Annotated in this window: 201 protein-coding genes, 6 tRNA genes, 2 pseudogenes and 1 riboswitch (1 of these 210 cut by a window edge); of the genes and pseudogenes, 93 read left to right on the top strand and 116 right to left on the bottom strand. The window is 61.6% G+C overall.

Going from position 1 to position 230,686, the window contains the following annotated elements:
• The 3 genes from PG881_RS07175 to PG881_RS07165 form a co-directional block, all read right to left on the bottom strand.
• Positions 1-262, bottom strand: the 5' portion of a protein-coding gene (locus PG881_RS07175; RefSeq protein ID WP_264098690.1) for a hypothetical protein. It extends 113 nt beyond the left edge of the window; 262 of the gene's 375 nt are visible here — the first part of the coding sequence; the start codon lies at positions 260-262; its stop codon lies off the left edge, out of view.
• Between the two features lie 472 nt (positions 263-734).
• Entirely contained in the window at positions 735-1,325 is a 591-nt protein-coding gene (locus PG881_RS07170; RefSeq protein ID WP_044800289.1) for a HEPN domain-containing protein, read from the bottom strand.
• A 75-nt stretch (positions 1,326-1,400) separates the two neighbouring features.
• On the bottom strand, positions 1,401-1,763 hold the full coding sequence (locus tag PG881_RS07165) for a VOC family protein (RefSeq protein WP_264098689.1): 363 nt from the start codon (positions 1,761-1,763) through the stop codon (positions 1,401-1,403).
• 455 nt (positions 1,764-2,218) lie between these two features.
• Here PG881_RS07165 and PG881_RS07160 point away from each other — a divergent pair, with 455 nt between their 5' ends.
• On the top strand, positions 2,219-3,049 hold the full coding sequence (locus PG881_RS07160; protein ID WP_118880929.1) for a MetQ/NlpA family ABC transporter substrate-binding protein: 831 nt from the start codon (positions 2,219-2,221) through the stop codon (positions 3,047-3,049).
• A 71-nt stretch (positions 3,050-3,120) separates the two neighbouring features.
• Here the strand turns inward: PG881_RS07160 and PG881_RS07155 are convergent, their stop codons facing one another.
• The gene (locus tag PG881_RS07155; protein ID WP_041216570.1) at positions 3,121-3,843 is read right to left on the bottom strand and encodes a phosphatase PAP2 family protein; all 723 of its coding nucleotides are present in this window, start codon (positions 3,841-3,843) and stop codon (positions 3,121-3,123) included.
• 347 nt (positions 3,844-4,190) lie between these two features.
• Between PG881_RS07155 and PG881_RS07150 the strand changes: the two genes are divergently transcribed.
• From PG881_RS07150 to dedD, 7 genes are all read left to right on the top strand, one after another.
• Positions 4,191-5,321 carry a 4-phosphoerythronate dehydrogenase gene (locus PG881_RS07150; RefSeq protein WP_264098688.1) on the top strand — a complete coding sequence of 377 codons (1,131 nt, stop codon included), beginning with the start codon at positions 4,191-4,193 and terminating at the stop codon, positions 5,319-5,321.
• A 142-nt stretch (positions 5,322-5,463) separates the two neighbouring features.
• The gene (locus PG881_RS07145; RefSeq protein WP_017407978.1) at positions 5,464-6,480 is read left to right on the top strand and encodes an aspartate-semialdehyde dehydrogenase; all 1,017 of its coding nucleotides are present in this window, start codon (positions 5,464-5,466) and stop codon (positions 6,478-6,480) included.
• 275 nt (positions 6,481-6,755) lie between these two features.
• A complete protein-coding gene (locus tag PG881_RS07140) occupies positions 6,756-8,954 on the top strand; it encodes a FimV/HubP family polar landmark protein (RefSeq protein WP_118880931.1) in 2,199 nt (732 codons plus the stop codon).
• 178 nt (positions 8,955-9,132) lie between these two features.
• Positions 9,133-9,942 (top strand): tRNA pseudouridine(38-40) synthase TruA, encoded by an 810-nt coding sequence (gene truA, locus PG881_RS07135; RefSeq protein WP_029300144.1) that lies wholly within the window; start codon positions 9,133-9,135, stop codon positions 9,940-9,942.
• Positions 9,943-10,061: 119 nt separating this feature from the next.
• Positions 10,062-10,925: an acetyl-CoA carboxylase, carboxyltransferase subunit beta gene (accD, locus tag PG881_RS07130; protein ID WP_011706493.1), complete on the top strand. Its 864-nt coding sequence runs from the start codon at positions 10,062-10,064 to the stop codon at positions 10,923-10,925.
• 2 nt (positions 10,926-10,927) lie between these two features.
• Positions 10,928-12,187 (top strand): bifunctional tetrahydrofolate synthase/dihydrofolate synthase, encoded by a 1,260-nt coding sequence (folC, locus tag PG881_RS07125; RefSeq protein WP_162901885.1) that lies wholly within the window; start codon positions 10,928-10,930, stop codon positions 12,185-12,187.
• A 74-nt stretch (positions 12,188-12,261) separates the two neighbouring features.
• Positions 12,262-13,062 (top strand): cell division protein DedD, encoded by an 801-nt coding sequence (gene dedD, locus PG881_RS07120; RefSeq protein WP_118880932.1) that lies wholly within the window; start codon positions 12,262-12,264, stop codon positions 13,060-13,062.
• Between the two features lie 57 nt (positions 13,063-13,119).
• Here dedD and PG881_RS07115 read toward each other — a convergent pair whose 3' ends face one another.
• The 3 genes from PG881_RS07115 to PG881_RS07105 all read right to left on the bottom strand — a co-directional run bounded on the left by PG881_RS07115 (position 13,120) and on the right by PG881_RS07105 (position 16,458).
• Positions 13,120-13,464 carry a TusE/DsrC/DsvC family sulfur relay protein gene (locus PG881_RS07115; RefSeq protein ID WP_017407983.1) on the bottom strand — a complete coding sequence of 115 codons (345 nt, stop codon included), beginning with the start codon at positions 13,462-13,464 and terminating at the stop codon, positions 13,120-13,122.
• A 20-nt stretch (positions 13,465-13,484) separates the two neighbouring features.
• The gene (gene yccS, locus PG881_RS07110; RefSeq protein WP_118880933.1) at positions 13,485-15,638 is read right to left on the bottom strand and encodes a YccS family putative transporter; all 2,154 of its coding nucleotides are present in this window, start codon (positions 15,636-15,638) and stop codon (positions 13,485-13,487) included.
• A 163-nt stretch (positions 15,639-15,801) separates the two neighbouring features.
• Positions 15,802-16,458 carry a Bax inhibitor-1/YccA family protein gene (locus tag PG881_RS07105; protein ID WP_016351136.1) on the bottom strand — a complete coding sequence of 219 codons (657 nt, stop codon included), beginning with the start codon at positions 16,456-16,458 and terminating at the stop codon, positions 15,802-15,804.
• A gap of 182 nt (positions 16,459-16,640) precedes the next feature.
• Between PG881_RS07105 and PG881_RS07100 the strand changes: the two genes are divergently transcribed.
• Positions 16,641-16,728, top strand: a tRNA-Ser gene (locus PG881_RS07100).
• Positions 16,729-16,797: 69 nt separating this feature from the next.
• Here the strand turns inward: PG881_RS07100 and PG881_RS07095 are convergent.
• Positions 16,798-18,006, bottom strand: coding sequence for an MFS transporter (locus tag PG881_RS07095; protein WP_118880934.1), 1,209 nt, complete (start codon positions 18,004-18,006; stop codon positions 16,798-16,800).
• 85 nt (positions 18,007-18,091) lie between these two features.
• The gene (locus tag PG881_RS07090; RefSeq protein WP_264098762.1) at positions 18,092-18,865 is read right to left on the bottom strand and encodes a COG4705 family protein; all 774 of its coding nucleotides are present in this window, start codon (positions 18,863-18,865) and stop codon (positions 18,092-18,094) included.
• 380 nt (positions 18,866-19,245) lie between these two features.
• On the opposite strand from PG881_RS07090, the gene PG881_RS07085 reads away from it, so the two are divergent.
• The 5 genes from PG881_RS07085 to PG881_RS07065 all read left to right on the top strand — a co-directional run bounded on the left by PG881_RS07085 (position 19,246) and on the right by PG881_RS07065 (position 26,305).
• Positions 19,246-20,871 (top strand): MCR-3-related phosphoethanolamine--lipid A transferase, encoded by a 1,626-nt coding sequence (locus PG881_RS07085; RefSeq protein WP_264098761.1) that lies wholly within the window; start codon positions 19,246-19,248, stop codon positions 20,869-20,871.
• 123 nt (positions 20,872-20,994) lie between these two features.
• Positions 20,995-21,339 carry a hypothetical protein gene (locus tag PG881_RS07080; protein ID WP_270798935.1) on the top strand — a complete coding sequence of 115 codons (345 nt, stop codon included), beginning with the start codon at positions 20,995-20,997 and terminating at the stop codon, positions 21,337-21,339.
• Positions 21,340-21,348: 9 nt separating this feature from the next.
• Positions 21,349-23,898: a bifunctional lysylphosphatidylglycerol flippase/synthetase MprF gene (gene mprF, locus PG881_RS07075; protein WP_103828099.1), complete on the top strand. Its 2,550-nt coding sequence runs from the start codon at positions 21,349-21,351 to the stop codon at positions 23,896-23,898.
• A gap of 9 nt (positions 23,899-23,907) precedes the next feature.
• Positions 23,908-24,594, top strand: coding sequence for an AcvB/VirJ family lysyl-phosphatidylglycerol hydrolase (locus PG881_RS07070; protein WP_043162162.1), 687 nt, complete (start codon positions 23,908-23,910; stop codon positions 24,592-24,594).
• A 157-nt stretch (positions 24,595-24,751) separates the two neighbouring features.
• On the top strand, positions 24,752-26,305 hold the full coding sequence (locus PG881_RS07065; protein ID WP_017408049.1) for a methyl-accepting chemotaxis protein: 1,554 nt from the start codon (positions 24,752-24,754) through the stop codon (positions 26,303-26,305).
• A 65-nt stretch (positions 26,306-26,370) separates the two neighbouring features.
• Here PG881_RS07065 and PG881_RS07060 read toward each other — a convergent pair whose 3' ends face one another.
• On the bottom strand, positions 26,371-27,954 hold the full coding sequence (locus PG881_RS07060) for a GGDEF domain-containing protein (RefSeq protein WP_118880938.1): 1,584 nt from the start codon (positions 27,952-27,954) through the stop codon (positions 26,371-26,373).
• Positions 27,955-28,040: 86 nt separating this feature from the next.
• On the opposite strand from PG881_RS07060, the gene PG881_RS07055 reads away from it, so the two are divergent.
• From PG881_RS07055 to maiA, 6 genes are all read left to right on the top strand, one after another.
• Positions 28,041-28,700, top strand: a complete 660-nt coding sequence (locus tag PG881_RS07055; RefSeq protein ID WP_118880939.1) for a TIGR01621 family pseudouridine synthase — start codon at positions 28,041-28,043, stop codon at positions 28,698-28,700.
• Complete coding sequence (locus tag PG881_RS07050; protein WP_118880940.1) at positions 28,697-29,365, top strand: HAD family hydrolase; 669 nt, start codon at positions 28,697-28,699, stop codon at positions 29,363-29,365. Before PG881_RS07055 ends, PG881_RS07050 begins: the two co-directional genes overlap by 4 nt.
• A gap of 237 nt (positions 29,366-29,602) precedes the next feature.
• The gene (gene hppD / locus PG881_RS07045) at positions 29,603-30,700 is read left to right on the top strand and encodes a 4-hydroxyphenylpyruvate dioxygenase (RefSeq protein WP_118880941.1); all 1,098 of its coding nucleotides are present in this window, start codon (positions 29,603-29,605) and stop codon (positions 30,698-30,700) included.
• A gap of 47 nt (positions 30,701-30,747) precedes the next feature.
• A complete protein-coding gene (locus PG881_RS07040) occupies positions 30,748-31,908 on the top strand; it encodes a homogentisate 1,2-dioxygenase (RefSeq protein WP_011706477.1) in 1,161 nt (386 codons plus the stop codon).
• Between the two features lie 11 nt (positions 31,909-31,919).
• Positions 31,920-32,918 carry a fumarylacetoacetate hydrolase family protein gene (locus PG881_RS07035; RefSeq protein ID WP_029302746.1) on the top strand — a complete coding sequence of 333 codons (999 nt, stop codon included), beginning with the start codon at positions 31,920-31,922 and terminating at the stop codon, positions 32,916-32,918.
• 72 nt (positions 32,919-32,990) lie between these two features.
• Positions 32,991-33,629, top strand: a complete 639-nt coding sequence (maiA, locus tag PG881_RS07030) for a maleylacetoacetate isomerase (RefSeq protein ID WP_043119137.1) — start codon at positions 32,991-32,993, stop codon at positions 33,627-33,629.
• 78 nt (positions 33,630-33,707) lie between these two features.
• Here maiA and PG881_RS07025 read toward each other — a convergent pair whose 3' ends face one another.
• From PG881_RS07025 to PG881_RS07000, 6 genes are all read right to left on the bottom strand, one after another.
• Positions 33,708-34,331: a glutathione S-transferase family protein gene (locus PG881_RS07025; protein WP_264098546.1), complete on the bottom strand. Its 624-nt coding sequence runs from the start codon at positions 34,329-34,331 to the stop codon at positions 33,708-33,710.
• A gap of 121 nt (positions 34,332-34,452) precedes the next feature.
• Positions 34,453-34,953, bottom strand: a complete 501-nt coding sequence (locus tag PG881_RS07020; RefSeq protein ID WP_264098545.1) for a thioredoxin family protein — start codon at positions 34,951-34,953, stop codon at positions 34,453-34,455.
• 179 nt (positions 34,954-35,132) lie between these two features.
• Positions 35,133-36,797, bottom strand: a complete 1,665-nt coding sequence (asnB, locus tag PG881_RS07015) for an asparagine synthase B (RefSeq protein ID WP_270798924.1) — start codon at positions 36,795-36,797, stop codon at positions 35,133-35,135.
• Positions 36,798-36,990: 193 nt separating this feature from the next.
• A complete protein-coding gene (locus PG881_RS07010) occupies positions 36,991-37,359 on the bottom strand; it encodes a cupin domain-containing protein (protein WP_017784880.1) in 369 nt (122 codons plus the stop codon).
• Positions 37,360-37,487: 128 nt separating this feature from the next.
• Positions 37,488-39,062, bottom strand: coding sequence for a cation:proton antiporter family protein (locus tag PG881_RS07005; protein ID WP_264098543.1), 1,575 nt, complete (start codon positions 39,060-39,062; stop codon positions 37,488-37,490).
• 69 nt (positions 39,063-39,131) lie between these two features.
• Entirely contained in the window at positions 39,132-39,881 is a 750-nt protein-coding gene (locus tag PG881_RS07000) for an HAD-IIA family hydrolase (RefSeq protein WP_011706469.1), read from the bottom strand.
• 214 nt (positions 39,882-40,095) lie between these two features.
• On the opposite strand from PG881_RS07000, the gene PG881_RS06995 reads away from it, so the two are divergent.
• Positions 40,096-41,115 carry an adenosine deaminase gene (locus tag PG881_RS06995; protein WP_264098542.1) on the top strand — a complete coding sequence of 340 codons (1,020 nt, stop codon included), beginning with the start codon at positions 40,096-40,098 and terminating at the stop codon, positions 41,113-41,115.
• An 87-nt stretch (positions 41,116-41,202) separates the two neighbouring features.
• Here PG881_RS06995 and PG881_RS06990 read toward each other — a convergent pair whose 3' ends face one another.
• The 3 genes from PG881_RS06990 to PG881_RS06980 all read right to left on the bottom strand — a co-directional run bounded on the left by PG881_RS06990 (position 41,203) and on the right by PG881_RS06980 (position 45,289).
• On the bottom strand, positions 41,203-42,324 hold the full coding sequence (locus PG881_RS06990; protein WP_264098541.1) for an alkene reductase: 1,122 nt from the start codon (positions 42,322-42,324) through the stop codon (positions 41,203-41,205).
• Between the two features lie 189 nt (positions 42,325-42,513).
• Positions 42,514-44,049, bottom strand: coding sequence for a TerC family protein (locus PG881_RS06985; protein ID WP_011706466.1), 1,536 nt, complete (start codon positions 44,047-44,049; stop codon positions 42,514-42,516).
• Positions 44,050-44,362: 313 nt separating this feature from the next.
• Complete coding sequence (locus PG881_RS06980) at positions 44,363-45,289, bottom strand: cation diffusion facilitator family transporter (protein ID WP_011706465.1); 927 nt, start codon at positions 45,287-45,289, stop codon at positions 44,363-44,365.
• A 169-nt stretch (positions 45,290-45,458) separates the two neighbouring features.
• Here PG881_RS06980 and ydiJ point away from each other — a divergent pair, with 169 nt between their 5' ends.
• The 4 genes from ydiJ (at position 45,459) to PG881_RS06960 (ending at position 51,670) form a co-directional block, all read left to right on the top strand.
• Positions 45,459-48,518 (top strand): D-2-hydroxyglutarate dehydrogenase YdiJ, encoded by a 3,060-nt coding sequence (gene ydiJ / locus PG881_RS06975; protein WP_203133523.1) that lies wholly within the window; start codon positions 45,459-45,461, stop codon positions 48,516-48,518.
• Entirely contained in the window at positions 48,518-49,006 is a 489-nt protein-coding gene (locus tag PG881_RS06970; RefSeq protein WP_203133522.1) for a hypothetical protein, read from the top strand. The genes ydiJ and PG881_RS06970 overlap by 1 nt, the downstream gene beginning before the upstream one ends.
• 126 nt (positions 49,007-49,132) lie before the next feature.
• Complete coding sequence (locus PG881_RS06965) at positions 49,133-49,594, top strand: hotdog fold thioesterase (protein WP_118880949.1); 462 nt, start codon at positions 49,133-49,135, stop codon at positions 49,592-49,594.
• Positions 49,595-49,774: 180 nt separating this feature from the next.
• On the top strand, positions 49,775-51,670 hold the full coding sequence (locus PG881_RS06960) for a DEAD/DEAH box helicase (protein WP_016351112.1): 1,896 nt from the start codon (positions 49,775-49,777) through the stop codon (positions 51,668-51,670).
• Positions 51,671-52,033: 363 nt separating this feature from the next.
• Here the strand turns inward: PG881_RS06960 and PG881_RS06955 are convergent, their stop codons facing one another.
• Positions 52,034-53,356, bottom strand: a complete 1,323-nt coding sequence (locus tag PG881_RS06955; protein ID WP_024944876.1) for a Na+/H+ antiporter family protein — start codon at positions 53,354-53,356, stop codon at positions 52,034-52,036.
• Between the two features lie 259 nt (positions 53,357-53,615).
• Positions 53,616-54,275, bottom strand: coding sequence for a ribonuclease T (rnt, locus tag PG881_RS06950; RefSeq protein ID WP_270798909.1), 660 nt, complete (start codon positions 54,273-54,275; stop codon positions 53,616-53,618).
• A gap of 148 nt (positions 54,276-54,423) precedes the next feature.
• On the opposite strand from rnt, the gene PG881_RS06945 reads away from it, so the two are divergent.
• A complete protein-coding gene (locus PG881_RS06945; RefSeq protein WP_270798907.1) occupies positions 54,424-56,397 on the top strand; it encodes a methyl-accepting chemotaxis protein in 1,974 nt (657 codons plus the stop codon).
• A 68-nt stretch (positions 56,398-56,465) separates the two neighbouring features.
• Positions 56,466-57,341, top strand: coding sequence for a flagellar protein MotY (locus tag PG881_RS06940; protein ID WP_202010553.1), 876 nt, complete (start codon positions 56,466-56,468; stop codon positions 57,339-57,341).
• 65 nt (positions 57,342-57,406) lie between these two features.
• On the opposite strand, the gene gloA is transcribed toward PG881_RS06940, so the two are convergent.
• The 8 genes from gloA to rsxA form a co-directional block, all read right to left on the bottom strand.
• Positions 57,407-57,820: a lactoylglutathione lyase gene (gloA, locus tag PG881_RS06935; protein ID WP_202010551.1), complete on the bottom strand. Its 414-nt coding sequence runs from the start codon at positions 57,818-57,820 to the stop codon at positions 57,407-57,409.
• A gap of 132 nt (positions 57,821-57,952) precedes the next feature.
• Positions 57,953-58,594, bottom strand: a complete 642-nt coding sequence (nth, locus tag PG881_RS06930; RefSeq protein WP_017408071.1) for an endonuclease III — start codon at positions 58,592-58,594, stop codon at positions 57,953-57,955.
• A gap of 14 nt (positions 58,595-58,608) precedes the next feature.
• Positions 58,609-59,367, bottom strand: a complete 759-nt coding sequence (locus PG881_RS06925; RefSeq protein ID WP_024944880.1) for an electron transport complex subunit E — start codon at positions 59,365-59,367, stop codon at positions 58,609-58,611.
• A 16-nt stretch (positions 59,368-59,383) separates the two neighbouring features.
• A complete protein-coding gene (gene rsxG, locus PG881_RS06920) occupies positions 59,384-60,016 on the bottom strand; it encodes an electron transport complex subunit RsxG (protein WP_270798900.1) in 633 nt (210 codons plus the stop codon).
• A gap of 34 nt (positions 60,017-60,050) precedes the next feature.
• Positions 60,051-61,103 carry an electron transport complex subunit RsxD gene (rsxD, locus tag PG881_RS06915; protein WP_043162128.1) on the bottom strand — a complete coding sequence of 351 codons (1,053 nt, stop codon included), beginning with the start codon at positions 61,101-61,103 and terminating at the stop codon, positions 60,051-60,053.
• 3 nt (positions 61,104-61,106) lie between these two features.
• Positions 61,107-63,623 (bottom strand): electron transport complex subunit RsxC, encoded by a 2,517-nt coding sequence (rsxC, locus tag PG881_RS06910; protein WP_270798897.1) that lies wholly within the window; start codon positions 63,621-63,623, stop codon positions 61,107-61,109.
• A 6-nt stretch (positions 63,624-63,629) separates the two neighbouring features.
• Entirely contained in the window at positions 63,630-64,193 is a 564-nt protein-coding gene (rsxB, locus tag PG881_RS06905; protein ID WP_011706450.1) for an electron transport complex subunit RsxB, read from the bottom strand.
• A 4-nt stretch (positions 64,194-64,197) separates the two neighbouring features.
• A complete protein-coding gene (gene rsxA, locus PG881_RS06900) occupies positions 64,198-64,779 on the bottom strand; it encodes an electron transport complex subunit RsxA (RefSeq protein WP_005302262.1) in 582 nt (193 codons plus the stop codon).
• A 112-nt stretch (positions 64,780-64,891) separates the two neighbouring features.
• Between rsxA and PG881_RS06895 the strand changes: the two genes are divergently transcribed.
• On the top strand, positions 64,892-65,788 hold the full coding sequence (locus tag PG881_RS06895; protein ID WP_065477013.1) for a DMT family transporter: 897 nt from the start codon (positions 64,892-64,894) through the stop codon (positions 65,786-65,788).
• 50 nt (positions 65,789-65,838) lie between these two features.
• A complete protein-coding gene (locus PG881_RS06890) occupies positions 65,839-66,036 on the top strand; it encodes a hypothetical protein (RefSeq protein ID WP_264098531.1) in 198 nt (65 codons plus the stop codon).
• 61 nt (positions 66,037-66,097) lie between these two features.
• Here the strand turns inward: PG881_RS06890 and PG881_RS24025 are convergent, their stop codons facing one another.
• Both PG881_RS24025 and PG881_RS24020 read right to left on the bottom strand, forming a co-directional pair.
• Entirely contained in the window at positions 66,098-66,535 is a 438-nt protein-coding gene (locus PG881_RS24025; protein WP_442866399.1) for a methyl-accepting chemotaxis protein, read from the bottom strand.
• A gap of 108 nt (positions 66,536-66,643) precedes the next feature.
• A pseudogene (locus PG881_RS24020) lies at positions 66,644-67,402 on the bottom strand (PAS domain-containing protein); the annotation flags it as partial.
• A gap of 326 nt (positions 67,403-67,728) precedes the next feature.
• Between PG881_RS24020 and fabV the strand changes: the two are divergent.
• Together fabV and PG881_RS06875 are read left to right on the top strand one after the other, a co-directional pair.
• The gene (gene fabV, locus PG881_RS06880) at positions 67,729-68,922 is read left to right on the top strand and encodes an enoyl-ACP reductase FabV (RefSeq protein ID WP_017408076.1); all 1,194 of its coding nucleotides are present in this window, start codon (positions 67,729-67,731) and stop codon (positions 68,920-68,922) included.
• Between the two features lie 163 nt (positions 68,923-69,085).
• Positions 69,086-70,561, top strand: a complete 1,476-nt coding sequence (locus PG881_RS06875) for a YfcC family protein (RefSeq protein ID WP_264098529.1) — start codon at positions 69,086-69,088, stop codon at positions 70,559-70,561.
• A gap of 65 nt (positions 70,562-70,626) precedes the next feature.
• Here PG881_RS06875 and PG881_RS06870 read toward each other — a convergent pair whose 3' ends face one another.
• Positions 70,627-71,841 carry a pyridoxal phosphate-dependent aminotransferase gene (locus PG881_RS06870; RefSeq protein ID WP_011706443.1) on the bottom strand — a complete coding sequence of 405 codons (1,215 nt, stop codon included), beginning with the start codon at positions 71,839-71,841 and terminating at the stop codon, positions 70,627-70,629.
• A gap of 379 nt (positions 71,842-72,220) precedes the next feature.
• Here PG881_RS06870 and PG881_RS06865 point away from each other — a divergent pair, with 379 nt between their 5' ends.
• Positions 72,221-72,433: a DUF1653 domain-containing protein gene (locus PG881_RS06865; RefSeq protein ID WP_042064508.1), complete on the top strand. Its 213-nt coding sequence runs from the start codon at positions 72,221-72,223 to the stop codon at positions 72,431-72,433.
• A gap of 56 nt (positions 72,434-72,489) precedes the next feature.
• On the opposite strand, the gene PG881_RS06860 is transcribed toward PG881_RS06865, so the two are convergent.
• The 11 genes from PG881_RS06860 to PG881_RS06810 form a co-directional block, all read right to left on the bottom strand.
• Entirely contained in the window at positions 72,490-72,753 is a 264-nt protein-coding gene (locus PG881_RS06860) for a GrxA family glutaredoxin (protein WP_010633640.1), read from the bottom strand.
• 142 nt (positions 72,754-72,895) lie between these two features.
• Positions 72,896-74,332: a D-alanyl-D-alanine carboxypeptidase/D-alanyl-D-alanine endopeptidase gene (dacB, locus tag PG881_RS06855; protein ID WP_011706441.1), complete on the bottom strand. Its 1,437-nt coding sequence runs from the start codon at positions 74,330-74,332 to the stop codon at positions 72,896-72,898.
• Between the two features lie 132 nt (positions 74,333-74,464).
• Positions 74,465-76,225 (bottom strand): DEAD/DEAH box helicase, encoded by a 1,761-nt coding sequence (locus tag PG881_RS06850; protein WP_264098527.1) that lies wholly within the window; start codon positions 76,223-76,225, stop codon positions 74,465-74,467.
• A gap of 113 nt (positions 76,226-76,338) precedes the next feature.
• The gene (locus PG881_RS06845) at positions 76,339-77,376 is read right to left on the bottom strand and encodes an HlyD family secretion protein (RefSeq protein WP_264098525.1); all 1,038 of its coding nucleotides are present in this window, start codon (positions 77,374-77,376) and stop codon (positions 76,339-76,341) included.
• A gap of 3 nt (positions 77,377-77,379) precedes the next feature.
• Entirely contained in the window at positions 77,380-77,718 is a 339-nt protein-coding gene (locus PG881_RS06840; protein WP_017408083.1) for a DUF3302 domain-containing protein, read from the bottom strand.
• Positions 77,719-78,007: 289 nt separating this feature from the next.
• Positions 78,008-79,429 carry a carbon starvation CstA family protein gene (locus tag PG881_RS06835; protein WP_264098524.1) on the bottom strand — a complete coding sequence of 474 codons (1,422 nt, stop codon included), beginning with the start codon at positions 79,427-79,429 and terminating at the stop codon, positions 78,008-78,010.
• A gap of 140 nt (positions 79,430-79,569) precedes the next feature.
• On the bottom strand, positions 79,570-80,274 hold the full coding sequence (btsR, locus tag PG881_RS06830; protein ID WP_118880962.1) for a two-component system response regulator BtsR: 705 nt from the start codon (positions 80,272-80,274) through the stop codon (positions 79,570-79,572).
• Between the two features lie 57 nt (positions 80,275-80,331).
• Positions 80,332-82,002: a sensor histidine kinase gene (locus PG881_RS06825; protein WP_029300376.1), complete on the bottom strand. Its 1,671-nt coding sequence runs from the start codon at positions 82,000-82,002 to the stop codon at positions 80,332-80,334.
• Positions 82,003-82,355: 353 nt separating this feature from the next.
• A complete protein-coding gene (locus tag PG881_RS06820) occupies positions 82,356-83,591 on the bottom strand; it encodes an HD-GYP domain-containing protein (RefSeq protein WP_011706434.1) in 1,236 nt (411 codons plus the stop codon).
• A 109-nt stretch (positions 83,592-83,700) separates the two neighbouring features.
• Positions 83,701-86,364 carry a bifunctional acetaldehyde-CoA/alcohol dehydrogenase gene (adhE, locus tag PG881_RS06815; RefSeq protein WP_016351087.1) on the bottom strand — a complete coding sequence of 888 codons (2,664 nt, stop codon included), beginning with the start codon at positions 86,362-86,364 and terminating at the stop codon, positions 83,701-83,703.
• Between the two features lie 295 nt (positions 86,365-86,659).
• Positions 86,660-87,292, bottom strand: a complete 633-nt coding sequence (locus tag PG881_RS06810) for a 2OG-Fe dioxygenase family protein (protein WP_264098523.1) — start codon at positions 87,290-87,292, stop codon at positions 86,660-86,662.
• A 269-nt stretch (positions 87,293-87,561) separates the two neighbouring features.
• Between PG881_RS06810 and PG881_RS06805 the strand changes: the two genes are divergently transcribed.
• The 8 genes and pseudogenes from PG881_RS06805 to PG881_RS06770 all read left to right on the top strand — a co-directional run bounded on the left by PG881_RS06805 (position 87,562) and on the right by PG881_RS06770 (position 95,472).
• The gene (locus tag PG881_RS06805; RefSeq protein ID WP_016351085.1) at positions 87,562-88,197 is read left to right on the top strand and encodes a YchE family NAAT transporter; all 636 of its coding nucleotides are present in this window, start codon (positions 87,562-87,564) and stop codon (positions 88,195-88,197) included.
• A 279-nt stretch (positions 88,198-88,476) separates the two neighbouring features.
• Positions 88,477-90,096 (top strand): ABC transporter substrate-binding protein, encoded by a 1,620-nt coding sequence (locus tag PG881_RS06800; protein ID WP_011706430.1) that lies wholly within the window; start codon positions 88,477-88,479, stop codon positions 90,094-90,096.
• Between the two features lie 97 nt (positions 90,097-90,193).
• Positions 90,194-91,114 (top strand): oligopeptide ABC transporter permease OppB, encoded by a 921-nt coding sequence (gene oppB / locus PG881_RS06795; protein WP_011706429.1) that lies wholly within the window; start codon positions 90,194-90,196, stop codon positions 91,112-91,114.
• A gap of 14 nt (positions 91,115-91,128) precedes the next feature.
• Positions 91,129-92,040, top strand: a complete 912-nt coding sequence (gene oppC, locus PG881_RS06790; protein ID WP_011706428.1) for an oligopeptide ABC transporter permease OppC — start codon at positions 91,129-91,131, stop codon at positions 92,038-92,040.
• Positions 92,041-92,140: 100 nt separating this feature from the next.
• Complete coding sequence (locus PG881_RS06785) at positions 92,141-93,127, top strand: ABC transporter ATP-binding protein (protein ID WP_076360984.1); 987 nt, start codon at positions 92,141-92,143, stop codon at positions 93,125-93,127.
• Positions 93,128-93,132: 5 nt separating this feature from the next.
• Positions 93,133-93,237, top strand: a pseudogene (locus PG881_RS06780) (oligopeptide transporter ATP-binding component); the annotation flags it as partial.
• The gene (gene oppF / locus PG881_RS06775; protein ID WP_011706426.1) at positions 93,238-94,233 is read left to right on the top strand and encodes a murein tripeptide/oligopeptide ABC transporter ATP binding protein OppF; all 996 of its coding nucleotides are present in this window, start codon (positions 93,238-93,240) and stop codon (positions 94,231-94,233) included.
• A 294-nt stretch (positions 94,234-94,527) separates the two neighbouring features.
• Positions 94,528-95,472 (top strand): TerC family protein, encoded by a 945-nt coding sequence (locus PG881_RS06770; RefSeq protein WP_043119135.1) that lies wholly within the window; start codon positions 94,528-94,530, stop codon positions 95,470-95,472.
• A 69-nt stretch (positions 95,473-95,541) separates the two neighbouring features.
• On the opposite strand, the gene alr (PG881_RS06765) is transcribed toward PG881_RS06770, so the two are convergent.
• Positions 95,542-96,768: an alanine racemase gene (alr, locus tag PG881_RS06765; RefSeq protein ID WP_011706424.1), complete on the bottom strand. Its 1,227-nt coding sequence runs from the start codon at positions 96,766-96,768 to the stop codon at positions 95,542-95,544.
• Between the two features lie 190 nt (positions 96,769-96,958).
• On the opposite strand from alr (PG881_RS06765), the gene PG881_RS06760 reads away from it, so the two are divergent.
• Positions 96,959-97,414 (top strand): methyltransferase family protein, encoded by a 456-nt coding sequence (locus tag PG881_RS06760; RefSeq protein ID WP_118880966.1) that lies wholly within the window; start codon positions 96,959-96,961, stop codon positions 97,412-97,414.
• A 75-nt stretch (positions 97,415-97,489) separates the two neighbouring features.
• On the opposite strand, the gene PG881_RS06755 is transcribed toward PG881_RS06760, so the two are convergent.
• The 4 genes from PG881_RS06755 to PG881_RS06740 form a co-directional block, all read right to left on the bottom strand.
• Positions 97,490-98,749: a dicarboxylate/amino acid:cation symporter gene (locus PG881_RS06755; protein ID WP_024944897.1), complete on the bottom strand. Its 1,260-nt coding sequence runs from the start codon at positions 98,747-98,749 to the stop codon at positions 97,490-97,492.
• A 205-nt stretch (positions 98,750-98,954) separates the two neighbouring features.
• Positions 98,955-99,431, bottom strand: coding sequence for a CC0125/CC1285 family lipoprotein (locus tag PG881_RS06750; RefSeq protein ID WP_201999974.1), 477 nt, complete (start codon positions 99,429-99,431; stop codon positions 98,955-98,957).
• Between the two features lie 133 nt (positions 99,432-99,564).
• Positions 99,565-99,641, bottom strand: a tRNA-Pro gene (locus PG881_RS06745).
• Between the two features lie 232 nt (positions 99,642-99,873).
• Positions 99,874-101,217 carry a dihydroorotase gene (locus PG881_RS06740; protein ID WP_011706420.1) on the bottom strand — a complete coding sequence of 448 codons (1,344 nt, stop codon included), beginning with the start codon at positions 101,215-101,217 and terminating at the stop codon, positions 99,874-99,876.
• Between the two features lie 79 nt (positions 101,218-101,296).
• Here PG881_RS06740 and PG881_RS06735 point away from each other — a divergent pair, with 79 nt between their 5' ends.
• A complete protein-coding gene (locus PG881_RS06735) occupies positions 101,297-102,181 on the top strand; it encodes a 6-carboxytetrahydropterin synthase (RefSeq protein ID WP_264098520.1) in 885 nt (294 codons plus the stop codon).
• 76 nt (positions 102,182-102,257) lie between these two features.
• Here the strand turns inward: PG881_RS06735 and PG881_RS06730 are convergent, their stop codons facing one another.
• On the bottom strand, positions 102,258-104,258 hold the full coding sequence (locus PG881_RS06730) for a methyl-accepting chemotaxis protein (RefSeq protein ID WP_264098519.1): 2,001 nt from the start codon (positions 104,256-104,258) through the stop codon (positions 102,258-102,260).
• Positions 104,259-104,520: 262 nt separating this feature from the next.
• On the opposite strand from PG881_RS06730, the gene hinT reads away from it, so the two are divergent.
• The 9 genes from hinT (at position 104,521) to secF (ending at position 112,668) form a co-directional block, all read left to right on the top strand.
• Positions 104,521-104,871, top strand: a complete 351-nt coding sequence (gene hinT / locus PG881_RS06725) for a purine nucleoside phosphoramidase (protein WP_010633658.1) — start codon at positions 104,521-104,523, stop codon at positions 104,869-104,871.
• Positions 104,871-106,292 (top strand): COG3014 family protein, encoded by a 1,422-nt coding sequence (locus tag PG881_RS06720; protein WP_264098518.1) that lies wholly within the window; start codon positions 104,871-104,873, stop codon positions 106,290-106,292. Before hinT ends, PG881_RS06720 begins: the two co-directional genes overlap by 1 nt.
• Before the next feature lie 68 nt (positions 106,293-106,360).
• Positions 106,361-106,759 (top strand): YcfL family protein, encoded by a 399-nt coding sequence (locus PG881_RS06715; RefSeq protein ID WP_010633660.1) that lies wholly within the window; start codon positions 106,361-106,363, stop codon positions 106,757-106,759.
• Positions 106,759-107,355 carry a penicillin-binding protein activator LpoB gene (lpoB, locus tag PG881_RS06710; RefSeq protein WP_005302153.1) on the top strand — a complete coding sequence of 199 codons (597 nt, stop codon included), beginning with the start codon at positions 106,759-106,761 and terminating at the stop codon, positions 107,353-107,355. Before PG881_RS06715 ends, lpoB begins: the two co-directional genes overlap by 1 nt.
• Positions 107,345-108,199 carry a choline kinase family protein gene (locus tag PG881_RS06705; RefSeq protein WP_264098517.1) on the top strand — a complete coding sequence of 285 codons (855 nt, stop codon included), beginning with the start codon at positions 107,345-107,347 and terminating at the stop codon, positions 108,197-108,199. Before lpoB ends, PG881_RS06705 begins: the two co-directional genes overlap by 11 nt.
• A 61-nt stretch (positions 108,200-108,260) precedes the next feature.
• Positions 108,261-109,118: a DUF6279 family lipoprotein gene (locus tag PG881_RS06700; protein WP_043123699.1), complete on the top strand. Its 858-nt coding sequence runs from the start codon at positions 108,261-108,263 to the stop codon at positions 109,116-109,118.
• 66 nt (positions 109,119-109,184) lie between these two features.
• Positions 109,185-109,691: a hypothetical protein gene (locus tag PG881_RS06695; protein WP_080768875.1), complete on the top strand. Its 507-nt coding sequence runs from the start codon at positions 109,185-109,187 to the stop codon at positions 109,689-109,691.
• A gap of 147 nt (positions 109,692-109,838) precedes the next feature.
• Positions 109,839-111,641: a protein translocase subunit SecD gene (secD, locus tag PG881_RS06690; protein ID WP_024944905.1), complete on the top strand. Its 1,803-nt coding sequence runs from the start codon at positions 109,839-109,841 to the stop codon at positions 111,639-111,641.
• Positions 111,642-111,753: 112 nt separating this feature from the next.
• Positions 111,754-112,668, top strand: coding sequence for a protein translocase subunit SecF (gene secF, locus PG881_RS06685; RefSeq protein ID WP_024944906.1), 915 nt, complete (start codon positions 111,754-111,756; stop codon positions 112,666-112,668).
• Positions 112,669-112,732: 64 nt separating this feature from the next.
• On the opposite strand, the gene PG881_RS06680 is transcribed toward secF, so the two are convergent.
• On the bottom strand, positions 112,733-113,335 hold the full coding sequence (locus PG881_RS06680; RefSeq protein WP_118881018.1) for a DUF924 family protein: 603 nt from the start codon (positions 113,333-113,335) through the stop codon (positions 112,733-112,735).
• Positions 113,336-113,539: 204 nt separating this feature from the next.
• On the opposite strand from PG881_RS06680, the gene PG881_RS06675 reads away from it, so the two are divergent.
• The 4 genes from PG881_RS06675 to PG881_RS06660 all read left to right on the top strand — a co-directional run bounded on the left by PG881_RS06675 (position 113,540) and on the right by PG881_RS06660 (position 118,461).
• A complete protein-coding gene (locus PG881_RS06675) occupies positions 113,540-113,680 on the top strand; it encodes a hypothetical protein (protein ID WP_162901903.1) in 141 nt (46 codons plus the stop codon).
• 1 nt (position 113,681) lies between these two features.
• Entirely contained in the window at positions 113,682-114,599 is a 918-nt protein-coding gene (locus PG881_RS06670; RefSeq protein WP_118881019.1) for a DUF808 domain-containing protein, read from the top strand.
• Between the two features lie 181 nt (positions 114,600-114,780).
• Positions 114,781-116,559: a M3 family oligoendopeptidase gene (locus tag PG881_RS06665; protein ID WP_264098514.1), complete on the top strand. Its 1,779-nt coding sequence runs from the start codon at positions 114,781-114,783 to the stop codon at positions 116,557-116,559.
• A 93-nt stretch (positions 116,560-116,652) separates the two neighbouring features.
• Positions 116,653-118,461, top strand: a complete 1,809-nt coding sequence (locus tag PG881_RS06660; protein WP_118882261.1) for a M3 family oligoendopeptidase — start codon at positions 116,653-116,655, stop codon at positions 118,459-118,461.
• A gap of 51 nt (positions 118,462-118,512) precedes the next feature.
• On the opposite strand, the gene PG881_RS06655 is transcribed toward PG881_RS06660, so the two are convergent.
• Positions 118,513-119,928 (bottom strand): nucleobase:cation symporter-2 family protein, encoded by a 1,416-nt coding sequence (locus PG881_RS06655; protein ID WP_264098511.1) that lies wholly within the window; start codon positions 119,926-119,928, stop codon positions 118,513-118,515.
• Between the two features lie 469 nt (positions 119,929-120,397).
• Between PG881_RS06655 and ycfP the strand changes: the two genes are divergently transcribed.
• Both ycfP and PG881_RS06645 read left to right on the top strand, forming a co-directional pair.
• Positions 120,398-120,937 carry an alpha/beta hydrolase YcfP gene (ycfP, locus tag PG881_RS06650; protein WP_016351064.1) on the top strand — a complete coding sequence of 180 codons (540 nt, stop codon included), beginning with the start codon at positions 120,398-120,400 and terminating at the stop codon, positions 120,935-120,937.
• Between the two features lie 78 nt (positions 120,938-121,015).
• Positions 121,016-122,308, top strand: a complete 1,293-nt coding sequence (locus PG881_RS06645; RefSeq protein ID WP_264098509.1) for an NAD(P)/FAD-dependent oxidoreductase — start codon at positions 121,016-121,018, stop codon at positions 122,306-122,308.
• Between the two features lie 105 nt (positions 122,309-122,413).
• Here PG881_RS06645 and PG881_RS06640 read toward each other — a convergent pair whose 3' ends face one another.
• From PG881_RS06640 to PG881_RS06630, 3 genes are read right to left on the bottom strand one after another with little or no spacing between them, the layout of a single operon-like run.
• Positions 122,414-123,214 carry a hypothetical protein gene (locus PG881_RS06640; protein ID WP_118881022.1) on the bottom strand — a complete coding sequence of 267 codons (801 nt, stop codon included), beginning with the start codon at positions 123,212-123,214 and terminating at the stop codon, positions 122,414-122,416.
• A gap of 45 nt (positions 123,215-123,259) precedes the next feature.
• A complete protein-coding gene (locus PG881_RS06635; protein WP_270798865.1) occupies positions 123,260-124,339 on the bottom strand; it encodes an HBL/NHE enterotoxin family protein in 1,080 nt (359 codons plus the stop codon).
• 24 nt (positions 124,340-124,363) lie between these two features.
• Positions 124,364-125,482 carry a hypothetical protein gene (locus tag PG881_RS06630; protein ID WP_162901904.1) on the bottom strand — a complete coding sequence of 373 codons (1,119 nt, stop codon included), beginning with the start codon at positions 125,480-125,482 and terminating at the stop codon, positions 124,364-124,366.
• 437 nt (positions 125,483-125,919) lie between these two features.
• Between PG881_RS06630 and PG881_RS06625 the strand changes: the two genes are divergently transcribed.
• Positions 125,920-126,237 carry a heavy metal-binding domain-containing protein gene (locus PG881_RS06625; RefSeq protein WP_011706400.1) on the top strand — a complete coding sequence of 106 codons (318 nt, stop codon included), beginning with the start codon at positions 125,920-125,922 and terminating at the stop codon, positions 126,235-126,237.
• A gap of 85 nt (positions 126,238-126,322) precedes the next feature.
• Here the strand turns inward: PG881_RS06625 and PG881_RS06620 are convergent, their stop codons facing one another.
• A complete protein-coding gene (locus PG881_RS06620; RefSeq protein WP_164672833.1) occupies positions 126,323-126,475 on the bottom strand; it encodes a hypothetical protein in 153 nt (50 codons plus the stop codon).
• A gap of 33 nt (positions 126,476-126,508) precedes the next feature.
• On the opposite strand from PG881_RS06620, the gene PG881_RS06615 reads away from it, so the two are divergent.
• Positions 126,509-127,111, top strand: a complete 603-nt coding sequence (locus tag PG881_RS06615; protein WP_118881025.1) for a hypothetical protein — start codon at positions 126,509-126,511, stop codon at positions 127,109-127,111.
• An 87-nt stretch (positions 127,112-127,198) separates the two neighbouring features.
• Here PG881_RS06615 and cysG read toward each other — a convergent pair whose 3' ends face one another.
• The 5 genes from cysG to PG881_RS06590 form a co-directional block, all read right to left on the bottom strand.
• Complete coding sequence (cysG, locus tag PG881_RS06610; RefSeq protein ID WP_264098503.1) at positions 127,199-128,590, bottom strand: siroheme synthase CysG; 1,392 nt, start codon at positions 128,588-128,590, stop codon at positions 127,199-127,201.
• 172 nt (positions 128,591-128,762) lie between these two features.
• Entirely contained in the window at positions 128,763-129,773 is a 1,011-nt protein-coding gene (gene asrC / locus PG881_RS06605; RefSeq protein WP_118881027.1) for a sulfite reductase subunit C, read from the bottom strand.
• Positions 129,774-129,784: 11 nt separating this feature from the next.
• Positions 129,785-130,621: an anaerobic sulfite reductase subunit AsrB gene (asrB, locus tag PG881_RS06600; protein WP_318841810.1), complete on the bottom strand. Its 837-nt coding sequence runs from the start codon at positions 130,619-130,621 to the stop codon at positions 129,785-129,787.
• 1 nt (position 130,622) lies between these two features.
• Positions 130,623-131,681, bottom strand: coding sequence for an anaerobic sulfite reductase subunit AsrA (gene asrA / locus PG881_RS06595; RefSeq protein WP_118881029.1), 1,059 nt, complete (start codon positions 131,679-131,681; stop codon positions 130,623-130,625).
• Positions 131,682-131,881: 200 nt separating this feature from the next.
• The gene (locus PG881_RS06590; RefSeq protein WP_118881030.1) at positions 131,882-132,724 is read right to left on the bottom strand and encodes a patatin-like phospholipase family protein; all 843 of its coding nucleotides are present in this window, start codon (positions 132,722-132,724) and stop codon (positions 131,882-131,884) included.
• Positions 132,725-132,989: 265 nt separating this feature from the next.
• Between PG881_RS06590 and PG881_RS06585 the strand changes: the two genes are divergently transcribed.
• Positions 132,990-134,003 carry a S66 family peptidase gene (locus tag PG881_RS06585; protein WP_118881031.1) on the top strand — a complete coding sequence of 338 codons (1,014 nt, stop codon included), beginning with the start codon at positions 132,990-132,992 and terminating at the stop codon, positions 134,001-134,003.
• Between the two features lie 89 nt (positions 134,004-134,092).
• Here PG881_RS06585 and PG881_RS06580 read toward each other — a convergent pair whose 3' ends face one another.
• On the bottom strand, positions 134,093-136,354 hold the full coding sequence (locus tag PG881_RS06580) for an LTA synthase family protein (protein ID WP_270798847.1): 2,262 nt from the start codon (positions 136,352-136,354) through the stop codon (positions 134,093-134,095).
• Positions 136,355-136,608: 254 nt separating this feature from the next.
• Here PG881_RS06580 and PG881_RS06575 point away from each other — a divergent pair, with 254 nt between their 5' ends.
• Positions 136,609-137,697: a hypothetical protein gene (locus PG881_RS06575; protein WP_011706391.1), complete on the top strand. Its 1,089-nt coding sequence runs from the start codon at positions 136,609-136,611 to the stop codon at positions 137,695-137,697.
• Positions 137,698-137,789: 92 nt separating this feature from the next.
• Here PG881_RS06575 and lysC read toward each other — a convergent pair whose 3' ends face one another.
• Both lysC and argA read right to left on the bottom strand, forming a co-directional pair.
• Entirely contained in the window at positions 137,790-139,142 is a 1,353-nt protein-coding gene (gene lysC, locus PG881_RS06570; RefSeq protein WP_118881033.1) for a lysine-sensitive aspartokinase 3, read from the bottom strand.
• Positions 139,143-139,231: 89 nt separating this feature from the next.
• Positions 139,232-139,456, bottom strand: a riboswitch (Lysine riboswitch).
• Positions 139,457-139,563: 107 nt separating this feature from the next.
• Entirely contained in the window at positions 139,564-140,892 is a 1,329-nt protein-coding gene (argA, locus tag PG881_RS06565) for an amino-acid N-acetyltransferase (RefSeq protein WP_118881034.1), read from the bottom strand.
• Positions 140,893-141,151: 259 nt separating this feature from the next.
• On the opposite strand from argA, the gene msrA reads away from it, so the two are divergent.
• The gene (gene msrA / locus PG881_RS06560; RefSeq protein ID WP_024944924.1) at positions 141,152-141,784 is read left to right on the top strand and encodes a peptide-methionine (S)-S-oxide reductase MsrA; all 633 of its coding nucleotides are present in this window, start codon (positions 141,152-141,154) and stop codon (positions 141,782-141,784) included.
• Between the two features lie 339 nt (positions 141,785-142,123).
• Here the strand turns inward: msrA and PG881_RS06555 are convergent, their stop codons facing one another.
• From PG881_RS06555 to PG881_RS06545, 3 genes are read right to left on the bottom strand one after another with little or no spacing between them, the layout of a single operon-like run.
• Entirely contained in the window at positions 142,124-142,459 is a 336-nt protein-coding gene (locus tag PG881_RS06555; protein ID WP_024944925.1) for a DUF3802 family protein, read from the bottom strand.
• 55 nt (positions 142,460-142,514) lie between these two features.
• Positions 142,515-143,003 carry a GNAT family N-acetyltransferase gene (locus PG881_RS06550; protein WP_118881035.1) on the bottom strand — a complete coding sequence of 163 codons (489 nt, stop codon included), beginning with the start codon at positions 143,001-143,003 and terminating at the stop codon, positions 142,515-142,517.
• Positions 143,000-143,356: an MmcQ/YjbR family DNA-binding protein gene (locus tag PG881_RS06545; protein WP_016351046.1), complete on the bottom strand. Its 357-nt coding sequence runs from the start codon at positions 143,354-143,356 to the stop codon at positions 143,000-143,002. The genes PG881_RS06550 and PG881_RS06545 overlap by 4 nt, the downstream gene beginning before the upstream one ends.
• 106 nt (positions 143,357-143,462) lie before the next feature.
• On the opposite strand from PG881_RS06545, the gene PG881_RS06540 reads away from it, so the two are divergent.
• Positions 143,463-144,245 carry an alpha/beta fold hydrolase gene (locus PG881_RS06540; protein ID WP_005302068.1) on the top strand — a complete coding sequence of 261 codons (783 nt, stop codon included), beginning with the start codon at positions 143,463-143,465 and terminating at the stop codon, positions 144,243-144,245.
• A gap of 153 nt (positions 144,246-144,398) precedes the next feature.
• On the top strand, positions 144,399-144,794 hold the full coding sequence (locus PG881_RS06535; protein WP_118881037.1) for a VOC family protein: 396 nt from the start codon (positions 144,399-144,401) through the stop codon (positions 144,792-144,794).
• A gap of 76 nt (positions 144,795-144,870) precedes the next feature.
• Here the strand turns inward: PG881_RS06535 and PG881_RS06530 are convergent, their stop codons facing one another.
• Positions 144,871-145,185: a ribbon-helix-helix domain-containing protein gene (locus PG881_RS06530; protein ID WP_118881038.1), complete on the bottom strand. Its 315-nt coding sequence runs from the start codon at positions 145,183-145,185 to the stop codon at positions 144,871-144,873.
• Between the two features lie 66 nt (positions 145,186-145,251).
• Entirely contained in the window at positions 145,252-146,229 is a 978-nt protein-coding gene (locus PG881_RS06525) for a LysR family transcriptional regulator (protein ID WP_017408124.1), read from the bottom strand.
• A gap of 60 nt (positions 146,230-146,289) precedes the next feature.
• Between PG881_RS06525 and PG881_RS06520 the strand changes: the two genes are divergently transcribed.
• Genes PG881_RS06520 through PG881_RS06500 form a run of 5 tightly spaced genes read left to right on the top strand, consistent with a single transcriptional unit; the run spans position 146,290 to position 153,644 of the window.
• A complete protein-coding gene (locus PG881_RS06520; protein WP_264098499.1) occupies positions 146,290-147,987 on the top strand; it encodes an L-lactate permease in 1,698 nt (565 codons plus the stop codon).
• Positions 147,988-148,000: 13 nt separating this feature from the next.
• Entirely contained in the window at positions 148,001-148,777 is a 777-nt protein-coding gene (locus tag PG881_RS06515; RefSeq protein WP_264098548.1) for a (Fe-S)-binding protein, read from the top strand.
• Positions 148,770-150,206, top strand: coding sequence for a LutB/LldF family L-lactate oxidation iron-sulfur protein (locus tag PG881_RS06510; RefSeq protein ID WP_270798827.1), 1,437 nt, complete (start codon positions 148,770-148,772; stop codon positions 150,204-150,206). The genes PG881_RS06515 and PG881_RS06510 overlap by 8 nt, the downstream gene beginning before the upstream one ends.
• 1 nt (position 150,207) lies before the next feature.
• Positions 150,208-150,852, top strand: coding sequence for a LutC/YkgG family protein (locus PG881_RS06505; protein WP_270798825.1), 645 nt, complete (start codon positions 150,208-150,210; stop codon positions 150,850-150,852).
• Positions 150,852-153,644, top strand: coding sequence for an FAD-binding and (Fe-S)-binding domain-containing protein (locus PG881_RS06500; protein ID WP_270798823.1), 2,793 nt, complete (start codon positions 150,852-150,854; stop codon positions 153,642-153,644). Before PG881_RS06505 ends, PG881_RS06500 begins: the two co-directional genes overlap by 1 nt.
• A 199-nt stretch (positions 153,645-153,843) precedes the next feature.
• On the opposite strand, the gene PG881_RS06495 is transcribed toward PG881_RS06500, so the two are convergent.
• The 4 genes from PG881_RS06495 to PG881_RS06480 form a co-directional block, all read right to left on the bottom strand.
• Positions 153,844-154,209: a hypothetical protein gene (locus PG881_RS06495; protein ID WP_162901906.1), complete on the bottom strand. Its 366-nt coding sequence runs from the start codon at positions 154,207-154,209 to the stop codon at positions 153,844-153,846.
• A 2-nt stretch (positions 154,210-154,211) separates the two neighbouring features.
• The gene (locus PG881_RS06490) at positions 154,212-154,712 is read right to left on the bottom strand and encodes a hypothetical protein (protein ID WP_270798820.1); all 501 of its coding nucleotides are present in this window, start codon (positions 154,710-154,712) and stop codon (positions 154,212-154,214) included.
• Positions 154,713-155,229: 517 nt separating this feature from the next.
• On the bottom strand, positions 155,230-155,850 hold the full coding sequence (locus PG881_RS06485; RefSeq protein WP_270798817.1) for a hypothetical protein: 621 nt from the start codon (positions 155,848-155,850) through the stop codon (positions 155,230-155,232).
• A 466-nt stretch (positions 155,851-156,316) separates the two neighbouring features.
• Positions 156,317-156,724 carry a hypothetical protein gene (locus PG881_RS06480; RefSeq protein ID WP_118881044.1) on the bottom strand — a complete coding sequence of 136 codons (408 nt, stop codon included), beginning with the start codon at positions 156,722-156,724 and terminating at the stop codon, positions 156,317-156,319.
• 18 nt (positions 156,725-156,742) lie between these two features.
• On the opposite strand from PG881_RS06480, the gene PG881_RS06475 reads away from it, so the two are divergent.
• Positions 156,743-157,687 carry a hypothetical protein gene (locus PG881_RS06475; protein WP_333563420.1) on the top strand — a complete coding sequence of 315 codons (945 nt, stop codon included), beginning with the start codon at positions 156,743-156,745 and terminating at the stop codon, positions 157,685-157,687.
• Positions 157,688-157,788: 101 nt separating this feature from the next.
• On the opposite strand, the gene PG881_RS06470 is transcribed toward PG881_RS06475, so the two are convergent.
• From PG881_RS06470 to PG881_RS06460, 3 genes are read right to left on the bottom strand one after another with little or no spacing between them, the layout of a single operon-like run.
• Positions 157,789-158,856 (bottom strand): lipocalin-like domain-containing protein, encoded by a 1,068-nt coding sequence (locus PG881_RS06470; protein ID WP_270798807.1) that lies wholly within the window; start codon positions 158,854-158,856, stop codon positions 157,789-157,791.
• Positions 158,853-161,300 (bottom strand): ABC transporter permease, encoded by a 2,448-nt coding sequence (locus PG881_RS06465; RefSeq protein WP_270798805.1) that lies wholly within the window; start codon positions 161,298-161,300, stop codon positions 158,853-158,855. Before PG881_RS06465 ends, PG881_RS06470 begins: the two co-directional genes overlap by 4 nt.
• Positions 161,301-161,321: 21 nt before the next feature.
• Positions 161,322-162,002, bottom strand: a complete 681-nt coding sequence (locus tag PG881_RS06460) for an ABC transporter ATP-binding protein (RefSeq protein WP_252451699.1) — start codon at positions 162,000-162,002, stop codon at positions 161,322-161,324.
• 197 nt (positions 162,003-162,199) lie between these two features.
• Between PG881_RS06460 and PG881_RS06455 the strand changes: the two genes are divergently transcribed.
• Positions 162,200-162,667 (top strand): DUF4357 domain-containing protein, encoded by a 468-nt coding sequence (locus tag PG881_RS06455; protein ID WP_016351033.1) that lies wholly within the window; start codon positions 162,200-162,202, stop codon positions 162,665-162,667.
• A gap of 109 nt (positions 162,668-162,776) precedes the next feature.
• On the opposite strand, the gene PG881_RS06450 is transcribed toward PG881_RS06455, so the two are convergent.
• The 10 genes from PG881_RS06450 to PG881_RS06405 form a co-directional block, all read right to left on the bottom strand.
• Entirely contained in the window at positions 162,777-163,964 is a 1,188-nt protein-coding gene (locus PG881_RS06450) for a Bcr/CflA family multidrug efflux MFS transporter (RefSeq protein ID WP_016351032.1), read from the bottom strand.
• A 51-nt stretch (positions 163,965-164,015) separates the two neighbouring features.
• On the bottom strand, positions 164,016-165,299 hold the full coding sequence (locus tag PG881_RS06445) for a hypothetical protein (RefSeq protein WP_270798989.1): 1,284 nt from the start codon (positions 165,297-165,299) through the stop codon (positions 164,016-164,018).
• 200 nt (positions 165,300-165,499) lie between these two features.
• Complete coding sequence (locus PG881_RS06440; RefSeq protein ID WP_270798800.1) at positions 165,500-166,060, bottom strand: hypothetical protein; 561 nt, start codon at positions 166,058-166,060, stop codon at positions 165,500-165,502.
• A gap of 130 nt (positions 166,061-166,190) precedes the next feature.
• A complete protein-coding gene (locus tag PG881_RS06435) occupies positions 166,191-167,615 on the bottom strand; it encodes an FAD-dependent oxidoreductase (RefSeq protein ID WP_270798797.1) in 1,425 nt (474 codons plus the stop codon).
• Between the two features lie 96 nt (positions 167,616-167,711).
• Positions 167,712-168,536, bottom strand: coding sequence for an FTR1 family iron permease (locus tag PG881_RS06430; RefSeq protein WP_039213490.1), 825 nt, complete (start codon positions 168,534-168,536; stop codon positions 167,712-167,714).
• Positions 168,536-171,517, bottom strand: a complete 2,982-nt coding sequence (locus PG881_RS06425) for a YncE family protein (RefSeq protein WP_270798794.1) — start codon at positions 171,515-171,517, stop codon at positions 168,536-168,538. Before PG881_RS06425 ends, PG881_RS06430 begins: the two co-directional genes overlap by 1 nt.
• 4 nt (positions 171,518-171,521) lie before the next feature.
• Complete coding sequence (locus PG881_RS06420; protein ID WP_011706365.1) at positions 171,522-171,971, bottom strand: hypothetical protein; 450 nt, start codon at positions 171,969-171,971, stop codon at positions 171,522-171,524.
• Positions 171,972-172,088: 117 nt separating this feature from the next.
• Positions 172,089-172,574, bottom strand: coding sequence for a YqhA family protein (locus tag PG881_RS06415; RefSeq protein WP_011706364.1), 486 nt, complete (start codon positions 172,572-172,574; stop codon positions 172,089-172,091).
• 143 nt (positions 172,575-172,717) lie between these two features.
• Positions 172,718-172,793: transfer RNA gene (locus PG881_RS06410), tRNA-Asn, on the bottom strand.
• A 2-nt stretch (positions 172,794-172,795) separates the two neighbouring features.
• Positions 172,796-172,871 (bottom strand) — tRNA-Asn (locus tag PG881_RS06405).
• A gap of 492 nt (positions 172,872-173,363) precedes the next feature.
• On the opposite strand from PG881_RS06405, the gene dauA reads away from it, so the two are divergent.
• From dauA to PG881_RS06360, 9 genes are all read left to right on the top strand, one after another.
• Entirely contained in the window at positions 173,364-175,160 is a 1,797-nt protein-coding gene (dauA, locus tag PG881_RS06400) for a C4-dicarboxylic acid transporter DauA (RefSeq protein ID WP_175610140.1), read from the top strand.
• A gap of 183 nt (positions 175,161-175,343) precedes the next feature.
• Positions 175,344-175,431, top strand: a tRNA-Ser gene (locus tag PG881_RS06395).
• Positions 175,432-175,522: 91 nt separating this feature from the next.
• Entirely contained in the window at positions 175,523-176,920 is a 1,398-nt protein-coding gene (locus PG881_RS06390; protein ID WP_111912225.1) for a site-specific integrase, read from the top strand.
• A 244-nt stretch (positions 176,921-177,164) separates the two neighbouring features.
• Positions 177,165-178,337: a tyrosine-type recombinase/integrase gene (locus PG881_RS06385; protein ID WP_239497124.1), complete on the top strand. Its 1,173-nt coding sequence runs from the start codon at positions 177,165-177,167 to the stop codon at positions 178,335-178,337.
• Between the two features lie 198 nt (positions 178,338-178,535).
• Positions 178,536-179,501 carry a site-specific integrase gene (locus PG881_RS06380; protein WP_111912223.1) on the top strand — a complete coding sequence of 322 codons (966 nt, stop codon included), beginning with the start codon at positions 178,536-178,538 and terminating at the stop codon, positions 179,499-179,501.
• Between the two features lie 513 nt (positions 179,502-180,014).
• Complete coding sequence (locus tag PG881_RS06375) at positions 180,015-181,370, top strand: VapE domain-containing protein (protein ID WP_111912221.1); 1,356 nt, start codon at positions 180,015-180,017, stop codon at positions 181,368-181,370.
• 911 nt (positions 181,371-182,281) lie between these two features.
• Positions 182,282-182,539: a hypothetical protein gene (locus PG881_RS06370; protein ID WP_111912219.1), complete on the top strand. Its 258-nt coding sequence runs from the start codon at positions 182,282-182,284 to the stop codon at positions 182,537-182,539.
• A gap of 130 nt (positions 182,540-182,669) precedes the next feature.
• Entirely contained in the window at positions 182,670-182,930 is a 261-nt protein-coding gene (locus tag PG881_RS06365; RefSeq protein ID WP_162627322.1) for a hypothetical protein, read from the top strand.
• A gap of 55 nt (positions 182,931-182,985) precedes the next feature.
• Positions 182,986-183,654, top strand: a complete 669-nt coding sequence (locus tag PG881_RS06360) for a hypothetical protein (RefSeq protein WP_162627321.1) — start codon at positions 182,986-182,988, stop codon at positions 183,652-183,654.
• 438 nt (positions 183,655-184,092) lie between these two features.
• Here the strand turns inward: PG881_RS06360 and PG881_RS06355 are convergent, their stop codons facing one another.
• Positions 184,093-184,695 carry a helix-turn-helix domain-containing protein gene (locus PG881_RS06355; protein ID WP_270798775.1) on the bottom strand — a complete coding sequence of 201 codons (603 nt, stop codon included), beginning with the start codon at positions 184,693-184,695 and terminating at the stop codon, positions 184,093-184,095.
• A gap of 43 nt (positions 184,696-184,738) precedes the next feature.
• Here PG881_RS06355 and PG881_RS06350 point away from each other — a divergent pair, with 43 nt between their 5' ends.
• The gene (locus PG881_RS06350) at positions 184,739-185,434 is read left to right on the top strand and encodes a B3/B4 domain-containing protein (RefSeq protein ID WP_270798773.1); all 696 of its coding nucleotides are present in this window, start codon (positions 184,739-184,741) and stop codon (positions 185,432-185,434) included.
• A gap of 149 nt (positions 185,435-185,583) precedes the next feature.
• On the opposite strand, the gene alr (PG881_RS06345) is transcribed toward PG881_RS06350, so the two are convergent.
• From alr (PG881_RS06345) to PG881_RS06295, 11 genes are all read right to left on the bottom strand, one after another.
• Positions 185,584-186,696 (bottom strand): alanine racemase, encoded by a 1,113-nt coding sequence (gene alr, locus PG881_RS06345; RefSeq protein WP_270798769.1) that lies wholly within the window; start codon positions 186,694-186,696, stop codon positions 185,584-185,586.
• A 467-nt stretch (positions 186,697-187,163) separates the two neighbouring features.
• The gene (locus tag PG881_RS06340) at positions 187,164-188,795 is read right to left on the bottom strand and encodes a methyl-accepting chemotaxis protein (protein ID WP_029302814.1); all 1,632 of its coding nucleotides are present in this window, start codon (positions 188,793-188,795) and stop codon (positions 187,164-187,166) included.
• A 111-nt stretch (positions 188,796-188,906) separates the two neighbouring features.
• Positions 188,907-190,115 carry an EAL domain-containing response regulator gene (locus PG881_RS06335; protein WP_270798766.1) on the bottom strand — a complete coding sequence of 403 codons (1,209 nt, stop codon included), beginning with the start codon at positions 190,113-190,115 and terminating at the stop codon, positions 188,907-188,909.
• Positions 190,116-190,117: 2 nt separating this feature from the next.
• Positions 190,118-191,194, bottom strand: coding sequence for a protein-glutamate methylesterase/protein-glutamine glutaminase (locus PG881_RS06330; RefSeq protein WP_139393643.1), 1,077 nt, complete (start codon positions 191,192-191,194; stop codon positions 190,118-190,120).
• The gene (locus PG881_RS06325) at positions 191,191-192,054 is read right to left on the bottom strand and encodes a CheR family methyltransferase (protein ID WP_270798758.1); all 864 of its coding nucleotides are present in this window, start codon (positions 192,052-192,054) and stop codon (positions 191,191-191,193) included. Before PG881_RS06325 ends, PG881_RS06330 begins: the two co-directional genes overlap by 4 nt.
• A gap of 2 nt (positions 192,055-192,056) precedes the next feature.
• Positions 192,057-192,584: a chemotaxis protein CheW gene (locus PG881_RS06320; protein WP_011706355.1), complete on the bottom strand. Its 528-nt coding sequence runs from the start codon at positions 192,582-192,584 to the stop codon at positions 192,057-192,059.
• Between the two features lie 9 nt (positions 192,585-192,593).
• Complete coding sequence (locus tag PG881_RS06315; RefSeq protein WP_270798755.1) at positions 192,594-194,270, bottom strand: methyl-accepting chemotaxis protein; 1,677 nt, start codon at positions 194,268-194,270, stop codon at positions 192,594-192,596.
• Between the two features lie 43 nt (positions 194,271-194,313).
• On the bottom strand, positions 194,314-195,171 hold the full coding sequence (locus PG881_RS06310) for a chemotaxis protein CheA (RefSeq protein WP_270798987.1): 858 nt from the start codon (positions 195,169-195,171) through the stop codon (positions 194,314-194,316).
• Between the two features lie 11 nt (positions 195,172-195,182).
• On the bottom strand, positions 195,183-196,469 hold the full coding sequence (locus PG881_RS06305; protein ID WP_270798752.1) for an Hpt domain-containing protein: 1,287 nt from the start codon (positions 196,467-196,469) through the stop codon (positions 195,183-195,185).
• Positions 196,456-196,776 carry an STAS domain-containing protein gene (locus tag PG881_RS06300; protein WP_041217640.1) on the bottom strand — a complete coding sequence of 107 codons (321 nt, stop codon included), beginning with the start codon at positions 196,774-196,776 and terminating at the stop codon, positions 196,456-196,458. The genes PG881_RS06305 and PG881_RS06300 overlap by 14 nt, the downstream gene beginning before the upstream one ends.
• Positions 196,773-197,141, bottom strand: coding sequence for a response regulator (locus PG881_RS06295; RefSeq protein ID WP_024941904.1), 369 nt, complete (start codon positions 197,139-197,141; stop codon positions 196,773-196,775). The genes PG881_RS06300 and PG881_RS06295 overlap by 4 nt, the downstream gene beginning before the upstream one ends.
• A 731-nt stretch (positions 197,142-197,872) precedes the next feature.
• Here PG881_RS06295 and hybO point away from each other — a divergent pair.
• The 11 genes from hybO (at position 197,873) to PG881_RS06240 (ending at position 209,037) form a co-directional block, all read left to right on the top strand.
• Complete coding sequence (gene hybO, locus PG881_RS06290; protein WP_011706350.1) at positions 197,873-199,006, top strand: hydrogenase 2 small subunit; 1,134 nt, start codon at positions 197,873-197,875, stop codon at positions 199,004-199,006.
• 2 nt (positions 199,007-199,008) lie between these two features.
• Positions 199,009-200,034: a hydrogenase 2 operon protein HybA gene (gene hybA / locus PG881_RS06285; RefSeq protein ID WP_042015680.1), complete on the top strand. Its 1,026-nt coding sequence runs from the start codon at positions 199,009-199,011 to the stop codon at positions 200,032-200,034.
• Entirely contained in the window at positions 200,027-201,214 is a 1,188-nt protein-coding gene (gene hybB, locus PG881_RS06280) for a Ni/Fe-hydrogenase cytochrome b subunit (RefSeq protein ID WP_011706348.1), read from the top strand. The genes hybA and hybB overlap by 8 nt, the downstream gene beginning before the upstream one ends.
• The gene (gene hybC / locus PG881_RS06275; RefSeq protein ID WP_270798746.1) at positions 201,211-202,914 is read left to right on the top strand and encodes a hydrogenase 2 large subunit; all 1,704 of its coding nucleotides are present in this window, start codon (positions 201,211-201,213) and stop codon (positions 202,912-202,914) included. The genes hybB and hybC overlap by 4 nt, the downstream gene beginning before the upstream one ends.
• Positions 202,914-203,444 carry a HyaD/HybD family hydrogenase maturation endopeptidase gene (locus PG881_RS06270; RefSeq protein ID WP_270798743.1) on the top strand — a complete coding sequence of 177 codons (531 nt, stop codon included), beginning with the start codon at positions 202,914-202,916 and terminating at the stop codon, positions 203,442-203,444. Before hybC ends, PG881_RS06270 begins: the two co-directional genes overlap by 1 nt.
• Positions 203,426-203,974, top strand: a complete 549-nt coding sequence (gene hybE, locus PG881_RS06265; RefSeq protein WP_270798740.1) for a hydrogenase-2 assembly chaperone — start codon at positions 203,426-203,428, stop codon at positions 203,972-203,974. Before PG881_RS06270 ends, hybE begins: the two co-directional genes overlap by 19 nt.
• Before the next feature lie 107 nt (positions 203,975-204,081).
• Complete coding sequence (locus PG881_RS06260; protein WP_270798737.1) at positions 204,082-205,713, top strand: ABC transporter substrate-binding protein; 1,632 nt, start codon at positions 204,082-204,084, stop codon at positions 205,711-205,713.
• Positions 205,698-206,702, top strand: a complete 1,005-nt coding sequence (locus PG881_RS06255) for an ABC transporter permease (RefSeq protein ID WP_408770215.1) — start codon at positions 205,698-205,700, stop codon at positions 206,700-206,702. The genes PG881_RS06260 and PG881_RS06255 overlap by 16 nt, the downstream gene beginning before the upstream one ends.
• A complete protein-coding gene (locus PG881_RS06250) occupies positions 206,692-207,504 on the top strand; it encodes an ABC transporter permease (protein ID WP_024944964.1) in 813 nt (270 codons plus the stop codon). The genes PG881_RS06255 and PG881_RS06250 overlap by 11 nt, the downstream gene beginning before the upstream one ends.
• A 103-nt stretch (positions 207,505-207,607) precedes the next feature.
• On the top strand, positions 207,608-208,396 hold the full coding sequence (locus PG881_RS06245) for an ATP-binding cassette domain-containing protein (RefSeq protein WP_270798730.1): 789 nt from the start codon (positions 207,608-207,610) through the stop codon (positions 208,394-208,396).
• Complete coding sequence (locus tag PG881_RS06240) at positions 208,396-209,037, top strand: ATP-binding cassette domain-containing protein (protein WP_270798727.1); 642 nt, start codon at positions 208,396-208,398, stop codon at positions 209,035-209,037. Before PG881_RS06245 ends, PG881_RS06240 begins: the two co-directional genes overlap by 1 nt.
• 331 nt (positions 209,038-209,368) lie before the next feature.
• Here PG881_RS06240 and hypB read toward each other — a convergent pair whose 3' ends face one another.
• Positions 209,369-210,223 carry a hydrogenase nickel incorporation protein HypB gene (gene hypB, locus PG881_RS06235; protein WP_270798724.1) on the bottom strand — a complete coding sequence of 285 codons (855 nt, stop codon included), beginning with the start codon at positions 210,221-210,223 and terminating at the stop codon, positions 209,369-209,371.
• On the opposite strand from hypB, the gene PG881_RS06230 reads away from it, so the two are divergent.
• Positions 210,110-210,484 (top strand): hypothetical protein, encoded by a 375-nt coding sequence (locus tag PG881_RS06230; protein ID WP_270798722.1) that lies wholly within the window; start codon positions 210,110-210,112, stop codon positions 210,482-210,484. The two genes, hypB and PG881_RS06230, sit on opposite strands and share 114 nt — an antisense overlap.
• Here the strand turns inward: PG881_RS06230 and hypA are convergent.
• The 18 genes from hypA to PG881_RS06140 all read right to left on the bottom strand — a co-directional run bounded on the left by hypA (position 210,462) and on the right by PG881_RS06140 (position 230,585).
• Positions 210,462-210,803, bottom strand: a complete 342-nt coding sequence (gene hypA / locus PG881_RS06225; RefSeq protein WP_005333346.1) for a hydrogenase maturation nickel metallochaperone HypA — start codon at positions 210,801-210,803, stop codon at positions 210,462-210,464. The two genes, PG881_RS06230 and hypA, sit on opposite strands and share 23 nt — an antisense overlap.
• Before the next feature lie 69 nt (positions 210,804-210,872).
• Positions 210,873-211,877: a hydrogenase expression/formation protein HypE gene (hypE, locus tag PG881_RS06220; protein WP_270798985.1), complete on the bottom strand. Its 1,005-nt coding sequence runs from the start codon at positions 211,875-211,877 to the stop codon at positions 210,873-210,875.
• 85 nt (positions 211,878-211,962) lie between these two features.
• On the bottom strand, positions 211,963-213,075 hold the full coding sequence (gene hypD, locus PG881_RS06215; protein ID WP_270798719.1) for a hydrogenase formation protein HypD: 1,113 nt from the start codon (positions 213,073-213,075) through the stop codon (positions 211,963-211,965).
• On the bottom strand, positions 213,069-213,320 hold the full coding sequence (locus PG881_RS06210) for a HypC/HybG/HupF family hydrogenase formation chaperone (RefSeq protein ID WP_124253047.1): 252 nt from the start codon (positions 213,318-213,320) through the stop codon (positions 213,069-213,071). Before PG881_RS06210 ends, hypD begins: the two co-directional genes overlap by 7 nt.
• A 5-nt stretch (positions 213,321-213,325) precedes the next feature.
• Entirely contained in the window at positions 213,326-215,764 is a 2,439-nt protein-coding gene (hypF, locus tag PG881_RS06205; RefSeq protein WP_270798716.1) for a carbamoyltransferase HypF, read from the bottom strand.
• Positions 215,761-217,644, bottom strand: a complete 1,884-nt coding sequence (selB, locus tag PG881_RS06200) for a selenocysteine-specific translation elongation factor (protein WP_270798713.1) — start codon at positions 217,642-217,644, stop codon at positions 215,761-215,763. The genes hypF and selB overlap by 4 nt, the downstream gene beginning before the upstream one ends.
• Positions 217,645-217,648: 4 nt before the next feature.
• A complete protein-coding gene (selA, locus tag PG881_RS06195) occupies positions 217,649-219,085 on the bottom strand; it encodes an L-seryl-tRNA(Sec) selenium transferase (RefSeq protein ID WP_270798711.1) in 1,437 nt (478 codons plus the stop codon).
• Positions 219,086-219,354: 269 nt separating this feature from the next.
• Positions 219,355-219,446, bottom strand: a tRNA-Sec gene (locus PG881_RS06190).
• A 193-nt stretch (positions 219,447-219,639) separates the two neighbouring features.
• Positions 219,640-220,149, bottom strand: a complete 510-nt coding sequence (hycI, locus tag PG881_RS06185) for a hydrogenase maturation peptidase HycI (protein WP_124253044.1) — start codon at positions 220,147-220,149, stop codon at positions 219,640-219,642.
• The gene (locus PG881_RS06180; RefSeq protein ID WP_270798708.1) at positions 220,149-220,583 is read right to left on the bottom strand and encodes a formate hydrogenlyase maturation HycH family protein; all 435 of its coding nucleotides are present in this window, start codon (positions 220,581-220,583) and stop codon (positions 220,149-220,151) included. Before PG881_RS06180 ends, hycI begins: the two co-directional genes overlap by 1 nt.
• Positions 220,576-221,391, bottom strand: a complete 816-nt coding sequence (locus PG881_RS06175) for an NADH-quinone oxidoreductase subunit B family protein (protein ID WP_005301886.1) — start codon at positions 221,389-221,391, stop codon at positions 220,576-220,578. Before PG881_RS06175 ends, PG881_RS06180 begins: the two co-directional genes overlap by 8 nt.
• Entirely contained in the window at positions 221,391-221,948 is a 558-nt protein-coding gene (locus PG881_RS06170) for a formate hydrogenlyase complex iron-sulfur subunit (protein ID WP_270798706.1), read from the bottom strand. The genes PG881_RS06175 and PG881_RS06170 overlap by 1 nt, the downstream gene beginning before the upstream one ends.
• Positions 221,949-221,957: 9 nt before the next feature.
• A complete protein-coding gene (locus PG881_RS06165; RefSeq protein WP_270798704.1) occupies positions 221,958-223,676 on the bottom strand; it encodes a hydrogenase large subunit in 1,719 nt (572 codons plus the stop codon).
• Between the two features lie 80 nt (positions 223,677-223,756).
• Positions 223,757-224,710, bottom strand: coding sequence for a respiratory chain complex I subunit 1 family protein (locus PG881_RS06160; protein WP_270798701.1), 954 nt, complete (start codon positions 224,708-224,710; stop codon positions 223,757-223,759).
• A 1-nt stretch (position 224,711) separates the two neighbouring features.
• A complete protein-coding gene (gene hyfB, locus PG881_RS06155) occupies positions 224,712-226,583 on the bottom strand; it encodes a hydrogenase 4 subunit B (RefSeq protein ID WP_270798698.1) in 1,872 nt (623 codons plus the stop codon).
• Positions 226,583-227,248: a 4Fe-4S dicluster domain-containing protein gene (locus tag PG881_RS06150; RefSeq protein WP_270798697.1), complete on the bottom strand. Its 666-nt coding sequence runs from the start codon at positions 227,246-227,248 to the stop codon at positions 226,583-226,585. Before PG881_RS06150 ends, hyfB begins: the two co-directional genes overlap by 1 nt.
• Before the next feature lie 505 nt (positions 227,249-227,753).
• Positions 227,754-229,622: a low affinity potassium transporter Kup gene (gene kup, locus PG881_RS06145; RefSeq protein ID WP_270798694.1), complete on the bottom strand. Its 1,869-nt coding sequence runs from the start codon at positions 229,620-229,622 to the stop codon at positions 227,754-227,756.
• A gap of 522 nt (positions 229,623-230,144) precedes the next feature.
• The gene (locus PG881_RS06140) at positions 230,145-230,585 is read right to left on the bottom strand and encodes a hypothetical protein (protein WP_270798690.1); all 441 of its coding nucleotides are present in this window, start codon (positions 230,583-230,585) and stop codon (positions 230,145-230,147) included.
• Positions 230,586-230,686 lie beyond the last annotated feature (101 nt).

Here is a 230,686-nt window from a genome sequence, read left to right as displayed (position 1 = left end):
GGGCGACGAAGCACCAGAAGACCACCTTGAAGGCCGTCACCTGTTCGGTGAGCCCGCGGTAGGCCACATAGTTGAAGGCGAGCACAAACAGGGCGATGGCTGTTGCCAGGCCAAGGCTGAGACTCTGCGATGGTGCCAGGTCAGCCGGATGGAGCGGGCTGACCGTGACGACGGCCCAGGCAACGAACGCAATCATGGCGAGGGAGAGCATGGTCGCAACGACAAAGATGGCCTTGGCGAGCAGATGTTGTTTGGGGGTCATGAATACTCCTTGAATATGGCGTGGTCTTGCTCCCTGCTGGTGATTTAGCGAACTCTCCATGTCGTTCGCGACTGACAAGGTGACGCATAAAACATGAGTCACAGTGCTCTGTCGATAGGGTCTAAACCTACCGGCGATACCGGCACTGGTCAAAAATAAAGTAATTCAAATTGTAAATGTTGTGACAGTTAAACCCGCTGGGCCACCAGTTGAAATACTCAACATCGGCCCGTTAACCGGAGGCGGAACATTAACCAAAGCGACGGTTAAACGCCTCTTTGCTAACTTTCCGCTCCATCTGTGAATTGCATTTAGGGCAAAGAGTTTGCTTTTTTCCACTGATAGTCCATTTATAATATGTCTTTTTTATAGACTGACCACAGATACTGCAAGATGATGGCTTTCCAAAAATGGCACCTATCACGACAAAAATAATTAATGCAACTAGCCACTCCATTCATTGGCTCCTCAATCAGGTTGATAGCTGGTTTTGGCGTTCAAAAACTGCAGCGTGGTGCAGATCAATTTTTTCATTTATATAACAGTCGGTAGATTTAACCAGGTCTCTGATAAATCGGATAACTTTTTCCAACTCGTCGCGTTTTATAAGATGGGGAGCTAGTACGCCAGTGCTGATAGGCTTTGAACGATGCGCAGCTTCACCACGTTTTTTAATCCATTGATTGAGTGTTGAGCGCGCTTTATCTGGCTCGTAGTTCGACCAGCGCCACCCCTCTGTGACATCAAATCCAAGATAATCCATAAATATTTTTTTCGTTTTATCTGAGGTTGGATTATGAAATGACTTTAAATCTGCATGCAGTTTCTTCAGGATAAAATCACCCAAGTAACTGCCCTGTACTATGGCTAATTTTTTATGCATTTCCTCAACCAGCCGATCTTCCACATAGGTTTCCCAAGCAGTGAGCGCCATTACCAGACCTGCGCGTTTTAAAACTTCACTGCTGGGTGGTGGGGGATTGGCATTAATACCATCGAAATGGGCTAGCAGCTCTTCGGCATCTTTAATTGAATACTCAAATCCTTGAATCGCTTTTGACATATTCCTTGTCCCTATTTATAACGTTATCTTCTGGTTAAGCTACTTAGGTCTGCGCAACATCGACATTTATAATAATTAAATATGTACCACGGCCTCTACATTGTTCCCATCTGGGTCAAGCAAAAATGCGGCGTAATAATCAGGGGAATAGTGAACGCGAGGTCCCGGTTGTCCGTTACAGCGAAAGCCCGCTTGAATACCTGCCAAGTGAAAAGCATCGACTTGTGCTGATGTCGTGGCGCTGAAGGCAAGATGGCAGGGGGGGGGTCGGTCGAATTTCTCGATCAAAAAGCTCACCTTGTCACGACCGATCAGGCCAAAACCGGCAGCGGTGTCATCTGCCCACTTGAGTTCCATATGCAGTGGGTGGAGCACGGTTTGGTAGAAGTGCTTGCAGTCGTCAAAATGCATTGTCTTGATTTCAACGTGATCGATCACGGCAACTCCTTGGCTGGCTGAATAAAACTATCTCCTTTGTTCTCCTCTGTTTAACTGCGAGCATAAGGGGCTGGTGTTCACATCGCCGCTGCCGTGCCTGAATGACGCTGTCAGTGCGCGCCTTCTTCCATAGGGTGAGCCTGACAAAGCGAACCTGGCACCCTGACGCAAAATGGTACCGAATAACCACAATAAGTCACTTGAGGCCCGCTTGGGGAGGGGGTCAAGCAATAACTGTGTGGTTTATCAAAGATTTCTTGTCATGGGTACCCGGCAGAGTTGAGAGCCGGGCTTCACTGCCATCCGGTAAAGCTTGCCCGGTTTTGTTGCTTGGCGAAGCGAAACGGCTCTGTTATGGTGTGGTTAATTAGCCGTTTGGATGGCTAGATGGTTGCGGTGGTTCAAGCACGACTCTACCATCGCGCCAGCCGTTGAGATGTTTACAGGGAGTTTTTATGCAGCGTCGTTCCTTCTTTGCCCTTTCTGCTCTGGCCCTGCTGGCCGGTACTCTGCCATTGACCGCGCTGGCCGCCGATCCGGCCAAACAGGAGATCGTCATCGGTACCACGGTGGGGGATTTTGCCGACATGGTGACCGACTCCATCAAGCCGCAGCTCGAAGCCAAGGGTTATCAGGTCAAACTGGTGGAGTTCACCGACTACGTGACCCCCAATATCGCGCTGGCCGACGGCTCGCTCGACGTGAACTGCTTCCAGCACAAGCCCTATCTGGAGAGCTTTGCCAAGGATCGGGGGCTGTCGCTTGCCCCCATCACCCAGGTGCCGACCGGCCCCATGGGGCTCTATGCCGGCAAGCTGGGAGATCTGAAGGCGGTGAAGGAGGGGAGCACGGTGGCCATTCCGAACGACCCCACCAATCAGGCGCGGGCGCTGCTGATGCTGCAGGACCTGGGCTGGCTGACCCTCAAAGAGGGGATCAATCCGCTCAAGGCGAGCGAGTTCGACGTGGTGCAAAACCCGCACAACCTCAAGCTGGTGTTGCTGGAGGCGGCCCAGCTGCCCCGCTCGCGCGAAGACGTGGACTTCTCGGTTATCAACGGCAACTTTGCCGCCTCAAGCGGCATTCCCTTCAGCTCAGGCCTGTTCCTTGAGCGCAGCTATGACTTCATCAACTGGGTGGTAGTAAAAAGTGCCGATGCGGACAAGCCTTTTGCCAAGGATGTGGCTGCGGCCTACAACTCGGCCGCCTTCAAGGCCTATGCTGCCAAGCGCTTCGCAGGCTACAAGTACCCCGAAGGGTGGCAGGGAGCGAGCGCGAGCAACTGAGTCGCCAGCGTCACAGGCTTTGAACAAAAACGGGCACCCGCGGGTGCCCGTTTTTTTGTGTCGTGCAGATGTCAGTAATGGCGCAGCCACCAGCGGGCGGCAAACAGCGCGGTGAGGCTGCCGAGCAGGGCGCTTGCCAGCACATCCAGCGGCCAGTGCATGCCGATCAGCATGCGCGAGAGACCGACACCGATGGCCCACAGCGGCAGCAGCCAGGCGCCGGCAGGGGCACGTGCCAGCCAGATCAGGCCGAAGAACTGGGCCAGGCTCATGGCGGCGATGCTGTGGCCGGAGGGGAAGGCGTAGTTCACCTCCGCCTGCCAGTGGTTGGCGAGCCACTCGGGCAGTGCCAGCAGCTGGCTGGCGGCATGGACCTGCTCGCTGCGCACCTCCACCTTGCCGGCGTAGAACTGCTGGATGGCGGGGATCAGCTGCTGGCTCTCCAGCCAGAGCAGGTAGGGGCGAGGCTCCTCGGTCAGATGCTTGATCAGGCTCTTGATGAGCCAGTCGCCGGCCAGTACGGCAAACAGGGCGCCGCCGAGGGCCAGCAGTGCCGGCAGACTCAGCGTCAGCTTGTGTCGGGTCAGCAGCAGCAGGGCCAGGATGCTGACGCCGATGCCGGGCACATCTACCATGCGGGTGAGGGCGTAGGGCCACCAGAGCCAGTCCGAGTGAAGGGCCTGGCTCATGAACGGTTGCCAGGGCAGGCAGGCCAGCAGGAGCAGCGGCAGGATCAGGGCGGCACTGAAACACAGCACCTGGCGGCGCGGCAGGGAAGAGGCGTGAGTCGGCATAACGGGGCTCGGCAAGGTGCCCATTCATGGGCAGCAAAAAAAGAGGCGCCATTGTGCCAGCCCAGTCCGGTCGGTCAAGTCGCGCCCCGCTCGCTGTAACACGGGGTTACAAATGAGTGTGGTGATGGCCAACCCGCCGCGTGCAATCCGGTTGGTGGCGAGGGGGTGCTCCCGAGGTTGCTTGCGCAGGCCGCACCACTCGGTTGAGCAGAGATGAGCCAGCAGCGCGCAGGTTCCCGCCAGAAAGTCGCGGCGGCGGCCGCTCATGGATGAATAAGCATCTGAAACTTCGGTCTGTTTGGGCTAGAATGGCGCGCTTGTGGCCGCTAGCGAAGTGAGAGAGCCCGATGAAGATCGTCGTTGATGAAAATATGCCCCATGCCCGTGAGCTGTTTGCCAAATTTGGCGAGGTCATCCCGCTGCCCGGCAGGCAGATGCAGGCGGCGGATCTGCAAGAGGCCGACGTGCTGCTGGTGCGCTCCGTCACCCGGGTGGACGCCGCACTGCTGGCCAGCTGCCCGCGGCTGAGCTTTGTCGGCACCGCCACCATCGGCACCGATCACGTGGACAAGGGGCTGCTGGCCGAGCGGGGCATTCCCTTCTTCAGCGCCCCCGGCTGCAACAAATATTCGGTCGGCGACTATGTGCTCTCCGCCCTGCTGGTGCTGGCCGAGCGCCATGAGCTCAACTTGAACGAGATGAGCCTGGCGGTCATCGGTGCCGGCAACACCGGCGAGTGTGTGGCCGGCAAGGCCGAGGCCCTCGGCATGCGGGTGCTGCGCTGCGATCCGCCCCGTGCTCGCGCCGCCGAGGCCAACGAGGCGGCGCAGTTTGTCGACTACCAGCAGGCCCTTGAGGCCGACATCGTCAGCTTCCACGTTCCCATCACCCGTCAGGGGCCGGATGCCACCTTCCATTTGCTGGATGCGGCGCAGATTGCCGCCCGCCCGGCCGGGCAGATCCTCATCAACGCCTCCCGTGGCGAGGTGTGGGACAACAGGGCCTTGCTGGCGCGCCAGCAGAGTCAGGCGCCGCTGCGGCTGGTGATGGACGTGTGGGAAGGGGAGCCGGAGCCGCTGCAGGCCCTAGTGCCCCACACTGAGCTCGCGACCCCGCACATCGCGGGTTACAGCCTGGAAGGCAAGGCCCGCGGCACCTGGATGCTCTATGAGGCTCTCTGCCGGCAACTGGGGCGCACACCGCGCCAGGATCTGCAGAGTTTGCTGCCTATTCCCGAGGTGCGCGAGGTGACACCGGGCCAGCCGGCGGATCAGGCCTTGATCAAGCAACTGGTCCACCTTATTTATGACGTGCGCCGCGATGACGCCCGTTTTCGCAACCGACTCGGTGTGGCGGGCAGTTTCGATGAGCAGCGCAAACACTATCCAGAGCGGCGCGAGCTCTCTGCCCTGCAACTGAAGGGGCCGTTTGCCGGCGATGCCCTGGCCCGGCTCGGGTTTGTCTGCCAGCCAGACTGAACACTTTACATACTTGAAGGGGCGGGAGCCTTGTCCCGCCCATACCCGGTCTGGCCCGACGCCAGACCCGCTATCAGGCAGGTCCGCCTGCCAGCGGTGATGCCAGCGCGCGTCACCGGCACCATCATAGGAGAGAACAGCAGTGAGTCAGCAATTCAACGTAGCGGTATTGGGCGCCAGCGGCGCCGTGGGCGAGGCGATGATCGAGATCCTGGAAGAGCGTGCCTTCCCGATCGCCACCCTCTATCCGCTGGCCTCCAGCCGCAGCGCCGGCGACACGGTGCGTTTTGCCGGCAAGAATGTCGAGATCCTGGACGTGGAGGAGTTTGACTGGAGCCAGGTGCAGATCGCCCTCTTCTCCGCCGGGGCCGAGGTCTCTGCCAAGTGGGCACCGATTGCCGCCGAGCACGGCTGCATCGTCATCGACAACACCTCCTGCTTCCGTTACGACGAAGACATCCCGCTGGTCATTCCGGAAGTGAACCCGGATGCGCTGGCCGATTTTCGCAACCGCAACATCATCGCCAACCCCAACTGCTCCACCATCCAGATGCTGGTGGCGCTCAAGCCGTTGCACGATGAAGTAGGTATCTCCCGCATCAACGTGGCGACCTATCAGTCCGTCTCCGGCTCCGGCAAGGAGGGGGTGAGCGAGCTGGCCGGCCAGACCGCCCATCTGCTCAACGGTCGTCCGGTGGAGCCGAGCCTCTACCCGCAGCAGATCGCCTTCAACCTGATCCCGCAGATCGACAGCTTCACCGACAACGGCTACACCCGGGAAGAGATGAAGATGGTGTGGGAGACCCAGAAGATCCTGGGGGATGCCAGCATCGCCGTGAACCCCACCTGCGTGCGGGTGCCGGTCTTCTACGGCCATGCCGAGGCGGTCCACGTCGAGCTGCATCAGCCGCTCGACGCCGAACAGGTGAAAGAGCTGCTGCGCAATGCGCCGGGCGTCACCCTGTTTGACGACGAGAACGACTATCCGACCCCGGTGCGCGACGCAACCGGCAAGGACGAGGTGCTGGTGGGCCGGGTTCGCCAGGATATTTCTCACCCCTGCGGTATAAATATGTGGATCGTGGCCGATAACGTTCGTAAGGGCGCGGCGACCAACAGCGTGCAGATTGCCGAACTGCTGGTGCGCGATTACCTCTGATCGTCGGGTCCATTGGCCTGGCGGGGAGGGAAATCCGCCAGGCTGCCAGCCTATGCACCCATGGGGTGGATGTGACCGGGGGCGCACTCTGCTGCCCCGAGAATTTTTCGCGATATCAACTGATTAAGTTTTTTCCTACACTCAGGGGCAAGTTGGGTGCTAAATGTGTCGGACTGCTGGCTTGCAACCTGAGCCTGATTTATATTGAACCGACTGTTTTGGGGTAACTATCCAGATTTTTCAATGTGATAGGGCCGTCATACGAAGGAACGAATATGGGACATTCCCGCATAACATTGGCAACGCTACTCGCATTGGGTCTGCTGGGCACGGCCCAGGCCGAAGACTCGGCGCGGGAGCCTTTTTTTGTTGAGCTCAAAGGCCCGGACGAGCCGGCTCCGCCCGCCGTCAATTCCCAGCCGTTGGCACAACCCGTCGCCGCTCCCCGCGCCACGTCTCAACCCAGCCGAGCCACGGCCCAGCCGATCGTGCGGCAGGTCGCGAGCAATGCCGGCAGTTATGGCCCCATTCGTCCCACCGACACCCTCTGGAGCTTGGCGAGCAAGTACCGTCCCTCCAGCAGTGTCAGCGTCTACCAGACCATGGTGGCGATCTACGAGAAGAACCCCCGCAGTTTCGCCGACGGCAACATCAACCACATTCTGGTGGGCTCGCGCATCCAGCTGCCCACCACCGCCGAGGCCAGCGTCATCACCGATGCCGAGGCCCGCGCCAAATTCCGCAGTGACAACGCCAGCTGGAAAGGGCTGAGCCCGAAATACCTGGCGAGCAAGCATACCCAGCCGGCCAAGCCGGTGGCCACCAAAGCGGCCCCGACCAAGGTGGCCGAGCCGGCCAAACCCGAGGTAGCCAAGGTCGCGCCCGCCAAGGCGGCGCCCATTCCGGCCCCGGCACCCAAGGTGGAGACACCCCAGCCGGCCACCGAGGTGAAGGCGGTCGCCAAGGCTCCCGAGCCGGTCGCCAGCCAGGCGGCTGCCACCAGCGCCGCCACGGCCAGCGCACCGGCGCCGTTGCCGGCCGATGTCAATCAACCGGTCGGCAAGCCCTCCACCGAGATGGCGCTGGCGCTGGAAGATGCCAACGCCCAGCTCGGCCAGGTCACCGAGATGAACCACAGGCTCAAGCTGCGGCTGCAATCCCTGACCGAAGAGGTGGAGACCCTCAAGGCCCAGTTGCAGGATCAGACCGCGCTGCAAAAAGAGATTGCCGAGCTCAAGGCCAAGCCGGTTCCGCCGGTGGCACCGGCCCCCGAGCCCAAGCAGAACTGGCTGATGGACCTGCTCTCCTCGCCGCTCAACCTGGCCATGATCATCCTGTTGCCGGTGCTGCTGGTGCTGGCGTTGGTGACCCTGTGGCTGCGGGCGCGGGCCCGTCGCGAGCTGGAGGAGCAGGAGAAGAGCCTGTCCGAATCCACCGCCATGGTGATGGATCAGGAGAGCAGCGAATTTGACGAGCTGATGACGGTCGGCATCACCGACGATGAGCCGGTACGACCGCGCCCGGATCTCAATACGCCGGATGGCTACATGGCGGTGGAAGAGCCTGCCGCGCCGGCCGACCTGGTATTCAGCGACGACGGCGAGATGGACCTGGCCAGCTTCGATGCTGAGCCGGCCCCGCCCGCCAAGGCCGCCATCCGGGATCCGGATCTGGTGCCCGAGCTGGATCTGGCCCATGACGAGTCCATCACCCTCGACACCGAGCCGGATCTGGACCTTGCCAGCGAATTCAATCCCAAGCCCAAGGCTGGCAACGAGATCATGAGCGAAGAGGAGCTGCAGGCAGCCCTGTTCGCTGAGCTGGACGCAGACCTGGAAGCCGATCTGGCGCTGGACGGCAGCGATGACGGTCAACCCGATGCCGACCCCATGGTCAGTGACGAGGATCTCGCCTCCTTCGATTTGAGCGACTTCGAGACCGCCTTTGCCGAGCCGGGCGCCGACAAGGCAGCCAGTGCCACGGCCGATGCCAGCGCCGATGAGCTGCTGGCGGAGCTGGGGCTGGAGCCCGAGCCGACCAAGGGGAAACAGGAGGCCACAGCAGATCTGGAGTGGGATCCCAACGAGCTGGCCCTGGCCGATTTTGAGGATGCCTTCGCCGAGGTGGAGTCCCATCCGGGCGAAGTGAAGCCACGGGAGCAGGCCCAGGAGAGCGGCTATGTCGAGATCGACAAGCTGCTGGCCGAGGCGGACGCCACCACCACCGAGCAGGAACCCTATCAAGGCTTCTCGCTGGACGTGGGGCTGGATGGCTTCCCCGAGGTGCTGCCGGAGTCCACCGGATTTGACGTGGATGCCGACGATGGCGGTGTGGGTGCCAAGCTGGATCTGGCCCGTGCCTACCTCGAGATCGACGACAAGGATAGCGCCCGCGAACTGCTGCAAGAAGCCGTGGAGCAGGGCACCGAGCATCAACGGGCCGAGGCCGAGAAGCTGCTCAAGCGACTTGGCTAGAGAGCCAGCGCATAATGATGAAAACAGGGGCAGCCGATGGGCTGCCCCTTGTTTTTGGTCCCTGTGTTTTGGCGTCTGGTCCGGCCTGGACGCGGCTATTTGGGATTTTTGAGGGGAGGCGCGTATAATCCGCCCCGTTTCGTTCACCGCCCCTTTTCATCAGAAGACAAGTTTATCCATGCGAATTGCCCTAGGTATTGAATACGACGGCAGCCGGTATTTCGGCTGGCAGCGTCAGCGCGAAGTGATCAGCGTACAGGAGGAGCTGGAAAAGGCCCTCAGCCGGATCGCCAATCACCCCGTCTCCATCCAGTGCGCAGGGCGCACCGATGCCGGTGTCCACGCCACCGGGCAGGTGATCCACTTCGATACCGATGCGAACCGCGCCGAAGGGGCCTGGACCCTGGGCCTCAACTCCAACCTGCCGCCGGACATCGCCGTGCGCTGGGTCAAGCAGGTAGACGAGGGGTTTCATGCCCGCTTCAGCGCCACCGCCCGTCGCTACCGCTACGTCATCTACAACCACAACTACCGGCCGGCCATCCTCGGCAGTGGCGTCAGTCACTACCACGAAACCATCGATGCCGATCTGATGCACCAGGCGGGCCAGAGCCTGCTCGGAGAGCACGACTTCAGCACCTTCCGGGCCGTCGCCTGCCAGTCCAACACCCCCTGGCGCAATGTGACCCATCTCTGTGTCAGCCGCTCCGGCCCCTACATCGTGCTCGACATCAAGGCCAACGCCTTCCTGCACCACATGGTGCGCAACATCACCGGCTCCCTGCTGCTGGTGGGGCAGGGGCTCCAGCCGGTGGAGTGGATTGCCGAGGTGCTGGCAGCCCGGGATCGCAATCTGGCGGGCCCGACTGCCAAGGCGGGGGGACTCTATCTGGTGGACGTGGATTACCCGGCGGAGCTGGGGTTGCCGCGGATGCCGCTGGGCCCGTTGTGGCTGCCGGACTCGGCACCGGGTACGACCAGTTTTTAGTAACTGGCCCCGAAAATTTGTGGTTTAATGATCCGTCATTTATTGCCATCGAGCTATTAAGTCATTGAACAATCTAGGCTCGATGCGTTTTGTCAGGCACAAAAGCATTAAGGAATTCCATGAGCTGGCTTGAGAAGATCCTTCCCAAGAGCAAGATCACTACACCTCGTCGTCACAACATTCCGGAAGGGGTGTGGACCAAGTGCAGTGCTTGTGAACAGGTGCTCTACCGGGCAGAGTTGGAGCGCAATCTCGAAGTGTGCCCCAAGTGTGATCATCATATGCGCATCAGCGCCCGTGCCCGTCTCGAGAGCTTTCTTGACGAGCAGGGCCGCACCGAGATCGGTGCCGAGCTGGAGCCGCAGGATGTCTTGAAATTCAAGGATTCCAAGCGCTACAAGGATCGTTTGTCTGCCGCCCAGAAAGAGACGGGAGAAAAAGATGCGCTGGTGGTGATGAAGGGGACCCTCAAGGGGGTGCCGGTCGTCGCCTGTTCATTCGAGTTCTCCTTCATCGGTGGCTCCATGTCCTCCGTGGTGGGTGCCCGTTTCGTGCGCGCCGTCGAGGAGAGCATCAAGGAAGGTCGCGGTCTGGTCTGTTTCTCCACCTCGGGTGGTGCCCGCATGCAGGAGGCGCTGTTCTCCCTGATGCAGATGGCCAAGACCAGTGCGGCGCTGGACCGCCTCTCCAAGGCCGGTTTGCCCTATATCTCCGTGCTGACCGACCCCACCATGGGTGGCGTTTCCGCCAGTCTGGCCATGCTGGGTGACATCAACGTGGGCGAGCCCAAGGCACTGATCGGCTTTGCCGGTCCGCGCGTCATCGAGCAGACCGTGCGCGAGAAGCTGCCGGAAGGCTTCCAGCGCTCCGAGTTCCTGCTGGAGAAGGGCGCCATCGACCTCATCATCGATCGCCGCGAGATGCGTAACCGTCTGGCCAGCCTGCTCGCCAAAATGCTGAATACTCACGTCATCGAAGAGTGAAGATGAGTTCCAACATGCAACAATCCCAAAGCCGGTCGCTGGTCGACTGGCTTTCTTATTTGGAGCAGATCCACCCGGTCAACATCGACATGGGGCTGGATCGGGTCGGCGCCGTGGCCCGCCGCATGGGCTTAACCCACCTGCCGTTCAAGGTGATCACGGTGGCGGGCACCAACGGCAAGGGCTCCAGCTGTGCCATGGCGGCCAGCATACTGATGGAAGCCGGCTACCAGGTCGGCGTCTACTCCTCTCCCCATCTGCTGCGCTTCACCGAGCGGGTGCGGATCAACGGGGCCGAACTGGCCGACAGCGATCACTGCACCGCCTTTGCCGAGGTGGAAGCGGCCCGCGGCGAGATTGCCCTTACCTTCTTCGAGTTCGCCACCCTGGCGGGCTTGTGGCTGTTCCGGCGCGCCGCGCCGGATGTGCTGCTGCTGGAAGTAGGGCTGGGCGGTCGGCTGGATGCCACCAATGTGGTGGAATCCGATGTCGCCATGATCACCTCCATTGCGCTCGATCACTGCGACTGGCTCGGGGATACCCGCGAGGCGGTGGCGGTGGAAAAGGCGGGGGTGTATCGCGCCGGCAAACCCGCCATCAGCGGTGAGCCCAATCCGCCCGTCACCATCGCCAGCGAGGCTGCCCGCCTCGGTGCCTGCCTGCGTCAGGTCGGCATTGATTTTCGTGGTGATGAGCACGCCAGCGGCTGGGATTATCACGGCCTTCATCAGTGGCGCGATCTGCCCAAACCGGCCCTGCCGCTGATGAACGCGGTCACCGTGCTGGCTGCGCTGGAGTCCCTCGGTTTGCCGCTGCCGGAAGAGGCTATTCGGCAAGGGCTGGCCAATGCCCGGCTGGCCGGGCGGATGCAGCAACTGCAAAGCGCGCCGCTGGTTATCGTCGATGTGGCCCACAACCCCCATTCGGCGGCTTATCTGGCAGCCCAGCTGCGCAAGATGCCCTGCATCGGCGTGCGCCGCGCCGTGGTCGGCATGCTCAAGGACAAGGACATGGCGGGGTCGCTTGCCGAGCTCGATGGTCTCATCGGCGAATGGTATCTGGCCAGCCTGACCGGCCCGCGGGCGGCGAGCGCGGCCCAGCTGGCGGCCGCTCTTGGCAGCGAGCGGGGGCCGGCGACCACCTTTGACAGCGTGGGGCAGGCCTATGCTGCTGCGTTGGCCGCATCGAGTCCTGATGATATGGTCATTGTGTTTGGTTCGTTTTACACTGTTGCCGACATTCTGGCGGGTGTCGCCGTCTAGGCCACACCCCGGCTCCCCGGCCCTCTGGCGGGGAGCCAAATCGCATATTGAGTTACGTAAAGGTAGGATTCAACTTGGCCTCTAAGTTTCAAAACCGTCTGGTGGGCACCGTCATCCTGGTGGCCCTGGTTGTCATTTTTCTGCCGGATTTGATGGACGGCCACAAGCTGGAGCAGAAGGAAGAGGCGTTTGCCAAGATCCCGCTGCGCCCTGAGCTGGAGCCCGCCAAGCCCGCCTTGCAGGTATCGGCCGCCAGCACCCTGCCGGCGGAACACCTGGCCAGCCAGCAGCAGGCCTCTGCCGCCCAGCAGTGGCAGGTGGAAGAGGTGCCCGAGCCGGTAACCCTGGGGGCCAAGCAGGGCCAGCCGCCGGTGCAACAACCGGCCGCCAAGCCGGTGACCCAGCCCGCTACTCCACCGGCAGTCAAGCCCCAGCCCAAGCCTGAAGTGATCGCCAAGAAACCGGTGGAGCAGCCCAAGCCCAAGGTGGTGCCGCCCAAGCCGGTCGAGGTGCAAAAACCGGTTGAGAACAAGCCGCAGGCGGGCCAGATCAAGTCGATGGACGATCTCATCGCCAGCAAGATGGGGCAACCGACCACGACGACTGCCCCGGCGCCAGCGGCTACTGCGCCGGCCCAGGGCAGCTGGATCCTACAACTTGGCGCCTTCAAGAACGTCGACAGCGTCAATGCGCTGGTGGGCAAGCTGCGGGCTGCGGGCTACTCGGCGCACACCTCGCCGCGCACGCCGGTCCAGGGTCAGCTCAACCGGGTCTTCATCGGACCGGATGTCTCCAAGGCCAAGCTGCAGGGCATGCAGAGCCGCATCGGCCAGATGACCGGCTTGAGTGGGTCCGTGGTGGCTTACAACCCCTAACAGGGTCGACAAGGTAAAAAAATACCGCGCTGCATCTTGGATGGGCGCGGTATTTTTTTAGATGCATTTCACCGGTTTGGGCAGGCCGCCAATCTTGGTGGCCTGCTTGGCGGGGCCTTCCGGGAACAGCTTGTAGAGGTAGCGGCTGTTGCCCTTCTCGGGGCCGTACTGCTTCTCCATCGCTTTGACCAGGGCGCGAATGGCGGGGGAGGTGTTGAACTCCAGATAGAAGGCGCGTACGAAGCGCACCACTTCCCAGTGCGGCTCCTCCAGCACGATACCTTCCTGCTCGGCCAGTACCAGTGCCAGCGCCTCGCTCCAGTCGTTGCTGTTGAGCAGATAACCCTTGGCATCGGTGTCGATGAGTTGGCCGTTGAATTCCAGCTGGTGATGCTCGGACATGGTGGGCTCCTTGTGGCCTGTCAGGATTGGGCGGGCATGGTAGCGCCTTGTTCCCGGGTGAGCAACCGGCTCTCGTTGGCCAGGGTGAGCAACTCATCCGCCAGCTGGCTGATGAGGTTGAGCTGCTGGGTCAGCATCAGCTGCTCCTCGCTGCTGTCCGGGGTGATGACCGGGCACTGCCCCTCGATCTGCTCCGGCATCTCTCCCGCCAGGTGGCTGGCAGCCCGCTCCAGGGTGTGGCTCAGATGACGGCTGATCTCGTCCAGCTCGCCGATGGCCTCCAGCTTGTCGCGATGGGCGCCCAGCGCCGAGATGTAGGAGAGCAGGGCGTGGTTGCGCCAGGTGAGGGTGAAACAGAGGTCGAGGAAGCGGCGGCGCTTCTGCGGCTCTACCAGCATGCTCTGCCAGGCCATGGCCAGCTCGCTGTCCGCCAGATGGGCGCTCTTGCGCGCCACCCGGTAGTCGATGGACTCATCCCGCTGCTGCTGCAGACTGGCGAGTACCGCCGAGAGGTAGCGGGCGTTGGCCGAGAGTGAATTGGCGATCAGGGTCGGCAGCCGCTTGTACTGCCAGTCCGGCCACAGCCAGGCCACCAGGGCATAGGAGAGCAGGCAGCCGAGGAAGGTGTCGAGCATGCGCGGCCCCAGGATGGCGAAGCCGATGCCGTCCAGCAGGTTGAACGCCATCAACACGTAGAGGGTGATGAAGCAGACCGCGGCGCTGTAGTTGCTGCGCACCTGGGTGAAGAACAGGAAGGCGGCCAGCCCCATCACCACCAGCTGCACGTGCAATTCCGGGAACAGCCAGAGCACCGGGATCCCCACCAGCAGGCCGGCGAAGGTACCGAGCATGCGCTGCACCAGCCGGCGGCGGGTGGCGCTGTAGCTTGGCTGACAGACGAACAGCACGGTCAGCAGGATCCAGTAGCCCTTGTCCAGGTGGAACGCCTGCAGGATGCCATAGCCCACCACCAGCCCGAGGGACAGCCGCAGGGCATGGCGAAACACCATGGAGTTGGGGGTGAGATGCTGTTTGAGCTGGGTCAGCAGCGGCAGGCGGGCGGGCCGGGCCAGGGGCGGCAGGCTCTGCGGGGCCTGCTCGGGATTTTGCAGCTCCTCGGCGCTTTGCAGCAGCTGGTTGATGCTGGCCAGATTGCGGCGCAGGAACTTCATCGGTGTCAGCAGGGTCTTCGGGTAGTGCTGCTTGAGGTGGGTGAACTCCAGCTGATCGCCGAGGGCCTCCAGCGTCCAGTGGATGCGCTTGTTGTGGGCATAGGGCTTGTGCACCAGGATAGCGTAGCCGAGCCGCTGACATGCCTCGGAGAGCTGCAAAAAGACCTCTTGAAAGCCGTCAAGCACGATGCCCTGCTTGAGCTCGGCCTCCAGCTTGCTGTAGGGGTAGTGGCTGGAAGTGGCCCGCTCGTGGATCTCCAGCGCCAGCAGGTAGAGGCGCAGCAGGCTGGCCAGCTCGGGGGAGGCCCGGTGACGGGTGCTGAGGCGGGCGTTGAGCGCCGATTTGGTGAGCGTCAGGGCGTTGACCAGGTTGATGTTGAGCTGGGCCAGGTTGTGACGAATGGCCTGGGCGCCGTGCTCGTCGGCCGGAAAGAAACGGGATTTTTCCAGCAGATAGCGGGAGAGGGCAAAGTAGCTTTGGGCCAGCTGTTCGTGCAGGGTCTTGTAGGGCAGCAGCCAGAGCCAGACCAGCGACACCAGGCCATACCAGAGTGCCCCGGCGCCGAGGGCCAGCGGTTGATAGAAGAGATCCGGCGCCTTGGCGGCCCCCAGCATGGTGTAGATGGCAATCAGCAGGGAGCCGAAGCTGATGGTGGCGTAGCGCTGACCGAGCGCCCCCACCATCACAAAGATAAAGGTGGAGCCCGCCAGCCCCAGGGCGAACAGCCAGGGCGTGGGGAAGAGGTACTGCACGCACAGGGAGGCGAACAGGAAGCAGAGCAGGGTCATTGCGAGGTTCTTGACCCGGCCCCACAGACTGTCGTCGGTCTCGGCGATGGCGCCGGCCACCACCCCGAGGGAGAGCAGCACGGTGAGCTGGATGTCGCCGGTCGCCAGGGTGAAGGCAAGCAGCCCCATGATGGCCAGCAGTACCTTGAGGGCAAAATAGATATGACTGTCAGTCAGCAAACGGCGCAACAGGCCAGAGAAATCCATGGGCATGGGAGAGCGCAACCCTTGAGCGAAACGAAAACCAGAGCATAACCGGTCAACAACGAAACGGCCCTGATTTGGATCAGGGCCACTTCGCTTCATATCCTTGATTTACAACTTATCCTGACAGAAACAGGTGCCAATAAAAACCCCGCCGAAGCGGGGTGTTTGATTAGTTGCGGTTGCCGCCAAGCAGGCTCAGCAGGCTCAGGAAGATGTTGTAGATGGAGACGTACAGGGTGACGGTGGCGGAGATGTAGTTGGTCTCGCCGCCGCGCACGATCTGCTGGGTGGTCAGCAGGATGGCGCCGGAGGAGAACAGCATGAACATGGCGGACAGGGCCAGGCTCAGGGCGCTCATCTGCAGGAAGATGTTGGCGATCATGGCCACCAGCAGTACCCAGAAACCGACGAACAGCATGCCGCCGATGAAAGAAAGATCACGCTTGGTGGTCAGGGCATAGGCCGACAGACCGAAGAAGGTGAGCGCGGTGCCGCCGAGCGCGGTCATCACGATCTCGCCGCCGCCGTTGTTCATGTACATGTTGATGATGGGGCCCAGGCTATAGCCCAGCAGACCGGTCAGGGCGAAGGTGAACACCAGCCCCATGCCGTTTTCGCGATTCTTCTCGGTCAGGAACATCAGACCGTAGACGCCGATGAGGAAGATGGCCCAGTGCAGGGGCGGCATGTTCATCACGGTGGCTACCCCGGCCACCACGGCAGAGAAGCCAAGAGTGAGGGAGAGCAGCATATAGGTGTTGCGCAGTACCTTGTTGGTATCGCGCGCGGCACTCTGGGTGCCGGTATAGATAGAACGGGTATCCATCTTGGGTGTCCTCTTGATTTCCGGGGTGAGGCGGCAATCCGCCTCGTTAACGCATTGTATGCACTGAATGTCGGGATGACGAGCGCTGATTTCAAGCCCCACCCCAGCCTGTTGCCCCTACTATCCCAAATCAAATATGTATTGCATATGAACAAGGGGCTGACGTAGTATGCACGCCGTTCGGAGGGGTGGCAGAGCGGCTGAATGCACCGGTCTTGAAAACCGGCGATGGGCGACCATCCGTGGGTTCAAATCCCACCTCCTCCGCCATCTTCAGAAAAGCCCCCGGCAACCTGGTTGCCGGGGGCTTTTTGCTATCCGGCCGCCGGTGTATTCGGGTCATGGCGTCGTGCTGGATGTCGGCGGCTTGTACCAGCAGAGTATCAGCAGGGTGAGCAGGCAGCAGGCGGCGCCGGCGTAGAAGGTGAAGGCGGGGCCCAGATGGTCCCACAGCAGGCCGGCCAGCAGGCTGGCCAGCAACATGGCGAGGCCGCAGACGAGGTTGAAGAAGCCAAACGCGCTGCCGCGCAGATCCGCCGGGGCCGTGGCGGCCACCATGGCGGCCAGCAGTCCCTGGGTCATTCCCATGTGAATACCCCACAGCATCACCCCGGCCAGCAACACGCCCCAGTGGGTGCTGGCCGCCAGCACAAGATCGGCAGCAATCAGCACCAACCCCCCCCAGATCAGCAGGGTGCGGTGACTCATGCGATCCGAGAGGCGGCCGAACGGGTAGGCGCTGAGGGCATAGATCAGATTCATCGTCACCATGACCAGCGGCACCAGCGCCAGTGCCATGCCGCTTTGCTGGGCACGCAGCACCAGAAAGGCTTCGCTGAAGCGGGCCAGGGTAAACAGGGCGCCGATCAGCAGCACCCAGCGATAGGGTTTACCCAGCCGGCGCAGGCTGTCGCGCCGCAGGGGGTTGCGGCGCCCATCGCTCTCTTTGGGTTCCCGCAGGCCGATGGCGAGCAGGGTGACCGAGGCCAGCCCGGGAATGACCGCCAGCCAGAAGATGGCGCGAAAATCATCGTGCCAGAGCAGCATCAATCCGACGGCCAGCAGTGGCCCCAGCAGGGCGCCGACCGTGTCGAGGGACTGGCGCAGGCCAAAGGCGGCACCGCGTAGCTCAAGGGGGGTGAGGTCAGCCACCAGAGCATCGCGGGGGGCGCCCCGAATGCCTTTGCCGATTCTGTCCAGCAGGCGGGCGGTCAGTATCAACCCGCTGCCAGTGGCGATGGCGAACAGCGGCTTGGTCAGGGCTCCCAGCCCGTAACCCAGCAAAGCCAACCCTTTGCGTCTCCCCAGATAGTCGCTCAAGGTGCCGGAGAATACCTTGACTATCAGTGCCGTGGCCTCCGCCATCCCTTCGATGAGCCCGATGGTGAGGGCGCTGCTGCCGAGCACGGTCACCATGAACAGGGGCAGCAGGCTGTGGATCATCTCGGACGAGATGTCCATCAGCAGGCTGACGAAGCCCAGCACCCAGACCCCGTGCGGGATCCGGTGGGAGGGTGGGGCCGGGTCTTGTCTGTTGCCTGTCGTCATCGGGGGGAGCCTTGCCTCGCATCAATTCCCACAGAGCATAGCCAGCCCGGCGACCCAGAGGCGGCCGGGCTGGCTTGCTGCGTGATTACTGTTCGATATCGAGCTCAGCCCGAACCACTTGCCGGTTGCGCAGGGTCGAGATCAGCACCAGCGCGGCGATGGCGGCCAGCAGGGTGAAGGAGGCGGAGTAACGACTCAGCTCCAGCCCGCCCTTGCTGAGCGGCTTGTCCAGAAAATCCCCCACCACGGCTCCCAGCGGCCTGGTCAGAATGAAGGCGGCCCAGAACAGCAGGGGCCGCGACACCCGGGTCAGGTAGTAGGTAGCCACGATGGCGGCCAGCATGCCACCGAACAGCACGGCACTGCCTGCATAACCAAAGCCGGCCTCGTCTGCGGTCCAGTCACCCAGTGCGGTGCCCAGCGTCTGGGAGAACATGATGGTGACCCAGTAGAACAGCTCGGTGCGCGGCGTGGTAATGCTGCCGGTGGAGATGCTGCCCTGCAGCCGATACCAGAGCAGGAAGGAGCCCATCAGCAAAGCTAGCAGCAGGGTGGAACCACCGGCATAGCCCAACCCGAGCGAGCGATCGGCAAAGTCCGCTAGGGTGGTGCCGACCGTGGTGGTGGCGATGATGGTGGTCCAGTAAAGGAGGGGGTTATAGGAGGTCGCTGCGATCTGCGCGCTGACCGACACGAAAAAGATCACGGCAAAGATGGCCGTGCTCACCAGATAACCGAGTTCCATCGACATGGAGACGGCGTCACCCCCCGTCTCCCCCAGGGTGGTCGCCAGAATCTTGATGACCCAGAACGCCAGGGTGATCTCTGGTACCTTGCTGATTGCTGCGCTGTTGTGCATGTTAACCCTCTCTCGCATCTGTCGTGTGACGAGGACTCGTCAGGGAACAGCCTCGCCGAGCAGTCTTAAGCAAAACTTAAGGACGAGCGGCCGTCTTGAAAAAGAGTGGTGCGAGCGCGAGGCGGGAAGATGAGTCGTATATACGTGGCTGTTTTTTGAGCGGTTGCATAACACGGGTATCTTAATTTTTCCTTAAGTATCGTCGGCTAGGCTGTCAGTTTGCTGATGATTGTTGATATACATCACATTATTGAAGATATTTGAAAATAGTATATTTGGTGTTTTCAGCACGCTGTTACTATCCGGCGCCAAATATCGGCGTGTCGACTCTGGTTCGGCTATTTCGACGTGTAATAAAGAAGCGTAACAGGGAGATATGCATGCCTTCTTTTCTTAGAATAAGAATTGTTCCATTTATTTTGTTGTTGGCATTTATCTTTGCCTTCTTGCTCAACTGGCCAGTCCTGCTGCATTTTTATGAGATATTGACGCAGCTTGAGCATTTTAAAATCGGGTTTGCCATCTCCATTCCCATCGTATTGGTAGCGGCATTGAACTTTGTATTCATGCCATTCTCTGTGCGTTATTTCGTCAAGCCTTTCTTTGCCTTTCTGTTTATCACCGGTGCCATTGCCAGCTACACCATGATGAAATACAAGGTGCTGTTTGATGGCGACATGATCCAGAACATCTTTGAGACCAACCAGAGTGAGGCTTACTCCTACCTGAGCGTGCCCATTGTGGTCTGGGTATTGCTGGCCGGAGTGGTGCCGGCGGTACTGCTGTTTTTCGTCAAGATAGAGTATCCGGCCAAATGGTATCAGGGCCTGTTGCAGCGTGGCCTCTCCATGCTGGCCTCGCTGGTGGTATTGGGGCTCATCGCCGCGGCCTACTACCAGGACTACGCCTCGGTCGGGCGCAACAACCAGACCCTGAACCGGGAGATAGTGCCGGCCAACTACATGTACAGCACCGCCAGGTATCTGCAGAAACGCTATCTGACAGAGCCGGTGCCGTTCCAGCGCCTGGGCGACGACGCTAGGCGGGTGGCCGGTGCGGACAAGCCGACCATGATGTTCCTGGTGGTGGGGGAGACGGCGCGCGGCAAGAATTTCTCCATGAACGGCTATCACAAGGAGACCAACCCCTTCACCAGCAAGCAGGCTGGGATCATCTCCTTCAACGACGTGCGCTCCTGCGGCACGGCGACGGCGGTCTCGGTACCCTGCATGTTCTCCAACATGGGGCGCAACCAGTTCGACGGCAACCTGGCCCGCAACAGCGAAGGGCTGCTGGATGTGCTGCAAAAGAGCGGTATCTCCATCTTCTGGAAGGAGAATGATGGTGGCTGCAAGGGCGTGTGCGATCGGGTGCCGAACATGGTGGTCAAGCCCAAGGATCACCCCAAGTTCTGCGACAAGAACACCTGCTATGACGAAGTGGTGCTGGAGGGGCTGGACGACGAGCTGGCCGGCATGAAGGGGGACAAGCTGGTGGGCTTTCACCTCATTGGCAGCCATGGCCCGACCTATTACAAGCGTTATCCGGGGTCGCATCGCCATTTCCTGCCGGATTGCCAGCGCAGCGATATCGAAAACTGCACCGATCAGGAGCTGGAGAATACCTACGACAACACCATTCGCTACACCGATTTCGTGATTGCCAGCATGATCGAACGGCTGAAAAAATATGAAGACAAATACAACACGGCGCTGATCTATATTTCCGACCATGGCGAGTCACTGGGGGCATTGGGGCTCTATCTGCACGGTACCCCTTACAAGTTTGCGCCGGATGATCAGACCCGGGTGCCCATGCAGGTGTGGATGTCGCCCGGTTTCTCCAAAGAGAAGGGAATGAACCTCGATTGTCTGCAGCAGAAGGCAGCCAATACCCGTTATTCCCACGACAACCTGTTCTCGTCCATGCTGGGGATCTGGGATGTGAATACGGCGGTATATGACCAGCAGCTGGATATCTTCAGCCAGTGTCGCAGCGTGCAGTAACGCCATATTTAGATAAAGGGGAGCCTGGCTCCCCTTTTTATTTGGGCGCAGCCTATTGATGACCCATGAGCGGCTTGCCAACCTGACCAGATGGGTCGGGTAAAGCGTGTTATCTGGTGTATGATGTCACTGCTCATTAATTGTGCTGCGCGCCGACGGGATGTGGCGGGGCTGGCCGCCAGGGAAAGCGGCGAATTAATCTGCCAGCAGCTGAGTAATTTTATTTCGAGGGCAAGACTCGTCTTTTGCAAAAAAGTCGATATAAAGTGGGATGCCATGCTGGGCGGGGGCATTTTCCGGGCAGCCAGGGCCAAACTGGCCATGTCATCAGTGCCGACCGTTCGCCGCCCACGGCCCATAAAACATCTATTTGAAGGCCAAGGCGCGAAGGAGTGCAGTCTGTGCTTCCCGCTGCGGGTGGCCATGTTCAGCAACGTGACGCGCATGGCCATGGCCTCGCGTCGGTAGGGATCGGCAATGCGGCGTCATCTGTTTATCTGGTTAGGCCCGTTATGTAGCTTGTTGTTGTTGGGGGCGGCGCTGGCCGTGCTCTATCGTTTGACTCACCTCTGGCACTGGCACGACATCCGGCTGGCCATCTGGTCTTTGCCGTTGCCGCTGCTGGGCGGAGCCCTGTTGCTGACCCTGCTCAGCTATGCCTGCCTCTGCTGCTACGACATGCTGGCGGTGCACGCCCTTGGCAAGCGGCTGCCCTGGCAGCAGGTAGGGGTCACCTCGTTCATCGCCTACACCTTCTCCAATACTCTGGGTTTTGCCCTGCTGACCGGCTCGTCGGTGCGCTATCGCATCTATTCGTCGCTGGGGCTCGGCACCGGGGAGGTGGCCAGGATCATCGTCTTCTGCTCGGTGACCTTCTTCCTCGGCCTGCTGGCCTGGGGGGGGACGGCCCTGCTGGTGGGGCAGGCCACCACCTTGCTGCCGGACTGGCCGCTGTGGGCCGATCAGCTGCTCAACGTGGCGGGTGGGCTGGCGCTCTTGGCGGTGCTTGGCTACCTGTTCTGGCCAAAGCCCGCGCTGGTCTGGCGTGGCCACGAGCTGGTGTTGCCGGTATTCAGAACCCGGCTGCTGCAACTGCTGGTGGCGCTGCTGGACTGGATGGCCGCTGCCGCCGTGCTCTATGTGCTGCTGCCGGCGGACAGCGTCTCCTATCCGGTGCTGCTCAGTGCCTTCGTGCTGGCCAGCTTCCTCGGGGTGTTGGCCCATGTGCCCGGCGGGATCGGGGTGTTCGAGGCGAGCATGAGCCTGCTGCTGGCCAAATACCTGCCGGTGGACAAGCTCTTGGCCTCCCTGCTGCTCTATCGCTGCATCTACTATGTGCTGCCCTTCCTGTGCGCCCTGCTGCTGTTCACCAGCCAGGAGCTCTTGCAGCAGAAGGCGCGCTGGAGCCGGTTGCAGGGCATCATGACCGCGGTGCGCGAGTTCCTGCCGGCGCTGATCAGTCTGGGGGCGTTCGCGGCGGGCAGCCTGCTGCTCTGCTCGGGGATGATCCCCACCATGCGCGGGCGCATCGAGATGTTCCTGCAGGTATTGCCGCTGCACCTGCTGGAGCTCTCCCATGTGCTCGGCAGCGTCAGCGGCGTGCTGCTGATCCTGCTGGCTCGCAGCCTCTACCGGCGCCACGATGCGGCGTTTCGCATCACCCAGCTGCTGCTGGGGCTGGGGATGATCTTCTCCCTGCTCAAGGGGTTCGACTGGGAGTCGGCCCTGCTGCTTGGACTGTTCCTGCTCATCATCACCCCCTGTCGCTCGCTGTTCTATCGCAAGGGCTCCCTGCTGCACGCCCAGTTCACCCCGGGCTGGCTCATCTCGGTGGGGGCCGTGCTGCTGGGGGCGCTCTGGCTGCTGCTCTTCTCCTACCGCCAGGTGGAATATGACCACGCCCTCTGGTTCCACTTCTCGCCCCATGGTGCCGCCTCCCGCGGGCTGCGGGCCATGGGCAGCGTGGTGGCCGTGCTGGCCGTGGTCGGGGTAGCCCAGCTGCTGGCGCCGCTGCGGGTCTCCGGGCGCAAGCCGGAAGCAGAGGAGCTGGCCCGCGCCCATGCCCTGGTGCTGCGCGAGGGGGGCGGTCATGGCTACCTGGCCCAGCTTGGCGACAAGTCGCTGCTGTTTCATCCCGGCGGCGAGGCGTTCTTGATGTACGGCGTCGAGGGCAATGGCTGGATCGTGATGGGGGATCCCATCGGTCAGCCTGAGCTTATCGAGGAGCTGCTCTGGCAGTTTCGCGAGCTGTGCGATCAGCACGATGCCAGCCCGGTGTTCTATCAGGTGTCGGCACGCTACCTGCCGCTCTATCTGGAGCTGGGCCTGATCCCGTTCAAGCTGGGGGAGGAGGCCATCGTCGATCTGGCAGCCTTCGAGCTGGCCGGCAGCCGGCTGCGCAACCTGCGTCAGAGCCATGCCAAGGGCAAGCGGGAGGGGCTGTCGTTCGAAGTGGTGGCGCCTGAATGCGTGCCTGCACTGTTACCGCGCCTCAAGGAGGTATCGGACACCTGGCTGCAGAGCAAGCAGGGCAAGGAGAAGGGCTTCTCGGTGGGCAGCTTTGAGCCCGCCTACCTCAGCCTGAGCCCGGCCGCGCTGGTGCGTCACGAGGGGCAGATCGTCGGTTTTGCCAACCTCTGGGTCAGCGACAACAAGGAGAGCCTCTCCATCGATCTGATGCGCTACAGCCTGGACACGGGTACGGCCCCCATCATGGACTTCCTGTTCGTCGAGCTGCTGCTGTGGGGCAAGGCCGAGGGCTACGCCAGCTTCAACCTCGGCATGGCGCCCATGTCCGGTTTCAACGATCACCCCCTGAGCGGCTACTGGACCCGGCTTGGCAACACCATCTTCACCCGGGGCAGCCGTTTCTACAATTTCCAGGGGCTCAGACGCTACAAGGAGAAGTTCTCGCCGGACTGGGAGCCGCGCTACCTGCTCTGTACCAGCAAGCTGGTGCTGCCGAGGGTGCTGACCAACCTGATATCTCTGATCAGCCGAGGCCCGTTCGGGCTCATCAAAAAATAGGAGTCGGCCATGAAAATCCTGTTATTGCTGCTGGCGTGCTGCGCCTTTTCGCTCTCTGCCGCGCCGGTGAAAGAGGAGCTGGGACTGGTGGAGCTGCCGGTGGCACAAGCCTCAAGTGCCCCCATGGTGGTGTTCATGAGCGGTGACGGCGGCTGGGCGGCGCTGGACAAGGGGCTCAGCGCCCAGCTGCAGCAGCACGGCATGCCGGTGGTGGGCTGGAGCTCGCTCACCTACTACTGGAAGAAGAAGGATCCACAGCAGGTCACCGCCGATCTGGTGCGGATCCTGGATGATTACCAGTCCCGCTGGGGGCGCCAGCGCTGGCTGCTGGTGGGCTTCTCCTTCGGTGCCGAGATAGTGCCCTTCGTCATCAACCGGTTGCCCGAACCTTATCGCAAGAGCCTGATCGGGGCCGTGATGCTCTCACCCTCGACCGCCTCCGACTTCGAGATCCACGTCAGCGACATGGTGACCCACGACAAGGCGGGCAGCTATCCCACCCAGCCCGAGGTCAACGCCATCCACACCCTGCCGATGCTCTGCGTGCAGGGGGCGGATGACGACTCGCCGGTACGGCTCTGTCCCCGTCTGCAACAGCCCAACGTGACCACGGTGACCCTGCCCGGTTCGCACCATTTCGAGGATGACTATCCGGTGCTGTTCAAGACCATTGCCAGCCATCTTTCACTGCAATAAATATCGCACGCCGGCAGGAAATGTTGATTTAAATCAATGATTATTTCCTGCTGGCCCGATCCGTTCTCGGCTCGTCAGAATCTTTTTGCATTGACCTTTACAGGTGCTGATTGCTTCCCAACACTCTACTGAGCAACAACGTAAGAGTGGGGGCTACATGCGCGAACAAAAAGGCCATCTTGTTGATCAAGAAGTGGATTTCGCAGCTGATGAACAGCTGGTGTCCACCACGGATCTGCGGGGCGTGATCACCTACGCCAATGACAACTTCTGCCGGGTCGCCGGTTACAGCCGGGCCGAGCTGGTGGGGCAGCACCACAACATGGTGCGCCATCCTGACATGCCCAAGGCGGCATTTGCCGACTTGTGGGGCAAACTCAAGCAGGGCCAGCCATGGCGCGGCATGGTGAAGAACCGCTGCCAGGATGGTCGTTATTACTGGGTGGATGCCTACGTCACCCCCATCTTCGAGCAGGGCAAGATCAGCGGCTACCAGTCGGTGCGCTGCCGCGCCGATCCGCAGATGAAGCAGATCGCAGCCCGTACCTATGCGCGGCTGCGGGCGGCCGAGCAGGGCGGCGGCAAGCCCAGGATTTCGCTGGCGCGGCTGCGCCACGGGGTAGCGGTGGCCGGGTTGCTGGCGCTGGGCTGGCTCGGCACCGTGCAACTGGGCGGCTGGGCCGCGCTTTACATGGCGCTGCCGCTGATCTTGCTGGGGCTGCTCTATCGCCACGAGCTCATCACCACCCCCCGTTACCTGCAGCAACTGGCCGGCGAGTACGACAGCCTAACCCGGCTCATCTATTCGGGCCAGGAGCCAAGCGCCATCGCCGACTTCCACATCAAGCTGCTGCAGGCCCGTATTCGCACTGTGCTCGGCCGGGTGGATGATGCCACTCACGCCCTGCAGGATCTGGCGGTGCACCTGAAGAGCGCCTCCAGCGAGGCCAGCTCGGACATCGCCGAGCAGGATGCCCAGACCCAGCAGATGGCGGCCGCCATCACCGAGATGGCGAGCACGGCCCAGGAGATCGCCCGCAACATCCAGGACACCAACAGCCAGATTGCCGAGGCCAAGGCTCACTGCCAGCACACAGATCAGCAGTTGATCGAGACCGAACACAAGATCACCGATCTGGCGAAGGAGGCGGAGCACGCCTTTGCCTCGGCGGTGGCGCTGGCCAGCGAGTCGGATCGCATCGGGGTGCTGATGGGGGAAATTCAGGGCATTGCCGATCAGACCAACCTGCTGGCGCTCAACGCCGCCATCGAGGCGGCCCGGGCCGGCGAACAGGGGCGCGGCTTTGCGGTGGTGGCGGACGAGGTACGCACCCTGTCTACCCGCACCCACAAGGCGACCGAACAGATCCAGAGCAGCATCGGCCAGATCCAGCGCACCCTGAACGGCTGGAAGGGGATGATGCAGAACAACCTGCAACAGACTCAGGCCTGCGTAGAGATGACCCGGATGGGGTCGGACAGTTTGCACCAGGTACTGACGGAGATCGAGCTGGTGATGGACTTCTCGGCCCAGATCTCGGCGGCGGCGGAAGAGCAGCAGGCGGTGGTGGAAAACATCAGCCAGAACGTCAACCTCATCTCCCAGCACTCCCATGCCAACAGCAGCAAGATGCACGATGTCGACGAGTCGAGCGAGATCCTGCTGACCAAGGCCAGACAGCTCAAGTCCCTGGGGCAGACCTTCGGCTAGTCGCCGCTGCCATCCATACAACAACAAGGCCACCCGCGGGTGGCCTTGTGCTGTCGGAGTTTGGATCAGCCTGGGGACTCAGCCAGCGGAGCCCCCTTGTCGTGGTACATGGCACGGTCGGCCTGGATCAGCCACTGCTCGGCGCGCCACCCCGGCTGGTACTGGCTGATGCCGACGCTGATGCCGACCGCCAGCGGGACCCCTTCCACCTCGAACGGCGACTGCATGGTGGCCTTGATCTGCTCGGCGATGGCGTCGGCTTGCGCCTGATCATGGCCCGGCAACAGCAGCACGAACTCGTCGCCGGCCAGTCTGGCGAAGAAGTGTTGTGGCCCGAGACTGCGGCTGATCCGCTCCGCCAGCTGGCAGAGGAGGGCATCGCCGTGGCTGTGGCCGAAGTTGTCGTTGACCTGCTTGAAGTCGTCGAGATCGCAAAACAGCAGGCAGCCGGGGGCCGGGCCCTTGATCTGGGCATCGAGCCGTTCCATCAGGCTCAGCCGGTTGGGCAGGCCGGTGAGGGGGTCGCGGCGGGCCAGTTGCCAGATCTCCTCCTCCCGCTGGCGGCGCAAGGCGATTTCGCGATTGAGCCGCTGGTTGCACATCAATAGATAGAGGGCCAGCAGCAGGATTAGCACGCTGGCCGCGAGGCTCAGCAGGAACCAGGGACGCCAGAAGATCCACTGCTCGGAAGGGGCCTGATAGAGAAACTCGTGCAAGGAGACTGGCTTGGACACCAGCCCGATCTCGACCAACTGCTGCATGATGTGGGTCATGCGATCGGGATTCATATACCCGATCTCCACATAGAGCGGCTGGATCATCTCCTTGCTCACCTGCAGCTCGTACTCCATGTGGGCCTGACTGCGGTTGACGCCATACTCCTTGCGCAGCAGGGCGATGGCCTCCTGCGGGTGGGCGAGGGCATAGCGCCAGCCCGCCAGGCTCGCGGCCCGAAACCGGGCCACCCGATCCGGATGGGCGCGCTCCTGCGCCTGGGTGGTGAACAGGATGTCGCTGTAGAAATCGATGCCGTAGTTACGCGGATTGATGACGGAGACGGGTATGCCGCGCTCCTCCAGATAGAAGGGCTCGTTGCTGAGGTAGGCGTTGAAGATGTCGACCCGGCCCTCGATGAGATCCTCGATGTTGACCGAGGTGGGCAGCGGGATGAGTTGACGCTCACTCAGCCCCTGATAGAAGAGAGTGGCCAGCAGTTCGGCGTCCTGATGGGCCGAAAACATCATGATCCGTTTGCCACGCATGTCGTCAACGGTGAGAATGCCGCTGTCACGGCGAGCCAGAAAGATGGACGGGGAGTGCTGATAGACGCTGGCCAGCGCCAACAGTGGCTGGCCGCTGGCGTAGCTGGTGAGCACCTCGGTGTTGCCGACCCCGAAGTCGGCCCGCCCGCTCAGCACCTCTTCTACCGGGCTGATGTCCTTGCCGCCGGGCCGTATCTCGACGTCCAGCCCGGCACTGGCATAAAAGCCCTTGGCCTTGGCCATGTGATAGCCAACGAACTGGGGCTGATGCAGCCAGCGCAGCTGGAGTACGACCCGTTCCGGCGCTTCAAGGGTGGATTCGCTGGCCCGCAAGGGAACAGCATGACTGATGCCAATCAGCAGCAGCCAAAGCAGGTATCTCTTCATCCGTGCGAGTCTTGTTCTGAGTGTTCATGGGGTGCGACCCCGCAGGGTCATGTTCTTGTAATTAAAAACATTCTAAAGGGTTATTGATGTACCGGATACTAGCGCAGCACAAAGATTTCATGGTTATCAACAAGGGGCCCGGGCTCGGCATGCATGACGAGACCGACGAGGCCGGCCTGCTCCATCCGGGCCTGGTCAGTCGGGTCAAGGCCGACACCGGTCTGCTGCTCTATCCGGTGCATCGGCTCGACAAGATGACCTCCGGGCTGGTGCTCTTGGCGCGCACCACCGAGGCCAACCGGGCCCTCAGCATGGCCTTTGCCGCGCGGGAAGTGAGCAAGCAGTATCTGGCCCTCTCCGATCGCAAGCCCAAGAAGAAGCAGGGCTGGGTGAAGGGGGACATGCAGAAGGGACGGGGCGGCAGCTGGATGCTGGCGCGCAGCCAGGACAACCCGGCCATCAGCTGGTTCGACTCGGTCTCGGTGCGCGAAGGCTTGCGGCTCTACCGGATCAAGCCCAGAACCGGCAAGACCCACCAGATCAGGGTTGCCCTCAAAAGCGTGGGGGCGCCGATCCTCGGGGATGAGCGCTACGGCGGCACGGCGGCCGATCGCGGCTATCTGCACGCCTGGCGCCTCGCGTTCACCCTGGCGGGGGAAGCGTTCGACTTCGTCTGCCCGCCCGATGAAGGCACGCTGTTTGTGCTGCCCGAAGTGCACGCCGCCATCGCGGGGCTGGCCGAATGAAGGGGGCAACAGTACCAGGCGTGCCGGATCTGCCCGTCAGCGGCTGGATCCTGGCAGATTTTGACGACACCCTGGCGCCGGATGACAGCCATGCCGGGCTGCTGCGTTTCATCCTGCGTCGTCGCATCTGGCCGCTGCTGCTGTGGCCGGTGATGGCGCTGGGCGGGCTGGTCTATCTGCTGCCAAGCCAGCGCCGGCGCGGCATTTCACTGATCTGGTGGGCTATCACCCTCGGGCTGTCGCCGCTGGGGTGGCGACGCCTGGTGCGGGCCTATTGCCGTACCCGGCCTGGACTGTTTCGTGAGGCACGCGCCCTACTGCTGGCCGAAGGGCAGCGCTGCTGGGTGCTCTCCGCCAGCCCTCGCGCCCTGGTGCGGGGGCAACTGCATCAGCAACTGCCCGGCCATCTGCCCCATCGCATTCTGGGGTCGCGGATGCATTATCGCCTCGGCGGCCTGATGCCGCGTTTTTACTGCCACGGCCGCCACAAGATCCTGCCCGGGATCCACGCCCTCGGCGCCACCCTGGCCCTGAGCGACAGCCTGCACGACTTGCCGCTGCTGGCTGAGGGGCAGGCGGCCTGGCTCATCAACCCCACCCCGGCGCGGTTGCAACAGGCGCGGCAGGCATTGCCCCGCATCGAGCCCAGATACTGGTCCCTGTAAGGCAAAGCTGACAGCCTTGCGGGGCGCCACCGAGCGCGCCACAAGGCTGCGGCCTTAATGTCACAATCTATTTACATCTTTTGGACGTCCCCCCCGGCAAACTATCTGAACGCCGTCTCTTCTCTTCCGCCGCGCCGCCACCTCTAATGAAACAAGTTGTTAACAATGCCGGTGGCGGCTGCCCGCAGCGCCCCGGTGTTACCCTCTTCGTTATCAGTCAATCGCAAGGAGCGCATCATGACGACCACTTCTTCTGCCCGTACTCACACCATCAATCCGCTTGGCACCGATGGTTTCGAATTCGTCGAGTACACGGCGCCGGATGCCAAAGGGATTGCCGCCCTCAAGGCGCTGTTCGTCTCCCTGGGCTTTGCCGAGGTGGCGCAGCACAAACACAAGCAGTGCTGGCTCTACCGCCAGGGGGACATCAACTTCGTGGTCAATGCCGAGCCCCACTCCCAGGCCGAGCAGTTTGCCAGCCTGCACGGGCCGAGCGTCTGCGGCATGGCATTTCGGGTGAGCGATGCAGGCAAGGCCCAGCAGTACGCCATCGGCAAGGGTGCCAAGCCCTTCGTCGGCAAAATTGGCCCCATGGAGCTCAACATCCCCGCCATCTACGGCATCGGCGAGAGCACCCTCTCTTTCGTCGACCGCTACGGCGACAATGGCTCCATCTATGACGTGGACTTCGTCTTCTATCCCGACTGGCAGGCCCGGATGGCCGAGGTGGATGCCGGGCTGTACGAGATTGACCACCTGACCCACAACGTGCAGCGCGGCAACATGGATGTCTGGTCCAATTTCTACGAGCGGATCGGCAACTTCCGGGAGATCCGCTACTTCGACATCGAGGGCAAGCTGACCGGCCTGCATTCCCGCGCCATGACCGCCCCCTGCGGCAAAATTCGCATCCCCATCAATGAATCCTCTGACGACAAGTCCCAGATCGAGGAGTACCTGCGTCAGTACAAGGGGGAGGGGATCCAGCACATCGCCATGGCGTCGAGCGACATCTACCACACCATCCGTACCCTGCGTGGCCGTGGTACCGGCTTTATGCCGACCCCGGACACCTACTACGAGAAGGTGGACAGCCGGGTCGAGGGGCACCAGGAGGATCTGGCGGCGCTCAAAGAGCTGCGCATCCTGATCGACGGCTCCCCCACCAAGGACGGCATCCTGCTGCAGATCTTCACCGACACCGTCATTGGCCCGGTGTTCTTCGAGATCATCCAGCGCAAGGGCAACGAAGGCTTTGGTGAGGGCAACTTCCAGGCACTCTTCGAATCCATCGAGCTGGATCAGATCCGCCGCGGGGTGCTCAATGATGCGTAACGGGAACCGCCACGGGCGGGTTGGTTGTCAAGCAAGGGAGGTTGGTGATGCGCAACTGGATTAACTTTCCCCACCGGGAGGGGACACACTCCCGCCAGGCTCATGCCGACCTGCCCGAGCAGGCCATCTATGAGCGCGAACTGGGCCGCTCCGGCTTTTTCGGGCCGGCCACTCACATGCACCACAAGCATGCCCCCACCGACTGGGTCAACTGGGAGGGGCCGCTGCGCCCACGCCTGTTTGATCTCAACGCCCTCGGCGAGGAGGTGAGCTCCCTCTCCCCCTGGGTGATGCCGGATATTCTCAGCAACCCCCACTGCCGCTACCGCATCTGGCGCCTGCATGAGCCCATGCCGTTTCTGGTGCGCAACGCCGATGGCGACGAGCTCCTGTTCATCCACGAGGGAAGCGGTGAGTTCTACTGCGATTACGGTCACCTAACCTTGCGCGATGGCGACTACCTGGTGATCCCCCGCGGCACCATGTGGCGCATCGAGCCGACGGCGCCCCTGTTCATCCTGATGATCGAGGCGACCAACGACAGCTACCAGCTGCCGGACAAGGGGTTGGTGGGCAATCACGCCATCTTCGATCCGGCGGCGTTGGACGTGCCGGCCATCAACGAGCGCTTCCTGGCCCAGCAGGATGAGAATCCCTGGTCGCTGCAGGTCAAGCGTCACAACCAGGTGTCGGTCATCACCTGGCCGTTCAACCCGCTGGATGCGCAAGGGTGGCACGGGGACTTGTGCGTGGTACGCCTCAACTGGCGGGATATCCGCCCGCTGATGAGCCACCGCTACCACCTGCCGCCGTCGGCGCACTCCACCTTTGTGGCGAGCCGGTTCGTGGTCTGCACCTTCGTGCCGCGCCCCATCGAGAGCGATCCCGGCGCCCTCAAGGTGCCCTTCTACCACAGCAACGACGACTACGACGAGGTGCTCTTCTACCACGCCGGGGATTTCTTCAGTCGGGACAACATCGAGCGGGGCATGGTCACCTTCCACCCCGCCGGTTTTACCCACGGCCCCCATCCCAAGGCGTTTGCGGCGGGTCAGGCCTACGCCAAGAAGTTCACCGACGAGGTGGCGGTGATGCTCGATACCCGCGATGCGCTCAACGTCGGCAGCCTGTGTGACGGGGTGGAGAACCCGCGTTACGTCACCAGCTGGTTGCGCCCGGAACTCACGCCAGCCACGAACGGCAAATAAGAGGAATCCCTATGAAACTGGCAACCCTGAACAATGGCAAACGGGACGGCGCCCTGGTGGTGGTGAGTCGCGATCTGAGCCGCGCGGTGCGCGTGCCGCAGCTGGCCGCCACCCTGCAGGCGGCCCTCGACGAGTGGGCCGAGCTTGCGCCCAAACTGACCGCCGTCTATCAGCAGCTCAACGATGGTGCCTGCGCCGACGCCTTCCCGTTCGACGAGACGGCCTGTCTCTCCCCGCTGCCGCGCGCCTACCAGTGGGCCGACGGCAGCGCCTATGTCAACCACGTGGAGCTGGTGCGCAAGGCCCGCGGCGCCGAGATGCCAGAGAGCTTCTGGCACGATCCCCTGATCTATCAGGGGGGCTCGGACAGCTTCCTGCCGCCCCGTGGCACCATCCCGATGGGGTCGGAGGAGTGGGGCATCGATTTCGAGTCGGAGATCGCCGTCATCACCGACGACGTGCCGATGGGCACCAGCCCGCAGGCGGCCGCTGGCCACATCAAGCTGCTGATGCTGGTCAACGACGTGAGCCTGCGCAACCTCATCCCGGGGGAGCTGGCCAAGGGCTTTGGCTTCTTCCAGTCCAAGCCCTCCAGCAGCTTCTCGCCGCTGGCCATCACCCCGGACGAGCTGGGGGATGACTGGCGCGACGGCAAAGTGCATCTGCCCCTCGAGACCCATCTCAACGGCGCCCTGTTCGGGGCCCCCGATGCCGGGGTGGACATGACCTTCAACTTTTATGAGCTGATCGCCCACGCCGCCAAGACCCGGCCGCTCGGGGCGGGCTGCATCATCGGTTCGGGTACCGTCTCCAACTACGACAGAAGCCGCGGCTCATCCTGCCTCGCCGAGCTGCGAATGCTGGAAATTATCGAGTCAGGTCAAGCCACTACACCCTTTCTGCGCTTTGGTGATACAGTGTCCATCGCGATGCAGGATCGCAACGGGATGAGTCTGTTTGGCACCATTTTGCAGCGGGTCACGCCGGCGGGGGCCAGTCAGACGAAGTGAGGGGCCAGCATGGATACGAGGCCGGCTGGTGAGCGGCAGGTGCCCTTGCACCTGCCAACACAGGGACAGATTATGTTGCAGTTGTTTGGATATTGGCGTTCATCGGCAAGTTATCGGGTACGGATCGTGATGCAGCTCAAGGGGCTCGATTATGAGCAGCATCCGGTCAATCTGCGGCAGGGCGAGCAGCGCGAGAAGGCCTACCGTCGGCTCAACCCCCAGGGGCTGGTGCCGTTTCTGGTGGATGGCGAGGTGCAGGTGGGTCAGTCGGTGGCCATCATGGAGTACCTCGACGAAACCTATCCCGCCCACCCGCTGATGCCATCGGCCCCGCAGGAGCGGGCCCGGGTACGCCAGATCGTCAACATGATCGCCTGCGACATCCACCCCCTCAACAACCTGCGGGTGCTCAACTATCTGGAGCAGTCGCTGGGGCAGGGCAAGGCACACCGCGACGAGTGGTATCGCCACTGGATTGACGAGACCTTCGCCGCGCTGGAGCAACTGCTGATGACCACCGCCGGCATCTATTGCGTCGGCAACGAGGTGACCCTGGCGGACTGCATGCTGGTGCCCCAGGTCTACAACGCTCGCCGCTACGACATGTCGCTGGAAGACTACCCCACCATCAATCGCATCGTCGCCAACTGCGAGCAGCTGCAGGCGTTTATCAAGGCCGCGCCAGAGCAGCAGCCGGACGCCCAGCCCTGACATACGGCAGGTCGGGCCCGGTCATCCCGGCCCGGCCTGCCGTGTTCACTCTGCCAACACCCTCCCTTCCCGTTCGCCTCAGGGCGTTCCGTTGCATCCATGGCGCCGAAAGCCGGGCCGCTCGCCCAGGCGCTGGTAGTAGTCGTTCACGGCCGGCAGCAGCGGACGATCATAGGGCGTCTCCAGCCAGCGGTTGACCGACAGCCCGATGGGAATGTCAGCCAGCGAGAAGTGGGGGCCGGCCACATATCCCCCCGCTGCTTGAAGCTGTCTCTCCAGGATCCCCATGCAGTGAGACCACTGCAGGCAAGTTGCGTGAAGGGCCTGATGGTCTTGATGCTGGGGGGAGCGCCGCACCAGCGACAGGAAGGCGTAGCGCCAGGCGCTGTTCAAGTCCGATGCCTGCCAGTCAATCCATTGATCGACCCGGGCCCTTGCTCTCGCCTCGACGGGATAGAGCGCGTTGTCGCCGTAGCGCGCCGCCAGATAGCGGATGATGGTGTTCGACTCCCACAGGGTGAAGTCGTCATCCTGAATGACCGGCACCATGGCATTGGGGTTGAGCGCAAGAAACGCCGGGGTGTCCGTCGGCTTGAAGCCGGCACCCCACTCCTCCAGCTCGAACGGGAGATCCAGCTCGGCGCAGGTCCACAGCACCTTGCGCACATTGATGGAAGAGGCCTTGCCCAGTATCCGTAACATCTTTTCGTCCTTGTCGGGGGGATGGCCGGCTTGCCGCAGGCCTACAACCCCTGCTTGCACGGCCATCGAGGCCCATCACCGTCACTGACCGTGCTGGGCCCTGATTGCATCGATTGGCGAGTCAGCCGTGGGTGGTCCTGGGCTGGAAGAAGGCGATGAACTTGCCGAATTTCTCCCCGTCGTAGCTGTCCCCCTTCTCCAGCAGCCCGGTGTTGAAGGATTCCAGCAGCTTGCCCTTGGCATCCAGCACGTAGAAGTGGGGCACCCCCAGATACTCGGGATAACCGTTGAGGAAGGATTCGTTCTTGTTCTGCTTGCTGACGTTCACCTTGACCACCACGAAGGTGCGGTTGAGCTGACTGGCAAGGTCGGGTTGTTGGTCCAGAAAGTGGTTCATCTCCTGGCACCAGCTGCACCACTCGCCGCCCACCAGCAGCAGGACTTTCTTGCCCTCGGCGCTGGCCTTGGCGGTGGCGGCGGCGAGATCGCGGGCCGGGTCTCGTTGCTCGTCATAGCCCTGGCTGTAATCGGGCAGGCTCTGGCTCCAGAGGTGGCCGGCGCTGTACGCCCCGCCATGAAACAGGGCGGTGCCAAGCACCAGTGGCAATAGCAGTCGGTTCATCACGTGCTCCTTGTGTTGTTGTGGTTGCTTCCAAGCCGCAACAATGTGACACGAGCGAGCCCGGCCGCCAAGGGCGAGATGGGCGCTTGTTATGCAAAAAGCGGGAATGGGTCGGCGGGAAAAAACCAAGCCCCTCGCAGGAGGGGCTTGGTATTCAGGCAAGGAAGGTCGCCGGCAGATCAGTAACCCTGCTGGTGGACGTCCATCACGGCGCGACCGGACGGGTCGGCCATCTCCTTGAACTTGGCATCCCACTCCAGTGCGGTCGGGGTGGAGCAGGCGACCGACTTGCCGTAGGGCACGGTGCGGGCGGCGGACTCCAGCGGGAAGTGCTCGTCAAAGATGGCGCGGTAGAAGTAGGCCTCCTTGGTGAGCGGGGTGTTGACGGGGAAGCGGAAGGCCGCCGCCTCGAACATCTGATCCGTCACCTCTTCCTCTACCATGGCTTTCAGGCTGTCGATCCACGAATAACCCACGCCGTCGGAGAACTGCTCCTTCTGGCGCCACGCCACTTCGTGGGGCAGCAGCTCCTCGAACGCTTCGCGCAGGATGTGTTTCTCGATCTTGCCATTGCCGCACATCTTGTCGGCAGGCTGCAGGCGCATCGCCACGTCCATGAACTCCTTGTCGAGGAAGGGCACGCGACCCTCCACCCCCCAGGCGGCCATCGACTTGTTGGCGCGCAGGCAGTCATAGAGATGCAAAGAGGCGAGCTTGCGCACGTTCTCTTCGTGGAATTCGCGAGCGTTGGGCGCCTTGTGGAAGTAGAGGTAGCCACCGAACAGCTCGTCGGAGCCTTCGCCGGAGAGCACCATCTTGATCCCCATCGCCTTGATGTAGCGGGCCATCAGGTACATCGGCGTGGAGGCGCGGATGGTGGTGACGTCATAGGTCTCGAGGTGATAGATGACGTCCCGCAGGGCATCCAGTCCCTCCTGCACGGTGAAGTGGATCTGGTGGTGGATGGTGCCCAGGTGATCAGCCACCTTGCGGGCGGCGGCGAGATCCGGCGAGCCTTCCAGGCCGACGGCGAAGGAGTGCAGCTGCGGCCACCAGGCTTCGCTCTTGCCATCGTCTTCAACCCGACGAGCGGCATAGAGCTTGGTGATGGCGGAGATGACGGACGAATCCAGCCCGCCGGAGAGCAGCACGCCGTAGGGCACGTCGCACATCAGCTGGCGCTTGACCGCCGCTTCCAGCGCCGCTTTCAGCTCGGCCTTGTCGCTGACGTTGTGCTCGACCGCGCCGTACTCCATCCAGTCGCGCTTGTACCACTGTTTGAGCTCGCCATCCTTGCTCCACAGGTAGTGTCCCGGCGGGAAGGTTTCGACGCTCTTGCAGACCGGTACCAGCGCCTTCATCTCGGAGGCGACGTAGAAGTTGCCGTGCTCGTCGCGGCCGGTGTAAAGGGGGATGATCCCCATGTGGTCGCGACCAATCAGGTAGGCATCCTGCTCCGCGTCATAGAGGATGAAGGCGAAGATGCCGTTGAGATCGTCCAGAAACGCCGGGCCCTTCTCCTTGTAGAGGGCCAGCAGCACCTCGCAGTCGGAGTGGGTCTGGAACTGGAAGTCGATCTTGAGGTTCTTCTCCAGCTCCTTGTGGTTGTAGATCTCGCCGTTGACGGCCAGCACGTGGGTGCGCTCGGGGTTGTAGAGCGGCTGGGCGCCGTTGCCCGGATCGACGATGGCCAGGCGCTCGTGCACCAGAATGGCTTTGTCGGAGCTGTAGACGCCGGACCAGTCAGGACCGCGGTGGCGCAATCGCTTGGACATCTCCAGCGCCAATTTGCGCAGCGCGGCCGCATCGGATTTGATGTCCAGAATGCCGAAAATAGAACACATTGGCGGTAATCCTCTTGATTTTTATATGAGCCCCCCACGTTCGGGCTCGAAATTCCATTTACATTCCTCGCCAATCACAATGCCTAGTGCAAAAACCTTTTGCAAGCGGGAAAACCGCAGAAAATCATGCCGTACACGTCAACCCGGGCGGCCTGAAAAAGGGCGGCTACGGCGGCCCGGGTTGACGCAGACGTCAAGTCGCGGCGGGCTCGAAGATCACGTAGAGCTTGCGGCAGGGGGTGAGGGTCTCCCACTCCCCGACAAAGCCGGCCGGGATGACGAACTGATCGCCGGGCTTGAGGGGCAGTCTGCCGCCCTGGCCATCGTGGATCACCGCCTCGCCTTCCAGCAGCTGGCAATATTCGTGCTCGGTGTAGTGGATGGCCCAGCGGCCGGGCTCGCAAGCCCAGAAGCCCACGTGAAACTGCTGGCTGGGGTCTGAGTAGTGGTTCCATACCGTCTGGCGCGGATTGCCGGCGCGCAGGCGCTCGGGGGCGGGCATCAGCGGGGTGGGGGCCGCCTCGTGTCGGTCGAGCAGGATCCAGTCGTTGAGGGTCTTCATGCTGCCTCCTTGGCAAGGGATAAAAAAACGGGGCCATCCAGGCCCCGTAATTGTTCGTTTTATTAAACGAGGATGCGCATAACGTAAACGATAGCGCCTCCCTTGCCAAGGGGGCCGCAGCCCCCCCGTCAGCGTGGCTGCAGCCGTTTGATGACGTGGCGGGCGAAGCCGCTGCCCGCTTCGTCGTAGACGTTGAACACCGCATCGACCCCTTGCTCTTTCAGGGAGGCGATGTCGTCCTCGAAGCGGACGATGGCGGCAATCTTGCCAGCAAAGCCGTGGCTGCGCAGTTTCTCGATGGCATAGAGGTTGCCCGAGTGGTGAGGCATGGCCAGCAGCACCAGGTTGACCTGGTTGGAGAGCAGCACCTTGTCCCAGAAATCGGTATCGGTGGCATCCCCCTCGATCACGTTCATGCCCTGGGCACGCAGGGTAGGCAGCTTCTCGCTGTCGTTCTCCACCCCGAGGATCACTGTGCCGTACTTGTTCTCCAGCTCGAAGTAGGCGCCCTGACCGATCCGCCCCATGCCGAGGATGATCACCTCGGCATCGCCGAGCTCGATGGGCCTGTCCTCCGGATGCAAAGTGGTGGCCTGCATGCCGCGCAGCCAGTTGCCGAGCCGATGGTAAATGCGCTCGCTTTGGCCGTTGAGGGGGGCCGAGATCATGAAGCTGGCCGCCAGCGCCAGAGAGAGCGCAACCAGCCACTCATGGGAGATCCAGCCCGCCTTGGCGGCGATGGCCGCGACGATGAGACCGAACTCCGAGAAGTTGGTGAGCGCCAGGGTGGAGAGCAGGGCGGTGCGCACCCGCAGGTGGGCGCCGCTGTAGACCAGGTAGTAGAGCGCACTTTTGAGTGGCAGGGCCAGCACCAACGCCAGCGCCAGCAACATGGTGTCGTGGGTCGGCAGGCCGTTGAGGCCGATGGTGAGAAAGAAGCAGATGAGAAACAGATCTTTGAGGTTGAACAGCGACTTGGCCAGCCCCGCGGAGGCGGGGTGGGAGGCGATCAGCATGCCGATGACCAGCGCCCCCAGATCGGGCTTGAGCCCCACCACCTCAAAGCCGGCGGCCCCTACCACCAGCGCCAGGAAGATCCCGAACAGCACCTGCAGCTCGCCGTGGCCGGCACGCTCCAGCAATTTCAGCAGCAAGGGGCGCAGCAGTGGCAGGCCCAGGATCCAGAGCGCCCAGATGCTGGGCCACTGACCGCTGGAGACCGCCAGGAAGGCCACCGCGAACAGATCCTGCATCACCAGCACGCCGACGGCGAGACGGGCATAGAGGGCGTTCATGTCGCTGCGCTCCTCCAGCACCTTGACCGCAAACACGGTACTGGAGAAGGAGAGGGCAAAGCCCAGCAGCAGCGCCAGCCGCCAGTCCAGCGACATGGCCAGCGCCAGCCCGAGCCCCTTGCACACCAGCAGCAGCACGGTGAACAGCAGGGTGGAGAGCAGCAGGTGCAAACTGGTGGTGCCCCAGACGTCGCGCCGCATCAGGATCTTAACGTTGAGCTTGAGGCCGATGGTGAACAGCAGCAGGGTGACGCCGAGATCGGCGATTTCGTTCAGGGCCGGGGTGTTCTGATAGCCCATGCCGTTGAGCAGAAAACCGGCCGCCAGAAAGCCCAGCAGGGGCGGCAGGCCGATGAGGTTGACCAGCATGCCGCAGCCGAAGGCCACGGCGATCATGACAGGTTCCATTGCGCGTCCTTCAGGGGTAACGAGGCCGACCTGGGCCTTGCGCCAGGCCGGCCCGTCAGCCGGCAGGGATCAGACGATGTCGATATCCACCACTGAGTCGAAGATGTGGTTCGGCCGAAACGGCATGCGGTCGATGTCGGCCACCTTGCTCACCCCGGAGAGCACCAGCACCGTCTCGAGGCCGGCCTGGAAGCCCGCCAGAATGTCGGTGCGCAGGTTGTCGCCGATGATGATGGTGTCGTCGGAGTGGGCCTCCATCCGGTTGAGCGCCGCGCGGATGATCCAGGCGCTCGGCTTGCCGACGTAGAAGGGCTTCTTGCCGGTCATCCGCTCGATGGGGGCGCACAGGGCGCCGCAGGCCGGGTGCATCATGGGGCCGTGGGTATCGGGGTTGGTGGCGATGAAGCGGGCCCCTTGATCGACGAACTTGGCCCCCAGTTGCATCATGGTCCAGTTGTAGTTGCGGGTCTCGCCCACCACCACGAAGTCGGGGTCGATGTCGGTGATGGTGAAGCCGGCCTTGTAGAGCTCGTGGGTCAGCGCCCCTTCGCCGATCACATAGGCCTTCTTGCCGTCCTGGCGCTTGAGAAAGTCGGCGGTGCCCATGGCGGAGGTGTAGAAGCACTCCTCCGGCACTTCGATCCCGGCGGAGCGGAAGCGGTTTTGCAGATCTTTCTGGGTCTGGGCCGGGTAGTTGGTCAGAAACAGCAGCTTGCTGCCCTGCTCCAGCAGGCGGTGGACGAAGCGGTCGGCACCGGGCACCAGATCGTTGTTGTGCAGGATGACGCCGTCGATGTCGCAGATGACGTTTTTCTTCATGGGGACTCCTTGTGTAGGCGCAAGAGGCGGCGGAAAGTTGCGCCAACTCTCAAGATCTTCAAATAGTTATGTTGTTTTTGTGACGCCATTATAAGTCTGTTTGATGACAAGTCTCCCCCATAAACAGAGATAGGTGCACAATGAACGACAGAGGGGAGGGATCCGCTCTGCCACTGGCTGGTCCCGCTGTCTGTGAACCGATGGAGCCGTCATCATGGATAACTTTATTGCCGGTCTGCCCAAGCTGGAGCTGCACCTCCATATCGAAGGCTCGCTCGAGCCGGAACTGATGTTTGCCCTGGGCCAGCGCAACGGCGTGGCCCTGCCCTGGCCCGACGTGGCCAGCGTGCGCGCCGCCTACGAGTTCGACTGTCTGCAATCCTTCCTCGATCTCTACTACTTGGGGGCCAGCGTGCTCATCACCGAGCAGGATTTCTTCGACCTCACCTGGGCCTATCTGGAACGCTGCGCCGCCGACAAGGTGGTGCACGTGGAGATTTTCTTCGACCCCCAGACCCACACCGCCCGCGGCGTGCCCTTCGCCACCGTGCTGGGCGGCATCGAGCGGGCGCTGCAGAGCGGAGAGCGGGAGTTTGGCATCAGCTGGCGGCTCATCATGAGCTTCCTGCGCCACCTGAGCGAAGAGGATGCCTTTGCCACGTTGGCAGAGGCCACTCCCTTCCTGTCGCGCATTCACGGTATCGGCCTCGACTCGGGGGAGCGGGGCAACCCGCCCAGCAAGTTTGCCAGGGTCTTTGCCCGCTGCCGCGAGCTGGGGTTGCCGGTGGTGGCCCACGCCGGCGAAGAGGGGCCGGCGCAGTACATCTGGCAGGCCATCCGGGAGCTTGAGGTGCGGCGCATCGATCACGGGGTACGCTGCGTCGATGATCCCGATCTGCTGCGCTATCTGGCCGATACCCGGCTGCCGCTCACCGTCTGCCCCCTCTCCAACACCCGCCTCAAGGTGTTTGACAAGATGGCCCACCACAACGTGCTGGCGCTGCTGGAGCAGGGGCTCTGCGTCACCATCAACTCCGACGATCCCGCCTATTTCGGCGGCTACATGAATGCCAACTTCCACGCCCTGGCCCATGAGCTGGGGGCCAGCATGAACCAGCTCTGCCGCTTGTCACTGAACGCGGTGGAGGCGAGCTGGCTGAGCCTGGCCGACAAGGCGCGGCTGACCCGGGAGATCAGAAGCTACGCCGCCTGCTACGGGGTCAGCCTCCATTAGCCTGCGGCGCCGGCAAGCATGCAAGGCAAAAACAACGCGCCCACCAGTGATGGTGGGCGCGTTTTTTTATGCCTGGGCGGGTTTGACTCAGGCCGTGTGGGGCTGGGGGGCCGCCTGATAGGTCGGGTAGTCAATCAAGCCCTTTTCGCCACCGCCGAACAGGGTGGCCGGGTCGTGAGGGGCCAGCGGATAGCCGTGGCGCAGCCGCTCGGGCAGGTCGGGGTTGGCCACGAAGGGGCGACCGAAGCCTATCATGTCGGCCCAGCCCGCCTCGAGCGCCGCCCGGGCACGCTCGCCGTCGTACTTGCCGGCATAGATGAGGGTGTTGGGGAAGGCATCGCGCAGCCCCTGCTTGAAGCCTTCCGCCATCAGCGGGGCATCGTCCCAGTCCGCCTCGGCGATGTGCAGGTAGACCACGCCGAGGCGGCCCAGCAGGCGGGCGGCGGCCAGATAGGTCTCCTGCGGGTTGGCATCCACGGTGCCGTTGAGGGTGGTGAGCGGCGCGAGGCGCACCCCGACCCGGTCGGCCCCGATCTCGCTGCAGACCGCCTCGGTCACCTCTTTCAAGAAACGCAGCCGGTTCTCCAGCGAACCGCCGTAGCCGTCGGTGCGGGTATTGGACTCGGAGTCGAGGAACTGATTGATGAGATAGCCGTTGGCGGCGTGCAGCTCGATGCCGTCAAAGCCGGCCAGCATGGCGTTGCGGGCCGCCTGACGAAACTGCCCCACCACCGCGTCGATATCGGCCTGGGTCATGGCGCGCGGGGTGACGGTTTCGACAAAACCGGGGGCATCGCTGCCGTTGTCGACGAACACCCGCACCCCTTTCGCCTGAATGGCGGAGGAGGAGATGGGTTGGGCACCGCCGAGGTTGTCGGGATGAGTGACCCGGCCCACGTGCCAGAGCTGGGCGAACATGGTGCCGCCCTTGGCGTGGACGGCGTCAGTCACCTGCTTCCAGCCGGCCACTTGTTCGGCGCTGTGGATCCCCGGCGTCCAGGCGTAGCCCTTGCCCATGGGGTCAATCTGGGTGCCTTCGCTGATGATGAGGCCGGCCCCGGCGCGCTGGGCGTAATAGGTGGCCATCATGGCATTGGCCACGTCACCGGGCTGGCTGGCGCGGGAGCGGGTCATGGGGGGCATGACGATGCGATTGTTGAGGTGCAGCTGGCCGAGACGCAGGGGGCAGAACAGGTGATCGTGGTGCATGGTGAATTCCTCATGGTGATGATGGGCTCACTCTAGTGCCGGCATCCCTTGCGAAAAAGAGGGGTAATTGCACAAAAGAATTGCGCTGATGACAGCAATGGTGAAAAGAGGGAGGGGTGGTGGGAGGCGCCGGAATAAAAAAGGGGGCCAGCAAGGCCCCCCTTTTTCAGCATGGTTCACGCAATGGCGTCAGGCCTCCAGCGGCATGACGCGCACCCGCTCGATGCGCCGCTCGCTCACCTCGACCACCTCGAAGCCAAGCTGCTGCAGTTGCAACTGCTGGCCCGGGGCGGGCAGGGTGCCGAAGTGGGAGAGCAGCATGCCGGCCAGGGTCACGTACTCGTCGCTCTCGCTCACCAGCCCTTCGTGTTCCAGCACCTGCTCCACGTGGTGGATGTTGGTGCTGCCGTTGATGAGCCAGCCTTCTCCATCGCGGACGATGTCCGGCGTTTCATCTTCATCGGGCAGCTCGCCGACGATGGCCTCCAGCAGGTCGTGGGTGGTCACCAACCCCTGGATCACGCCGAACTCGTCGGCCACCAGGATGAGGCTACCCTTGGCCTGGCGCAGCTCCGCCAGCAGCTTAATCACGTTGATGGTCTGCGGCACTATGATGGGGTCGTTCTGCTTGGCCAGCTCGCTCAAGGATTGCCCTTCGTTGAGGGCAAACAGCAGGTCGCGTGCCTTGACCACCCCGATCACCTCGTCCAGATCGCCGTCACAGACCGGGAACAGGCTGTGGGGCTCCTGCTGCAGCAGGGCGCGGATCTCGTCGTTGGAGTCGTTGACGTCGATCCAGGCCATCTCGGAGCGCGGGGTCATGATGGTGCGGATGGAGCGTTCGGCCAGCGAGAGCACCCCGGTCACCATGTAGCGCTCCTCCTCGCCAAAGCTCACCGGCTCGGCGGCGGGGGCGTCCAGATCGTCGTCCGGTCGGTCCTGGTACGCCTTGCTGCCCATCAGCTTGAAGATGGCGGCGGTGGTGCGCTCGCGCAGGGGCTGCTTGGCCTCGTGGCGCTCGGCACTGCGCTGGGAGAGCTGGTTGAAGAATTCGATCAGCACCGAGAAGCCGATGGCGGCGTAGAGGTAGCCCTTCGGAATATGGAAGCCGAAGCCTTCCGCCACCAGGCTAAAGCCGATCATCAGCAGGAAGCTCAGACAGAGCACCACGACGGTGGGATGAGCGTTGACGAAGCGGGTCAGCGGCTTGGAGGCGAGCACCATCACCAGCATGGCAATGGTGACGGCCGCCATCATGACGCCGAGGTGTTCCACCATGCCGACGGCGGTGATGATGGAGTCCAGCGAGAAGATGGCATCCAGCACCAGGATCTGGGTGATCACCACGCCGAAGCTGGCGTAGACACCGACCGGCCCGTCTTCGGGCGGCTTGGCCTCCAGCCGCTCATGCAGCTCGGAGGTGGCCTTGAACAGCAGGAACAGGCCGCCCCCCATCAGGATCAGGTCCCGCCCGGAGAAGGGGTGATCCCACAGGTGCAAAATGGGGGTGGTCAGGGTGACCAGCCAGGACATCACGCTCAAGAGCCCCAGGCGCATCAGCAGCGCCAGCGACAGGCCGATGACGCGGGCCTTGTCCCGCTGGGCGGGGGGCAGCTTTTTCACCAGGATGGCGATGAAGACCAGGTTGTCGATCCCGAGCACGATTTCCAGGACGATCAGGGTAAACAGACCGATCCAGATGTGGGGATCCAGCAGCAATTCCATGTAGTGACCTCAATAAAAACAGACAAAGCAAAGAGTAAGCACGGCGTACGATGGCCGCAGTGACAGCAAGGCAATGGCGTTATTCAGAGGCGCTGATTAAGCAGATAAAGATAGGCTTTGACGGGAAGAAACGAAGGGCAACTTCGGGGATTGTCCATGATGGGCAATAAAACCTCGGGTTAAAAATGAGCCCTGATGATAACGGGAATCCCGTATTTGGCAAGAGGGGGGCGGGCAGCGCAGGGGCAAAGGCGCTCGCCCAGCGGGGCGACAGGAGCGGGCGGAGCTTGCCAGGCAAGCCCCGCCGTGCGGCTTACAGCCAGCGTTTCTCGCGGGTGAAGCAGACCGACAGCCAGGCGTCCCCCAGGGTATCGCCAAGGCGGGACCAGAGCTCCTGGCGCAGGGCATCCTGGCGCTCGACGGGCCACTCCTGGCCGGGGGCTACCAGAATGTTGAGTTCGAGATCGAAGCGGCGGCCGCTTTTCGCCAGATGGCTGTAGCACTCGATGCCATGGCGCAGGCGCAGGGCCTCGACTTCGCTGGCCACCAGCCGGGAGACATCCCCCTTGGGGGCGATCTTCAGCACTTCCCGCAGGTTGCGACCGAGCACCTTGATGGGGATGAGGGTGGCGCACAGGGCCAGCAGCGAGACCAGTACCGGGTCTATGTAGCGGTTGTAGTGGCCGTAGCCGATGGCATCGAGGCCGATGGCGACCACGAAGCCGATGAGCAGGGTGGTGCTGAGCAGGGTGTCGACCAGCCACTCCTTGGAGTCCACCCGCACCAGCTCGGAGTTGACCCGCTCGGCCACGTCGGCCTCGACCCGGTAGATGATGCCGCAGAAGAAGGTGGAGACGACGGCATAGATGAGGGCGTGGCCGAGATCGATCTCCCGTCCGCCCGCCAGCAGGGTGGTGAGGCCGTTGTAGAGTGCCGCCAGACAGAGCAGCAGAATGATGGTGCCGTTGATGACGTTGGCGATGGGTTCGAAGTGGGCGTAGCCGTATTGAAAGCGGGCGTCGGAAGGGCGGGTAACCAGGTAGGCGGTGATGAGTCCCAGCCCCGTCATGCCCATGCTGAACAGGGTGAAGATGCCGTCCAGCATGATGGCGTTGGAACCGACGAACAGGCCATAGCCGATCCCGAAAATGGCAAAGGTGATGCAACCAAACAGCGACAGGGTCAGCGCCTGTTTTTCGGTGCGAATAAGCGTACTGATAACATGGCTGTAATGAGCCATAAAAGTCCTCCTTTCAAATGGTGAAGATTGCGCGCGCAAGCGGTTTTCTAGCTGATATACTGCCCGCTCACATGTGAGCGGACTGGTTCGGGGGCCCGCGAAGAGGCTGGCCCGAACGGTCGTTGTCGCCGGAGTTCCGGCATCAAGCAAAGGAAGGGAACAAGGATTCATGATCCCGAGACTCGATTACCAGGACAGTTTGTCACCTACAACCCTGCAGTTTCTTGAGTTGCTGGCGCGATCAGCATTTCGTGGTGATATCGAAAAGTCTTATGCAAGCCGGTTGGCGATGGCGACGGATAACAGCGTCTATCAGGTAGTACCTCAGGCGGTTCTCTATCCGCGCAGTGCGGATGATATTGCGGTGATGCTCAAGCTGGCCCAGGGGCCCGAGTACGCGACCTTGAGTTTCTTCCCTCGCGGCGGCGGTACCGGCACCAATGGTCAATCCTTGGGCGGCGGCATTATCGTCGATCTCTCGCGCCATATGAACCAGATCATGGAAATTAATCTGGAAGAGGGTTGGGTACGGGCCCAGGCCGGGGTGGTCAAAGACCAGCTCAACGCCTATTTGAAGCCCCACGGCTACTTCTTCTCGCCGGATCTCTCCACCTCCAACCGCGCCACCTTGGGCGGCATGGTCAACACCGACGCCTCGGGGCAGGGGTCGCTGGTGTACGGCAAGACCTCGGATCACGTGCTCGGCCTCAACACGGTGCTGGAAAACGGCGATCTCATGGCCACCGAGCCGGTGACCGGCCCGCGTCTGGCGGACAAGCTGGCCCTCGAAAACCGCGAAGGGGAGATCTATCGCACCCTCTATCGCATCGGCCGTGAGCGGCGCGCCGACATCGAGGCCACCTTCCCCAAGCTCAACCGCTTTCTGACCGGTTACGATCTCAAGCACCTCTATCAACCCGATACCGACACCCTGGACGTCAGCCGGGTGCTGTGTGGCTCGGAAGGCTCCTTGGGCTTTATCACCGAAGCCAGGCTCAACATCACCCCCATCCCGCGCTACCGCACCCTGGTCAACGTCAAGTACGACAGCTTCCCGTCGGCCCTGCGCAACGCCCCCTTTATGGTCGAGGCCCTGGCGCTGTCGGTGGAGACGGTGGACTCCCGGGTGCTGGGGCTGGCTCGCGCCGACATCATCTGGCACTCGGTCAAAGAGTTCATTCAGGAGGTGCCGGGCAAGGATCTGCAGGGGCTCAACATCGTCGAGTTTGCCGATACCGACGAGAATGAGCACAAGGCCAAGGTGGCCGAGCTGTGCCGCCGTATCGATGGCCTGCTGGCCAAGGGGGAGGCGGGGATCATCGGCTATCAGGTGTGCAACCACCTGGCCAGCATCGAGACCATCTACGCCATGCGCAAGAAGTCGGTGGGGCTGCTCGGCAACGCCGAAGGGCGCAAAAAGCCGGTGGCCTTCACCGAAGACACCGCCGTGCCGCCGGAGTCGCTGGCGGACTTCATCATGGAGTTTCGAGCCCTGCTGGATGCTCATGGCCTTGACTACGGCATGTTCGGCCACGTCGATGCCGGGGTGCTGCACGTGCGCCCGGCGCTGGACTTGTGCGATCCCGAGCAGGAGGTGCTGCTGCGGCGCATCTCCGATCAGGTGGTGGCGCTCACCGCCAAATACGGCGGCCTGATGTGGGGCGAGCACGGCAAGGGCTTTCGCTCCGAATACAGCCCCGCCTTCTTCGGCGAGCTGTGGGAGGAGCTGCAACGGGTGAAGGGGGCGTTTGACCCCGCCAACCGCATCAACCCGGGCAAGATCTGCATGCCTTATGGCAGCGGCGCCGAGCTGGTGTCGGTGGACGGGCCCAAGCGCGGCAAGTTTGACCGCCAGATCCCGCTGGCGGTGCGCACCAGCTATACCCGGGCCCTCGATTGCAACGGCAACGGTCTGTGCTTCACCTTCGAGACCGACTCCCCCATGTGCCCCTCGGTCAAGATCAGCCGCGACCGTCGTCACTCCCCCAAGGGGCGGGCCGGCCTGATGCGCGAATGGCTGCGCCAACTGGCACAGCAGGGCTTCGATCCGCTGAGTGAGGAGGTGGCGCTGCAAAGCGGCGGTCTGCGCTTCAAGCAGATCGTCGACAAGTTTCGCAACACAGTGGCCCGCGCCCGCGGCGAGTATGACTTCTCCCACGAGGTGATGGAGGCGATGGAGGGGTGCCTGGCGTGTAAAGCCTGCACCAGCCAGTGCCCCATCAAGGTGGATGTGCCCACCTTCCGTGCCCGCTTCATGCAGCTCTATCACAGCCGCTATCTGCGCGGCCCCAAGGATTACTTCGTCGGCACGGTGGAAAGCTACGCCCCCCTGCTGGCCAAGGCGCCGAAACTGGTCAACTTCTTCCTCGAGAAGGAGTGGGCCCAGAAGGCGACCGAGAAGAGCATCGGCATGGTGGACGTGCCCCTATTGAGCGTGCCGACCCTGGCCGAGGAGCTGCGCGACCATCGCGCCCGCTATTTCGATCTGCCGGGCCTGGAGGCCATGAGCCCCGAGCAGCGTCAAAAAGTGGTGCTCATCGTGCAGGATCCCTTCACCAGCTACTACGACGCCCCCGTGGTGCGTGACCTGGTGAAGCTCGCCAGCAAGCTCGGCCTGCAGCCCTATCTGCTGCCGTTCAAGCCCAACGGCAAGCCCCAACACGTGAAGGGCTTCCTGCGCGCCTTTGCCCGTACCGCCGCCAGCAGCGCCCAGTTCCTCAACAAGGTGGCGGCGCTCGGCATCCCCATGGTGGGGGTCGATCCCTCCCTGGTGCTCTGCTATCGGGACGAATACGTGAAGGCGCTCGGTCCCGCCCGCGGTGACTTCCAGGTGCTGCTGCCCCAGGAGTGGCTGCTCTCCTTGCCGGCAGAAGTGTTGCCGGTGCGAGAAGCGCACGCCGGCGCCGAGCCCTGGTATCTGTTCGCCCACTGCACCGAGAAGACCGCCAAGCCGTCGACTCACGGTGACTGGAGTTCCCTGTTCCGCCGCTTCGGTGCCACCCTGCAACCGGTGTCGGTGGGCTGCTGCGGTATGGCCGGTACCTATGGTCACGATGCCAAACAGGTGGAGAACTCCAAGGGCATCTATGGCCTGAGCTGGGCCGAGCCCCTGGCTCGCCTGCCGCAAGCCCGTTGTCTGGCCACCGGATATTCGTGCCGCAGCCAGGTCAAGCGGATGGAGGGGGAGAAACTCAAGCATCCGCTGCAGGCCCTGCTGGAACTGCTCTGATGCTGACCCTGCCCAAGCGGTTTCGGGTGCCGCAAGCCTATCGGCACCCACACTTCCTGCTGCTGCCGGTCAATCCGACCCAGGCGGTGGTGGAGTTCGTCGCCATGCTGCGCGAGCGCGAGCAGCTTCATCAGCTGTTTCGCCCGGACGATGTGTGGCCCTCCGCCAATTTCAGCCTGAGCCAGCACGAGGCCGATCTGGAGTGGCAGCACTCCGAATTTCTGGCCAAACGCTCCTTTGCCTATGGCCTCTGGAGCCCGGCGCGGGAGCCCGAGTTCTGGGGCGGGGTTTACCTCTACCCCTCGGTGTTGCCGGAGGTGGTGGTGGAGCTCTTCTTCTGGAAGGTGGCCGAGGCGCCGCTCACCGATGCCGAACTGGAGGCCGAACTGCGCGCCTGGCTCGGCAAGGTATGGCAGTGGCCCGCGCCGCGCCTGCCGGGGCGCGACCAGCCCTGGGCCGAGTGGCCAGGGGTGACCTATCCCTGGTGAGAGTCAACCTCGATGCAAGATGCCCCAGCGTGGGCATCTTTTTTTTTGCTCCTTTTTCGCCGACACTGCTGGTTTGCCGCTACGGCACAGCGATAACCCGTTGATCACGCAAGGAGTCCGCGCACCATGAGTCAAGAAAGCAGCCCTATCTGGCGCAAGCCCATGAGCCTTGAAGGGCTCAACGCCAGCTCTCGCAACACCCTGATGGCCCACCTCGACATCGTCTATACCGCCTTTGGTCCCGACTGGCTGGAGGCCACCATGCCGGTGGATCACCGCACCCATCAGCCGCTCGGCATGCTGCACGGCGGCGCCTCCGTGGTGCTGGCGGAGACGCTGGGATCGCTCGCGGCCAACATGGCGGTCGGGCCTGATAGTTATTGCGTGGGGCTGGAGGTCAATGCCAACCACCTGAGAACCAAGCGGGAAGGGGTGGTGACGGGGCGTTGCACGCCACTGCATCTGGGGGCGACGACTCAGGTGTGGCAGATAGAAATTCGCGATGAACGTGGTCGTTTATTGTGCACCAGCCGGTTGACCATGGCGGTGCTCAAACACAAGCGGGACAAGGACTCTGGCGAAGCGTGATCTGCAATAACGCACTATGAGTGAAAAATAAGCAAGCCATAGTCGCAAGATCCCTCTATAATTGCCAACGTCTTGAGAGGCTTATCACATTTTTCAAGACAGCAGAACAAAGTGGCGCTATAATCGCCGCCTTTTTGCTATTCCGCGGTGTTAGCCGCCTGCCTTAATCTGGAAGAATCTATGTCTGATACCGAACAACTGCCCCTTTTTAGTGAGCTTGGACTGGCCGCGCCTGTACTGAAAGCGCTGCAGGACGTGGGCTATGAGCGCCCGTCCCCCATCCAGGCCGCAGCAATTCCCCACCTGATGGCGGGCCACGATCTGCTGGGGCAGGCGCAAACCGGTACAGGGAAGACCGCTGCTTTTGCCTTGCCTCTGTTGTCTCGTCTGGAAGCTGGTAACCGCAACACCCAGATCCTGGTGCTGGCACCGACTCGTGAACTGGCTCTGCAGGTGGCTGAAGCGTGCCAACGCTATGCCCACCACATGCCTGATTTCCACGTGCTGCCCATCTACGGCGGCGCCTCCTACGAAACCCAGACCCGCGCCCTGCGCCGCGGTGCTCAGGTTGTCGTGGGTACCCCGGGTCGCGTGATGGACCTGATCCGTCGCAAGAACCTGGACCTCTCCGGCCTGAAAGCTCTGGTGCTGGACGAAGCGGACGAGATGCTGCGCATGGGCTTCATCGACGACGTGGACTGGATCATGGAACAGTGCCCGGCCGGTCGTCAGGTTGCCCTGTTCTCCGCCACCATGCCGGAGCAGATCCGTCGTGTGGCCCAGAAGCACCTGAAGCAGCCCAAAGAGATCAAGATCGCCTCCAAGACTGCGACCGCTACCACTATCCGCCAGCGTTACTGGCAGGTGACCGGTCTGCACAAGCTGGACGCCATGACCCGTCTGCTGGAAGTCGAGCCCTACGAAGCCCTGCTGGTGTTCGTGCGTACCAAGAACGCCGCCGAAGAACTGGCCGGCAAGCTGGCCGCTCGTGGTCACGCCTGTGAAGCGCTGCACGGTGACATCCCGCAGAAGCTGCGTGAGCGTACCGTTGACAAGCTGCGCCAAGGCCAGCTGGACATCCTGATCGCCACCGACGTGGTCGCCCGTGGTCTGGACGTTGAGCGCATCACCCACGTGGTGAACTACGACATCCCCTACGACACCGAATCCTACGTTCACCGTATCGGCCGTACCGGCCGTGCCGGTCGCAAGGGTGAAGCCATCCTGTTCGTGGCACCGCGCGAGCGTCGCATGCTGCGCGCTATCGAGCACGCAACCCGTCAGGCCATCGAGCCGATGAAGATGCCGAGCACCGAGGACATCAACCAGCACCGTCTGGCCAAGTTCAAGGAGCGCATCCGCGAAACCATGATGGGCGAAGAGCTCGAGATCTACGTGAACCTGGTGAACGAGCTGATCGAAGAAGACTCTGCCGATCCGCTGGAGCTGGCTGCCGCGCTGGCCAAGCTGGTACAGGGCGACCAACCGCTGCTGCTGGATGACTCCATTCCGGATCCGGTGTTCAACGCCGGCAACGATCGCGGTGGTTTCGAACGTCGTGACTTCAACGACCGTGGTGGCCGTGATTTCGCCGACCGTGGCGATCGCCCGGCTCGTCGCATGCCGTCCCTGGAGCCTCGTCCGCTCAAGGACAACCCGGACGTGGAGATGGAGCGCTACCGCGTCGACGTGGGTGCCCATCACGGTGTCAAGCCTGGCCAGATCGTGGGTGCCATCGCCAACGAAGCGAACATCGAGAGCCGCTTCATCGGCAACATCGACATCGCCGATGACTTCTCCACCGTCGATCTGCCCAAGGGCATGAGCGCCGAAGTGCTGGAAGTGATCAAGAAGGCCCGTGTCTGCCAGCGTCCGCTGCAGATCAGCCGCTACACCGAAGTGCCGGCTGGCAGCAACACTGCTCCCCGTCCGCCCCGTGGTGATCGTCCGTTCCGTGGCGACCGTCCTTTCAACAAGGATCGCCGTCCGCAGGGTGACCGTCCCTTCAACAAGGATCGCCGTGAAGGCGGTTTCGACAAGGGTCGCAAATTCGGTGGCAAGCGCCGCGACAGCTAAACCCTGACTGCTAGCTAAAAAGGCCGCTCATCGAGCGGCCTTTTTGTTGCCCGTCGTTCACCCAGGCGATGCCGCCGCGCTGCATGGGGGGATGTGGACGGGTAAGTTTATGGCACACCGTGGATATCGCAGGTGAGTTGCCTGACATCGTCCTGGTAGTGTGGGGATGGGGCAGGGAAGAGACGGGTAAACGCAGGGTAGCGGGGGGCTGCGAGTCACGTCTGCATAAAAGGGAAGGATGCAGCAGCAAGAGCAGGTTGAGAGGGTCGCCCGGGCTGGTTTGTCCCGGTCTATGCCATCGCGATGAAGGCAGCAAAAAAGCGACCCTGGGGTCGCCTTTTATGTTTATGCATCTTGGGGGGCTTAGAGCACCATGGCGGCAATCCAGCCGAAGATGATGAGTGGGATGTTGTAGTGGATGAAGGTGGGCACCACGCTGTCCCAGATATGGTCGTGCTGGCCGTCGGCGTTGAGGCCCGAGGTGGGGCCCAGGGTCGAGTCGGAGGCGGGAGAGCCCGCATCCCCCAGTGCACCGGCGGTGCCGACCAGAGAGATGGTCGCCAGGGGGGAGAAGCCGAGGTGCAGGCACAGCGGTACATAGATGGTGGCGATGATGGGCACGGTGGAGAAGGAGGAGCCGATCCCCATGGTGATGAGCAGGCCCACCAGCAGCATCAGGAAGGCGGCCAGCCCCTTGTGGCCTGCCATCATGCCGGAGACGGCCTGTACCAGGCTCTCCACCCCATGGGTCTCTTTCATCACGGCGGCGAAGCCGGCGGCGGAGATCATGATGAAGCCGATAAGGGACATCATGCGCACCCCCTGGGTGAAGGCATCCTGGCTCTCGCGGAACTTGATGACGCCGCCACAGGTGAAGATGACGAAGCCGGCCAGTGCCCCCAGCACGATGCTGTTGGTCATCAGCTGCAGTCCCAGCGCCACGGCGATGGCCAGCAGGGCGACCCAGATGTGGTTGAGGTTGAGATCGACCGTCTCCGGCTCGGCGGCCAGGATCTTCTCCAGATCATACTGGCGTGGCTTGCGGTAGCTGAAGAAGACGGCGATCAGCAGGCCGACGAACATGCCCAGCACCGGGATGGCCATGGCCAGCGGCAGCTGGCTGTGCTCGACCGGCACGCCGTTGTCGATCAGGTTCTTGGCCAGGATGTTGTTGAGGAAGATGCCGCCAAAGCCCACCGGCAGCAGCATATAGGTCGCGGTCAGGCCAAAGGTGATGACGCAGGCCACCTGACGGCGGTCGATCTGCATCTGGGCCATGACGTGCAACAGCGGCGGGATCAGGATGGGAATGAAGGCGATATGGACCGGGATCAGGTTCTGGGAAGAGATGGAGACCCCCAGCACCGAGCTGAGCAGCAGGGCCTTGACCCAGAGGATGCGCGAGCTGCTGGCATCCTTGCCGAGTTGGCTGATCACTTTGCGCGCCAGCAGATCCGTGATGCCGGAGCGGGAGATGGCGACTGCGAAGGCCCCCAGCATGGCGTAGGAGAGGGCGATCTCGGCGCCGCCACCCAGGCCACCGCTGAAGGTGCTGAGGGTCTGCTCGAGGGAGAGACCGCCGATCAGGCCGCCGACGATGGCGCCGATGGCGAGAGAGACCACCACATTGATCCGCAGCAGGCTGAGCACCAGCATCAGCGCCACCGCGATAACAACAGGATTCATTTGCTTTCCTTATAGTTTGTGTTGCTGTCTGTCGTGTGAAAGGCAGTTAGTTTGCGAAAAATGTGACAAATGTCGAGTAAAAAATCAGGTGAATGGCCTATCTACAGCATTCCCGGCGGTTCAACCCAGGTGATGAGTCTTGAGAGGTAAAAAACGGTGCTGGATGGGCCTTTTTTCGACATTCTGGTCAAACCAGATGGCTTGCCAAATGGCGCAAGAAAAGAGGCTGCCGTGGCAGCCTCTTGGGAAGGGGGCGTCGTTACTCGCTGGCGTCGTTGGCCACCTCGTCCGGGTGGGCCGGGGGCCAGCCACCCAGGCTCTTCCAGCGGTTGACGATATGACAGAACAGCTCGGTGGTGCGCTCGGTGTCGTAGAGGGCGGAGTGCGCCTCTTTATTGTCAAACGGAATGCGCGCGCTCTGGCACGCATTGGCCAGCACCGTCTGGCCCAGCGCCAGGCCGGAGAGGGCGGCGGTGTCGAAGGTGGCAAACGGATGGAACGGATTGCGCTTGAGGCCGGCCCGCTCGGCGGCGGCCATGACGAAGCAGTGATCGAAGGTGGCGTTGTGGGCCACTATGATGGCGCGGCCGCAATCCTGCTCCTTCATCCCCTTGCGGATGCCCTTGAAGATCTCGGTCAGCGCCTCTTTCTCGCTGACGGCGCCGCGCAGCGGATTGAAGGGGTCGATGCCGGTGAACTCCAGCGCCGCTTTTTCCAGATTGGCCCCTTCAAACGGCTCGACATGAAAATGGAAGATCTGGTCGGGCACGAGCCAGCCCTGCTCGTCCATCTTGAGGGTATAGGCGGCGATTTCCAGCAAGGCGTCGGTTCTGGCATTGAACCCGGCGGTTTCAACATCGATGACGACGGGGTAAAAGCCACGAAAACGGCCCTTGAGGGTGTGAACAGCGTCGGTCATGGTATCTCGGTCGGCGTGAAATGAGGCGGTATTATGGCAAAAAAGCCGGCCTTTGTCCCTCATCGGCCGCCATCGGCACGGTGGCCGATTCTATTATCGACACGCGGGCTTATAATTGACCACTTCAACAATGGAATGGGGAGCAACGATGAAGAAGCTGGGATTGGCGCACAAGATGTTGCTGGTGGTCTGCCTGCCACTGCTGGCCTTGCTGTTCTTCTCCGGTCGATACGTCTATGAGCGTTATCGGGTCGAGCAGGAGATGAGTCAGGCTCAGGCCGCACTGGCGGTGGTACGGGAAGCAGCGCAGCTGGCCCACGAGCTGCAAAAGGAGCGTGGCATGTCGGCCGGCTTCCTGGGTTCCGGTGGCAACAAGTTTCGCGATGCCCTGCCGGTGCAGCGCAAGCAGGTCGATACCCTGCTGCAGCGCTTTCGTGAGGATCCCGCCCTGCTGGCGCTCAAAGAGGTGCAGCAGGAGCTGGCCGGGCTCACCGCCATGCGCGAGCGGGTCAGTGCGCTGGGGGTCGAGGTGGCGGAGCAGGTCAGCTTCTATACCCGGATGATCACCCAGTTGCTGGCGGTGGTGGATCAGATCAGCATCAATAGCCGGGATGCCACCATAGCGCTGCAGACCAATGCCTATGCCGCCTTCCTGCAGAGCAAGGAGCGGATGGGGTTGGAGCGGGCAACCTTAAGCAACGTGTTCGGCCGCGACAGCTTCACGCCGGTGCTGTTGCAGCAGTTCATCTCCCTGTTGGCGGCCCAGAATACCTATCTCGAGCGTTTCCAGGCGGTGGCGAGCCCCTCCCAGCGCCAGCTGCTGGCCGACAGCCTGGCCTCGCCGGTGGTGAGCAAGGTGGCCGCCATGGAGAAGCTGGCGCTGGACAAGGCGGCCAGCGGCGGCTTCGGGGTGGATGCCGAGGCCTGGTTTGCCTTGAGCACCGACAAGATCAGCCTGCTCAAGGAGAGCGAAGACCGCCTCTATCAGCAGTTGTCCGAGCGGGTGGATCAGATGCGGGCGAAGAGTGCCAGCGACTTCTGGTGGGCTGCCACCGGGGTTCTGCTGTGCGTGCTGCTCACCAGCTTCGTCTGCTGGCGGGTGGTGCGAGATCTGCACCTGGGCTTCATGGCCCTGCACCATACCTTCAAGCGGCTGGTGCAGGAGAACGATCTGACGGTGCGGGTCAACTGGCACTCCGGTGATGAGCTGGGTGCGCTGTCGCGGGATCTGAACCACTTCCTCGAACATCTGGAGGGGCTGATGCTGGCGGTGCGCCGCTCCTGCGAGGTGCTGGCCCGCAGTGCCGCCGCCTCGGCCAACGTCATTGCCGAAGTCAACGCCGGGGTGGCCAAGGGGTTTGGCCAGGTGGATCTGGTGGCGACGGCCGCCACCGAGATGGCCTCGACGGTGGCCGAGATCGCGCGCAACGCGACCCAGACATCGCTCGCGACCCAGCAGGCCATCGGCCGGGCCCGGCAGGGTGATAAGGAGGTGGATCAGACCATCGATGCCATCCAGCAGGTCGCGGGTACCTTGAGTGATACCCAGCAGCTGGTGGACAGCCTGCATCAGGACACCGAATCGGTGGGCGAGGCGCTCAACCTCATCAAGCAGATCTCGGATCGCACCAACCTGCTGGCCCTCAACGCCGCCATCGAGGCGGCCCGCGCCGGCGAATCCGGTCGCGGTTTTGCGGTGGTGGCGGAAGAGGTGCGGGCGCTGGCGTCGCGCACCCAGCAGGCCGCCGACGACATAGAGCGGATGCTGGTGCGGCTGCGGCAGGGGGCCAATCAGGCGGTGACCGCCATGCACCTGGGGACCGAGCAGGCGGGGCTGAGTGTGACCGAGGCCAAGCGGGCGGGCAGCGAGCTGACCGACATCGTCAACGAGGTGCGCAAGGTGAGCGACATGACCGCCCAGGTGGCCACCGCCACCGAGGAGCAACGCTATGTCACCGACGACATCCAGCACAACGTGATGACCATCCGCGAGGTGTACGAGGCACACCGCCAGCACTCGGAAACCCTGCAGCAAAACAGCGCCGAGCTGGATCTGCTGGCGCGGGAGCTGGCGGGGCGCATCGCCCGCTTCAAACTGATGGACGCTACCTCGACCCACTGATCGGTTTGCCCTAAAGCTTGTCCTGCCCCTGCCGATATCTAACCTGAGATCGTGTGGAGGGCAGGCAGTTGAACGCTTGGATGTTGGGGTTGGTCAGCATATCCGTGAGTATGCAGTTACAGGCGGGAGTCACTGAATTCGGTGCCGGCCTGGATCAATCCGTCTGGCGCTTGACCTCCGACACCCAAGTGGAGTGCCGGCTCGAGCACCCCATCCCCAACTGGGGCACTGGGGCATTCGTCAGCCGCGCCGGTCGCAAGATCAATCTGGATTTCGAGCTCAAGGGGCTGCGTCAGCAGGCCCAGACCCAGACCGTCAGCCTAGGTATCATGCCGCCGGTCTGGCGCCCCGGCATCGCCGGGCGGGAAGTGAGCCAGCTGCGCTTTTACCAGCAGTTTGACGGGCTGGTGGAGGGGCAGACCGCCTGGACCATGCTGGACGAGCTGGAAGGGGGGCGCATGCCGACCTTCCAGTACCGCGACTGGTATCGGCAGAATCGGCCGGTGCGGGTCTCGCTCTCCTCGGTCAACTTCCGGGTCAAGTATCAGGCCTTCGTGGATTGCCTCAATGGCCTGCTGCCCTACAGTTTCAACGACATCGCTTTCAGCGTGCTCACCTATGACAAGAACAGTGATCAGCTGTCGCTGGCCTCCAAGCGGCGGCTGGCGATGATTGGCGAGTATGTGAAGGTGGACAAGAGCATCGACGTGGTGGTGATCGACGCCTACAGCGACAGCTATGGTGGCCGCTGGCCGAACCAGAAGCTCTCCGAGAAACGGGCCGATGCCATCAAGAAGGTGTTTGTGGATCTGGGCATCGAACCCGGCAAGATCTCGGTGGAGGGGCACGGCGAGAAGCAGCACGTCGCCTCCAACGAAACCGAAGATGGTCGTGCCAAGAACCGGCGGGTGGTGATCAACATGGGCCGCAACGGCGCCATCTGAAGAAAACGAATCCATAAAAAAGAGCGCCTTGGCGCTCTTTTTTGTTTTTCGGGGCTCAATCTGGATCAGAAACTGTCGCCGAGGCCGCTGCCGGCATCCTTCTTGGCGATCAGCTCAATCTTGTAACCGTCCGGATCTTCCACGAAGGCGATGACGGTGGTGCCACCCTTGACCGGGCCCGGCTCGCGGGTGATCTTGGCGCCGGCGGCGCGCAGCGCCTCGCAGGTGGCGTAGATGTCGTCCGCTTCCAGTGCGATGTGACCGTAGGCCGAGCCCAGCTCGTACTCGCTGACACCCCAGTTGTAGGTGAGCTCGATCACCGCTTCATCTCTCTCGTCACCGTAGCCGACGAAGGCCAGGGTGTACTTGTATTCGCTGTTCTCGCTCTTGCGCAGCAGTTTCATCCCCAGCACTCGGGTATAGAAGTCGATGGAGCGTTGCAGATCGCCGACGCGCAACATGGTATGCAGGATTCTCATTGCTCAATTCTCCGGGTAGTGGTTCTTGTGGTATGGGTGCCGCCCAGGGGAGCGGATACCGGCGCTTGGCTCAAGCCCGTGCTCGCCAGGAGCGGTGCCATGGCTACGCCGCTTGCGAGCCGGTAGCCGTGTTCAGCTCTCCGGGTAGACCTTTTCCTTGTACTCGCACAAGTCCTCGATGATACAGGAACCGCAGCGCGGTTTGCGAGCGAGACAGGTGTAGCGTCCGTGCAGGATCAGCCAGTGGTGCACGTCCAGCTTGAATTCGGCGGGGACCACCTTGAGCAGCTTCTCCTCCACCTGATCGACGTTCTTGCCCACCGCAAAGCCGGTGCGGTTGGAAACCCGGAAAATATGGGTATCGACGGCGATGGTGGGCCAGCCGAAGGCGGTGTTGAGCACCACGTTGGCGGTCTTGCGGCCGACACCGGGCAGGGCCTCGAGGGCTTCGCGGTTCTCCGGCACTTCACCACCGTGGCGCTCCAGCAGGATGGCGCAGGTCTTGATGACGTTCTCGGCCTTGGTGTTGAACAGGCCAATGGTCTTGATGTACTCCTTGACCCCGTCCACCCCCAGTTCCAGCATGGCCTGGGGGGTGTTGGCCACCGGGTAGAGCTTGTCGGTGGCCTTGTTGACGCTGACATCGGTGGCCTGGGCCGACAGCAGCACGGCGATCAGCAGCTCGAACGGCGTCTTGAAGTTGAGCTCGGTGGTGGGGTGGGGGTTGTCGTCCCGCAGTCGCTCCAGTATCTGCCTACGTTTCTGATTGTTCATGGCTCTCTCTTGGCTCAGAGCTGGGTCGCGCGGGCACCCGCGGCCGGCACGCTGCAGTGGGCCTTCTCGGCGCTCTGCTTGCGACCCATCCAGTCGTTGATGGCGTTCTTGCCGGCGATCATCAGGCCGAGACCGATGAAGCCGCCAGGGGGCAGGATTGCCAGCAGCAGGCTGGCATCGGCGTGGAACAGCTCGATGCGCAATGACTTGGCCCACTCTCCCAGCAGCAGGTCGGCACCGTCAAACAGGGTGCCCATGCCGATGATTTCGCGCAGCCCACCCAGCACCAGCAGCACCAGAGTAAAGCCGAGCCCCATCATGAAGCCGTCGAGGGCAGCCAGCAGCGGCGGGTTCTTGGAGGCATACGCCTCGGCCCGGCCGATGATGACGCAGTTGGTAACGATGAGGGCGATGAAGATACCGAGCGCCTGATAGAGGCCGTAGGTGTAGGCGTTCATCAGCAACTGCACGCTGGTCACCAGCGCCGCGATAATCATCACGTAGACCGGGATGCGGATATCCTTGGGCACCAGGTTGCGCACCAGCGAGATGGCGAGGTTGGAGCTGACCAGCACCGCCATGGTGGCAAGGCCGAGCCCCAGCGCGTTGGTGAAGGTGGAGGAGACTGCCAGGGTGGGGCAGAGGCCCAGCACCTGCACCAGAGAGGGGTTGTTCTTCCACAGCCCCTGCAGCATCAGCTCCTTGAGCTCTTCGCGGCGGCCATTGCTCTCGCTGAGCGGGCTCTGCCCGTCAATTACATCGACTTGTTCCATAGCTTGTGCTCCGGCGTTAGGGGGTGGCGTCACAGGCGGGGGCGTCGCGCAGCAACTCTGAGTGCTCCTGTTGCAGCAGCAACAGGTTCTTCACCGCCTTGACCACCGCCCGGGGGGTGATGGTGGCGCCGGTGAAGGCGTCGAACTCGCCGCCGTCTTTCTTCACGGCCCAGCTGGCTTCGTTGTCGTGGCTGAGAAACTTGCCGACGAAGCTGTTGATCCAGTCCGATTTTTTCAGCTCGATCTTGTCGCCAAGGCCGGGGGTTTCCTTGTGGGCCAACACCCGCACAGCGCTCACGGCGCCCTTGGCATCGGTGCCCACGATGAGGCGAATGGCCCCACTGTAGCCGTCGGGAGCCACGGTTTCCAGCGCGTAGCCGGTGATTTCGCCCTGCTTGGTCGCGGTGTAGAGCGGCATGGCTTGGTCGCTGCCCAGATAGCGTCTGCTCTGTACCAGCTTGCAGCTGGCGACCAGATCGTTGTCATAGCTCCCCTCCGGCAGCAGGGCGGAGAGGGTGCGCAGCTTCTCCAGCTGCTGCTGGTGGGCGATCCGCCCCTGGGTCAGCTCGTTGGTCAGCACCACCACGGCGGTGCAGGCGAGGGCAAACAGGGCGAGAGTGACGCCGTTTTTGCGCATGCTCTTTAACATTGCATCATTCCTGAGGGTGAGGTGTGCGCGAGGGTCATTTGCGACGGGCTCCGTAGACTTTCGGGCGGGTCAGGCTGTCGATCAGCGGTACGCACAGGTTGGCCAGTAGCACGGCAAAGGCGAAGGCATCCGGATAGCCGCCAAAACGACGGATGACATAGACCAGCACGCCGATGAGCACACCATAGACCAGGCGGCCGCGTGGGGTGGTACTGGCACTCACCGGATCGGTGGCAATGAAGAAAGCCCCGAGCATGGTGGCACCGCTGAACAGGTGCAGCATGGGAGTGGCAGTGGCATCCGGGGTTGCCAGATAGCCCAGGGTGGCGGCCAGTAGCAATGAGCCCAGCACGGCAGTCGGAATGCGCCAGTTGATCACCTTCTGCTGCAGCAGGAACAGGCCGCCCAGCAGGTAACCGAGGTTGACCCAACTCCAACCGATGCCGCCCCAGCCTTCGAAGACGGTGTGGGTCATCACCTCGCCGGCGGTGAGGCCCTGAGTCAACCCGGTTTTCAGGGTGTCGAGCGGCGTGGCCATGGTCAGCCCATCCACCCCCTGCTTGAGCTGCGCCATGCTGTAACCGTCGAGGCTGAAGCCGGTGAAGATCACCGAGGCCGCATCGCCAAAGCCGATGTCATAGGCGGCGATGCTGGAGGGCGGCAACCAGCTGGTCATCTGTACCGGGAAGGAGACCAGCAGCAGCACATAGGCCACCATGGCGGGGTTGAACAGGTTTTGACCCAGCCCGCCATAGAGGTGCTTGGCGATGATGATGGCAAACGCCGTGCCCAGCACCAGCATCCACCAGGGCAGCAGCGGCGGCAGGGAGAGACCGATCAGCACGGCGGTCAGGGCCGCGCTGCCATCCAGCAGGGCCGGTTTGACAGGGCGTCCGCGCAAGCGCAGCACCAGTGCCTCCGAACCCAGCGCCGTGACCAGCGCCAGCAGGATCTGGATCAGGGTGCCCCAACCAAAGAACCAGCTCTGCGCCAGAAAACCGGGCAGGCAGGCCAGGATCACCAGCAACATCAGGGTTTGGGTCTGTTTGCGGTTGTGGGCAAACGGCGCACTCGCGATATTGAACATGGATCAGTGGCTCTTGTCGGTCGATGGAGAAGGAGAGGCCTGGGCTGCTGCCTCGGCCGCCAGTTTCCGGGCCTTGGCACGGGCCACGGCGGCGGCAATGGCCGCTTTCTTGGGATCCGCATCGGCGGCTGGCTGCGGCGCGGTCGCAGCCGGTGCCGCCACGGTGGTTACCTCGGGTTTGGCAGTGGCCTCCTCGTCTTGCGCCTCTGCGGGCTTGGCAATGGTCTCCTCACCTTGTGCCTGAGCAGCCTTCTTGGGATCTGCGTCGGCGGCTGAGTCAGGCTGCGGCGCTGCGGCAGGGGCTGCCACGGCGGCCTCTTCATTTTCGGTTACGGCTGCGTCCCCGTGCGCCTGCGCAGCCTTCTTTGCCTTGGCACGGGCGATGGCTGCCGCGATGGCCGCCTTCTTGGGATCCGCGTCGGCGGCTGAGTCAGGTTGCGGCGCTGCTGCAGGGGCTGCCACGGCGGCCTCTTCACCTTCGGTCACGGCTGCATTCCCTTGCGCCTGAGCAGCCTTCTTGGCCTTGGCACGAGCGATGGCTGCCGCGATGGCGGCCTTCTTGGGATCCGCGTCGGCGGCGGGGTCAGATTGGGGCGCGTCTACAGAACTATCCGCAGCTACTTCATCGCCTTGCGTGCTGGCGGCCTTCTTGGCCTTGGCGCGGGCAATGGCAGCAGCGATAGCCGCCTTCTTGGGATCCGCGTCGGCAGCGGGGTCAGACTGGGGAGCTGCTGCAGGGCTATCCACAGCCGCTGCTTCGCCTGGCTCCTGAGCCGCTTTTTTGGCCTTGGCACGTGCCAGCGCCGCCGCAATCGCCGCTTTCTTGGCATCCTGCCCGTCCGTTGCCGGTGCATCGGCCTGGGCCGAGTCGGGCTCGCTGGCGGCCGCCTTGGCGGCGCGGCGGGCGATGGCCTCTTGCTTGCGCGCCTCGCGGGCGGCAATCATGGCGCTGTTGTCCGGCGCGAGTTCGCTGGCACCAACGGGTGCTGCGTCCTGCTTGGCCTTGATGCGGGCCAGTGCGGCGGCCACCGGATCGTCTCCGCCGGCCGCCGTCATGGCCTGGCGTCGCTGGGCGGCAGCCTCGGCATGGCGGGCTTCGCGGGCGGCTTTTTCCCGTTCGAAGCGGGCCTGCTTGGCCTCGAAGCGCTGCTTGGCGCGCTCGGCCTTCTCGGCTTCTGCACGCGCCTCGCGGATGTCATCCTTGGCAATCTTGTAGTACTGCACCAGCGGGATCTCGCTTGGGCAGACCCAGGCACAGGCGCCGCACTCGATGCAGTCGAACAAGTTGAGCCCCTCGGCCTTGTCGTACTCCTTGGCCCGGCTGTACCAGTAGAGTTCTTGGGGCAGCAGGTTGGCCGGACAGGCATCGGCACAGGCGCTGCAGCGAATGCAGGCCTGCTCCGGACCGGGCGGCGGCAGCTCGGCCCGGGTGGGGGAGAGCAGGCAGTTGGTGGCCTTGACTACCGGCACCATGGCATGGGGCAGGGTGAAGCCCATCATGGGGCCGCCCATGATCACCCGCTGATCCGTCTCGGGCTGCAGTTCGAAACGCTGCAGCAACCAGCGCACCGGGGTGCCCAGCAGCACCCAGGCGTTGCCCGGCTTCTTGAAGGCGTCGCCGGTGAGGGTGACGATGCGGGAGATGAGCGGCTCGCCGTCGATGATGGCGCGCTTGATGGCAAACACGGTGGCCACGTTGAGCACCATGATGCCCATGTCCACGGCGCGGCCCCCCTTGGGAACCTGGCGGCCGGTGAGCAGCTCGATGGTCTGCTTGGCTCCGCCCGAGGGGTACTTGGTGGGCACCGTCTTGACCAGTACGTCTTCGTCCGTGGCATGACGGGTCAGCTCACCGATGGCGGCCGGCTTGTTGTCTTCCACCCCGATCAGGGTCAGTTTGGGCTTGAGCAGGTGCTTGAGCACCCGGATGCCGTCCATGATCTCGTCGGCATACTCCTGCATCAGCCGGTCATCGGTGGTGATGTAGGGCTCGCACTCCAGCCCGTTGACGATCAGGATCTCGGTCAGCTGACCGCGGCCATCGAGCTTGCTGTGGGTCGGGAACACGGCGCCGCCGAGACCCGCGATGCCGGCCTGCTGGATGCGTTCGAGCAGCTCGCCCCGCTCCAGATTCCAGTAGTCGCTGCGGCCCTGACGCTCGCCCCAGGCATCTTCGCCATCCGGGGTGAGGGTGATGCAGAGATCGTCGAGACCGGAGGGGTGGGCCACCGTGTGGTGACCGATGGCGGTGATGGTGCCGGAGGTGGAGGCGTGCACCGGCACGAAACGCCCCTTGTCATGGCGAGTGAGCGGCTGGCCTTTCTTGACCTTGTCGCCGACCCGCACCAGCAGGTCGCCGGCCGGGCCCGCGTGCTGGCGTACCGGGATGATGAGCTGGGGCGGCAGACCGGCGTCCACCACCGGGGTGAGACTGGATTGGTCTTTGTTCTCGGGAGGGTGAATGCCGCCGTGAAAATCCCACAGAGTGCCGGCTTTGATGCGTTCGAGTAAGGACTGCATGGTTACTTATTCCACTATCTTGACCGGAATGGCGACGTTGGCCAGATCCCACTTCCAGTTGTCGACCGTGGTCGGCACCGGGATCATTTCGATACAGTCGGTCGGGCAGGGATCGACACAGAGATCGCAGCCGGTGCACTCGTCTGCAATGACGGTGTGCATCGCCTTGGTGGCGCCGACGATGGCATCGACCGGACAGGCCTGGATGCACTTGGTGCAGCCGATGCATTGATCTTCATGAATGAAGGCGACTTTCTTGATGGGGGCGGCGGCCTCGGCGCCGCCAAGCGGCTGGGGTTCGACCCCCATCAGGTCGGCGATCTTGCGCATGGTGGCATCGCCACCTGGCACGCACTTGTTGATCTGGTCGCCATTGGCCAGCGCCTCGGCGTAGGGCTTGCAGCCCGGGTAGCCGCACTGGCCGCACTGGGTTTGCGGCAGCAGGGCGTCGAGCTGATCGACGATGGGGTCGGCTTCCACATGAAATTTGACGGCGGCAAAGCCCAGGATGATGCCGAAGGCCAGAGCCAGCAGAGCCAACACCAGAACGGCAAAGAGTATGTGAGTCATAGCGCTATATCTTGATGAGGCCGGTAAAGCCCATAAAGGCCAGCGACATCAGGCCGGCGGTGATCATGGCGATGGAGACGCCGCGAAACGGGGTTGGGACGTCGGCGGCCACCAGACGTTCGCGCATGGCGGCAAACAGGATCAGCACCAGCGAGAAACCGGTGGCGGCGCCGAAGCCGTAGATGATGCTCTGGATGAAATTGTGGTGCTCGTTGATGCTGAGCAGGGCTACCCCCAGCACGGCGCAGTTGGTGGTGATGAGCGGCAGGAAGATGCCCAGCAGACGATAGAGGGTGGGGCTGCTTTTGCGGATAACCATCTCGGTAAACTGAACCACGACGGCGATCACAAGAATGAAGGCAAGCGTGCGCAGGTAGGCGATGTTCAGCGGGATCAGGATATAGTGTTCCATCAGATAGGAACAGGCGCTGGCCAGGGTCATCACGAAGGTGGTCGCCAGCCCCATGCCGATGGCGGTTTCCAGCTTGCCGGAGACGCCCATGAAGGGGCACAGGCCGAGGAATTTCACCAGCACGAAGTTGTTAATCAGCACAGTGCCGACCAATAAAAGCAGGTACTCAGTCATTGCAGGTTGGTTATCCGGTGTGAAGGCGGCGGTATTATCTGATTTTAGGTGCCTTTTAACAACCGCAAGGCCGCATGGTTATTATTCAAATAGCCAATTTCATGGAGGAAACGTGCGCCCTTTACCCATTTTTACCCTGACCCTGGCGATGCTGCTCTGGTCCAGCTCCTTCATCGCGCTCAAGCACGTGCTGGGGGTCTGGGGCTTCGGTCAGGTGCTGTTCATGCGCATGAGCGTGGCGGCGCTCTGCTGGCTGTGCTGCTACCGCTATCTCGGCAATTTCCGCTATCAGAAAGGGGACTGGCGCTGGCTGGCGTTGATGGGGGCATTGGAGCCCTGTCTCTATTTCCTGCTGGAGGTCAACGCCCTGCGCTACACCAGTGCCGGTCAGGCCGGCATGGTCTGTGCTCTGTTGCCGCTCATCGTGGCGCTGGTGGCCTTCGTGCTGATCCGCGAGCGGGTGAGCCGCCGTCAGTTGCTCGGCTTTGCCATCGCCATCTTCGGCATCGCGCTGCTCGGCTTTGGCAGCGGGACGGATGAATTTGCCCCCAATGCCCTGCTTGGCAACAGCCTGGAGATGGCGGCCATGTTCTGCGCCGCCACCTACTCCGTGGTGTTCAAGAAGCTCTGCAGCCGTTACAGCGTCTTGACCCTGACCGCGTTGCAGGCGTTTGTCGGCACCCTCTTCTTCGCCCCCTTTGCCTTTGGCGAACCCTGGCCGACGGCCTGGGTCTGGCAGGACATGGCGGTCATCGTCTTTCTCGGCGCCTGCGTGACCCTGGGGGCCTACCTGCTCTACAACTGGTCGGTGACCCAGGTGAAGGTGACGCTGGCGGCGGCCTACGTCAATCTCATCCCGGTGTTCACCCTGCTGCTGGCCTATCTGCTGCTGGGAGAGACCCTCAACGCCTTGCAATGGGTGGCCTGTGGCGCCGTGCTGCTGGGGATCGCGGTGGGACAGCTGCCGGCCAGGCGTGTGCGAATGCCGGCGGCCACCACAGGCCCGTGACGGCCACAAATTGACTACAGTCAGGGCAGGTAGCAGCGAGGAGCGTGATCATGAGTGACATGAGGTTACTGGCGCAGGCGCGACTGCTGCTTGGCCACCATCCCTTCACCCTGGCCGATGCGCGGGCACTGGAGGCGCTGGAAGAGGAAGCGGTGGGCGAGGAGGGGATCTGCATCGCCGAGCTGTGGGAGTGCGCCCTGCAGCAGGCCGATGAGGAGGCCAGGCACTATCTGTCGGGGCAGGATTGACGCTTTGATCGGAAGATAAAAAACACGGGGCCTGGCCCCGTGTGTTGTGATGGAGAGGCCCTTAGATGGAGAGGCCCTTGACGGTGTCCGACACCGAGTTGGCGTCCTCGATGATCTCCTGAATGACGCCGGCGATGATGTCGGCCTGGGCCTGGGCCTGGCCCGCCATCGCCTTGTCCGACACTACCGAGACGGTCTGGGTGATCCTGGAGGTGATGTCGGAGTTGAGGCGGATGACGGAGACTATCTCGCCGGTGGAGGTGGAGGTTCTCGCCGCCAGCTGGCGCACTTCATCGGCCACCACCGCGAACCCGCGGCCCTGCTCGCCGGCGCGGGCCGCCTCGATGGCGGCGTTGAGCGCCAGCAGGTTGGTTTGATCCGCGATGCTGCTGATGGTCGAGATGATGGACTCTATGCTTCTGGATTGCTGGTTGAGGTTCTCTATCTGCCGGCTGACTTCACTGACCGAGCTGTTGATGTGGGCCGAGGTTTCCAGCACCTTGTCGATCACCTCCCGTCCCCTGGCGGCGCTCAGCACCGTCTCTCCGGCGATGGCGCAGGCCTTCTGGGCCGCTTCGCGCACCGAGATGGATTTCTCCACCCGCTCGCTGATGTTGCTCGCCAGCTTGATGATTTTGATCACCTTGCCCTCGTGGTTGAAGATGGGGTTGTAGGTGGCCTCCAGCCAGATCTTCTCGCCGTGGCGGCCACGGCGCATGAAGAGCCCCGACTGGATGGAGCCCGTTCCCAGATCCCGCCAGAAGTTGGGATTCTGCTGATAGAACTCCTCGTCACAGAACATGCGGTGGGACTGGCCCACCACCTCGTCCAGCCGGTAGCCGAAGCAGTGCAGGAAATTCTGGTTGGCGGTGATGACGGTGCCATCGGGCTGGAAATCGATGACGGCCAGGGATTTGTCCAGAGCCGCCAGCAGGGCCTGGGTGCGCTCCAGGGTGGATTGCTGTTCGGTGACGTTGGAGGCCACCTTGGCCACCTTGATCACCTTGCCATCGAGGAGGATCGGGAAGTAGCTGGCTTCGAGCCAGACCGCCTTGCCCGATTTGGCCTGCCGAATGAAACGGCCGTTGCGCGACTCCCCCCTGCGCAGATCCTGCCACAGCAGCTCATATTCGCGGGTTTTCACGTCCTCGGGAAAGCAGAGGGCGCTGTGGTGCTTGCCGATCACCTCCTCCCGGGCATAGCCCACGATGGCGAGAAAACGATCGTTGACGAAGGTGACCACCCCCTCCGGGGTGAACTCGATATAGGGAACCCGTGACTGGATGGCCTGCTCAAAGGCGCCAAGTTCTGCGATCTGTGCCGCTTGTTCATTTTTTTCACTTTTACCCGTGCGATTCCAAAACATGGCGGAGCTCCTTGTTAAGACCCTGGTGAGGCCTTTCATGACAATACCCGACCGGCTGAATACTAGTACAGGTTGTTTGGCTGTCGCCTCAACCATCAGGGTTAATTGTTTTTTTTGTCATTATCGATCTTGCCATGTTGGCAAGCCGTACAGAGGGGTGGGGAGGCCAGCCCCGCTCCGGCAGGCTGACGGCAGGCTCCTTGGGCGGCATTTGTCCCACGCTTTGCTCATTTTCCCCGCGATTCAACACATCAGAGCACCTTATCGCGGCAAGATGAGGTATCTTATGCCCCGATTTCATCCATTAAACGGATCCGAGACCCCATATGATCATCAAACCTAAGGTTCGCGGCTTTATCTGCACCACCACTCACCCGGTCGGTTGTGAAGCCAATGTTCGTCGCCAGATCGCTTATACCAAGGCCAAGGGCACCATCGAGAATGGTCCCAAGAAAGTGCTGGTGATCGGCGCTTCCACCGGTTATGGCCTGGCTTCCCGCATTGCCGCCGCCTTCGGCTCCGGCGCTGCCACCCTCGGTGTCTTCTTCGAAAAAGCCGGCAGTGAGACCAAGACTGCCACCGCCGGCTGGTACAACTCCGCTGCCTTCGACAAGGCCGCCAAAGAGGCGGGCCTCTACGCCAAGAGCATCAACGGCGATGCCTTCTCCAACGAGTGCCGCGCCAAGGTGATTGAGCTCATCAAGCAGGATCTGGGTCAAATCGATCTGGTGGTCTACTCCCTGGCCTCGCCGGTGCGCAAACTGCCGGATACCGGCGAAGTGGTGCGCTCTGCCCTCAAGCCCATCGGCGAGGTCTACACCACCACCGCCATCGATACCAACAAGGATCAGATCATCACCGCTACCGTCGAGCCGGCGAATGAGGAAGAGATCCAGAACACCATCACCGTCATGGGTGGTCAGGACTGGGAGCTGTGGATGGCGGCCCTGCGCGATGCAGGTGTGCTGGCCGACGGCGCCAAGTCGGTGGCTTACTCCTACATCGGCACCGACCTGACCTGGCCAATCTACTGGCACGGTACTCTGGGCCGCGCCAAGGAAGATCTGGACCGCGCCGCCGCCGCCATCCGTGGCGATCTGGCCGCCAAGGGCGGCACCGCCCACGTGGCCGTGCTCAAGTCCGTGGTGACCCAGGCATCGAGCGCCATTCCGGTGATGCCGCTCTATATCTCCATGGCCTTCAAGATCATGAAGGAGAAGGGCATTCACGAGGGCTGCATGGAGCAGGTGGATCGCATGATGCGCACCCGTCTCTACGCTGCCGACATGGCGCTGGACGATCAGGCCCGCATCCGCATGGATGACTGGGAACTGCGCGAAGACGTGCAGCAGACCTGCCGTGACCTGTGGCCGTCCATCACCAGCGAGAACCTCTGTGAGCTGACCGACTACACCGGTTACAAGCAGGAGTTCCTGCGTCTGTTCGGTTTCGGGCTGGACGAGGTCGATTACGATGCGGATGTGAATCCGGACGTGAAATTCGATGTGGTCGAGCTCTGAGTCTGACCCAAGTGAAAACAGGGCCCCGCGGGGCCCTGTTTTTTTGGCAAAAATCCCGCTAAGTTGCGGAATTTTATTATCCGCGATCACCTTTTTCCCATATCAAACCCGCTAGTCTGGCGGTGATCGGATCACATGACGGTATTGCCGAGGTACGGAAGCTATGACCACCCCACATGAAGCGCCCAAAAAGCGCCAACTCCCCACAGTCTATACCCTGCTTTTCATCATCATCGCCCTGATGGCGGCCCTGACCTGGGTGCTGCCGGCGGGCAAATACAACTACGTGACGGCCAAGACCCAGCAGCCGATTGCGGCGGCTGCCGTGGCCGACTACAGCGGCGACGAGCGGCTGTTGCCAGTGCCCGGCAGCTACACCGAGCTCCCCTCCCAACCGCAGGGGGTATTCGATGTGCTCAAGGCGCCGATCCAGGGCTTTCACAAGGCAGCCGACGTGGCGCTGTTCGTGCTCATCATCGGCGGTTTTCTGGCGGTGACCATGCAGAGCGGGGCACTGGATGCGGGGGTGGGGGCCATAGTGCGCGGCTTTGCCGGGCGCGAGCGGCTGCTGATCCCGGTGCTGATCGCCCTGTTTGCCCTCGGCGGCTCCACCTTCGGCATGGCGGAGGAGACGGTGGCCTTCTGGGCACTGATCGTGCCGGTGATGATGGCGGCGGGCTTCGATCGCATGGTGGCGGCAGGGATCATCCTGCTCGGCTCCGGGGTCGGGGTGCTCGCCTCCACCGTCAACCCGTTTGCCACCGGCATCGCCTCCGGTTTTGCCGGTATCCCCATCGGTGAGGGGATTGGCCTTAGGGTTGTGCAGTGGCTGCTGCTGGTGATCTTCGCCTCCTGGTTCGTGATGCGCTACGCCAAGCAGGTGCAGCAGGACAAGTCCTGCTCCGTGCTGGCCGACATCGCCTATGACGACGAGTTCTCCCAGATGAAGAGCGGCAACCTCGCCTTCAGCGGCAAGCAGAAGCTCACCATGCTGGTCTTCTTCGGCACCTTCCTGTTGATGATCTATGCGGTGGTGCCCTGGTCAGATCTGGGTATCGACCTGCTGCCCACCCTGGGCTGGTGGTTTGACGAGCTCTCCACCCTGTTCTTCAGCGCTTCCATTTTGATTGCGCTGATCAACCGGATGCCGGAGTCCAACTACGTGGCGACCTTCCTGAGCGGCGCTCGGGACCTCATCGGGGTGGCGCTGGTGGTGGCGGTGGCTCGCGGCATCTATGTGGTGATGGAGCATGGCGTCATCATCGACACCATACTGCACTGGGCCGAGGGGCTGGTGAGCGGGCTGTCGTCGTCGGTGTTCATCCTGATGGCCTATCTGGTGCACATCATCCTGAGCTTCTTCATCCCCTCCACCTCGGGGCTGGCGACCGTCTCCATGCCGCTGATGGGGCCGCTGGCGGACTTTTCCGGGATCTCGCGGGATTTGGTGATCACCGCCTATCAGTCCGCCTCCGGCTGGATCAACCTGTTTGCCCCCACCGCCGCCCATCTGGTGGCGGGGCTGGCGCTGGCCAAGATCCCCTACGATCGCTTCGTGCGCTGGGTGCTGCCCTTCATCATCGGGGTGGCCCTCATCACCATGGCGGTGCTGGTGGCCGGTGCCCTGCTGCACGGCTGATGGCGCGGCTAGAAAACGACAGACACCAAAAAGGCTCCCGCGGGAGCCTTTTTCATGAGCCTTGTTTACTGCTTGTAGCCCTTGAGGAAGCGGGCGAGACGGCCGATGGCTTCTTCCAGCTCCTCTTCCCGGGGCAGGAACACCAGCCGGAAGTGATCCGGCGCCGGCCAGTTGAAGCCGGTGCCCTGCACCAGCAGCAATTTTTCCTGCTGCAGCAGATCGAACACCATCTTCTGGTCGTCGCGAATGTCATACACCTTGGGGTCGAGGCGCGGGAACATGTAGAGCGCCCCCTTGGGCTTGACGCAGGAGACGCCAGGGATGTCGTTGAGCAGCTCCCACGCCTTGTCGCGCTGGCGGCGCAGACGGCCGCCCGGCAGGATCAGCTCGTTGATGCTCTGGTAGCCACCCAGGGCGGTCTGGATGGCGTGCTGCATCGGTACGTTGGCACAGAGCCGCATGGAGGCCAGCATCTCCAGCCCCTCGATGTAGCCCTTGGCACGGCCCTTGGGACCGGTAATGACCATCCAGCCCTGACGGAAGCCGCAGGCACGGTAGGCCTTGGAGAGGCCGTTGAAGGTCACCACCATCACATCGTCGCACAGGGTGCAGACGCTGGTGTGGGAGATGTCGTCGTAGAGGATCTTGTCGTAGATCTCGTCGGCGAAGATGATGAGGTTGTGCTGGCGGGCGATCTCGATCACTTCCAGCAGGAACTCGCTGCCGTAGACGGCGCCAGTCGGGTTGTTGGGGTTGATCAGCACCAGGCCGCGGGTGCGCGGGGTGATGCGGGCACGGATGTCGTCGAGATCCGGATACCAGTCGGCCCCTTCGTCGCAGCGATAGTGCACCGCATGGCCGCCGGAGAGGGTCACTGCCGCCGTCCAGAGTGGATAGTCGGGGGAGGGCACCAGCATCTCGTCGCCGTTGTTGAGCAGCGCCTGCATCGCCATCACGATGAGCTCGCTGGCACCGTTGCCGATGTAGATGTCGTCGATGTCGACCTTGCGCATCCCTTTCTGCTGGTAGTACTGCATCACCGCCTTGCGGGCCGAGAACAGCCCCTTGGAGTCGCAGTAGCCCTGGCTGAGCGGCATGTTGAGGATCACATCCTTGATGATCTCTTCCGGCGCATCGAAACCGAACGGGGCCGGGTTGCCGATGTTGAGCTTGATGATGCGGTGGCCTTCGTCTTCGAGACGGCGAGCTTCTTTATGCACCGGGCCGCGGATGTCATAGCAGACATCGTCGAGCTTGTGCGACTTGTCGATAGTGAACATGGTGACTGTGATTCCTTCCCCTGGGGGCGCGTTGGCGAAAAAGGCGTTTTTTAGTATCAAATTTCTTTTCCCCTATTCTTCACAGAATTGAATGCTAGAACAATCCTCTTTTTAGTAGAATTCCCTGATTTTTAGCCCTAAAACAGGGTTGCTAAAACGTTAAATTCAGCACGATCGTTTGTGGTAACCGAGTTTCACCAGTGAAAGATGAGGGGCTGATTAACAAAGCTACCCGACTGTGTTGAAATATTCACTCTCGCTGGCACGATTGGCTTGCGTGAAAAATGTCATTATTTTTGTCGGCGCCAGCCCAAAAAGCAGAGCATGTGGTCTGCGCGCCATGCTGGCGCCGCCTGGTGTCGATATCGAAGGAGTTCCCATGCAAGCCCCCGCAGTTGGTCGCTACCGCCATTTCAAGGGTGGGTATTATCAGGTGTTGACCCTGGCCCTGCACACCGAAACCGGGGAGCAGCTGGTGATCTACCAGAGCGAGCAGGATGGCGCCGTCTACGCCCGCCCGGTGGCCATGTTCATGGAGTGGATCGAGCATCAGGGAGACGTGGTGAGCCGTTTCACCCCGGTTGTCGGCTAAGGCAGACCATTGACCATGAAAAAGGCGCCTGATGGCGCCTTTTTCACAAGGTGAGCTTACTGGTAGAGACCCAGGTTCTCTTTGGCATAGGCTTCGAAATCGGTGCAGCCACCGATGTGCTGCTCGTCCAGGAAGATTTGCGGCACGGTATTGACCGGCTTGCCGGCGCTCTTGGCCAGATCTTCCTTGGTGATGCCTTCGGCGTGAATGTCCACGTAGCGGAATTTGAAATCGTCACGCTGTTCAACCAGCTGCTCGGCGATCTGCTTGGCACGGACACAATAGGGGCAACCGGGACGACCAAAAATCACTGCAAACATGTTCTCTCTCCATTCATATGAGGCTGGGGACAGAATAGCCCCGCCTCGTGACTAGTCAAAGTGGAAATTGTCGATACAGCCGTTCGTCATCTTCGATAAGGCGCGCTTCGCCGGCCGTCATCATCAATCACCTTGCGGCAGCTCAGCCCTGATCGGCGATCTGGATCGGCTGTTGCTGATAGATGCTCTCCAGCACTCCCTTCTCGAACACGGTCCAGGGCCAGGCGGCCTTGCTGGCGCGGTAGCGCTCGTGGGTCGCCGGATCCTGCGACAGGCCGCGCTGGAACATCACGAAGGCCTTGCGCTGGCCGCCGGCGGTGTCGATGAAGCCCACCAGGTTGGAGGTGCCGGTGATGGTGCCGGTCTTGGCATGCACCTTGTTTTTCATCATGGGGGCGGTGACGCTGCGCCGCCAGGCCAGGGTGCCGTCCACCTGGGAGCTTGGCAGCAGCTTGATGAGGCCAAGCTCGGCATCATTTTTCTGGATGAAGTTCAGCACCGACAGCATCTGGCGGGCGCTGATGAGGTTGTGGGCAGAGAGGCCCGAGCCGTCGGCCAGGGTAGCGTTGCCCAGATCGATGCCGTTCTTGGTCAGGATGGCGCGCACCGCCATGGTGCCGCTGCGATAGCTGCCCGGCTTGTTGTAGTAGTGGCGGCCCACGGTCTTGAGGAAGGTATCGGCATAGAGGTTGTCGGATTTTTTCAGCATCTTGGCCAGCATCACCGGCAATGAGACCGAGTAGTGGGTGCCCAGCGTCTCGGCATTGTCCGGCGACTTGTGGGTGACCCGCAGCAGGCCGTCATGCTTGATGCCGGCTCTGTCCATCGCCCAGCGGATGTTGTCCCAACCCCAAGCCTCCACGTCGTGGATGGCGAAACGCAGCCCCTGCGGCTCCTTGTTCGGGGTGATGCAGCCCTTGAGCTCGTAGAAGTTACCCTTGGCCATGTCCACTTCCAGTGCGCAGAACTGGCGCGCCATGTCGCCATAGCTCATCACCTCCACGTTGTCGGCACCGATGCCGATGGGCACGCCGGTGGCCACGTTGCCGGTGGCCGGTTTGCCGATCTGGGTGGCGGTGATGGTGCCGTAGGCGCAGTTCTTGTCGATGATCACCGACGAGACCGGGGCGGCGAAGCAGAGAGTCTGATCCCCCCACGACCAGCCGTTGCCGCGCTCGTAGCCGTTGTAGGCGCCGGTGTTGACGTAGACGTTGCCCTTGATGCGGTTCACGCCAAGCTGCTTGAACAGGGCCAGCAGATCCATGCGGGAGAGGGTGGGGTCGCCGACGAAGTTGATCCAGATGTCGCCATTGATGGCATCACCCTGTTTGGCGCCGGGCTGAGCCTGAATGTCGGTGGCAAAGCGGAAGTCGGCACCGAGCTCGAGACGGGCCGCCAGCGCGGTGAGTACCTTCATGGTGGAGGCGGGGGCGATCATCTGATCCGCATGGCGGGCAAATTCAACCCCGTTGTTGCCCTGCACTATGATGGCGTACTGGCCACCCTGAGGGGGCGTCAGCGGGGCGGCCTGGGCCGCCAGGGAAAAGAGAGCACAAAAACCAATCAACAGCCGCTGCATAACATCCTCTAAACGTGACGAAGGGGCCCGGCAGTGGTGCCGGCCCTGACAATTCAACCTTGTTTCACCCGCCGATGCGGGATCGACCGTGGCAAAGCCATTCATACGATTTATGCCGGTCGCCACTGGCCATCACGCCAGCGAGTTGGCGGTGCGATAGCGACCCTCATAATCAAAAATCTTCTCTTTTATCTGCCAGAACCGCCCCGCTTTGCGGGCGATGACGAAATCGGGGTGGCGAAACTGGCTTTGCGCCGCCAGCACGCTCGCCAGGGTGGCAAATTCGGGTTCCAGACCCGGAGCGGGCCAATGATGACGCACAAAGACCTGTTGAAACAAGCGCCGTGCGCCCTGGGAGTGAAATCCGAAGTACTCATTGAGGGTGAGACCATCCTCATCGTGATAAACCACCTCCAGCCGCTCCCCCTGTTTGCCACGTCCGGCACTCAGCGTCAGCCCGGCGCAGCGAATGACCATGCAATCCTTGAGATTGAGCGCCTCTTTGAGCTTGTCGTCAGGATCCACCAGCAGCTGATCGCAGCTCTGGCAGCGGCGGGCGGCGATGTCGTTTTCGCTGCCGCAGGCGGGGCAGATCTTGGCGCGAAAGCGGTAGTCGCACTCCTCGCGATGGCCCTCGTCATCTTCAAACAGCCCCTGACAGCGGCGACCGTAGTGCTCGATCACCTTGCCATCCTCGTCGGTCTTGCCCCAAAAAGTGTTGGCAAAGCCGCAGGCGGGGCAGGGCACCTGCACCGGCTCGGTGCCAGCGTGGGGGCGAGGCTCCCCCACCTCGGGGGCGAACAGGTTGAAGTTGTTGCCGGCGTAGTCGAGCACCAGACAGTCCGTCTTGCCGGGAGAGAGGCGCAGGCCGCGCCCGACGATCTGCTGGTAGAGCGACACCGATTCGGTGGGTCTGAGCATCACGATGAGATCCACGTGGGGGGCGTCGAAGCCGGTGGTGAGCACCGCCACGTTGACCAGAAACTTGAGCTCGCGCGCCTTGAAGGCGTTGATGAGGGCATCGCGCTCCGGCCCCGGCGTCTCGCCGGTGATGAGGGCGGCCTGCTGACCTCTGGCACCCAGCAGGCCGTGAATTTCGCGGGCATGCTCGACGGTGGCGGCGAAGATCATCACCCCCTGCCGATCGGCCGCATACTCCAGCACCTGGCTCAGGATATGGGGGGTAACCCGCTGCTGACGCTTGAGTTCGCTGTTGAGATCCGCCTCGCTGAACAGGCCGTTCTCCCGCGCCACCAGCTTGCTGAAGTCGTAGTGGACGATGGGGGCATCCACCAGCCTGGGCGGGGTCAGATAGCCGTTTTTGACCATGAAGCGCAGCGGCAGCTCGAACACGCAGTCGCCGAACAGGCGCTCACCGTGGCTCTTGACCATGCCGTGGTAGTGGCGCCGATAGATCCAGCCCAGCCCCAGCCGATAGGGGGTGGCGGTGAGGCCGAGGATCTTGAGGGCTGGATTGGCGGCCTTGAGATGCTCGATCACCTGATGGTACTGGCTGTCGTCATCAAGCGAGACCCGGTGGCACTCATCGATGATGAGCAGCGAAAACGCCCCGTCGAAGGCAGCCAGATTGCGCGCCACCGACTGCACCGAGCCAAACACCACCTGGGCGCTCGCCTCCTTGCGAGCGAGCCCAGCGGCGAAGATGTCGGCCTTGAGTCCCCATGCTTCGTACTTGGCGTGGTTCTGCTCTACCAGCTCCTTGACGTGGGCCAGCACCAGCACCCGGCCGCGCGCCTTGCGGGCCAGTTCGGCGATCACCAGACTCTTGCCAGCCCCGGTGGGCAGCACCACCACGGCGGGATCCGGGTGCTGACGAAAGTGGCTGATCACGGCGTTGACGGCGTCGGTCTGATAGGGTCTGAGAACGAACATGCAGGCTTGGGGTATCGATATGGGGTGGTGCAGGATGGCGCCATTATAGGGATCCTGGCGCCAAAAAACAGCGGGCCGGCATGGTGCCGGCCCGCTGGCGATGACGTCTTCGCTTAGTGGAAGGGGAAGACGTAGTTCATCCAGCTGGCCATGCGCAGCAGCACCTTGCGCATCACCGAGACATGGTGGAAGTGCTTGGTGTAGATGGCGGCTTGGCCGCTGGCCCCGGCGATCACCTGATACTTGGCCCACTCGGGGTCGGTGATGGAGATGAGCACCGGCAGGCGGCCCGGCCGCACGGCACTGGTCTGATCCAGCAGGCCGGCGTTGGCCTGCACATTGCCTGCGGCGATGGCCGGGATCACGGCGGTCACCTTGCCTTGGAAGATCTTGCCGGGGATGCCGTCGATCACCACCTCGGCCTCATCGCCCACCGCCAGGCGCTGCATGCTGTTCTGCCAGAACCAGCCTACATAGGCGTTCTCATCCTCGTGAATGAAGGTCATCACCGGGCGATACATGTAGGGGGTGGCTATCATGCCGGGGCGCAAGGCCAGCTGCACTACGTGACCGTTGCTCGGGGCATAGACCACGGTCTGCGCGACCTGATATTTGGCCTCGTCAAGCTGGGCCTGCAGATCTTCCAGCGTTGCCTGTTGCTGCTCGATCTGGGCCACGATGTCGTCCACGTTGGCCTGGGTGACGTCGAGGTCGCGCTGCTTGCCTACGCCGCGACGCATCAGATCGCTGGCGCGATCCCGGTCGAGCTTGGCGGAGCGCAACCTGGCCTTGATGGACTTGAGGTGGTTGCGGTTGGATTCAACTCGCGCCGTCAGGCTATCTGCCTTCAGCTGGAAGGGGGCGGCATCCAGGCGAAACAGCACGTCGCCCTTCTTCACCGGCTGGTTGGCCTGTACCGGCACCTCGATGACCCGGCCCTTGACCAGCGGCACGATCGGGGTGGAGACATAGTAGTTGCGCGCCATCTCGGAGTAGGGATGGTTGTAGTTCATCAGCATGATCAGGGTGCCGATGATCAGCACGCCGCCCAGTACGGCGGTGGGCACGGTCCACTTGTTGAGCGGGATACGGAAGATTTTGAAGATGGCCACGCAGATGGCCGTGTAGGTCAGGATCAGTAGCAGGTCCATGATTTATCCCTGTTGCTCGGTCTGTTCGATGGTGTTGAGACGGGTTTTGAGGTCGGCCAGCTCCTGTTTGAGCTGCTGAATATCCTCTTCATCCTGCTGCAGCCGCTGATTGAACCCCCAGCCCCGCTCGGGACGATAGAGGGTGGCCCAGATCCAGAGGAAGGGCCACAGCACGTGCAAGGTAAACAGACTGACCCAGCCGGCCACGTGAATGGCATCCTGATGGGGGTGCTGACGATGCTTGGCTATTTCATAGGGAATGTCGTGAATGACGATGACCCCATAAAAAATGACCAAACCCACAAAAAAAAGCAGACCAAGAGCAAAATAATCGAGTGCCATTTACGCCTCCGCTGGCTTGACGCACCGCATTGTCATTGGGAACAGGGCTCTGCAAGGCAGTCAGCCACCTGATTTCCCTCCTGTCGGGCCCGAAATATTAAGTTGTTTTGTTGTACTGAAGCTTAAGTGGTTTCCAAGTCGTCAAAACAGACGCTGATGTTATTGGGGGCAAGTCCGTAAAGTCGTATCCATGACAAGAACTTACGGGACGAGTATGGCATTAGTGCGATGAGATGAGCAGCAAAAAAAGGAGCCTTTATGGCTCCTTTTTTGACATGGTTGGCGTGGATCAACTTTCGTTGGGCTTGTTGATCAGCGCGGGCCTGAATTTCACCAGGAAGGCCACCGTGACGATCAGAGTGCTGGCCAATCCAATCATGGTGGAGACGTCCATCTCCAGCCCGAACCCGATGGGGGCGTTGGCCAGGTAGGTGAACACCACGGCGGTCATGAACATGGCGGGAATGGTGCAGACCCAGTGCAGCTTGCCCTCTTTGGCGAGGTAGGCCGCCGCCGCCCACAGCATCATCACCGCAGTGGTCTGGTTGGCCCAGCCGAAGTAGCGCCAGATCACCCCGAATTCGGCCTTGGAGATGATGAAACCGAGGATGAACATGGGGATGGCGATCAGCAGTCGCTTGGCCATGGGCTTCTGGGTCAGTTTCAGGAAGTCCGCGACGATGAGGCGGGCACTGCGAAACGCGGTGTCACCGGAGGTGATGGGCAGGATCACCACGCCGAGGATGGCGAGGATGCCGCCCACGGTGCCAAGCAGGCTGGTGGAGACCTCGTGCACCACGGCAGAGGGGCCGCCGCTGGCCAGGGTGGCGTTGAGCGCCTCGGTGCTGTCGTAGAAGGAGAGACCCAGGGTGCACCAGATGAGGGCGATGATCCCTTCACCAATCATGGCGCCGTAGAAGATGAAACGGCCGGAGCTCTCGTTTTGCATGCAGCGCGCCATCAGCGGTGACTGGGTGGCGTGGAAGCCCGACACGGCGCCGCAGGCGATGGTGATGAACAACAGCGGCCACAGCGGCAGCTCGGTTGGGTGCAGGTTGGAGAAATCCATCCCGGTGTTGTAGAAGCCTTTGCCGGAGACGATGAGGCCGATGATGAGACCGACCGACATGAACACCAGCAGGGCGCCGAAGATGGGGTAGAAACGGCCGATGATCTTGTCGATGGGGACTATGGTCGCCAGGATGTAGTAGGCGAAGATGGCCGCAATCCAGTAGACCAGATCGGTTGAGGTGAGGTTGGCCAGAAGGCCAGCCGGGCTCAGTACGAACACCACGCCCACCAGCATCAACAACACCACGGCGAACAGGTTCATGAAGTGCTTGGCGGTGGTGCCGAGGTGTTCGCCGACCACGGTCGGCACCGAGGCGCCCTTGGCGCGCACCGACAGCATGCCGGAGAAGTAGTCGTGCACCGCACCGGCGAAGATGCAGCCGAACACGATCCAGAGCATGGCGACCGGACCGTAGAGGGCGCCCAGGATGGGGCCGAAGATGGGGCCGACGCCGGCGATGTTGAGCAGCTGAACCAGATAGACCTTCTTGTCCGACATGGGGACATAGTCCACCCCGTCCGCCATGGTGATGGCGGGGGTTTTCAGCTCCGGCTTGGGGCCAAATATCCGTTCGATGAATTTGCCGTATACGAAATAGCCGGCCACAAGTAAGCCGACACAGAGGAAGAACCAGATCATTGCTACGCTCCTGCTTTGTTATTGTTGGGTGTGCGCGGCCAGTGTAGGGACTTGCTCTGTTAACGGCAGGTGAAACGGCATGAGCGGTCATATGGCGGACCGAGCGGTCGGCGCTCGTGATCCGGCTCACATCGTGGGGCTTACTCCAGCCCCAGCATCTCCTTCAACTCCTTCAGGTAACGGCGGCTGATCGGCACCTGGGCGCCGCTCGGCGTCACTATCTCCGCCAGCTGGTTCTCCAGCAGCCGGATCTCGAAGATGGCGGCCGGGGCCACCAGATATTGGCGGTGGCAGCGCAGCAGCGGGGTCTTCTCCTCCAGGGATTTGAGGGTGAGCTGGGTGTGGAACAGCTCGCCCTGGCTCGCCACGTGCACCCCGCCGAGATCGGAGAAGGCGTACTCCACCTGCTCGATGGGCAGCAGCCGTACCCGGTTGTGCAGGTAGCCCGGGATGTGGCGAATGGCGGGGGCGAGCGCCGTCATGGGTTGGGGGCTGAGATCTTGCCTGAGCCGCGCCAGCGTCTTGGCGAGGCGGGCCGGCTCCACCGGTTTGAGCAGGTAGTCGAAGGCGTTCTCCTCGAATGCCTGGATGGCGTATTCGTCAAAGGCGGTGACGAAGACGATGCGGGGCAGGGGATCGAGCATGGCCACCAGCTCCATGCCGCTGAGTTTGGGCATCTGGATATCGAGAAACACCACGTCGGGTTTGAGCCGCTGAATAAGCGGCAGCGCCTCGATGGCATTGGCGGCCGCCCCCAGCAGTTCGATATCGGGCTCGGCGGCCAGGTGCTGCATCAGCTCCTCGCGGGCGTAAAGCTCGTCATCGACGATGAGGGTGCGGATCATGGGGTTCTCCTGCGTGGCTGGGGTAGTGAGTGAAGATGGTGTGGGACGGCGGCCGGATCATGGCAATTCCCTTGGCAGGGTGACGGAGACCCGGGTCCAGCAGTCGGGCTCGCAACTGACGCTCAGGCCATAGCGGTTGCCGAAGGCGCTCTTGAGGCGCCGGTCCACCAAGGTCATGCCGAGCCCGTCGCCGGCCGGTTTCTCCTGCCAGGTGCCGGCATTGTCCTCCACGTGGATGGTGACCCGCTCTGCCGTCTGCTCGGTGTAGAGGCGAATGTGCCCCTGCTCCAGCAGGGTGGAGATGCCGTGCTTGATGGCGTTCTCGATGAGGGGCTGCAGGGTGAAGCTCGGTAGCTTGAGGTCGGCGAGGGTCGGCGGGATCTCGTTTTGTACGGTCAGTCGATCGCCAAAGCGGGCCAGCTCGATCTCCAGATAGGATTGGCAGTGCTCCTGCTCCTCCTGCAGAGTGGCCAGGCCGCTCTGGCGCTTGAGGTTCTTGCGAAAGAACAGGGAGAGGTGCAGCAGCAGTTGGCGCGCCCGCTCCGGTTCGCGCCGGGTGATGGCGCTGATGGTGTTGAGGGTGTTGAACAGAAAGTGGGGATTGATCTGGGCCTGCACCAGCTTGAGCTCGGATTGCACCAGCAGTCGCTGCTGCTGCTCCAGCCGGCCGGTCAGCAACTGCTGGGAGAGCAGGTTGGCAATCCCTTCTCCCAGGGTGTGGTTGATCTTGAGAAACAGCCGCTTCTTGGGCTCATAGAGCTTGATGGTGCCGATCACCCCCTCGTCGCCGTGCAGCGGGATCACCAGCACCGAGCCGAGCTGGCACTGGGGCGAGATGCTGCAGCGGTAGGGCTGGCTGTTGCCGTCGGCAAACAGCACCTTGTTGCGGGCGATGGCCTGCATGGTGATGGCCGAGGTGATGGGGGTGCCAGGCTGGTGGTGATCCTCGCCGATGCCGATGAAGGCGAGGATCTTGTCGGTATCCGTGATGGCGACGGCGCCCACCCCGGTCTCCTCCTGGATGATGCGGGCAATCTTGTGGCTGGCCTCTGGGGTGAAGCCCTGGCTCATGATGCCGACGGTGCGGTTGGCGATATTGAGCGCCTTGGCGGAGAAGACCCGGGAGAACTTCTCGTACATCTGCTGCTGGTCGCGGATCATGCTGATGAAGAGCGCGGCGCCGCAGGAGTTGGCCAGGATCATCGGGGTGGCGATGGTACGCACCAGCAGCAGGGATTTATCGAATGGCGTGGCCACCAGCAGGATGATCACCATCTGCATGATCTCGGCGTAGAGGGTGGTGAAGAAGGCGATGCGCGGCTCGAACAGCGCATCCATCTTGCCCGCCCGCATCAGCCGCCAGTGCACCAGCCCGCCCAGCAGCCCCTCGCAGGTGGTGGAGATGGCACAGGCGAGATCGGTGAAGCCGCCCAGGGTATAGCGGTGCAGGCCGCCGGTCAGCCCCACCAGAAAGCCCACCAGCGGCCCCCCCAGCAGCCCGCCCAGCACGGCGCCGACGGCGCGGGTATTGGCGATGGCGTCGTCGATGTCCAGCCCCACGTAGGTGCCGAGAATGCAGAAGCAGGAGAAGGTAATGTAGATGAGCACCTTGTGAGGCAGTCTGACCGAGTAGTTGGCCAGCGGACGCAGCAGCGGACTCTTGGAAAAGAGGTAAGCGATGACCAGGCTGACGCTCATCTGTTGAAGCAGGGAGAGGACCAACTGCATAAAAAACGTTCCTCAGAGTCCGTGCCGAAAAAAGCGGCAACCTTGAATAAATGTGATCAGGATCCTGTTCTGCGGGGCGCCAGGGCGGGATTGCGGCCGCAGTGTGCCAGAAACGTGAAATAAAACCATATTAAATCAGCATGTTAAATTGATATTTGTGTAATCGCCCAAGGGTTGATATTGCTGGATGGAGCATGAATGTATCCGTTGGATACGCCACACGGAGGTGGCATGCTCCGCCCGGCCCCTTGGCTGGGCGTTTTTTATCCATGGTGGATGGCGAACAATTTTGCGGGCAATCGAGTGATTATTCAGGTTTGTCCAATGAGTTATCCCCAGCTTCTGGGGATAACTCAGAAGGCAAAATAGTAACAGAAGCGTCGGGTCAGGTTGAAAAACAGCCGTTGCCCCTCATCCAGCTCTTCCTGCTTGATAAATGATTTGATAGTGCGCTCATCTTCCCGCAGGTCGATCATCGCTACCCCTTCCGGCCGCTGCGCCTTGATGTAGGGCAGCACCTTGGGCTTGAGCGGCATGGTGGGCTCGGTGGAGAGCACCAGCGCCACCGAGTCGTCTGAGAGCATCACCAGCGAACCGGGCGGATAGACCCCCAGCACCTTGATCAGCAGCTTGACCAGATCCTGGTCGAATTTCTTCTGCGACAGCTTGTAGAGCTGGCTGATGGCCTGGCTCGGCGCCGCCGGCGTGGCGCTGTTGCGCGGGTGCAGCAGCTCGTCATAGTAATCCACCAGCCCGATGATCCGCGCCAGCGGCGGGATCTCGCCCCCCTTGATGCCGAGCGGAAAGCCGCTGCCGTCGAGGCGCTCATGATGCAGATGGGCCACCTGGCGGATCTTGGGCTCGAAGGCCTGCAACTGGGTCAGCATCTCCAGCCCGTACTGGGGGTGCATGTTGAGGAAGTTTTGCTCCGACTTGTTGAGCTCCCCCCGTTTCTGGGTGATCTGGGTCGGGATCTTCAGCTCGCCGATGTCGTGCACCAGGCCGGCCAGCCCGGTCTCTTCGATTTCAATGGGGTTCATGCCGAGCTCGCGGGCCATCAGCATGGCGATGAAGGCCACGTTCAGGCTGTGCTGCAGCAGGATGTCGGTGTGCGGGCTGCGAATGAGGTGCAGGCCGAGCGGGCCTTCGTGGGCACTGATGCGGGCGGCGGCGTTGCGTACTATCTGCGCCGTGTTGGCGAGCCCTTCGTCCGGCTTGAGGTTGAGTGCCCCCAGTGCATCGCGCAGCTCGGACATGGATTGGCCGAAGGCCTTGTCGGCGGCGCGCAGGGAGCGGCGAAAGGCTTTCTCATCAAACGGGGCAGGGCCGCTCTCCACCAGCTCTTCGATGATCGAGAGGTCAGGCCCGGCGGAAGGAATGTCACCACGCAAGATGGGTTCGATAGGCAGGTCGCTCTTGTCGGGATCCACCATCAGCAAGCTGAGATCGAGATGGCGAATGATGTCGAGCTGCTGCTGATCCTTGATCTTGAATGCATTGAACATAAAAGGGTGGTTGGTCCATCCCGTGGGGAGATGGATGTAGTGACCTACCCGCAACTGCTCGATGGAGGCTTGTATCAGCGCCATACGCTAGCTCGCATTTCATGAATGCCTATCAACAAGCTAGCAAAATTAAGCAGATAGACAAACAAAAAAGCCCGCGCATGTGCGCGGGCTCTCGAGTCGGTTCAGCTTATCAGGCTTTGGACTTCTTCTTGCCTTCAACCTTGGCTTCTACCTTGGCCGCTACCTGAGCGTCTTCGGTGAAGGGACGGCCGTAGTAGGTGTCCAGCAGGATGGCTTTCAGCTCGCTGATCAGCGGGTAGCGCGGGTTGGCGCCGGTGCACTGGTCATCGAAGGCTTCCACGGCCAGCTGGTCAACCTTGGCCAGGAAGTCAGCTTCAGACACGCCGGCTTCACGGATGGAGGCCGGGATACCCAGAGTGGCTTTCAGCTCATCCAGCCATACCAGCAGCTTCTCGATCTTGGCTGCGGTACGGTCACCGGCGGCAGTCAGACCCAGGTGGTCGGCCACTTCGGCGTAGCGACGACGAGCCTGCGGACGGTCGTACTGGGAGAACGCAGTCTGCTTGGTCGGGTTGTCGTTGGCGTTGTAGCGGATCACGTTGCTGATCAGCAGGGCGTTGGCCAGACCGTGCGGAATGTGGAATTCAGCACCCAGTTTGTGAGCCATGGAGTGGCACACACCCAGGAAGGCGTTGGCGAACGCGATACCGGCGATGGTGGCGGCGTTGTGCACTTTTTCGCGAGCAACCGGGTCGTTGGCACCGTTCTGGTAGCTGGACGGCAGGTACTCTTTGAGCAGTTTCAGGGCTTGCAGCGCCTGACCGTCGGAGTACTCGTTGGCCAGTACGGAAACGTAGGCTTCCATGGCGTGAGTCACGGCATCGATACCGCCGAAGGCACACAGGGATTTGGGCATGCCCATGACCAGGTTGGCATCGACGATGGCCATGTTCGGGGTCAGCTCGTAGTCGGCCAGCGGGTATTTCATGCCGGTGGCGTCGTCGGTCACGACCGCAAACGGAGTCACTTCAGAACCGGTACCGGAAGTGGTGGTGATACAGACCAGTTCGGCCTTCACGCCCATTTTCGGGAACTTGTAGATACGCTTGCGGATGTCCATGAAGCGCATGGCCAGATCTTCGAACGCGGTTTCCGGGTGCTCGTACATCACCCACATGATCTTGGCCGCATCCATCGGTGAACCACCGCCCAGCGCGACGATCACGTCCGGCTTGAAGGAATGGGCCATCTCGGCGCCTTTGCGTACTACAGACAGGGTCGGGTCGGCTTCTACTTCGTAGAACACTTCCACTTCCATCTTCAGGCCCTTGAGCAGACGAACCACTTCGTCGGCGTAGCCGTTGTTGAACAGGAAGCGGTCGGTCACGACCAGTGCGCGTTTTTTACCTTCCAGGTCGCCCAGGGCGATCGGCAGGGAACCACGACGGAAGTAGATGGATTTCGGAAGTTTGTGCCACAGCATATTTTCTGCCCGTTTTGCGACTGTCTTCTTGTTGATCAGGTGCTTGGGACCCACGTTTTCGGAGATGGAGTTACCACCCCAGGAACCGCAACCCAGCGTCAAGGACGGTGCGATGGCAAAGTTGTACAGGTCACCGATACCACCCTGGGTGGTCGGGGTGTTGATCAGGATACGGGCAGTCTTCATCTTGTCGCCGAAGTACTTGATGCGGTCGGCGTTACGATCCTGGTCGGTGTACAGACCGGAGGTGTGGCCGATACCGCCCAGGTTGACCATGGTGCAGGCCATTTCGACGGCTTCTTCGAAGTTCTTGGCACGGAACATACCCAGAGTCGGGGAGAGTTTCTCGTGAGCGAACTCTTCCTCTTCACACACTTCCAGACCTTCACCGATGAGGATCTTGGTGGTGGGGGGCACGGTCACGCCGGACATTTCGGCGATCTTGGTGGCCGGCTGGCCCACGATGTTGGCGTTCATGGCACCGTTGATCAGGATGACCTTGCGGACCTTGTCAGCTTCTTCTTTGGTCAGCACATAACCGTTGTGAGTCGCGAAACGCTCTTTCACCTGGTCATAGATGGAGTCAACCACGATGACGGCTTGCTCGGAGGCACAGACCACGCCGTTGTCGAAGGTTTTGGACATCAGGATGGAGGCGACGGCGCGCTTCACATCGGCAGTTTCGTCGATGACAACAGGCACGTTACCGGCACCTACACCGATGGCAGGTTTGCCAGAGGAGTAAGCGGCTTTCACCATGCCCGGGCCACCGGTGGCCAGGATCAGGTTGATGTCGTTGTGCTTCATCAGGGCGTTGGAGAGTTCAACGGTCGGTTGATCGATCCAGCCGATGATGTCTTTCGGTGCACCGGCGGCAATGGCTGCATCCAGTACCAGCTTGGCAGCGGTATTGGTGGAGTTCTTGGCACGGGGGTGCGGGGAGAAGATGATGGCGTTGCGGGTCTTCAGGGAGATCAGTGATTTGAAGATCGCAGTGGAGGTCGGGTTGGTGGTCGGTACGATACCGCAGATGATACCTACCGGCTCGGCGATGGTGATGGTACCCATCTCGTCATCTTCACTGAGGATGCCGCAGGTCTTCTCTTCTTTGTACTTGTTGTAGATGTATTCGGAGGCGAAGTGGTTCTTGATAACCTTGTCTTCGATGATACCCATACCGGACTCTTCCACGGCCATCTGGGCCAGGGGGATACGGGCATTGCTGGCGGCCAGGGCGGCGGCACGGAAGATCTTGTCTACCTGCTCTTGCGAGAAGCTGGCGAATTCACGCTGTGCTTCTTTGACGCGGGCGACCAGTGCATCCAGTTCAGCCATATTGGTTACTGCCATGTTTATCTCCTGATGATTTGAAAACTGTTTAGTAAGACGTTGGCAATGCCCGGCAATTATAGATGCCCTGTCAAGAACAGAATCACCACAACGGGGTATTTACATGCCTTACTAAATCGCTTTCTGAGTCGATTATAGAGCGGGGCTGACTCAGAAAAACTTGATCTGGATCATGTGTAACAAAAGAACAAAAGAAATTTTGTTTCACAATACATGTTTGCCAGATGTTGCGCAGTTGTTGAGTGGGCCAGAAGCGGGATGAATGGGGCGTGAACAGGGGCTCACGCCCCATTTTTCAAGCAGTTAGCACGACTACGTCCCAGTGTCCCCGGTGCGGACCCTGGGGCAGTATGGGGGCGGCATTGTGATAGAAACGGCGATCATCCAGGATTAGATACTCGCCAGCGTTTAATTGTTGTTGAAAAAATGGTTGTTCTTTTAATCCATGATAGAGCTGCAAGGCGCCGCCGCTGACCCCGTCACTGCCACAAAAGAACACCCCGATGAAATCAAAGCCGTCCTGATGCACGCCTTCCGGGGCGGGCGGCACGCTTTCACCTTCGCCGGTGACGATGCGCATCTGGTGAATGCCGATGGCTTGGCCATCCGCCAGCCGGGTATGGCGGGCAAAGCGGGCCAGCATCAGCTGAAAGGTGGGGTGGGCGACGAAGGCGGGATCCAGCTCGGCATAGGTTCTGGGCACGTCCCCCAAAAACTTGTTGATGGCGGCCGCCTGAAAGAAGACGCCGTTGTCGAGGGGATAAAAGCGGCTGCCCTCTTTTTCAACCCGGCCGTAACGGCGTTCGCGAAAGCGGCCCTGGATGTAGGGATCAACCGGCAGCCGGTCGAAGAAGCCCAGCAGCGGGGCGACACTGCCAGTGGGCAGTGAATCCAGATGCCATTGCAACTTGATGTCCGTATCAATCATTACAAAATCCTTTTTTACGAAGATGAAATGTTGCGCCAAAACTCCGTGGCCGCATAAAACTCGAAGTGATTTTATCAGAGTGTTAAATGGCGACAATCTTTATTAACAACTAGATGTGTTGAATTTCGTCGTGACATTAGAGGAACTAACTGAAAAGCCACGGAAAGGGTGAGATTATTTGATTGGTGAAGGTTTCGGCCATGGTGTAAATTTACGCACGGTTTATCGGGGTGGCCCGCAGGGCCTCGTTCTACTTCTGGATGGCGCCTATGGCAGCAATTGACGTCTCTTTATATCTGAAGTTTTTCATCGGTTTGTTTGCGATCATCAACCCGCTCGGCCTGTTGCCGGTGTTTGTCAGCCTGACCAGCCATCAAACGCCGGAAGAGCGGATGAAGACCAACACCACCGCCAACATTGCGGTGATGATCATCCTGCTGGTCTCCATGTACATGGGGCAGCTGATCCTCGATGGTTTCGGCATCTCGCTGGCGTCGTTTCGCATTGCCGGCGGCTCGCTCATCACCCTGATCGCCTGGTCCATGCTGCAGGGCAAGCTGGGGGAGGTGAAGCACAACAAGCAGGAGAAAGGGGAGCTCGCCGCGCGGGAATCTGTCGCTGTGGTGCCGCTGGCGCTGCCGCTGATGGCCGGCCCCGGCGCCATCTCTTCCTCTATTGTCTATGCCAGCCAGAGCACCTGGTCCCAGATGCTGGGGATGTCGGTGGTAGTGATGGTGTTTGCCTTCTGCTCCTGGCTCATCTTCCGCGCCGCCCCCCTGCTGTTCAAGGTGATGGGCAACACCGGCATCAACGTGGTCACCCGGATCATGGGTCTCATCATGATGTCGCTTGGCATCGAGATCATGGTGGCGGGGATCAAGGGGGTCTTCCCCGGATTGATGTGATTCAGGTCTGTTTTGTTGGAGCCGGTCCTCGTGACCGGCTTTTTATTGTTTCTTTTTTGTTGGTCATTTCCTAGAATCGAGCGGGTTTGTATAAAAAACGTCCATCACGCGATATTTAAATTCTGAATAATTGGTTAAAAGCTGCTTTTTTGACCATGAAGTCCAGTCCTGCCTGACAATATCTATTGCATTATCAGAAATGTCAGGGAATTATGCTGGCAGCGGGGTACTTGTCCCGTTGATGGAAAATTGCATGGAATGTTCTTGTGGAGTATGGAAATGACTCATAAAAAAACAATGATTAATACCCTCTTGGTGGCAGCACTGTTCGGCGGTGTCAACGCGGCACAAGCCGCCGATGTTCCCGCAGGTACCAAACTGGCTGACGTTCAGCAGCTGGTAAAAGGCAATGGCTCCGAGCCTGCCACTCTCGACCCGCATAAAACCGAAGGAACGGTTGAATCCAATATTCTGCGTGACCTGTTCGAAGGTCTCGTTGCCTCCGGCCCCAAAGGGGAAGTGCTTCCCGCCATGGCCGAGTCCTGGGAAACCAAGGACAACAAACACTTCGTGTTCCACCTGCGCAAAGATGCCAAGTGGTCCAACGGGGATCCCGTGACAGCCCACGATTTTGAGTTCGCCTTCAAGCGGGCCGTGGATCCCAAGACGGCGTCTCCCTACTCCTGGTATCTGGAGATCCCGACCATCGTCAATGCCAGCGAGATCATCGCCGGCAAGAAAGCGGCCGACACCCTGGGCGTGAAGGCAGTGGACGACTACACCTTCGAGGTGCAGCTGGAGAAGGCGGTGCCTTACTTCGTCAGCATGCTCTCCCACACCACCACCTACCCGGTGCCGAAGAAGGTGATCGAGAAGTTCGGTGACAAGTGGACCCAGCCTGGCAACATGGTATCCAACGGTGCCTATGTGCTGAAGGATTGGGTGGTCAACGAGCGCGTCGACGTCGAGCGCAACCCGAACTACTGGAACAACGCCAAGACCGTCATCAACAAGGTGACCTATCTGCCGATCCAGTCCACCAACGCCGAGCTGAACCGCTATCTGGCCGGCGAAGTGGATCTCACCTACAACATGCCCATCGAGCGCTTCAAGCAGATGAAGAAAGAGCTGCCGAACGAGGTGAAGGTGAGCGGCTATGTGGGTACCTACTACTACCAGTACAACTTCAAGCACAAGCCGTTTGATGACGTGCGGGTGCGTACCGCCCTCTCTTATGCCATCGACCGCAACGTGATCGCCGACAAGGTGATGGGCAAGGGCGAGACTCCGGGCTACACCCTGGTGCCTGATTTCGTGGACGGCTTCAAGCCGGTGGCACCGGCCTGGTCCAAGCTGACCCAGGCAGAGCGCGATGCCAAGGCGAAAGAGCTGCTGACCGAAGCCGGTTTCGGCCCGGGCAAACCGCTCAAGTTCGAGCTGCTCTACAACACCGACGACAACCACAAGAAGGTGGCGGTTGCCGTGGCTTCCATGTGGAAGAAGCTGGGCGTGCAGGTGAGCCTGGTCAACCAGGAGTGGAAGACCTACCTGGAAACCAAGAAGCAGGGTCAGTTTGATGTGGGCCGTGCCGGCTGGATCGCCGACTACAACGAAGCCTCTTCCATGCTGGATCTGATGCAGACCACGCACGGCAACAACGACGGCAAATACTCCAATCCGGCGTTTGACAAGCTGATGAACGAGTCGCGCAATCAGGTGGATGCCGATGCCCGCAACAAGCTCTATGTGCAGGCCGAAGAGATCCTGGCCAAGGACATGCCGATCGCTCCCATCTATCAGTACGTGACCTCCCGCATGGTCAAGTCCTACGTGGGCGGCTACCCGGCCAACCCGCTGGACAACCTCTACAGCAAAGACATGTACATCATTGCTCACTGAGTAAAGTAACACGTCGCATAACAAAGCAGGCCCGCCGGATGGCGGGCCTTTATTACAACCGCGACCCTTTGGAAGCAGTACAGGACAGGAATTGTCTATGTTGAAATTCATTTTTAAACGTCTACTGGAAGCGATCCCGACTCTGCTGGTCTTGATCACCGTCTCCTTCTTCATGATGCGTTTCGCGCCGGGCAACCCCTTTACCAGCGAACGCTCCCTGCCGCCGGAAGTGCTGGCCAACATCGAAGCCAAATATGGCCTCGACAAGCCCATCGGCGTGCAATACCTCACCTATCTGGGCAACCTTGTGCAGGGCGACCTCGGTCCCTCCTTCAAATACAAGGACTTCACCGTCAATGATCTGGTGAGCCAGGCGCTGCCGGTATCGGCCAAGATTGGTTCTTTTGCCTTTCTGTTCGCGGTGACACTGGGGGTCACCTTCGGCACCATTGCCGCCTTGAAACAGAATACCGTCATCGACTACCTGTTGATGTCGTCGGCCATGGCCGGGGTGGTGATCCCGGGATTTGTGCTGGCGCCCTTGCTGGTGTTGCTGTTCAGTATCCATCTCGGCTGGTTCCCGGCCGGTGGCTGGCAGGGCGGCGGGGTGCAATTCATGGTGCTGCCGGTGTTCGGCATGATGATGTACTACATCTCCGCCATCTCGCGGATCATGCGGGGCAGCATGATCGAGACCATGAACTCCAACTTCATCCGCACCGCCCGCGCCAAGGGCTTGCCGCTGCGCCACATCATCCTCAAACACGCGCTGCGTCCGGCCATGCTGCCGGTGGTCTCCTATCTGGGGCCGGCGTTCGTCGGCATCATCACGGGTTCCGTGGTGATCGAGACCATCTTCGGCCTGCCGGGGATTGGCCAGCTGTTCGTCAACGGTGCCCTCAACCGTGATTACTCCATGGTGCTCGGTCTGACCATTCTGGTCGGCGCCCTCACCATCACCTTTAACGCCGTGGTCGATATTCTCTATGCCTTTATCGATCCCAAGATCCGTTACTAAGTCGGGAGTACATCATGGTTGTCACAACTGAAAAACGCGAAGCCGTCGAGGCGTTCGCCCAGCAAGTGGAAGTGGTGGAAGGACGCTCCCTGTGGAAGGATGCCCGTCGCCGTTTCCTGCGCAACAAGGCTGCGCTCACTAGCCTCATCATCCTGACCATCATAGGTCTGGCGGTGATCGTGGGACCGCATCTGTCCCAATACACCTTCGACGATCCTGACTGGGGCGCCATGCAGGCGGCTCCGGACATGGAAACCGGCCACTGGTTCGGCACCGACAGCCTGGGGCGCGATCTGTTCGTGCGCACCCTGCTCGGCGGGCGCATCTCGCTGATGGTCGGCATCATGGGGGCCATGGTGGCCGTCATCATCGGTACCCTCTACGGCGCGGCCTCCGGCTTCATCGGCGGTCGGGTCGACAGCCTGATGATGCGGGTACTGGAGATCCTCAACGCCTTCCCCTTCATGTTCTTCGTGATCATGCTGGTGACCTTCTTCGGCCGCAACCTGGCGCTCATCTTCATCGCCATCGGCGCGGTGAGCTGGCTCGACATGGCGCGGATCGTGCGAGGCCAGACCCTGAGCCTCAAGAGCAAGGAGTTCATCGAGGCGGCTCACGTCTGCGGCGTCTCCAAGTGGAAGATCATCACCCGTCACATCGTGCCGAACGTGCTGGGTATCGTGGCGGTCTACGCCACCCTGCTGGTGCCGGGCATGATCATGTTCGAATCCTTCCTGAGCTTCCTGGGGCTGGGCGTACAAGAGCCCATGACCAGCTGGGGCGCTCTGCTGGATGAAGGCTCCAAGTCGATGGAAGTGGCCATCTGGCAACTCCTGTTCCCCGCCGGTTTCATGGTGGTGACCCTGTTTTGCTTCAACTTCCTCGGGGATGGTCTGCGTGACGCCCTCGATCCGAAGGATCGCTAATCAAGGCGGCAAGTGGCTGCCCGCAAGAGCGCGGCCACGCATCGCTGACAGCGAATCGGATCGACAGGAAAACGTCACGAGAGATCGATAAGGAGTTTTTATGAAATTACTGGATGTAAAAGATCTGCGGGTCGAGTTCAAGACCCCGGACGGCAATGTGGTGGCGGTCAACGACCTCAACTTCTCCCTCGCTGCGGGAGAGACCCTGGGGATCGTCGGCGAGTCCGGTTCGGGCAAATCCCAGACCGCGTTCGCCATCATGGGGCTGCTGGCCAAGAACGGCGTCATCACCGGTTCGGCCAAATTTCAGGGCGACGAGATCCTGAACCTGCCCGAGCACAAGCTCAACAAGATCCGCTCCGAGAAGATCGCCATGATCTTCCAGGACCCCATGACCTCGCTCAACCCCTACATGAAGGTGAAGGATCAGCTGATGGAAGTGCTGATGCTGCACAAGGGCGTCAGCAAGGCTGAAGCGTTCGAAGAGTCGGTGCGCATGCTGGATGCGGTCAAGATCCCGGAAGCGCGCAAGCGGATGGGGATGTATCCTCACGAATTTTCCGGTGGCATGCGCCAGCGGGTGATGATCGCCATGGCGCTCTTGTGCCGGCCGCAGCTGCTGATCGCCGACGAGCCGACCACCGCGCTGGACGTGACCGTGCAGGCCCAGATCATGACCCTGATGAACGAGCTCAAGCGCGAGTTCAACACCGCCATCATCATGATCACTCACGATCTGGGCGTGGTAGCGGGCATTTGCGACAAGGTGCTGGTGATGTATGCCGGTCGTACCATGGAGTACGGCAAGGTCAACGATATCTTCTATCGCCCGAGCCACCCCTATACCGAGGGCCTGTTGCGCGCCATTCCCCGCCTCGACACCGAAGGGGAAGAGCTGCCCACCATCCCGGGCAATCCGCCCAACCTGCTGCGTCTGCCCACCGGCTGCCCCTTCCAGGAGCGCTGCCACCGGGTGAGCGAGATTTGCGGCCAGCAGTCGCCGATCCTGACGCCGTTCAACGACGGCCGGGAGCGGGCCTGCCATTGGGTGTCTGATGCCATCAATGCCAAGGAGGTGAGCGTATGAATGCTGTTATATGCGGCCAGCAATCCTCCAAGCTCCTGACGCCGTTCAACGACGGTCGGGAGCGGGCCTGCCACTGGGTATCGGATGCCATGATCAAGGGAGTGAACTAAATGGGGACTGACAAGAAACTGCTGCTGGAAGTGTCCGACCTCAAGGTCCACTTCAGCATCAAGAGTGACAAGGCCTGGCCCTGGGCCAAACCCTCCGCCCTGAAGGCGGTGGACGGGGTAACCCTGCGCCTGTATGAAGGGGAGACCCTCGGCGTGGTGGGCGAGTCGGGTTGTGGCAAATCCACCTTCGCCCGGGCGCTGATCGGCCTGGTGCCAGCCACCGACGGCAAGGTGGTGTGGCTGGGCAACGATCTGACCAAGCTCGATCAGAAGGCGCTGCGCGAGAAGCGCAAAGAGATCCAGATGATCTTCCAGGATCCGCTGGCCTCTCTCAACCCGCGCATGACCATCGGCGACATCATCGCCGAGCCGCTCATCACCTTCTATCCCGACCTCTCCCGAGATCAGGTGAAGGAGAAGGTGCGGGCCATGATGAGCAAGGTGGGGCTCTTGCCCAACTTGGTCAACCGCTACCCCCATGAGTTCTCCGGCGGTCAGTGCCAGCGCATCGGCATCGCCCGGGCGCTGATCCTCGAGCCCAAGATGATCATCTGTGACGAGCCGGTGTCGGCGCTGGATGTCTCCATCCAGGCCCAGGTGGTCAACCTGCTCAAGGCTATCCAGAAGGAGATGGGGCTGTCGCTCATCTTCATCGCCCACGACCTGTCGGTGGTCAAGCACATCTCGGATCGGGTGCTGGTGATGTATCTGGGCAATGCGGTGGAGCTGGGGACCCGCAAGGAGATCTTCGCCAACCCCTTGCACCCCTATACCAAGGCGCTGATGTCGGCCGTGCCCATTCCGGATCCGGATCTGGAGCGCAGCAAGACCATCCAGATCCTGGAGGGGGATTTGCCATCGCCGATGAACCCGCCGTCAGGCTGCGTGTTCCGCACCCGCTGCCCGGTGGCCGGCCCTGAGTGTGCCAAGACCCGGCCTCAGCTCGAGGGCAACTTCGACCATGCGGTCTCCTGCCTCAAGGCGGATCCGCTCTAAGGATGAGCAGGCAGAACAGGGCGCCCGGGTGGCGCCCTGTTTTTTTGCAGCCGGCATGAAGATGCCTCTTGGCGTTATCTTTTTCCGCTGTTACTATCCGCGCAACAAGGGGAGTAACTTCTCGCCGGTTTGTCGTCATTACGGTGCACCCATATCCTGCAGTGCACCCGGCAGCCGGGCAGTTGACGCAAGTCGGCTGTAAGTGAGACCTTGCCGAGAGGCAAGGTGTATCTGCTCCAAACGCAAACCCACGCCTCTCGGTCGTGGGTTTTGTCGTTTTTGGGAGAAGTGAACATGGGTGAATGGTGGATGTGGGCCGGTTTCTTCAGCATAGTGCTGGTCCTGTTATGGATTGATATCCGCTTTGTCGGCGGCGGCAAGGCGCACAAGGTGTCGCTCAAAGAGGCAGGGATCTGGTCCCTCATCTGGATCAGCGTGGCGCTCTTGTTCAACCTGGCCATCTGGTTCTGGCTGGATCACAGCGCAGGCCGTGAAATTGCCAACCAGAAGGGGCTGGAATTCCTCACCGGCTACCTCATCGAGAAGGCGCTGGCGGTGGACAACGTCTTCGTCTGGCTGATGCTGTTCGGCTACTTTGCCATTCCGGCCGAGCTGCAGCGCCGGGTCCTGCTGTACGGGGTACTGGGTGCCATCGTGATGCGGGCCGGCATGGTGTTCGCGGGCAGCTGGCTCATCGAGCAGTTCCACTGGATCCTCTACCTGTTCGGTGCCTTCCTGCTGCTGACCGGGGTCAAGATGCTGTGGGCGGCCGACAAGGAGCCGGATCTCGCCAACAACCCGCTGCTGGGCTGGATGCGCCGCCGCTTCAAGGTGACGGAGACGCTGGAGGGGGAGAACTTCTTCGTCTGGCGTGACGGTGTGCGCTATGCCACCCCGTTGCTGCTGATCCTGGTGCTGGTGGAGGTGAGCGATCTCATCTTCGCGGTGGACAGCATCCCGGCCATCTTCGCGGTGACCACGGATCCCTTCATCGTGCTGACCTCCAACATCTTCGCCATCATGGGTCTGCGTGCCATGTACTTCCTGCTGGCCGGCGTGGCCGAGCGCTTCGCCCTGCTCAAATACGGCCTGGCGCTGATCCTGATGTTCATCGGGGTCAAGATGCTGCTGCTGGATATCTTCAAGATCCCCACCGGCATTGCACTCGGCGTGGTCGCGCTGATCCTGCTGGCCTCCATGGGGCTGAGCCTCTGGGTGACCCGCAAGAAAGCCGCTTGAACGCGGCAGACTATAAAGCACTGACAACAAGGGCTCCCGCGGGAGCCCTTTTTTATGGCAAAGACTGGCTTAGCGCTTGATCTTCTTGGGGTTGGTGTAGCCCCAGATGGTATACATGTCCGCCAGCAGGGCGCCGTTGTACTCCTCGAGATCCGCCTGTTTCACCTCGGCTTCACCCTGGCGGCCGAACAGCACCACCTCGTCACCGGGTTTGACCCCCTTGAGGTCAGTGACGTCCACCATGATGGTGTTCATGGAGGTCTTGCCCACCACCGGTACTTTCTGGCCCTGGATCAGCACATAGGCCTTGTTGCTCAGCGCCCGGCGATAGCCGTCGGAGTAGCCCAGCGGCAGGTTGGCGAGCCAGGAGTCGCGCTTGAGGGTGAAGGTGCGGTCATAACCGACGGTGTTGCCGGCCGGGTAGTGGTTGACGGAGGCAACCTGGGTCTTGAACGCCATTACCCGCTTGTACTCGGTGTAGGAGGGGATGGAGTCACCGTACAGCAGGCCGCCCGGGCGCACCATGTCGAAGTAGGCGTCCGGCACTTCCAGGGTGGCGAAGGAGTTGGCGGCGTGGATGGTGATCTTGCTGCGATCCAGCTTGCCCGCTTCCAGCAGCCACTGGGAGTCCAGCTTGAACTGGGCCAGCCCCATCTTGACGTCCTCTTTCTCCTCCACCGGGAAGTGGGTCATGATGCCGACCGGGGTGATCCCCTTGAGCTTGAGCATGGCCAGCGCGTCTTCCTTGGAATCAGCCAGCCGCAGATCGATGCCGTTGCGGCTCATGCCGGCGGAGTTGAGCGCGATGTGCACCGGGATATTGGTGTGGTGGCGCTGGGCGATGTCGGCGATGCCCTGGGCACTCACCAGGCTGCCGATGAGCTCTTCCATCTTGTAGGGCAGGGCCTGTTCCACTTCGGCCGGGGTGGCGGCACGTACCCGCATCAGGCGGCCGGTGAAGCCTTTCTCACGGGCCACGCGGGCCTCTTCATTGCTGGCGATGCCGATGCAGGGGATGCCGGCCTTGACCACCGAGGGGACCAGCAGGTCGATGCCGTGGCCGTAGGCGTCGGCCTTCATGATGGCGCAGATCTTCGGCCCTTTGTCACCGAGGCGATCCTTGAGGGTCTGGATGTTGTGCTCGAAGGCGCCGAGATCGACTTCCAGCCAGGCATTGCTGGCGGTCTGCACTTCGCCGTTGCGATGATCGCTGGCCAGCGGCAGGTAAGGGGCCGCGACGGCCTGACCGGCCAGCAGGCCCAGGATCAGTGTGGCCAGCAGTGTCTTCTTGTGCATGGGGTGGTTCCTTTTTTATTGTTTGGGTTGAGGTGCATGACGGCCGCTAGGAGGCCGTTTTCACGCAGATGGGATAAAGTGTAGCCAAGGCATTGTTATTGTTATGAACTTTGACAATTTTCCAGGGCGCTATTCCCGTTGGGAAGTGTAACGCAAGGTGCCGATCGTGGCACCCTCCAGGAGTCAATAGATGATGAGTCTTGAGTGTCGGGTGCCACCGCTGCTGCTGTTTGGCCTGATCGTGGCGGCCATGCTGGGGTGGGGGGGCGCCGCCGAGAGCGGGAGTGGCGCCGGTTGGCGGCTGGCCGCTCTGTTGCTGGCGGTGCTGGGCACTGTGTTTGGCTTGGGGGGCGTGCTGCGCTTTCGCCGCCAGGGCACCACGGTGACGCCGTTGCACCCCGAGCAGGCCAGTGCGCTGGTAACGGGCGGGCTCTATCGCCTCAGCCGCAATCCCATGTACCTGGGGCTGCTCTGCTGGACGATGGCGCTGGCCTGTTATCTGGGTGGGCTGTGGGTGTGGCTCGGTCCGCTGCTGCTGTGGGGCTGGCTCAGTCGCTGGCAGATAGTGCCGGAGGAGCGGGCGCTGCAGGCCCGCTTTGGCGATGGCTATGCTGATTATTGCCGGCGGGTGAGGCGTTGGTGCTGAGCCTTGCCGTGTCGCCATGAGACATAAAAAAACGGCCCGCGTCTGCGGGCCGTTTTGATGGAGGTGATGCTGGGATCACGCCTTGGCGGTGTCCACCTCACCCAGAGGTTCGGTTTCACCCAGGCTGTCTTCGCTCTTGGCGACCACGCTGGCGGCGATGGCGTTGCCCAGCACGTTGGTGGCGGAGCGACCCATGTCGAGGAAGTGGTCGATGCCGAGCAGCAGCAGGATGCCCGCTTCCGGGATGTGGAACTGGTTGAGGGTGGCGGCAATCACCACGAGGGAAGCGCGCGGTACGCCGGCCATCCCCTTGGAGGTGACCATCAACAGCAGCAGCATGGTGATCTGCTGGGCCATGGAGAGCTCGATGCCGTAGGCCTGGGCGATGAACATCACCGCGAAGGTGCAGTACATCATGGAGCCATCCAGGTTGAAGGAGTAGCCCATCGGCAGCACGAAGCTGGCGATGCGTTTGTCACAACCGAACTTCTCCAGACGATCCAGGGTCTTGGGGTAGGCAGCTTCGGAGCTGGCGGTGGAGAAGGCCAGCAAGATCGGCTCGCGGATCATCGCCAGCAGGGTCACGATGCGGCGGCGGATAAACAGGCTGCCCATGGCGATCAGCAGCAGCCAGAGGCAACCCAGCGCCAGGTAGAACTGCGCCATGAAGGTGCCATAGGTGGCAAGGATGCCGAGCCCTTCCTTGGCGACCATGGCGGCAATGGCGCCAAACACCGCGAACGGGGCGAAGTTCATCACGTAGCCGGTCACTTTGAGCATGATCTCGGCGGCGCTGGCCATCAGCATCACCACCGGTTTGGCGGCATCACCCAGTGCGGCGGCAGCCAGCCCGAAGAACAGGGAGAACACCACGATCTGCAGGATCTCGTTGGTGGCCATCGCCTCGATCACGCTTTTGGGGATGGCGTGGGTGACGAAATCCTTGAGGGAGATGGCGCTGGCAACCACGCCGGAGCTGGCGGTGTCGTCAGGCAGGGAGAGGGAGAGCCCCACGCCCGGTTGCATCAGGGTGACCATCACCAGACCCAGGGTCAGTGACAGTAGGGAGGCCAGCATGAACCAGCCCAGGGTTTTGGCGCCGATACGGCCCACGGTGCGGGTATCGCCCATCTTGGCGATGCCGACCACCAGGGTGGTGAACACCAGGGGGGCGATGATCATCTTGATCAGACGCAGGAAGATATCGGTCAACAGGGTGATGTCGCTGGCAAAGCCGGCGGCCTGGTCAGGGGCAAACATGCGATAGCCCTGGCCAGTCAGGATACCAACCAGCATCGCGATGAGGATGGCAACCGTCAATTTGTTCATTTTCATGGGGTGGGTCCCAGTTTTGATAAGTGCAGAGCGTTTCAAGCGGCAAGGGTGCCACTTCAGTCCGTTTTTGTGATCCGAGCCGTAGATTCCTGACAGCCGGTGTGCTGGCAGCATGCCTAATCCGGGGGGGTAAATCCAGCGCCTTGTGGCAGAATTTTATCTTGTCATTAGTTGTATGTGATATAGATCTTGCAATTTAGCTATATTAATCGCTGTTTATTTTAATGTTTGCAAGATAATCGGCTTTCATGGTTTGGTCGTTTTTCGCGCTGCGAGTGAGGGTGAAGATGAGCAACGCCGAGATGCGGTGCTCCACGGTGCGCTGATCCAGAAAGGGATCTGGCTCGTCGTCATCGAACCCGAACAGGGGGCGACTCGGCGTCACCCTGACCGCGTCCCGTTGCAGGGTCAATTCATTGACCTCAAGCCACTGATAACCTTCGGCTTGTGCCACTTCGCCCGCCCGTTTCAGCACATACTTGCGGGCGGTTTCCCGGCTCACCAGATCGTTGCCGACAAATTCCAGCTGCCACTTGTCAGGCCCGAGCCGGGTCTGGGAGAAACCGGTCTGGCCGTTCCAGAACGATGGCTGGCTCTGATAAGGGGTGGCGCAGCCGAGCAGCAGGAGAGCGCAGAGGCCGAGCCACAGCAGACGCTGGCAAAAGGGGCGGGGAGAGGACATCTCGAACACCGGTTGGCAACACAGGGCATCACTACAGCACAAACCGATCGGCGGCACAATGCAGGCTGCGTGGTGGCGCGCCGTACCAAAAAGAAAAGGCCTTGTCATCTGACAAGGCCTTTCTCGGGGAATTTGGTCGGTGTGAGAGGATTCGAACCTCCGACCCTCTACACCCCATGCAGATGCGCTACCTGGCTGCGCTACACACCGACGGAGTCAGCTCGGCTGACGGGGGCTGAGTTTATGGAGATGGACCCTGCCTGTCAACAGTGGAAATTCCACTCCGGGATCGTTCGCCTGCTTTGCGAGCAATCTGCGCTTAAAGTGCCGCCAATCGCCGAAAAACCGCGCATGACAGGGCCGTGAGCGGCTGCAAAAAAACAGGCCGCCCGGGTGGGCGGCCTGTGGTGGCGCTGTGGTGACGGCGCACATACAAGAGGGATCAGCGGGTGAAGGTGAGCCGCTTGCCCAGCACCTCGTTGGTGACCTGGCCGTTTTGCCAGGCGATCTGGCCGTTGACCAGGGTCATCTCCACCGTGCTGTGGAAACGGTAGCCGTTGAAGGGCGACCAGCCGCACAGATAGAGCAGGTTGCTGTCGTTGACCACGTAGGGCTTGCCCAGATCCAGCAGCACCAGGTCGGCGAAGTAACCCTCGCGGATGTAGCCGCGATCCTGCACCTGGAAGCGCTCGGCCACCGCGTGGGAGGTCTTCTTGACGATGGTTTCCAGCGAGAATACCCCGTTGTGGTAGAGCTCCAGCAGGGCCAGCAGGGAGTGCTGCACCAGCGGCACGCCGGACGGTGCCTTGAAGTAGCTGTTCTGCTTCTCTTCCCAGGTGTGGGGAGCGTGGTCGGTGGCGATAATGTCGAGCACGTCATTGCGCACCGCATCCAGCAGGGCGTGCTGGTCGGCGGCACTCTTCACCGCCGGGTTGCACTTGATCTGGCTGCCCAGGGTGTCGTAGTCCGCCTCATTGAAGAACAGATGGTGAACGCACACCTCGGCGGTGATGTTCTTGTCCTTGAGATCCTTCAGATCCGGGGTGGCGGTGAAGAGCGACAGCTCCTTGGCGGTGGTCAGGTGCAGCACGTGCAGCTTGGCGCCGTACTGCTTGGCCAGGGAGACCGCCAGGCTGGAAGATTTGTAGCAGGCGTCGGCGCTGCGGATGCGGCCGTGCTCGCGCATCGGCACATCTTCGCCCCACTTGGCGCGGGCTTCGTCTTCCAGCACCTTGATGGTGGGGGTGTCCTCGCAGTGGGTGACGATCATCACCGGGCTCTCGCGGAAGATGGCGGCCAGGGTCTCCTGATTGTCCACCAGCATGTTGCCGGTAGAGGCGCCCATGAAGATCTTGATGCCGCAGGACTGTTTGGGATCGAGCTTCTTGATCTCTTCCAGGTTGTCGTTGGTGGCGCCGAGGTAGAAGCTGTAGTTGGCGGCGGAGGAGTTGGCGGCTATCTGGTATTTGGCTTCGAGGGCATCGAGGGTGGTGGTCTGAGGATTGACGTTGGGCATTTCCATGAAGCTTGTGGTGCCACCGGCCACGGCGGCCCGGGATTCACTGGCGATGGTCCCCTTGTGGGTCAGCCCTGGCTCCCGGAAGTGGACCTGATCATCGATCATTCCGGGGATGAGGTGACGGCCCGCAGCATCGATCACCACTGCATCGGGGGCTTGGATATCCGGGGCGATGCGGGCGATCCGTTCCCCCTCGATCAGCACGTCGGAGGCATAGATGCGGCCTTCATTGACCAGGGTGGCATTCTTGATAAGCAATTTGTTCATGGGGGAGTCCGGTTCCTTTGTCAGTGATCGCGGGTCATAATAGCGCAAACCGCCCTTTCTCTGTAGCAAGGCCTGACTGATGAAGTTATTTGTAAAAGATTTGACCGTGATCGACTCCAGCTACCTGTGCGAACGCCGCGGTATGGTGGGGGAGAGCTGGCTGGTGGACATCGAAATGAGCGGCGAGCTCAACGAGATGAGCATGTTGCTGGACTTCGGCCGGGTCAAGAAACTGATCAAGTCGATCATCGACGATGAGGTGGATCACAAGCTGCTGGTGCCGACCGAGTGCCCCCTGGTGCAGGTGGCCCAGCTGGACGGTGACGAGAGCACCGTCGATCTGCTGCGGCCGGGTCGCTCCATTCACCTGCGCTGCCCGAGCCAGGGCTTCGCCTTCATTCCGGCCCCTCAGGTGGACAAGGAGTCCGTCACCCGCTATCTGCTGGCGGTGCTGGCCAAGCGGCTGCCGGGCAACATCAAGGACTTGTCGCTGACCCTGCGCCAGGAGGCCATCGACGGCGCCTTCTACCACTACAGCCACGGCCTCAAGAAGCACGACGGCAACTGCCAGCGCATCGCCCACGGCCACCGCTCTCCCATCGAGATCCACGTGGACGGCGAGCGCGACCAGGAGCTTGAGCTCAACTGGGCCGAGCGCTGGGCCGACATCTATCTGGGGACCGACGAGGATCGGGTGGCCCTCGACGAGCTCGCGTTGAGCGAGCAGGCCAAGGCCATCCTGCAACAGGCTGGCGAGCACTACGTCGGCTTCAAGTATGTGGCACCGCAAGGGCTGTTCCAACTGGCCATGCCGGCGGCGGAGGTGGAGATGATCGACACCGACACCACCATCGAGCTGCTGGCCCACTACATTGCCCGCGAGGTGAAGAAGAGCGTGGGCGACAAGTTCATCAAGATTGTCGCCTATGAAGGGGTGGGCAAGGGCGCCATCGCCTACGCCTGATCCCGCGCCGCTTGCCAGTAAAAAAATAAGGCCCCGCATCTGCGGGGCCTTGTCGTTGCCGGGGCTGGCGTGGGAGTCAGGCGCTGAGCCGGAAGCGCTTGACCAGGCTCTCCTGCTGCTCGGCCAGCGAGTCGAGCTGCTGGCTGGTCTCGGCCACCCGCTCTATGCCCTGATAGTTGAGATCCGAGATGTCGGAGATGCGGTTGAGGTTGGTGGCGATGTCGGCGCTGGTGGCCTGCTGCTGCTCGGCGGCGGAGGCAATCTGGCTCGACATGTCGCTGATGAGCACCACTATGCCCTGCACCTCCTCCATGGCGTTGTTGGCGTGGGAGCTCTGATCCATGCAGCTGTCCATCTCGCGCGAGCACTCCTGCATCACGGTGACCGCCTTGGCGACCCCCTGCTGCAGGTTCTCGATCATGGTCTGGATTTCGCTGGTGGACTGGGCGGTGCGTCCGGCCAGGCTGCGCACCTCGTCGGCCACCACCGCAAAGCCGCGTCCCTGCTCGCCGGCCCGCGCCGCTTCGATGGCGGCATTGAGGGCCAGCAGGTTGGTCTGCTCGGCGATGCCGCGAATGACGTCGAGGATGTTGCCGATCTGGCCGCTCATGGCACTCACGTCGCCAATCACCTTGCCGGTCTGCTGCAGCTTGCCCGCCAGCTGGTGGGTGGTGGTGATGTTGCCAGCCATCACCTTGCGGCCGGTCTCGGAGGCTTTCTCCACGTCCATCACCCGCTCCAGAGTCTGGTTGGCGGCCTGGGCCACCTCGCGCACCGAGGCCTCCATCTGGGTCATGGCGGCGGCGACCGAGGCGGTCTCCTGGCGCTGTTTCTCCAGATCCGCCCGCACCGATTCGGTGGTGTGGCGGTTGTCATGGGCGGCGTTGTTGAGCTGGGCCGACGCCTGGGAGAGCTGGCTCAGCACTTCGCCCATCTGCTCGATCAGCAGGTTGACCTGGCTGCCGAGCCGGCCGAACTCATTGTTGCTGCGAAAACCGATGCGCTGGGTCATGTCGCCCTGGGTCACCTCGGTCAGCACCCGCAGCAGCTCCTTGAGCGGACGGCGAATGGCCTTGCCGAGGGTGTAGGCCACCAGGATGGCGATGGTGATGGCGATGACCAGCGCCACCCCCTGGGTGAGGGTGCTCTGGGTCTGCACCTTGCCGGAGGCGCGGATGCTGTTGTTCATCAGCTGCTGGCTCTGGGCGGTGATCTGCTCGAGCTTGCTCTGGATGTTGACGATGAGCTTGCTGGCCTGCTTGCTCTGCTCGCGCATCCGCTCCTGCTGCTGCATCAGCGCCAGGTACTGGGCCAGCACGCCGTCGCTGGCGGTGGTGTCGCGTACGAAGCCGTGCACGTAGTGGCCCATGTTGTTGTCAAAATCCTTGAGCTCCCCCTGCAGATCCTTGATGGTGCTGTTGAAACCCTCGATCTGCATCTTGTTGCGCTTGAGCGCCGCCTCGATGGGGGCGGGGATGCTCTGGTTGAGGGCATCCATGGTGGAGAGTTCAATGGCGGAGAGCTTGGTGGTCAGGGTCTCGGAGAGCATCTTGATGAAGCTGTCGTCGATGGTGATCATCATGTCCCCCAGGTTTTTCTTGAACTGGGGCAGGCTGACCTGGAACTGGCCCTTGGCCTGGTTCACCTTGTAGAGCCGGGTGAGCAGGGCCTGGTGTTCGGTGGGCAGGGTGTCGGTCAGCTGCAGGTAGTCCTTGACCAGCTGGTTGAGCGCGCCGAGCTCCCCCTGCAGCTCCGGGTGTTCCGCCGCCTGCCGGGCGAGGGTGGCGAGGGTCTGGTCGACCAGCGCCTTGGCCTGCTGCAGCTCGGCCACTTCGGCCGGGATCTGCTTGAGATCCTGCTCGGTCAGCACGTCGGTGAGCCACTTGTTGGCGCTGAGCAGGCTGATCTGGGTCTGGCTGCTGGCGATCACCAGCGGCATGGTCTGCCGGGTGACCTGATCCAGCGCCTGATTGAGCTCGCTCTGGCTGCGGAAGGTGAGTACCGAGGTGGCCGCCATCACGGCCACCAGGATGGTAAAGCCAAGATAGACCCTCTGCAAGATGGAGAGGTCTGACATTGTTTGTTTCATTATTGTCCCGCTGTATATGCAAAAGTCCCTTGCCTGAATACCCCGTCCATTTGATACCCTGCTACCACTGTGGGCGAGCAACGTCGGCAGACGTCTTCCGGCTATCGGTATTTTTAACAATAACTGAAGAGAATGGGACAACGGCTGTGTCAAATGTCGGCTTGTGTCACACTTGCCGGGCCTCGATGACGGGCGTTGGAACCGCTTGAGACAGGCATTGAATTTTCTTTTTCATATAAAGGAGTTATCCATGGCGCAAGAAACCATTTTCAGCAAAATCATCCGCAAAGAGATCCCCGCCGACATCCTTTATCAAGACGACCTGGTGACCGCCTTTCGCGACATCCAGCCCAAGGCCAAGACCCATATCCTGATCATTCCCAACGTGCTGATCCCCACCGTCAACGACGTGGAGCCGGATCACGAGCTGGCGCTGGGCCGGATGTTCACCGTGGCCCGCAAGCTGGCCAGCGAGGCGGGCATTGCCGAGGATGGCTACCGACTCATCATGAACTGCAACCGCCACGGCGGGCAGGAGGTCTACCACATCCACCTGCATCTGGTCGGCGGCCAGCCGCTGGGACCCCTGCTCAGCCTGTGATGCCGCGCCTTCCTCTGGCCGGTCTGCTGCTGGCCGGTTCCCTGCTGGGGGGCTGTGCCTCCCACTGGCAAGACATGTTCGTCTCCTATTCCGATCAGATGGTGCCGCTGCGCAACCAGCTGTTGCTGGGTCATGCCGCCGAGGCGCTGCCCGAGGTGCGCGACTCCACGCCGGGGGACGATACCTATGTGCTGGACCGGCTCGAGCAGGGGCGCATCGCCTGGCTGGCGAGTCAGGATGCCGCCAGCAAGCAGGCTTTTGCCGCCGCCGACAGCCGGCTGGCGTGGGAAGACAATCAGGCGGAGTACCGGGTCAGCCAGGGGCTGGCCCAGGCGGGCAGCCTGCTTACCAACGATCAGACCATGGCCTACCGGGCGCCCGATTACGAGCGCACCATGCTGCACCACTATCTGGCTCTCAACTACCTGCAGCGCGGGGATGCCGAGGGGGCCCTGGTGGAGGTGCGCCGCGCCAACCAGGTGCAGGAGCAGGCCCTCAAACGGCGGGCCGACGAGGTGCGCAAGGCAAAGCAAAAGAGCGAAGAGGCCGAGGCCGAAGGGGAGATGCGCCAGCTGATGTCGCGCGGCGCCCCCGAGCTCGACCGGCTGATCGGGCGGGTCAAGAACGGTTTTCAGAACGCCTACACCTTCTATTTCTCCGGCGTGCTCTATGAGGCGGCCGGCGATCTCAACGATGCCTGGGTCGACTATCAGCGTGGTTACCAGATAGCGCCAGACAACCGCAGTCTGCAGGATGCCTTGCTGCGCCTGGCTGTACTGCGTGGCGCCGCGGACGAGATCCGCGAGACCGAGAAAAAGGTGGGCCGCAAGGCGCCGCCCTTGGCCAAGGATCAGGGCCAGCTGGTGGTGCTGTTTGAAGATGGGCTGATCCCGGCACGGCGCGAGCTGTTCCTGCCGCTGCCCATTGCCACCTCCGGCGGCGATTTTCGCACCTTTACCGTGGCCATCCCCTATTACGATAATCGGGCCAGCGACACCGGACCGCTCACGGTATCGGTGGGCAAGCGGGTCGAGCAGACCAGCGAGCTGGTCAGGCTGGAGGCGCTGGCGGCCAAAGATCTGCAGGAACGGCTGCCCGGCATGCTGACCCGCCAGGCGCTGCGGCTGGTGGCCAAGGAGCAGGTGCGGCGCACCGCGGCCAAGGAGGGGGGCGATGTGGGCAACATTCTGGTCGGCATCTTCAATACCCTCTCGGAGCGGGCTGACACCCGCAGCTGGCTGACGTTGCCGGCGCAGGCTGCGAGCTGGCAGGGGATGCTGCCTGCGGGCGAGGTGAACCTTACCCTGGGGGCTGGTGCTGCCCAGCGGCAATTGCCGCTCACCATCCACCAGGGACGCACCACCCTGGTGTGGGTGCAGCGGCTCGGCGCTGGGTTGACGACGCGGGTGATGCCGCTGTGACGGCGAACGATGGCAATACACATGAGTGACCGGTCGGGCCCCTCGGGGTCGCCGGCAAGGAGAGCAAGATGAAAGCACACGGGTTGGCTCTGGGCCTGGTTCTGCTGCTGGCAGGCTGCGCCACCAATACCTCCGGCGTGGCGCTCTATGGGGCGGCGGGCGCCGCGCCAGTGGCGGAGCAGCATCAAAACGTCAATGTCACCCTGACCGAGCTCAGCCGGCGCGAACAAAACGGCCTGTTGCAGGTCAATGTGGCGGCGGCCAGCACCCAGCGCGGTGACAACAAGCTGCAATACCTGTTCTATTGGTATGATGAGGCGGGGCAGGAGGTGGCCAGCGATGGCCGCGGCTGGACGCCGCTCAAGCTGCACGGCTATCAGACCCGCACCCTGTCTGCCCTGGCGCCGAGCCCGGCCGCCCGGGGCTACCGGATTTACGTACGCGAAGTGATTGAGGAATCCTACTGATGAAAATGAATCATGCCCTGCTGATCCTGACTGGCGCCCTGCTGCTGGGCGGCTGCTCCAGCACCACCGTCAGCTATGGCGATCCGACCGAAACCGAGACGGTGACCGTCGATTACGGTTCCAGCGATCTGCAGGCCATCGCCGACAAGATGGCGGATTCCATGCTGGCGTCGCCGGCCACCAGCGAGATCACCGCCGGCGGCCGTCCGGTGATGTTCATGGACTCCATCCGCAACAAGACCTCCGAACACATCGACACCGAAGCCATCACCGACACCATCCGTACCAAGCTGCTGCGCGCCGGCAAGTTCCGCTTCGTCGACATGAGCAAGGTGGCGGCGGTCAAGCAGCAGCTCGAATACCAGCAGAGCAGCGGCATGGTGGATCCTGCCTCCATGGTGCGCCTGGGCAAGCAGACCGGCGCCCGCTACATGGTCTATGGCAACCTCGCCAGCATCGTCAAGGACAACGGCAAGGTGAAGGATGTCTACTACCAGATGACCATGAACCTGATGGATCTGCAAAACGGCGAGCTGCTGTGGGCCGATCAGAAAGAGATCCGCAAGCAGGCCAAGAAGTCCACCTTTGGTTGGTAAGTCGAGCGAGGCCTCTCTGGAAGCGGCCGAGCGCGCCCTGCTGGCCCGCCTGCCGCCGCCCTGGCGCTCGGGCCGGCTGGAGCCATTGGCCAGCGGCCTGACCAACTGCAACTATCGACTGCGCCTCCCCTCGGGGCGCAGTCACTTTTTGCGCCAGGGCCACCCCGATCCGGTGCGCCTTGGCATCGATCGGGCCACCGAATGGCAGCTCTATCAGGGGGCCGTGGGGCAGAGGCTGGCCTTGCCTTGCCATCACAGCGATCCTGCCACTGGCCTGATGCTGCTGGACTGGTGCGACGAGCCGAACTGGCTGGCGGCGCCGCCCCCGGCTGCGTTGCAGCCAGTGCTGCTGGCCGGGGTGCTGACGCGCCTGCACCGGTTGCCGGTGCCGACCGTGGTGATGGCGGTGCGGGCCCACAGCGCCGGCTATCGTGCCCGGCTGGCCCGAGTGCCGGCCTGGCTGCCGGCGCTGGAGCGGGGGCTGCTGGCCAGCCGCGAACCCGCCGATTGCTGGCTCCCTTGCCATCATGATCTCAATCCGGCTAATTTGTTGGGGAGTCGGCCCTGGGTCATCGACTGGGAGTATGGCGCCGCCGGGCATCCCGGTTTCGAGGTGGCCAGCATCCAGCGCACCCACAACTGGCAGGATGCCCAGCGCGAGGCGCTGGAGCAGAGCTATTGCGAGCGGGCAGGGGGGCCGGTCGGCCCGCGCGGTTTTCAGAGCCGGGCCTTTTTGCCCTGGGTCGATTACATCGGGCTGCTGTGGGCGCTGCTGATGGCCGAGCAGCAGCCGGGGCCCGACTACCAGGCGCTGATCGATCTCAATCGGCAGCGGCTGGAGTAGGCATCAGGCAGTATGAATCATCCGTTGCGTCAATCCTGTTTCATCAACATTGGAGCCTTGCATGGTGACCACCTTTTCCTGGCGCAAGCCCAGTAGCTGGAGTCTGCTGCTGCTCTGTCTGCTGCTGGCCGGCTGCTCCACCCGGGTCGTCTATTACTGGCTCGACGTGGCCATCGTCTGGCAGCTGGACGACTACTTCTCGCTGGATCGCAGTCAGAAGCGGCTGCTGGACAACGAAGTGAAGGGGCTGATGGCCTGGCACCGCCAGCGAGAGGTGCCCCGTTATGCCGACGATCTCGATGCGCTGGCCAAGGCGGTGGCGAGCCCCATGACCCCGGCCCAGGTCTCCCGCCATCTGGATGCGGCCCAGCAGAGCCTGACCCGCACCCTGGAGAACACGGTGCCGCGGGCGGTGCGGCTGGCGCGTACCCTGACCGAGGCGCAGGTGGCCATGTTCATGAAGGACCGGCTCACCCGTCAGGCGGAACGGGAAAAGGAGTTTGCCGACAAGCCCAGGGAGGAGATGCTCAAGGAGTTTCGCGACAAGATGAACGAGCGGCTGGTGTTCTGGATTGGCGAGGTAAAACCGGCCCAGGCCCCGCTGGTGGCCCAGTGGGCCCAATGGCAGTACGAACTGCAGGCTCCCTGGCTTGAGTTTCAGACCGCCTGGACCAAGGAGCTGGACCGGCTGATGAAGCAGCGCCAGAGCCAGGACTTCGGCGCCCAGCTCACCGCCCTGCTGCAACAGGGGGACGGCCTGATGGATGGCCGGTTCACCGGCTACACCGATCAGTCGCGCCAGCGTACCGTCAACTGGCTGAGTGATCTCAGCCAGTCGCTGGACATCTCCCAGCGGGCCCACCTCTACAGCCTGCTCAAGGGCTATGCCCGCGATTTCAGGCAGATGTCGGAGGGATAATGGCGCCAAGGGGGCCGCAGGGCAGGGGCCGGCCGGCCCCCATGCCCTTGTTCTGGCGGGGCCCCTGTGGTAGTTTGCCCTTTCTATTATGCGGGAATTAACTTTTTGAGCCTGACCGACAAAGTGAAACTGGCGCTGATGACCCTGCTCATCACCCTCGCTCTGTTGTTCTCTACCCTCTCGGTGGAGGGGTTCAAGCTGCCCGCAGCCCAGCAGTCGACCCAGCAGGTACAGCTGATGGGGGAGAGTGCGGCGCCGACCGATGGCGGTCAGGTGATCCACAGTGCCAGCGACAGCGACGACGGGGTCGTCAAGTTCGTCAGCTCCCACCAGAATCACCTGCTGCGGCTCGAACACTCCCTGCGCAGCGATCATCAGCCCGGCAACGTGGTGTACCAGCTGATCATGAGCTGGTCCCAGCAGGCGATCCTGCTGCTGCTGTGCGGCCTGCTGTTCTATGCCGCCCTCTTCTATCGCAAACACAGTTTCCGCGATCGGTTTGCCTCCATCCATCGGCACCGGTTGCAACGCCAGCACCTGCAATACCGTTTCTGTCAGAGTTACCTCGCCTGATCCCGATGGGGTCCGGTCTTTTCGCACCACCTCATCGCCTCCTGCTGCCTGCTCACCGCGCGTGAACGGGCCACTGTCTCATTCGTATTTTCTTGCGTGCCGCCAGCGTGGCGAGTGCGCAGCCTTCTCCTGACAGAGGCTGATTTCATGAGAAAAAAGAGTCGTATCACCTTGAACCGCATGAACATGTGGCAGTACGCCCTGCTGCTGCTCATGCTGTTCACCTTTGCGTTTTACTCCCTGCCCACCTTCTTCGGTGAGCAGCCCTCTCTCGGTCTGCACGGCCAGACCAGCCTGACCGAGGCGCAGCGTACCCTGCTGGCCGACAACCGCATCGAGCCACTCAAGCAGGTGCAACAGGGCGAGCGGGTCGAGCTGGTGTTTGCCAGCCAGGCCGAACAGCAGCGCGCCAAGCAGCTGCTGGAGCAACAGGGCTATGACAGCTCGGCGCTGACCCTGGAGTTCTACTCCAACGCCCCTGGCTGGATCAGCCAGCTCGGCGCCGCCCCCATCAAGCTCGGGCTGGATCTGCGCGGCGGCTCCCAGCTGCTGATCGGGGTCGATCTGAGCTTCGTGGTCGACAACCAGACCAAGAACCTGGTGGACATGCTGCGCACCCAGTTTCGCGAGGCGCGCCTGCGCGGCGCCAACGTGGCCCGGGTGAGCGAAGGGGAGGTGAGGGTGATTCTGCCTGAGGTGGCCGATCAGGCGCCCTGGCTCACCATCATCAAGGATTCCGCCGGCACCCGGCAGGATCAGTGGACCCTCAAGCGCAGCGGCAACGAGCTGCGGCTGGTGATGAGCGAGGCCGAGCGTACCCTGCTGGCCAACAACGCGGTGACCCAGAACCTGTCGATCCTGAAAAAGCGGATCAACGAGCTCGGCATCGTCGAGGCCTCGGTACAGCGCCAGGGCCAGGACGGCATCCGCATCGAGCTGCCCGGGGTGCACAATCCCAAGCAGGCGAAAGAGGTGATCGGGGCTACCGCCTCGCTGGCCTTCTACGAGGCCCAGGCCGACAGCCGCTTCTTCATGGCGGATCGCAACGGCCAGGCGGTGGGGCTGGCTCGCAAGCCGGTGCTGACCGGCGAGCACATCGTCGATGCCCGCGCCAACATGGGCGAGATGGGGCAACCCCAGGTCAACATCGTGCTCGACAGCCTGGGCGGCAGCAAGATGAACCAGTTCAGCCGTCAGAACGTGGGCAAGCCGATGGCCACCGTCTTTACCGAGTACAAGACCAATGCCGAAGGCAAGCTGCGGGCCAGGAGCGAGGTGATCAACGTCGCCACCATCCAGACCGCCCTTGGCAACCAGTTCCGCATCACCGGGATCGGCAGCCTGCCGGAAGCCCAGGAGCTGGCCATGCTGCTGCGCGCCGGCGCCCTCACCGCGCCCCTCAAGATCCTGGAAGAGCGCAGCATAGGCCCGACCCTGGGTCTGCAGAACATCGAGGCGGGCTTCACCGCGCTGGCGTTCGGCATGGCGGGCATGATGCTGTTCATGATGGCCTGGTATCGCAAGTTCGGCTGGGTCGCCATCACCGCACTCATCGCCAACTTGTTGATGCAGGTGGGCATGCTGGCAGTGCTGCCGGGCGCCGTACTGACCTTGCCGGGGATCGCCGGTCTGGTGCTCACCGTCGGCATGGCGGTGGATACCCATGTGCTGATTTTTGAGCGGATCAAGGACCGGCTGCGGGAGGGGGGCTCGTTGGCCAACGCCATCGACTTTGGTTACCGCTCGGCGTTTCGCACCATCTTCGATGCCAACATCACCACCCTGATCTGCGCCGTGGTGCTCTATGCCATCGGTTCCGGGCCGCTGCAGGGCTTCTCCATCACCCTGATCCTGGGCCTCATCTCCAGCATGGTGACCGGCATCTGGGGCACGCGCGCCATCATCAACCCCCTGTGGGGCAAGAGCAGCGCCAAGCTGCTGAGGGTGTGACCATGACTGACCACCACCTGTGTCATCGCGCCGCGCGTTCGAGCCTGCTCCGCGCCCGCGTCATGCGCTTCCCTGCGGGAAGCCAGAGCCATCTGCTATCGAGGGAACAACAATGCTGAGAATGATCATTGCCATGGGGCTGACCCGCTGGCGTTACATCGGCCTGTGGGCCTCCGTGCTGCTGACCGTGGCGAGCATCGCGGTGCTCGCCATCAACGGCCTCTCCCTCGGTCTCGACTTCACCGGCGGCATCTTGCTGGAGTTTCGCATCCAGACCCTGAAGGAGGCCCATGAGCTCAACGCCCTGTTGACGGCCCCCCTGGCGGGCGTGGTCGAGCTGCACGGTGCCGGCGTGCCCGGCGAGTGGCTGATCAAGCTGCCGCCCCACGAGCTGCCCTGGGCGGCCGAGGAGCTGGCGGTGATGCTGGGTCAGCAGCTCAACCTGCCGGTGGAGCTGCTGCGCACCACCATCGTCGGCCCCCAGGTGGGCGCCGAACTGTTCCAGCAGGGGATGCTGGCGGTGCTGGTGGCCTCGCTCGCCATCTCCGCCTACCTGGCGGTGCGCTTCGAGTGGCGCCAGGCCATCGGCATCCTGGTGTCGGTGCTGCACGACGGCCTGGTGGCGCTGGGGCTGCTGGCGCTGTTCAACATCGAGTTCGACCTCAACGTCATCGCCGGTCTGATGGCGGTGATCGGCTACTCCCTCAACGACAGCATCGTCATCTCCGACCGCTTGCGGGACTTGCTCAGCTCGCGCACCCAGATGGGGATCCACGACTGCTCCGACGTGGCCATCAAGGCCACCTTCAGCCGCACCATGATCACCTCGGGCACCACCTTGTTCACGGTGGGGGCCCTGCTGCTGTTCGGTGGCGACGCCCTTTACGGCTTTTCCTTTACCCTGTTCGCCGGCATCCTGGTGGGCACCATCTCCTCCATCACGGTAGCTTCCACCGTGCAGGAGCTGCTGGGCCTCTCGCCGCAGGCTTATCAGAAAAAAGAAGAGGAGCTGGCGGAGGCGGCATGACCCCGCCATTCCCATGCAAAACGGGCCCTCGGGCCCGTTTTTTTATGCGCATATGAAATGAGGCTCAAAAGCCCGAGCCCGGTTGCAGCAAGAAGGCGGCCTCCTCGGCGGTGTCCTGGCGGCCCAGGATGGCGTTGCGGTGGGGGAAGCGGCCAAAACGCTCGACGATCACCTGATGGCGGCGGGCAAAGTCGGCAAAGCCGGCGAAGGTCTCCCGCGCCGGGCCGTCTGCCTGCTCGGCCGCCAGTCCCTCGAACAGGGCCACGCTTCTGGCCTGCTGTTCGCGGGACTCGGCGTGCTCCAGCGGCAGATAGAAAAAGACCCGCCCCAGCGGTGGCAGCGCCAGATCCGCCCCCAGAGAGAGCCCCTTGAGGCAGAGATCCCGCGCCTTGGCATCCTGGGCAAAGGCGGCGGGAGTGCCACGATGGATGTTGCGCGGCAGCTGGTCCAGCAGCAGGATAAGGGCCAGCCGGCCCTCGGCCGCGTCGGCCCAGTGGGCGAGCTCACCGGCGGCGGCTGCCGCAGCCAGATCACCGAAGCGGCTGGCGAGCAGGGCGTCGGTGTCACTGTTTTTGCCCCACCACAGGGGCGCTTGGCGTTTGGCGCGGGTGACGTGGTCGGTCTCTTCGCCAAACCAGAATGCGATCAGCGGTTGCCAGGGTTGCATGGAATACTCCTTGGGCCTGCGGGCACCGGATAAATCAAGGCCAAATGACCCTGATGTGGTTGCTGCCGAACGGGCGGCTTCTCGTTACACTGTGCCATCTTTTCCCGCAATAGGGATCCCCCTTCGGCCGGCATCGCTCTCGGAGCCTGCAATGCAAATCGGCTAACAGTGGGGCCCTTGTCACCCTAATGAGGATTTTCTGATATGGCCGGAACCAGTTTGTTGGCCCTGCCGGGCGATATTGCCAGCGTACCGGGCGACGTGGCGCTGATGACCAAGGTCGTGGCCAACAAGCGCGTGGTGTGCTGCGGGAAGCTCTCTTCTACTGACATAAGGATTCTCTGATATGGCCGGAACCAGTTTGTTGGCCCTGCTCGACGATATTGCCAGCGTGCTCGACGATGTGGCGCTGATGACCAAGATGGCGGCGAAGAAGACCGCCGGGGTGCTGGGAGACGATCTGGCCCTCAATGCCGAGCAGGTTTCCGGGGTGCGCGCCGAGCGGGAGCTGCCGGTGGTGTGGGCGGTGGCCAAGGGGTCGTTTCGCAACAAGCTTATTCTGGTGCCTGCCGCCATCGCCATCAGTGCGCTGGTGCCCTGGCTCATCACCCCGCTCCTGATGCTGGGGGGCGCCTACCTCTGCTTCGAGGGGGCCGAGAAGCTGGCCCACAAGTTTCTGCCCCATGAGGCGAGCGAGGGGGAGGCGCACACGGCCCCCGTTCCCGATGATCTGGTGGCGTTTGAACAGCAGAAGATAAAGGGGGCAATTCGTACCGACTTTATTCTGTCGGCCGAGATCATCGTCATCGCCCTTGGCACGGTACAGGGGGCGAGCCTGGCGCTGCAGCTGTCGGTGGTGGCGGGCATCGCCCTGCTGATGACGGTGGGGGTCTACGGCCTGGTGGGGCTCATCGTCAAGCTGGACGACATCGGCCTGCACCTGCTGCAAAAACCCGATGGCAGTGCCTTGCGCCGGGCGGTGGGGCAGGGGCTGTTGGTGACGGCACCGCGGCTGATGCACCTGCTGGCACTGGTCGGCACCATCGCCATGTTCATGGTGGGGGGCGGCATCCTGGTGCACGGCTGGCCTTTCGTGCACCACCTGATTGAAGGGGCCGCCGCCGCCGTGGCTACCCTGCCTGCGATTGGCGCCGCCCTCGCGCTGGTGACGCCGACCCTGCTCAACGCCGTGGCCGGCGTGGTGGCCGGGCTGGTACTGGTGCTGGCCATGACCCTGGTGGGCAAGCTCAAGCCCGCCAAATAGTGGTGGCGGGCTGACCCTCGCGGGGCATATCCCTGCGATGGAGGTCATCCCGTCAGATACTGTCTCGTCTGTTGCCTCGGATGGGGGCTAGGCAAGGACCTGCCCCCTTCGTACTATCCGGCAGACACCCGCTCACAGAGGCGGGGTCAGCCCACATGGACGCAAACAGACAAGGAAGGTCATGAAACCACCCGTTTGGCTGGATGATCACATCTATGCCGCCCCCGACTGCCCGGCGATCGACGCCGATTTCCAGCGTGCTCGCGAGGCCCTTAACCGCCTGCCACCCCTGCTGGATGAACTCACCAAAACCAACGACATCAATGCCTTGCGCCATCTGCTTCGGGCCATCAGGGCCTGTTGGCGCGAGGTGCGCCGGCTGGAGTGGAACTGCCAGACCTACGGTTACAACCGGCTCAGCCGGGATGGGCGCGACGAGGCGGCCCGGGTGCTGCTCTCCCGCGGCCAGCAGTTGCAGGCGAGCCTGACCCAGCTTTGCAAGCCGGTGACCCTGTTCTGGGTGCGCGCTCCCGAGGAGCAGGTGCGCGCCCTGCTGCAGGATCCCGAGCTGTTCGAGCTCGCCTACGTCATTCGTCACGACCGGCGCCAGCAGGATCAGTGGCTCTCTCTGGAGAGCGAACAGCTGATCGCGGGGCTGAGCGTGGACGGCCTGCAGGGGTGGGGGGATCTCTACGGCAACCTGGTCGGAAGGCTCAGGCCGGTGGTGGAGGGGCAGCCCATGGGGCTGGCCCAGGCGGACAACCTGCTGGCCCACCCGCAGCGGGCGCGGCGCGCCGCCGCCTGGCACGCCATCCAGGCCGCCTGGGGGGCGGAGCAGGAGACGGTGGCCGCCATCCTCAACGCCATCAACGGCTGGCGCAACGAGCTGGCTCGCCAGCGTGGCAGGGAACGCAGGTGGGATGCGCTCGACGTTTCCTGCCATCAGGGGCACCTAGAGCGGGTGACCCTGGAGACCCTGATGACGGCGGCAGGCGAGCACAAGGAGCTGGGGCGACGGGCTCTGCGCGCCATGGCCTGCGCCCAGCAGATCAACTACTTCGCCCCCTGGGATCTTTATGCCCCGGCGCCGGCTGCGGCGAGCGGCCTGATCGGCTTCGAACAGGCGCTGGCCCTGGTGGCCGACGCCTTCGCCGGCTTTGACCCCGAGATGGGGGCCTTTGCCCGCATGATGGCGGCCAATGGCTGGATTGACGCCGCCCCGAGCGAGCACAGGCGCAGCGGTGCCTACAGCACCGAGTATGCCGATCCGCCCGAGCCGCGGGTGTTTCTCACCTTCGAGGGGACCCTGGACAACGTCATCACGCTCGCTCATGAGTTGGGGCACGCCTGGCACAGCTGGCTGCTGCGGGAGTTGCCGCTGGAGCAGCGTGACTACCCCAAGACGCTGGCGGAGACCGCCTCTCTGTTTGCCGAGGCACTGGTGCGCGATGCCCTGCTGGCGGCCACCGACAACATGGAGCAGCGCCGGGCCATCGCTTGGCTGGACGGGGAGCGGGCCGCCAGCCTGCTGCTCGACGTGCCGGCCCGCTTTACCTTCGAGCGGGCCCTGGTGGCGGCGCGGGAGGAGGGCTACGTGGGGGCCGGCCAGCTGCGGCAGATGATGAAATCGGCGCAGCAGCAGTGGTATGGTGACACCCTGAGTCAATATGACGAGCTGTTCTGGGCCAGCAAGGGCCACTTCTCCATCGCCGAGCTCGGGTTCTACAACTACCCCTACCTGTTTGGCTACCTGTTCAGCCTGGGGCTCTATGCCCAGCAGGCGCGGGCGGGGCGCGAGTTCGTCCACGCCTATCGTGAGCTGCTGCGCGACACCGGCCGCATGAGCGCAGAAGAGCTGGTGGAGAAGCATCTGGGGGTCGACATCCGTGAGCCTGCCTTCTGGCAGGAGAGCCTCGATTATGTGGAAGAGGCGGTCGCCCGCCTCGAGCGGCTGGTGTAGGCAGCACGGCGGTTTTTATCCTGGTGGCGGGCCCTGTGGCTCGCCACGCGCATTCAAAGGGGCTCGGCCCCGCAACCTGATGACGAGCATTTGATGCAGCAACGAATCTACCCACAACAGTGGCAAAACCAGCATATCTATCCCGCCCTCGACTGCCCGCAGGTGGCCGCCGATCTCGCCCTGGCACGCGCCAGTGTGGACGAACTCGGTCTGTTCATCGAGGGGCTTGGTGCCGTGCGGGCCAATGCGCAGGCACTGCAGGATTTCTTGCGTGAAGTGCGGCTGCGGGCCCAGCGCATTCGCAACATCGGCTGGAACCTGGCCGTGCTGGCAGCCTGTCGGGGCAGTCAGGATGCCCGTGACGAGCTGGCCAAGCAGCTGGCCTCCCGCGCTCGTGCCCTCAATGCCGATCTGTTCAAGACCCTGGCCCCGGTCGAGGATCTGATGCTGGCCCTGCCGGAGGCTGAATTTGAGCAGCTGATGGCCGACTCCCTGCTGGGGGAGGAGGCGTACCGGCTGCGTCACGAGCGCCGCTTGCAGGATCAGCGCCTGCCGGTGCAGGCGGAGCAGCTGGTGATCGGCCTTGGCACCGACGGCCTGCACGCCTGGGGCAACCTCTACAACGATCTGGTGGGCAAGATCCGGCTGGTGACCGATGGCCGCGAGATGGGGTTGGCCGAGGCGAGCAACCTGCTCTCCAGCCCGCTGCGTGCCCTGCGCCGGGAGGCGTTCGATGCCATCAGCGCCGGCTGGGAGGGGGAGCAGGAGACGGTGGCCGCCATCCTCAACGCCATCAACGGCTGGCGGCTTGAGCTTTCGCGCCAGCGCGGCCGCAGCCGCCAGCTCGATGCGCTCGATCTCTCCTGCCATCAGAGCCATATCGAGCGGGCGACCCTGGATACCCTGATGCAGGAGACCTGGCGCGCACGCGGGCTCGGTCAGCGGGCGCTGGGGCTGATGGCCGAGCGTCTCGGCATCGAGGAGCTGGGGCCGGAGGATTTGTTTGCCCCGCCGCCGGCCGCGGTGAGCCGCGAGATCCCGTTCGAGGAGGCGATCGAGATCATCGCCGAGGCGTTCTCTCGTTTTGATCCCGAGATGGGCGAGTTTGCCCGCATGATGGCTAAAAAGGGGTGGATCGATGCCGCGCCCACCCCCAACCGGCGCACCGGGGCCTACTGCACCAAGTTTGCCGAACCGGTGGAGCCGCGGGTCTTCATCACCTATGCCGGCACCATGGACAACGTCATCACCCTGGCCCACGAACTCGGCCACGCCTGGCACAACTGGCTCATTCGCGATCTGCCCATGAGCCAGCGCAGCTACCCCATGACGCTGGCGGAGACCGCCTCCATCTTCGCCGAGACCCTGGTGCGCAGTGCCCTGTTCGAGCAGGCGCAGACTCCCGAAGAGCAGCAGGCCATCGCCTGGGCGGAAGCCGACGGCGCCGCCACCTTCCTGGTCAATATCCCGGCCCGCTTCGATTTCGAGCGGGCGCTGGTGGCGGAGCGGGCGGCGGGCTATGTCTCGCCGGCGCGGCTCAAGGCGCTGACCGACGAGGCCTGGGGCCGCTGGTACGAGCAGAGCCTGTGCCGCTATCACCCGCTGTTCTGGGCGGCCAAGGCGCACTTTTCCATCGCGGGCTTGGGTTTTTACAACTACCCCTACCTGTTCGGCTATCTGTTCAGTCTCGGCGTCTATCAGCAATTGATGAGCCGTCAGGCGGCGGGGGAAACGAATGTGGCCCAGGCCTATCGCGACCTGCTGCGCGATACCGGGCGCATGAGCGCCGAAGATCTGGTGGCCAAGCACCTGGGCCAGGACATCCGCCAGAGCGCCTTCTGGCAGGGGAGCTTGGCGCTGGTGGAAGCGGCGGTGGAGCGTTTCGCCCAGACCCGCGGCTAACACAGGCTTGCTGAATGAAACCGCCGGGCAGCCATGCTGCCCGGCGTTTTTTTATGGGGCGGGTTTGCCTGGTTGCGGCTGATCGGGCGGGCGCACCGGCCCCACCAGCAGGGGCCTCGGCTGGTGGCGCAGGTCCGGCTGGTAGCCGTTGAAAAAGAGGTTGAGCAGCACCGAGCTGAGGGTGGCCAGCAGGATGCCGCTGTGAAACAGCGGTTGCAGGGCAGCGGGGAAGTGCTGGAAGAAGTGGCCGGAGACGGTGGGGATCATGCCTATCCCTAAGCTGATGGCGACGATGTAGAGGTTGTGGCGATTGCTGTTGTAGTCGGCCCTGGCCAGGATGCGGATGCCGGTGGCCAGCACCATGCCGAACATCACTATGCCGGCGCCCCCCAGCACGAAGGGGGGAATGGAGGCGACCAGCACCGACATCTTGGGCACCAGGCCGAAGGCGAGCAGGATCCCCCCCGACATGACGCAGACCCAGCGGCTCGACACCCCGGTCACGCTCACCAGGCCGATGTTCTGGGAGAAGGAGGTGTGGGGGAAGCTGTTGAAGATGCCGCCGATGATGGTGCCGATGCCATCCACCCGCAGGCCGCGCACTATGTCGCCCCGACTGGCCGGGTGGCCGACGATGTCGCCGAGCGCCAGAAACATCCCCATCGACTCGATGAAGGTGATCAACATGATGACGGTAAGGGTGGCGATGGAGATGGGATCGAAGGTGGGCCAGCCGAAGGCGAACGGCACTATGGGGGCGAACCAGGCCGCTTCACTCAGTCCGTCCAGGCTCACTTCCCCCATGGCGATGGCCACCCCGAAGCCGAAGATGATCCCGAGTAGCACCGAGATGTTGCTGAAAAAGCCCTTGGTGAAGCGGGTCACCAGCAGGATGAAGGCCAGCACCAGAAAGCTGGTGCCGATGTAGCGCAGGCTGCCGTACTCGGGGTTGCCCTTGCCCCCCGCCATCCAGTCGATGCCCACCTGCATGATGCTGATGCCGATGGAGGTGATGACCACCCCGGTCACCACGGTGGGAAAGAGTGGCATCAAGCGGCCGATGAGCGGCACCAACAGGGTGGAGAGGATGCCGGCGGCGATGGTGGCGCCGAAGATGCCGGTCAGCCCCAGCGCCGGGTTGGTGCCGATGGCCAGCATGGGCATGACGGCGGCGAAGGTGACCGACATGATGACCGGCAGGCGGATGCCGGCGAAACGGCCGATGCCAAGGCACTGCAGCAGGGTGACGATGCCGCAGCAGAAGAGATCCGAACTGATGAGATAGGAGATTTGATCCTTGGGCAGCCCCAGGCTGCCGCCGATGACCAGCGGCACCGCCACGGCGCCGGCATACATTACCAGCACATGCTGCAGGCCGAGGGTAAAGAGCTGGCCGGGGGGGAGCAGGCGCTCCACTTCGTCGATGGCGCGGCCCTTGGCCGCCCCGGGGGGCTGGGTCTGGTTCATGAACAGATCACTCCTTGCGACCCGGCGGCTCTGGCCGGGCAAGATGGGGCAGGCTAGCTGTCCCGTTCATGGATGGGGTCCGGGTCGCCCTGGATCCGGCCGCGCAGGCGAAAGTTGCCTTCACGCGGTATCGCAGGGAGAGTGCAGGAACCGTGCTCAGCCGGCAGGCATGGGTGTCTGTTGACCCTGTTCATGCGCATTTTTGCAGGCGGGATCACGCTTGCACGCGCCGATGGCTGACAATCGTTTGCCAGTCGATGGGGGCGGGCTTTCAGATTGGTAGCCCGGTTATCATTTCGGTCGGTCGGGCTCTCAGATTGATAGCCGGCAGTGGACGGCGGCGCGCCGTCTGGTTTCATCCGTAACCGAGGGCGTGATCCAAAGCAAGAAAGTAGGATGTTTTGGTGGCGCAGGGCCCCGCCGCTGGGGTAGCTTCGATAAAACCGACACAGATCCTGAGGTCTTATCCATGATCATCTATCTGCATGGCTTCGATGCCACCAGCCCGGGCAATCACGAGAAAGTGCTGCAGTTGCAGTTTATTGATGATGATGTGCGTTTCGTGCACTACAGCACGGTTCACCCCCGTCATGACATGAGCCACCTGCTCAAGGAAGTGAAGAAGCAGCTCGACATGAGTACCGATCCCAAACCCCTCATCTGCGGGGTGGGGCTGGGTGGGTACTGGAGCGAGCGCATCGGCTTCCTGTGCGGCATCAAGCAGGTGATCTTCAACCCCAACCTGCACCCCGAAATCACCATGCAGGGCAAGATTGACCGACCGGAAGAGTACGAGGATATCGGCACCAAATGTGTGTCTGAATTTCGTAGTAAAAATTCAGGAAATTGCCTCTGCATCCTTTCCGTTCAGGATGAAGTGCGCGATAATGGCGAAACTGAGCGTGAATTGAAGAATTATTACAACATCGTGTGGGATGAGCGAGAGACACACAAGTTCAAGAACATCTCTCATCACCTGCAACAGATGAAGGCTTTCAAAGAAGCCTGATTGATCGTCACGTCATGGATTCAACTATCAAGGGAGCCGATGGCTCCCTTCGCTTTAATGGAACCGAGGTAATTAACCATGACCAATATTGTTGTCGTCGGCGGCGGTGCCGGCGGTCTGGAGCTGGCCACCAGCCTGGGCCGCAAGCTGGGCAAGAAGAACAAGGCCAAGATCACCCTGGTTGATCGCAACCGTACCCACCTGTGGAAACCCCTGCTGCACGAAGTGGCCACCGGCTCCATGGACGCGGGCATCGATGCCCTGAGCTACCAGTCCCACGCCAAGAACCACGGCTTCGACTTCCAGCTGGGTACCCTGACCGACATCAAGCGCGACGAGAAACGCATCGTGCTGGGGAAGATCGTCGACGATAACGGCGACATCGTGGTCAACGAACGCGAGCTGCCCTACGACTACCTGGTGATGGCCATCGGTTCCGTCTCCAACGACTTCAACACCAAGGGCATCAAGGATCACTGCATCTTCCTGGACAGCCCCACCCAGGCGCACCGCTTCCACAACAGCATGATGAACCGCTTCCTGCAGTTCGCCACCGAGTACCAGCCGGGCGACAAGGTGAAAATTGCCATCGTCGGCGGCGGCGCCACCGGCGTCGAGCTCTCTGCCGAGCTCTACAACGCGGTTGAACAGCTCTACGCCTACGGCTTCAAGAACCTGACCACCGACAGCCTGAAGGTGACCCTGGTGGAAGCGGGCCCCCGCATCCTGCCAGCGCTGCCGGAGCGCATCAGCGGCGCCGCCCACCAGGAGCTGGTCAAGCTCGGCGTGGACGTGCGTACCGCCACCATGATCACCGAAGCGACCAGCGAGGGTCTGCACACCAAGGATGGCGAGCTGATTGAAGCTGACCTGATGGTGTGGGCGGCCGGTATCAAGGCGCCGGACTTCATGAAGGATATCGCCGGTCTTGAGACCAACCGCATCAACCAGCTGGTGGTGAAAGAGACCCTGCAGACCACCCGTGACGAGAACATCTTCGTCATCGGTGACTGCGCCGCCTGTCCGCAGCCGGACGGCAAGTTCGTGCCGCCGCGCGCCCAGTCCGCCCACCAGATGGCGACCCAGGCGTTCAAGAACATCCTGGTCAAGATGAATGGTGGTGAGCTCAAGCCCTACCTCTACCACGACCACGGTTCGCTGGTATCCCTCAGCCGCTTCTCCACCGTGGGCAGCCTGATGGGCAACCTGATGCGCGGCTCCATGATGGTGGAGGGCTACATCGCCCGTCTGGTTTACATCTCGCTCTACCGGATGCACCAGATCGCCCTGCACGGCTACGTCAAGACCGGCCTCATCATGCTGGTGGGCCGCATCAACCGGGTGCTGCGCCCGACCCTGAAGCTGCACTAAGCCGCCTGGGGCAAATGTGGCGGGGCGGCAACGGCCCCGCGCACCATGAAACGCGCACTATGAAAAAGGAGAGGCCCTGGCCTCTCCTTTTTTGTTGCTGGGGTATCAGGAGGCATCCACCTGCAGGGTGCGCACCTCGGTGAGGGCGGCGGTGAAGAACAGCCGCGCCAGCTCCGGATCTCCTTGCCCGGCATCGCGGGCGACGTTGGCAATGTCGCCGCCGAGCAGGCTGATGGTGTTGCCCACCTTGCTCACCCGATCGATGAGGGAGCCAAATTGCTGGGAAAACGCCGTCGTCTGGCCGAGGAAGCCTTGCTGACGCTGGATCTGCCCTTCAATCTGGTTCACCTGTCCCTCCAGGCTGCTCACCTTGTTCTGGGTCTGCGTCAGGGTGACGGCCAGGGCGATGAGGCCCGGCAGCCCCAGCAATCCCAGCCCCAGCAGGTAGAGTTTTTTCTTGTTGAGGGAGTCGAGCTCCTGCCGGGCGCCGTCCAGGTTGGATTGCAGCCCGGCGATGGTGGCTTGCAGCTCCACGCCGATCCGTTGCAACGCGATGTTGTCTTGCGTGATGCGATCGTTGGCGGTCTGGCTGGCGATCAGGGTCTGGGCGGTCAGGGTCTGGATGGGGGCGATCTCCTGCTGGACCAGATCGACGAACGTCTTGAGCGCCTCGGGGTTGAAGGGGCCGGTATTGGCCAGCTGCTGGGTCAGTTGCAGCTCCAGGCGGGCAGCAAATGCCAGGACTTGCTGCTGCATGGTTTGCACCTGGGGCAGCAGGGCGGCAACCACCTCACCGACGTTCTGCTGGATGTTGACGGCGTTTTGCGGCAGACCGCTGAAGGACTGAATGGTCGCTTCGGCCTGCTGCATGTTGGCAATGGATTGGGAAAGAATGCCGTTGCTCATGGGGTCTCCTTATGAAAGAGGGCGGCCAGGCCGCCCTCCCGTGGTTTAGGCGGCCAGGCGCGCCACGAAGTTGGCGATGGTGTCGGTCTGCGGCACCTGCAGCGGGCTCACCCCGGCCATCTGGGCCTTGATGGTGGTCACGTCGGTGAGCACCGTCTTGACCGTGGTGTCGGCGGCGGTCAGCCAGAGCTGACGGATGTCGTCGCCGCTGGTGATCCCCTTGTCCAGGTCGGTGATCAGGCTGCCCAGATCGGAGGTGAGGGAGTCCCAGGCGTTGCTCATCTGGGTGGCGGCGGTGACGGCGTTTTGCGCCTGCACCTGCAGCCCCTTGTAGCCGTTGCCGATCTGGGTGGCGATCAGCACCTCGCTGTTGAGGCTGCTGCGTTTCTGGTACAGATCCTGGCGGGCGCCCAGCGAGTTGTGCAGCACAATGGCGCCAGCCGTGATGCCGCCGGCCCCGGCGACCATCATGGCGACCCCGCCGATGACCACCGGGGTCGAGGTGCCGGCGGTGACGAAGTCAGCCACGGCACCGATGGCGGTGACGAAGGCGCCACCAATCACCAGCAGCCCCCCGGCGACGATGCCGGCGATGGCGCCGTCGATGGCCGAGTTCACCTTGTCGATGTCGCCGTTGAGCTGGGCGAGCACCCCGTTATCCCCCTGCACCTTGCTGTTGAGGTTCACCACGATTCCCTGGAAGTTGCTGGAGTCGGTGATGAGGTTGTTGTTGAGATTGACGATCACCAGTCGGGTGTCGGCGGAGAGCCGCTGATATTCGGTAGCCTGCTCCTTGATGACGCTCAGCTGCCTGAGCCACTGCGCCTTGGTGGAGCCGGGCGGCAGCACGGCCGGAATGGCGTTTTGCAGGGCAAAGTAGTTGGAGATGTTGCTGATGTTGGTGATGATCTGCGGCTGGATGGTATTGAGATAGAGGTCGGCGTGCCCCTTCGCCAGATCGAGCCCCTGGTTGATCTGGGTCTGGTTGTCCTTGAGGTTCGGGAACTGGCTGAAGTCCACCGGCACCTGCTGCTTGACGCTGTTGCAGTAGGTCTGGATCTGCATGGCTTGGGAAGCCTGGTTGGCCATACCCTGGTCCATGGTAATGGTTGTTGCATTGGCCATTTGGCGTGTCCTTGCGTGGTGGGATTAAGCGTCGGGCAGGATGCCGTTGCCGGCGTAGGCTGCCTTGATGTCGTCAACCTGGCTCGAGAGCAGCTGCCAGGACTGGGTGTTGAGCGCCACGGTGCGCCGCAGCTGGCGTACGTCGTCGGGGCTGTTGAGGTCAGTGACCACGGGCACGGCCCCTTGATAGGCGTCGGCCACCTTCTGCCAGCCTGCGGGCAACTGGGTGACGGTGTCGGCAACCCGGCTGTAGGTGTCGACAAACAGCTGGTTTTGCGCCTGCACCGACTTGGCCACGCTCAGCAGGGCGTTGGTGGCGGCCAGTGCCTGGTAGGCCTGGGCCAGCTTGTCGGTGTTGGTCTTGAGCTCGCGGGCCGCCTGACTGGAGCCAGCGATGCCTGAGGAGAGCGCCTCGAGGCCGGAGATCATGTACTGGGTCTGCTGATCGGTCTCTTTGGCTATCTCCTGCGAGGTGGCGGGTTTGGCCCCCTTGTCGGCCGGTTTCTGCTCCAGCGTCAGCGAGGTGACGATGGCCCGTCCCAGCTGGTTGACCCCCTCACCGGCCTTGCCGCCCTCATCGACGATCGCCTGGATATTGGCGGCGATAGCCTGGTTGAGGGCGTCAATGATCTCGGTCTGACGCTTGGCGTCGGCCATCAGATCCTGCTCGAGCTGGGTGATGACGCCGTTGAACTGGGTCATCAGGGGGCGCAGGGAGCCCCAGGCCACCTGCACGCGGGTATTGAGTGCCTGGGCATTGAGCCGGTAGCTCTGGGCCTGATCGACGAGGGACGTCAGTTGCTGTCCCAGCCGGGCTCCGCCCGCGAGAACGGCGGCGTCGTCTTCCTGACCCAGCAGGCGGTTGAACGCGGCGACCAGGGCGTAGAAGTTGGAGCCGTTGCTCAGCAGGTGGATAAGGCCGGACAGGTTGGTCTGCTGGTAATAGCGTGCCTGATTCATCATCTGGGCCTGATAGGCCTCGATTTTTACCGCGAGGGTGGAGTCGATCTCGCTATTGGCCAAGGACTGCTGCATCAACAGCAAGTTCGCATAGGTCTGGTTGAGCAGGGCGGGTGAGGTGGCCGACAGGTAGGCGGCCAGCAGACCTTGATCCCCCAGATCCAGGGTGGCGATCGTGGTCATGACATGGCCTCCATCGCGGTGTCGGCGAGCGGACTGGCGGGGGAACATGCCTCCAGTGCGAGGGTGGGGTGAGGTAGTCGGGTATCCTGCTGCATCATGCTGCTCTCCTCGTGACGAAGTGGGTCTGTCCCCGCGCTGGTGCCGGGACAGACTCACCCTAGGGAAAGGCAAAATGGGTCACAACTGATAGTTTTGTCACTTGATGTTTGAGCCGGATCGGCTAATGAAAGGGGCGTCTGCACGGGGCGTGTCGGCGGCCCGGTGTTGTCTTTTGCCGATAACTTCTGCCGATAAACAAGCCTCTCATCGGGCTGTGGCTGTGGGAGATGGGAGACGATCAGCCAGGGTCTGGCTGGCACGTATCGAGTCTGCCTGCTTGCCTGGTCTCCTGCGCTGCTTTAGGCTGTCTCCCCAGTACACTCCACAAGGAAATCAAGATGATCCTCTCAACCACTCCCACCCTGGAAGGCAAGACCATTCGCGAGTACCGCGGCATCGTCGTGGGCGAAGCCATTCTCGGCGCCAACGTGTTCAAGGATCTGTTCGCCGGCATCCGCGACATCATCGGTGGTCGCTCCGGCGCCTATGAAAAAGAGCTGGCCCGGGCCCGGGAAATCGCCTTCGACGAGCTCAAGGAGCGTGCCGCGGCGCTGGGGGCCAATGCGGTGGTCGGCATCGACATCGACTACGAGGTGGTGGGACAAAGCGGCAGCATGCTGATGGTCAGCATCAGCGGCACCGCCGTGTTGGTTTAAGCCTGCGCTCCCCCTGCTTTGGCAAAGGCCGATAACCTGGTTATCGGCTTTTTTGTGGGTGCTGGCGGTGCCGCTTCCCTGGCCATCAGCGGAAAATGTGCCAATGCATGCTCATAACTTTTTGATTTCTATCTTTAATATTTTTTAATAATGGCCCGCTGCCGATTTCATATTTTTTAACTGGGCGGCGGTGAGCCGTCAGCACTAGAGTGTGTGCCATCAGGACGACATCCGGCATGGATGAATTTCATCTCTCTCAAGGCGTATCAAGATGCACAAGAAATCAGCGCTGTTGACCATCATCACCCTGGCCATCACCGCCCATGCTGGCAGCGTTGCGGCGGCCGTGCCCAACTTCAGCGCCAGCTGCCCCATGAATATCCAGGTCAAGGGAGAAGGGGGCAGCGTCTACATCAACGGCAAGAAGGCTACCCTGAAAACCGATGCCCCCAATGCCTATTCGGCCCAGAGCGGCAAGATCATGATCGGCATCACCTCGGATTCCGCCACCAGCGAGCCCAGCATCGACTACGCCATCAAGCACGACAACCGCGCCAACGGCCTTTGCACCGTGCAATCCTGGTCGGCAGGCAAGGCGGCCGCGTTGCCGATGGCCAAGGGCAACTCTCCCTATCAGGGCAAGTGGACCGCCAAGAACAGCGGCACCGGTCAGACCGTGGCCGAGATCCGGATCGACGGCAAGGAGCAGGTGTGGGTCAACGAGGTCAAGGTGAAGGCCAAGCGCACCGACGGTGCCCTGCAGTTTCGTCAGGGGATGATCCTCTATACCCTGCAGGGCGATCCGCGAGTACGCGGTGAAAGCGAGTGGCAGGACAATGACGCAGGCTCGACCGGCCCTATCTCCTTTGAATAAATCCGTTTGCCAATTTCGATAAAAGCGACGCAGGCCATGGCCTGCGTCGCTTTTTTACTAGTCTGCTGAAGGGGGCTCTATGAGCGGTTACACTCCGGCCAGGGTATTGGCTTCGCCGTACCAGCCCAGTTTGTCAGCCAGCGTCACCACCGAACCGATGATGATCAGGCTCGGGCTGCCGACCTGGGTTGCCAGCTGCGCCAACTGCTGCAGCTGGCCGCGTACCACCCGCTGACTGAGCTGGGTTCCCTGTTCCACCAGTGCTACCGGGGTGTGGCCGGGCAGGCCGTGGGTCTGCAGCTCGTCCTGAATGCGGCCGGCATGGGCCAGCCCCATGTAGAAGACCAGCGTCTGGCGAGGGGCCGCCAGCGCCGGCCACTCCTGCGCGATGTTGCCCTCCTTGTCGTGACCGGTGATGAACTGCACCCGCTGGGCGTGATCGCGGTGGGTGAGGGGAATGCCGCTATAGGCGGCGCAGCCTGAGGCCGCCGTGATGCCCGGTACTACGGAGAAAGGGATGCCCGCCTCGGCCAGGGTCTCCAGCTCCTCGCCGCCCCGGCCAAAGATAAAGGGATCACCCCCCTTAAGCCGCACCACCTGTTTGCCCAGGCGAGCCTGCTCCAGCAACAGCTGGTTGATCGCCTGTTGGGGTACGCAGTGACGGCCCGCCTCCTTGCCGACAAAGATCCGCTCGGCATCCCGGCGAACAAGTGCCAGCACCTCCTGCGACACCAGCCGGTCATAGACCACCACATCCGCCTGCTGCAGCTGCTGCAAGCCGTTCAGGGTGAGCAAGCCAGCATCGCCGGGGCCGGCCCCCACCAGGGTGACGCTTCCCTTGCTCTGTTGTGGCTCATTGAGCAGCGCGTTGATGCTCTCTTCGGCGGCCTGCTGTTGACCGCGCGCCAGCTGGCATGCCAGTCGCTCATGGCTAAAGAGCCGCTCCCAGAAGCGGCGTCGGGCCAGCTTGTCCGGTATGGCCTTGACCCGCTCGCGCAGCTTGCCCGCCAGCGCCGCGAGCTGGCCGAGGTGCTGCGGCAGCAGGGCTTCGAGTTTTTCCCGCAGCTGGCGGCTTAGCACCGGCGCCGAACCTGCGCTGGAGATGGCCACCATCAGCGGCGAGCGGTCGATGATGGCGGGCATGATGGCGCTGCAGTGGGCCGGAGAGTCCACCACGTTGCAGAAGATCTGGCGCAGGCTCGCTTCGTTGAAGACCTGCTGGTTGATCTCGGGCTGGTTGGTGGCGGCGATCACCAGCCATTTGCCATCGAGCAGCTCGGGGTGAAAGTCGGCAGCGCAGGCGGTCAGCAGTCCCTGCTCGGCCCAGCTCATCAGCTGGGGCTCGAGATGGGGGGCATTGATGGTCACCCGGGCTTTGGCATCGAGCAGCAGGCGCGCCTTGCGCACCGCCACCTCACCGCCGCCGACGATAAGCACCGGCTTTTGTTGCAGCTGACAAAAGAGAGGGAGAAAGTCCATAACGGGCTCCGGATGCGGGTCCGGCAGCAGCGGGCTGCGCAGGACGAAAAGAGGAGAAGAGGTTGAGGTGCAGTGAGAGGAAAAAGGGGGAAGCGTGATCCACGCCCGGGCCAACGACAGATCCCCACCGGTTGTCGGCCACTATGATCAGCTTCCCCAAACGAGGTTTTTCCTATTGCACCGCTTTGACGTGCATGTTGGCGACGTACTGATCTTCGGCCCAGAAGATGCGGTCAGCGACCATGGCTTCCGGGTTGAGGGTGACGCCGCGCAGCACCCGCTCCTTGAACTTGTGATAACCGGCCCGGTCGATAAGGTGACCCATGTGCAGGTAGATGGGCTTGCCATCCAGCATCTCGGCCTCAAACTCGAACAGGTTCTTGATCACCGCGTGCAGTACCTCTTCGGTCACCCAGTTGAGGAACAGCTTGCCGGTACGAGGGGTCTTCTTGCTGGTGCGTCCCCCCAGCTTGACCATGTAGAGCTGCTTGGGATCCCGCTGCCAGGCGAGGGTCGGGCAGGCCAGCACGCACTCGCCACAGCCGATGCACTTGCTCTCCTCCTTCACCGCCTTGCCATGCTTGATGGCGAGGCAATCCACTGCGTGGTGGCTGCATGCCTTGACGCAGGCGCCGCAGCCGATGCAGCGCTCGGCATTGAAGTGGATCTTGGCGATGCCGAGGATGCCGAAGTCGGCCATGTTGGCCTTGGCGCAGTCGTTGGGGCAGCCGGCGATCACCATCTTGAGGTGATAGGGGTTGGGGTAGAGATGCTTCTCCATCCGCTGGGCCAGCCCGGTGCAGTCGATATTGCCCTTCTGGCAGATGGTGTTGCCCTGACAGGCGACGATGTTGCGCCCGCCGATGGTCTGGTAACCGGCGCGGGTGTCATCCACCTCAATGCCGCAGGTCTCCACCTCGATCTCCTTGATGAAGGGCTCGAGGGCGGTGTTGACCTTGTCCATGTCCTGATACTTGATGCCGGGCATCGCCAGCTTCTGGCGGGTGGTGAGGTGGATCAGACCGTTGCCGTACTGTTCGGCGATCTGCTGGGCCACCGCCAGCAGGTGGGCGGGCATGATCCCGCCGGGAATGCGTACGCTGATCATCGCTTCGCCGCGCACCTTGGAGAGGCGGTATTCATTTTTGGCGCGGGCCTTGATGATGTCGATATCGAGACTCATGGTGTTCTCCCTCAGTCGATCAGATGCTGGGCCTGGTCAAAACGAAAGACCGGTCCATCCACGCAGATATAGGTGTCGCCCATCCGGCAGTGGCCGCATTTGCCCACGGCGCAGGCCATGCGGCGTTCGTAGTCGACCCAGATGCGATCCTTGGGGATGCCCCGCTCGAGGAAGGCGAGCACCACGAAGCGGATCATGATGGGGGGGCCGACCACGATCACCTGGATATCCTCCTTGTCAGCAATATCCAGCTGGTCGATGTAGTCGGTGACCCGACCAATGCGAAACTGCTCGCTCTCCTTGCCCTCGTCCAGAGTGACGATGAGGTTCTGCTGCTCGGCCCAGAGCGGCATCTCGTGGCGATAGAGCACCGCCTGCTCGTTCTTGAAGCCGAGGATCATGTCGAGGGATTTCACCTCTTCCGGGTGTTTGCTGAAGCGGCGCAGCAGCCCCTTGACCGGCGCGACGCCGGTGCCGCCCGCCACCACGATGAGGTGCTGGTTGCGGTAGGTCTCCAGCGGATAGCCGTTGCCGTGGACGCCGCGCATCCACACCTTGTCGCCCACATCGAGGGCAAACAGCGCATCGGTTACCTTGCCGACCTTGCGGATCAACAGATCCACATAGCCATCGCCATAGTCGGAGACCGAGATGGGCGCTTCGCCCACGGTGGGCAGGGAGATCTCCACAAACTGGCCGTAGTGGACATCAAAATCGCGTGAGACCCGAAAGTTCCACTCCAGCTCGGTGTGGCGCTCGATGGCCAGGATGGTGTAGGCCTTGGGCAGCAGGCGGTTCTCAACCACTTCCTGCTGCTCTGCTGTTGCGGTTTGTTGGCACTGGCACATATCAGTTCGCCCCCTGCGCGTGGTCGGCCGCGATGGTCTGTTCGACCACATCGGTCATCTTGTTGATGATGTTGCTAAAGGAGATGTAGTGAGGGCAGCGATCGTCGCAGCGGCCGCAGCCGACGCACATGTGCTCTTTCCCCTGACGGGCCTTGTAGTCGTTGACCTTGTGCAGGGCGCGATAACGCAGGCGCTCGCCATGTTTGGCGCGAAAACCGTGGCCACCGGCCATGTCGCTGAAGCCATCCACCATGCAGCTGGCCCACTGGCGACGGCGCTCACCCTGCTTGGGATTCTCCGCATAGGTGAGGTCGTGCACGCTGTAGCAGCTGCAGGTAGGGCAGGAGGTGGTACAGCGGCCACAGCCGATGCAGCGGCTGTCGTACTCGGCCCAGACCGGGTGAGCGGTGAGGATCTGGCGAATGCGCTTGGGATCGTCACAGACGCTGTCCGGGGTGCGCACTTTGACCGGGTTGCTCTGGACAAATTCCGGGGTGAAGTCGTCGGGCTCGCCCAGCTCGGCAAAGTAGCCGATCAGCTCGGGATCCTTGACCTCGATGCGGGCACCCTCATCGCTCAGACGAATGGCGGCGGCGTAGTCTTGGGTCTCATTGCTGCCCATGGCGACGCAGAAGCAGTTCTCGAAGCTCTCGCGGCACTCCAGCAGTACCAGCTTGAGCTTGCTGCGCAGCCGGGCGTAGTAGACGTCGCTGTTCTGGCCGTTTTTCAGGTAGACCTGATCCAGTCGGCGCAAGGCGTGGATATCGCAGCTGCGCAAAAACAGCAGGGTGGGCTTGGCCTCCACCTTCGATTCGCGCAGCTCCAGATTGTCGAAGTGGAACAGGGTCTGGGTGATGGGGATCACCACCTCTTTCGGGGAGAAGTGGGACTTCTCCTGCCACACCAGATCGGCCGGATGGCGGATGCTGTGGTAGGTGACGTTGTCGGTGTCGGAGAAGCGGCCACCCCGATATTCAGCCGCGGGCGCCATGATCCGGTAATCGGGCAGCAGCCGCTCGAACAGCTGCGCCAGCGCGGGATGGGTGAGAAGAAACGACATAAATAAACACCTTGTATGAGGGCGAGATGCCCTGGCATAGGGATGAGGCGCGGGCCGATCAGAGTGTCTGGCACCTGTGCTGGCCACGCTTGCCTCGCCACGGTCTGTTTTTATGACTCATGTTGCTCAACTGACCCGATTGTTGTTGTGTTGGCGGCGCGTGCGTCGCGGCAGGTCGGGTCATGCCTGTAAAACCCTTGTCAATTGAGCAGGGCGGCCTGATAGCCGGCGCACTTGCCCATCACATAACCGAGCTCCAGCTTGTCGGGATCACGGGTAAAGCGGGAGACCGGGAAGTAGTCGGCCGGCGCTATCACCTCGATCTGGCAGTCCGCCGGCGGATGGGCGATGAAATCGAGCGCCTCGTTGTAGCTGCGATCCCGCTGTTCCAGCGCCTGCGCCAGCGCGGGGCGGGTCTTGAGCAGGGTGCGGATCATCCAGGGGAAGGGCATCGGCTTGAGCCGATAGCCGAGTGGCTCGGAGAGGATCACCGTCAGCTGACGGGCGCCGCGCCGGTAGGCCTCGATCACCGGAATGGAGTCGGCCACCCCGCCATCGGTCATCGGCACCCCGTTCACTTCCGGGTATTCATGGGAGGCGAGGGGAATGGCGCAGCTGGCGGGCAGCACCTCGTTCATGTTCTCCGGTTTGACCCGGATGTACTCCGCCTTGCCAGTCAGGGTGTTGGTCACCACCGCGTAGAATGGAATGCCGCTTTGCCGGTAGCTGTGTACGTCCAGCGGGTACTTGCGACAGCTGGTGTGCCATAGCCAGTGGATATCCACCAGATTGCCCCCCTTGGCGAAGCGCAGCGGATCCATGAACTCCTGGCGGCAGGCCAGCTCGGTCAGAATGTCGTGGCTGCGACCATGCTGGCTGGCGAGATAGGCCAGCAGGTTGGTAGCGCCCGCCGAGACGCCGATGGCAAAGTCGAAAGGGTGGTAATCGTGCTCGATGAAGGCATCCAGTACGCCGCTGGCGAAGATGCCGCGCATGGCGCCGCCTTCGACGACCAATGCGTGGGGAGAGATGGTTCTGTTCATATGGGGGCCTCATCGCTGAGCCGGCAGTGCCGAGTCGTGTCGAAAATGCCAGCGCGGGGCTGACGAGCGGAGTGGGGACATTCTAGGCAGGGGTTATTGTTCGGGATATCTGTCAATTTCAAATCAGTCGTTTTGTTTTTATGAACAAAAAGACCCAAGGTGACCACTTGTGACGCTCGCTGGAACTGGACTAGGATGGAGACGATTTTTGTCCGTCGGCCCCGGGAGCGGGGCCCCATCATCTCTGTCAGGGAGTACGCAATTCATGGCTCTGCTCAAACCGCCGGGGCTCAAGCCCGGCGATACCATCGGCTTTTTTTCTCCCTCCAGTGCGGCTACCGCCTGGGCACCAAACCGCTTTGCCCGTGCCGGGGCGTTTCTGGAGGGGCAGGGTTTCAGACTCAAGGCAGGCAGCCTCACCGGCCAGCAGGATCACTGGCGATCCGGCTCCATCGTCGCCCGGGCTGACGAGCTCAATGCTCTGATTCGCGATCCGGAGGTGCGCTGCATCATGTCGGTGATTGGCGGCAACAACTCCAACTCCCTGCTGCCTTACCTCGATTTCGATGCACTCAAGCGCGATCCCAAGATAGTCATCGGTTACTCCGACGTGACGGCCCTGCTGCTCGGCATTCATGCCCGCACTGGCCTGGTCACCTTCTACGGGCCGGCGCTGGTGGCCTCTTTCGGCGAGCTCTCGCCGCTGGTGGACGAGACGCTGGCGGGCTTTCGCCAGATCTGCCAGGCCGGTGGCGCCGCCGTGCCCCACACAGTGCCGACCCCGGCGCAGTGGACCGAGGAGCGGCTTGACTGGGAGAACCAGACCCGGGCCAAGGTCGGTCAGCCCAATCGGCTGATCTCGGTGGGCTCCGGTCGGGTGCGGGGCCGGCTTATCGGCGGCAACCTCAATACGATGGCGGGGATCTGGGGTTCCCCCTATATGCCGGCCATCGAGCAGGGGGACATTCTGCTGCTGGAAGACAGCCTCCATTTGGCAGCGACGGTGGAGCGCTCGTTTGCCCACCTCAAACTGTGCGGGGTATTTGATCGCATCGGTGCCCTGGTGCTCGGCAAACACGAGCTGTTTGACAGTCAGGGCAGCGGCCGGCGGCCGCTCGATATCCTGCTGGAGGTGGTGGGGGAGCCGACCTTCCCCATTCTGGCGGAGTATGACTGCGCCCACACCCACCCCATGCTGACCCTGCCCCTAGGCATCGAGGCGATGCTGGATCTCGATGCCCAGCGCCTCACCCTGTGCGAACCCTGGCTCGGCGAGTGAGCCCGCTTTGGCTGCCATGGCCGCATCGGCAAATAGACAAAGAGGTCGCCTGGGCGACCTCTTTGTCATCTGTCCCGCGGTAGCGGGGCTCAGGGCAGGGCGTCGGGCCGGAAGCTGGCGCGGATCTGCGGCACCAGGGGGGCTACATCGAAACCCTTCTCTTCTCCCAGCACCGGGTGGAGCAAGGCCAGATCAGGGATGGAGGTCATGTCGCCTGCCAGCAGCTGGCGAGTGGCCTGGCCCATCTGATAGAGCTGGCGCACCGGGGCAAACTGGGTCGCCAGATTGAGGGAGTCATCGGCACGGGCAAAGGCCATCATGGGGATCTGGTAGCTGGCATCGCGGGGCGGCTTGTCGCCGTGAATGCCCTTGCCGGCGGACATCAGGAACGGCTGGTGATCGCCAAACGCCACCACCAGGTAGCGTTTGCCTGAGCGATCCAGGCTGGTCAGCAGATGCTCCAGCGACGCCATGGCATCCACCACGCCGGTGTAGTAGGTGTTGAGCAGCTGGCGATCGGCGTCGCTCTGATCCGGGCATGCCTTGTCGAGCTGCTGGGCCTGGTAGCGATCCCCGTCGAAGGGGCCGTGCCCCTGCATGGTGACCGCGTAGGCAAACAGCGGCTTGTCATCCTGTTCGCTGCGCTTGAGCAGGTGGTCGACGAGGGCATCGTCCGAGATATAGAGCCCCTTGTGTTCGAGCGTGGAGAAGCGGGTATCGAACCAGCGCTCCTCATAGCCCAGCGCCGGGATCGCCTTGGCGCGGCCCCAGAATTTCTCCACATAGGGGTGGGCAAACAGGGTCTGGTAGCCACTTTGCTTCGCACTTTGCGCCAGGCCCGGCACCTGCTCCGAGAGGTAGTAGTAGGGTACCACCCCCTGTTTGAGCAGCCCCACCGGCAGGCCGGTGTTCATCTCGAACTCCGCCAGTACCGTCATGCCGCCGGTGGTGGGGGAGTGGATGGTCTTGTGCCACTGTTGCACGCTGGCCGGCAGGCTCAGGGTGGGGGGCGGCGCGCAGATCTTGCCCTGCCAGCCGAGCCAGAGAGATTCATATTGCAGCACGATCACCAGATCGAAGCGGGGCGGCTGGCTCAGACTGACGTGGCTGAGCTGAGGGGTGAACTCGTTGATCTGCAAGGGATAGCGAAACACGCTGCCACTTTGCAGCATCTCGTCCACCAGGTTGAACAGATAGAGGCCGGGCCCCGAGCGGATGATGTCCCTGTGGTAGTTGACCGCTCTGTCCACGTAACGAATGTTGGGCCCCAGCAGCTTGTTGCCGGTCTGGGTGGCGAACACGCACAGCGCAAAGAAGGCGGCGGTGGCGGCCAGGGTGCGCAGGATCCAGCGCGACAGGGCGAAGCGCCAGCACAAGAAGAGGGCGAGCACGCCACCCAGCAGCGGCAGCACCGGGTGCTGCTCCAGCAGGATGCGCAGCAGCGCCACCAGGTTGCCGAGATCGTCCCCCCCGAGCGGTACCCCGTAGATGGCGATCTTCATGAAATTCGCCAGCAGGCCGATGCCGGACAGCGCCGTGAACACCAGCCCCATGTAGAGGTTGAAGCCCGCCAGCGCGCAGAGGCTCCAGCCCAGCACCATGCTGCCCCAGGCGAGGTAGTAGTGCTCCGGGCGAAAGCCTGACCAGAGCAGAAACTCCCCCAGCTTGAACACCACGAAGCCGTGCAGCAGCACGAAGGTGAGGTTGCCGAGCAGCAGGCTGCCGGCGATGCGCCAGCGCAGATTGCGCCTGAGGGTGGGCAGCACCACCTTCAGCACGGCGGCGCTCAGGGCCAGCACCAGCAGCAGGCTGGTGCAGAGATAGGTGAGGTTGAAACCCCGCTCCGGCAGGGTCTGCAGGATCTGGCTGAATTCACCGCTCTCGGGTCTCTCCTTGAGCAGCAGGCCGATCCGCAGCTGATAGCGGCTGGCCAGGGCGTCGTCGGGGGCGCGCAGGGTGCTGTTGAGATCCAGGGTGCAGCGCCCCTTGCGGCACTGCTGGCGCTTGTCCACCGGCTGGCTCAGCTGATCGATGCGCTCGCCCCTCTCATTGAGCAGCTCCACCCTGACCTTGTCACCCTCCTGCAGCGGCCCGCGCAACTGCCACTGGCTGCGAACCACCAGATAGAGGCCGCGGCTGTCGCTCTTGTAGAGCAGGGCGTGACGGGTGAGGGTGGCGATGGGGTTGTCCGCCGGCCCCAGCACCAGTGGCTGGGCCCGACCGAGCCAGCTGGCGGGGTTGATCTGCGGCAGCAACAGGGTCAGCAGCAGCAGCGCGGCCAGCAGGGCGAGCAGCACGGCGGGCAGAGCGGGCACCCTGGCTGACAAGCGCGCTGAAGTGGGGGCTTTCATATGGGCTCATCCTTTGAGCGAGTGACGATGAAACATGGCTGCTGCATTTAATTTGACCCGATGGTGATGGGCTTGTTCCTTGTTGTCAATTTAATGACCGAACAATGAACATTGCGTGACCGTGAAACCATGCAAACTGTGATCCCGATCCGGGGGCCGCACTCATTCTGTGATGAAAGCGTCATCATGGCGCTTTGCCACTGGCCTGCCTCTGCCTTGCTGCTTAGTCTCTCAATATGGATGGAGGTACATGTATGAATCCCAAAGTAGCGGCACGTCAGGCAAGATTGCTCCGCATGCTGGAGAGCAAACAGGAGATCCGGATCGGGCGCGAGCAGGACTGTCCCTTGTCCGTGGCCAAGCTGGTGCGACTCAAGGAGGATCATCCGGCGGTGCTCAAGGTCTATCGTCACGGCCTCACCGCCGAGGTGTTCCACCTCAAGGTGGAGGGACATCACTGGTGCCTGAAGCGGCGCCGGCACGACTCCCTGGTGGCCAACGTGGACGGCAGAACCGCCTTCCTGACCGAGCTGGAGCGCCGCCGCGAGATAGAGGCCCTGCGGGAGTTGCACCCCACCATCCTGGCCAACGTGGTCTGTACCTGTTTTGGCTCGGCCCGCGCCGGCGTGCTGGTCTCTCCCTGGCTGCGGGGCGTGCCGGTGCATGAACTGAACGAGCGCAACCTGGCGCAGATGCTGGCGGTGCAGGCGGAGCTGGCCCATTGGGGCTGGTTCGACTGGGATCCGAGCCCCGGCAACCTGCTCGACGACGGCCAGCAGATCAGCGTGTTCGACTTTGGCTACATGTGGCCCTTTGACCCCCGCCATGAATTCAACTCCAACGGCCTCACCGATCCCGCATTTCACGTACCGGAGCGGCTGGAGACCCGCACCCTCTCGGGCCTGTGGCTTGACGAGCCGGATCCGCTGCCGCAGTTTCGTTACTGGCGCGGCCTGTGTATCAATTGGGCGCAGCGGGAGCTGCAACACCTGACCCGGGAGGGGGCGAGCGCACCGGTGCTGGCCCGCTTGCAGAGCCTGCTGGGGGAGTGGCGTTCGGCGCTGGCCAGCGAGGAAGCGCTGGCTGCCAACTGGTGGCGCGACATGTATCGCAGCCACCGGCTCGACATTGCCGACGATCTCAGCGGCAAGAGCTGCGGCCCGCTCACTCTGCGCCGGCTCGACTGGTTGCAGCAGGCGGTGACCGAACACTTCGCCGAGCTGGTGGACAACCTGGGCCCCGACGAGGCGGGCTTAAGTCAGGTGGCGCTGCTGAGCCGGCTGGAAGGGCTGCGCGAGGAGATCCGGGCCAACCTGCTGCCGGTACCGACCCTGGTGGGTTAGGGAGAACCGCACTCATATCGCATCTTCATGCCACCCTATATAAAAAGAGGGGCCAGCCGGCCCCTCTTTTATTTCCATGTTGTGTCAGTACATCAGTCGAGCAGCTCCTGGTGGAGGCGGTTGACGATGTGGCCGGCCTCGTCCTCCTTGACCAGGAAGCAGAGGTTGTGGGCGCTGGCGCCGTAACAGATCATGCGGATGTTGTGCTCGCGAATGGCGTCAAAGACCTGACTGCCCACCCCGGCCGCCTCGCTCATCCGGTTGCCGATGAGCGCCACCAGTGCCAGCCCCGTCTCCACCTGCACCTTGCACAGCTGACCAAGCTCCGCCAGCACCTTGTCGCCGAGGATGGGCTCGCCATTGCTCTGGCTGCCGGTGTGATCCAGGGTCAGCGACACGCTCACCTCCGAGGTGGTGATGAGATCCACCGAGATGCGGTGGCGGGCCAGGATACCGAACACCTCGGCCAGAAAACCGTAGGCGTGGAACATGTTGAGGCTGTGCAGGGTGACCAGCACCTGGTTGCGGCGCAGGGCCACGGCGCGAAACAGTGGATTGGTGCGAGTGCTGGCGCGGATCCAGGTGCCGCCGGCGGCCGGATCCTTGCTGGAGCCGACAAACACCGGGATGTCCTGGCGCACCGCCGGCTGCAAGGTGGCCGGGTGCAGCACCTTGGCGCCGAAGGTGGCCATCTCGGCCGCCTCCACGAAGCTTATTTCGGGGATGGGGCGGGCCCGGGTGACCAGGCGCGGATCCGTGGTGTAGATGCCGGGCACGTCGGTCCAGATCTCGATGGAGCCGGCGTCGAGTGCCTCGGCCAACAGAGCTGCGCTGTAATCGGAGCCGCCCCGGCCCAGGGTGGTGGTGCGCCCATCGCCGTCGGCACCGATAAAGCCCTGGGTGATGATGAGGCTGTCGCCAAGCAGGGGGCCCAGCGCGGCCTGGCAGAGGGCGCGGGTGGCGGCCAGATCCACGCTGGCCTTGCCAAAGCGGCTGTCGGTGCGCAGCAACTGGCGCGCATCCTGCCAGCAGGCCTTGACGCCACGCTGGCGCAGCAGTTCGGTAAAGAGGCGGGTGGACATCAGCTCGCCGCAGGCGATGAGCCTGTCGGCCAGCTCGGCATCGGTGTGCAGATGGGCCTGGCGTGCCATGGTGCGGATCTCACCGAGCTGGCCGTGGATGAGGTCACTCAGATCGCCTGAGTCGCCCAGCGCCGTCAGAATGGCCTGCTGGATCTCGGTGAGCCTGGCCAGTTGCGCCTCCTGGCCCGCCTCGTCCAGATCGCCCTGAGCCAGTGCCACCAGCAGATTGGTGACACCGGCGCTGGCACTCAGCACCACCACCCGGGTGGCCGGGTTGGCCAGCACCACATCGGCGCAGTTGTTCATGGCTGCCGCGTTGGCGACGCTGGTTCCGCCAAACTTGGCGACATTGATCGGGCTCATTGCTTACTCCTGTCTTAATATGAAAATCCGGATCCATCGGGCAAAAAGAGAGGAGGAGGCTGAAAATGGCAGGAATGATCGAAGCTATCCCGGCCAGAAGCACTCCACCCGCAGAGCCCATCCCGTACCCGCCCCTGACGGGGCGCGGTGGGGGATGACCACTACCGATGACAACCCGGGGGATTCAGCCCCCGCAGCCGACACTGAGGTATCCAGTTGCCTCAGATGTCTCGGCGCTGCTCCCCCTGACCCAAGTTCACCGGACACTGGTGTCCTCCCTCGGGCTGCCTGGGCAGCGCTCCTCTTCTGGCTCCACCAGGGCGGTGGAGTGCATTTAGAAATACCTTGCGTTGGATTGCACTGTCAATCGAGTTTGTGAAAAAGTTCAAAAAGTCAGCCAAGCCAACGCAAAATCAATGGGTTATACGATTGTCTTTGACAAAACCTTGGAGCGGCGCTGCCAGTTGTAGAGGCGTTGGCGCGCCACCGGCAGATCTTCCACCTCCAGCGGATCGAAGCCCCGTTCCCGGAACCAGTGAATGGAGCGGGTGGTGAGCACGAACAGGCGGCGGATACCGAGCCGCTTGGCCCGCTCAGCCACCTTGGCCACCAGCTGATCCCCCCGGTTGGAGTTGCGGTAGTCGGGGTGGATGGCGACGCAGGCCATCTCTGCCATCGCCTCTTCCATGAAGCAGTAGAGCGCCGCGCAGCCGATGATGAGGCCGTCGCGCTCGATGATAGTGAACTTGTCGATCTCCATCTCCAGCTGCTCGCGGGAGCGGCGCACCAGGATCCCTTCCTCCTCCAGCGGGCGGATGAGATCCAGGATGCCACCGATGTCTTCGATGGTGGCGGCGCGCGCCTGCTCGGCGCTTTCCCGCACGATCTGGGTGCCGAGGCCATCGCGGCTGAACAGCTCCTGCAGCATGGCGCCGTCATCCTGATAGCTCACCAGGTGGGAGCGGGGCACGCCGCCGCGGCAGGAGGCGATGGCCGCGCGCAGGTAGCGGGCGGTGCCGGACATCTCTTCCCCCGCCTGCTCCAGCTCTACCAGCAGCTCCTCGGCCTGCTCGGGGAAGAGCTCGGAGATGGCTTCGCCGTGGCGGTCCATCACCCCCTGGGTGCTGCTGAAGCAGATGAGTTTGTCCGCTTTCAAATCCACCGCCACTCGGCGGGCCACCTCTTCCGAACTCAGGTTGAAGCTTTCACCGGTGACCGAGCAGCCGATGGGGGAGATGAGCACCAGGCTCTTCTGATCGAGCTGGCGGGTGATCCCCTCCACGTCGATGCGGCGCACCCGGCCGCTGTGGCAAAAATCGATGCCGTCATCCACCCCGAGCGGCTGGGCGGTGACGAAGTTGCCGCTCACCACGCTGATGCGGGCACCCTGCATGGGAGTGTTGGCGAGCCCCATGGAGAGCTGGGCGGTGATGTCGTACTGCAAGCCGCCGCACACCTGCTTGATGATGGTGAAGCTCTCGTCATCGGTGACCCGGATGCGCTTGTGGTACTGGGCCTCGATGCCGGCACGGGCCAGCGCTTCGTCGTTCTGCGGACGGGAGCCGAATACCAGCACCAGGCGTATCCCTAAGGTCTGCAGCAGGGCGATATCGCTGACGATGTTGGCGAAATTGGGGTGGCAGAGGGCTTCCCCCCCCATCATCAGCACGAAGGTGGCGCCTCTGTGCACATTGACGTAGGGGGTAGACTGCCGAAAGGCATAGACCAGGCTGGGTTCGCGTTCACGCACTTGAGGCTTCTTCCATAAAAAAACAGCAATGGGCTCAATATATGAAAATAAATGCACAAATCAAGATTAAATATTGATTTGTCGCGATATTGTCATCGGAACGGCCTGGCGGCCCGAACAGCGGCGACACCAGGCGGGGCAGGGGTGTCAGCGGTATGACGGTGCGCCTCAGGTTGATCCCGGCCCATAAACTGTTATCTTCGATATTCCTTTTCGTCAGCTGTGCGATCGCACAGGTTTTTATACAAGGACAGGGTGCATGGAACAGATTATTTCGCCGGCAGACGCGCTGCCGGGACGCCGCGAGGCGATGGTGATTGGCCAGCAGCATGCGGTCAATGGTCACCCGACTCAGGGACCCTGGCCTGAAGGGATGGCGGTGGCCTGGTTCGGGATGGGCTGCTTCTGGGGTGTGGAACGCCTGTTCTGGCAGCAGCCCGGGGTCTACTCCACCGCCGCCGGCTATCAGGGCGGGGTGACCCAGAATCCCACCTACAAGGAGGTGTGCAGCGGATTGACCGGCCATGCCGAGACGGTGCAGGTGGTGTTTGATCCCAAGGTGATCAGCTACGGTGATCTGCTCAAGCTGTTCTGGGAGCAGCACGATCCGGCTCAGGGCATGCGCCAGGGCGGCGACATCGGCACCCAGTACCGCTCCGTCATCTTCTTCGGGGACGACACCCAGGAGGCGATTGCCCAGCAGAGCCTGGCCGCCTATCAGCAGGCGATGACGGCCAGCGGTGACGGGCGCACCATCACCACCCGCATTCTGCCGCTGGCGCCCTTCTATTACGCCGAGGATTACCATCAGCAATATCTGGAGAAGAATCCGGACGGTTATTGCGGCCTGGGTGGCATCGGCGTCTGCCTGCCACCGAGCCTCAACCGCTAGGTGAAGATGACGGGTATCTGTGACTTGTCATTGATGGTGAAAAGAAAAGGCCGCGTTTGCGGCCTTTTTATCGGGCGTTGTCAGGAGAGTGAAAAAAATCATAAAAAAATGTGTCATGGGCGGGAACTAAATTGAACCTACTTTGCCTAACCTAGTAGCCACCATGGATGGCGGCTAAGACCAGACACATTTCTTGCCTCGAAAATTCATAAAAGTCATTGAAAAGCTTGATGAGTTGAAATGATAGCAAGCAGGGCTGCCCGTTGAAGGCGGCCCTTTTCATGTTGGCGGTGCGGAAAATTTGCGAGGGAGTGGCGAACTGGGCGTTCGCCATTGTGATCAGCTGATGGCGCCGTCAAACAGGTTCTTGATAAGATCGATGAACTCTTCGAGGAAGGCTTTCTGCTCCGGGGTCGGGGCGCGCAGCCAGACGGCGGAGAGCACCTCTTCCAGATCGGCCACCACCGCATCGGCTTCCTGCATGATCACGAAGCGCAACTTGGGATCGAGCTGCGGGTTCTGTTCGCAGATGGCCATCAGGTTGCTGGCCACCCGGCCGCTCACCAGATCTTCGATGGTCTGTTCACCACTGCTCTGTTGCTGGGTTTCAAACAGTCCCAGACTCTCCACCAGATACTCAATCAGGGCGATATAGCCTTCGCTTTCTACAACCATGGCGGCCTCAATCCTCAACAATACGAAAAAACTGTGCGTATTTTAGTGGCTGGACCTAGCTTGGCAAGCGGCAGTGCAGGCGATAACGGATAAAACCGACCCCGCCGCGCTCCACGCTCTCCAATCCGGTCAGCTCAAAGCCATACCGTAAAAATAGCCCATAGCTGAAGGCGCTGGCTTCCGTTGTCAGCTGTGTGAGTCCGAGCTGTTTTGCCTCGGCGAGGGCCGCAGCCAGCAGCAGGCTGCCATAGCCCCGGCGCGGGTGAGCGGCGCTCACATAGAGCAGGCTGAGGTGACCATCCTGGCTCAGGGTGACGAAACCAAGTGGCTTGCCGCCTTGCTCCAGCACCCAGCCATGGTGCTCGCGCAGCTGGCCGGCAAAGCCGGGATGATGGGCGCCGAGGGCCCACTGCTCCACCTGCTCCGGGCTGTAGTGCTGGGGGCCAATCCTTCGCACCGACTGCTCGAACAGGGCGCAAAGGGCGGGGATATGCTGCTCGTTCAGCTGAACGAGCCTGGGCTCTGCCGCCATGGCGGGGCTCATCGCTGCGGCGCCTGCGGGCGCTTGGCCTTGGGCAGACCGGCTACCACCCGCTCGTAGGAGTGATGCACCCAGCCCTGCCAGAGGTCGTCGGCCAGGCCGTCGCTGAAGGTGACCGTGTTCCAGTGCTGCTTGTTCATGTGCCAGCCCGGTTTGACCTCGGGGTGGAGTTCACGCAGCAGCAGGGCCAGCTCGGGTTCGCACTTGAGGTTCAGTCGCAGCGGCTCGGCCTGCCAGTCCAGCAGGGCAAACATCTTGCCGGCGATGCGATAGACCAGGATCTCTGGGCCGAAGGGGGTATCCTCCTGAGCGCCCGGCAGGGTCAGCAGAAAGGATCTCAAACGGGTCAACTCCATGGTCATGCTCCTGGCCGCTTGCGGTGCAAACGTATTAGTCGGGTGAAAAAATCTGCTAAGATGCGCGCCTACTATACCCCAATGCCGTCGATGAGGGAGTCGCAAGATGCTGTATCACAAGACCTTCGAGCTGGGTCCCGAGCGGGATTGGGTAGTCTTCGTGCACGGGGCGGGCGGCAGCTCCTCCATCTGGTTCAAGCAGCTGCGCGCCTATCGCGAACACTTCAACGTGCTGCTGCTGGACCTGCGCGGTCACGGCCAGTCCCACAAGCTGCAGCAGGTGATCAAGGGCCACTACAGCTTTCGGGCGGTGACCGAAGATATCCTGCAACTGCTCGATCACCTCAATATTCGCCGCGCCCACTTCGTCGGCATCTCCCTTGGCACCATCCTCATTCGCCATCTGGCGGAGCTCTGCCCCGAGCGGGTCAAGAGCATGGTGCTGGGCGGCGCCATTTTGCGGCTCGACATCCGCTCGCGGGTGCTGGTGCAGCTCGGCCGCCTCGGCCAGCATATCCTGCCTTACATGTGGCTCTACCGGCTGTTTGCCTTCATCATCATGCCCCGTCAGCACCATCAGGAGTCGCGCAACCTGTTCGTGCGCGAGGCGCGCAAATTGTGCCAAAAAGAGTTCAAGCGCTGGTTTCGCCTCGCCACCGAGGTGAATCCCCTGATGCGTTACTTCAAGGAGCGGGCCCTGCCCATTCCGACCCTCTATGTAATGGGGGAGGAAGATCACATGTTCCTGGCGCCGGTGCGCGAGCAGGTGGCGCGCGATCCCTACAGCCGGCTCGAGATCATCGACGGCTGCGGCCACGTCTGCAACGTGGAGCGGCCCGAGCACTTCAACCGCCAGTCGCTGGCCTTTCTCACCGCCCAGCCCGGCTGAATTGGCGCCAGCCGCCGCTTTGATGCGGCCCTGGTGGCTTGAGCCTGCGAGGTCATGTCAGGTGTTGGCCGCCAATCACCGGGTGCTAGTCCACTACTACCCGGCCGGCTGAGCCCCTGGTTACCCTGTGACTCCCATCACCAAGGAGTCCCTATGACCAAACTCATCCACACCATGATCCGGGTTCGTGACCTGGACAGATCCGTGCGTTTCTACCGCGAGGCCCTCGAGCTGGCGGTGCGGGATCACTTCCCCTTCGACGGTTTTTCCCTCACCTACCTTGCCAATGATCAGAGTGGTTTCGAGCTCGAATTGACCCACAACGAGGGCCAAGCCGAGCCCTACAGCCACGGCAACGGTTATGGCCATCTGGCGGTGACGGTGGAAGACATCGAGGCGGCGCATCAGCGTCTGACGGCCCTGGGTCTGGCGCCTGCGCAGGTCAAGGCGATGCACCATGAGGGCACCCTGCTGGCCCGGCTGTTCTTTTTGACCGACCCCGATGGTTACCAGATCGAGTTCATCGAGCGGGCCGGCCGCTTCGTCTGAGCTTGAAGCGTGGAATAGGAAGGGGCCGCAGCCTGGTGCTGCGGCCCTTTTTTCATGGGGAAGAAAGCGGCGCCCCTCAGGCGGCGACGTCCGGCTCCTGTCTTGTTTCCAGATGGATCAGGCAGGAGCAGCGCAGCAGGGAGGCAAAGTTGCTCATCTCCATGCCGTTGCCGAGCGCCTCCTGATAGAGCTCGGAGAGAAACAGCCCCATGGAGCGCCCCTGGGCCTGACAGAGCTGCTCCAGGATGGTCCAGAACTTGTTTTCCAGCCGGATGCTGGTGCTGTGGCCGCAGATCCGCACCGAGCGGGTGGTGCAGGCGTAGTGACTGGGATCCTGGCCGGAGAAGACGGTGCACATGGGCTGGTCCTGAGCGGTAAAGGGGAGGGCCATGGTAGGCAACTCTGCCGCCCGGGTCAAAAAAGCCCCCCGTTGATACGGGATGAGCGCCATCCCCCGTCAGCCAAAATAGTGGGCGATGTCGAGGTAGCGCTGGCGGATGTGCTCGATCAGCAGCCGGATCTTGCGCGGCGGCTGGCGGGTAAAGGGGTAGACGGCGTAGATGCCGAGCTTCTTGCCCACCTGATCGGGGAAGAGGTCCACCAGCTCGCCATTCATTAGATCGTGATAGACCAGGCAGCGCGGCACATAGACGATGCCGCGCCCCCCCAGCGCCGCCTTGCGCAGGGCGCCGGCGTTGTCGGTGCAAAAGCTGCCCGATACCGACAGCAGGTAGTTGCCCTCTTCCCCCTTGAAGGCCCACTCCGAGGCCCCCGTGCTCTGGTAGGCGTAGCGCAGGCAGTTGTGGGCGAGCAAGTCTGACGGCTCGCGCGGCGCCCCGAAGCGGCGCACATAGGCGGGGGCGGCGCAGATCACCCACTGGGAGTCGAGGATGTGGCGGGCAATCAGGCTCGAGTCATCCAGATAACCGGTGCGAATGACCAGGTCAAACCCCTCTTCCACCAGATTGACGAAGCGGTTGTCCAGCGACATTTCCACCGTGAGCCCAGGGTGCTGCTGGCAAAAATCGGCCACCGCGTCGGCCAGCAGCAGCTCGCCGGAGATGGTGGGCACCGACATCCGCACATGGCCGCTCACCTTTTCACCAAAACCCGCCACCGCATCGAAGGCGTCCAGTGCGGCGGCCTTCACATTTTTGGCACCCTGATAGAGCGCCTTGCCCGCCTCGCTCAGGGTGAGCCGGCGGGTGGTACGATAGAGCAGCTGCACGCCGAGTTCTTCCTCCAGGCGTCCGATCCGTTTACTAACTACCGAATTTGTCAGGGAATTTTGTTCAGCCACCTTGCTGAAGGAGCCGGCCTCCACCACCTGGGCGAAGAGGATGAGGTCGTCGGTACTGGCCATATTGATCAACTTTTGGAACGAATGTTGTTCATTATTTCCATATATCGCGAAAAAGGAACAGGGTAAGGTCACGTCCGCTTAACAAAACAACAACAAGGTGCGCCTCTGCACCGCTCGGACAAGGACGCAATGATGACAGACACCCTGCTGGCCCTGGTGGCCTTCTCGCCGATCCTGGTGGCCGCCGTGCTGCTGGTCGGCCTCAACTGGCCCGCCAAGCGCGCCATGCCCGTCGCCTTTTTGTTGACCGTGTTCATCGCCCTGTGGGGCTGGCAGATGAGCCCGACCCGGGTCTTTGCCTCCACCCTGCAGGGGTTGTTGATCACGCTGACCGTGCTCTGGATCGTGTTCGGCGCCATCCTGATGCTCAACACCCTCAAGCACACCGGCGCCATCAGCGCCATTCGCGGCGGCTTCACCAACATCTCGCCGGACCGGCGCATCCAGGCCATCATCATCGCCTGGTGCTTCGGCGCCTTTATCGAAGGGGCCTCCGGTTTTGGCACCCCGGCCGCCATCGCGGCGCCGCTGCTGGTGGCCATCGGCTTTCCGGCACTGGCTGCGGTGCTGCTTGGCATGATGATCCAGTCCACCCCGGTCTCGTTCGGTGCGGTGGGCACCCCCATTCTGGTGGGGATCAACAAGGGGCTCGACAGCCAGTCCATCGGCCAGACCCTGAGCGCCGGGGGCAGCAGCTGGGAGGTCTACCTGCAGCAGGTGACCACCAACGTGGCCCTCATTCACGCCGTGGTCGGCACCCTGATGCCGGTGCTGATGGTGATGATGCTGACCCGCTTCTTCGGCCGCCACCGCAGCTGGACCGAGGGGCTCGCCATCCTGCCGTTTGCGATTTTTGCCGGGCTCGCCTTCACCGTGCCCTATGCCCTGACCGGCATGCTGCTTGGCCCCGAGTTCCCGTCCCTTATCGGCGGCCTGGTGGGGCTGGCCCTGGTGGTGACGGCGGCGCGAGCCGGTTTTCTGGTGCCAAAAACCAGCTGGGACTTTGCCCCCGAGCAGGAGTGGCCCGCCGAGTGGCTGGGCTCCCTCAAGCTCGATCTCAAAGAGGCCGCCGCCCGCCCCATGTCGCTGCTGCTGGCCTGGCTCCCCTATGTGGCGCTGGCCCTCTTGCTGGTGGCCAGCCGGGTGAGCCCGGAGTTCAAGGCCAGCCTGTTGTCGGTGAGCCTCGCCTTCACCGACCTCTTGGGAGAGAAGGGGGTCAGCGCCTCCATTGAGCCGCTCTACCTGCCGGGGGGCCTGCTGGTGCTCTGCGCCTTGCTCGCCACCTTGCTGCAATCGCGCTCCCTCGCCCCCTTCGGGCGGGCGCTGGGGGAGTCCAGCCGCACTCTGATCGGCGCCGGCTTCGTGCTGATCTTCACCGTGCCCATGGTGCGCATCTTCATCAACTCCGGCGTCAACGGGGCGGATCTCGCCAGCATGCCGGTGACCACCGCTAACTTTGCCGCCGGGCTGGTGGGGGAGTTCTTCCCGGCCCTGAGCGCCACCATAGGCGCGCTGGGGGCCTTTATCGCCGGCTCCAACACGGTGTCGAACATGATGTTCAGCCAGTTCCAGTTTGAAGTGGCGCAGACCCTGGGGGTCTCCACCGCCGCCATGCTGGCGCTGCAGGCGGTGGGTGCGGCCGCCGGCAACATGATTGCCATTCACAACGTGGTGGCGGCGTCGGCCACCGTGGGGCTGCTCGGTCGTGAGGGGGCGACGCTGCGCAAGACGGCGCTGCCGACCCTCTACTACCTGCTGGCCACCGGCCTTATCGGGCTGGCGCTCATGTACAGCTTCCACATCTCGGACGTCCTGCTGCAGTTGAAGTAAAGGAGAGCAAGTGATGAAGGTAATTCGGGTCTATCCGGCCAAGCCGGCCGATGTCTATCTCTACGCCACCTGTCTGGTGGACCTGTTCGACCCGGTGGCGGGGCTCGATGCCATCGCCCTGCTCGAGCGGGAAGGGATAAGGGTGCACTTTGTCGAGAAACAGACCTGCTGCGGACAGCCGGCCTACACCTCGGGCCATGAAGAGGAGGCGCGCCAGGTGGCGCAAAGCCAGATGGCGCTCTTCCCCGAGCCCTGGCCGGTGGTGGTGCTGTCGGGCTCCTGCGGCGGCATGATGCATCACCACTACCGCCGACTCTTCCCCGAGAGCCGCGAGGTGGCGGCGTTTTGCGAACGGGTGTTCGAGCTCACCGAGTTTCTGGCCCAGGTCTGCCGGGTGCGCTGGCACGGGGTGGGGAGGGCGAGCATCGTCATGCACACCTCCTGCTCGGCCCGGCGTGAGATGCAGGTGCACAGTCGGGCCCGCGCCCTGCTGGGCCAGCTCGATGGGGTCACCTTGCATGAGCAGGCCTACGAGAGCGAGTGCTGCGGTTTTGGCGGCACCTTCTCGGTGCGCCATCCCCACATCAGCCAGGCCATGGTCGAAGACAAGACCCGCCACCTGCTGGCCACTGGCGCCGACACCCTGGTGAGCGCCGACTGGGGGTGCCTGCTCAACATCAAGGGAGCCCTGGCCTATCAGGGCAAGACACTGCCCGCCATGCACCTGGCCAGCTTCCTGCTCGCCCACAGCAAGCCTTTGTCAGAAAAAGAGGAGGCCCATCATGAGTGAGCACGCCAAGTATTCGCCGCGCCGCTTCCATCCCCAGGCCGAGGCGGCCCTGGCCGACCCGGTGCTGCGCCAGAATTTTCGCGGCGCCATGGATTACCTGCGCGCCAAGCGCCGCGACGTCTTCGCCGACCCTGCCGAAGAAGCTGTGGTGCGCGATGCGGCGGAGCACATTCGCCAGCGTTGCCTGTCGCGCCTGCCGGAACTCCTGGAGCAGCTAGAGGCCAACTGCGAGCGCAACGGCATCCGGGTGCACTGGGCCCAGACGCCGGCCGAGGCCAACGCCATCATCCTCGGCATCGCCCAGCAACATGGGGTGAGCAGCATCGTCAAAGGCAAGTCCATGGTGAGCGAGGAGGTGGGCTTCAACCACGAGATGGCGCGCCACGGCATCCATTGCCTTGAGAGCGACATGGGGGAGTTTATCGTCCAGCTCGACGGCGATACCCCATCCCACATCATCATGCCCGCCATCCACAAGAACAAGCAGGAGGTGAGCGACACCTTCGCCGGCAATCTGGCGGATTTCACCCCCACCACCGACGTGGACGAACTGATCCAGACCGGACGGCGGACCTTGCGCGAAGAGTTTCGCCGCGCCGGCATGGGGCTGTCGGGGGTCAACTTCGCGGTGGCGGAGACCGGCAGCCTGTGTCTGGTCGAGAACGAGGGCAACGGGCGCATGTGCACCACGGTGCCGAAAGTGCACGTGGCCATCACCGGCATCGAGAAGGTGGTGGAGTTCTTATCCGACGTGCCGCCGCTTTACAGCGCCCTGACCCGCTCGGCTACCGGCCAGGCCATCACCACCTACTTCAACGTCATCAGCAGCCCGCGCCGGGCAGGGGAGCTGGACGGCCCGGACGAGGTGCACCTGGTGCTGCTCGACAACGGCCGCAGCCAGGCTTACCGGGACGAAGAGCTGCGCAAGACATTGCAGTGCATCCGCTGCGGCGCCTGCATGAACCACTGCCCGGTCTACACCCGCATCGGCGGCCACGCCTACGGCACCATCTACCCGGGTCCCATCGGCAAGATAGTCTCCCCCCATCTGCTGGGGCTCGAGAGCACCCAGGATCTGGTGACGGCGTCCAGCCTGTGCGGTGCCTGCGGCGAGGTGTGCCCGGTGCGGATCCCCATTCCCGACCTGTTGCAGCGCCTGCGGCGGGAGGCCAAACACGACGCACAGCCCGGTCACGAATCGCTGGCGGGGCAGGGGGCGGCCAAGAGCCGGTTAGAGACGCTTGCCATGCAGGGGTTTGCCTTTGCCGCCACCCACCCGCGCCTCTACCACGCCGCGACCGGTGTGGCCGGTCGCCTGCGGGGGCTGATGCCCAAACATCTGGGCCCCTGGACCCAGTGCCGCGAAGCCCCCAAACCCGCCCCCCAGAGCCTGCACGCCCTGCTGCGCCAGAAGAAGAAGGAGTCCTGAAATGTCGAGCAAAGAGGCCATATTGAGCCGCCTGCGCGGCGCCGCCACCCCCATTGCCCACGCCCCCCATGGCTGGCAGCCCTGGCGCGGGGCCGATGACGGCGTGCGGCGCGAGCGTTTTGTTGCCGGGATCTGCGCCAGCCATGCCGAGATCCTCACCGTCAAGGAGGCGACCCTTGCCCGGGATCTGGCCGTCTGGCTGGATGGGGAAGCAATAACGCATCTGGCCTGTGGCCAGGGCGGCCGCTGGCAGGCGGCGGTCGCGGCAGCCTGCGCCGGGCGATCTGTGTTGACCCCGGCGGGGGAGTTTGCCGGCTGGAAGGATGAGCTGTTCGATGCCTGTCAGGCGGGCATCACCCACTGCGCGGGTGCCATCGCCGATACCGGGACGTTGGTGTTGCTACCCGATGGCGGTGAGCCGCGCACTCTCTCCTTGGTGCCCCCCTGCCATATCGCCCTGCTGGCGGCCTCCACCATCGCCGACAACCTGGCGGGGCTGGTGGATGCCGGGCGCTGGCAGCAGGCCATGCCCACCAATCTGTTGCTGGTCTCCGGCCCCTCCAAGACCGCCGACATCCAGCAGACCCTGGCCTACGGCGCCCACGGCCCGAGCCGCCTGCTGCTAGTGCTGGTGGAGGATTGCTGATGCGCTGGAACCAGTTTGATGCCGCCGTGCTCTCGCGCATTCCGCCGGAGCGGCTGGTGAGCGACCCGGACTTGCGATTGGCCCACGGCACGGACGCCAGCTTCTACCGCCTAGTGCCCGAGCGCATCGTGCGCCTCGACTCCCTCGATGAAGTGCGCTTTGTGCTGGCGGTGTGCCGCAAATTGGGCTTGCCGTGCACCTTTCGCGCCGCCGGCACCAGCCTCTCGGGCCAGGCCCTGAGCGATTCTGTGCTCATCACCCTGACCGACAGCTGGCGCGGCCACCGCATTCTGGACGAGGGGGCGCGCATCGCCCTGCAACCCGGGGTGATCGGCGCCGATGCCAACCGCTATCTGGCGCCTCTGGGCCGCAAGATTGGACCGGATCCCGCCTCCATCAACGCCTGCAAGCTTGGCGGCATCGCCGCCAACAACGCGAGCGGCATGTGCTGCGGCACCGCCCACAACAGCTATCACACCTTGCACGCCATGACCTTGCTGCTGGCCGATGGCACAGTGCTGGACAGTGGCGATCCCCACAGCCGCGCCGCCTTGGCGGCCAGGCGCCCGGAGCTGCTGACGGGGCTTGCCGCCCTGCGCGCCGAGGTGCTGGCGAATACCGAGCTTGCCGCCAAGATCCGCCACAAGTACCGGCTCAAGAACACCACCGGCTACGCCATCAACGCCCTGCTCGACCATGAGGACCCCGTCGATATCCTCACCCACCTGATGATTGGCTCGGAGGGGACCCTCGGCTTTATCGCCGAGGTGGTGCTCGACACCGTGCCGGAATACCCTCACAAGGCCTCGGCCCTGCTGGTGTTCCGGGACGCCGAGCAGGCGTGTCTGGCCACCTCGCGCCTTAAAGCTGCGCCGGTGGCGGCGGTGGAGCTGATGGATGGGCGCTCCCTTCGCTCGGTCGCGGGCAAGCCCGGCCTGCCGGACTTTATCAAGACCCTGGACCTGGCTGCCTGCGCCCTGCTTGTCGAGGTGCATGGGGAATCGAAAGAGGATCTGGAGGATCGCTGCGAGCAGGTGACGGCCATGGCCGCCGAGTTCGCCCAGGTCGCCTCTGTGCCTTTTACGAGCGACAGCGCCGGCCTCTGGGCCATTCGCAAGGGGCTCTTCCCGGCGGTGGGGGCGGTGCGCACCACTGGCACCACCGTCATCATCGAGGATGTCGCCTTTCCCATCGAGCGCCTGGCGGAAGGAGTGGCGGGGCTGCAAGCCCTGTTCGATCGCTTCGAATACGGTGAAGCCATCATCTTTGGCCACGCGTTGGAGGGGAACCTGCACTTCGTCTTTACCCAGGGGTTCGACGATCCGGCCCAGGTGGCCCGCTACGGCGCCTTTATGGATGCGGTGGCCGAACTCGTCGCCGTGCGCTTTGGCGGGTCCCTCAAGGCCGAGCACGGCACCGGCCGCAACATGGCCCCCTATGTGGAGCTCGAATGGGGGCCGGAGGGGATGGCGCTGATGCGCCGCATCAAGGCGCTGCTGGACCCCGATGGCCTGCTCAATCCCGGCGTCATCATCAACGACGACCCCAACGCCCACCTGGCCCATCTCAAGCCCATGCCGGCGAGCGATGCCATCGTCGATCCGTGCATCGAGTGCGGCTTTTGCGAGGCGGTCTGCCCCTCGCGCACCCTGTCGCTCTCGCCGCGCCAGCGCATCGTGCTCTATCGCGAACTGGCCCGCCGCAATCGTGCCGATGAGCCCTCCCGCGAGCTGGCCCGGCTGTTTGACTATCAGGGCATCGACACCTGCGCCGCGACCGGGCTCTGCGCCGATCGCTGCCCGGTCGGCATCAACACCGGAGCGCTCATCAAGAAGCTGCGCACTGACAAGTACCGGCGCTTCGTGCCCATTGCCCGCTGGAGTGCCGATCACTTCGCCGGCGTCACCCGCACGGCACGTGGGGCCCTCGGCCTCAAAAGGATTGCCGGCAAGCTGCTGGGAGAAAAAGCGCTGGCCGGATTGGTGAACGGGGTTCGCCATCTGAGCGGCCAGCGCACGCCCGCCTGGCTGCCGACCCTGCCGGGGCCGAGCCGCTACCAGTGGTCGCCAGGGGAGGGAAGCCATGGCGGATCCAGCGAGCGCGCTGTGGTTTATCTGCCGTCGTGCGCCAGCAGGGTATTCGGCCAGCAGGAGGATGCCCCGTCACTGCCGGACGTGGTGTTATCTCTGCTCAAGAAGGCGGGCTGCCGGGTGATAGTGCCGGTGAGAATTGAGGGGCTCTGCTGCGGCATGCCCTATGACAGCAAGGGGATGGTCGAGGTGGCTGCCGCCAAGCGTACTGAGCTGGCTGAGGTATTGTGGCAGGCAAGCGAGCAGGGGCGCTGGCCCGTGCTGCTCGACACTAGCCCCTGCGTGCAGCGACTGCTGTCGGGGGCGCTCGGCAAGGGCCTTCGGGTGTTCGAGCCCGCTACCTTTGTGCTGGAACACCTGCTGCTCCACCTTGAGCTGACCCCCATCGATGAGACCGTCATGCTCCATATCACCTGCAGCAGCCGGCGTATGGGGCTGGGGGATAAGATGTTGGCGGTGGCCCGAGCCTGCGCCCGCGAGGTGATAGTTCCCGAGCATATCCAGTGCTGCGGCTTTGCCGGTGACAAGGGGTTGATGACCCCGGAGCTCAACGCCGCCGCGCTTGCCAGCCTGCCCGCCCAGGTTCCCAACGACTGTCGTCAGGGTTTCAGCAACAGCCGCACCTGCGAAATGGGGCTTAGCCAGCACGCCGGCATTCCCTATCACAGCATCCTCTATCTGGTCGATCAGGCGGCGAGATAGAAAAATAAAAACGGCAGGATAAATATCCTGCCGTTGGTGGCGGTTTGGTCTTGTGCAGGATATTGAGAACCATCAAAACCAACAGTGAAATACCATTGTTATAGTCTTGCCGGAGGACCCACGTTCTCTGATAATTTGCCGTGCCAGAAGGGAATCAGAAGATGTGCACAAAAACAGGTTTCCCTGACATCATTATTTATTAATTAAAAATAAGTATCTCGTCAGGGTCTGTATTCTCTATAGTTTCTGTTAATGTGGTATAGTCTAAATATATTACATCCTGGTCTGATGGTTCTATAACTCGAGTCTCAATAGTTGAGTCTAAGTGAAGTTCATCTCTATCTGTTGCTTCAAGTGTCTTTGTTATTTCAGTTTGGTCCACGTACTGCGTGTTGTCATTATCAGTGGATTCAGTTGTATTGGTTTGAACTGTCCAGTCAAGATACATATTATCTTGGTCTTGATTTTCTACAGTGAAGGTTTGGATTGTAGTATCTACATTATAATCTGATGTGGATGAACGCAGATCAATTTTTTCGCTATAACTCATAATATAAGGTTTCATTTCTACTCCTGAATTTTTGCTACAACGGCTTTTTTATTAAAAAGGTCATCACTTACGGTGATAATAGAATGTTTTTTTGAAATATTAAGTAAGCCAATAACAGATTTAATTGCCTTTTGACCACGGGTATTTGATTTTGAAAGAATAAATGTTACGTTGTTTTCTGATGATATGGCATTCGATAGATTTAATAGTTCCTGCGGTGAGAAATCACCATTCTGACCGAGTATAATAAAGTAACTGTCATCTCCCTTAATTAAGGGTGAAGTGATATTGTAGGTGTGAGATAAAAAGATTGAAAATAAAAGTAATAATGCGCCAGTTATGCTTCTAATAAAATATTTTTCTATATTTTTAACAATGCTAGCGGCTTCAATTTGCTCATCTTTAGCTGTTATCCAGTCAATGTAAATACTTTTTGCTAATGACTTCCAGCTAGGGTTTTCTTTGAATTCAGAAAATTTACTTTTTAAGGTCTGTTTAACTTGAAGGTATCGGTGCAATAAAATCAGAACATTGGTAAGACTAATTCCTGAGATGAGGAATAAACTCCATGTTAACCAGCCAAATAATGAATTTTGATAACGGAGACATAATTGCAGTAAAAATGTGAATAAACCGGCATACACTAGGGCAATGGCGATGTAACTATTTACCTTGTTATTTTAAGTGTTAATGCTGCCCTGGCATTCAGCATATTTATGTTTTAATAATTCAATTCTTAGCTGGCTTTGAGATTCTTTATCATCATCTTTTAGTGTTAGGAAATTTTCCTCTTTTTCAGTTAGTTCTGACTGGTTTTGAGGGGGTTGTATGTTTGACAGTTTGATGTTGAAAACAAATTTGAATCCACTGGAAATACAATATGAAACAAGGTATAGATATTTATCTCCTAGGGGGAGTGCAATGAGCGATATACGTAAATCAGTGAGAGTGCTGACAGAATCAAACTCTTTATCATTAGAAATATGAAATATCGGGAGTAAGTTTAACCCTCGACAAATGTAAAAAATAAATTTATTACAGGCTAGAAATTTCATTGTTTAAGTTAAACCTCACGCTCTTACTGTTAGTCATTAGGTGGGATATTATAGACGCTGATATGCTTAGGCCTGTTTCGTACTCTAACCATAACCACTGACCATTAGCATTCATTTCTAAGAAATACCAAGTATCATCTTTTATTATAAAGTCAAAGCAACCAAATTTCATATTGCACAAGTCCATAAAGTGAAGGCACTTACATCTTATTTCTTTAGGGATTGAGCACGCTCTATATGAAACAGTATTATTTGGCTTACGCCAGTCGATGTTGTTTTTTGATAGGATTTTTACAGGGAAAATATTTTCACCTATTATTGTTATTCGTACTTCATAATCCTTTTCAAGATAATCTTGTAGATATACAGGCGAGTAATGAAATGAATCTGTGTTAAATGAGGGATTAATCTTGTTTGTTTGAACAAATTCTTTGGTAGAGTTTGTTGTGATTTCTCCGATAGCAACTGGTTTGATAATTCCATTGCGTTGTGAAAAATATTCAAGAATAGAATCCGAGTTGGTTATAGATAGTTCTGGTGTGATAAATCCAGTTTTTTCAATTAAGGATGCTTGAAATACCTTATTGTTCGCTTTGCGCATAATCGATGGCTTTGTAAGAGTTATGCCATCAAAGCTTTCAACGATACCCTCTATGAGAGAATAGGTTTCTTTATGAACGTAAGAATGATATTTTTTTCAAAAACTCCGTCTAAATTCTCCATTGATGGTTTTCTAAAATATATGGAAAGGCACGAGTCAGTATCGATAAGGTTATTGGAATTGCTGATTGTAAATCTACTTGAAGTATATGTGACTCTATAGTTAGAAAAATTATCTAAATTAAGTCTAAAGAAATTAATATCTTTGTACTTATTTATCAAGTAATCACAAGTTTTATCATAACTACTTGTGATTATGAGTATTTTTGGTATTTTCAATAGTAATCCTGATGAGTTAAGTTGAAAATTCATTGTTTGATGAGAATTTAATTGCTTTGATTGTTTTTTATAAAACCCTGATGATATTAGGTATTTCAACTTTAATTCTTGAAAAAATACCCGCCAAGCTACATGGCTACCGCACGGATTTCAGCTTCCGTTGTGCTGCCTTCAAGCAGAATTAAAAAGAAATGAGCCATAACCACTCCCTGGCTGCCTTTGGGGCTCTGAGGGCCGGATGAGTAGCCTATCAAACGCTGACCGCTCCTGTTGAGTAAAAACACAGCCGATCCGTGGGATTTGAATGAAATCTTGATGGCGGTCAGATTTTTACACGGAAAGGTCGAGAGAAACGGGGGGAGGGGAGATGGCTTTCTTCTTTGCTGCTGCACCGCCCGGTCAACCAAGTCATGTGTTATCTCTTGCTCATCAATGCCTTGTAACAGCTGGTTACAGATCTTGCGTCGACCGGCGAACCCTTCCTCCAGTAAATTCAGCGGCGATTGAATGCACCTCACATAACAAAGCAATTGCAAGGAACAAGAGTCATGAGAATGCACCACAAAGCCATGCTGGCCATCGCCTGCACCGCCGCCCTGTCCGCCTGTGACAGCGAGAAGGCGGCCAACAGCATCGCCAAGCGCGCGCCGCTGCCGTTGCCCGATGCCGGCGTCTATGAGGCGAACCTGCTCAGCCGCGATGGCGATCAGGGGCCGCTCAAGATGATCAAGGGAGTGGAGGGATTGACGCTGGTCTATCCCAAGGGGGATGGCGAGCAGCGCTGGGGCGTCTGGGTCGAGAACGACGGCAAGTCGATTACCTCTTCGCAATGGATGGGACAGGCGGCCCAGAAAGAGAACAAGGATGGTATCTATCCGGTACTGCTGGAGCGCACCTCGGTGCGGGGCAAGCGGCTCAATGCCCAGAGCAACGACCACAACCTCATCAGCTTTCAAGACAAAGGGGTAACCGATCTGGCTGGCAAGGAGGTCAAGCGCTGGACCTTTGACTTCAGCCGTACCGGCACCCAGTTCCGGGATCCGGATCAGAGCACCGCCCTCTATCGCGACTGGAGCGGCCACCTTGCCGTGAACAAGCTCGCTACCCGGACGATCAACAGCGACAGCTGGCGGGTGGCAGAGGACGCCGGCTTTGGCGATGCCATGGTGGGGCTGATCCGCAGCACCAACAATGGCGGCTCCCTGACCCTGGAGATCGAATTTCCCAAGGCGGGCTGTACCCTGACCGGCAAGGGCAATGCAGAGTCTGGCAAGGGGCTCAGCAAGCTCATCCTGAGCGGGTTTGGCAAGTGCAGCTTCAAGGCGTCAAGCGATCTCAGCCCGCTTGAGAACAAGTGGATGCTGGGCCTGGCCAAGGCCAAAGAGGGGGCAACGGCCTACGTCGCCGCGTTCGAGATGCCGGAAACCCGCAAGACGACCCTGGTGGTGGGCTTCCCCGAACCGCACGGTCTGATGATGGTGGGCGACAAGCAGCCCTGATCCCGTCTTTATATTCCGTCACAGCACTGTGTTGTTACCCCGGCTTGGCCGGGGTTTTTGATGGCGGGGGGCTGTCATCAGAGACAAGCAGGGGGCAAGGCTCAGTAGCCGGTCATCTCCAGATAGCCAACGCCCTTGGCATCTCCCGAGACGGATACCGCCCCCTCCCAGTAGTCAAAGCGCCCCGTCATGGCCTGATTGGGTTGGCGGGCTTTAATAACGAGAGTCAAATCGGCGACCTTAAGCTGCCAGTCGATGGGGTAGGGTTGCCCCTTGGGGCCGCGCCAGGTCTTGCCGGGGGTGAGGCGGATCTGCGCAGGATTCAGCACCCGGCTGCTGCCGTCCCGCTCAATCAGGATGCCGTAGCGGTTTTCTGGCTCAGTGCGTCCTGCCTTGGTGCGCAGGCGAAACAGCATCAGCTCGCGGCCATCTGCAAATTGCAGCGAAAACCAGTCCCAGCCCGATTGCCACTCGGCCAATACCGAGCTGCTCCACTCGTGATCAAACCAGCCCTCACCGCTGACGTTGCGGGTCTCGCCATCCAGGGTCAGCGTACCGCTGATGGTCAGGCGCGGGTAGGAGTAGTAGAAGGAGGCGTTGCCCGGGCTCTTCTCGCTGTAACCCGCTTTGCCTTGCTGCACCACTGGCTTGGCGGCGCTTACTTTCAAATCAAGATCCCCCGCCTTGCTCTGCACCTTGAGGGTGGCGGGAAAGAGTGATTTTCCTTGAGAGGCCAGCACCCACTCTTTCAGCCAATACTCACCGCTGCTGGCTCCGGCGAGCCCTGGCCCCTGGCGGCTGGTGCGCTCGTCCTGCTGGTGGCTGCCTTTGCTCACATCGGTGATGGCGAACTGGGCCAGCCAGAGCTGGGGAGTGAGCCAGGGGTTGTCGGATGTTATCTCCTGCTCGATGCCTTGACGAAACAGGGTCCACTGCATGCCGTAGTCGCGCCCCTGCTGGTCTTTCAGGTTGCCGGTGAGATACCACCACTCGGAGCGGTAGTCGGGGTGGGCACCGTGATCCGCGGGCAGGTGGATGGACTGACCCGGCAGGGCCTTTTTGAAGTGATCGTTGCCGCCGCCAAGGATGGCGCCCAGATCGTTGGCACTGATCCCGGCGCCATACAGGGTGCAGATCAGCGCCAGCGACCAGATGTTGAATGTTTTCATACCACTCTCCTTGCGGCGTACCAGGAGGCGAGCGCGCCACAGACGGGGGCGAGCAGGATCGCCGTGACGGCGTGTAGGGGGGCGGCCTCGAAGGCCAGCCGCCAGCCGAAGGCGCGGGGGTTGACCACCTCAATCAGCACCCAGGCAAGACCATAGCCCACCGGCAGGGCCAACAGCGCGGTGAGCAGCCCGAGACCCGCCCCTTGCCACACCAGCAACCTGCGACAGTGGCGTGGGCTCAAGCCAAGGCTTTGCAAGGTCTGCAACTCGCCGCGCCGGGCCAGCCCCAGCACCATGAAGGCCGAGCCAATGCCGACGAAGGCGATCCCCAGGATCAGCAACTTCAATAGCTCGGTCACCACGAAGGTCTGGTCGAACACCCTGAGGGCGGCGGCGTGGATGGCGGGGGCGGGCAACAGGTTCACCCGCTCGCCAAACTGGGCCCGCAGGCGATCGGCGAGGCGATCAACGTGCGGGCTGAAGAGGGCCAGGGATTGCACCTTGCCTCCTTCGAAGGCGTGCAGTATCTGCCCCTTGTCGCTGCCGTAATCCTGATAGACGCCAGTGACGGTGAAGGTGCGTGGCCCCTGCTCGCCGCTCACCTCGAGGCGCTGGCCCACCTTGACCCCGAGGCGCACCGTCAGCGGTTCGCTCGCCAGCACCTCGGCGGGGGTGGCGGGCCAGCATCCGGTCAGCAGCGGATAGGCAGCTTTGAGCTCGGGAATAAAGTCCATCTGCGCCCACTCGATGGGCTGCCCCTGCCAGCGGGCCGGATGCACCGAGCGGCGCGAGGCGGCGCGCACGTCCGGCGCGGCGAGGATGGTGTTGAGGGTCTGCTCGCTCAGGGCGCCCTTGTTGCCGGCCACCCCCTTGGGAGCGGTGACATAGAGATCGGCGGCCAGGCGCTGGCCGAGCCAGATCTCCACGCTCGAGCGAAAGCTCGACACCATGACCCCGATGCCGATGGCCGCGGCGATGGCCAGTTGCAGCGCCATCACCGCGATGGCGGTGCGATCCAGGTGATAGAGGGTTTCGGCCACCCCGAGCCGGGCGCTGAGGGAGCCACGCTCGCGTCGGCGCAGCCGGCCCAGCACGGCGCGCAGCACATCGGGCAGGGCGAGCGCCATGGCCAGCAGCCAGCCACCTGCCACGAAGAGGGCGCCGCCCAGCCCGGTTTCTGGCCGCCACAGGCACAAGGCGCAGAGCAGCAAGATGGCGATGGCGAGCCCCCGACGTTGCCAGGGATGAGCCGGCGGGCGGCTGTTGCCCTCTCGCAGCTCAAGGGGGGATTGGCGCAGCAGTTGCCACCAGCCGGGCAGGTTGGCGGCGAGCGTGCCCAGCAGGCCGATCACCAGCGCCTTGCCAAGGCTCGCGGGGGAGAGGCGCAACAGGTCGATGGGGTTGGGGCCATAGAGATCGGCCAGCGCCTGGGTGAGCTGCCCCATCAGGGCGAGGGCCAACAGGCTGCCCAGCAGCAGCCCGAGCAGGGTGCCGATGCTGGCGAGGATCAGGATCTCCAGGGTCAGCCAGCGCAGCAGTCGGCGCGGCGGCATGCCGAGGATGATGAGCTGGGCCAGCTGGGGGCGGCGCACGCTCTGCACGAAGCGCTGGGCGTTGAACACCAAAAACAATCCCACCGCCATGGCGAGCAGGGAGAGTGCCGTGAGGTTCAGCGCCAGCGCATCGCCGAGCTGGCTGGCATCGAGCGCCGGGCTGATGGGCTCAAGCCACAAGGGCTGGGCGGCGAGCCCGGTTCCCTGCGCAGCCTGCAGGGCGCGTTGCAAGGCCGTGGCCTCTTGCTCGCTGAGCTTGAAGACGATGCGATCGAGCCGGCCCGCCTTGCCCAGCAGCGGCTGGGCGAGGCCGATGTCGGTCACCAGCAGCCGCTCCATGGGCACGGCGCCGGGTTCGAAGGTGCCGGCCAGGGTGAGGGTCAGCGGGCGGGGCGGCGCCCCTTCACCGCCACCCAGCACGAAGTGCCGGCTCTGGCCTGTTTGCCAGCCAAGGCGGCTCGCTTCGGGGGCGGCCAGCCAGACGCTGTCGGCGCGGGTGAGGGAGAAGGTGGGCTCTTTGTCCGGCGCGGCGCCAAACAGCCGGCGCAAGGGGCCGGGGTTGAACAGATCCATCCCCAGCAGCTGAAAACTGCGCCCCTGCTCATCTTGCAGCCAGCCGTGCAGCTGGGGCATGGCGTCGAGGTTAGGCTGGCTGCGCACCAGCGTCACATAGAGCTGCTCGTCCAGCCCGCCGTCCGGCGCCAGCCGGTAGTTCGCTTCCCCCGCCAGCTGGCTGCGGGCGGCGACGAAGTTGGTGCGGGCGCTGTGGTTCAAGAGCTCGATGGCCACCACCAGGGAGACCCCGAGGGTGAGCCCGACCAGGCTCATCAGCAGCAGCCAGGGGTGGGCGCGATAGAGGCGCAGCAGCGCCTTGAGCGGCAGCGGCAGCATCACTGCCCTCCGTGGCGGGCGTCAGTCATGGCGGCGCCCCTTGAGCTCGACCAGCTGGCCCCCTTCAAGGCGCAGCACCCGATCCGCCAGGGCGCCATAGGCGGGGTTGTGGCTCACCAGCAAGAGGCCGGCGCCGGTGCCCCGCACCGCCGTCATCATCAGCGCCATCACCTGCTCGGCGTTGTGTTCATCGAGACTGCCGGTGGGCTCGTCGGCGAGCAGCCACTGGGGCTGGTGAATGAGGGCGCGGGCCAGCGCCACCCGCTGGCGCTGGCCGCCGGAGAGCTGCTCCGGCCAGGCGTGGCGCTTGTGGGCCAGATCGAGGCGCTCCAGCAGGCTGTCAATGCGTGTCTCATCGCGGGCAAGCTGGTTGATGGCAAGGGGCAGGGCGAGGTTTTCGGCCACGGTCAGGGTAGGCAGCAGGTTGAAGTCCTGATAGACGATGCCGAAATGGCGGCCGCGCAGGCGGGCCCGCTCGTCCGCCGACTGGTTGTCAAGGCGGGTCTCCCCCAGCCAGATCTCCCCCTCATCCGGGGGGAGGAGGCCGGCGATGAGGTTGAGCAGGGTCGACTTGCCGCAGCCGCTCTGCCCCAGCAGCAGGGTGATCTCGCCGGCCGCCAGGGTCAGATCAAGGTGGTGAAACAGCGGCAGCCGTTCGCTGCCGTTATCGAAGCTCTTGCCGAGATTGCGCAGGGTCAGCATGGGATAACCGGTTGATGGTCAATGGCTTTCATCATGCCATGTACGTTGCTCCCCTGCCTAATGATCACGCGGCTTTGCCTTTGCGTGAGAGTGCCAGTTAGTGATCAAGGCTGCAAAAGAGGTGAGGATCCTGGCTGGATCCCGCTCGCCTGTGGTGGTTAGAATAGGGGCCTCCATGGGTCACAGGATGCGCAAGGATGTTACACAAGCAAGTCAGTTTTATCATCGACAGCAAGGGCAACAAGCAGGCTGCCGTGGTCCCCATCGAGATTTACAACGAGCTGATGACCCTGCAAAAGGCGCTCTCCGACAACAAGCCGGGCGAGCGCGAGCTCTACCACTTCAACGGCAAGGGGGCCGAGGCCCACGGTTATCCGGTGGGCAAGCGGCAGAACCCCGGCTTCATGGTGCTGGCGGGCTCCACCGCCAACGGCGAGGATGCGGCTTCCTTACGCGAGGCGGTGATCGAACTGCGCCAGGAGCTGCTGGGCAAGGGGATCCTGGCCCCGCGCAGCGAAGGTGGCTTTGTCTTCACTGCCGATCAGCTGTTCAACAGCCCGAGCCTGGCCGCCAGCCTGGTGGCGGGCAACAACCGCAGCGGGCTGGACGCCTGGCAAAACAGCGCCGGCTATACCCTCAAACGCTCGGGGTTTGGCAAGAAGTAGGCTGAGCCTTCACCCTTCGGGGCAGAGGATGCGTTGACAACGTGCAGATAACACAAGGCCGCCCCCTGCGATGCAGGTGGGCGGCCTTGTTGTTTGCTGGGGCCTGGGCTTATTTCTTGCCGGTCAGCAGCCAGTAGCTCAGGGTCGAGCCGAACCCGCAGCCGGCGATGGCGATGGCCATCGGCAGCGGCGATTCGGGGGGATTGAGGTTGACCAGGATCCCCACCACGGCGCCGATGCCAAAGCGCAAGGTGCCAGCCAGCGCCGAGGCTGTGCCTGCCGATTGCGGGAAGTGGCCCATCAGGCCGGTCATGGCGTTGGCCCCCACCAGGCTGATGTGGCCGACAAACAGCACCACCGGAATGACGATGCCCCACAGGCCACCGGTCTGGCTCCAGGCGTTGTAGATGAGCAGGGCGCCGGCACAGGGCAGCACCAGCAGGCCGTATTGCAGCATACGCTCGGCGCCCACCCCCTTCACCAGCCGGCTGTTGACGAAGGTGACCACCATCATCAGCAGGATGTTGAGGCCAAACAGCCAGCCATAGTGCTCGGTCGGTACTTTGAAGTACTCGATGTAGACGTAGGGGGAGGCGCTCAGGAAGGCGAACATGCCGGAGCTTGAGAGCGAGCCGCACAGCACGTAGCCCATGGCACCGCGATGGGAGAGCACGCCCCAGTAGTTCTTCAGGATCTGGCCGAGGTTGAGGGGCTGCTTGTGCTCGGGTTTCAGGGTCTCCTGAATTTTCCACTGCATCATCAGGCAGATGAGCAGGCTTATTCCCACCAGCAGCCAGAAGATCACCCGCCAGTCGCTGTGGGCGCTGATGTAGCCGCCCACTACCGGCGCGACAAGAGGGGCGAGCGTCATCACCAGGATCACGAACGACATGGCGCGGGAGAAGGCCTCCTTCTCGAACAGGTCGCGCAGCAGCGCATTGACCACCACAGAGCCGGCCGCCCCGCCAGCTGCCTGCAGCATCCGATAGGCCAGCAGCTCGGGCAGGGAGTCCGCCATGGCGCAGCCCACCGAGGCGATGGCAAACATCACCAGCCCAGCCAGGATCACCGGCTTGCGGCCATAGCTGTCGGCGAGCGGGCCGTAGAACAGCTGGCCGATGGCAAAGCCGCCCAGAAAGGCGCTGATGGTGAGCTGGGCGCCGTCGATGCTGGTGGCCAGATCCCGGGCGATGGCCGGAATGGCGGGCAGGTACATGTCGACCGCGAGCGGCGTCAGGCCCGCCAGCGCGCCGAGCAGGATGAACAGGAAACGGGGGGAGAGGGGGGCGTGGGGCATAGGCTATCCAGTCTTGATGAGTGCGAAGTCAGGGAGTGACAAACATCCAGTCTACCAGTTTTGGTGACGGGGGTGATCCTGTATGCCGAGCCAAAGGCCGGGCTCGGCGTGAAAGCGGGGGGCAAACCAGACCCGTTGGCCACCGGCGGGCAGATCCTCCGGGCCGAGGGGACGCCGGCTAAGCCGGCAGGCCCCTTGCGCCAATGCAAGGTGGGCATCCCCCTGATACCAGCCGTCGGTGACGGGCAGGGCCGTGGTTTCGCGCAGCAGCCTCACCCCCCACTGGGTCACCAGCGCCGGGCACGCCTGCTCGGCCAGCCTGGCGGCCCGGGTCATGGCTGGCGCCGCCGGCGGGGTGAGGGTGCTGAGCAGCAGCAACAGGGCTCCCAGCATGGCTGGCAGCTCGCCCCGGCGCGGCAGCCAGCCTGCCAGCAGCACCAGGCCGAGCAGGGTGATGGGGGCCAGATGGCGGGGATTGTCCGGGTTCTGGCCAAACAGGGTCCACAGCAGCAGGACGAGCCAGTAGAGGGTCCAGAGCACGGAGGGGGCTGGATTGTGATCCTTTGACCGTTGCCAGAGTGGCAGTACCAGCAAGGCTCCCATCAATAGGGGCCAGAGCGGGGTCAGCTGCTCGTGGAAGGTACGGGCCCAGCTCAGCAGCCGATCGCCGTGGGCCGCCGCCGTGTTGCCCCACAGGGTAAAGTGACCGTCGGTAAAGCGGCGCCCCTCGCTGAAATAGGCCCAGCCATCGGCCTGCCAGACAAACAGCAGGCAGGCTAGCCCCACCAGTGCGATGGGGAGCACAAACCTGACGTGCGTTCCCTTTTGCGCCATCCCCAGCCAAAGGGGCAGCAGGGCCAGCACGAAGTAGGAGGGACGCAGCGCCAGCATAAGGCCCAGCAGCAGACCCGTCAGCGCTATCTTGCGGTGCTGCAAGGCCAGGAGCGTGCCCAGCCAGGCGGCCAGCGCCGGCCCGTCCGAGAGGCCGGAGAGCGCCAGGGTCGGGGTGAGCGGCAGGGCCAGCACCAGCAGCCAGACCGGCGCCAGCAGGCTTGGCCGTTGCCACAATCTGACCGCGAGGGAGGCGGCAAGCGGCGCCAGCAAACTGCTACCCAAGAGGCTGGCCCACTGCACGGCACGGGCGGGATCGTCCACCGCCAGATTGATCAGCCGCGCCAGCCAGATAAAGGCGGGGTAGCCCGGAAAATGGGGGGAGAACTCCAGCACGCTGAAGCGCACCACCCCGTGGGCAAAGTTGAGGGCATCGTCGGAATCGAGCGCTACCGGGAAGGTCAGCAGCCAGCCAAGCCAGGCCAATTGCAGCAGGGCAAGCAGCCACATGGTGATTGAGCTGGTGGAAGCCCAACGCCGATACGTTGCCTTCCCCCTCATCCCCAGCCCTTCTCCCGTAAGGGAAGAAGGGGGCAAACCGGCGTCCCGGTGCATCTATCGGCCGGCCGCGCGTAGGGTGGGTAGCGCGCAGCGAAACCCACCGTTTGTCACCGCGAGGTGGCGCAATGATTGGCTGGTGGCTATCAAAGCGGCGCCAGCACGGCCATCAGCGCTTTCTCGGCCTCGGTGAAGGCGGCGGCATCGGCGGGCTTGGCACCCACCCCGAACACCCCCGGATTGCCGATGGCATCCAGCACCTTGGCCAGCGCCTGCTCGGCGGCCTTGCGATCCCCTTCGCTCAGGGAGGGGAGGATCAAATCGAGGAAGCGCTTGCTCTTGACCACCAGCACCTTGGCGGTCTGGTAGTCGCCAAGGTTCTGGCTGGCCCCCTCGAGACGGCGCTCGATCTCCGCCTTGTAGGCCCGGTTGAGCAGGGCGGCGGTAGCCGCGGCGTCTTTGGCCTTGATGGCGGCCGCGAGCGGTGCTTGCAGCTCGACCTTGTGGTGCTGTTCCAGGTAGGTCAGCTCCTCGGCAATCTCGCTCAAGGTGGCGCTGGCATCCTTGCCGTCAGTGGCGGCGCCCAGCAGTGTCTCGCGGGCATCGATCAGCGGCTCCTTGCCGGCGGCGGCGTAGGAGTAAGCCTGCGCCTGCCCGCTCAGGGTCAGCAGCAGGGTGAGGGCGAGTAAACCCGGGCGGATGGTCATCCTGTTCTCCTTACTTATGCCAATGGCGCGGTCAGGCCACGCTCTGGGTTTCAATCACGGTATTTTCGTTGCGATGATTGAAGATGGCGTGACGTCTGTCCACCCCGTCGATCACCACATTCAGGGGCCATCAGGCCACGCTCTGGGTTTCGATCACGGTGTTTTCGTTGCGATGATTGAAGATGGCGTGACGTCTGTCCACCCCGTCGATCACCATGTCGGCGGCCATCATCCCCATCTCCATGGCGGTGTCGGTGAAGATGTAGCGGAATGTCCCCTGACGGCCGGTCATGATGAGGTTATTGATCGGCATCAGCGCCTTGATGGCGTCGTTGCGACGGGCCTGATAGCCCAGATCCATCAGCGGATAGGCGTACTCGCTGCGGGCCTCGAAGGTCTCATCGCCAAGCTTCTGGGTATCGACACCGAGGCTCGCCAGATCGGCGGTGACCCGGCCGCGCAGATCAGCGAGCGGCGCCTGCCAGGTGGCATCTCCCGGGTTGCAGGGGATCTCCAGCATCACGGATGTTTGCCCCATTGGCGCCATAAAGGGGCTGCGGCGGCGCGGCTCCTGCAGGCGGGTGGCCAGAATATGGGGGTCGGAGAGGTACTGCCAGGTATTGTCCGACAGGTTCTCCTGTTTGAGGGGCATATTGACGAAGCGTAGGGACCGGTAGTGCAGATCGCACGGCAAGCCCAGATGCTGGCAGGTGAGCGGCAGCGGCAGGGTGGAGATCACCTGATCAAAGCGCTCGCTCAGCTCAACGTTATCTTGTTTCCAATAAACCCGTTCGATGCGGCCATCAGCCTGCTCGAGGCGGGTGATGGTGGCGCCGGTTTTGAGCTCAACCCCTTCGGCAACCAACCGCTCGCCCAAGGTAGTGAAGATCTGGCCGAAGCCGTATTTGGGGTAGCGGTATTTGCGGGCATAGGTGCGCACCGACATGCTGCCGTTGCGTCTTGGCAGCAGGCGGCGCGCCACGTCTTTGAGATCGATCAGGCTGATGCGCTGACCGGCCCAGTCGGCGGAGAGCTGGTCCGGGTTGATGCCCCACAGCTTACCGGTATAGCCCTCGAAGAACTGGCGATAGAGGGTGCGGCCGAAGTGACTCTGGATCCACTCGGCAAAGCTCGCCTTGGCAAAATCGGTGGGCTTCTTGGCAAAGGGCAACAGCAGCAGATCTTTCACTGCCCCGGCCATCAGGGTGAGCGGCGCCGTCTTGAGCAGGTTGGGCAGGTTCAAGGGGTAGTCATAAGTGCGCCCGCCAAAGCGGATCACGCTCTTGCGCTCGGCGTGGAGCAGATCGTCCCCCATAAGTTCGTCGATAAAGGCGAGCAGCTCGGGGTTCTTGGTGATGAAGCGGTGGCCGCCGTAGTCGAAGCGATACTCGCCGTCGCGCCCCTTGAAGGTCTGGGTGGCGCACATGCCGCCCACCACCGCCTCCTGCTCGAACAGGGTGACCGCAAAACCGGCCTGGCGCAGGCGCCAGGCGGCCATCAGACCGGCAGGGCCGGCGCCCAGTACCGCAATGTGTTGTGTGTTGTTGTCGCTCATGACTCTGTTATCCGAAAAGCTGACCAAAAGAGAAGACGTTGAAAAGGCGGCCCCGCTGAGCCGCCTTGTCATCCGCTGCCGCGCCGCGCTGGGCGATCAGCGCTGGGGCTGGGGACGATAGTTGCGATGCCAGACGGTGACGAAGATCACCAGGTAGCTGGCCCAGGTCAGCAACTGCAGGCCGGCTGGTGAGGCATTGTAGCCAAACAGGGCGCGCAGGAAGGTACCAAATACCCCCTGATCGTCGAGAATGTGACTGATGTTGAAGACAGGCGTCGTCCAGAAGGTGATGAGCCCGGCCGCCTGCAACATGTTGACGGCGGACGACAGCAGCCCGGCGGCGATGATGATGATGAGCAGGCCGGTCCAGCGGAAGAAGGGCGCCAGCGCCACCTTGCGGGTGGAACGCAGCAGCCCCCACACCAGCACCACCGACAGCAGCAGGCCGCCCAGCGCCCCCATCAGCCCCTCGTGCAGATCCACCCCTTGCCCGGAGTAGACCAGGGCCGAGAAGAACAGCACGGTTTCAAAGCCTTCGCGCATCACCGCCAGGAAGGCGAGCAGCACCAGACCAAACAGGTTGCCGCCGTCGATGGCGGCATCGATGCGCGCCGTCATGGCTCCCACCTGGGATTTGGCCTGCTTCTGCATCCAGACCGCCATGTAGGTGAGCACCAGGGTGGCGAAAATCAGGATCCCCGCCATCAGCAAATGGTTGTAGCGCTCGCTCTCGAACTGGCTCACCACCACCTGGAACAGGAAGGCGACGACGAGGGAGGCAAGCAGACCCAGCCCCACCCCCAGATAGACGAACTTGTTGTAGCGGCTCGCCCCCAGCTTGGCGAGGTAGGAGAGACAGATGCCGACCAGCAGGAAGGCTTCCAGCCCCTCGCGCAGGGTAATGAGAAAACTTGCAAACATCAGGTTTGAGGCTCCGTAGCGGGCGTGACGGGAAGAGGCCGCAGGGTGAGTTGCAGCCGATTGAGTAGCACTATGGGTGGCTCCGGCAAGCTCGGCTCGGCGGCGCGCACCGCATCATTGACCCACTTGGGGTAGGTGCGGAAATTGAGTTTGATATCGGCCTTGAAGGGCCCCTTGGCATCCGCCGGCAGCGGCCAGGCTTCATCGCGCCAGCCATCGGCCGGGATGCGGGTATCTTCCAATAGCTTGGCGTAACGCCAGAACTTGAGCCCCACCGGCTTGCCCTCGGCATCGCCGAACACTTTTCTAAACAGCCGCGCATCCTCAGGGACGGCGCCATCCACCGGCTGGCCGCTGGCAAGCACAAGCTTGCCGCTGGCGTCGATGACGGTCAGCTCCAGCCAGAGTTCACGGAAATCGGCGACCCCGGTGGGCAGGGCGTGGCCGGCGCCGGTGTTGGCAACCCGCACCACCAGCGCGGGTTGGCCACTCTGGTTTTCAATGCGGGCCGAGAGGGTGGCGCTTGAGCGCAGCAGCGCCAGGCTCTCCTGCTCGAGCGTTGCACTCCTCAGCCCCACCAGCTGGTGCTGGGCGCCGGTGAAGTTGTGGCGATAGAGCCGTTCTTTCACTGTGCCGTTTTCGGTGGACTGGCCGGCCACCGGCGCGCCGCCGTTGCCCGGCTCCGGGTTCATGTGGCAGTCGATGCAGGTGCGCCGCTTGGCGGGATCCTCCGCCTTGGCGAAGCTGGAGTTCTCCCACTCGTCCCAGGTGTTGACGATGTTGGCGCCGGTGCCGGGGGCAAACTCGTTGTGGCACGACTTGCACAGGGCGGCGTCGCGGTAGAAATCCTTCTGGTAAGAGGCCTTGTGCATGGCGGGGCGTGCGTTGATCTGCCGCTCTGCCAGCCAGTGCTGGAGGCTGCCACCGGCGGCATCCTCGAACACATAGCTCTCGCGGTCTTTCAGATTCACGGTAAAGGCGCTGTTGCCGCCCGCATCTTCTACCTTGGTGATGCGATGGCAGAGCACACAGCCGGTGCCTTCTTCCACCACGGGCTCGCCTTTCTGGTGGGCCGCGATCAGCGAGGCGCCGCCGCGCTCAAACATGTGGGAGCCCTTGGGCAGATCCTGCTGGCCGTTCATCACCTGCTGGGGCATGTGGCAGCCCTGGCACCACTGGCCGAAGGCTTCCCCCTCGGTTTCGCGGGCCAGCGCCTGCACCACCTTGTAGTAGGGGTGGGAGTTGCCCATCAGCCGGTGGTTGCTCTCGCTCCAGTCCTGGAACGCCTGTTGGTGGCAGTTCTGGCAGGAGGCGGAGTTGAGCCACTCCCTGGGATGAGTGGTCGGCGCCTTGGCGGGATCCGTGCGCGGGGCATCGAGCCTGAGCCAGTTGGCAAGATAGGGGAGGTTGCCATCGGCGGTGACGAAGGCGTGCAGATCCTCCATCATCGCCTTCACCTCGGGTTGGGGCTTGGCGGGGTCAACCGGCTCGGCGCCATCGCGGGTGTCATGGCCCATGCCACCCTGGGTCTGCTGGGTCATGCGCAGGTATTCGCCGATAAAGTCCCCTGCCACCATGTTGGCGAGGTTGGCGTGGCCGTTGATGGCATTGTCGCCGCTCTGCTGGCGGTGGGCCGCCATCAGATAGCGGTTGGTGAAGTTGAACCCATCCAGATGGCAGGAGTTGCAGCTCATCCAGTTGTCCCCCGCCATGGGGAAGCGGCTGTTGGCGCCGTTGTTGCCGAGTGTGTTACCAAGATGGAACAGCCGCTCGCCGCGTTTGAGCGGTTCGGGGCGCGGATCCGTCTCTACCAGTTTGGCGAAGTGGGGCAGATCGACGGTGACTCGGGCAAACGGGCCACTGCCGCCGGTGTTGAGACGGGTGAGATCCTGCCCCATGACGTTGTGCACCAGGATGTGGTCGCCATCGATCAGCAGATCGCGCGGATTCTGGCCCGGCAGGTGGCGAAGGAGCTGGGTCGCCTTGGCGCCCCCCTGAAACTTCTTGCGGCGGTGACGGTTGCTGTTCTGCTTGCCGCTGCGCGACAGGTCGAACACCAGCAGATCTTCCGAGCCCGCCAGGATCAGATAGACCCGCTTGCCGTCGGCGGCGAAGCGCGCCGCGAACGGGTTGGAGACGATCTGGCTGCGGTTGCCGACGCTGGGCAGGTTGATCTGCAAAAAGAGCTGCTTGCGCTCGTCCACCCGCTCTTTCTCTTCATCGAGATCGATGATGGAGACGGCCGGGAAGACGGTGCTCTGAAACTGGAAAGGGTGGTCGAAACTCCACAGCACGTGGGGCAGCCAGGCTTCGCTGCCATCGGGGGAGAGGGTGATGCCGTCCAGCAGGCGCGGCAAGCCCTGCGAGTCGCTTGGGGTGTCGCTGTGGGTCTCGGCCAGGGTGATGAGTCTGGGCTTGGGCAGGACAGCACTCTTCGCGTCCTTCTCAAGCTTGGCGAGATCATAGATGGCAAGCTGGCCGGTCATGGCGTGGGTGAGCAGCAGGCGATCGTCGTCGGTCAAGGCCAGTCCACGCGGGGTCTCGGCAGTGGCCACATCCAGCTGCAGCTTGCCCGCCGTGTCATAGGCTTGCAGGCGGCCAGCCTCGAACAGAGTGACCCAGAACCAGCGCCGCTTGGGATCGAAGATGACCCCGTAGGGACGATGGCCGGTGGGGATCGCCTTGTCCAGGGTGAGATCATCATCCAGCAGCAGCAGGCGATCGCCGCGATAATCGCTCACCAGCAGGGTGCCGTCATCGGCGCGGGCCAGCTGGCGCAGATCGCCCCCCAGCTGCACTTCTTTGAGTCGCTTGCCGCTATCGCGCTCAAGCAGGGTGACCGAGCCGGCGCTCTGGTTGGCGGTGACCAGGCGCGGAGCGTTCCCCTCGTCATAGGCAATCATGGCGGCGCCCATCTCCTGGGCCGAGGCGGTCCCCAGCAGTAGGGCGGTCAACATCAGGGATAACAACAACTTCAACATAAGATCAGGTGCGCCATTTCAGGATGGTCCAGCGCCAGGCGTGGCGCAGCACCAGGGGAGTCAACGCGAGCGCGCTCAGCCAGTGGGCCCAGCTGGCAAGGTTGCCCATGCCATCGCCCGGGGTGCCGTGCAGTACCAGCAACAACCCGCTGGCCAGACAGACCAGCAGCAAGGCCTCGATGATGCGGCCGGTGGTGCGCAAGAAAGGCTTGCGGCTTTTGCGCAGCAGGCTGCGATGAGAGAGCCAGAACGCGCCGAACAGCAGGGGAAACAGGGTGAGCGAGAGGGCGACGTGCAGGAACAAGTTCCAGCGTGCCAGCGACCAGAGCGGGGTCAGCGGTTCCCACAGCAGCAGGCCAGAGAAGAACATCAGATAGAGGGAGCCCTCGGCGGCCTGATGGTGATAGGCCAGCCACTGCCAGCAGTGTCGTGGTGAGAGGGAAAGGCTTGTCATAGGTGCTCCAACGCCCGGGCAGTGCAGCCCGGGGGAGCAAGTTTACAATGCAGGAAAGGTAATGAAAAGAGTTATCAATTCCGCTCTTGATGAATAAAGGCTGAATGAAAACCGGCGCTATTTGTGGTCGGCCAGCCGCTCGGTCACCGCGTAGATGAGCGCAGCGGTGGAGAAGGCGAGGAACACGATCACCGACCACTTCATCTCCACCTCGTTGCCGACCCCGTCATCCAGGAAGGCCTTGAGCACTTCAATCCCGGCAATGGTGACCAGGGAGTTGATGACGATGAGCTTGAGGGAGGCGAAGTTGATCTTGCTGAGCCAGTTGTTGCCGAGCGCCTCACGTTGTTCCTGGGTCTGGATGAACTGCACATAGCCGCAGATGGATACCAGTATCAGCATCTGGGCCACCAGCACGAAGTCCACCAGGGTGAGGACGCCGGTGATGAGGTCCATGTAGTGAATGCCCACGATGTCGATGCACAGGGCATAAAGCAGCATGGCGAATTTCACCATCAGCAGGGCCACGCAGACCAGAATGCAGACATAGAAGGGGAACATCATCAACCGGCTGCCATTGAGCATGAAGTTGAAACGGCGCATGAAAACTCCTGAAGAGGGTGAGGTTGCGCTGATTATGGCGCGGATCCGCCATCGAGGGCATCCCTGTTTGCGTACAGAGGGCTGATGGCGACAGAGAAAGGGAAAACGAAAAAAGCCCAGCCATAAGGCTGGGCTTTCGAATGTGGCTCCCTCGACAGGACTTGAACCTGTGACATACGGATTAACAGTCCGCCGTTCTACCGACTGAACTACGAGGGAATTGGCTCCTCCTACTGGACTTGAACCAGTGACATACGGATTAACAGTCCGCCGTTCTACCGACTGAACTAAGGAGGAATTGCCTGTCTCGTCGAGACGGTGCGGATATTAATGGCCCATCCGCCGGGTGTCAACCCGCGATCCGCTGCAAAAAGGGGATTTTGGCCCGTTTGCCCAAAACTTGGCCGCTGCGGACTATTTTCAGCACAATCAGCAGCTTGGCGCTGGCCTCTCGGGTTCGTCGAGACGGCTCAGTGGCATGAAGAGGGGATGGATGAGGATGTGCCGATGCCCGGGATGGCATAGTCCGGGATAAGCAGCTGGCTTAGGGCCGAGCAATGACAGATATAAAAGGAGGGGGCAGGGGTACGCATAAGGGCGGGAGAAATTGGTTAGCAGGCGAAGTGAGTGTGCTGCGTAATGGTGAGAAAAGTGGTCGATATGCTGACAATAAACGGTAATTCTGCGTGGTAACGGCCATTCATTGATCCCGCCCATCGAAATATTTCATCGGCTGGGGTATGGTTGGCCAGGATACCATCGCCGTGTCGACAGCTCTGCCGGCCCTTGATGATGATCGGGCGCCGGTTCAATCCGGCCTTTATCTCCCTCTTCTGGTATTACGAATACATGCACAACCAAGCACCTTTGCAAAGCGTGAAGCTGGCCATTGCTTTACGCCAATCCTGTATTGACGAACCCTACAGCGTTCCCCGCTTCGGTCGCGACCTGATCGCCGGCATCACGGTCGGCATCATCGCCATTCCGCTGGCCATGGCGCTGGCCATCGCCAGTGGCGTGCCGCCGCAGCACGGTCTCTATACCGCCATCATCGCCGGCATCGTCATCGCCGTGACCGGCGGCTCCCGCTTCTCCATCTCGGGGCCGACTGCCGCCTTCGTGGTGATCCTCTATCCGGTAGCCCAGCAGTTTGGCGTGGGCGGCCTGTTGATGGCGACCCTGATCTCGGGCTTCTTTCTGGTGGCCATGGGGGTGGCCCGGCTCGGACGCCTTATCGAGTACATTCCGCCTTCGGTGACCCTGGGCTTCACCGGTGGTATCGCCATCGTGATTGCAACCCTGCAGATCAAGGACTTCTTCGGCCTGCACGTGCCCGAGATGCCGGAAACCTACATCGGCAAGGTCGAGGCGCTGGCCCATGCCCTGCCCAGCTGGCAGTGGGGGGATACGCTGGTCGGCATTGCGACCCTGGCGGTGCTGCTGCTCTGGCCGCGCCTGCGGCTGCCGGTGCCAGGCCACCTGCCCGCCGTGCTGGTAGGGGTGGGCCTTGGCTTTGGCCTGCATCAGTTCGGGGTGGACGTCGCCACCATCGGCAGCAAGTTCAGCTATACCCTGGCCGACGGCAGTCAGGGCATGGGGATCCCGCCCATCGCGCCGACTCTGGTGATGCCTTGGGCTCTGCCGGGGCCGGATGGCTCGCCAGTGGAGTGGAACCTGGCCGCCATCGAGCGCCTGTTACCCGCCGCCTTTTCCATGGCGATGCTGGGGGCCATCGAATCCTTGCTCTGCGCCGTGGTGCTGGACGGCATGACGGGTCGCAAGCACAGCTCCAACGCCGAGCTGGTGGGGCAGGGGCTTGGCAACATAGTCGCTCCCTTCTTCGGCGGCATCACCGCCACCGCCGCCATTGCCCGTTCCGCCGCCAACGTGCGGGCCGGGGCAACTTCTCCCATCTCCGGCATCGTGCATGCGCTGGTGGTGCTGGCGGCCATCCTGGTGCTGGCGCCCTGGCTCTCCTGGCTGCCGCTCTCGGCCATGGCGGCCCTGCTGCTCATCGTCGCCTGGAACATGAGCGAGGCGCACAAGGTGGTGGAGCTGATCCGGCGTGCACCCAAATCCGACGTGCTGGTGCTGCTGGTCTGTCTGTCGCTGACCGTCATCTTCGACATGGTCATCGCCATCACCTTCGGGGTGATCCTCGCCTCCCTGCTGTTCATGCGCGAAATTGCCAAGATGACCAAGCTGCACGATCTGGCGGATCACAAGCGCTATGCCCATGAGGTGCCGGAGCAGGCGCTGCTCTACAAGATCAACGGCCCGCTGTTCTTTGCCGCTGCCGAGCGGGTGTTCGGCGAGCTGGTAGCCCAGGTCAAGGGCCACAAGCTGCTGGTGTTGCAGATGGAGGCGGTCTCCATCCTGGACGCCGGCGGGCTCTCCGCCTTCCTGCAGTTTGAAAAGCAGATGGCCAAGGCGGGGGTGCAACTGCGGGTGGCCGAGTTGCAGTTCCAGCCGCTCAAGACCCTGGCGCGCGCCAAGGTACGTCCGGTGCCCGGTCAGTTGGAGTTTTACGGCTCGCTGGAAGAGGCGCTCAAAGGCGAGCACTTGCACGAAGCGACTGGAAATTGATGGAAAGGGATACAAAACGGCATGTTTTTAGTCACTTGGTTCGGATAATGAGCAAACGAACGCAAAAAGTGAAAAATTGCATTGACCGCATGCCGTCGTATCCCGTACATTACGCCCCGTTCCAGCGCAACAGTGTAGCGAACATCGTGCTGGCTGAGCACGTTAAACAACAGACCAAAATTTGGTGAGGTGTCCGAGTGGCTGAAGGAGCACGCCTGGAAAGTGTGTATACGGCAACGTATCGAGGGTTCGAATCCCTCCCTCACCGCCAAATTGAGTGTGAATCAACCCCATGAATTTCATGGGGTTTTTTCGTTTCTGGAGGAGCGAAAAGGCCAGTGTCACTATGAGGTGTCACGATCATGCCGAGCTACCTGCTGAAAAACCGAAACGGGAACTACTACACCCGCATTCCGTTTCCCCAATCCCTCCGCCTGTTAGGCTGCCCCCTAGAGATCCGAGTCTCCCTGCTCACCAAAGATCGAACTGAAGCCACGTTACGCAATCTGGTTGCAGCACATGGCATCAAGATAATGATGGGCAGATTACCCGCTCTCTTGAGGACTGACAGCCATCAGCCGACTGCCCGTTTTCGAGACCTTATCGCGCCGGATCTGGCTCGCTTACGCCAACAACTGCTTTCCTCTGCTAACGGACTTATTCAGTCGTCCCCACTTCCTTATAGTCAGCCCGATGACGTGTCAGCAGCATCCTGCTGCGACTCTCCAATGAGGGCATCGCAAGTACAGCCGCCTCTTGTACCGCGCCAGCATCTTGAACCAGCTGGTACAATGCCCAGGACCATGAGCCAGTTGCAGGCTGAGTTTCTGGAGCGTAAATCGCAGGACAACATTTCGCAACGCTCGCTCCAACAGCTCCAGACTCGTACAGAGGCTCTGATCCAGGCGGTTGGTGACGGCTTCTTCGTTCAGGCGTTGAAATACCAACACGTAGACTTGTTTGTGCGTAATCTCTCGACGGAGAGGTTGCTAAAGGCAAAAACGATCAGTGAATACCGGAGTGCTTGTGCGCAGATGCTGAACTTTGCTGTGCAGATGGAATATACGGCCAAAAATCCATTTGATCAGGTCAAAATCAGATGTGCGCAGCCCACCCCACGACAGCGCTGGGAGCCCACCCAGCTCAGGGCATTGTTCAGCTCGGTAAACTTCACCCAGCACGCTTACAGCAACGTCGATGACTATTGGATACCCCTGGTACTACTACACACTGGCGCACGGCCTGCGGAGATCTGTCAGCTACGTGTCAGTGATGTGATGACCCAGGATAATATCGCTTGCCTCAACATTACCGACGAGGGAGAGGCGCAGTCGATCAAAAACGGCAACAGCCGACGACTCGTACCCATCCACAGCAGGTTGATTGCGCTGGGATTCCTGCATTATGTCGAATTACGACGTAGGCAGGGCCATGTGCAGCTATTCAGTTGTACGGCTACAGGGGAGTTTGGCGAATGGACCAAAAATTTCGAGTGTCGCTTCTCCCGCTACCTGGGGAAACTGGGATTTGTGGCGGGGCAACGACCTACCGCCTATGGGTTCCGTCACACCGTTATTGATGAGCTGCAACAGCGTGATACACCCGAACATGCGGTCGCAGACCTGGCAGGACATAGCAAAATTGGTTTTACCTATAGCCATTATGGAAAAAAATCCACAGTGCAGCGTTTGCAGGCTGTAGTAGAACAATTAGATTTTTCTGATGCGCTTAAATTTGTTCTCCCTCACCGTCCAGAATAAGATTATTAAATAATATAAATAATTTCATCTGGACTATTTATATTGTTTTTTCTGGTGATGAATGACGCACATTAGGAATATCTAATAACCTGCCTTAAATTCCATTGAAATATTAGTAAAAATGGATATTGACAAGCCTGAAAAAATGTGATTTTGCGTGTTGACATGTCGTTTTGATGCGGTTAGTCTCACCGCAAATGACATGAGGATGGAGTTAATGGCGTATAGAAAAAACAGGATGGCGATGACGATTGAAGTGGCACTAAAAAATAATGTTCTTATTATGAAGCCGGCATATGCGCCAGCTACATTTAAGGCTTTTCGTCGCAAATCTGAACAGCTGAATAAATGGATTGGTAGGCAGAATATCTCTGATGTGACCGCAACCGACATGGGCCTCTTTTTGGCTAGGTTGCATCAGGAATATAGTAACAAAACTGTAAATCACTATCTCTCAATCTTGCGGCAGATATTCACTCGGGCTGTGGACGATAGGCTGATTGCCATGAGTCCGATACAAAATATAAAAACGTGTAAAACATCTTCCAACGATCCCGATCCATTTTTACAGCATGAGATCCAGGCTCTGAGGAGTTGCGAGGAGCATTATCCGATTGAGGTGGCATTAATCACCCTGGGAATCGGTACTGGGCTGCGAATTAGCGAACTCATGGCTCTTACTGTCGAGTCAATTGATCTGAATAAGCAGCAGCTGTTTATCGATTTAGCGCTGGTGGATAAGGAATTTAAAATCCCAAAAACCAGGGAGTCAAAACGGGTCATTGAACTGTGTGGCTGGACTCTGAGCGCAGCCAAAACACTGGTTGAGTATGCCCATCAAAGACAACCTCAGTTAATTACTGTATTACAAGCGGACAATAAAAAATCTTTACAGATGTATAGAACCTTATTGGCGTATTCGCAGGAAGAAGATCGGCCCTATGTCTCTGTTGACGATTTTCGGGAGGCATTTTTTAGGCCCTATTGTGAACGAGTAGCTGTACGCTATCGAGGGCCTAGCCAATTCCGCCACACCTATGCGAGTCAGATGCTCACTGCGGGCGTCTCTGTAGAGCGGATTGCCCGTAAAATGGGGCTCACCAGTACTGCCATGATATATAGGCACTACGGGAAATGGATTGTAGAGGATGCACCTGATTATGATGCCGTTGAGGATGCTGTGCTGGACCGCTGTTTTAATGGTTTTACGAAACTGGAGCCAGCTACGATAGCTAAATCCGACGAGTCTCATCAGTGTTATGGTTCAGACACTGCGTCTATAGACGATAGTGATTCGAGAATACACGATATTTCCGTTAATAGCTCATCTACATTACATATGGATGATAGGCGGATGGCAGCTATACATAAATTGAGCCAGCGATGGGGAGTAGACAAAAACAATATATTCTTATAGGTCAAGTGGTTTTATTTAACTAACAACAAATCCACGATATAATACTGTATGCAATAATTCAATTATTGTAGTGATACCGTTCATTATAATTTTACGATAAACGTTACGTGAGTTGTTATCCTATATGGCTGGCGCTCATAACTTTTGCGTTAAGATAATAGTTTTTAAATAGGGGCCGAAAAGAGCTCTAGGAGATATATGGTTACCAAAAAGACGGAGTTTGAGTATACGAAGCTGGCTAAATTTTTTTATCAGCGCCTTGAAAATAGAGAGATGCCACTCACGGCAAAAAATATTTCTCAGGAATTGCTAGCCTGCGCACCAGATTACCGACCAGGGTATTGGCGGAGACTGCGATGTGCTCTGGCGTATCACCAGAATATGCTGGGCTATGTTGATGCTGCCGAACGTATTCGGAGGGCGAAAAACCCTGTGACTGCACATGGTAGTAATTTATCAAAAAGATCCAGACAGCCCCGAGCGAGGGCGATCAATCAGTCAGATGAGGATGCTCTGAAATCATATTTTAATCAGCGTGGTGACATTAGTATGGTTTCTGCCATCCTCATTTTTAAAAACGCAGGCATTAGACCCGCTGAGCTTTCAGGTCTGAGGGTGGATGGAAATCGGCTTATTGTGACGGGCGCTAAAAAAAGCCATGGCGGAAAACGGGGGGCAGACCGGACTTTACTGTTGGATGGCATCGATTCTGGCCTGCTCAGATATTGTGTCATGCAGGCACAACGAGTAGACGTTGGTGTGATGCAGGACAGGCTGCGGGCTGCTGGTAAAAAATTATGGCCTAGGCGTAAGGCTCTACCCACATTTTATAGCTGGCGTCACCAGCTCGGCTCTGAGCTCAAAGGTTCCGGAATGGACCGCCAACGTATTGCATATTTGATGGGCCATCAGGCCACTGGCTCTGTTGACCGTTATGGCAATAGGAAATTAGCTAGAGGCGGGCGACTGCCTAGCTGCCCTGCTGATGCCGATTTAAGCGGAATTCGAATTACTCACAGTCAGCTATCAGCGGATAATACACATTATATCAAACCTGAGTCTCCAGTAATAAATCAGGTCAATAATACCTCAGTGCGGAACCGAGGGATGGCAGCTGTGATATTCAGACGAAAAAATGAATCCAGTGAAAATGATTTATCTTAATTCAAGGAGGTTATGAATTAATTCATTAGTATATCGAGATTAAAATTGGAAGGGGGTGACAATAAAAATATAGTAAGTAAGTCCGACCGCCACACACGTAAGTGCGAGGCGTGAGACTACGTAAGTACGGGCTTCTTTAACCATACTTACGCGCACAAAAGTGCGTAAGTATGTGGATGGGTCGAGGCACGAGACCGGAACCCCGTAGAGAGCTTGCGAACGGAGTGGGTGGAGAATCCATTTTTATGGATGGCATGAAGCGGGAAATATGGAATGACATCGGAACCATATGTGTGCCAAGGTGACATCTGACGAAGTATGAGGAAGATCAACCTTGACACATATATTGGTGACGGTCATCCATATTTATAGCGCAATGCCATTCATAAAAACCTTTTAGATTTAATTGAATTGGCTGGCTAATGTATTAGCGGCTCATGAAGTTAACAAGTAGAAAATAATAAGGGTTCATATATAACAACAATCAGGCGATAACGCCCAGGATAACAAAAAATGAAAAACAATAAAAATACAACAGTTGAGCATGATATTCCGTCATATGACGGTCAGAACGATGGTGTTGCCACAGAGCAGGTTCAGCAGGCTGTTAGGTCAGTGATGCAGGGTGAACTGCTGACTCTGCCGGACATGGGCCCTACTGGCCGCCCTATCAAGACCAGTGCAAATCTGTGCGCCCTGATTCGATTTCAGGCATGGTTGCCGCGCTACAACCTGATGACGGGTGAGCCGGAACTGGCGGGGGCTGATGGTGAGCGCCTGGGGGGCTCTGAGGCGGGCCAGCGATCTGCGCTGATTGATGCCTGCCAGCTGGCAGGTGTGCCGGATGCCGTGATTGAGGAGCACCTGATCGCAATTTGTGAGCGCCACAGTTATCACCCTGTGCGTCAGTGGCTCGAACGTGGGGCACCGTGGGATGGGAAACCGCGCATCGATGCGGTGATTGCTACCCTCAATACCGCTAATCCCGCCTATGCGGGTGCCGTGTTGCATGCATGGCTGGTTGGGTGTGTTGCTGCGCTGTATCACCCACGCTGGCATTCAAAACTGGTGCCGGTGCTGGCGGGCGGGCAGTCCCTCCGTAAATCCGCATGGATTAGCCGTCTGGCTGCCGTGGTGCCAGGTTCAACCTTGGATTGCTCCATCAATCCAGACAGACCTGATGATGTTCGTCGCGCTGTGTCAGCGTGGATTGTGGAACTGGCTGAGTTGGAAAGTACGACGAAGCATGAGGCTGGCTCGCTCAAAGCTTTTCTGACAAGAGAGAGTGATTGTTTCCGCCTGCCCTATGCCCGCAGCATGACCACTAAAAAGCGCCAGACCGCATTTATCGCCACGGTTAACGGCTCGGATTTTCTCAGAGACACGACAGGTAACGCTCGATTTGCGGTTATCGAGCTAGCCGCTGCGGCTGATGTTGATCGCCTGAATGCGATCCTAGGCTGGAGCTGGAATGCAGGCCGACTATCCTTGGATGATCCTGAGCAACTGCGCCAGTTCTGGCTGGAGGTAAGGGAACGTTATGAGTCTGGAGCAACGTGGTTTCTGGATGACGAGACCGCAGCGCTGGCAGCTACTGCAAACGATGCCCACACGGACAAGGGCCCGTTCTATGAGGTGATTTACCATCACCATCTATCGCGTCCACTGGCCTCATCTGAATGGCTCACGGCGAGCGAGCTGTGCGTCCGCCACGGTGAGAGGCTGAGCATGGCGAGTAGTTGGGGTAAGGCACTCCGGTTGCTCGCGAGCGAGGGCAAGCTCCAGAGCCGCAGGGTGCGTTCTAATCGGACTGAGTACCTGCTGCCCGTCGATAGCCCCAAAGAGAAGGGCAAAGCCGACAAGAAGTAACTCTTAAGCCCTGCCGATAAGGCGGGGCTTTTTTCTGCCTGTAGGGTTGGCAGATGATTAAGTGATTAGGCAGTGGTTAAGTGCAATGTGGACTGCTTAACCAGCTTGAATGCCGCACCATTACAGGCCCACAGTGGGTTTTTGTTAATTGATTAAGTAGTTGCTATATAAAAAGTCATGGAGTAAAAATGCATGGGCTTCTCAAACGCTTAGAATGCTTTGCTGCAACGACACCTAACCACCTAACCATTATTGTATCAAACGCTGTCATAGCAAGGCTCAGGGCTGATTAAGAGGAGGTTGAGTAGCGTAACTAGTACCTAATCACAACAACCGATCACACACCATAAAGATTACCGATCACCATTACACCGAGAGCCCAGCAGATATATCGGGAATTGACGCCGCACAACCTAATGGTCGTCGGTGCTGATTTTCTTATTGCCGTTGAATACTCAACGGCAGATTAGCCACATAGGCAGCCAGTACCCTTGTTTAGGTGTATCAGACCGCTCGATCCATTTCAGGCAGCAGAGCAGAGTCAATACATTGAAAATATTCATTTGAGTAGTGATATGGCTCATGTTCATGGTGGTAACACCATGGTATCATTGAAAAAATCATGAAACGGCGCCCAAATGATTACGATGATACTGAGCCCCTGACAGTGCCGTCAGTCGGGTGCGGTAGCCATCCCAATGCGGAAACAAGCAGGACGGGAGAATTGCAATCCAAATGAGCCGTTTCTGGAGCTCATTGGGGCAGGTCTGACGCCGGTATAGCCTTATTAGCATGAGTGCAATAGGAAACCCAGCAAGAGCTAGCCTGTTGCCTTGCGGCGCCCAGGGCCGTACATGCGGAATACGCTGAATGTGAATATTTCCAAGGTTACCTGAGTAAGAGGAATAATGATGAAGGTTTTGAATGAAATTTTGGCAATTATAAAAGAACATCCGCAGACCAAATCCAGCGGGGTGCTGGCTGCCGCGCTGGCGTCCGCTTGCAATACAAGCTATTCAGTATCACTGCTAGATGTGTCTGCGAGCCTTGACGATAACGGCAAGAGACTGATTGATCGTCTTGCTCGAATTACTCAGGAGCCTGATTACTCGAACAGTGTGCAGGATCAGGCCCTCCACCAACTGCGGGCGCTCGGGTTCATTCGCTGATCGAGGAAATATGGTCAAATGCTGCCATTATTGGCGGCATTTTCAACCTGATTACCCATGACTAGGAAGGTGTGGCATTATTAGGGTTGGTTATTTATTCAATTCTTCACTTTATTTCGAGGGCGGTAAAATGAATTTTTCGAGGATTGATAATGGGCATCATATTGATATAGATAGTGGTGTAGAGTATCAGTCTACTTGGCGTTTTTGTAAAAACTACAATATTGAATTAAATGATATGTTAGTTTTATCAACAGCTAAGCGCAATGGGGTTTCTCATTATAAATTATGCCGTATCGAATTTGAAAAAGCACGTGAAATATATGGTGACTTTGTTTATATGTACCCAGTGGTGTGGCTTAAAGAAAAGTTTTTAACAAAAAACAAGTAACAAACAACCCATAGTTTGATTGTTATGATGACATTTTTGACAAGAAGAGTATATTATGAGGTTTTTGTTTTTTATAGGTGCAACACTGCTTGTTTCTGGCTGTAATGCACTACCCCCCCCAAAAAAAATTGGCATGCCAGACATGAGCGATAATCCATGTTTCAATAGATTATTTGATACATATAGCTCACGGATTAAATCCAATAAGTCACATTATAGAATGATTGATACATTTGAAGGTATAAAGATGTGTTCAGTGAACCTTTCAGGTGGCACAGATGCTTATTTGCTGTATGACCCCAAAGCCCCCATTTACTGGCATGATTATACGAGGTCTTATGAAAGTGAATATAATATAAAGACGAGATTGGAAAAAAATTATACACAGTGGGTGAAGGCGCAATCTGATAAATTATGTGCTGCTGATATTTCTTGCATGACAAAGAAGCAGTACCAGGAGGAAGCTCACCTGAGGCAGGTAGCTAAAACCGAAAAAATCTTGGAGGAACGCAAAAGTAAGCAAATGAAACAATGCCTACCATACGCCAAGGATCTATCTAGTAAGATACCATCACTTCTTAACCCAAGGGTCCAGACTGCCTCAGGAAATGGTGTTATTCTTTTTTGTCTAATTAAATTCGACCAAAAAACCATATATGGTACACTCCCTAAAATAAAGTCGTTAACAATTAACACCGCCAATGGAGCTTATGAATATCAATAATAACAAATATATTTTTATAAAAAACTAAAGGCTGTGCTATCAAGTACAGCAATGTATTTATTAAAAATGCGGTTCCTGTATTTTATTAAAATGACTTTTGTTTTGTCTAATACTAGGAGTACTTTCTGTTGATGGCGATGTTCTGATAGCCAGTTTTGTTGGCTAATTGACAATGTCACATAATTGTGACATGATTTTGTTTTATGTTAGCCATAACTGGTTGATTCACAACGCTTTAGTAAGTGATATCGAGGGTTCGAATCCCTCCCTCACCGCCAAATTACAAAAAACCGACCTGATGGTCGGTTTTTTGTTTTGGGCGTAGCAATACCTGCTCTCGCTAACAATTGGCAAAGGCCCCGTCGCAAGACGGGGCCTTTTGTTTATCAGGAGGCGTTGTTTATCAGGATACGGTTTGTCACCTCGCAGCGGTCAGCCTCAGCCGTGTGGCTCCACCACCGTCATGGTAAAGCGCAGCACGCTGTCGCCTGCGTTGCGATAGGCGTGGGGCAGGTCGGTGCGGGCCACGGCCGAACAACCCTGAGTGACGGCAAGCTCGCTCGCTCCCAGCTGCAGTTGCAGGGTGCCCTGCTCGACGTGAAACAGCTCCACCGTGCCGGGCGGGTGGCCGTCAGAGTCAAACTGCTCGCCGGGGTGCAGCTGCCAATGCCACAGCTCTATCATGTCCGGTCCCCGGGTACCGGCCAGCAGGCGGGCCGAGCCGCCGAGCGGGCCCTGCCACAGAGTCGGGATGGCTTGCGGCTCGATCAGGTGCAGCGTCGGGGTGCTGGCCACGTCGACGATATCGGCAACCGATACCCCGAGCGCGGCGGCCAGCTTGCACAGGATGGCGATGCTGGGGTTGGCCGCCCCCTTTTCGATTTCTACCAGCATCCCCTTGCTCACCCCGGCCCGGCGCGACAGCTCATCGAGCGACAGCCGGCCCTGTTGTCTGTACTCCTTGAGCCGGCGGGAGACGGCGGCGGTGACATGCCCCACATCGGCGCCGGCATCGGTCGTTATATTGACTCTCTTGGTCATCGGTCATTATCATGAAATAAAATAGTCGATATAAGGATATTCCATGAGATCGGTACAACCGTCAATCGATCCCGCGCTGGCGACGCTGGCCCCGGGATTTCGGGCTATCAGCATTACCCTGCAGACCGACGAGATCGTCAATCCGGCCATCGCCGTCGATGAGCTGGCACAGGCCTGCCAGCGGGTTCTGCACGACCCCGCGCCCTGGACCGAGGCGCATCTGGCCGCCTGGGCCGAGGTATTCAAGGGGTTTGGTGCCAAGCCTCAGCGTACACCCTGTTCGGCGGATGCCCTGCGCAAGCGGGTGCTGCGCGATGGCGCTCTGCCGAGCATCGATCCCGTGGTGGATCTCTACAACGCCATCAGCCTCGCCTACGCCCTCCCGGTCGGCGGGGAGAACCTGGCCGCCTATGTCGGGACGCCCCGGCTGGTCATTGCCGATGGCAGCGAAGCCTTTGACACCATGAAAGAGGGGGCGCCGGCGCAGGAGTGCCCGGAGGCGGGCGAGGTGATCTGGCGCGACGACCTGGGCGTTACCTGCCGGCGCTGGAACTGGCGTCAAGGGGTGAGAACGCGCCTGGATTGCGATGCCAGACAGATGTGGTTCATTCTGGAGAGCCTGCCCGAGATGCCGCTGGCGGCCTTGCAGGAGGCCGCTGCCAGGCTGGTGGACGGGCTGCGGCGCATGATGCCTGACGCCCGCATCGAGCAGAGCCTGGTCGGCTTCGAGCTTCCGTGAACTCGGCAGCAGGGGCGCCTTTTATCCCAACGCTGGGAGGAAGGGACCCCGCTGTGATGTTGCTGCTCTCGCTATGAGGCTGGGTAAAAGGCTTACCTGTTCCTGATGACGGGATGAAAGGCCCATATCACAGGCCCGTACCCGCTTGCTCAGGCCAGCTTCAACATCGGCATCTGTTCGCGCTTGTCACAGTGTGTGAGATGGACCCGGCTGGTCAGGCGGGTCAGCAGCTCGTAGGGGATGGTGCCTATCTTTTCGGCCACCTGTTCCACCGGCAGCCCTTCCCCCCACAGCGTCACCTCGTCTCCTACCTTGTCGCTGGCCGCCGGCCCCAGATCGACGGTGATCATGTCCATGGAGACCCGACCCACGATGGGCACCCGGCGGCCATTGATCAGCATGGGGGTCCCTTCGGGCGCCATGCGGGGGTAGCCATCCCCATAACCCGCCGCCACCACGCCGAGGGTGGTTTTTCGATCTGCCACCCAGTGTCCCCCATAGCCGACCGCCTCGCCCTGCGCACAGGCGCGGGTGGCGATGAGCTGGCTCTTGAGGGTCATGACCGGGCGCAGATCATGGTCGGCGGCGAGTTGACCGGCAAACGGTGAGGCGCCGTAGAGCATGAGGCCAGGCCGGATCCAGTCGCTGCGCGATGCCGGCCAGGCGAGGATGCCGGCGGAGTTGGCCATGGCCCGCTCGCCCGGCAGATGGGCAGAGAGGCGGTTGAACTCCTCGATCTGCAACTGAGTGGCTTGGGTATCCTGTTCATCGGACTGGCTGAAGTGGGTCATCAGATGGAACGGCTGCACCACGTTGCGACAATGGCTCAGCCGCTCGATGAAGGCGGGCAACTCCTCGGCGCGCAGCCCGAGCCGGTTCATCCCGGTATCGAGCTTGAGCCACACCTTGATGGGGGCGGGCAGACTGGCCTGCTCGAGCAGTGCCAGCTGCTCCCAGGTATGCAAGGTGGTTTGCAGTTCGTGTTTCGCCAGCAGCGGCAGCGCCTCGGCACTGAAGAAGCCTCCCAGCACCAGAATGGGCTTGGTGATGGCGTTGGCGCGCAGCACCAGCGCCTCCTCGACCCTGGCCACCGCATAGGCATCGGCCTGGGCGAGTGCGTGGGCCACCGGCAGCAGCCCGTGGCCATAGGCATTGGCCTTGAGTACCGCGATGACCTTGCTGTGGGGGGCATGGCGGCGCACCACGGCGAAATTGTGCTGGAGTGCATCGATATCGATGCTGGCCGTAACTGTGTTCATCATGGGGTCGGGTGTCTGCTCGATGATAAGTTGGCTGCTGGTTTCAATCCTGATCCGGTGATCCTGGCTGCCGCGACGAGCAAACGGGGGGTCACTGAATCATGTTGTTTTATATGCTTTAAAATGTAAAAAGATGTTATCAGTTGTTTTTTGGTTGGTAAATTATGTGGCGAATGAGAATATGAAAATGCGCAAAATACGGGATATTCCTCTGTATAAATTTTGCCTGCCAACGCTTTCTCTGGCTCCTTATGCCCCAGTATTTATCACTGGTTTTGTCCCTCCAATCGGGAGGGGAATGAGGCTGTTTTGGGCTGTTTCTGATGGATGGTTGAGCGGATGCCGCTCTGATGTCGGCATTCCAGCGCCGGCCGTCGTGAGCCCGTGGCAAAGAGGCGGGGTAAAGATGGGAGCTTGATGGCAGGATAAGGAGGAGGGACCAGCCCGGCCCATGGCCGGGCAGGTCGTGGTTATACCTTGAAGAACCCGATGCCCTGGTTGAGCTGCTGGATGATGGTGGTCAGCTGGGAGGCGTCGTGATTGACGCTCTCGGCGGCGGAGACGTTCTCCAGCGACATCTGGGTGATCTCTTCCACCGACTGGGCGATGAGCTGGCTGGCGGCAGCCTGCTCGTGGAGCATGGAGCTTATCTCCTGGATCAGCTCCACCACCTTGCGGGAGCTCTGATCCACCTGGGCCATGGTTTCGCTGGATCCCTCGGTGGTCTCCCGTACCGTGCTCATGCTGTCGGAGCAGGCGTTCATCCCCTTGACCGCGCTGGTGGCCCCCTGCTGGATGGAGGTGAGCATCTCGTTGATCTCCTGGGTGGCCTGGGTGGTGCGCGCCGCCAGGGTCCGCACCTCGTCGGCCACCACGGCGAAGCCGCGGCCCATGTCGCCGGCCCGGGCCGCTTCGATGGCGGCGTTGAGCGCCAGCAGGTTGGTCTGATCCGCGACCCCCTGGATCATCACCGAGATCTGGCTGATGCGGGTGATGTCGTCAAACAAGCCCTGCACCTGCTTGGCGGAGTCGTTGACCGCCGTGGTGACTCTGAGCACCTCCTGGGAGGCGTGCTTGACCTGCTTCTCGCCAGCCTGGGCTATCTCCCCGGATTGCATCACCACGCTGTTGGCCTGATTGGCGAACGAGGAGAGCTGGGAGACGGAGGTGGTGAGCTCTTCGACCGAGGCGGCCGTGTTGGCGGTGGCGAGGGATTGCTGCTGGGAGCTGGTATTGACCTGCTCGGCCGCTGCCCCCAGCTGGGAGGCGCTGGCGGTGAGGCTTTCGGCAGCATGCTGCATGGTTGAGACGATGTCGCGCAGGCTGCGGCGGGTGCTGATCATCGCCTGCTGCATGCGGGTCAGCTCGTCATTGCCCTCGGCCTGATCCGGGGCGGTGAGCCGGCCCTGCGCCAGTTGCTGCAGATCCTGCATGATGGCGAGCAGCGGCTGGTTGATGCTGCCGCTGAGCAGCCAGCCCAGCAGCAAGGAGAGCAGCACCGAGATGGCTAGTATGGTGTAGGTAGCGGTGGTGATGTCGCTGGCAATCACGTCGCTCTCATCGAAGGCCTGTTTGCCCAGCCCTTGGTTGATGTCGACCAGCTTGCTGAGCAGATCGTCCACCACCTGAAACGTGGTGGCAGCCTCGCCTTTCATCAGTTTGATGGCGCTGTCGTTGTCGTTGGCGTAACTTGCCGCCATCGCCTTGTGCGCCGCTTCCTTGTAAAGCGGCCAGGCGCGGTCAAAGTCCGCCAGAGCCAGTTTCTCCGGTTCGCTCAGCTGGGTTGCCCGGTACTTGTCCAGCAGGGCGGCCATCTTCTGCTCGTGCAGATCCATATCCCTGGCAATCTTGTCCATGCCGCTTTGGGTCGGCTCGATGACGTAATCGAACAGCGAGCGGTTGTGATAGATGGCCTGCATGTTGGCGTTGGCAACATCCGTGATGGGGGTCAGGATGTTGAGGTACATGTCGTTGAGCATGTCATTGATGGTGTTTGTGTTCTGCTTGCCGTAGAGCCCGACCCCGATCAGGATGAGATTCAGCAACAGGAAGGAGACGATAAGCCGCGTCTTGATGGAGAGCTGGCGAAGTAGGTTGTTCATGGTAGCCTCATGCTTGTTTCAAGCGTCCATGCAGCGATGTCGATACTGCCGGTGTTGTTGTTATCCCGCCCTCTCAGAGCGGGGTTCCTCAATAGCGCAAAGGGACACGATTCAGGTCGCCCTGGCCTGCCATTCGGCAAACCATTTTTCAATCTGATCGACCGGCAGCGGTCGGCTGATGTAATAGCCTTGCGCCAGCTCGCAGCCGAGCAGTGCCAGCTGTTTCCAGTCCTCTTCGGTCTCCACTCCCTCGGCGACCGTCTTGAGGTTGAGCTTCTGGCTCATGACGATCGCTGAGGTCAATATAGCCAGCTTCTTGGGGCTGCTATGGGCGTCGTGTACGAATTCCTTGTCAATCTTGATCTCGGTGAAAGGACAGCGAGATAGCTGCTTCATGGAGGAGTAGCCGGTGCCATAATCATCCATTGCGATGCCGAATCCCCGCAGTCTCAATCGTGCCAGAGTGCCCAGCGACATGGCGAGGTTGGACATGAAGGTGGTCTCGGTGACTTCGATGATGATGGCGCTGCAGGGCAGTTGATGGGCCTGCACGATGGCGATCATGTTCTCGACCAGCTTGTCCGTCAGCAGCAGGCTGACCGGCATGTTGATGGAGCAGGTGGGGTGCTCGGACAGTGGGCCCAGGGTGGTGAGTGCCTCGCAGGTGGCGTGCAGGAACTGGTAGAAGAAATCGAGCGCCAGTTGCCCCTCTTCCAGATGATGAACGAAGCAGATAGGGGGGATGACCCCGTGCTCGGGGTGGATCCAGCGCACCAGCGCCTCGAAGCCGTAGAGACTGGCGTCCGCCATCAGCACCTTGGGCTGCAGAAAAGGGATCAGTTGGCGGTTGTCCAGCGCCTGCTGTACATCCTCGGCGGTGAAGGTGAGCTGCATCCACTTCTTGTTTTCCCGGTGTGCCAGCGGATCGCAATGCTGCAGCATGTTGCGCAGATCGCTTTGTCGCAGCGGTTTTGACAGCACGCCGATCACCTCCAGGGTGCTGGCATCGGCGATGGCGTGGATCACGTCCAGCACGTCCCGCTCCACCCCGCTCATCACGGCCACGAACATCCGGTAGTGGGTGTTCTTCTCCAGGTTGCTGATGAGCTCGACCCCGTCCATGCCGGGCATGTTGAGGTCGGTCAGCAGCAGATCGATGCGCTCGAGCTGCTGCAGCTTGTTCAGGGCATCCTGGCCATCATGGGCAACGTGGATCTGGCCGAACCCCAACTCCTGCAGCAGGCAGGTCACTTCGTACTGCTGGGTGCGGGAGTCATCCACCACCATGGCACTGCGGCCTTGCCATTTTTCCAATGACATAATTACACGCCTCGTAGATCCGGACGGCTGAGCGTCTGGGTAATGTGGGTGAGGGACATGACTTCATCCACTCCGCCGTGGGCTATGGCCTCTTTGGGCATGCCGAACACCACGCAACTGGCTTCATCCTGGGCGATGGTGCGTGCGCCCGTGTCGTGCAGTTCCCGCATGCCGCGGGCGCCGTCATCCCCCATGCCGGTCATGATGACGCCGAGGGCGTTGCGCCCCGCACTCACCGCCACCGAGCGAAACAGCACGTCCACCGAGGGGCAGTGGCGGGAGACCGGCGGCCCCTCTTTGACTTCCGCCAGATACTGGGTGCCGCTGCGCTGGATCAGCAGGTGCTTGCCCCCCGGTGCTATGATGGCGACCCCGGGCAGCAGGCGATCGCCGGTCTCGGCCTCTTTCACCTCCAGCTGGGAGAGGCCGTTGAGCCGCTCGGCAAAGGAGGCGGTGAAGCGGGCCGGCATGTGCTGGACGATGGCGATCCCCGGGCAGGTGGCGGGCAGGCGGGAGAGCAGGTACTCCAGCGCCTGGGTGCCGCCGGTGGAGGTGCCGAGCGCAACGATCTTCTCGGTGGTGCGAAAGGAGATCCGCTCCGCCGGCGGGGAGAGTACCTCGTCGGCATTGTGCCTCGGGGTGACCGGCAGCGGGGCGGTACCGGGCAGCAGATTGCGCAGCTTGGCGCCGACGGCGCCCCGGATCTCCTGGATGAAGTCGTTGGCGGACTGTTGCAGGAAGCTCTTGATGCCGACGCTGGGCTTGGTGACGATGGAGATGGCCCCCGCCGACATCGCCTCCAGGGTGATCATGGCCCCCTCTTCGGTGAGGGAGGAGCAGATGATGACCGGGGTGGGGTGCTCGGCCATGATCTTCTTGAGGAAGGTGAGACCGTCCATGCGCGGCATCTCGATGTCGAGGATGATGACGTCGGGCCAGCACTTCTTCATCTGCTGCATGGCGAAGATGGGGTCGAAGGCGGCGCCGATCACCTCGATATCCTCCGCCTTGCTCAGCATCTGGGTCAGTACCTCTCGTACCAGGGCCGAGTCGTCGACGATAAGCACGCGTATGGTCATGGCAGCTCCTTGGGCTGAAGGGGCAGGCAGCGGTAGCGGGAGGGGGCCTCCTGCACCAGCGGCAGATCCTGCTGGCGGATGATCTCGGAGTGGCCGACCAGCAGGTAGCCGTCCGGGCGCAACAGGTTGCAGAGCTGCGACAGCACCCGGGCCTTGGTCTCGTCATTGAAGTAGATGAGCACGTTGCGCAGGAAGATGACGTCGAAGTTGCGCTCCGGATAGTCGCCGCAGGTCAGCAGGTTGAGGTTGGCAAAGGTGACCTTGCCGGCCAGCTCCGGCTTGACCCGGATCTTGCCGGCGAACTCGTCATGGCCGCGCTGAAAATAGTGCAGCCACAGATGGGGCGGCACGTGCTGGGCCCGCTCGACCGAGTAGACGGCGCGGCGGGCAAAGGGGATGACCCGGGTGTTGATGTCGGTGCCGTGGATGCTCCAGCGATCGTTGATGCCGAGCTGTTCGGCCAGCACCATGGCGGCGGAGTAGGCTTCTTCCCCGGTGGAGCAGGCGGCGGACCAGACTCGCAGCGGCTGGCGGCGAGTGGCAAGCAGCTGTTCGGCATGGTGCTTGAGCCAGCTGAAGTGCTGGGATTCGCGAAAGAAATAGGTCTCGTTGGTGGAGAGCAGATTGATGGCGAGCTGCCGCTCGTGGGGATCGATGGACTGATTGATCCGCTCCCAGTAGGCATGATAGCTGGTGAGGTGCAGTGCCCGCAGCCGCTTGGCGAGCCGGGATTGCACCAGCGCCCGCTTGCAGGGGGCAAGGTCGATGCCGGCCGAATTCAGGATGAAGCGGCGAAACAGATCGAACTCGCCCTGGCTGAGAGTCGGGGTGAGTTCGGCGGTGAAGGGGGGCGCCACCATGGTCAGCCGCCCTGTTCCGGGGAGAACTGCTGCTCGGTGGCCGCCTCGGCCATGGCGCTCAGCTCGGCGATGGAGAGGGCCCTGTGCATGTCGAGCAGGATGGCGAACTGCTGATCGATGGTGACCACCCCCTGAATGAAGTCGCCGCGGATGTGGGTGCCGAAGGTGGGGGCCGGTTCGATGGCGTCGCTGCGGATCTCCAGCACCTCGCAGACCGCATCCAGCAGCATGCCGATCTCCTGCTCCTCGCCGGTGCTGTTGGGCAGGGAGAGGATGGCGACGCAGGTGGTGGGCTGCAGCAGGGTCTGGCCCCGGCCGAAACGGATGGAGAGGTCGATCACCGGCACCACGGCGCCGCGCAGGTTGATGATGCCTCGCACGAAGCGCGGCATCATGGGCACCGGGGTCATCCCCTCGAACTCGATGATCTCGCGAATGCAGCCGATGTCGATGCCGTATAGTTCGCCGCCCAGCATGAAGGTGACGCAGTGAAAGTGGGCGCTGGTATCAGGGGCAAGCTTGTCTCTCATCGCCGGCTCCTAGTAGTTGGTGAACTTGCCATCGTCTATCTCTCGCTCCAGATCCTCTTCATGAAAAGGGTAGGGGCGGGAGAATGCAGACTTTGGCTTGCTGCGCCGGATGACATGGGCGCCGCCGTGCGGGGTATAGGGCTGGCGGCTGTTGCCGCCGCGCAGGGTGAACTGCTGCATCAGCTCCTGCAACTGCAGGGCGGTGGAGCTCAGCTCTTCCGAGGTGGAACTGAGTTCTTCCGCCGAGGCGGCCGAGGCCTGCATGCCGTCGCTTATCTGGGTCACGGCGATGTTGATCTGGGAGACGCTGGCCCGCTGCTCGCGGGAGGCGGAGGCGATCTCCTGCACCAGGGTGGCAGTCTGATCGATGCCTGGCAGCATTTCACGCAGCAAGGATCCCGCCTGCTCGGCGACGCTGACCGAGCGCCCGGCCAGCTCGCCAATCTCCTTGGCGGCGGTCTGGGAGCGTTCGGCCAGTTTGCGCACCTCGGCGGCGACGGTGGCAAAGCCCTTGCCGTGCTCGCCGGCGCGGGCCGCCTCGATGGCGGCGTTGATGGCCAGCAGGTCGGTCTTGTTGGCGATGTCGTTGATGACGGTGATGCGCGACGCTATCTCCTTCATGGCGTGTACCATCTCGCCGACCGCCTTGCCGCTTTCGGTGGCGCTGCTGGCCGCTTTGGTGGAGATGTTCTCGGTCACCTTGGCATTGTCGGCATTCTGGCTGACGGTGGCGGTCATCTCCTCGACCGAGGCACTGGTCTGCTCGACGCTGGAGGCGAGCTCGGAGGAGGTCTGGGAGAGGGCATTGGCGGTGGCGGCCACCTGCTCGGAGGCGGAGCCGATGGCTTCCGACATGGCGCCCACCTCGTTGAGGGTGTCGGAGAGGCGGTGGGCCATGCTCTTGATTGCATAGAGCAGGCTCGAGGTGTCATCGGCCTTGAGCTGCACCGGAGTGGAGAGATCCCCCTCGGCGACCCGGGCCACCACCTGCACCGTGTAGGAAGGGTCACCCCCCAGCTGGCGCAATATGCTGCGGGTCACCAGCAGGGCCAGGATGAGGCAGATGAGAAAGGCGGCGCTGGCGATGGCGATGAGGATCTGCAGGTTGTCCTGATAGATGGCCTGGCTCTCATCCATGGATTGGGATGCCAGTTCGGCATTCACCTTGACCAGATCGCTCAGCAGTCCATCGGCGATGTCGAAGGCCGGGCGTCCCTTGTCACCCATCAGCCGAAAGGCGTTGCGCTCGGGCTCCCCATCCTGGCCCGGTGTCTGAGCCAGCTTCAGGATCTCGCTGGCGTACTGCTTGTAAGTGGCCCAGGCCTGATCGAAGCGGGTCAGCAGGTCCACCTCCCGCTGGGTGAGGTAGGTCTTGCGGTAGCTGGCCAGAAAATCCCACATCCCCTTCTCGAACTTGTCGACATTGACCAACGCCTGGGCTTTGAGATCCGGGTCAACCTCGCCGATGTAGCGATAGAGGGCCCGGTTCTGGTAGACCGCATAGATGTTGGCGTTGGCGATGTCCTTGATCGGCAACAGCTGGTTGGCGTGCATGTTGCTGACCAGCTGCACCATGGTCCTGGTGGAGTAGTAGCTGGTGAGCGACAGCACCACCAGCAGCACCATGAGGATGGAGAACGAGAACACCAGCTTTGTTCTGACTTGCAAGTTGTGAAACCAGTCCATGGTCTGACTCCGTCAATTCCGTTGATGTGCTTAAGGTGTGTGGTCAATCTCTGAGGCTGTAGAGGGTATCGGCCTGTTGCCGGAGCGCATGCTGTTCCCGCCGCCAGGCCAGCTGGATGAGCTGGGGGACGTCGAGGATGAGCGCCGGCTGACCGTTGCCCAGAATGGTGGAGCCGCTCACGTAGCGCAGGGACTTGAACAGCTCGCCGAGCGGCTTGATGACGGCCTGCACCTCGCCAATCAGGCGATCCACCACGATGCCGGCACGATGGTCGGCATAGTCCACCATCACCACGAACTCGGGTTCGTCGGCAGGGGGCAGGGCAAACAGCTCGCGCAGGACGATGAAGGGCACCCACTCGCCGCGCACGTTGATCTGGCGGGCCGGGGTACGCAGGGCATCCGGCGGCAGATCGATGCACTCGACCATCATGTCGAGGGGGATCACCAGGGAGGCGTGATCCACCTCGATGCGAAAACCGTCGATGATGGCCAGGGTGAGCGGCAGTCTCAGCCTAAAGGTGGTGCCCAGCCCCAGCCGGCTGTCGATGGTGGTTTCGCCGCGCAGAAACTCCAGATTGCGCTTGACCACGTCGAGCCCGACTCCCCGCCCGGAGAGATCGCTGACATCGCTGGCCGTCGAGAAGCCGGGCAGAAACAGCAATTGAAAGATCTCCTGTTCACTCAATACCTTGCCTTCCGGCAGCAGCCCCTGGCCATGGGCCTTGGCGAGGATCTTGTCGCGGTCGATGCCGCGGCCGTCGTCGCTGACCTCCACCACCACGGCGCCGGCGTCGTGATAGGCGTTGAGGGTGATGGTTCCTTGCGCCGGCTTGCCGGCGGCGAGCCGGATCTGTTGCTCTTCGAGGCCATGGTCGGCGGCGTTGCGCACCAGGTGCATCAGGGGGTCGGTCAGCTTCTCGACCATCGACTTGTCGATGTCGGTATCGGCGTTGCGGATCTGCAGCTGGATCTCCTTGCCGGTCTGCTGGGAGAGTTCGTGCACCAGTCGCGGGAAGCGGTTGAAGATCTCGTTGATGGGCACCATGCGCAGGGTGAGCGCGTCGTCGCGGATCCCTTCCACCAGGGTGTTGACGATGGCCACTGATTCGATGTGTCCGCATCGCCCCTCATCCTCGCCTGCAGGGTGGTTGCCGAGGTGGCGATCACCAGCTCGCCGACCCGATTGATCAGCCGATCGAGCTTGGCCGCCTCGATGCGGATGTAGTGCCCCTCCGCTCGCAGCGGTGCGGGTCTGGTCTGCTGTGGGGGGGCCTCCTGCGGCGGCTGGGTTGGCGGGGTGGGGGGTGCCAAGGCCGGTTCGACGCTTGCCGCGCCGGGCGTCAGTTCGCCCTGCGCGATGCAGGCCGCTTCCGCTTTGCTCAGGGCGCCGGCCTGCACCCAGCGCTGCAACTGGGCCGCGAGCGGCTCATTGCACCAGGCCGCCAGCTTTTGCCCCTGTTCTGAAAACTGCGCCAGATCCTGATGGGGGCTGAGCAGGCAGATGAGACTGGCGTGGGCAACGAAATCGAAGGTACTCCGGATCCGCTCGGCCGGTTCGGCGCTGAGCAGGCCAATCTCGTAGCCGAGAAAACACTCGGTGGCATCGAGCAGTTGCAGCGGGGGCCACTCCTGCCAGACCGGCTGGATGACGCGGATCTCCCCCAGGTTGCCGAGGTAGCGGATGAAGGCCAGCAGATCGAAGCCGTCCTGATAGAGAGCGGGATAGAAGCGCAGGGAGAGGTGCCAGGCGCGCCGATCCGTCTGATTGACCGGTGCGGGAGCCGGCATGATCAGCGGCTGGCTGGGCAGGGTCTGGTGCCCTTGCAGCTGGGAGAGCAGGGCCAGGATCTGCTGGGTCTCGGTCTGTTGCAGCTCGGGGTTGTGTTCGGCCCCCTGCAGCAGGTCGTGCAGTTGATCGTTGCAGGCCAGCAGCAGGTTGATGAGGTGTTCGTCCAGCGCGATCTCGCCGCTGCGCAGCCGCTCCAGCATGTTCTCCATGGCGTGGGCGAAGCGCACCAGCATGGCCAGTCCCAGCATGCCAGCCGAGCCCTTGATGGTGTGGGCGGTGCGAAACATCAGGTTGTAGGTGTCGGGGTTGGCCGGATAGGTGTCGCGATCCAGCAGGGCGTGTTCCAGATTGTCGCACTGCTCGTAGGCCTCCTCGAAAAAGAGGGCGCGGGCCTTATTGATATCCATCCGCGCGGCCCTCCCCATGGTCGGCTGGCCACAATCCCATCAGGCTCAAGACATGGCGGGCCTGGCTGCCTTCAGCGGCCTCGAGTCGCAGCTGCTTGCCCTGCTGGCCGGCCTCCTGCTGCAGGATGGCGATAAGCTGGGCACCGCAGCCATCGAGCATCTCCAGCGGGGTGAGATCCAGCGTCAATACCGAGAAATTGAGCAGGCCGAACAGATCATCCTGCAGATCCCCCAGTGTGATGACGCTGAGCTCGCCGCTCAGGGTGGCGGTCACCGGCGTTTGCCGGGTGTCGATCGCCAGGCTCATGGCTGCACCACCTTGCAGACATCGTCCAGCAGCTTGAGCGGTTCGAACGGCTTGGTGAGCCAGACTCGGGCGCCGGCCTCGAATCCTTCCCGCTTGATCTGCTCGGAGTCTTCGGTGGTCAGCATGATGAAGGGGAGGTAGCGGGTAGTCTGCTGGGCCTTGACCCGTCTTAGCAGGGTCATGCCATCCATGCCGGGCATGTTGAGATCGGAGATGATGAGGTGTACCCGCCGCTGATCCAGTTCGATGAGGGCGGCTTCGCCGTCGCCGGCCTCAATCACCTCAAAACCGGCGCTGCTGAGCGTCATGGTGATGGCCGCCCTGATCCCCACGGAATCATCCACCACCAGTATGGTTTTGCTCATCGGTCATCCTCATCGACTTCATGGGTTCCTTGCCCTTAGCGCCAAGGGCAGAGCCCGCACAGGGCTCAGTGATAATTGTTGTTCAACAGCTTGATGTTGGAGAGATTTTTATGTCATCACTGACTAATAGAGACAAATGGCGCCAGTTGTACGGGGCAGGTGGTGCAACCGGGCCGGGAAGGAGGGGGCGGATCACCTGTTGCAAGCGGGGGAATAGGGGGGAAATGCAGATATCCTGTTGATGACAGTTAATTAATCAAGCAAGGGAGATATTTCTTGAAATAGGCAGAGGAGCCTATTTGAGAAGCTGATAATAAATATCGTTCGCGCGTCCATTCCACTTGTTTACATATAATTATACAAATATAAAGGTATATATTATCAGCCACTTTAGGCGAGGTAAAATAGCCTATGGCTGGTAACATAAAGACCGGGTTAAATAGTGTGACAACGCTTTCATTCTGATTATTTAACATCACGAATTAACGGGTAATTTAAATGAATTAAATTCATTAACACGCCAAATTACCCCCTAGTGGGTATTTTTACAGTGTGTGGCATGCTTTCTAAGTCTATGCTACATATGATTTTTTTAAATCCATGCTGATGAGTTTTCTATTTGGATAATCTTCCGTCACTTGATGGAGATCAACGCGGGGCAGGGGGGGAGTACTTAGCATTTCCGCTATTAAGCATTTATCAAACAAGTGCTCACTACGGGAATAAAAAGAATGGTCGAGGATACTTTTTTATCGGCTCATGGAATTAATCGCCGTGACTTTATGAAATTGTGCGCCGGGATGGCCGCAACCCTTGGATTAAGCCAGCATGCCGTGGCCAAGATGGCCACCGCGCTCACCAGCCCCGAGCGGCCACCGGTGATCTGGATAGGGGCGCAGGAGTGTACCGGTTGCACCGAGTCGCTGCTGCGCGCCACCCACCCCACCATCGAGAACCTGATCCTCAACACCATTTCGCTGGAGTACCACGAGGTGCTCTCGGCGGCCTTCGGCCATCAGGCCGAAGAGAACAAGCACAATGCCATCGAACGCTACAAGGGCAAGTATGTGCTGGTGGTGGATGGTTCCATCCCGCTCAAGGATGGCGGCATCTACTGCATGGTGGCCGGTGAACCCATCGTCGACCATATTCGCCGCGCGGCTGCCGATGCGGCTGCCGTCATCGCCATCGGCTCCTGCGCCGCCTGGGGCGGGGTGCCTGCCAGCGGCGGCAACCCGACCGGTGCCGTCAGCCTGGAGGAGGCCCTCGGCAACCTCGGCACGCCGATTATCAATATCCCGGGCTGCCCGCCCAACCCCCACAACTTCCTCACCACGGTCGCTTACTACATCACCTACGGCAAGCTGCCGGCGCTCGATGCCAAGAAGCGGCCGCTGTTTGCCTATGAGCGGCTCATCCACGAAAACTGTGAGCGCCGCCCGCACTTCGATGCCGGCCGCTTCGCCAAGGAGTTTGGCGACGAGGGCCACCGGCAGGGCTGGTGTCTCTACCATCTTGGTTGCAAGGGGCCGGAGACCTACGGCAACTGCTCGACCCTGGAGTTCTGCGATGTGGGCGGCGGCATCTGGCCGGTGGGCATAGGCCATCCCTGCTACGGCTGCAACGAGCAGGGAGTGGGTTTCAGCAAGGGGATCTTCCAGCTCGCCAAGGTGGAGAATCCCACCCCGCGGGTGAACAAGCCCGACGTGGCCATCCAGGAGGGAGGACACATGTCGCCCACCGCCACCGGCCTTATCGGTGGGGCGCTCGGGGTGCTGGTCGGGGTGAGTCTGATGACGGTGCGCGAGCTCGGTCGCCAGCAGAAGCGCCATGAAGCCGGGCAGCACACCTCACGGGAGGAGTGACCGTGAACAGACGCAACTTCCTCAAATTCGCCTCCGTCGGTGCGCTGGCGGCGGGCACCACCGTCTCCGGCACTGCCCTGGCGGCGGCCGAGAACAAGCCGCCCATTCCCGGCGCGCTCGGCATGCTCTACGACTCCACCCTCTGCATCGGCTGCCAGGCCTGTGTGGCGGAGTGCCAGCGCCTCAACGGCAACCCGGCCAATCCGGCTGGGGAAGCAACCTGGTCCAACAACGACAAGCTGAGCCCCTACACCAACAACATCATTCAGGTGTGGAAGAGCGGCACGGGTGAGCACAAGGATCAGCTGGTGGATGGCTATGCCTACATCAAGAAGCAGTGTATGCACTGTGTCGATCCCAACTGTGTCTCCGTCTGCCCGGTGCAGGCGCTGACCAAGGATCCCAAGACCGGCATCGTCCACTACGACCCGGATGTCTGCACCGGCTGTCGCTACTGCATGGTGGGCTGCCCGTTCGACGTGCCCAAATATGACTACGACAACCCGTTCGGGGCGATCCACAAGTGTGAGCTCTGCAACCAGAAGGGGCTTGAGCGCATTGATCAGGGCAAGTTGCCCGGCTGCGTCGAGGTGTGTCCCACCGGCGCCGTCATCTTCGGCACCCGCGAGGCGCTGATGGCCGAGGCCAAGCGCCGGCTGCTGGCCACCCCGGGCAGCGAATATGCCTACCCGCGCCAGACCTTCAGCGCCAACGATCCCTACCTGCATGAAGTGCCCAACTACCAGCCTTACGTCTATGGCGAGAAGGAGGGGGGCGGCACCCAGGTGCTGGTGCTGGCCGGGGTGCCCTACACCAAGCTCGACATGCCCGACTTGCCGGAGCTCTCCTCCGGGGCGCGCTCCGAGCACATCCAGCACACCCTCTACAAGGGGATGGTGCTGCCGCTGGTGGTGCTGACCGGGCTGTCGGTGCTCATTCGCCGCAACACCAAGGACCATCAGGATGGCGACGATCATGACTCGCACGCGGGCCATGACAAGCAATCGGGAGGCAAGGATCATGAGTAATCACAAGGCTCATCCGCTGGGGGGCAGGCTGGTCAGCTGGCCGGTCATGGTGCTGGCGCCGTTCGTCATCCTGTGCGGCATGCTGATCCTAAAACGCCTCATCTTCGGGCTGGGCTCGGTGACCGATCTCAACGGCGGCTACCCCTGGGGGCTCTGGATCTCGTTCGATCTGCTGATCGGCACCGGTTTCGCCTGCGGCGGCTGGGCGCTGGCCTGGGCGGTCTATGTCTTCAACCGGGGCGAGTATCACCCCCTGGTGCGACCGGCCCTGCTGGCGAGCCTGTTCGGCTATTCGCTGGGCGGCCTCTCCATCACCATCGACGTCGGCCGTTACTGGAACCTGCCCTACTTCTACATTCCGGGTTTCTTCAACACCTCTTCGGTGTTGTTCGAGACGGCGGTCTGCATGACCATCTACATCGGGGTGATGGCGCTGGAGTTTGCCCCCGTGCTGATGGAGAAGTTCGGCTGGAAGGTCTCCCTTGCGCGGATCAACAAGGTCATGTTCTTCATCCTGGCGCTGGGGGCCCTGCTGCCCACCATGCACCAATCCTCCATGGGATCCCTGATGATAGTGGCGGGGGAGAAGATCCATCCGCTCTGGCAAAGCTACGAGCTGCTGCCGGTCTTCTCCTTGCTCACCGCCTTCATCATGGGCTTCTCCATCGTGGTGTTTGAAGGCTCTCTGGTGCAGGCGGGGCTGGCGGGGCGCGGCCCCAACGAGAAGCCGCTGTTCTACAAGCTGACCCAGGTGATCGACATCTTCCTGATCCTGTTTGTGGCGCTGCGCTTTGCCGAGATCGTCATCAACGACAAGTCGGAGTACCTCTCCCAGTGGGATCGCTACGCCTTGATGTTCTGGAGCGAGATCGCGCTGATGATCTTCCCGCTGCTGGTGTTCCACTGGGACAAGAGCCGCCGCGATTCGCGCATGTTGTTCCTGGGGGCCCTCAGCATGCTGCTGGGCGCCGCCCTCTGGCGACTGGACTACTCCCTGCTCGCCTTCAACCCCGGCAATGGCTACCACTACTTCCCCTCCGCGGCGGAAGTGCTGATCTCCTTGGGCTTCGTCGCCATCGAGGTGTGTGCCTATTTGCTGCTGATCCGGCTGCTGCCGGTACTGCCATCACTTGAACGTGTTCACCAAGATTATCAGGCCCGAGGGAAAGCCAACGTATGAGCCAACGTATCACCATAGACCCCATCACCCGCATCGAGGGTCACCTGCGTATCGACTGTGAAATCGAAGGCGGCGTCGTCACCAAGGCCTGGTCGTCCGGCACCATGTGGCGCGGGATGGAGGAGATCGTCAAGGGCAACGACCCGCGCGATGCCTGGATGATAGTGCAGCGCATCTGCGGGGTGTGCACCTCCATTCACGCCATCGCCTCGGTGCGGGCGGTGGAGAATGCCATCGGTGCCAAGGTGCCGGTCAACGCCCAGTACATCCGCAATCTGATCATTGCGGCCCACAACATCCACGATCACATCGTCCACTTCTATCAGCTCTCCGCGCTGGACTGGGTGGACATCACGGCCGCACTGCAGGCCAATCCGCAAAAGGCGGCCGACCTGCTCAAGGGGGTATCGACCTGGTCCCTCAACAGCGCCGACGAGCTGACCAAGGTGCAGGACAAGATCCGCGCCCTGGTGGCGAGCGGCCAGCTCGGCATCTTCGCCAACGGTTACTGGGGCCACAAGGCGATGAAGCTGAGCCCGGAGGTGAACCTCATCGCCGTGGCCCACTACCTGCAGGCACTGGAGTGCCAGCGCGATGCCAACCGCATCGTCGCCATCCTCGGCGGCAAGACTCCCCACATCCAGAACCTGGCGGTGGGCGGGGTGGCCAACCCCATCAACCTGGATGCGCCGAGCGTGCTCAACCTGGAGCGGCTGCTCTATGTGAAGAGCTTTATCGACCGGCTCGGCGAGTTTATCGAGCAGGTCTACAAGGTGGATGCCGCCATCATAGCCGCGCATTACCCCGAGTGGCTGAACCTGGGGCAGGGGGCCAAGCACTACCTGAGCGTGCCTGAGCTGCCCACCGACGGTGACGGCGGCAGCTTCCTGATGCCGGGCGGCTACATCGAAAACGGCGATCTGGCCGGCTATCGTCCCATCGAGAGCCATCAGGATGCCTGGCTGATGGATGGCATCGCCGAGAGCAACAAGCACGCCTGGTACAAGGATGACGAACCCCTCAAGCCCTGGGAGGGCAAGACCGAGCCCAACTACACCGGCTGGCAGGATGACGGCAAGTACTCCTGGGTCAAATCCCCCACCTTCTACGGCAAGGTGGTGGAGGTGGGGCCGCTCGCAGACCTCTTGGTGAAGCTCGCGGCCAAGCACCCGGAGACGGTGGCGCACTTCGATCAGCTGAACGGCCTCTACAAGACGCTGACTGGCTCTGCCATCAAGACCGAACAGCTGCACTCCACCCTGGGCCGCATCATCGGCCGGGCGGTGCGCTGCTGCGTGCTGAAAGACACCTTGTCCCATCAGTGGAAGGCGCTGGTGGACAACATCGGCAAGGGAGATTTCAGCGCCTACATCAAGACCGAGATCCCGGCGGACAAGGAGTTTCGCGGGGTGGGCTTTGAAGAGGCGCCGCGCGGCATGCTCTCCCACTGGATCGTCATCAAGGGCGGCAAAATTGCCAACTATCAGGCGGTGGTGCCGTCGACCTGGAACTCGGGCCCGCGCAACTTCAACGACGAGCCCGGCCCCTACGAGCAATCTTTGGTAGGCACCCCGGTGGCCGACCCGGCCAAGCCGCTGGAGGTGGTGCGCACCATCCACTCGTTCGACCCCTGCATGTCCTGCGCGGTGCACGTGGTGGATACCCAGAGTGGTGAAACAACTCAGGTGAAGGTGCTGTGATGAACACCCTGATCCTGGGCGTGGGCAACTTGCTGTTGAGCGATGAGGCCGTCGGCGTGCGCATCGTCGAGGGGCTGGAGCACGACTACCGCTTCGCCCCCGGCATCGAGCTGCTTGACGGCGGCACCGCCGGCATGGAGCTGCTCGAAGCGATGGCCAGTCGCGACCACATCATACTGGCGGACGCGGTGCGCAGCGGCAATCCGCCGGGTACCGTGGTGACCCTGAAAGATGAGGAGATCCCGACCCTGTTCGGTCGCAAGATCTCCCCCCATCAGCTGGGGCTGGCGGACGTGCTCTCGGCGCTGCACATGACAGGGGAGTCGCCCAAGCGGCTCACCCTGATCGGGGTCGAGCCCGAATCCCTCGAGCCCCGCATCGGCCTCACCCCCGTGGTGGTGGCGGCGCTGGGGGAGGCGACGGATCGGATATTGACCCTGCTGGTCAGCCTGGGTGCTCCGGCCATTCCGCTCTCTGAGCAGGAGAAGGCCGAGCGAGCGCGGGAGGGCGTATGGCGCAATCCATTGTGAATGAGACAGTGAACGAAGCCGCGAAAGAGGTGGCGCAGGAGTTTGCCGGTTTTGCCGCGAATCCCGCGCCATTGCTGGTAGCCCAGTACGAGCGGATCGCCAGAGAAGAGATGCAGGCCCTGCCGTTCTACCACCCGGCGATGCCCATCGTGGCCGAGTGCACCTTGTTTGAAGGGCAGTGGCTTGGCTGCGTGCTCACCCCCTGGATGTTGAGCGTGGTGGTGCTGCCGGGGCCGGATCAGCTCTGGCCGGTGCGCAGCAGCAGCGATCGGCTCGCCCTGCAGCTCCCCTGCGGCAACCTGACCTTTATGGTGGGAGCATTGCCCGAGACGGGGCAGCTGCTGGCCTGCTCGCTCATGTCCCCCATCGACCCGCATCTGGGGGCCGACGAGGGGCGGGCGCTGGTGAGCAGCACCCTCAAGATGCTGCTTTCGCTTCCGGTGCAGCAGGGGGAGGGCGGCGTGAACTTGAGCCGGCGCCGCCTGTTCAGCGGCCGGCGCGGCGACCCTGTGGGCGACACCCAGCGCTAGGTCTCATCTGCAATCAGGTTTAGAATAGGGGCCGTTTTGGCCCCTCACTCGCTTCTGTCGTGCCCCTGTTTTTTGGGTAGTGAGTGGTAAAACGAACAAGGGATCTTATGACCATTCAATGCTTTGGCTGCCACTCAGGCAGCAACGCCGGCCACCGTAAAGGCCTCTCTGTCACGGCGGCCGCCTTGCTGGCCCTGCTCTCGGGCGGTTTCTCTTCCATGGCGCTGGCGGCCCGGCCCGTCCCCGTCGAACTCAAGCTCGCCATCGGCAGTGAGCCCACCGAAGGGTTCGACCCGTTGCTTGGCTGGAGCCACGGCAGCTACCTGTTGCTGCACAGCCCGCTGCTCAAGCAAAACGCCGATCTCAGCTGGCAAAACGTGCTTACCCAATCGGTGACCCCGAACCAGGATGGCAAGGGATGGATCATTACCCTCAAGCCGGATCTGACATTCTCCAACGGCGCGCCGCTCACCGCCGAAGACGTGGCCTTTACCTACAACAGCGCAGCCCAGGGTGGCGGCAAGATCGACATGGGCAACTTTGTCTCGGCCAAGGTGCTCTCGCCTACCGAGGTTGCCATATCTTTAAGCGCCCCCCAGAGCACCTTCGTCAACGTGCTGGGATCGCTCGGGATAGTGTCGAAGCGGGATTACGATCCCAAGCGTTACGCCCGCCATCCGGTCGGCGCCGGCCCTTACCGGCTGGTGAGCTTCCTGCCCGGCCAGCAGCTGGTGGTAGAGGCTAACCCCCATTACGCCGGCGGCAGCAATGACTTCAAGCGGCTGGTGTTTGTCTTTATCGATGAAGAGAGCGCCTACGCCGCCGCCCAGAGCAGCCAGCTCGACCTGGTGCGCATCGCTCCGTCGCTGGCGCCCACAGTCCCTGCCTCTCTCAAGCTGTGGGTGCGGCCAAGCGTGGAGAACCGCGGCATCGTCTTCCCCATTCCGCCGGCGGGCGGCAAAGATGCCAAGGGTTATCCCATCGGCAACGACGTGACCTCGGACGTAGCGGTGCGCCGCGCCATCAACTACGCCATCGACCGCCAGCTGCTGGCCGATCAGCTGCTGGAAGGGCACGCCATCCCCGCTTACAGCGCGGTAGAAGGCTTGCCCTGGCTAAACAAGGCCACCGCTTTCAAGGATGGGGATGCCGCCCACGCCAACGCCCTGCTCGACGAGGCGGGCTGGAAGATGGGCAGTGACGGCATTCGCCACAAGGGCGACCTGCGCGCCGCCTTTACCCTCTGGTACACCAGCGGTGACAGCACCCGCCGGGATCTGGCGGAAGCGGTGCGGGCCATGCTCAAACCCATCGGGCTCGAGGTGAGCCTCAAGTCCGGCAGCTGGGAGCAGGTGGAGCGCGAGATGCACGCCAACCCGGTGCTGATGGGGTGGGGGAGTCTGGATCCCATGGAGCTCTACCACCACTACCAGAGCGGTTCCGCCGGCGTGGAGTTCTACAACCCGGGCTATTACCAGAACCCGGTGGTGGATGGCCACCTCAAGCAGGCGCTGGATGCCCCCGACTGGCAGGCGGCCGTGCCGTTCTGGCAGCAGGTGGAGTGGGATGGCAAGCGTGGCGCCGGAGTGCAGGGGGATGCGGCCTGGGCCTGGCTGCTCAACGTGCAGCACACTTATCTCGCCAACCGCTGCATCGACCTTGGCAAGGGGGCGCCGGAGATCCACGGTAGCTGGTCACTGCTCAATAACCTGCAGGATTGGCGGTGGACGTGCCGCTAAGTTCGTCCACCATGATGACTGCCACTCTGAAAGCCCTGCTGCGTCTGGCAGGGCTGCTCTGTCTGGTCTCTGTTGCCACCTTCGTGCTGCTGAGCTACTCCCCCATCGACCCCATCAAGGCCTATATCGGCAACGATCTGCTCCATGTACCGCCTGAGCAGTACGCCCGCATCGCCGCCCGCTGGGGGCTGGATCAGCCGCTCTGGCTGCGCTACTGGCACTGGTTTAGCCAGGTGCTGCGGGGGGATCTCGGCTACTCCATGCTCTACAACGCGCCTGTGGGTGAGGTGATTGGCCAGCGCTTTGCCGCCTCTTTCCTGCTGTTGGCGGGCGCCTGGCTGCTCTCCGGCTGTTTTGGCATCCTGCTTGGGCTCTGCGCCGGTCGCTATCTCAACCGCTGGCCCGATCGCCTGATTTGCCGCTTTGCCTACCTGCTCGCCTCCTTGCCCACCTTCTGGGTGGGCCTGTTGCTGCTGGCGCTGTTTGCGGTGCACTGGCCGCTGCTGCCGGTCTGCTGCGCCTGGACGCCGGGACTGGCTGCCGATGAGGCGGATTGGGCCATGCGGTTGCGTCATCTGCTGCTGCCGGTCACAACCCTGGCCCTGCTGGGGCTTGGCAACATCGCGCTGCATACCCGGGAGCGGGTGGCCGAGGTGCTGGCGAGCGATTTTATTCGCTATGCCCGTGCTCAGGGGGATGGCGGCTGGCCCATGCTGCGCTTTCATGTGCTGCGCCACGCCCTGACCCCGGCGCTCTGCCTGCAGTTTGCCTCCCTCGGTGAGTTGATTGGCGGATCGCTCTTGGCGGAGAAGATCTTCTCCTATCCGGGTCTTGGCCAGGCCACCGTGGATGCGGGGCTGCGGGGGGATATTCCCCTGCTGATGGGCATAGTGCTCTTCTGCACCCTGCTGGTCTTTTTGGGCAACACGGCGGCGCGGGTGCTGCTGGCCCGTATCAACCGGGGCTGGGAGGGTGTGCATGCTGTTTAACCCGCTCCCCTCCTTGCTGCGTCTGGGCTTTGCGCTGATCTGTCTGTTGCTGCTGGCCAGCTATGGCTGGAGCCTCTCTCATCAGGATGTGCCGATGGATCTGCTGGCTCGCCAGCAGCCCCCCTCGCTGGTTCACTGGTTCGGCACCGATCAGATGGGGCGGGATCTCTGGCTGCGGGCCTTTCAGGGTACTCTCACCAGTCTGGAGCTGGGCATCAGCACGGCTCTCTGCAGCGGCCTGCTGGCCATGGTGGCGGCGAGCCTCTCGCTGGTTCATCCCAGGTGCGATGCGGCGGTGCGGCTGGTGATCGATGCCATGCTGGCGCTGCCCCATATGCTGCTGTTGATCCTGATCTGCTTTACCGCAGGGGGCGGCATGCGCGGGGTGATCCTGGCGGTGGCGCTGACCCACTGGCCCAAGCTGGCGCTCATTCTCTGCGCCGAGGCGCGGCGGATCGCCAGCAGCGACTATGTGGTGCTGGCGCGCTGTCAGGGGATGGGGGCGCTGCGTCGCTGGCGCACCCACTTGCTGCCGGGGCTGTTGCCCCAGTGGTTTATCGGCACTTTGCTGATGTTTCCCCACGCGGTGCTGCACAGCGCGGCGCTGAGCTTCCTCGGCTTTGGTCTGGCGGCCCACGAGGCTTCGTTGGGGCTGCTGCTGGCCGATGCCCTGCGCTATCTGGCCGGTGGCGGCTGGTGGCTGGCCCTCTTCCCCGGGCTGATGCTGCTGACCTTGGTTTTATTGTTTGATCAGGCTACTCGCGCCCTGCAACAACTCTGGTTTGGGGGAGAACCATGCTGAGTTTTGAAAGCGCCATCTGGCGTCAGCACAGTCTGGCTGGCGCCGCTGTTCGATCTGATTACTCGCGGACCCTGCAACAATTGCTGTGGCACAGGAGTGAACCATGCTGAGTTTTGACCAGGTGACCATAGAGGCGGCCCACTACTCCTGGCTGGGGCGGTGCAGCTGGCGACCGCTGTTGACCGATATCAGACTGCAACTGGCGCCCGGCGAAATCGTGGCGCTGGTGGGAGGGAGTGGCGAGGGCAAGAGCCTGCTGCTGCAAAGCGCCCTGACCCTGCTGCCGGACAACCTGCGCATGCGCGGCACCATCTCCCTCGATGGCGTGCCCCTGTGCGACACCAGCCGTGCCGGACTGCGCGGCCACACCCTCTGCTATGTGCCGCAGGGGGTGAGCGCCCTCAATCCGCTGCTGACGGTGGAGCGCCAGCTGGGCCGGGCGGCGCGTCTGTGCGGTCAGAGCGGTTCCCGCGAGCGGCTCGGCCAGCAGCTGCTGCGCTACCAGCTGCCCGCCACCACGCTGGACAGCTATCCGCGCCAGCTCTCCGGCGGCATGGCCAAGCGCATTCTGGCCTGCACCGCGGCACTTGGTGGTGCCCGCTACATTCTGGCGGACGAGATCACCGCCTGGCTCGACGAGGGGCTGGCCTGCCAGCTGCTCAGCCAGTTGCGTGAATTGGCCAATCAGGGCAGCGGCATCCTCTGGGTCACCCATGATCTGGCGCTGGCGGCCCGTTTTGCCGATCGCATCGTCGCGCTGCATCAGGGCCAGGTGAGCGACACCCTGAGCTGTCACCATCTGCGCCAGGGGCAGGGGAGCGAGATGCTCAGAGCCCACTGGCAGGCGCTACCGGAGTTCAATGCGCTCTTCTCCGTGCCGGAGGTTTCCTGATGTTGGAAGTACGAAATCTCACCATCAATCAGGGGGAACGCCCCCTCTGGCAGGGGTTATCGCTGACGGTGAAAGCGGGGGAGCGGCTCGGCATCTCTGCGCCTAGCGGTCATGGCAAGACCACCCTGGGGCGGGTATTGGCCGGTTGGCAACCGGTTGGGGCCGGCGGGCAGATCCTGCTGGATGGGCAGCCGGTGCCTGAACAGGTAAAAGGTTATAACCCCATCCAGCTGGTGCCCCAGCACCCGGAGCTCACCTTCAATCCCTATCGCACCACTGGCCAGGCGCTGTGGGATGTATGGCGCCCCGATAAGGCCATGCTGGCCCGCTTTATGGTCAAGCCTGCGTGGCTCAGTCGTAAACCCGGTCAGCTCTCCGGCGGCGAGCTGGCCCGCATCGCGCTGCTGCGCGCCCTCGATCCCCGCACCCGGTTGCTGATTGCCGATGAGGTGACCGCCCAGCTGGATCCGCAAATCCAGCGTCAACTCTGGCGGGAGTTGATGGTTGAGTGCGAGCAGCGCGGCCTCGCCATGCTTGTATTCAGTCACCAGCAGGCACTGCTGCGCCAAATCTGCCATCGGGTGCTGCGCTTTGGTGAGGCGCCTGCTGAGGCGGAGTCTATGGCCCGCAGCGTGGCCTGAAGATTGGCTTCCCCCTCATCCCCAGCCCTTATCCCGCAAGGGGAGAAGGGAGCAGAAGGTGCCATTTCGCCAGGCTCGGGGTTTGGGAAACTGGGCGGGTTGTTATGCTGGCTGGCCCTCTCAGGGGGCGAATATTTCGAGCATATTGCCAGCATCCATGAACAGGTTCCCTCTCCTTGGGGAGAGGGCCAGGGTGAGGGGACGCGAGTGTGAGAGGCTGGCCATTTGGTGCAGATAGAACGGCTGGCAAGGTTCGCAGATAAAAGAGAGGGAGGCATCAGCCTCCCTCTCTTTTATCTGCCGTTGGTAACGGCATTTAACCGGTTCTGGTTCAGGCCGTAGCCAGCCAGTTGAGCCAGGCATCCATCCCTTCGCCGGTGGTGGCGCTGACCTGGATCACCTGGATATAGGGGTTGACCCGTTTGGCGTTCTCGATGCAGCGGGCCACGTCAAAGCTGACATAGGGCAGCAGATCGATCTTGTTGATCACCATCAGCTGGGCGGCGGCAAACATGTCCGGGTATTTCAGCGGCTTCTCTTCCCCCTCGGTGACGGAGAGGATCGCCACCTTGTACTTCTCGCCGAGATCGAAGCTGGCGGGGCAGACCAGATTGCCGACGTTCTCGATAAAGAGGATGCCCCCTTCATTGGCGGGCAGCTGGTGGCAGGCGTCGTGGACCATCTTGGCGTCCAGATGGCAGCCCTTGCCGGTGTTGATCTGCACGGCAGGGACGCCGGTGGCGCGAATGCGATCCGCATCGGCGCTGGTCTGCTGATCCCCTTCGATTACCGCGCAGGGGCGCTTGTCGGCCAGCTGGCGCAGGGTTTCGCACAGCAGGGTGGTCTTGCCTGAACCCGGGCTCGACACCAGATTGAGTACCAGTTGGGCCGCCTCGTCGAAGTGTTCGCGGTTGTGGGCGGCCAAGGCGTTGTTTTTGGCGAGCACGTCCATCTCGATGGCGATCAGCTGGCGCTGTCCCATGCCGGGGACCGACAACCCCGCTTCCCCTTTGCCGTAGTGCAGATCACCCTGCTGATGGTCATGGTCATGGTCATGGTCATGGCTGTGCTCATGGGGATGCGCGTGGGAATGGCCGTGATCATGATGGTGGTTATGTTCATGATGATGGTTGTGGGGGTGATCTTGGTGGTGATCGTGTGGGTGATCATGCCCCTCATGGCTCATGGGAGCCCGCACCCCGTGGTAGTGGTGATGGACATCCCCCTGATTGTGGTAGTGGTGGTGAATGATCAGGGTGCGCGGTGCGCTCTGCTCGTGGTCATGATGGTGATGGGCGTCATGAGCATGATGATGGTCGTGCTCATGACCATGTTGATGGTGATGTTCATGTTCGTGATGATGCTCATGATCGTGCTCATGGCCGGCGATCCGCGCCTGGCCGCATCCGCATACGCTACACATATCAACTTACCTCGATGTCGGTGATGCGCAGGCTATCACCCTGCGCGACTCGTAATTTGTACCCGCCACACTCGGGGCAGGCTTGCCCGCGCTCGGTGAGGGTGACCGTCTTGTTGCAGTCGTAACACCAGGCTTCTGCCGCCTGGTGCTGAAAGTGCAGCTGGGCGCCTTCGACGGCGGTGCCCTTGGCTGCCGCCTCGAAACAGAAGGCAATGGTGTCCGGGTCGACGCAGGAGAAGCTGCCGACCTCGAGCCAGAGGGCGGTCACCTTGGTAAAGCCCCGCTGGGTGGCCTGCTCGGCCGCCAGATCGATGGCTGCCATGGCCAGAGACATTTCGTGCATGGTGGCTCCTTAACCGTTATGGGGAGAAGCAGTGACTCCTCCCTGTAATTGACCGAACGGCATGGTTGCTCAACAGATCCGCGGCAGCAGCTCCCCTTGCGGCAGCTCCAGATAACGGCGGCTGCCCCAGGGGTTATTGAGGATCACCTTGTGGCGCTCGCTTGCCTGCACCACGCCGATCTGGCTGGCAGCGGGGTTGAATTGCCGCAAGATACCCAGCGCGTCCTGCGCCTGTTCGGCAGGCAGGGCCAGCACCATGGTCCCCTCGTTGGCGAGATCATGGGGCTCGAAACCGTAGAGCTCGCACAGGCCGCGCACCGGATCGCAGACCGGAATGGCGGACTCCTCCAGCTCGATGGCAACGCCGGAGGCGCTGCTCCACTCGTTGAGCACGGCGGCAAGGCCACCGCGGGTGGCGTCGCGCAGGGCGTGAGGGGTAATCCCCGCTTTTAGCAGCGCTTCTACCTGCGGCCAGAGGGTGGTGCAGTCGCTCTTGAGATCAGATCCCAGTTGCAGGGCGTCGCGGGCCATCAGGATGCAGGCGCCGTGGCTGCCGATATCCCGCGACACCAGAATGGCGTCACCAGCCTTGAGGTTGCGCACCGAGATGCCCCGGCTCTGTTCGGGCAGCGGGAAAGTGCCGACCCCGCTGGTGTTGATAAAGATCTTGTCGGCCGCCCCCTTGGGCACCACCTTGGTGTCGCCGCAGACGATACGGGCACCGCTGTTGGCAAGTTCAGCCGCCATCGACTCGACGATGCGGGCAAGATCGGCGTAGGGGAACCCCTCCTCGATGATAAAGCTGCAGCTCAGATACTCGGGCTTGGCCCCCATCATGGCGAGATCATTGACCGTGCCGGCGATGGCCAGCTTGCCGATATCGCCCCCCTCGAAGAACAGCGGCGAGACGGTAAAACTGTCGGTAGTGAAGGCGACGGGGCCGCTGACCGGCAGCAGGGCTGCATCTTCACCGCGCAGCAGGATCTCGTTGCCAAAGTGGCGAAAGAAGAGCTGGTTGATCAGCTGATTCATCTCGACGCCGCCGCCGCCGTGGCTTAACTGGATTTCTCTCATCACGATTGGATCTCCACAAGGTTGCCGAAGCAGACAGATTCATCTCCACTCATTACCCGACCACCGTGGCTTGACTGAATTTCTCTCATTGGATCCCCATATATCGGTAGTAGGCATTGCAGGCCCCTTCGGAGCTGACCATGCAGCTGCCCATGGGCTGGGTCGGGGTGCAGCCCCGGCCAAAGACTTTGCACTGGTTCGGTTTGGCCAAGCCGCGCAGGATATCGGCGCACTGGCACGCCTTATGGTCATCGATGGGAGTCTGATTGAGTGCAAAGTGACGCTCCGCATCGCGCTTGGCGAAGGCATCGCGCAGGCGCAGGGCTGAGGCGTTGATATCCCCCAGACCTCGCCAGCGAAAGTGCTCGCGGGTCTCGAAAAAGCGCTCGACCAGCCGCTGGGCGGCTTTATTGCCGCTGGCAGTGACGGCGCGGCTGTACTGCACCTCCAGGGCGTAGCGACCCTCCACTTTCTGGCGCACCATCATCAGCAGTGCCTCCATCACGTCCACCGGCTCGAAGCCGCTCACCACCACCGGCACCTGATAGCGATCGACGATGGGCAGGTAGATATCGGCGCCGGTGATGACGCTGACGTGAGAGGGGCCGATGAAGGCATTCACCTTGGCCACCCCGTCGGCCATCACCGCATGAATGGCGGGCGGCACCAGCACATGGTTGATATGAAACAGCAGGTTCTTGACCCCTTGATCTTCAGCGGCAGCCAGCAGCGCCGCGGTCATGGGGGTGGAGGTCTCGAAACCGATGGCGAAGAAGACCACGGTTTTGTCCGGGTTCTCACGGGCGATGCGCAGGGCATCGAGGGGGTCATAGACCGGGCGGATATCGCTCCCCTTGGCCCGCTGCTGGGCCAGCGTGCCCTTGGAGCCTGGCACCCGGATCATGTCCCCCAAGGTGACCAGAATGACGCTGGGCTGGCTAGCCAGCTCGATGGCCTGATCGATGCGCTCTTTGGGCATGATGCAGACCGGGCAGCCGGGGCCGTGGACAAACTCGATGCTGGCCGGCAGCAGCTGGTGCAGGCCGTACTTCATGATGGTGTGGGTATGGCCGCCGCACACCTCCATCACCCGCAGCGGTTCGGGCAGATCTTTGGCCAGTTCAGTGATCTGGGCGGCGAGGGCGCGGATCACCTCGGGCTGACGAAAGCCCTGAAACAGGTCATTCAAGGTCAGCATGGCAAAATATCCTGCTCTGGCATCAGGGCCACCATCTGGCGGAAGCTCTCGAGGCTGGCCTGCGCCTCCTCTTGGTCAATCTTGCTCATCACAAAGCCGATATGGAGCAGCACATAGTCGCCTACCTGGAGAGGCTCTTCGAGCAGCATGCAGCTGACGCGTCGCTGCACCCCCAGGGTGTCGACGGTGACGCAGTTATCTTCGGGGTGCAGCTGCACCACCTGAGAGGGGATGGATAGACACATGGATTTCAGGACTCCGACAAGGTGGCACAACCGGTGGTGACAGGCTGATGCGTGGCAAGATGGTGGATGGCAAACCAGAGCTGACCGGCGGCGATGCCACCGTCATTGAGCGGCAGGGTTTCGCTGGTCAATACCTGCCGGCCGGCTGCTTCGAGAGCGGGCACCAGCTGGTCCATCAGCACCCGGTTTTGAAAGACGCCGCCCCCGAGTACCACCGGATAGCCGGGGAAGCGTTCGGCCAGGGCAACCACCAGATTGGTTATGGCGCGGATAAAACCGGCGGCCAGGCTGGCGGTGGCGGTGCCTTTGCGCCGCTCGCTGACAAGGGTATTGATGAGCTCGGCCCACTCGATCTGCAGCGGCCCTTCCGCTGATTGGCTGAGATCAAAGGCGAGGGGGAAGGGCTGTTCATCGGGGGCCAGCTGCAAGGCAGCCGCCTCCAGCAATAGCCCCGCTTCGCCCTCGTAATCGGGGGTGTCGATCACTCCCAACAGCGCCGCCACCGCATCGAACAGCCGACCGATGGAGCTGGTGTAGGGGGCGTTGCGACCGAGATGCCAGAGCTGGTGCAGGTTGCGGATCCGCTTAAGGGGCAGTTGCTTGATCAACGGAATATCGAGGGCACTGATCTGCTCAGGGCTGTGCGATTCAAACAGCAGCCCCAGCAGCTGGCGCACTGGCTCGCGGATGGCCGCTTCGCCGCCGATCAGCTTGAAGGGGGCAAGGTGGGCAACACGCTCGAAGCCCTTCACATCGGCCAGCAGCAGCTCGCCGCCCCAGAGGGTGCCGTCATTGCCAAGGCCGGTGCCATCGAAGGCAACCCCCAGCACCGGGCCCGTGATGTCGTGCTCGGCCATCACCCCCAGCAGGTGGGCGTGATGGTGCTGCACCTCGAGGTGGGTCGCACCCTGATCGCGGCAATAGCCTTTGGCCCACTGGTGGCTGAGGTAGCCGGGATGGCAGTCCGAGACCAGCAGCTCGGGCTTGAGATCGTAGAGATCGCGAAAGGTGGCCAGGGTCTGCTCGAAGTGGCTCTGCATCGGCAGGCTGTGCAGATCGCCGATATAGGGGCTGTAGATGCGCTGGCGGCCGAAGGCGAGCGCCAGCTGGTTCTTCTGCTGGGCTCCGACCGCCAGCAGCGGCACCTTGACCGCCTCTTGCAGGCTGGGGGTGCAGGGGGCATAGCCCCGGGCTAGCCGCAACGTCTGGCGTCGCCCACCGGCCCACTGCACCAGACTGTCGTCGCAGGGGTGCAGGATGGGGCGGTTGTGATCCAGGATGCCGTCAATCTCGCCCCCGAGTTCCCTGACCACCGCCTCGTACTCGATAAGGATCGGGCTGCCGCGACCATTGGCACTGGTGGCCACCAGCGGCATGGCGCAGGCATCCAGCAACAACTGGTGCAGCGGGGTATAGGGGAGCATGACGCCGAGGTAGGGGATGCCGGGTGCGATCCCCTCGGCCAGCGGGGCCGCTGGTTGTTGCGATTCTGAGAGCCGATCATCGTTTTTGCGCTTGCGCAGCAAGGTGATGGGTCTGGCCTGAGAGGCGAGCAGTTGCCACTCTTCTTCGCTGCCGGTGACATGCAGTTTGGCCTCGGCAAGGGAGCCCATCATCACCGCCAGCGGCTTGCGCGCGCGCCGTTTGAGCGTTCGCAATCTGGCGACACTCTGTTCATTGCGGGCATCGCATATCAGGTGATACCCCCCCATCCCCTTGACCGCAATCAGGGCTCCCGCTTGCAGGGCGCGGGCGGCTTCGAGCAGGGCATCCTCGCGCTCGGCCAGCACATCGCCGCGGCCGCTGCGCCAGGTCAGATGCGGCCCGCACTCGGGGCAGCTCACCGGCTGGGCGTGGTAGCGTCTGTCCAGCGGGTCTTCATAGGCCGCCGCACAGCGCGGACACATGGCAAAACCGGCCATGGCGGTGTGGAGCCGATCGTAGGGGAGGCGGCGAATGATGGTGTAGCGCGGGCCACAGTGGGTACAGTTGGTAAAGGGGTAGTGATGGTGGCGATCCGCAGGGTTGGCCACATCGTTGGCGCACGCCTCGCACATTCCCTGATCCGGCGAGATGGCGACCGTGGCGGCGCTCTGCTGCTGGCTGGCTTTAATTCGAAACTGGCCATGAAATTGGCCATCGAAGTCGGGATCATGAGCGAGGGGCAGTTCCCGCTCGCTGAAATGATCGATGCGGCTCAGCGGCGGCGCCAGTTCCCGCAGTTCGCGGGCAAAGCTGGCGAGCTGCTCGGGGGAGCCTTCGGCACCTATGGTGACGCCGTTGGCATCGTTCAACACATAGCCGGCAAGGCCGTGGCGCAGCGCCAACCCATAGACGAAGGGGCGAAAGCCGACCCCCTGCACGATACCGTCGATATGAAATTCGCGGCGCAGCCGGCTGGCCACAGGATTGGAAGAGCTAGAGGGGGCGATGGTGGCGCTCATGCCGGCTCCATCTCATCTTGAGTGGCTGGCAAACGCAGCACCCGGCGCTCGTTCTCCTCGCGCCGCACCCAGCCATCCATCTCCATGCGCAGGCAGAACGGAATGGCGTATTTACGCGACAAACCGGTGATCTCCTTGAAGGATGCCATGTCGATCAGATCTCCCACCTGCTGGCCCGCCAGCACGGCGGCAACCATCTGGTTGTAAAGGGCGGCGTCGTAGTAGATGGGGCCATCGAGCTGCACCAGATACTTGAGTCGCGCCAGGTTGCGCAGCTGCTTTTGCAACGTGCCTTTCTGCAGCAGGTCTTGCTGCAGGGCTGCGGGCAGCTTGCGGGTGATAAACGGATCCAGCTCCACGCCGCCGGGACCCAGTTTACCGGGCTCGTAACCCTCCTTGCCTTGATCTCGCACCACCTTGAGCACCAGTTGCGCCTCTTCCCCCAGATCATCTTCCGACTCGCCGCTGCCCGGCTGCCACTTGTCATGGTGCAGGCGAACAAGCTGCTCGCGCTTGAGCTGCTGGAGCAGGGCCTGAGTGACCGGCAGGGCGATGCCAAAGCGGGTCGTGAGCTCCGCAGCGCTCAGCGGTTCGCTGGCCAGGGTGGCGAGCAGCTGGTCGCGACTTTGGGCCAGCCAGCAGCTATCCAGCAGCCAGTCACCGAGGGGGGTGACCTGCTCTGGCCGCTGGTCAAAGCGGCTGGCCAGCACATAGCCGTTGAGTCCCAGCTGCAGGGCGGCCGGGTTGTAGTGTTCCAGCAGATCCGGCAGCTCGCCCAGCAGGGCGTGCAGCGTTTTGCGCCTGGCGGGGTGGATGTCGCCGCACCAGACGATACGGGCGCCGTGCAGCAGTTCGCTGCTGCCGTGGCGAATGATGGCAAGCGGCTGGCCAAAGAAGCAGGGAATGGGGCTGGCAAAGATCAGCCGCGCCAGCCGGGTGTCCTTGATGGGTACAAAACGGGCGCGGCCATGCCAGCTGCCGAGGGCCACTTCCACTTCGCGGTTGCGCTGCTCCCGGATGCTGCCGCCGACCTCGCAGAGCCGCACGATAAGGTGGGTTGCCGCCTCGCACTGGCCAGCGGCGCTGGTAAGGCAGTGACCGCGGGCTACCTCCTTGTGGGGTACTTTTTTAAGGCCCACTGCCACCCGGCAGACGGCGCCGATCTCGTCGACGCTCTGGTGATAGGCCTGCAGGGAGCGCACCTGCACTTCCCGATCGGCGGGGTAGAGGCGCAGCTTGTCCCCCACCTTGAGGCTGCCCTGCTGCAGGGTGCCGGTGAGCACGGTACCGGTGCCATTGGCGGTAAAGACCCGGTCTACATACAGTCGCGGGGCGACCTGTTCGCGGGGGACATGATGCTCGGCCATGTCCCCCAACTGGCGCACGATGGCGGTGTGCAGGGCGGCCATGTTCTCGCCGGTTTTGGCGCTGACGCTGACGATATCGGGCACCATGCCGCTCTCGTCCATCACCCGCTCCAGCAGGCTCTCTTCAAGCAGTAAAAGCTCGTCGGGGGAGACCAGATCGCACTTGTTGATGCAGACCAAGAGGCGTGGCACCCCCATCGCCTTGAGCAGGCGCAGGTGATCGCCGGTCATCGGCATCCACCCCTCGTCGGCGGCAATCACCAGCAGCACCAGATCCAGACTCCAGAGCCCCGCCACCATGTTGCGGATATAGCGCTCGTGACCGGGCACATCGATGACGCCTATGGTGTTGCCCTGACCGTCGTCGAAGTGGGCAAAGCCGAGATCCTGGGTCATGCCGATGGCCTGCTCGTGGGCACGGGCCGTAGTGATGCCGGTGAGGGCCTTGATCAGCAGGGTCTTGCCGTGATCTACGTGGCCGGCAAGACCGATAACGGCGCGATAGGGGGTCATGGGATCAGGGCTCCTCGGTCGCATTTGTTGCATTGAACGGGGCGGGCAGCCGCAATTCCCTGAGTTGGGCGATCAGCAGTTCCATCTCCGCCGGCAGCAGGGTGGCCATATTGAGCAGCACCTTCTGCTGGCGCACGGTGGCGATGACCGGCACCGGCAGTTCGCGCAGAGCGTCGAGCAGCTGCTGGGCCGGACGCGGGTCGGTGCACTCCAGCGCAGGGGCCGGATAGAACTCGTCCGGCAAGGTGCCGCCGCCCACCACCAGTTGGGCGGGAACCGGCACAAAGCAGCCGGGAAGGGCGGCCATCAGCTGGTCTGCTCTCGCCTGCATGGCGGCCGGGTTGCTTAAGACTTGCTGGGCGATGCCCTCGCCGACGGGAGATTTGTTGAGCTTGTGGATGAGCAGCCGTTCGAGCAGGGAGTAGACGATGCGGCTCGGGCGGAAGGTGCGCATCATGGGGTGTTTTTCCAGCCGCTTGATAAGGTCGCTGCGGCCGCTGATGATGCCCGATTGCGGGCCCCCCAAGAGCTTGTCGCCTGAGTAGCAGACCAGATCCGCCCCTGCCTTGATGTACTGGCGCACCGAGGTTTCATCCGGCGCAAACTCCTCGGTGGTCAAGCCGGAGCCCTGATCCACCGCCAGCACCACGTGCTCGGGCAGGGCGCGGGCCACCTCGCCGATATCGGGGGATTCGGTAAAGCCGCGAATGGCGAAATTGGATCTGTGAACCATCAGCACCAAGGCGGTCTGCTCTGTGATGGCATCCAGGTAATCCTTGGCGGTGGTGATATTGGTGGTGCCCACCTCCACCAGCTTGGCGCCGGAGAGGGCCAGAATGTCGGGAATGCGAAAGCCGCCGCCAATCTGGATCTGCTCGCCGCGCGAGACGATCACCTCGCGCCCCTTGGCCACCTCCTGCAGCAGCAAAAAGAGCGAGGCTGCGTTGTTGTTCACCACCAGCGAATCTTCGGCCTGGGTGAGGCAACGGAGCAGGGGGGCGATCAGCCCCTTGCGCCCACCGCGCTTGCCGGTGGCGAGATCCAGCTCCAGATTGTTGTAGCCGGTGTTGAGGTCACGCACCTCGTCCCACAGATCGGCACTTAACGGCGAGCGCCCCAGATTGGTGTGCACCAGGGTGCCGGTGGCGTTGATCACCCGGGTCTGACGCTGGCGCAACTGCTGCTGGCAGCGCTTGGCAATCAGCGCCTCGATGTGCTCGGGGGCAACCCCATGCTGGCGAAACGCCTCGCTCTGGCGCAGTTCACTCAGAGTGTCGCGCACCGCCTGGGTCACCAGCGGGCGGCTCAGTTCATCAATAAAACCGGCGAGAAAGGGTTGCTGCAGCAGCTGTTCCACTTGTGGCAAGCGACGCTGATTTGCTGGAGTCGCGGCATAAGAGGCGCTGGGGGCGAGGGAGGATACGTCAGACGGAGTTGGCATGGGATGACCCGGGCTGTGCGTGGGAGTGACATGCACGCCGCCTTGCCGGGGGAAGGCCGCTGCGACGCTGCTTATTTGCTGCTTTTCGCCATTCATGAATTAATAAAAAAGGCGAATTGATAAATTAATGTTCGAGCAGATAAATAAGCGTGTCGGAGCGCATTCAGATTATATTGGCAATGCGACAGGCGCCTTGTTAGAACAATATGTGAAACAGTCGTCAACCAGCCTGAAAAATAATTGACGGTTTCTCTCCAATATATGAAATTTGGCGGAAGAGGCAGGAATCGAACCTGCCAAAGCCTTCTCGGCTCTCATCGGTTTTGAAGACCGAGGAGGCCACCAGACCCCATCAGCTTCCGCAATGGCCACCATTTTGTGGCAATTTTCTGTGACTGGCAACGCTTTTTTATGTTTAAAAATAGCGAGTTGGCCAATTTCCTGAAAAATGTCCGCGCGTTGATTTATATCAATTTCATGGCAATTAGCCCGATGTTTTTAATTTAACATCGGGCGTTTTTATATGCCTTTAGAGGGAGTGGTAACTGCCGCTGTTAACAAGTCGGCAAATAATCGGTGGCCGCATTGGTGATATTCCACTGGGCCAGCCGGTTTATTAACAACTCGCTATCTTTAGCCTCTTCCAGATGATCGTAAAGATAATCCATGGCCCCGCTCACCATCTCGGTCATCGGGAAGGAGAACGCCACGATGGCCGGTTGTACCCCGACAAAGATCACCTCGGGGACAAAGGTCTTGAGCTCGTCGATCAGGAAATTGAGCGGCATATTGTGGGTCGAGAAGATAAACATCTCGGCGATGGTCTCGGGGGGGATCACCTGCAGGGTTCCCGCCTTCTCGCCGATCTCGGCGGCATCCACCAGCACCACCCGCTCCGGTTGCAGCTCCCGCACCTTGTAGACCACATTTTCCGGCGCGATGCCGCCATCGATATGGATCCAGCCGGGCAGGGGGGCGGCTTGCAGTTTGTCGGCAAGATAGGGGCCGGCACCGTCGTCCCCCATCATGGCATTGCCCACGGTCAACACGAGATTGCAGCCCATCAGCGGCTCCTTACCATCAGGTACATATGGGGGTCGTTAAAGAGGGCGGTGAGCTGATCCATAAAGGTATTGGTCCAGCCCAGCTCCTGCTCATCGAGCACATTGTCGGTTTTGCGCAGCCGGTCGAAGGCACAGGCCAGCATATGGCAGTGCTCGCGATAGATGGTGATCTCGCCAAAGGTGAGAAACCCCTCCATCTTGCGGCGCGCCTCGCTCCCCTCTGGCAGCTTGGCCACCCAGTCGCGATAACCGGTCAGCGAGCAGACCAGGTCTGCTCGCAGGCAATCGACGATGCCGAGGTGGTGGCCGATGGCGAGGCTGTAGTACATCACCTCCTTGGCCTGCTCCATCTCCTTTGCCGGGGCGGGGGGCACATCGAACTGCTCGTCGACGAACTTGCGCGACAGGCGATAGAAGAAAACCTCGTCAGCCATGCACCGCCTCTCCCTTGCCGGCCGCCCGGTTGAGGCAGGCGTTTGCGAGGTTGTTGACGATCTCCGCCAGGCGCGGATCGTCGTGCTGATCGAGGTAGCTCTGGATGCGCAGATCCACATCCTGCTGGGTCGCCCCTTCAAGCAGGGCCATAAACTCGTCGGCGATGATCCGCCCCTGCCGATAACCGGCCATGCGGCGCGCTTCGCGCTCGATCATCACCCGAATTTCGTTGGGGATGCCGGTGTGGCGCAGTTCGACCCGTTCACCCGGTTGCACCTCGTGGCTGGTGGCTTTGAGTTTCTGCTCAAGCAGACCGAGTGCCACGGCAAAGCCGTAGATGGTGGCTGCCGGTGTCGGAGGGCAGCCGGGGATATAGACATCCACCGGCACGATCTTGTCGGTGCCGCCCCAGACGCAGTAGAGGTCGTGGAAGATGCCGCCGTCACAGCCGCAGGCGCCGTAGGCGATGCAGATCTTGGGATCGGGCGCCGCCTCGTAGGCGCGCAGGGCGGGTACCCGCATCGCCCGGGTCACCGCGCCGGTAAAGAGCAGGATGTCGGCGTGGCGGGGGGATGCGACCACCTTGATGCCGAAGCGCTCGGCATCAAACAGCGGGGTGATGGTGGCGAAAATCTCGATCTCGCAGGCGTTGCAGCCGCCGCAATCGACCCGGTAGACATAGGCCGAGCGGCGAATGTCCTTGAGCAGGGTCTTCTTGAGTTTGGTGATCTCGGGATCCTGTGCCAGCGGCACGGCGCGGGTATGGGCATGGCCGACAACCGGTTCTATGCCTTTGATCTTGCTCATCACATCCACTCCTGTTGTGCGGCCATCGGTGTGGCTATCGGTGTGATCAGGGCCGAGTCAGGCTGGCTCAGCATGCTCTGTTTTCGTTTGCAGTCGGGGCAGTGGTGCAGCCGCTGCGGGGTCGCGAGCGGTGTGCCTGCCTGCTTGAGGGTGTCCTCCACCAGGGCCACCAGCTTGCTCGGGGCAAAGTAGGTGCCGCACAGGGTGCAAGGGGCCAGCGCGAAACGGGCCTCCTCATAGAGATCCGCCTTGTTGGTTACCGCCAGCTCGAACTCGGGGGAGAGGGCGATGGCGCGGGTCGGGCAGACCTCCTCGCAGCGGCCGCAAAAGATGCAGCGCGCCATGGAGATCTCCCAGCGCCGTTCGCCGGTCTCCATGTCCACTTCCATCACCAGCGCGTTGGCCGGGCAGGCCTTGGTGCAGGCGGCGCAGGCGATGCACTGATCCGCCTGATATTTCGGTTTGCCGCGAAAATCCCGGTTCACATCAATAGGAGCGAAGGGGTACTTGGCGGTTGGGGTGCCAGCCTTGAGGATGGTCTTGAACAGCTTGATCATGATGACCCCTTATTTCAGCGGAGAGTTTTTGCGATCGATGCCGTAGCGCTCGATCTCCTTGTAGGAGACCACGGTGGATTTGCCCTTCTTGGGGTCGACCAGAGTAACCCGGTCGGTACAGGAGTAGCAGGGATCCAGACTGCCGATAATCAGCGGCGCATCCGCCACGGTATTGCCGCGCAGCATGTAGCGCAGAGCAGGCCAGTTGGCGTAGGTGGCGGCGCGGCAGCGCCAGCGGAACAGCTTCTGGTTGTCGCCAGTCATGCTCCAGTGGACGTTCTCGCCGCGGGGCGCTTCGGTAAAGCCCAGCGCAAATTTGCCTGGCTGATAGGTAAAGCCTTCGGTGAGCAGCGGCCCTTCGGGCAGGTGCTCAAGACCGAACTCAATCATGTCGAGGGAGTCGTAGAGCTCGTGGATGCGTACCAGCACCCGGGATTGCACGTCGCAACCCGCCTTGGTCTGGATCTCCATCGGCAGCTCGCGGTAACCGGCAAAGTCGTGGACCCGGCGCACGTCGCGCTTGAAGCCGCTCGCCCGCACCATGGGGCCGACGCAGCTGAAATCGCGGGCAATCTGCGGGTCGAGCTTGCCGATGCCGATGAGGCGGGAGGAGATGTTGGCGGTATCCAGCAGCATGGCCACCAGGGGTTTGAGCTCATCACGGAGCTCGCGCACCAGCTGGGCACCCTTGATGCGATCTTCCTTGAAGATGTCGCGGCGCACCCCGCCAATCAGGTTGAGACCGTAGGTCTTGCGCGCACCGGTCAGCAGCTCGGCCAGGGTCATGGATTTCTCCCGCACCCGGAAGAACTGCATAAAGCCGGTGTCGAAACCGGTGAAGTGGCTCGACAGGCCGATGTTGAGGATATGGCTGTGCAGGCGCTCCACTTCCAGCAACACGGCGCGGATCATCTTGGCCCGCTCCGGCACCGCAATGCCCATGGCGTTCTCCACCGAGGTGGTATAGGCGACGCTGTGGGTGAAGCCGCAGATGCCGCAGACCCGGTCGGTCAGAAACGCCACTTCGTTGTAGCCCATGCGGGTTTCCGCCAGCTTCTCCATGCCGCGATGGACATAGAAGAGGCGGTAGTCGGCATCGATGATGTCTTCGCCATCGACGAACAGACGAAAGTGCCCCGGTTCATCCGAGGTGATGTGCAGCGGGCCGACCGGCACGATGCGGTTGGCATCACTGCCGAGCTCATTGACGAAGGGGTAGGTCTCGGTGTCGGTGGTGGGCATCGGGCGCTGGCGATAATCCATGGCGTCCTTGCGCAGGGGATGGATATCCTCCGGCCAGTCATCCGGCAGTACCAGACGACGTTCGTCCGGCAAGCCGATGGCGCGCAGGCCGTACATGTCACGGATCTCCCGCTCGCCCCACACCGCTGCCGGAATGGTCGGGGTGATGGAGGGGTACTCCTGAGTATCGGCATCCACCAGCACCCGGACTGTGATCCAGCACTTGGTGTCACCCTCCATGGAGAAGACGTGGTAGACGGCGAAGTGGCCGTTGAGGCTGCGCTCGTCATTGGCAAAGGAGAGCGGAAGCCAGCCCCCCAGCTGGTGGAAGATCAGGCTGGCCGTCTCGACCAGACTGGTGGGCTTGACGGTAATGGTGGCCTGATCGGCGGTTTGCCACTCCTCGTCGACGATGGCGTGGGGTAGTTGGGCTCGCACCTGCTGGATGTAGTCGCAGCCGATGCGATCCGAAATGGCGATGGTCATGCAGTTCTCACTTTAATGTTCGGGAATGAGCATTCACAAATGATGAAATCGGAAAAAGTTGCTGTGCTGGCGGGCATGATTCAGATCCCGACCAGATAGGCGAGCAGCGCCAGCAGGGCCAGCCCCAAGCCGTAGCGGGTGAGCTTGTGGGTGCGCACGAACTGGGTACGGGCCATGGCGTTTTCGATGATGCCAGCCAGCAAAAAGGCCACCAGCAGCTTGCAGGCGAGGATCAGCGCCGCGCCGATGAGTGCCGGCAGACTCCAGTTGGTCGCCTTGCCGAAGGGCAGGAAAATCACCAGAAAGAGCTGCACCACCACCAGTTGCTTGAGGCCGATGGAGAGCTTGAGCAGGGCCAGACCCGCACCGGAATACTCGGTGAGCGGCCCCTCCTGCAGCTCCTGCTCGGCTTCGGCGCAGTCAAAGGGCAGCTTGCCCATCTCGACAAACACCGCAAAGGCGCAGGCGGCGCCAGCCAAGAGGGTGGCGATGGGCGCGGCCAGTGGCTGGGTCGCCACATAGCTGCTGATGTTGCCCAGATCCGAGCTGCCCACCATCATCGCCATGATGAAACAGGCGAGCACCAGAATGGGCTCCACCAGAATGCCCAGCGTCAGTTCGCGGCGGGCACCGATCCCTGCAAACATGCTGCCGCTGTCGAGCCCCGCCAGCGAAAAGAAGAAGCGGAAGATGGCGAACAGATAGATGTCGGTGATGAGATCCCCGGCGATGGGGAAGGGGGACTCGTGAGTCAGGGTCGGCAGTGCCATCCCTACCAGCAGCAAGGCGGCGATCAGCAACGCAGGCATCAGGTTGAAGAGGATGCCGGCAGGCTCGGGGGTTACCTCCTGACGGCGCAGGAGCTTCCCGATATCCCGGTAATCCTGCAGCAGGCCCGGCCCCTGACGGGAGTGCATCTTGGCCCGCAGCACCCGGTTGAAACCGGTGGCGAGCGGCGCCAGCGCCAGCATGGCGATGGCCTGGGTCAGGGCGAGGGCAACCATGCCCCAGCTCGGCATTTCAAGAACAGGCATATCAGACTCCTACAGCCATCAGGATAAAGAGCGCCAGCACCACGCCATGCAGCAGCCAGCCGGTCGTCCCGCTGGTATCGCTCACCCCGTGCAGGGCGCTGGCCAGATCGAGCTGCGGCTGCTTGCGATAGAGCGGCGCGCAAAGTTGGCGCAAGGTGTGGGTGACACCGCCCGAGGTGAGGCTCATGCGCTCCTCATAGGCGTAACCACAGGCCCAGGGGGTGCCAGCGTGACGACGACCCAGCTTGGGCCCCTTGAAGATGGCCAGTACCAGCAGCGGGATGAGGAACAGCCCCAGCAGGGTGATGGCGATAACGGGTGGGGAGAGGATCGCTTGTGAGCTGTCGAGTGGCAGCAGGGTGGCGCTAGTGGCCACGTTCATTTGGCCGCTTACCAATGCCTGGCCATAGCTGGCGATATGGGGGGCAATCCAGGGGGCGCCCAGACCCAGCACCAGACAGACCGCGGCCAGCAACAGGGTGCCTGCCACCATGGCGCCCGGCACTTCGCGGGCGTGGCTCGCCTTCTCGCTGCGCGGGGCGCCGCAGAAGCAGATGCCGTACACCTTGACGAAACACATCACCGCCATGGCGCCGGTCGCCGCCAGCATCACCACCGCGAGCGGCGCAACGACAGAGGTGCCGAGCTTGGTCATGGAAAGGAGCGACTGATAGATAAACCACTCGCTGACAAAGCCGTTCAGTGGTGGCAGCGCCGAGATGGCCATGGCACCGATGAGGAACGCCAGCGCGGTCCAGGGCATCAGCTTGGCCAGCCCCCCCATCTTGTCCATGTCACGGGTGTGCAGGCGGAACATCACAGAGCCGGTGCCCATAAAGAGCAGGCTCTTGAAGATGGCGTGGTTGAGCAGGTGATAGAGGGCGCCGAGCAGCCCCAGCACCACCAGTGCAGGTTGCTGGTTGGCGATGCCGATCATGCCGATCCCCATCCCCATCAGGATGATGCCGATGTTCTCCACCGTGTGGTAGGCGAGCAGCCGCTTGAGGTCATGCTCGGCCAGCGCAAACAGCACCCCGAGCACCGCCGAACAGGCACCGAAGATCAGCACCACATAGCCCCACCAGAGCTGGCTGGCGCCGAGAAAATCGATGCTGACCCGCAAGATGCCAAACAGACCCAGCTTCACCATGACGCCGGACATCAGCGCCGAGATATGGGAAGGGGCGACGGGCTCGGCCACCGGCAGCCAGCCGTGCAGTGGCACAAAACCGGCGCGCAGGCCAAAGCCGCAGAAGCTGAGCAGGAACACCAGGGAGGCCAATCCGCCCGCCAGATGGTGCTCGCGCAGCGCGGCGAACTCCAGCGAACCGCTTTCGCGGCAGAGCAGCCAGAAGGCGATCAGCACCAGCGCCATGCCGATATGGTTCATCACCAAGTAAAGCCGGCTCTGTTTGGCGGCCTCGGGGTTGGTCTTGACCAGCCAGTAGGTGGTGAGGGTCACCAGCTCGTAGCAGAGCAAGAAACCGAGCGCGTTGTCGGCCAGTACCATGCCCACCATGGCAAAGAGGAAGAGGTTCATCAGCGCGCCGATGGCCACATCCCCCTTGCCCTGATATTCGCGGATATAGGCAAAGGAGTAGAGGGCGACGGCGACGCCGACGGTGCCAATCACCAGCAGCATCAGCGCGGCAAGCATGTCGAGGTGCACTGAGCCCAGCAGCCAGAGCTGGCCGTCGACGGGGGCGCCTTGAGCAAAGATCTGGATGGCGGCGACCAGACCCGCGAGCGAGCCCAGCAGGGCAAAGCCACTGTTGAGGCGGTTGGCCAGTGCGGGCAGCTTTTGCAGCAGCAGACCGGCGGCAGCGCCCAGCAAAAAGAGCAGGAGCGTGGCCATAACAAGGGGGGACAACATCAGCACGCTCCCTCTGTGGTAGATAAATCGGATGCAGGGCGCGCCGTGGCGGGCGCCGAGAAGGCAGAGGCCCCTTGCGGGTTGGTGTCGGCCGCTTGCTGGCGACGGATACGGGCGGCGCGTTCGGTGTCGCCGTCATTGACCAGCTTCAGCGCCTGGGAGGGGCAGGCATCGACACAGGCCGGGCCGTCGGCGCGAAATTCGCACAGGTCACACTTGACCGCGATGCTGCGCACGCCCGGCTCCCAGCTCAGCAGATCCTCGCCAAAGCAGCGCAGGCCGGCAGAGGTGGAGGGGTTGCTGGAGCGGATGGAGCAGGGGATATAGGTGTCGTAACTGGTGGCCACGGCCACCGGACGGCTGCCGCCGCTCTGGATGGCGCCAAAGGGACAGGCCACGGCGCAGAGGTTGCAGCCGATGCAGAGCGACTCGTTGAGTTGCACGCAATCGCCGGTCTGGCGAATTGCCTCGACCGGGCACACCTTGCTGCAGGGGGCATCGTCACAGTGACGGCACTGAACCGGCATGGTCGCCTGCTCGTGTCGCATAACGGTTAAACGGGGGGCTTGTTGCAAACCTTGCGCCTTGTGTACCTCGCTGCAGGCAGCCATACAGGTGCCACAGCCGATACAAAGCTTGGGGTCAGCGATAACGAAGCGGTTCATAGCCTACCTTGTCGTGTCGCGAACGGAGAAAGTAGGGGCAGGTTGGCAAGATACGGGCCAGCTTGGTTTTGCCTGGCCGGATGAGTGTAAGTATTTGTTTTTAAAAGATGTTAAAAATAGCATCGACGGGTGTTGAGGCCTTGTCTTGCTGTCGAAGCGTGACGTTCGTCACTTGTGACGAAGCCGCCGGGAGGGTTCGTCACCTTGGAAAACGCACCCTACGGCGGCGAGTCTGTTCGGATAGAAACCGTCTGTCTTGAAACCGTAGGTTCGATTAGCGAAGCGTAATCGGACGCACGAGAACGGAAACATATCGGCAGCATGCCGGGAGGTAGGGTGCAAAGAACGAAGTGAATTGCACCGTTTGCAGCATATGGTCGCCGTGGTGTGCTCCCTTCTTCCCTCGTGGGAGAAGGGCTGGGGATGAGGGGCGGTCATTGGGATTAACGGTAAAAAGAGAGAGGGAGGCCAATGCCTCCCTCTCTCTTTAGCGCAACTCACGCCATCAGATATCCACCTGCGAGCCCAGCTCGATGACCCGGTTGGGCGGGATCTCGAACTGATCCGGCGCGCGCAGGGCGTTGCGCTGCAGCAGCATAAAGAGCTTGCCGCGCAGGTAGAGATACCAGGGGCGCTCCTTCATGATCAGCGACTCGTGGGCCATGAAGAAGGAGGTCTCCATCATCCGGCAGCTCAGCCCCTCGGCGTTGCAGCGGTGGAAGATCTCCTCCACGTTGGGGGTCTCGCGCCAGCCGTAGCTTGCCACCACCCGCCAGAAGGTGGGGGAGAGCTGCTCGATGCAGACCCGGCGCACGTTGTGAACGTAGGGCACCTCTTCCACCCGCAGGGTGAGCAGGATGATCCGCTCGTGCAGTACCTTGTTGTGCTTGAGGTTGTGCAGGAGCGCGTGGGGGATGACGTTGACCACCCGCGACATATAGACCGCCGTGCCGGCCACCCTGGTCGGCGGGGATTTTTCCAGCGAGGCGATCATCGGCTCCAGCGAGTTGCCGTGCTCGTTGAGGCGGCGAATAAGCTGAAAGCGCTCGCTCTTCCAGCTGGTCATCACGGTGAACATCACCGCGCCCAGGGTGAGCGGCAGCCAGCCGCCGGAGAAGATCTTGGCGAGGTTGGCGGCAAACAGCGGCACGTCGATTGCCAGCAGCGCGATAAACAGGGCGGCCACCAGGTACTTGTTCCAGTGCCAGCTGTGGCGAGCCACCGAGCAGGAGAGGATGGAGGTGAGCACCATGGTGCCGGTAACGGCGATGCCGTAGGCCGCCGCCAGATTGCTGGAGTGCTCGAAGCTCATGATGACGATCACCACCGAGATATAGAGCATCCAGTTGATGACTGGAATATAGATCTGGCCGGACTCCTGCTCGGAGGTGTGCACGATGCGGATGGGTGAGAGATAACCGAGGCGCACCGCCTGCCGGGTCAGCGAAAAGACCCCGGAGATAACAGCCTGCGAGGCGATCACCGTCGCCAGGGTCGCCAGCAGCAGCAATGGCAGCAGCGCCCATTTCGGGGCGAGCAGGAAGAAGGGGTTGGTGATGGCCTCGGGATGGGCCAGCAGCAGCGCCCCTTGGCCGAAGTAGTTGAGCACAAGCGATGGCAGCACCACCATAAACCAGGCGCGCCGGATCGGGCTCTTGCCAAAATGGCCCATGTCGGCGTAGAGCGCCTCCACCCCTGTTATGGCCAGCACCACGGCGCCGAGAGCAAAGAAGGAGGCGGTCTGGTACTTGGCAAAGAAGCGCAGCGCCCAGACGGGGTTGAGCGCTCCCAGCACCTCGGGGTGCTGGAAGATGCTGTTCAGACCCAGCGCCGCCAGGGTGATGAACCAGGTGAGCATGATGGGGGCGAACAGCTTGCCCACGGTGGCGGTGCCGTGTTTCTGGATGGCGAACAGCAGGGTCAGCACCAGCACCGAGAGCGGCACTATATAGGGGTCGAGGGAGGGGGCGGCGATGTTCAAGCCCTCGATGGCCGACATCACCGACATGGCCGGGGTGATCACCACCTCGCCATAGAAGAAGCTGCCGCCAATCAGCCCCAGGATGATCAGCAAGGGGGTCCACTTGGCCGGAGTGTTGCGGGTGGCCAGCGACATCAGGGTGAGAATGCCCCCTTCGCCGGCGTTGTCGGCCCGCATCACGAAGGAGAGATACTTGACCGAGACCACCAGGATCAGCAGCCAGAAGATCAGTGAAAGAAAGCCCAGGATGGAGGCGGGCTCCACCCCGAAACCGAACTGGCCGGAGAGGCACTCGCGCAGGGTATAGAGCGGGCTGGTGCCGATGTCGCCATAGACCACGCCGATCGCCGCCAGCGTAACGCCGGACAGGGCTTGTTTGTGATTACCGTTCATGAAGTTGTCTGTCAGTTTGATGGTGACGATTGGCCAGCACGGGCCGCCCCCGTCTATCGGGCGTGCGGCAGGTGCCGCAGGAACGCATTAATGGATTGCGATGGGAAAGGGAGCTAACTGGATATAAAGAGGCTCATCATGGGACACAGTCTGTTCATCTGCCGTTAAGGGTATAATGACACACCCGTCGTAGGTTTATGCTCAGGTATAAATAATCAAAAAGGGGTGGCTAACGAAATTATTAATTGGCCACTGATTGAAATACCCCGCCCAGACCCTGGCAAGTGATTGTTTTAGCTGGCTATCCATTTTTGCCAGCGTTTTGCATCAAGCTGGCTAAGAAATAAACGATAAAATGCTGACGAATAAAGAGGGGCTCTGGCAGTAAAAGAGAGGGGTAAGGCTGCAATGGAGTCTTTATTTATCAAGAGACAGCAAGTAGGGTGTAATGAACGAAGTGAATTGCACCAAGTATTAAAAAGTAAGAGATGCAATGCGCTATGCTTATTGCTCCCTCCCCGGCTATTTCTGGGCTTCAATGTTTTCTATCATGGTTTTAATCACAGAAATAGGTGTTTGTCCATGAAACATGATACGTAGAAAAATGCCGTCCATTAAAACTACTTCCTTTACACCATCGCCAATAAACACTGACTTTCCTTTGTGTTTATATGGTCTTTTCCCAGTTTTATCCAATAAGCCTTGCTCTTTGTTTGTTGCAAACCGTACTGAGTAACCAATTTTATTACATTCTTCTAGTAATTTCTCAATGCATATACCCATACAAACATGTTTCCTTCCAAACAGTACGTCAAATTTGTACTCATCGGGAATATCTCGACTAAATATTGGAAGTGCTAAAGGGTTATACATACAGTCAATCAATCGTTTTCTTGGGCATTCAGGTGTTCCTCCTACGTTATCAAACCAGTGATTAAATATGATGTGCCCACCAATACGCATATGTTCTGATGCATATACACCTAAGGAAGGTGCGAATAAGCGGGGAAATTCTTCTCGGCTGACTCAGTCATTTCATTTCTTCATGTTTGAGCCGATTTTTT

This window comes from Aeromonas sp. QDB54 (genome assembly GCF_027707385.1).
Classification (GTDB): domain Bacteria; phylum Pseudomonadota; class Gammaproteobacteria; order Enterobacterales; family Aeromonadaceae; genus Aeromonas; species Aeromonas hydrophila.
The sequence above is the reverse complement of the archived record's forward strand: the minus strand, read 5'-3'. Positions and strand labels throughout refer to the sequence as shown.

Coding starts and splice junctions, on each gene's coding strand:
- PG881_RS07170 (WP_044800289.1), bottom strand. CDS start 1,325: ATGTCAAAAGCGATTCAAGGATTTGAGTATTCAATTAAAGATGCCGAA.
- PG881_RS07160 (WP_118880929.1), top strand. CDS start 2,219: ATGCAGCGTCGTTCCTTCTTTGCCCTTTCTGCTCTGGCCCTGCTGGCC.
- PG881_RS07155 (WP_041216570.1), bottom strand. CDS start 3,843: ATGCCGACTCACGCCTCTTCCCTGCCGCGCCGCCAGGTGCTGTGTTTC.
- PG881_RS07150 (WP_264098688.1), top strand. CDS start 4,191: ATGAAGATCGTCGTTGATGAAAATATGCCCCATGCCCGTGAGCTGTTT.
- PG881_RS07140 (WP_118880931.1), top strand. CDS start 6,756: ATGGGACATTCCCGCATAACATTGGCAACGCTACTCGCATTGGGTCTG.
- truA (WP_029300144.1), top strand. CDS start 9,133: ATGCGAATTGCCCTAGGTATTGAATACGACGGCAGCCGGTATTTCGGC.
- accD (WP_011706493.1), top strand. CDS start 10,062: ATGAGCTGGCTTGAGAAGATCCTTCCCAAGAGCAAGATCACTACACCT.
- folC (WP_162901885.1), top strand. CDS start 10,928: ATGAGTTCCAACATGCAACAATCCCAAAGCCGGTCGCTGGTCGACTGG.
- PG881_RS07115 (WP_017407983.1), bottom strand. CDS start 13,464: ATGTCCGAGCATCACCAGCTGGAATTCAACGGCCAACTCATCGACACC.
- yccS (WP_118880933.1), bottom strand. CDS start 15,638: ATGCCCATGGATTTCTCTGGCCTGTTGCGCCGTTTGCTGACTGACAGT.
- PG881_RS07105 (WP_016351136.1), bottom strand. CDS start 16,458: ATGGATACCCGTTCTATCTATACCGGCACCCAGAGTGCCGCGCGCGAT.
- PG881_RS07095 (WP_118880934.1), bottom strand. CDS start 18,006: ATGACGACAGGCAACAGACAAGACCCGGCCCCACCCTCCCACCGGATC.
- PG881_RS07090 (WP_264098762.1), bottom strand. CDS start 18,865: ATGCACAACAGCGCAGCAATCAGCAAGGTACCAGAGATCACCCTGGCG.
- PG881_RS07085 (WP_264098761.1), top strand. CDS start 19,246: ATGCCTTCTTTTCTTAGAATAAGAATTGTTCCATTTATTTTGTTGTTG.
- PG881_RS07080 (WP_270798935.1), top strand. CDS start 20,995: ATGTCACTGCTCATTAATTGTGCTGCGCGCCGACGGGATGTGGCGGGG.
- mprF (WP_103828099.1), top strand. CDS start 21,349: ATGCGGCGTCATCTGTTTATCTGGTTAGGCCCGTTATGTAGCTTGTTG.
- PG881_RS07070 (WP_043162162.1), top strand. CDS start 23,908: ATGAAAATCCTGTTATTGCTGCTGGCGTGCTGCGCCTTTTCGCTCTCT.
- PG881_RS07065 (WP_017408049.1), top strand. CDS start 24,752: ATGCGCGAACAAAAAGGCCATCTTGTTGATCAAGAAGTGGATTTCGCA.
- PG881_RS07060 (WP_118880938.1), bottom strand. CDS start 27,954: ATGAAGAGATACCTGCTTTGGCTGCTGCTGATTGGCATCAGTCATGCT.
- PG881_RS07055 (WP_118880939.1), top strand. CDS start 28,041: ATGTACCGGATACTAGCGCAGCACAAAGATTTCATGGTTATCAACAAG.
- PG881_RS07050 (WP_118880940.1), top strand. CDS start 28,697: ATGAAGGGGGCAACAGTACCAGGCGTGCCGGATCTGCCCGTCAGCGGC.
- hppD (WP_118880941.1), top strand. CDS start 29,603: ATGACGACCACTTCTTCTGCCCGTACTCACACCATCAATCCGCTTGGC.
- PG881_RS07040 (WP_011706477.1), top strand. CDS start 30,748: ATGCGCAACTGGATTAACTTTCCCCACCGGGAGGGGACACACTCCCGC.
- PG881_RS07035 (WP_029302746.1), top strand. CDS start 31,920: ATGAAACTGGCAACCCTGAACAATGGCAAACGGGACGGCGCCCTGGTG.
- maiA (WP_043119137.1), top strand. CDS start 32,991: ATGTTGCAGTTGTTTGGATATTGGCGTTCATCGGCAAGTTATCGGGTA.
- PG881_RS07025 (WP_264098546.1), bottom strand. CDS start 34,331: ATGTTACGGATACTGGGCAAGGCCTCTTCCATCAATGTGCGCAAGGTG.
- PG881_RS07020 (WP_264098545.1), bottom strand. CDS start 34,953: ATGAACCGACTGCTATTGCCACTGGTGCTTGGCACCGCCCTGTTTCAT.
- asnB (WP_270798924.1), bottom strand. CDS start 36,797: ATGTGTTCTATTTTCGGCATTCTGGACATCAAATCCGATGCGGCCGCG.
- PG881_RS07010 (WP_017784880.1), bottom strand. CDS start 37,359: ATGAAGACCCTCAACGACTGGATCCTGCTCGACCGACACGAGGCGGCC.
- PG881_RS07005 (WP_264098543.1), bottom strand. CDS start 39,062: ATGGAACCTGTCATGATCGCCGTGGCCTTCGGCTGCGGCATGCTGGTC.
- PG881_RS07000 (WP_011706469.1), bottom strand. CDS start 39,881: ATGAAGAAAAACGTCATCTGCGACATCGACGGCGTCATCCTGCACAAC.
- PG881_RS06995 (WP_264098542.1), top strand. CDS start 40,096: ATGGATAACTTTATTGCCGGTCTGCCCAAGCTGGAGCTGCACCTCCAT.
- PG881_RS06990 (WP_264098541.1), bottom strand. CDS start 42,324: ATGCACCACGATCACCTGTTCTGCCCCCTGCGTCTCGGCCAGCTGCAC.
- PG881_RS06985 (WP_011706466.1), bottom strand. CDS start 44,049: ATGGAATTGCTGCTGGATCCCCACATCTGGATCGGTCTGTTTACCCTG.
- PG881_RS06980 (WP_011706465.1), bottom strand. CDS start 45,289: ATGGCTCATTACAGCCATGTTATCAGTACGCTTATTCGCACCGAAAAA.
- ydiJ (WP_203133523.1), top strand. CDS start 45,459: ATGATCCCGAGACTCGATTACCAGGACAGTTTGTCACCTACAACCCTG.
- PG881_RS06970 (WP_203133522.1), top strand. CDS start 48,518: ATGCTGACCCTGCCCAAGCGGTTTCGGGTGCCGCAAGCCTATCGGCAC.
- PG881_RS06965 (WP_118880949.1), top strand. CDS start 49,133: ATGAGTCAAGAAAGCAGCCCTATCTGGCGCAAGCCCATGAGCCTTGAA.
- PG881_RS06960 (WP_016351112.1), top strand. CDS start 49,775: ATGTCTGATACCGAACAACTGCCCCTTTTTAGTGAGCTTGGACTGGCC.
- PG881_RS06955 (WP_024944876.1), bottom strand. CDS start 53,356: ATGAATCCTGTTGTTATCGCGGTGGCGCTGATGCTGGTGCTCAGCCTG.
- rnt (WP_270798909.1), bottom strand. CDS start 54,275: ATGACCGACGCTGTTCACACCCTCAAGGGCCGTTTTCGTGGCTTTTAC.
- PG881_RS06945 (WP_270798907.1), top strand. CDS start 54,424: ATGAAGAAGCTGGGATTGGCGCACAAGATGTTGCTGGTGGTCTGCCTG.
- gloA (WP_202010551.1), bottom strand. CDS start 57,820: ATGAGAATCCTGCATACCATGTTGCGCGTCGGCGATCTGCAACGCTCC.
- nth (WP_017408071.1), bottom strand. CDS start 58,594: ATGAACAATCAGAAACGTAGGCAGATACTGGAGCGACTGCGGGACGAC.
- PG881_RS06925 (WP_024944880.1), bottom strand. CDS start 59,367: ATGGAACAAGTCGATGTAATTGACGGGCAGAGCCCGCTCAGCGAGAGC.
- rsxG (WP_270798900.1), bottom strand. CDS start 60,016: ATGTTAAAGAGCATGCGCAAAAACGGCGTCACTCTCGCCCTGTTTGCC.
- rsxD (WP_043162128.1), bottom strand. CDS start 61,103: ATGTTCAATATCGCGAGTGCGCCGTTTGCCCACAACCGCAAACAGACC.
- rsxC (WP_270798897.1), bottom strand. CDS start 63,623: ATGCAGTCCTTACTCGAACGCATCAAAGCCGGCACTCTGTGGGATTTT.
- rsxB (WP_011706450.1), bottom strand. CDS start 64,193: ATGACTCACATACTCTTTGCCGTTCTGGTGTTGGCTCTGCTGGCTCTG.
- rsxA (WP_005302262.1), bottom strand. CDS start 64,779: ATGACTGAGTACCTGCTTTTATTGGTCGGCACTGTGCTGATTAACAAC.
- PG881_RS06890 (WP_264098531.1), top strand. CDS start 65,839: ATGAGTGACATGAGGTTACTGGCGCAGGCGCGACTGCTGCTTGGCCAC.
- fabV (WP_017408076.1), top strand. CDS start 67,729: ATGATCATCAAACCTAAGGTTCGCGGCTTTATCTGCACCACCACTCAC.
- PG881_RS06875 (WP_264098529.1), top strand. CDS start 69,086: ATGACCACCCCACATGAAGCGCCCAAAAAGCGCCAACTCCCCACAGTC.
- PG881_RS06870 (WP_011706443.1), bottom strand. CDS start 71,841: ATGTTCACTATCGACAAGTCGCACAAGCTCGACGATGTCTGCTATGAC.
- PG881_RS06865 (WP_042064508.1), top strand. CDS start 72,221: ATGCAAGCCCCCGCAGTTGGTCGCTACCGCCATTTCAAGGGTGGGTAT.
- PG881_RS06860 (WP_010633640.1), bottom strand. CDS start 72,753: ATGTTTGCAGTGATTTTTGGTCGTCCCGGTTGCCCCTATTGTGTCCGT.
- dacB (WP_011706441.1), bottom strand. CDS start 74,332: ATGCAGCGGCTGTTGATTGGTTTTTGTGCTCTCTTTTCCCTGGCGGCC.
- PG881_RS06850 (WP_264098527.1), bottom strand. CDS start 76,225: ATGTTCGTTCTCAGACCCTATCAGACCGACGCCGTCAACGCCGTGATC.
- PG881_RS06845 (WP_264098525.1), bottom strand. CDS start 77,376: ATGGACCTGCTACTGATCCTGACCTACACGGCCATCTGCGTGGCCATC.
- PG881_RS06840 (WP_017408083.1), bottom strand. CDS start 77,718: ATGGCACTCGATTATTTTGCTCTTGGTCTGCTTTTTTTTGTGGGTTTG.
- PG881_RS06835 (WP_264098524.1), bottom strand. CDS start 79,429: ATGATCTGGTTCTTCCTCTGTGTCGGCTTACTTGTGGCCGGCTATTTC.
- btsR (WP_118880962.1), bottom strand. CDS start 80,274: ATGATCCGCACCCTCATCGTCGATGACGAGCTTTACGCCCGCGAGGAG.
- PG881_RS06825 (WP_029300376.1), bottom strand. CDS start 82,002: ATGCAGTTGGTCCTCTCCCTGCTTCAACAGATGAGCGTCAGCCTGGTC.
- PG881_RS06820 (WP_011706434.1), bottom strand. CDS start 83,591: ATGGCGCTGATACAAGCCTCCATCGAGCAGTTGCGGGTAGGTCACTAC.
- adhE (WP_016351087.1), bottom strand. CDS start 86,364: ATGGCAGTAACCAATATGGCTGAACTGGATGCACTGGTCGCCCGCGTC.
- PG881_RS06810 (WP_264098523.1), bottom strand. CDS start 87,292: ATGATTGATACGGACATCAAGTTGCAATGGCATCTGGATTCACTGCCC.
- PG881_RS06805 (WP_016351085.1), top strand. CDS start 87,562: ATGGCAGCAATTGACGTCTCTTTATATCTGAAGTTTTTCATCGGTTTG.
- PG881_RS06800 (WP_011706430.1), top strand. CDS start 88,477: ATGACTCATAAAAAAACAATGATTAATACCCTCTTGGTGGCAGCACTG.
- oppB (WP_011706429.1), top strand. CDS start 90,194: ATGTTGAAATTCATTTTTAAACGTCTACTGGAAGCGATCCCGACTCTG.
- oppC (WP_011706428.1), top strand. CDS start 91,129: ATGGTTGTCACAACTGAAAAACGCGAAGCCGTCGAGGCGTTCGCCCAG.
- PG881_RS06785 (WP_076360984.1), top strand. CDS start 92,141: ATGAAATTACTGGATGTAAAAGATCTGCGGGTCGAGTTCAAGACCCCG.
- oppF (WP_011706426.1), top strand. CDS start 93,238: ATGGGGACTGACAAGAAACTGCTGCTGGAAGTGTCCGACCTCAAGGTC.
- PG881_RS06770 (WP_043119135.1), top strand. CDS start 94,528: ATGGGTGAATGGTGGATGTGGGCCGGTTTCTTCAGCATAGTGCTGGTC.
- alr (WP_011706424.1), bottom strand. CDS start 96,768: ATGCACAAGAAGACACTGCTGGCCACACTGATCCTGGGCCTGCTGGCC.
- PG881_RS06760 (WP_118880966.1), top strand. CDS start 96,959: ATGATGAGTCTTGAGTGTCGGGTGCCACCGCTGCTGCTGTTTGGCCTG.
- PG881_RS06755 (WP_024944897.1), bottom strand. CDS start 98,749: ATGAAAATGAACAAATTGACGGTTGCCATCCTCATCGCGATGCTGGTT.
- PG881_RS06750 (WP_201999974.1), bottom strand. CDS start 99,431: ATGTCCTCTCCCCGCCCCTTTTGCCAGCGTCTGCTGTGGCTCGGCCTC.
- PG881_RS06740 (WP_011706420.1), bottom strand. CDS start 101,217: ATGAACAAATTGCTTATCAAGAATGCCACCCTGGTCAATGAAGGCCGC.
- PG881_RS06735 (WP_264098520.1), top strand. CDS start 101,297: ATGAAGTTATTTGTAAAAGATTTGACCGTGATCGACTCCAGCTACCTG.
- PG881_RS06730 (WP_264098519.1), bottom strand. CDS start 104,258: ATGTCAGACCTCTCCATCTTGCAGAGGGTCTATCTTGGCTTTACCATC.
- hinT (WP_010633658.1), top strand. CDS start 104,521: ATGGCGCAAGAAACCATTTTCAGCAAAATCATCCGCAAAGAGATCCCC.
- PG881_RS06720 (WP_264098518.1), top strand. CDS start 104,871: ATGCCGCGCCTTCCTCTGGCCGGTCTGCTGCTGGCCGGTTCCCTGCTG.
- PG881_RS06715 (WP_010633660.1), top strand. CDS start 106,361: ATGAAAGCACACGGGTTGGCTCTGGGCCTGGTTCTGCTGCTGGCAGGC.
- lpoB (WP_005302153.1), top strand. CDS start 106,759: ATGAAAATGAATCATGCCCTGCTGATCCTGACTGGCGCCCTGCTGCTG.
- PG881_RS06700 (WP_043123699.1), top strand. CDS start 108,261: ATGGTGACCACCTTTTCCTGGCGCAAGCCCAGTAGCTGGAGTCTGCTG.
- secD (WP_024944905.1), top strand. CDS start 109,839: ATGAGAAAAAAGAGTCGTATCACCTTGAACCGCATGAACATGTGGCAG.
- secF (WP_024944906.1), top strand. CDS start 111,754: ATGCTGAGAATGATCATTGCCATGGGGCTGACCCGCTGGCGTTACATC.
- PG881_RS06680 (WP_118881018.1), bottom strand. CDS start 113,335: ATGCAACCCTGGCAACCGCTGATCGCATTCTGGTTTGGCGAAGAGACC.
- PG881_RS06675 (WP_162901903.1), top strand. CDS start 113,540: ATGGCCGGAACCAGTTTGTTGGCCCTGCCGGGCGATATTGCCAGCGTA.
- PG881_RS06670 (WP_118881019.1), top strand. CDS start 113,682: ATGGCCGGAACCAGTTTGTTGGCCCTGCTCGACGATATTGCCAGCGTG.
- PG881_RS06665 (WP_264098514.1), top strand. CDS start 114,781: ATGAAACCACCCGTTTGGCTGGATGATCACATCTATGCCGCCCCCGAC.
- PG881_RS06660 (WP_118882261.1), top strand. CDS start 116,653: ATGCAGCAACGAATCTACCCACAACAGTGGCAAAACCAGCATATCTAT.
- PG881_RS06655 (WP_264098511.1), bottom strand. CDS start 119,928: ATGAACCAGACCCAGCCCCCCGGGGCGGCCAAGGGCCGCGCCATCGAC.
- ycfP (WP_016351064.1), top strand. CDS start 120,398: ATGATCATCTATCTGCATGGCTTCGATGCCACCAGCCCGGGCAATCAC.
- PG881_RS06645 (WP_264098509.1), top strand. CDS start 121,016: ATGACCAATATTGTTGTCGTCGGCGGCGGTGCCGGCGGTCTGGAGCTG.
- PG881_RS06640 (WP_118881022.1), bottom strand. CDS start 123,214: ATGAGCAACGGCATTCTTTCCCAATCCATTGCCAACATGCAGCAGGCC.
- PG881_RS06635 (WP_270798865.1), bottom strand. CDS start 124,339: ATGGCCAATGCAACAACCATTACCATGGACCAGGGTATGGCCAACCAG.
- PG881_RS06630 (WP_162901904.1), bottom strand. CDS start 125,482: ATGACCACGATCGCCACCCTGGATCTGGGGGATCAAGGTCTGCTGGCC.
- PG881_RS06625 (WP_011706400.1), top strand. CDS start 125,920: ATGATCCTCTCAACCACTCCCACCCTGGAAGGCAAGACCATTCGCGAG.
- PG881_RS06620 (WP_164672833.1), bottom strand. CDS start 126,475: ATGCCGGATGTCGTCCTGATGGCACACACTCTAGTGCTGACGGCTCAC.
- PG881_RS06615 (WP_118881025.1), top strand. CDS start 126,509: ATGCACAAGAAATCAGCGCTGTTGACCATCATCACCCTGGCCATCACC.
- cysG (WP_264098503.1), bottom strand. CDS start 128,590: ATGGACTTTCTCCCTCTCTTTTGTCAGCTGCAACAAAAGCCGGTGCTT.
- asrC (WP_118881027.1), bottom strand. CDS start 129,773: ATGAGTCTCGATATCGACATCATCAAGGCCCGCGCCAAAAATGAATAC.
- asrB (WP_318841810.1), bottom strand. CDS start 130,621: ATGTGCCAGTGCCAACAAACCGCAACAGCAGAGCAGCAGGAAGTGGTT.
- asrA (WP_118881029.1), bottom strand. CDS start 131,681: ATGTCGTTTCTTCTCACCCATCCCGCGCTGGCGCAGCTGTTCGAGCGG.
- PG881_RS06590 (WP_118881030.1), bottom strand. CDS start 132,724: ATGAACAGAACCATCTCTCCCCACGCATTGGTCGTCGAAGGCGGCGCC.
- PG881_RS06585 (WP_118881031.1), top strand. CDS start 132,990: ATGGCTCTGCTCAAACCGCCGGGGCTCAAGCCCGGCGATACCATCGGC.
- PG881_RS06580 (WP_270798847.1), bottom strand. CDS start 136,354: ATGAAAGCCCCCACTTCAGCGCGCTTGTCAGCCAGGGTGCCCGCTCTG.
- PG881_RS06575 (WP_011706391.1), top strand. CDS start 136,609: ATGAATCCCAAAGTAGCGGCACGTCAGGCAAGATTGCTCCGCATGCTG.
- lysC (WP_118881033.1), bottom strand. CDS start 139,142: ATGAGCCCGATCAATGTCGCCAAGTTTGGCGGAACCAGCGTCGCCAAC.
- msrA (WP_024944924.1), top strand. CDS start 141,152: ATGGAACAGATTATTTCGCCGGCAGACGCGCTGCCGGGACGCCGCGAG.
- PG881_RS06555 (WP_024944925.1), bottom strand. CDS start 142,459: ATGGTTGTAGAAAGCGAAGGCTATATCGCCCTGATTGAGTATCTGGTG.
- PG881_RS06550 (WP_118881035.1), bottom strand. CDS start 143,003: ATGAGCCCCGCCATGGCGGCAGAGCCCAGGCTCGTTCAGCTGAACGAG.
- PG881_RS06545 (WP_016351046.1), bottom strand. CDS start 143,356: ATGGAGTTGACCCGTTTGAGATCCTTTCTGCTGACCCTGCCGGGCGCT.
- PG881_RS06540 (WP_005302068.1), top strand. CDS start 143,463: ATGCTGTATCACAAGACCTTCGAGCTGGGTCCCGAGCGGGATTGGGTA.
- PG881_RS06535 (WP_118881037.1), top strand. CDS start 144,399: ATGACCAAACTCATCCACACCATGATCCGGGTTCGTGACCTGGACAGA.
- PG881_RS06530 (WP_118881038.1), bottom strand. CDS start 145,185: ATGGCCCTCCCCTTTACCGCTCAGGACCAGCCCATGTGCACCGTCTTC.
- PG881_RS06520 (WP_264098499.1), top strand. CDS start 146,290: ATGACAGACACCCTGCTGGCCCTGGTGGCCTTCTCGCCGATCCTGGTG.
- PG881_RS06515 (WP_264098548.1), top strand. CDS start 148,001: ATGAAGGTAATTCGGGTCTATCCGGCCAAGCCGGCCGATGTCTATCTC.
- PG881_RS06510 (WP_270798827.1), top strand. CDS start 148,770: ATGAGTGAGCACGCCAAGTATTCGCCGCGCCGCTTCCATCCCCAGGCC.
- PG881_RS06505 (WP_270798825.1), top strand. CDS start 150,208: ATGTCGAGCAAAGAGGCCATATTGAGCCGCCTGCGCGGCGCCGCCACC.
- PG881_RS06500 (WP_270798823.1), top strand. CDS start 150,852: ATGCGCTGGAACCAGTTTGATGCCGCCGTGCTCTCGCGCATTCCGCCG.
- PG881_RS06495 (WP_162901906.1), bottom strand. CDS start 154,209: ATGAAACCTTATATTATGAGTTATAGCGAAAAAATTGATCTGCGTTCA.
- PG881_RS06485 (WP_270798817.1), bottom strand. CDS start 155,850: ATGCGCAAAGCGAACAATAAGGTATTTCAAGCATCCTTAATTGAAAAA.
- PG881_RS06475 (WP_333563420.1), top strand. CDS start 156,743: ATGCACCACAAAGCCATGCTGGCCATCGCCTGCACCGCCGCCCTGTCC.
- PG881_RS06470 (WP_270798807.1), bottom strand. CDS start 158,856: ATGAAAACATTCAACATCTGGTCGCTGGCGCTGATCTGCACCCTGTAT.
- PG881_RS06465 (WP_270798805.1), bottom strand. CDS start 161,300: ATGCTGCCGCTGCCGCTCAAGGCGCTGCTGCGCCTCTATCGCGCCCAC.
- PG881_RS06460 (WP_252451699.1), bottom strand. CDS start 162,002: ATGCTGACCCTGCGCAATCTCGGCAAGAGCTTCGATAACGGCAGCGAA.
- PG881_RS06455 (WP_016351033.1), top strand. CDS start 162,200: ATGTTACACAAGCAAGTCAGTTTTATCATCGACAGCAAGGGCAACAAG.
- PG881_RS06450 (WP_016351032.1), bottom strand. CDS start 163,964: ATGCCCCACGCCCCCCTCTCCCCCCGTTTCCTGTTCATCCTGCTCGGC.
- PG881_RS06440 (WP_270798800.1), bottom strand. CDS start 166,060: ATGACCATCCGCCCGGGTTTACTCGCCCTCACCCTGCTGCTGACCCTG.
- PG881_RS06435 (WP_270798797.1), bottom strand. CDS start 167,615: ATGAGCGACAACAACACACAACACATTGCGGTACTGGGCGCCGGCCCT.
- PG881_RS06430 (WP_039213490.1), bottom strand. CDS start 168,536: ATGTTTGCAAGTTTTCTCATTACCCTGCGCGAGGGGCTGGAAGCCTTC.
- PG881_RS06425 (WP_270798794.1), bottom strand. CDS start 171,517: ATGTTGAAGTTGTTGTTATCCCTGATGTTGACCGCCCTACTGCTGGGG.
- PG881_RS06420 (WP_011706365.1), bottom strand. CDS start 171,971: ATGACAAGCCTTTCCCTCTCACCACGACACTGCTGGCAGTGGCTGGCC.
- PG881_RS06415 (WP_011706364.1), bottom strand. CDS start 172,574: ATGCGCCGTTTCAACTTCATGCTCAATGGCAGCCGGTTGATGATGTTC.
- dauA (WP_175610140.1), top strand. CDS start 173,364: ATGATGATCGGGCGCCGGTTCAATCCGGCCTTTATCTCCCTCTTCTGG.
- PG881_RS06390 (WP_111912225.1), top strand. CDS start 175,523: ATGCCGAGCTACCTGCTGAAAAACCGAAACGGGAACTACTACACCCGC.
- PG881_RS06385 (WP_239497124.1), top strand. CDS start 177,165: ATGACGATTGAAGTGGCACTAAAAAATAATGTTCTTATTATGAAGCCG.
- PG881_RS06380 (WP_111912223.1), top strand. CDS start 178,536: ATGGTTACCAAAAAGACGGAGTTTGAGTATACGAAGCTGGCTAAATTT.
- PG881_RS06375 (WP_111912221.1), top strand. CDS start 180,015: ATGAAAAACAATAAAAATACAACAGTTGAGCATGATATTCCGTCATAT.
- PG881_RS06370 (WP_111912219.1), top strand. CDS start 182,282: ATGAAGGTTTTGAATGAAATTTTGGCAATTATAAAAGAACATCCGCAG.
- PG881_RS06365 (WP_162627322.1), top strand. CDS start 182,670: ATGAATTTTTCGAGGATTGATAATGGGCATCATATTGATATAGATAGT.
- PG881_RS06360 (WP_162627321.1), top strand. CDS start 182,986: ATGAGGTTTTTGTTTTTTATAGGTGCAACACTGCTTGTTTCTGGCTGT.
- PG881_RS06355 (WP_270798775.1), bottom strand. CDS start 184,695: ATGACCAAGAGAGTCAATATAACGACCGATGCCGGCGCCGATGTGGGG.
- PG881_RS06350 (WP_270798773.1), top strand. CDS start 184,739: ATGAGATCGGTACAACCGTCAATCGATCCCGCGCTGGCGACGCTGGCC.
- alr (WP_270798769.1), bottom strand. CDS start 186,696: ATGATGAACACAGTTACGGCCAGCATCGATATCGATGCACTCCAGCAC.
- PG881_RS06340 (WP_029302814.1), bottom strand. CDS start 188,795: ATGAACAACCTACTTCGCCAGCTCTCCATCAAGACGCGGCTTATCGTC.
- PG881_RS06335 (WP_270798766.1), bottom strand. CDS start 190,115: ATGTCATTGGAAAAATGGCAAGGCCGCAGTGCCATGGTGGTGGATGAC.
- PG881_RS06330 (WP_139393643.1), bottom strand. CDS start 191,194: ATGACCATACGCGTGCTTATCGTCGACGACTCGGCCCTGGTACGAGAG.
- PG881_RS06325 (WP_270798758.1), bottom strand. CDS start 192,054: ATGGTGGCGCCCCCCTTCACCGCCGAACTCACCCCGACTCTCAGCCAG.
- PG881_RS06320 (WP_011706355.1), bottom strand. CDS start 192,584: ATGAGAGACAAGCTTGCCCCTGATACCAGCGCCCACTTTCACTGCGTC.
- PG881_RS06315 (WP_270798755.1), bottom strand. CDS start 194,270: ATGGACTGGTTTCACAACTTGCAAGTCAGAACAAAGCTGGTGTTCTCG.
- PG881_RS06310 (WP_270798987.1), bottom strand. CDS start 195,171: ATGCACCTGGTGCGCAACGCCGCCGACCATGGCCTCGAAGAGCAACAG.
- PG881_RS06305 (WP_270798752.1), bottom strand. CDS start 196,469: ATGGATATCAATAAGGCCCGCGCCCTCTTTTTCGAGGAGGCCTACGAG.
- PG881_RS06300 (WP_041217640.1), bottom strand. CDS start 196,776: ATGAGCCTGGCGATCGACACCCGGCAAACGCCGGTGACCGCCACCCTG.
- PG881_RS06295 (WP_024941904.1), bottom strand. CDS start 197,141: ATGAGCAAAACCATACTGGTGGTGGATGATTCCGTGGGGATCAGGGCG.
- hybO (WP_011706350.1), top strand. CDS start 197,873: ATGGTCGAGGATACTTTTTTATCGGCTCATGGAATTAATCGCCGTGAC.
- hybB (WP_011706348.1), top strand. CDS start 200,027: ATGAGTAATCACAAGGCTCATCCGCTGGGGGGCAGGCTGGTCAGCTGG.
- hybC (WP_270798746.1), top strand. CDS start 201,211: ATGAGCCAACGTATCACCATAGACCCCATCACCCGCATCGAGGGTCAC.
- PG881_RS06270 (WP_270798743.1), top strand. CDS start 202,914: ATGAACACCCTGATCCTGGGCGTGGGCAACTTGCTGTTGAGCGATGAG.
- hybE (WP_270798740.1), top strand. CDS start 203,426: ATGGCGCAATCCATTGTGAATGAGACAGTGAACGAAGCCGCGAAAGAG.
- PG881_RS06260 (WP_270798737.1), top strand. CDS start 204,082: ATGACCATTCAATGCTTTGGCTGCCACTCAGGCAGCAACGCCGGCCAC.
- PG881_RS06250 (WP_024944964.1), top strand. CDS start 206,692: ATGCTGTTTAACCCGCTCCCCTCCTTGCTGCGTCTGGGCTTTGCGCTG.
- PG881_RS06245 (WP_270798730.1), top strand. CDS start 207,608: ATGCTGAGTTTTGACCAGGTGACCATAGAGGCGGCCCACTACTCCTGG.
- PG881_RS06240 (WP_270798727.1), top strand. CDS start 208,396: ATGTTGGAAGTACGAAATCTCACCATCAATCAGGGGGAACGCCCCCTC.
- PG881_RS06230 (WP_270798722.1), top strand. CDS start 210,110: ATGGGGATGCGCGTGGGAATGGCCGTGATCATGATGGTGGTTATGTTC.
- hypB (WP_270798724.1), bottom strand. CDS start 210,223: ATGAGCCATGAGGGGCATGATCACCCACACGATCACCACCAAGATCAC.
- hypA (WP_005333346.1), bottom strand. CDS start 210,803: ATGCACGAAATGTCTCTGGCCATGGCAGCCATCGATCTGGCGGCCGAG.
- hypE (WP_270798985.1), bottom strand. CDS start 211,877: ATGAGAGAAATCCAGTTAAGCCACGGCGGCGGCGGCGTCGAGATGAAT.
- hypD (WP_270798719.1), bottom strand. CDS start 213,075: ATGCTGACCTTGAATGACCTGTTTCAGGGCTTTCGTCAGCCCGAGGTG.
- PG881_RS06210 (WP_124253047.1), bottom strand. CDS start 213,320: ATGTGTCTATCCATCCCCTCTCAGGTGGTGCAGCTGCACCCCGAAGAT.
- hypF (WP_270798716.1), bottom strand. CDS start 215,764: ATGAGCGCCACCATCGCCCCCTCTAGCTCTTCCAATCCTGTGGCCAGC.
- selB (WP_270798713.1), bottom strand. CDS start 217,644: ATGACCCCCTATCGCGCCGTTATCGGTCTTGCCGGCCACGTAGATCAC.
- selA (WP_270798711.1), bottom strand. CDS start 219,085: ATGCCAACTCCGTCTGACGTATCCTCCCTCGCCCCCAGCGCCTCTTAT.
- hycI (WP_124253044.1), bottom strand. CDS start 220,149: ATGGGCTGCAATCTCGTGTTGACCGTGGGCAATGCCATGATGGGGGAC.
- PG881_RS06180 (WP_270798708.1), bottom strand. CDS start 220,583: ATGGCTGACGAGGTTTTCTTCTATCGCCTGTCGCGCAAGTTCGTCGAC.
- PG881_RS06175 (WP_005301886.1), bottom strand. CDS start 221,391: ATGAGCAAGATCAAAGGCATAGAACCGGTTGTCGGCCATGCCCATACC.
- PG881_RS06170 (WP_270798706.1), bottom strand. CDS start 221,948: ATGATCAAGCTGTTCAAGACCATCCTCAAGGCTGGCACCCCAACCGCC.
- PG881_RS06165 (WP_270798704.1), bottom strand. CDS start 223,676: ATGACCATCGCCATTTCGGATCGCATCGGCTGCGACTACATCCAGCAG.
- PG881_RS06160 (WP_270798701.1), bottom strand. CDS start 224,710: ATGCCTGTTCTTGAAATGCCGAGCTGGGGCATGGTTGCCCTCGCCCTG.
- hyfB (WP_270798698.1), bottom strand. CDS start 226,583: ATGTTGTCCCCCCTTGTTATGGCCACGCTCCTGCTCTTTTTGCTGGGC.
- PG881_RS06150 (WP_270798697.1), bottom strand. CDS start 227,248: ATGAACCGCTTCGTTATCGCTGACCCCAAGCTTTGTATCGGCTGTGGC.
- kup (WP_270798694.1), bottom strand. CDS start 229,622: ATGAACGGTAATCACAAACAAGCCCTGTCCGGCGTTACGCTGGCGGCG.
- PG881_RS06140 (WP_270798690.1), bottom strand. CDS start 230,585: ATGCGTATTGGTGGGCACATCATATTTAATCACTGGTTTGATAACGTA.